This window comes from Paraflavitalea devenefica, assembly GCF_011759375.1.
GTDB classification, from domain to species: Bacteria; Bacteroidota; Bacteroidia; order Chitinophagales; family Chitinophagaceae; genus Paraflavitalea; species Paraflavitalea devenefica.
Window position 1 is genome coordinate 1 of record NZ_JAARML010000007.1, and the last position, 230,686, is coordinate 230,686.

Annotated in this window: 156 protein-coding genes, 1 pseudogene and 1 riboswitch (1 of these 158 cut by a window edge); of the genes and pseudogenes, 74 read left to right on the plus strand and 83 right to left on the minus strand. The window is 47.8% G+C overall.

Annotation, left to right across the window (positions count from 1 at the left end; genetic code table 11):
- On the plus strand, positions 1-729 hold a 729-nt coding region (istB, locus tag HB364_RS29035; protein WP_167291948.1), incomplete at its 5' end, for an IS21-like element helper ATPase IstB.
- Between the two features lie 495 nt (positions 730-1,224).
- Here istB and HB364_RS29040 read toward each other — a convergent pair.
- From HB364_RS29040 to HB364_RS29060, 5 genes are all read right to left on the minus strand, one after another.
- Positions 1,225-2,310 carry a ligand-binding sensor domain-containing protein gene (locus HB364_RS29040; protein WP_167291949.1) on the minus strand — a complete coding sequence of 362 codons (1,086 nt, stop codon included), beginning with the start codon at positions 2,308-2,310 and terminating at the stop codon, positions 1,225-1,227.
- 84 nt (positions 2,311-2,394) lie between these two features.
- Positions 2,395-3,477, minus strand: coding sequence for a ligand-binding sensor domain-containing protein (locus tag HB364_RS29045; protein ID WP_167291950.1), 1,083 nt, complete (start codon positions 3,475-3,477; stop codon positions 2,395-2,397).
- Positions 3,478-3,480: 3 nt separating this feature from the next.
- Entirely contained in the window at positions 3,481-3,798 is a 318-nt protein-coding gene (locus tag HB364_RS29050) for a YceI family protein (RefSeq protein WP_208420133.1), read from the minus strand.
- Complete coding sequence (locus tag HB364_RS29055; RefSeq protein ID WP_167291952.1) at positions 3,737-4,657, minus strand: ligand-binding sensor domain-containing protein; 921 nt, start codon at positions 4,655-4,657, stop codon at positions 3,737-3,739. Before HB364_RS29055 ends, HB364_RS29050 begins: the two co-directional genes overlap by 62 nt.
- A gap of 16 nt (positions 4,658-4,673) precedes the next feature.
- On the minus strand, positions 4,674-6,434 hold the full coding sequence (locus HB364_RS29060; RefSeq protein ID WP_167291953.1) for a serine hydrolase domain-containing protein: 1,761 nt from the start codon (positions 6,432-6,434) through the stop codon (positions 4,674-4,676).
- A gap of 138 nt (positions 6,435-6,572) precedes the next feature.
- On the opposite strand from HB364_RS29060, the gene HB364_RS29065 reads away from it, so the two are divergent.
- Positions 6,573-7,469 (plus strand): winged helix-turn-helix domain-containing protein, encoded by an 897-nt coding sequence (locus HB364_RS29065; protein WP_167291954.1) that lies wholly within the window; start codon positions 6,573-6,575, stop codon positions 7,467-7,469.
- 30 nt (positions 7,470-7,499) lie between these two features.
- Here HB364_RS29065 and HB364_RS29070 read toward each other — a convergent pair whose 3' ends face one another.
- From HB364_RS29070 to HB364_RS29080, 3 genes are read right to left on the minus strand one after another with little or no spacing between them, the layout of a single operon-like run.
- Positions 7,500-8,180, minus strand: coding sequence for a ClpP family protease (locus tag HB364_RS29070; RefSeq protein ID WP_167291955.1), 681 nt, complete (start codon positions 8,178-8,180; stop codon positions 7,500-7,502).
- A gap of 1 nt (position 8,181) precedes the next feature.
- The gene (locus tag HB364_RS29075) at positions 8,182-8,439 is read right to left on the minus strand and encodes a hypothetical protein (protein ID WP_167291956.1); all 258 of its coding nucleotides are present in this window, start codon (positions 8,437-8,439) and stop codon (positions 8,182-8,184) included.
- Positions 8,429-8,929 (minus strand): RNA polymerase sigma factor, encoded by a 501-nt coding sequence (locus HB364_RS29080; protein ID WP_167291957.1) that lies wholly within the window; start codon positions 8,927-8,929, stop codon positions 8,429-8,431. Before HB364_RS29080 ends, HB364_RS29075 begins: the two co-directional genes overlap by 11 nt.
- Positions 8,930-9,178: 249 nt before the next feature.
- Here HB364_RS29080 and HB364_RS29085 point away from each other — a divergent pair, with 249 nt between their 5' ends.
- The 3 genes from HB364_RS29085 to HB364_RS29095 all read left to right on the plus strand — a co-directional run bounded on the left by HB364_RS29085 (position 9,179) and on the right by HB364_RS29095 (position 11,935).
- Complete coding sequence (locus tag HB364_RS29085; RefSeq protein ID WP_167291958.1) at positions 9,179-9,859, plus strand: YceI family protein; 681 nt, start codon at positions 9,179-9,181, stop codon at positions 9,857-9,859.
- Between the two features lie 322 nt (positions 9,860-10,181).
- A complete protein-coding gene (locus HB364_RS29090; RefSeq protein ID WP_167291959.1) occupies positions 10,182-10,634 on the plus strand; it encodes a hypothetical protein in 453 nt (150 codons plus the stop codon).
- 326 nt (positions 10,635-10,960) lie between these two features.
- On the plus strand, positions 10,961-11,935 hold the full coding sequence (locus HB364_RS29095) for a serine hydrolase domain-containing protein (protein ID WP_167291960.1): 975 nt from the start codon (positions 10,961-10,963) through the stop codon (positions 11,933-11,935).
- A gap of 67 nt (positions 11,936-12,002) precedes the next feature.
- Here the strand turns inward: HB364_RS29095 and HB364_RS29100 are convergent, their stop codons facing one another.
- Together HB364_RS29100 and HB364_RS29105 are read right to left on the minus strand one after the other, a co-directional pair.
- Positions 12,003-13,943 (minus strand): sigma 54-interacting response regulator, encoded by a 1,941-nt coding sequence (locus HB364_RS29100; protein ID WP_167291961.1) that lies wholly within the window; start codon positions 13,941-13,943, stop codon positions 12,003-12,005.
- Between the two features lie 14 nt (positions 13,944-13,957).
- Complete coding sequence (locus HB364_RS29105) at positions 13,958-16,153, minus strand: sensor histidine kinase (RefSeq protein ID WP_246228654.1); 2,196 nt, start codon at positions 16,151-16,153, stop codon at positions 13,958-13,960.
- Between the two features lie 195 nt (positions 16,154-16,348).
- Between HB364_RS29105 and HB364_RS29110 the strand changes: the two genes are divergently transcribed.
- Positions 16,349-17,314 (plus strand): alpha/beta fold hydrolase, encoded by a 966-nt coding sequence (locus HB364_RS29110; RefSeq protein ID WP_167291963.1) that lies wholly within the window; start codon positions 16,349-16,351, stop codon positions 17,312-17,314.
- A gap of 250 nt (positions 17,315-17,564) precedes the next feature.
- Positions 17,565-18,701 (plus strand): annotated as a pseudogene (locus HB364_RS29115) (alginate export family protein); the annotation flags it as partial.
- Positions 18,702-18,821: 120 nt separating this feature from the next.
- Here HB364_RS29115 and HB364_RS29120 read toward each other — a convergent pair.
- The gene (locus tag HB364_RS29120; RefSeq protein WP_167291964.1) at positions 18,822-19,595 is read right to left on the minus strand and encodes a response regulator transcription factor; all 774 of its coding nucleotides are present in this window, start codon (positions 19,593-19,595) and stop codon (positions 18,822-18,824) included.
- Between the two features lie 6 nt (positions 19,596-19,601).
- Positions 19,602-22,787 carry a ligand-binding sensor domain-containing protein gene (locus tag HB364_RS29125; protein WP_167291965.1) on the minus strand — a complete coding sequence of 1,062 codons (3,186 nt, stop codon included), beginning with the start codon at positions 22,785-22,787 and terminating at the stop codon, positions 19,602-19,604.
- 245 nt (positions 22,788-23,032) lie between these two features.
- Between HB364_RS29125 and HB364_RS29130 the strand changes: the two genes are divergently transcribed.
- From HB364_RS29130 to HB364_RS29145, 4 genes are all read left to right on the plus strand, one after another.
- On the plus strand, positions 23,033-24,604 hold the full coding sequence (locus HB364_RS29130; protein ID WP_167291966.1) for a family 43 glycosylhydrolase: 1,572 nt from the start codon (positions 23,033-23,035) through the stop codon (positions 24,602-24,604).
- 60 nt (positions 24,605-24,664) lie between these two features.
- Complete coding sequence (locus HB364_RS29135) at positions 24,665-25,774, plus strand: glycoside hydrolase family 88/105 protein (RefSeq protein WP_167291967.1); 1,110 nt, start codon at positions 24,665-24,667, stop codon at positions 25,772-25,774.
- A gap of 144 nt (positions 25,775-25,918) precedes the next feature.
- Positions 25,919-27,025, plus strand: coding sequence for a glycoside hydrolase 5 family protein (locus HB364_RS29140; protein ID WP_208420134.1), 1,107 nt, complete (start codon positions 25,919-25,921; stop codon positions 27,023-27,025).
- Between the two features lie 104 nt (positions 27,026-27,129).
- Positions 27,130-27,408 carry a hypothetical protein gene (locus tag HB364_RS29145; protein WP_167291968.1) on the plus strand — a complete coding sequence of 93 codons (279 nt, stop codon included), beginning with the start codon at positions 27,130-27,132 and terminating at the stop codon, positions 27,406-27,408.
- Here the strand turns inward: HB364_RS29145 and HB364_RS29150 are convergent.
- Complete coding sequence (locus HB364_RS29150; protein WP_208420135.1) at positions 27,405-31,022, minus strand: ABC transporter permease/M1 family aminopeptidase; 3,618 nt, start codon at positions 31,020-31,022, stop codon at positions 27,405-27,407. The two genes, HB364_RS29145 and HB364_RS29150, sit on opposite strands and share 4 nt — an antisense overlap.
- A gap of 31 nt (positions 31,023-31,053) precedes the next feature.
- Positions 31,054-31,944: an ABC transporter ATP-binding protein gene (locus tag HB364_RS29155; protein WP_167291969.1), complete on the minus strand. Its 891-nt coding sequence runs from the start codon at positions 31,942-31,944 to the stop codon at positions 31,054-31,056.
- Positions 31,945-32,171: 227 nt separating this feature from the next.
- Between HB364_RS29155 and HB364_RS29160 the strand changes: the two genes are divergently transcribed.
- Both HB364_RS29160 and HB364_RS29165 read left to right on the plus strand, forming a co-directional pair.
- Entirely contained in the window at positions 32,172-32,933 is a 762-nt protein-coding gene (locus HB364_RS29160; protein WP_167291970.1) for a sensor histidine kinase, read from the plus strand.
- Positions 32,930-33,628: a LytR/AlgR family response regulator transcription factor gene (locus HB364_RS29165; protein ID WP_167291971.1), complete on the plus strand. Its 699-nt coding sequence runs from the start codon at positions 32,930-32,932 to the stop codon at positions 33,626-33,628. The genes HB364_RS29160 and HB364_RS29165 overlap by 4 nt, the downstream gene beginning before the upstream one ends.
- Before the next feature lie 126 nt (positions 33,629-33,754).
- Here HB364_RS29165 and HB364_RS29170 read toward each other — a convergent pair whose 3' ends face one another.
- Both HB364_RS29170 and HB364_RS29175 read right to left on the minus strand, forming a co-directional pair.
- Positions 33,755-34,063 (minus strand): hypothetical protein, encoded by a 309-nt coding sequence (locus HB364_RS29170; RefSeq protein ID WP_167291972.1) that lies wholly within the window; start codon positions 34,061-34,063, stop codon positions 33,755-33,757.
- A gap of 49 nt (positions 34,064-34,112) precedes the next feature.
- The gene (locus tag HB364_RS29175) at positions 34,113-36,635 is read right to left on the minus strand and encodes an MBL fold metallo-hydrolase (protein WP_167291973.1); all 2,523 of its coding nucleotides are present in this window, start codon (positions 36,633-36,635) and stop codon (positions 34,113-34,115) included.
- A gap of 281 nt (positions 36,636-36,916) precedes the next feature.
- On the opposite strand from HB364_RS29175, the gene HB364_RS29180 reads away from it, so the two are divergent.
- Together HB364_RS29180 and HB364_RS29185 are read left to right on the plus strand one after the other, a co-directional pair.
- Positions 36,917-37,318, plus strand: a complete 402-nt coding sequence (locus HB364_RS29180; protein WP_167291974.1) for a VOC family protein — start codon at positions 36,917-36,919, stop codon at positions 37,316-37,318.
- 253 nt (positions 37,319-37,571) lie between these two features.
- Positions 37,572-40,037 (plus strand): ABC transporter permease, encoded by a 2,466-nt coding sequence (locus HB364_RS29185; protein ID WP_167291975.1) that lies wholly within the window; start codon positions 37,572-37,574, stop codon positions 40,035-40,037.
- Between the two features lie 41 nt (positions 40,038-40,078).
- Here the strand turns inward: HB364_RS29185 and HB364_RS29190 are convergent, their stop codons facing one another.
- The 3 genes from HB364_RS29190 to HB364_RS29200 form a co-directional block, all read right to left on the minus strand.
- Positions 40,079-40,636 (minus strand): dihydrofolate reductase family protein, encoded by a 558-nt coding sequence (locus HB364_RS29190; RefSeq protein WP_167291976.1) that lies wholly within the window; start codon positions 40,634-40,636, stop codon positions 40,079-40,081.
- 489 nt (positions 40,637-41,125) lie between these two features.
- Complete coding sequence (locus HB364_RS29195; RefSeq protein WP_167291977.1) at positions 41,126-41,581, minus strand: hypothetical protein; 456 nt, start codon at positions 41,579-41,581, stop codon at positions 41,126-41,128.
- Between the two features lie 185 nt (positions 41,582-41,766).
- Positions 41,767-43,215 carry a serine hydrolase domain-containing protein gene (locus HB364_RS29200; protein WP_167291978.1) on the minus strand — a complete coding sequence of 483 codons (1,449 nt, stop codon included), beginning with the start codon at positions 43,213-43,215 and terminating at the stop codon, positions 41,767-41,769.
- A 101-nt stretch (positions 43,216-43,316) separates the two neighbouring features.
- Between HB364_RS29200 and HB364_RS33445 the strand changes: the two genes are divergently transcribed.
- Complete coding sequence (locus HB364_RS33445; RefSeq protein WP_262889849.1) at positions 43,317-43,451, plus strand: hypothetical protein; 135 nt, start codon at positions 43,317-43,319, stop codon at positions 43,449-43,451.
- Here HB364_RS33445 and HB364_RS29205 read toward each other — a convergent pair.
- From HB364_RS29205 to HB364_RS29215, 3 genes are all read right to left on the minus strand, one after another.
- Entirely contained in the window at positions 43,448-44,590 is a 1,143-nt protein-coding gene (locus HB364_RS29205; protein WP_167291979.1) for a chromate transporter, read from the minus strand. The two genes, HB364_RS33445 and HB364_RS29205, sit on opposite strands and share 4 nt — an antisense overlap.
- Before the next feature lie 21 nt (positions 44,591-44,611).
- Positions 44,612-45,076 carry a hypothetical protein gene (locus tag HB364_RS29210; protein ID WP_208420136.1) on the minus strand — a complete coding sequence of 155 codons (465 nt, stop codon included), beginning with the start codon at positions 45,074-45,076 and terminating at the stop codon, positions 44,612-44,614.
- Positions 45,077-45,258: 182 nt separating this feature from the next.
- Entirely contained in the window at positions 45,259-46,098 is an 840-nt protein-coding gene (locus HB364_RS29215) for a chromate resistance protein ChrB domain-containing protein (RefSeq protein WP_167291980.1), read from the minus strand.
- Between the two features lie 358 nt (positions 46,099-46,456).
- Between HB364_RS29215 and HB364_RS29220 the strand changes: the two genes are divergently transcribed.
- A complete protein-coding gene (locus tag HB364_RS29220; RefSeq protein ID WP_167291981.1) occupies positions 46,457-47,578 on the plus strand; it encodes an SMI1/KNR4 family protein in 1,122 nt (373 codons plus the stop codon).
- A gap of 130 nt (positions 47,579-47,708) precedes the next feature.
- On the opposite strand, the gene HB364_RS29225 is transcribed toward HB364_RS29220, so the two are convergent.
- Positions 47,709-48,368, minus strand: coding sequence for an NADPH-dependent F420 reductase (locus HB364_RS29225; protein WP_167291982.1), 660 nt, complete (start codon positions 48,366-48,368; stop codon positions 47,709-47,711).
- A gap of 112 nt (positions 48,369-48,480) precedes the next feature.
- A complete protein-coding gene (locus HB364_RS29230; protein WP_167291983.1) occupies positions 48,481-49,086 on the minus strand; it encodes a Crp/Fnr family transcriptional regulator in 606 nt (201 codons plus the stop codon).
- A gap of 174 nt (positions 49,087-49,260) precedes the next feature.
- On the opposite strand from HB364_RS29230, the gene HB364_RS29235 reads away from it, so the two are divergent.
- From HB364_RS29235 to HB364_RS29285, 11 genes are all read left to right on the plus strand, one after another.
- Positions 49,261-49,707 (plus strand): MarR family winged helix-turn-helix transcriptional regulator, encoded by a 447-nt coding sequence (locus tag HB364_RS29235; protein WP_167291984.1) that lies wholly within the window; start codon positions 49,261-49,263, stop codon positions 49,705-49,707.
- A 136-nt stretch (positions 49,708-49,843) separates the two neighbouring features.
- Positions 49,844-50,767, plus strand: a complete 924-nt coding sequence (locus HB364_RS29240) for a DUF6268 family outer membrane beta-barrel protein (RefSeq protein WP_167291985.1) — start codon at positions 49,844-49,846, stop codon at positions 50,765-50,767.
- Positions 50,768-51,174: 407 nt separating this feature from the next.
- Positions 51,175-52,251, plus strand: a complete 1,077-nt coding sequence (locus HB364_RS29245) for an HNH endonuclease (RefSeq protein ID WP_167291986.1) — start codon at positions 51,175-51,177, stop codon at positions 52,249-52,251.
- Positions 52,252-52,259: 8 nt separating this feature from the next.
- Positions 52,260-53,093 carry a hypothetical protein gene (locus HB364_RS29250; RefSeq protein WP_167291987.1) on the plus strand — a complete coding sequence of 278 codons (834 nt, stop codon included), beginning with the start codon at positions 52,260-52,262 and terminating at the stop codon, positions 53,091-53,093.
- Positions 53,053-60,984 (plus strand): hypothetical protein, encoded by a 7,932-nt coding sequence (locus tag HB364_RS29255; protein ID WP_167291988.1) that lies wholly within the window; start codon positions 53,053-53,055, stop codon positions 60,982-60,984. Before HB364_RS29250 ends, HB364_RS29255 begins: the two co-directional genes overlap by 41 nt.
- Positions 60,985-60,996: 12 nt before the next feature.
- Positions 60,997-61,875 carry a hypothetical protein gene (locus HB364_RS29260; RefSeq protein ID WP_208420137.1) on the plus strand — a complete coding sequence of 293 codons (879 nt, stop codon included), beginning with the start codon at positions 60,997-60,999 and terminating at the stop codon, positions 61,873-61,875.
- Positions 61,876-61,903: 28 nt separating this feature from the next.
- Positions 61,904-63,106, plus strand: coding sequence for an ADP-ribosyltransferase family protein (locus HB364_RS29265; protein ID WP_167291989.1), 1,203 nt, complete (start codon positions 61,904-61,906; stop codon positions 63,104-63,106).
- Positions 63,107-63,117: 11 nt separating this feature from the next.
- Positions 63,118-63,507 carry a DUF6508 domain-containing protein gene (locus HB364_RS29270; RefSeq protein ID WP_167291990.1) on the plus strand — a complete coding sequence of 130 codons (390 nt, stop codon included), beginning with the start codon at positions 63,118-63,120 and terminating at the stop codon, positions 63,505-63,507.
- 27 nt (positions 63,508-63,534) lie between these two features.
- Positions 63,535-64,962, plus strand: coding sequence for a metallophosphoesterase (locus HB364_RS29275; protein WP_167291991.1), 1,428 nt, complete (start codon positions 63,535-63,537; stop codon positions 64,960-64,962).
- 395 nt (positions 64,963-65,357) lie between these two features.
- A complete protein-coding gene (locus HB364_RS29280) occupies positions 65,358-66,563 on the plus strand; it encodes an ADP-ribosyltransferase family protein (protein ID WP_167291992.1) in 1,206 nt (401 codons plus the stop codon).
- A gap of 11 nt (positions 66,564-66,574) precedes the next feature.
- Positions 66,575-66,964, plus strand: coding sequence for a DUF6508 domain-containing protein (locus HB364_RS29285; protein ID WP_167291993.1), 390 nt, complete (start codon positions 66,575-66,577; stop codon positions 66,962-66,964).
- Between the two features lie 96 nt (positions 66,965-67,060).
- Here HB364_RS29285 and HB364_RS29290 read toward each other — a convergent pair whose 3' ends face one another.
- Both HB364_RS29290 and HB364_RS29295 read right to left on the minus strand, forming a co-directional pair.
- Positions 67,061-69,595 carry a M14 family zinc carboxypeptidase gene (locus HB364_RS29290; protein WP_167291994.1) on the minus strand — a complete coding sequence of 845 codons (2,535 nt, stop codon included), beginning with the start codon at positions 69,593-69,595 and terminating at the stop codon, positions 67,061-67,063.
- Positions 69,596-69,748: 153 nt separating this feature from the next.
- On the minus strand, positions 69,749-70,159 hold the full coding sequence (locus HB364_RS29295; protein WP_262889851.1) for a YceI family protein: 411 nt from the start codon (positions 70,157-70,159) through the stop codon (positions 69,749-69,751).
- Positions 70,160-70,329: 170 nt separating this feature from the next.
- Here HB364_RS29295 and HB364_RS29300 point away from each other — a divergent pair, with 170 nt between their 5' ends.
- Positions 70,330-71,241: a winged helix-turn-helix domain-containing protein gene (locus HB364_RS29300; protein WP_167291996.1), complete on the plus strand. Its 912-nt coding sequence runs from the start codon at positions 70,330-70,332 to the stop codon at positions 71,239-71,241.
- A gap of 81 nt (positions 71,242-71,322) precedes the next feature.
- Here the strand turns inward: HB364_RS29300 and HB364_RS29305 are convergent, their stop codons facing one another.
- On the minus strand, positions 71,323-72,018 hold the full coding sequence (locus tag HB364_RS29305) for a GNAT family N-acetyltransferase (protein ID WP_167291997.1): 696 nt from the start codon (positions 72,016-72,018) through the stop codon (positions 71,323-71,325).
- 537 nt (positions 72,019-72,555) lie between these two features.
- Complete coding sequence (locus HB364_RS29310; RefSeq protein ID WP_167291998.1) at positions 72,556-73,242, minus strand: RNA polymerase sigma-70 factor; 687 nt, start codon at positions 73,240-73,242, stop codon at positions 72,556-72,558.
- Positions 73,243-73,830: 588 nt separating this feature from the next.
- Here HB364_RS29310 and HB364_RS29315 point away from each other — a divergent pair.
- Positions 73,831-74,637, plus strand: a complete 807-nt coding sequence (locus tag HB364_RS29315; RefSeq protein WP_167291999.1) for a phosphatase PAP2 family protein — start codon at positions 73,831-73,833, stop codon at positions 74,635-74,637.
- 44 nt (positions 74,638-74,681) lie between these two features.
- Here HB364_RS29315 and metE read toward each other — a convergent pair whose 3' ends face one another.
- From metE to cmoA, 4 genes are all read right to left on the minus strand, one after another.
- Entirely contained in the window at positions 74,682-76,994 is a 2,313-nt protein-coding gene (metE, locus tag HB364_RS29320; RefSeq protein WP_167292000.1) for a 5-methyltetrahydropteroyltriglutamate--homocysteine S-methyltransferase, read from the minus strand.
- Between the two features lie 138 nt (positions 76,995-77,132).
- Positions 77,133-77,301, minus strand: a riboswitch (cobalamin riboswitch).
- A gap of 34 nt (positions 77,302-77,335) precedes the next feature.
- The gene (gene purU / locus HB364_RS29325) at positions 77,336-78,163 is read right to left on the minus strand and encodes a formyltetrahydrofolate deformylase (protein WP_167292001.1); all 828 of its coding nucleotides are present in this window, start codon (positions 78,161-78,163) and stop codon (positions 77,336-77,338) included.
- Positions 78,163-78,885 (minus strand): methyltransferase family protein, encoded by a 723-nt coding sequence (locus tag HB364_RS29330; RefSeq protein WP_167292002.1) that lies wholly within the window; start codon positions 78,883-78,885, stop codon positions 78,163-78,165. The genes purU and HB364_RS29330 overlap by 1 nt, the downstream gene beginning before the upstream one ends.
- Positions 78,886-79,629 carry a carboxy-S-adenosyl-L-methionine synthase CmoA gene (gene cmoA, locus HB364_RS29335; protein WP_208420139.1) on the minus strand — a complete coding sequence of 248 codons (744 nt, stop codon included), beginning with the start codon at positions 79,627-79,629 and terminating at the stop codon, positions 78,886-78,888.
- Positions 79,630-79,953: 324 nt separating this feature from the next.
- Here cmoA and HB364_RS29340 point away from each other — a divergent pair, with 324 nt between their 5' ends.
- Positions 79,954-80,880 (plus strand): hypothetical protein, encoded by a 927-nt coding sequence (locus HB364_RS29340; protein WP_167292003.1) that lies wholly within the window; start codon positions 79,954-79,956, stop codon positions 80,878-80,880.
- Here HB364_RS29340 and HB364_RS29345 read toward each other — a convergent pair.
- The 7 genes from HB364_RS29345 to HB364_RS29375 all read right to left on the minus strand — a co-directional run bounded on the left by HB364_RS29345 (position 80,877) and on the right by HB364_RS29375 (position 93,961).
- Positions 80,877-83,993, minus strand: a complete 3,117-nt coding sequence (locus tag HB364_RS29345; RefSeq protein ID WP_167292004.1) for a T9SS-dependent choice-of-anchor J family protein — start codon at positions 83,991-83,993, stop codon at positions 80,877-80,879. The genes HB364_RS29340 and HB364_RS29345 overlap by 4 nt on opposite strands.
- Before the next feature lie 88 nt (positions 83,994-84,081).
- Entirely contained in the window at positions 84,082-85,242 is a 1,161-nt protein-coding gene (locus HB364_RS29350; protein ID WP_167292200.1) for a THUMP domain-containing class I SAM-dependent RNA methyltransferase, read from the minus strand.
- A 139-nt stretch (positions 85,243-85,381) separates the two neighbouring features.
- Positions 85,382-86,059 carry a hypothetical protein gene (locus HB364_RS29355; protein ID WP_167292005.1) on the minus strand — a complete coding sequence of 226 codons (678 nt, stop codon included), beginning with the start codon at positions 86,057-86,059 and terminating at the stop codon, positions 85,382-85,384.
- 86 nt (positions 86,060-86,145) lie between these two features.
- The gene (locus HB364_RS29360) at positions 86,146-86,781 is read right to left on the minus strand and encodes a Crp/Fnr family transcriptional regulator (RefSeq protein ID WP_208420140.1); all 636 of its coding nucleotides are present in this window, start codon (positions 86,779-86,781) and stop codon (positions 86,146-86,148) included.
- A gap of 4 nt (positions 86,782-86,785) precedes the next feature.
- Complete coding sequence (locus tag HB364_RS29365; RefSeq protein ID WP_167292006.1) at positions 86,786-89,629, minus strand: glycoside hydrolase family 95 protein; 2,844 nt, start codon at positions 89,627-89,629, stop codon at positions 86,786-86,788.
- Positions 89,630-89,706: 77 nt separating this feature from the next.
- Positions 89,707-92,451, minus strand: coding sequence for a family 78 glycoside hydrolase catalytic domain (locus tag HB364_RS29370; RefSeq protein ID WP_167292007.1), 2,745 nt, complete (start codon positions 92,449-92,451; stop codon positions 89,707-89,709).
- A 124-nt stretch (positions 92,452-92,575) separates the two neighbouring features.
- A complete protein-coding gene (locus HB364_RS29375) occupies positions 92,576-93,961 on the minus strand; it encodes an alpha/beta hydrolase family protein (protein ID WP_167292008.1) in 1,386 nt (461 codons plus the stop codon).
- 210 nt (positions 93,962-94,171) lie between these two features.
- On the opposite strand from HB364_RS29375, the gene HB364_RS29380 reads away from it, so the two are divergent.
- Together HB364_RS29380 and HB364_RS29385 are read left to right on the plus strand one after the other, a co-directional pair.
- Complete coding sequence (locus HB364_RS29380; protein ID WP_167292009.1) at positions 94,172-94,693, plus strand: DUF1440 domain-containing protein; 522 nt, start codon at positions 94,172-94,174, stop codon at positions 94,691-94,693.
- Between the two features lie 129 nt (positions 94,694-94,822).
- Positions 94,823-95,152 carry an ArsR/SmtB family transcription factor gene (locus HB364_RS29385; protein ID WP_167292010.1) on the plus strand — a complete coding sequence of 110 codons (330 nt, stop codon included), beginning with the start codon at positions 94,823-94,825 and terminating at the stop codon, positions 95,150-95,152.
- Between the two features lie 3 nt (positions 95,153-95,155).
- Here the strand turns inward: HB364_RS29385 and HB364_RS29390 are convergent, their stop codons facing one another.
- Positions 95,156-96,985, minus strand: coding sequence for a peptidoglycan DD-metalloendopeptidase family protein (locus HB364_RS29390; RefSeq protein WP_167292011.1), 1,830 nt, complete (start codon positions 96,983-96,985; stop codon positions 95,156-95,158).
- Between the two features lie 329 nt (positions 96,986-97,314).
- On the opposite strand from HB364_RS29390, the gene HB364_RS29395 reads away from it, so the two are divergent.
- The 3 genes from HB364_RS29395 (at position 97,315) to HB364_RS29405 (ending at position 99,931) form a co-directional block, all read left to right on the plus strand.
- Entirely contained in the window at positions 97,315-98,310 is a 996-nt protein-coding gene (locus tag HB364_RS29395; protein ID WP_167292012.1) for a sensor histidine kinase, read from the plus strand.
- Complete coding sequence (locus tag HB364_RS29400) at positions 98,303-99,016, plus strand: LytR/AlgR family response regulator transcription factor (RefSeq protein ID WP_167292013.1); 714 nt, start codon at positions 98,303-98,305, stop codon at positions 99,014-99,016. Before HB364_RS29395 ends, HB364_RS29400 begins: the two co-directional genes overlap by 8 nt.
- 561 nt (positions 99,017-99,577) lie before the next feature.
- On the plus strand, positions 99,578-99,931 hold the full coding sequence (locus HB364_RS29405) for a helix-turn-helix domain-containing protein (RefSeq protein ID WP_167292014.1): 354 nt from the start codon (positions 99,578-99,580) through the stop codon (positions 99,929-99,931).
- Positions 99,932-100,785: 854 nt separating this feature from the next.
- Here HB364_RS29405 and HB364_RS29410 read toward each other — a convergent pair.
- On the minus strand, positions 100,786-101,433 hold the full coding sequence (locus HB364_RS29410; protein ID WP_167292015.1) for an RNA polymerase sigma factor: 648 nt from the start codon (positions 101,431-101,433) through the stop codon (positions 100,786-100,788).
- Between the two features lie 480 nt (positions 101,434-101,913).
- On the opposite strand from HB364_RS29410, the gene HB364_RS29415 reads away from it, so the two are divergent.
- Positions 101,914-102,615, plus strand: a complete 702-nt coding sequence (locus HB364_RS29415; RefSeq protein WP_167292016.1) for a DUF2461 domain-containing protein — start codon at positions 101,914-101,916, stop codon at positions 102,613-102,615.
- 64 nt (positions 102,616-102,679) lie between these two features.
- Here HB364_RS29415 and HB364_RS29420 read toward each other — a convergent pair whose 3' ends face one another.
- Both HB364_RS29420 and HB364_RS29425 read right to left on the minus strand, forming a co-directional pair.
- A complete protein-coding gene (locus tag HB364_RS29420; protein ID WP_167292017.1) occupies positions 102,680-104,014 on the minus strand; it encodes an OmpA family protein in 1,335 nt (444 codons plus the stop codon).
- A 32-nt stretch (positions 104,015-104,046) separates the two neighbouring features.
- Positions 104,047-104,895, minus strand: a complete 849-nt coding sequence (locus HB364_RS29425) for a hypothetical protein (protein WP_167292018.1) — start codon at positions 104,893-104,895, stop codon at positions 104,047-104,049.
- A gap of 352 nt (positions 104,896-105,247) precedes the next feature.
- On the opposite strand from HB364_RS29425, the gene HB364_RS29430 reads away from it, so the two are divergent.
- The 3 genes from HB364_RS29430 to HB364_RS29440 are packed head-to-tail and all read left to right on the plus strand — an operon-like array spanning position 105,248 to position 108,226.
- Positions 105,248-106,336 carry a sensor histidine kinase gene (locus tag HB364_RS29430; protein ID WP_167292019.1) on the plus strand — a complete coding sequence of 363 codons (1,089 nt, stop codon included), beginning with the start codon at positions 105,248-105,250 and terminating at the stop codon, positions 106,334-106,336.
- Positions 106,333-107,424, plus strand: coding sequence for a sensor histidine kinase (locus tag HB364_RS29435; protein ID WP_167292020.1), 1,092 nt, complete (start codon positions 106,333-106,335; stop codon positions 107,422-107,424). The genes HB364_RS29430 and HB364_RS29435 overlap by 4 nt, the downstream gene beginning before the upstream one ends.
- A 22-nt stretch (positions 107,425-107,446) precedes the next feature.
- Positions 107,447-108,226 carry a LytR/AlgR family response regulator transcription factor gene (locus tag HB364_RS29440; protein ID WP_167292021.1) on the plus strand — a complete coding sequence of 260 codons (780 nt, stop codon included), beginning with the start codon at positions 107,447-107,449 and terminating at the stop codon, positions 108,224-108,226.
- 1 nt (position 108,227) lies between these two features.
- Here the strand turns inward: HB364_RS29440 and HB364_RS29445 are convergent, their stop codons facing one another.
- Entirely contained in the window at positions 108,228-111,353 is a 3,126-nt protein-coding gene (locus HB364_RS29445; RefSeq protein WP_167292022.1) for a ligand-binding sensor domain-containing protein, read from the minus strand.
- A gap of 179 nt (positions 111,354-111,532) precedes the next feature.
- Here HB364_RS29445 and HB364_RS29450 point away from each other — a divergent pair, with 179 nt between their 5' ends.
- From HB364_RS29450 to HB364_RS29465, 4 genes are all read left to right on the plus strand, one after another.
- Positions 111,533-112,282 (plus strand): hypothetical protein, encoded by a 750-nt coding sequence (locus tag HB364_RS29450; RefSeq protein ID WP_167292023.1) that lies wholly within the window; start codon positions 111,533-111,535, stop codon positions 112,280-112,282.
- A gap of 158 nt (positions 112,283-112,440) precedes the next feature.
- Positions 112,441-113,121: a hemerythrin domain-containing protein gene (locus HB364_RS29455; protein ID WP_167292024.1), complete on the plus strand. Its 681-nt coding sequence runs from the start codon at positions 112,441-112,443 to the stop codon at positions 113,119-113,121.
- 67 nt (positions 113,122-113,188) lie between these two features.
- Complete coding sequence (locus tag HB364_RS29460) at positions 113,189-113,587, plus strand: VOC family protein (protein ID WP_167292025.1); 399 nt, start codon at positions 113,189-113,191, stop codon at positions 113,585-113,587.
- Positions 113,588-113,695: 108 nt separating this feature from the next.
- Positions 113,696-113,854 carry a hypothetical protein gene (locus HB364_RS29465; RefSeq protein ID WP_208420141.1) on the plus strand — a complete coding sequence of 53 codons (159 nt, stop codon included), beginning with the start codon at positions 113,696-113,698 and terminating at the stop codon, positions 113,852-113,854.
- Positions 113,855-113,902: 48 nt separating this feature from the next.
- Here HB364_RS29465 and HB364_RS29470 read toward each other — a convergent pair whose 3' ends face one another.
- On the minus strand, positions 113,903-114,799 hold the full coding sequence (locus HB364_RS29470) for a hypothetical protein (RefSeq protein WP_167292026.1): 897 nt from the start codon (positions 114,797-114,799) through the stop codon (positions 113,903-113,905).
- A 460-nt stretch (positions 114,800-115,259) separates the two neighbouring features.
- Between HB364_RS29470 and HB364_RS29475 the strand changes: the two genes are divergently transcribed.
- The 4 genes from HB364_RS29475 (at position 115,260) to HB364_RS29490 (ending at position 121,811) form a co-directional block, all read left to right on the plus strand.
- Complete coding sequence (locus HB364_RS29475) at positions 115,260-118,274, plus strand: BNR-repeat neuraminidase N-terminal domain-containing protein (RefSeq protein ID WP_167292027.1); 3,015 nt, start codon at positions 115,260-115,262, stop codon at positions 118,272-118,274.
- Positions 118,275-118,370: 96 nt separating this feature from the next.
- Positions 118,371-119,396 carry a low-specificity L-threonine aldolase gene (ltaE, locus tag HB364_RS29480; RefSeq protein ID WP_167292028.1) on the plus strand — a complete coding sequence of 342 codons (1,026 nt, stop codon included), beginning with the start codon at positions 118,371-118,373 and terminating at the stop codon, positions 119,394-119,396.
- Between the two features lie 297 nt (positions 119,397-119,693).
- Positions 119,694-121,346, plus strand: a complete 1,653-nt coding sequence (gene pgi / locus HB364_RS29485; protein WP_167292029.1) for a glucose-6-phosphate isomerase — start codon at positions 119,694-119,696, stop codon at positions 121,344-121,346.
- A 45-nt stretch (positions 121,347-121,391) separates the two neighbouring features.
- Positions 121,392-121,811, plus strand: a complete 420-nt coding sequence (locus HB364_RS29490; RefSeq protein WP_167292030.1) for a hypothetical protein — start codon at positions 121,392-121,394, stop codon at positions 121,809-121,811.
- Between the two features lie 101 nt (positions 121,812-121,912).
- Here HB364_RS29490 and HB364_RS29495 read toward each other — a convergent pair whose 3' ends face one another.
- The 3 genes from HB364_RS29495 to HB364_RS29505 all read right to left on the minus strand — a co-directional run bounded on the left by HB364_RS29495 (position 121,913) and on the right by HB364_RS29505 (position 125,457).
- Positions 121,913-122,350 carry a DUF3276 family protein gene (locus tag HB364_RS29495; RefSeq protein WP_208420142.1) on the minus strand — a complete coding sequence of 146 codons (438 nt, stop codon included), beginning with the start codon at positions 122,348-122,350 and terminating at the stop codon, positions 121,913-121,915.
- A 120-nt stretch (positions 122,351-122,470) separates the two neighbouring features.
- Positions 122,471-124,306 (minus strand): ABC transporter ATP-binding protein, encoded by a 1,836-nt coding sequence (locus HB364_RS29500; RefSeq protein ID WP_167292032.1) that lies wholly within the window; start codon positions 124,304-124,306, stop codon positions 122,471-122,473.
- A 146-nt stretch (positions 124,307-124,452) separates the two neighbouring features.
- Positions 124,453-125,457, minus strand: a complete 1,005-nt coding sequence (locus tag HB364_RS29505) for an MBL fold metallo-hydrolase (protein WP_167292033.1) — start codon at positions 125,455-125,457, stop codon at positions 124,453-124,455.
- 175 nt (positions 125,458-125,632) lie between these two features.
- Here HB364_RS29505 and HB364_RS29510 point away from each other — a divergent pair, with 175 nt between their 5' ends.
- From HB364_RS29510 to HB364_RS29520, 3 genes are all read left to right on the plus strand, one after another.
- Entirely contained in the window at positions 125,633-126,094 is a 462-nt protein-coding gene (locus HB364_RS29510) for a hypothetical protein (RefSeq protein WP_167292034.1), read from the plus strand.
- Between the two features lie 175 nt (positions 126,095-126,269).
- Positions 126,270-126,797, plus strand: a complete 528-nt coding sequence (locus tag HB364_RS29515) for a hypothetical protein (protein ID WP_167292035.1) — start codon at positions 126,270-126,272, stop codon at positions 126,795-126,797.
- A gap of 118 nt (positions 126,798-126,915) precedes the next feature.
- Positions 126,916-128,235, plus strand: coding sequence for a hypothetical protein (locus HB364_RS29520; protein WP_167292036.1), 1,320 nt, complete (start codon positions 126,916-126,918; stop codon positions 128,233-128,235).
- Between the two features lie 9 nt (positions 128,236-128,244).
- Here the strand turns inward: HB364_RS29520 and HB364_RS29525 are convergent, their stop codons facing one another.
- The 3 genes from HB364_RS29525 to HB364_RS29535 form a co-directional block, all read right to left on the minus strand.
- Positions 128,245-128,628 carry a response regulator gene (locus HB364_RS29525; protein ID WP_167292037.1) on the minus strand — a complete coding sequence of 128 codons (384 nt, stop codon included), beginning with the start codon at positions 128,626-128,628 and terminating at the stop codon, positions 128,245-128,247.
- 231 nt (positions 128,629-128,859) lie between these two features.
- A complete protein-coding gene (gene fdhA, locus HB364_RS29530) occupies positions 128,860-130,050 on the minus strand; it encodes a formaldehyde dehydrogenase, glutathione-independent (protein ID WP_167292038.1) in 1,191 nt (396 codons plus the stop codon).
- Positions 130,051-130,199: 149 nt separating this feature from the next.
- Positions 130,200-131,843: a serine hydrolase domain-containing protein gene (locus HB364_RS29535; RefSeq protein WP_167292039.1), complete on the minus strand. Its 1,644-nt coding sequence runs from the start codon at positions 131,841-131,843 to the stop codon at positions 130,200-130,202.
- A gap of 138 nt (positions 131,844-131,981) precedes the next feature.
- On the opposite strand from HB364_RS29535, the gene HB364_RS29540 reads away from it, so the two are divergent.
- The 6 genes from HB364_RS29540 to HB364_RS29565 are packed head-to-tail and all read left to right on the plus strand — an operon-like array spanning position 131,982 to position 140,257.
- Positions 131,982-133,835, plus strand: coding sequence for an O-antigen ligase family protein (locus HB364_RS29540; protein ID WP_167292040.1), 1,854 nt, complete (start codon positions 131,982-131,984; stop codon positions 133,833-133,835).
- An 8-nt stretch (positions 133,836-133,843) separates the two neighbouring features.
- On the plus strand, positions 133,844-135,370 hold the full coding sequence (locus HB364_RS29545) for a transglutaminase domain-containing protein (protein ID WP_167292041.1): 1,527 nt from the start codon (positions 133,844-133,846) through the stop codon (positions 135,368-135,370).
- A 16-nt stretch (positions 135,371-135,386) separates the two neighbouring features.
- Entirely contained in the window at positions 135,387-136,865 is a 1,479-nt protein-coding gene (locus HB364_RS29550; RefSeq protein WP_167292042.1) for a hypothetical protein, read from the plus strand.
- A 17-nt stretch (positions 136,866-136,882) separates the two neighbouring features.
- Positions 136,883-138,310 carry a T9SS type A sorting domain-containing protein gene (locus HB364_RS29555; RefSeq protein WP_167292043.1) on the plus strand — a complete coding sequence of 476 codons (1,428 nt, stop codon included), beginning with the start codon at positions 136,883-136,885 and terminating at the stop codon, positions 138,308-138,310.
- A 22-nt stretch (positions 138,311-138,332) separates the two neighbouring features.
- On the plus strand, positions 138,333-139,613 hold the full coding sequence (locus HB364_RS29560; protein WP_167292044.1) for a hypothetical protein: 1,281 nt from the start codon (positions 138,333-138,335) through the stop codon (positions 139,611-139,613).
- Between the two features lie 17 nt (positions 139,614-139,630).
- A complete protein-coding gene (locus tag HB364_RS29565; protein ID WP_167292045.1) occupies positions 139,631-140,257 on the plus strand; it encodes a hypothetical protein in 627 nt (208 codons plus the stop codon).
- Here HB364_RS29565 and HB364_RS29570 read toward each other — a convergent pair.
- From HB364_RS29570 to HB364_RS29645, 16 genes are all read right to left on the minus strand, one after another.
- The gene (locus HB364_RS29570) at positions 140,248-141,579 is read right to left on the minus strand and encodes a glycoside hydrolase family 16 protein (RefSeq protein WP_167292046.1); all 1,332 of its coding nucleotides are present in this window, start codon (positions 141,577-141,579) and stop codon (positions 140,248-140,250) included. The genes HB364_RS29565 and HB364_RS29570 overlap by 10 nt on opposite strands.
- A 141-nt stretch (positions 141,580-141,720) precedes the next feature.
- Positions 141,721-142,104, minus strand: a complete 384-nt coding sequence (locus HB364_RS29575; RefSeq protein ID WP_167292047.1) for a hypothetical protein — start codon at positions 142,102-142,104, stop codon at positions 141,721-141,723.
- Between the two features lie 4 nt (positions 142,105-142,108).
- Positions 142,109-143,872 (minus strand): TraB/GumN family protein, encoded by a 1,764-nt coding sequence (locus HB364_RS29580; RefSeq protein WP_167292048.1) that lies wholly within the window; start codon positions 143,870-143,872, stop codon positions 142,109-142,111.
- Entirely contained in the window at positions 143,869-145,056 is a 1,188-nt protein-coding gene (locus HB364_RS29585) for a hypothetical protein (protein WP_167292049.1), read from the minus strand. The genes HB364_RS29580 and HB364_RS29585 overlap by 4 nt, the downstream gene beginning before the upstream one ends.
- Positions 145,057-145,197: 141 nt before the next feature.
- Positions 145,198-146,394, minus strand: coding sequence for a hypothetical protein (locus HB364_RS29590; RefSeq protein WP_167292050.1), 1,197 nt, complete (start codon positions 146,392-146,394; stop codon positions 145,198-145,200).
- A gap of 16 nt (positions 146,395-146,410) precedes the next feature.
- A complete protein-coding gene (locus HB364_RS29595; RefSeq protein WP_167292051.1) occupies positions 146,411-146,791 on the minus strand; it encodes a hypothetical protein in 381 nt (126 codons plus the stop codon).
- Between the two features lie 202 nt (positions 146,792-146,993).
- Entirely contained in the window at positions 146,994-150,665 is a 3,672-nt protein-coding gene (locus tag HB364_RS29600; protein ID WP_167292052.1) for a hypothetical protein, read from the minus strand.
- A 59-nt stretch (positions 150,666-150,724) separates the two neighbouring features.
- On the minus strand, positions 150,725-151,831 hold the full coding sequence (locus HB364_RS29605) for a serine hydrolase domain-containing protein (RefSeq protein WP_167292053.1): 1,107 nt from the start codon (positions 151,829-151,831) through the stop codon (positions 150,725-150,727).
- A 109-nt stretch (positions 151,832-151,940) separates the two neighbouring features.
- Complete coding sequence (locus HB364_RS29610; RefSeq protein ID WP_167292054.1) at positions 151,941-153,473, minus strand: B12-binding domain-containing radical SAM protein; 1,533 nt, start codon at positions 153,471-153,473, stop codon at positions 151,941-151,943.
- A gap of 103 nt (positions 153,474-153,576) precedes the next feature.
- Positions 153,577-154,293: a class I SAM-dependent methyltransferase gene (locus tag HB364_RS29615; protein ID WP_246228656.1), complete on the minus strand. Its 717-nt coding sequence runs from the start codon at positions 154,291-154,293 to the stop codon at positions 153,577-153,579.
- 66 nt (positions 154,294-154,359) lie between these two features.
- Positions 154,360-154,575, minus strand: coding sequence for a hypothetical protein (locus HB364_RS29620; RefSeq protein ID WP_167292055.1), 216 nt, complete (start codon positions 154,573-154,575; stop codon positions 154,360-154,362).
- Between the two features lie 388 nt (positions 154,576-154,963).
- Entirely contained in the window at positions 154,964-155,650 is a 687-nt protein-coding gene (locus tag HB364_RS29625) for a hypothetical protein (RefSeq protein ID WP_167292056.1), read from the minus strand.
- 629 nt (positions 155,651-156,279) lie between these two features.
- Positions 156,280-157,122: an RteC domain-containing protein gene (locus tag HB364_RS29630; RefSeq protein ID WP_167292057.1), complete on the minus strand. Its 843-nt coding sequence runs from the start codon at positions 157,120-157,122 to the stop codon at positions 156,280-156,282.
- A gap of 30 nt (positions 157,123-157,152) precedes the next feature.
- Entirely contained in the window at positions 157,153-157,962 is an 810-nt protein-coding gene (locus HB364_RS29635) for an AbiJ-NTD4 domain-containing protein (RefSeq protein WP_167292058.1), read from the minus strand.
- A 454-nt stretch (positions 157,963-158,416) separates the two neighbouring features.
- A complete protein-coding gene (locus HB364_RS29640; protein WP_167292059.1) occupies positions 158,417-159,220 on the minus strand; it encodes a Fic family protein in 804 nt (267 codons plus the stop codon).
- A complete protein-coding gene (locus tag HB364_RS29645; protein ID WP_167292060.1) occupies positions 159,217-159,456 on the minus strand; it encodes a hypothetical protein in 240 nt (79 codons plus the stop codon). Before HB364_RS29645 ends, HB364_RS29640 begins: the two co-directional genes overlap by 4 nt.
- A 361-nt stretch (positions 159,457-159,817) precedes the next feature.
- Between HB364_RS29645 and HB364_RS29650 the strand changes: the two genes are divergently transcribed.
- From HB364_RS29650 to HB364_RS29660, 3 genes are all read left to right on the plus strand, one after another.
- A complete protein-coding gene (locus HB364_RS29650) occupies positions 159,818-160,594 on the plus strand; it encodes a helix-turn-helix domain-containing protein (protein WP_167292061.1) in 777 nt (258 codons plus the stop codon).
- 90 nt (positions 160,595-160,684) lie between these two features.
- Entirely contained in the window at positions 160,685-161,110 is a 426-nt protein-coding gene (locus HB364_RS29655) for a VOC family protein (protein ID WP_167292062.1), read from the plus strand.
- Positions 161,111-161,240: 130 nt separating this feature from the next.
- Positions 161,241-162,248: a ligand-binding sensor domain-containing protein gene (locus tag HB364_RS29660; protein WP_246228657.1), complete on the plus strand. Its 1,008-nt coding sequence runs from the start codon at positions 161,241-161,243 to the stop codon at positions 162,246-162,248.
- A 64-nt stretch (positions 162,249-162,312) separates the two neighbouring features.
- Here the strand turns inward: HB364_RS29660 and HB364_RS29665 are convergent, their stop codons facing one another.
- Positions 162,313-162,975 (minus strand): DinB family protein, encoded by a 663-nt coding sequence (locus HB364_RS29665; protein ID WP_167292063.1) that lies wholly within the window; start codon positions 162,973-162,975, stop codon positions 162,313-162,315.
- Positions 162,976-163,074: 99 nt separating this feature from the next.
- A complete protein-coding gene (locus HB364_RS29670; RefSeq protein ID WP_167292064.1) occupies positions 163,075-163,788 on the minus strand; it encodes a hypothetical protein in 714 nt (237 codons plus the stop codon).
- A gap of 151 nt (positions 163,789-163,939) precedes the next feature.
- On the opposite strand from HB364_RS29670, the gene HB364_RS29675 reads away from it, so the two are divergent.
- The 3 genes from HB364_RS29675 (at position 163,940) to HB364_RS29685 (ending at position 166,369) form a co-directional block, all read left to right on the plus strand.
- Positions 163,940-164,959: an SDR family NAD(P)-dependent oxidoreductase gene (locus tag HB364_RS29675; protein WP_167292065.1), complete on the plus strand. Its 1,020-nt coding sequence runs from the start codon at positions 163,940-163,942 to the stop codon at positions 164,957-164,959.
- A 66-nt stretch (positions 164,960-165,025) separates the two neighbouring features.
- Positions 165,026-165,841, plus strand: a complete 816-nt coding sequence (locus tag HB364_RS29680; protein WP_167292066.1) for an AraC family transcriptional regulator — start codon at positions 165,026-165,028, stop codon at positions 165,839-165,841.
- A gap of 96 nt (positions 165,842-165,937) precedes the next feature.
- Positions 165,938-166,369 (plus strand): hypothetical protein, encoded by a 432-nt coding sequence (locus HB364_RS29685; RefSeq protein ID WP_167292067.1) that lies wholly within the window; start codon positions 165,938-165,940, stop codon positions 166,367-166,369.
- Positions 166,370-166,420: 51 nt separating this feature from the next.
- On the opposite strand, the gene HB364_RS29690 is transcribed toward HB364_RS29685, so the two are convergent.
- A complete protein-coding gene (locus HB364_RS29690) occupies positions 166,421-170,485 on the minus strand; it encodes a hybrid sensor histidine kinase/response regulator transcription factor (RefSeq protein ID WP_167292068.1) in 4,065 nt (1,354 codons plus the stop codon).
- A 163-nt stretch (positions 170,486-170,648) separates the two neighbouring features.
- Between HB364_RS29690 and HB364_RS29695 the strand changes: the two genes are divergently transcribed.
- The 8 genes from HB364_RS29695 to HB364_RS29730 all read left to right on the plus strand — a co-directional run bounded on the left by HB364_RS29695 (position 170,649) and on the right by HB364_RS29730 (position 185,548).
- Positions 170,649-172,196 (plus strand): Fic family protein, encoded by a 1,548-nt coding sequence (locus tag HB364_RS29695; protein WP_167292069.1) that lies wholly within the window; start codon positions 170,649-170,651, stop codon positions 172,194-172,196.
- A 300-nt stretch (positions 172,197-172,496) separates the two neighbouring features.
- Positions 172,497-175,676 (plus strand): SusC/RagA family TonB-linked outer membrane protein, encoded by a 3,180-nt coding sequence (locus HB364_RS29700; RefSeq protein ID WP_167292070.1) that lies wholly within the window; start codon positions 172,497-172,499, stop codon positions 175,674-175,676.
- 30 nt (positions 175,677-175,706) lie between these two features.
- The gene (locus HB364_RS29705) at positions 175,707-177,317 is read left to right on the plus strand and encodes a RagB/SusD family nutrient uptake outer membrane protein (RefSeq protein ID WP_167292071.1); all 1,611 of its coding nucleotides are present in this window, start codon (positions 175,707-175,709) and stop codon (positions 177,315-177,317) included.
- Positions 177,318-177,337: 20 nt separating this feature from the next.
- Positions 177,338-178,288: a DUF5017 domain-containing protein gene (locus tag HB364_RS29710; RefSeq protein ID WP_167292072.1), complete on the plus strand. Its 951-nt coding sequence runs from the start codon at positions 177,338-177,340 to the stop codon at positions 178,286-178,288.
- A gap of 29 nt (positions 178,289-178,317) precedes the next feature.
- Positions 178,318-179,607: a glycoside hydrolase family 88 protein gene (locus tag HB364_RS29715; RefSeq protein WP_167292073.1), complete on the plus strand. Its 1,290-nt coding sequence runs from the start codon at positions 178,318-178,320 to the stop codon at positions 179,605-179,607.
- Entirely contained in the window at positions 179,600-180,811 is a 1,212-nt protein-coding gene (locus HB364_RS29720) for a T9SS type A sorting domain-containing protein (protein ID WP_167292074.1), read from the plus strand. Before HB364_RS29715 ends, HB364_RS29720 begins: the two co-directional genes overlap by 8 nt.
- Positions 180,812-180,853: 42 nt before the next feature.
- Entirely contained in the window at positions 180,854-183,610 is a 2,757-nt protein-coding gene (locus HB364_RS29725) for a hypothetical protein (RefSeq protein ID WP_167292075.1), read from the plus strand.
- 21 nt (positions 183,611-183,631) lie between these two features.
- Positions 183,632-185,548: a heparinase II/III domain-containing protein gene (locus HB364_RS29730; protein ID WP_167292076.1), complete on the plus strand. Its 1,917-nt coding sequence runs from the start codon at positions 183,632-183,634 to the stop codon at positions 185,546-185,548.
- On the opposite strand, the gene HB364_RS29735 is transcribed toward HB364_RS29730, so the two are convergent.
- The 3 genes from HB364_RS29735 to HB364_RS29745 all read right to left on the minus strand — a co-directional run bounded on the left by HB364_RS29735 (position 185,534) and on the right by HB364_RS29745 (position 204,907).
- On the minus strand, positions 185,534-196,753 hold the full coding sequence (locus tag HB364_RS29735; RefSeq protein WP_167292077.1) for a Tc toxin subunit A-related protein: 11,220 nt from the start codon (positions 196,751-196,753) through the stop codon (positions 185,534-185,536). The genes HB364_RS29730 and HB364_RS29735 overlap by 15 nt on opposite strands.
- A 4-nt stretch (positions 196,754-196,757) precedes the next feature.
- Positions 196,758-204,380, minus strand: coding sequence for a SpvB/TcaC N-terminal domain-containing protein (locus HB364_RS29740; protein WP_167292078.1), 7,623 nt, complete (start codon positions 204,378-204,380; stop codon positions 196,758-196,760).
- A gap of 158 nt (positions 204,381-204,538) precedes the next feature.
- Positions 204,539-204,907, minus strand: a complete 369-nt coding sequence (locus HB364_RS29745; protein WP_167292079.1) for a helix-turn-helix domain-containing protein — start codon at positions 204,905-204,907, stop codon at positions 204,539-204,541.
- A gap of 187 nt (positions 204,908-205,094) precedes the next feature.
- On the opposite strand from HB364_RS29745, the gene HB364_RS29750 reads away from it, so the two are divergent.
- A complete protein-coding gene (locus HB364_RS29750; RefSeq protein ID WP_167292080.1) occupies positions 205,095-209,252 on the plus strand; it encodes a hybrid sensor histidine kinase/response regulator transcription factor in 4,158 nt (1,385 codons plus the stop codon).
- A 127-nt stretch (positions 209,253-209,379) separates the two neighbouring features.
- Positions 209,380-210,567, plus strand: coding sequence for an endo-1,4-beta-xylanase (locus HB364_RS29755; RefSeq protein WP_167292081.1), 1,188 nt, complete (start codon positions 209,380-209,382; stop codon positions 210,565-210,567).
- A gap of 17 nt (positions 210,568-210,584) precedes the next feature.
- Here the strand turns inward: HB364_RS29755 and HB364_RS29760 are convergent, their stop codons facing one another.
- The 10 genes from HB364_RS29760 to HB364_RS29805 all read right to left on the minus strand — a co-directional run bounded on the left by HB364_RS29760 (position 210,585) and on the right by HB364_RS29805 (position 229,892).
- Positions 210,585-213,014: a glycoside hydrolase family 31 protein gene (locus HB364_RS29760; protein ID WP_167292082.1), complete on the minus strand. Its 2,430-nt coding sequence runs from the start codon at positions 213,012-213,014 to the stop codon at positions 210,585-210,587.
- Between the two features lie 159 nt (positions 213,015-213,173).
- Complete coding sequence (locus HB364_RS29765; protein ID WP_167292083.1) at positions 213,174-213,539, minus strand: hypothetical protein; 366 nt, start codon at positions 213,537-213,539, stop codon at positions 213,174-213,176.
- A gap of 37 nt (positions 213,540-213,576) precedes the next feature.
- Positions 213,577-214,488 (minus strand): hypothetical protein, encoded by a 912-nt coding sequence (locus HB364_RS29770; protein ID WP_167292084.1) that lies wholly within the window; start codon positions 214,486-214,488, stop codon positions 213,577-213,579.
- 17 nt (positions 214,489-214,505) lie between these two features.
- Positions 214,506-216,659 carry an endo-1,4-beta-xylanase gene (locus HB364_RS29775; protein ID WP_167292085.1) on the minus strand — a complete coding sequence of 718 codons (2,154 nt, stop codon included), beginning with the start codon at positions 216,657-216,659 and terminating at the stop codon, positions 214,506-214,508.
- Between the two features lie 33 nt (positions 216,660-216,692).
- Positions 216,693-217,646, minus strand: coding sequence for a DUF5627 domain-containing protein (locus HB364_RS29780; protein WP_167292086.1), 954 nt, complete (start codon positions 217,644-217,646; stop codon positions 216,693-216,695).
- 32 nt (positions 217,647-217,678) lie between these two features.
- Positions 217,679-219,448, minus strand: coding sequence for a RagB/SusD family nutrient uptake outer membrane protein (locus HB364_RS29785; protein WP_167292087.1), 1,770 nt, complete (start codon positions 219,446-219,448; stop codon positions 217,679-217,681).
- A 34-nt stretch (positions 219,449-219,482) separates the two neighbouring features.
- Entirely contained in the window at positions 219,483-222,302 is a 2,820-nt protein-coding gene (locus HB364_RS29790; RefSeq protein ID WP_167292088.1) for a SusC/RagA family TonB-linked outer membrane protein, read from the minus strand.
- 115 nt (positions 222,303-222,417) lie between these two features.
- Positions 222,418-224,298: a RagB/SusD family nutrient uptake outer membrane protein gene (locus HB364_RS29795; RefSeq protein WP_167292089.1), complete on the minus strand. Its 1,881-nt coding sequence runs from the start codon at positions 224,296-224,298 to the stop codon at positions 222,418-222,420.
- Positions 224,299-224,309: 11 nt separating this feature from the next.
- Positions 224,310-227,438, minus strand: a complete 3,129-nt coding sequence (locus HB364_RS29800) for a SusC/RagA family TonB-linked outer membrane protein (protein WP_208420143.1) — start codon at positions 227,436-227,438, stop codon at positions 224,310-224,312.
- A gap of 453 nt (positions 227,439-227,891) precedes the next feature.
- Complete coding sequence (locus tag HB364_RS29805; protein WP_167292091.1) at positions 227,892-229,892, minus strand: family 43 glycosylhydrolase; 2,001 nt, start codon at positions 229,890-229,892, stop codon at positions 227,892-227,894.
- A gap of 121 nt (positions 229,893-230,013) precedes the next feature.
- Between HB364_RS29805 and HB364_RS29810 the strand changes: the two genes are divergently transcribed.
- Positions 230,014-230,686, plus strand: partial view of an erythromycin esterase family protein gene (locus HB364_RS29810; protein ID WP_167292092.1) — the 5' portion only. Its footprint extends 470 nt past the window's final position; the window shows 673 of its 1,143 coding nt (coding positions 1-673); its start codon is at positions 230,014-230,016; its stop codon lies off the right edge, out of view.

Below are 230,686 nucleotides of genomic sequence, written 5' to 3' on the forward strand. Positions count from 1 at the left end.
CAAACACTGGAACAAATGAAACAACTCAGGTTACAGGGCATGCATCAGGCCTACCATGCTCAACTGGAACTATCCATGGATCAGCAACTGGAAAGTCACGAACTGGTAGCCTGCTTGTTACAGGCAGAAGCGCTGAACAGGGCTAATGAAAAAACAGCCTATTACCTTAAACTGGCCAAGCTACGCCTGCCCGCTACACTGGAACAGGTCGAATGTAGCGCTACGCGCAACCTGACCAAACCACAACTGGCACTGCTGGCTGAAGGGCGTTACTTGCAACAGGGAGAAAACATCCTGATCACCGGCGCTACCGGCTGCGGCAAGAGCTTCCTGGCTTGCGCCCTCGGACACCAGGCCTGCCTGCAGGGATATAAAACCGCCTATCTCAACATGAACCGGCTTATTGAGAAAGTAACGCTATCCAAACTGGATGGGTCATACATTAAAATGCTCAATCACCTGGAACGTCAAACCCTGATCATACTGGATGACTTTGGCCTGCAGCCGCTGACCCAGGAAATACGACTTACTTTATTACAATTATTGGAAGACCGCTATGGAAAGAAAAGCATTATAGTTACTTCTCAACTTCCCGTGGCCAAATGGTATGAATATATCAATGACCCAACGCTTGCGGATGCTATCATGGACAGAATGACAGCTAATGCACTGCGTATTGAGCTTAAAGGTGAATCCCTGAGAAGGAAAAAATCAAAAGCCAATCAATAACCCTTTGTATTTTTAACACGCATCAAGCTCTTTCTTTTATTGCCTACCATCAGGGGTGGGTCAACATCGAGGAATGATGGGTCAACATGCCAATAATTTACACAATTTAAGTTTAAAAATAAGGCTTAAATCTTCTTTCTCCTGGTTCGATAATTCTCTTACGTGGGGCACTGAAAACAAAAAGGCTTTAAGTCGTTGGACTTGAAGTCTTTTTCATTTCGGACTAACTTCGTCTTTTATAAACTAATATCTAAATCATTATACAGGAATAGTTTTTAGGCTCGATTCCTGACGCCGAGTATAAAAGAATGTAGTTGATGTATATTCGGTTGTTCGGTTCCATCTACCCAGGCTGAACCACAGATTATAAGCGAATGGAATGATCTGTATATATTTATCTGCCAGCATAGCAGAAAACTTTATGTGGCGGTAGTTTAGCAAGCCAGATTCCGTCCGCAGCCTTGCGGCAAACCTTTTGTGCGTTCGTACTTCTAGTTAATATTTTCTTTCAAAAGAATTGCCATTGAATCGATATACGCCACTTGGGTCTGCTCCTCCAAACCATAATTCTCCTTGTTTGCTTTTATATATAAACCAAATGTGTTTACTCTCAAGTCCATCCTCTTTAGTAAAATTTTTCACGGAATTACCATCATATCTCCATGCACCAAATTCTACAGTCCCAAACCAAATATTTCCTGAAGTATCCTCTCCAATGGAGAAAACACTCTCAAGAGAATTGCCTTTGGTGTCCTCCTTTTTCAGTTTTTGTTGCTCTGTGAAATTGATCGCTTTTTCCCCGTCATATTTCAAAACACCACTTCCATTATTACCAATCCAAAGATTTCCTTTGCTGTCTTCCATTATGCTCCGGATATGCAAAAAACCAGTTTGTTCGTTTAGCCCAAGATATTCTTTGTCTAATATTTTAAAATTGGCGCCATTGTATCCAATTACCGCGCCGTAGGTTCCAAACCAAACCGATCCATTTTTACTTTTTACAAAAGGTGTTGAAACCGGATAGGGAAATTCATTCCCTAATTTTGGTGTAACAGGAAATGTGCGATACGAAAGCTGTTGTCCGTCATATTGATACACCCCGGCATACCCTTCAAGTTTATTGTAGCCAGAAGTTTCATCGCCTTTAAACCAAAGGTCACTTTCGTTTAACTTCCATTCGTTCTTTGCGTTGTAGTTTCGTTCCCTGTATGTAGTTATTTCTTTCCCATCATAAGTACTTAACCCTCTCCCACATTCAAACCAGATTATGCCATTTTTATCTTCATAAATGCTCCTTACCTGGTTGTTACTTAATCCGTTTTCTGTTGTGAAATATTGGAACTCCCCATTATGAAGCAAACACACTCCTTCGTTGTAACTGCCAAACCAAATATTTCCCTTACTATCTTCTAAAATTGAACGAACCGCTGTTGTGTATTTCAACAATTTGCTGTCAGTTTTAGTCTGTACTATCTGATTTTCCTTATTTGATTTACTTTGATTGATGCAAGAGTTTGTTACAATAATCAAAAATGTGCAGCAAAGGATAAATGTGTTTTGTCTATCTGATTTTACTTTCATTCTGACGGTATTTTTTTATATGACGCACAGCACTTAAATATAGCCGCACTATTACCAATACGATGTTGCAGTTCGTTGCTTTTGTTAGTCCATTACAGGCTGGTGTTTATATTCCGAATAAACAACAAATGTTTTTCCATCGTAAAGGTAGAGACCTGTTTCTCTCGTGCCCACCCAAAGATTTCCAGTTTTATCTTCCAAAATTGACCAAATACTGTTATTGAGTAGTCCATCTTTTGTTGTAAAGCGAGTGAAAGATTTACCATCGTAACGGCTAAGTCCAGCACCACCAAACCAAAGGTTTCCCTTTTTGTCTTCTATAATTCGGGCAACCATATCACCGGATAAGCCATCTTTTTTTGTAAAACTTGTAAATGATTTGCCATCATACCGGTAGACCCCACCCCAATTGCTGAACCAAATATTCCCATTTTTGTCTTGCAATTGAGGCCATGCCCAATTATGACCGGTTCGAACCGAATCGAATCGAAACGTACTTAGTTCTTTTAGATTAATGTTGATTACAGATTTACCATCATAACGATACACACCCTTAACACCTCGCCCACCAAACCACATGTTACCTGCTTTATCTTCTAAAATATGTTCCACATAACGCCAGCCACCTAAAGTATCAGTAATTATAAACGGAGTAAATGATTTGCCATCGTAGATATAAACATCATCAATTGTGGCGAACCAAAGCTTTCCGCTTTTTGCTTGCATGATACTGAATACATGCTGCGTTTTTCTAAACTGGTTGGGAGGCAGTTTTTTTCGTAAAGGAATCTGGATTGTAGCAAATGTTTTACCATCATAAAGACAAAGTCCCGAATAAGTACCTATCCAGATTTTACCCTCTTTATCTTCCAGAATGGAAAAAATATTATTACTGATTAGCCCATCGGCCACTAAAAATTGGCGAAACGATTTTCCGTCATATTTATAAAGCCCATTTTCTGTGGTTCCGAACCAAAGGTTACCGGCTTTGTCCTGCAGGCCACATTGAACATTGCCATATCCCGGGTTGCCGATGGTTTTTATAAGTTTGGGATGTTCAACCTTTTCTTTTGGTGAGTCATTTTTTACTTGTCCATTGCAGGCAGTGCCAACAATTAATATTGTGAGAAAAGTAAAAGCTTGCGTTTGATAGAAATATTTTTTCATTGTTCAAATTGTCATTGATGTTTTTAGCTTTAAATCATCAAAGAACTTTCCTGATTTATAACGGACATCCCATTTTGTCCGATCAATGACCAGCTTACCACTGGCTTTGACAATTCCGTCTTTCATTTCCATTTTGACCGGAAAAGTAACGGGGTGTGTGATACCTTTAATGGTCAGGTTCCCTGTAATTTCCTTATGCTCACCATTTACTGATGCAACCCTGGTAATGGCAATTGTAGAAAAGGGAAATTTTTTAACATCAAAATAATGAGCGATATTTCTGATCCTCTTTTCTTGTAAAGTCCGTGATGGTCTTTCCATCATAACGATACACTCCGTACAAAGATCCAAACCAAATACTTCCATCGTTAGCTTCCAATATCCCACAAAGGAATTTTTCTGTTGACATTATTTCGGTTACAGCGGGGTTTTTATTGTACAAGGACTTTTGATCATAACGAGAAAGCGCCCAGGCCCCGAGCCCATTAGGATTTACTGCACCAGTAGTCCAGATGTTTCCTTTTTTATCTTCGGTTATACCCCAAACATTGTAAAAGGCTTCACCGTCTTTATTTCTGAAAACAGTAAATGTTTTTCCATCATAATAACAGGCATCGCCCCTTGTGCCAAACCAAATTTTCCCGGTTTTGTCTTCCATAATAGTATTGATATCATTATTGGAAAGTCCTTCTTTCATTGTAAAATTTCGAAAGGATTTCCCATCGTAACGGCTTACTCCACCTCCGGTTCCGAACCAAATATTACCGGCTTTATCTTCATAAATACACATAACCCGATTATTGGCAAGTCCCTCCCTGGTTGTAAAATGTTGAAAGGATTTGCCATTGTAATTATAAACTCCGGAATCAGTGGAAGCGAACCAAAGGTTTCCGCGTCGATCTTCCAGAACATCCCAGTATCTGTGCGAACCGATTTTACTTGTAACATTGGTAAAAGATTTCCCATCGTATCTAAAAACACCACCCCATGATGCAGCAAACAAAATGTTTCCGTTTCTATCTTGCTTTACATTCCGAACCATTCTGTAAGGCCCGTAGGAAGTGACTGTGTCTTTGATATTGTAATTGATATTATCTTTATGTGGTTCAGTTTGCTCTTGTCCACAGGCGGTGTTAAAAACAAGCATCAGGAACAAAGTATATATGTGTGCGTATTTCATAATTTCTTTATTGATCCTATAGTGAAAGTATCTCGCTTGCCTTTTTGATGGCTGAAGGGTCAAACCCCGCATTCCTGAAATATTCAAAATCATTTTTCAAACTTTTACTTAACTCGTTCCCAGTGTGCCCTGACTTTAAATATTGTCGATATAGCTCGATCGCTTTGGTGACATCGCCCTTAAAGAGATGCGAGTGAGCCAGGTTTTTTAACATTGACGAGTCTGAAGGTTCGCTGGCCAAACCCTTCGATAAGAAGCTAATCGCCTTGTCATAATTTTTAGTTTCCAGCAAATGACGACCGAAAGGACCCGATTGCCCGGGTCTCGGTTTCAGTGTATCTAAAGTGGTTATCTTTTGTCCAGTTGCACGCAGCCGGCCATTAATCGTATTCGAATAACCGGTTACTGTCCCGGCGTTATCGAAAGTAAAAGTCTTTGTGCCCCCTAATTCGATGTTGCGAAAATCGGTTGACGACGTAAAATACATTTTGCTGTTGATGCCATCGGTCCAGAAGTAAAGCCCGTCTTTTTCTTTTTTTATTTCTGAAAGAAATCCGTCTGTTATATATTCGCCGATGTATTTCGAGGTGAGCGTGTCGTTTACTGGCACAGTCGTTATTTGCTCAGGTTTTCTAAAACCTTCCCAGTTGTATACCAGCGCTATGCTGTTGAGTAACTCCAGTAAAACGTAACCATCTTCGGAATTCACAAACAACGCCACTCCTTTTCCATTGGTGAGTCCGCCAAGGAAATAACCCGTGAATCCCTCGTTACTCGCCGAATGAACAAAGTATTTTTCGCCATTCCTGTTTTGCAGGAAGGTTCCCATGGCAACATCATTTTTATAGGGCGTTACATGCAATTTCACCATTTCCTGGTTCAACACTTTTGATGACTTTCCCTGGTAAGCCTGCTGCATTTCAACAATGTATTTGCATATATCTGTGGGTGTGGTCCATAATCCGGCCGCTGCTTTTTCCGGATATACAAAATACTTGCCCGGGACTTCATTGCCATTGGTTTTATATCCTGTTGCCAGATTTTTCCGTTGGCTGGCTGCAGGGGGCTGATTGAAAGAACTGTTGGTCATTCCCAGTGGCCGGAGCACATGCTCATACATGTATTGCTCATACGGCTGTTTCGTAAGATCGGTAAGCATTTGTTGCGTTATAAGGGTGCCTCCCCCTGAATAGCGGGGTCCCGTACCCGGTTCTGCCAGCGATCGTACAGCTTCCGTGTTCGACGGAGCCCGGCCATCTAAAATATCGGTGACCGATGCAATTGCACTATCGCGGTGGTAACCGGGGAAACCATGAACCCCCAGTCCGGCCGTATGGCTGAGTAACTGGGCCGTGGTAATTTTCTTGCCATGGGACACGGTGTCATAAGGGAATTTCCAGTTGCCCAGGTACTGGTTGATGTCCTGGTAAAGATCCAGTTTTCCCTGCTGCGCCAGGTGTAAGATACCTACGGCGTTTAGTGACTTACTGATCGATCCGGGTTCAAACATCGTATTGGCAGTTACTTTCCTGCCTTCTTTTTTGTCGGCATAACCATACCCTTTGGCCCACACAATCTGGTAGTTGTCGATAACAGCGACACTTAATCCCGCCACGTTGTAATGCTTCATCCTTTCGGAAAGGGTAAACGGTTTACCGTCGATGACCAGGCCGCCCGATAGGTTGGTCTCCACCCGGGCGATCTGTTCGTTTACGGCTTTAGAATAATGCTGCTGTGCGGTGACGGCTGTAAGCCAATGGCACAAAAGGAGGGCCAAACTAATTTTTTTCATAGCTGACAAACCTATCCGTTATTCTGTCAGTGTAGCCTGAAAGAGTGTAAAAAAAGTTGTAAAACAATGTAAATGCTGTTTAAAATCGATTTACATTAGTGGTCCATGCTTAGCTTTATCAATATGAAGCAATATTCTTTATTCGCTGTCCTTTCAGTATCCATGATAGTATTTGTTATGGCCTTTGCAAAAAAGGAAACTGAGCAGCCTGATAAGCACCTGGAGATTGTGCTTCGTAATATCGGGCACCAGGTGTTGCTTCATTCCAAAGATTCGACGTCCCGGGTATTGCCGGTTAAAACAGTCAATGAAAAAACCTTCCGGATTTCCTTTGAGAATAGTTTTGGGTTCACCCCTGACACGTTAATGAATCTGGTACATCAGCAACTGGCAAAAACAGACAGGCTGGGAGATTATACGGTGAGTGTAAATGAGTGCTCTCAAAACCAGACCATTTTTGCTTATGAAGTAAACAGAGCCAGGGGCGATTTGAAACCCTGCCGGGGACGCAAACAGAAAACAGGTTGCTATGTAATTGAAATTTCATTCCCCGCAAAAAAATCATTTAACTACGGCTGGCTTTTGCTTGCATTTATCCCGGTAGCTTTTGCAGGGCTTTATTTCGCTCGCAGACGGAATAGAATTTCAGCACCCCAGGAACTTATAGAGGAAAAAGTTGATGAATCGCTATCAAGCAAAGTTGAACCCGTTCCGGTCATTGCTGATTGTAAAAAGTTGGGGAATTTTGTATTCTTCGAATCAAAAGGAGTTCTTAGCCTTAACGGCGAAACCATTGAGCTTTCTGTTAAAGAAGCGAAAGCACTAAGCATACTTGCGTCAAACCAGAACGAGGTAGTTGGTCGGGACCTCCTGATGAAAGAAATCTGGGAGGATGACGGCATTTTTGTGATCACCCGCAATGTGGACGTTTTGATATCCAAACTCCGGAAGAGATTAAGCGCTGATCCGTCTGTTAAGATTGCAAATGTGCATGGTAAAGGATACAAAATGATTGCGTGAGCCACGCGAAACTCTCAGCCTCCGTGGGAATCAGGGAGTAGAAGTCGCCGGGTGCTGCTTAAATCCGATACTTTCCCTGTTTTTCCCTGGCGCGTGAAAATGGATTTTCGTCTGCTGCACCTCATCAATCGCGATGAGATCATCCGTATCGCCCAGGACCTCATCAATAAAGCCAAACTGCCGGGCCTCGAGGCTATTCATGAACCTGTCCCTGCGAAAAAGCTCTTCAATCTCTTCGCGGCTGTGGCCGGAAAACTTCCCCATCAGGTGGAATATCTGGTTTTGCAACCGCTCCTGCTCCTTGTACGCGATGCGGACATCCTCTGTATATCCTTTAGCGCCCCCGCCTGTCGGATGCATATGGATGGTGGCATAGGGCAGGGCGTAGCGTTGTCCTTTCTGACCCGCCGTCAGCAGAAAAGTACTCATGCTGCCGCAGAATCCCATCGCCACCGTGGCCACCGGTGATTTCAGCTTCCGCATGGTGTCATAGATGGCAAAGCCACCATAGACAATGCCGCCCGGGCTGTTGAGGTAAAGCATGATGGGGTTGTGATTCTCGCTATCCAGGTAGAGCAGCTGCGCTACGACCAGGTTGGCGACATTCTCTTCGATGGCCGTTCCTAAATACACGATGCGCTCCTTCAGCAGCAGGCTGTAAATGTCGTAGGCGCCCCTGGTGGCGCTGTCAATGACGGTTGGGATGATCATATCAGGTAAAAATTGTGTTCAATTGATGGGCAAAACCGGCTTCCTCCATGAGTAGCCTGTAGATCGCTTCCAGCCGGAAGCGCTCCTGCCTCCGGGCATAGTGACGTATCAGTCGGTGACAGATGCGCTGAGCCTCGACCTTTTCGGCGAACGCCTCGTCCAACAGCAGTCTGGCTTCAAAGTCTTTTGCTTCGGCTTCAGGGAGCTGATGAAGCAGCCACTGGTCGATCAAACAGATCTCGTTCAGTTCACTGCGCATAAACCTTGTTTGTTTTTATTTCCTTCCGGACCTTCTCCAGGCATTTGTACTTCTGTACAGTGGCGGACCTTGTGCCATTGAAACCAAACCGGGCCGCAATGTCCTGCATAGAACAATGGTCATAATAGAAAGCCTTCAATAGCTCCAGGCATTTCTTCCCGCTTCTGACCAGAGATGCCCGGAGGCTTTGCTCTCTTTCCTCCATGCCCGCATCCTCCGGCTCCGCAGCATCGAACGCTTCAGGCAACGCCACCGTTGCCCCCCGTGCACGCAGCCAACATATCCTGGCTGTTCCCAACAGGTATGCCTTCGGCGATGAATGCAGCTGCAGCCGCCCTGCTTTTTCTTTTTCCATATAGATCAGCAGCGCGTCATGAAAGGCGTCTTTCGCTTCTTCAAGGGTCCCGCCTTTCCGCCGGATCATCCGCGCGACGTCCGGGAAACTGTCCCGGTACAGCTGTATGATCGGATCTTCCATTGGTGTGATCATTTCAAGTGCCGTTTATTAATATGTGTCTAAAAAGGTAGGAAGATCACCCCGGAGAGCAAAAAAAAGTACGATGCAAGGCAAGAAAGTCAGCAATAAGACCAAGATTCTCTTCTACACCGAACAGATTTTACATTCGTTTACAAAGTTTTTACCACGCTTTTACCACTCCTGCGGACGGACACTATAGGTTTGTATCAACAACCCGGGCTTGTTTGTTTCAGCTTTCATCATCACATAAATCAACATCTTATGCGGTCAATCTTATTGTTCGTCTGCGCCCCCTTGTGCCTTACCGGCGCCATCGCCTGCCGGGATCGTTCAGCGGCGGCTATCGCTGCCCCTACACCTGCTATTACAGAGCCGGCACCTTCCACCCCAGCGGGAAGTGTAGTGGGTTATTCCCTTGTTATACCAGAAAGTTTTGTCAATTGGAAAGGCATGCATGTCGTGGGAGGAAATGGACATCAAGGCTATATCAAACCCCGGACGGGCACCCTGGCTTTCGATGCCAACGGCACTATTGCAGGTGGCTATTTTGAACTGGATATGAATACGATTACCCTTACCGACAAGAAAGACACGAGCAGCGATAACGGAGTGGTATCGCATCTGAAAGACCCTGACTTCTTTGATGTCAAGAAGTATCCCAAGGGTACGTTTCAATTAACCAAAGCAATTAAAACCTCCGGCGATTCTTCTTATTATATTACCGGGCAACTAACCTTGCGGGCCATTACACAGGAGCTCCATTTTCCGGCCATCATTGTCAGGAATGGGGAGGATATTGTTGCCACAGCGTCGCTCACAATAGACCGTACGAAATGGGGGATCACTTACCAGTCAGGCAGTGTATTGGGACTTGTGAAAGACGAGTTGCTGGAAGACAAGGTACCGGTGTCACTGGCTTTACGATTTCACCGGCAGCAGTAGGAAGCGGGCGGGGTTGGGTTATCAGGCGGTCTGCTTTTCTACTATTTGTTATCCGGCAATTCGTTAAAGACGATCAGGTCATGCAACAATTGGTTAGATAATTTTCCTGTTCCGGGCACGACGCTTTGTAAACTATTAGTTTACAAAGCGTTCTCATTTGCTGTAATTCTACACGGCTATAGAAGAGTTACCGGCGAACTGAGCCACGACCCGATTTGGACATTCCACAGATTTTCTACAACTTTAAAGAACTTCTAACATTTAGCCATTTTATTTTCAGATTAATGAGGAGTCAATCATAGCAACAGCAAAACCATTTTTAATGAAAAGAGCTATTTTATCTTCTTTATTCGTTCTGACAGGCCTGATAACTTTTGCACAATCCAGCCCAAACCCGGTAACATGGACGTACAGCACCAAAAAATTGGGAAGTAGCTATGAGGTACATATGACTGCGAAGATCAGTGATGGCTACCGTATCTATAGCCAGAATCCGGGAGGGGGGATAACGCCAACAAAGTTTACATTTAGTAACAGCCCTTTTCTTGTCGTCGAACCTACCGTTCTTGAATTCGGAACGCCGGTCATCCTGGAGCATGGCATGTGGAAGGTCAAAACACGTGCCTTTGAGAAATCTGTTGACTTTGTAGTGAAAGTAAAATTAAAAGGTGCAACCAAAACAAACCTGTATGGTAAGGTAAATTTTGTTATCGGTAATGAAAAAACTGCTTTAACACCGTCAAAAGTTACCTTTACTGTGCCAGTGGGAAGATGAGTGAAATTTATTCAAGTTGCCCCGTTCCTTTAGTGTTCTATTCTAATCTTTGGTAAAAGATAATTATCGTTTTAAATTCAAAAGCCAGATTGCAAAACAGTCTGGCTTTTGGATCTTAATAATGCAGAACTTGCCATAATGCATAAATAATTTGTTGCCATTCGTTTACGCATGCAAAAAAGCCAATGGAAATTATTTGCCATTTGCCATATTCGGGCCATTTTTGAAAGATGAGTAAGTGTATTATTGTTCTATTCTTTCTGTCTGCGACTTATCACGTACATAGCCAATCCCTCAACGAAAAAAAAGGTAGACTGCTGGACAGCATGACGACAGCTGTTACCGGGAACAGCTATTCCGATATGCATAGTATATTGATTTCTAAAGATGGGAAATTGATCTATGAACAGTATTTCAACGGGTGGAATAAAGATTCCCTGCAAGATTCCCGCTCGGCCTTTAAATCCATTACCAGTCTGCTGGCCGGCATTGCCGTCGATCAAGGGTTTATCAAAGATGTCAACCAGAAAGTATATTCTTTCTTTCCTGAGTACAAGGACTTTTCCGGCAATAATGCCTGGAAAAAGGACATGACGATTGAACATCTTCTACGAATGGAATCCGGGTTTGACTGCGAGGAGTTTAACGACGGAAAAGACTGCGAAACCGATATGATGGCGTCAAAGGATTGGGTCAGGTTTTCCCTGGATCTTCCCATGAAGCACAAGCCGGGCACCGTTTGGGCCTACACTTCGTGTGATCCTATGATCATAAGCGGAATTATAAGCCGGGTTGCAAAAAGGTCTATAATGGACTTCGCAAAAAAGTATCTGTTCGACCCAATGGGCATCAAACATTACAGATGGACAATAGATCCCAGTGGGCACGGAATGACTGCCGGTTCGTTTTATATCCTGCCCTCTGATATGATGAAAATAGGGCAAATGATACTTCAAAAAGGGATGTGGAATGGCCACAGGATCGTATCAGCGGCCTGGCTTGAGAAATCCACCAGCACGCCCGTTCCCATCCCGGATTTCTCGTTTGTGAAGTTCAGCAGGTCTGCTGTTGCCATTCCACAGCCCACTTATTATGGCTATTATTGGTACAAAGAAGAGATCAGGACAAAGACCATCCACGAAAATGTGCTCTTTGCATCGGGAAACGGCGGCCAATACATTATGGCGATCGAGCGCCTGGGCATCGTTGTCGTTTTCACGCAAGGGAATTACAACTCCTGGAAAGCCAAAAAAGCCTTTGATCTCCTGGCAAGGTTTATTCTCCCGGCTTTTGAACAATGAATCGATTAAGGCGAATAGTAGGCACATAAGCCGACAAGACACAAGAGGCTGCCCCCATTAATGGGTTCTATTTAATGTACTCCTTCTTTATCCCGAGTTTCTTCATTTTTGACTTTAATGTGGAAGGATTAATATTCAGGATCTCAGCAGCAGCACCTGCCCCCCATATCCTTCCATGACATTTCCGCAATACGGAGAGGATATAGTCTCTTTCGTTTTCTACGATCGTTTTCAAGGCAGCGTCTTCAGCAACTGCCGTCCCTTCCATTTTTTCAACTGTTGGCAATAGTATCTCTTCAATGATCGTTCCTTTGGCAAGCAACACACTTCGTTCTATTAGATGTTCGAGTTCACGAATATTGCCCGGCCAGTTATAAGCCATCATCTTCAACAGCACCTGCTCCGATAGACCACTGATCTTTTTCCCGGCTTTATGGCTGTAGTGATTCATAAAATGATAAGCCAATGCAGGTATATCCTCCTTGCGGTCACGCAAGGCAGGCAGCGTGATCGGGAAAACATTCAGACGGTAGTACAGGTCCAGCCGGAAACGACCTTCCGCCACCTCTTTCTCCAGGTTTTTATTGGTAGCCGCAATGAAGCGTACATCCACTTTGATCGTATCTCTCCCCCCTACTCTTTCTATTTCCCGCTCCTGCAATACCCTTAATAATTTTACCTGCAATTCCATCGGCATTTCTCCAATCTCATCGAGAAAAATGGTTCCCTTGTCTGCTCTTTCAAATTTCCCAATCCTTCTTTCATGTGCGCCGGTAAAAGCTCCTTTTTCATGGCCGAATAATTCGGATTCAATCAAGGTGGCGGGCAAGGCCGCACAATTCAACTTAATAAATGGCTTTCCTTTCCGGGCCGACAGGTTATGGAGGCAATTGGCGATCTTTTCTTTACCGGTGCCGCTTTCTCCCAGGATAAGCACGGATGTATCAGAAGGAGCTGCCTGCGTGATATGGTCAAATACATGTAACAAGAGATGGCTTTTGCCAACGATCCCTTCAAACCCTTTTTGGGTATGAGTGCTTTCCGTTGTTGTAGTGGCTGCTGGCAGCGATGTAGCCTCCTCCATGATCTCACCATGTAACAAGTGCTCAATGGTTTGGATCAGGGAGAACTGGACCCTTTCGAATAACTCCACTTGCTCTGTGCTGTAGGCATCCGGCCTCCGGCTATACAAACAAAAACTGAATGATTTCCGGTCCAGGATGCTCATCGGCATTTCAAGGTTCGATCGCAACTGAAAAGTATCGGCAAACAATTGCCGGAGCGAGGGCTGCCTGCAAATATTTTTAAAAGCCTCATCGTCATAATAGACGGCCTGTTGTACTGGCGGACTGCCTCCCTGCAACGCAATAAGTTCCTCTATTGGCTTCCCGGTGATCGTGGTCAACTCCTGCGCACCAATCATTTGGTATTCATCAAACCCAATCCGTAAAAAGCACATGCCCTTGAAGTGAGGCTGTCTGAGATTATCAAACCCGGCAACGAGAAAGTCAAAAGGAATATACGACTGCAGGGCTGAAGTGACGGCCAGTAATTTCTGCGGCCAGGTTCCGGTACCACTGATGATCGTTTTCAATATTTTGCGCAACTCAATCTCCCTATAGTATTTTGCTTCCACACTATGGGCACGGCGGTACCTGGCAATCTCCAGCGTCACCAGCAGGTCTTTCTTCCGGTAAGGTTTTACAATAAAACCATAGGGATGTGTTTGCTTGGCAGCGTTCAGCACCTCTTCGTTTGAATTGGCCGACAGGTATACAAAGGGAATATTGTCGATGGCCAGCAACTTCGCGAGATCGATGCCGGTTTGTTTTCCCTTTAGAAAAATGTCCAACAGTACGAAATCCGGCCTCTTATCCTTGACCATTTCGAGTGCCTGGGGCACTGAACGCGCGATGCCGGTAACGCCATACCCTGCCTGCTCCAGCAACAGGCGCAGATCTTCCGCCTCCACAAATTGATCTTCTACTATAAGAATTTGCTCTTTCATATTCAGTTACTTTTTCACGCTTCACTAATAAAGTCAAGCCGTATTTCGGTACCGTTATCATTGTTTACCTGCAAGGTTGCATCCAGATCACCACTCAACCCCCGCATCAATTTCATACCCATGGAAGACTGGCTTGCACTATCGAATGTAGCCGGCAGGCCACCCCCATTATCTTTGATGGAAAGGGTAAAATGATCCTGGGAGCCCCTTTTCAAGGAAACATCAATTATCCCCTCCTGCCTACCCGTAAAAGCATATTTAATAGCATTGGTGACGGCTTCATTCAGAATAAGTCCAAGTGGAATGCATTGCGCTATATTCAGTTTTACCGCGTCAATGTCCAGGTTGAATCGAATGGCATTGCCCGTACGAAAGCTATCCCTCAGGCAATCTATCAACTCATGTATATAAGCAGACATATTGATGGCCGATAGATTATCCGATTGATATAGTTTCAGGTGAACCAATGACATGGCCTGGATACGCTGCTGGCTTTCTGCTACCGCTTGTATCGCTTCTTCTCCCTGCAGGTAGGCCGATTGGGTACGCAGCAAACCCATGACGATCTGAAAATTGTTTTTTACCCGGTGGTGGATCTCCCGCACCAGCCACTCCTTCTCTTCCACCAGGTGTTGCAAGGTATCATTCTTCTTTTCAATTTGTATTTGCTGAACCTGCAATTTCCGGTTGGTCCGTCGCTTTAAACGTGCATAATTCACCAACAACGCTACTATAATGATCAGCAATAGCGCCACCCCCAGGGTCCAGCGCCTCGTATTTTTCTCTTTGGTCAACTCGGTCTGCTGGATCCGCTTTTCCTTTTCCAACAGTTGAATGCTCTGTTCCTTTTTTTCTGTTTCATATTGAATGGTCAACTCCTCGATCTGCCTGCTTTTTCGTTCATTGTATATGGAATCATTGAGAAACTGGTATTGTTGCAGGTCTTTAATGGCAGCGGCATAATTGCCGAGTGCAGAGTCGGCAGAGAAAAGCATGTGATGCAATTCTCTTTGGTCTATCAAACGCGCCCCCCGATAGGCTAAAGCGGAATCCAGGTAACTATGCGCTTTGGCGAACTGCCCGCGTTGCAAATAGAACCTGCCAATATCCAGGTTGCCCACAAAAACATATTCATCACCCAGGGGAGCTTTCCGGAAGTAGGCCGCCATGGAATTGTAATATTGCTCCGCCTGGGGATACAACTTCAAGCCATCATAACAATAAGCATAGTTTTGCATGGCAATGGCCTTTTCAAACAGGGCTTGCGGTGGATTCGCCGCCACCATGCTATCCATCAAAGCCAGGGCATCCCTGCTTTGATGTAATTTTATCAATTGCCTGATCAGTAAACCAGCCGTTTTATATAAATTTAGCCGGTCTATATTTCGTGCTATCCTTATAGTGAGGGTTTTTCGATACCAATGGCAGCTTTCTGCGCAACGGCCCAGTTCATCGAGCACCAGGGCCAACTCTCCATAAAACGTATCAATATCCATGGTATCATTGTTTCGCGTTGCATTGTCAACAGATTTCGTTGCATATAAGAGTGATTTTTCGTAAGCCCCGCGGTACCTGTTGAGCTGGGAAAGCAAGAAATAGTTAAGAGATACTTTGGTACTGCCTATTTGACGACGTAAGTCAATAGCCTTCAGTAATTCCTTTTCCGCCAAATCAAATTTATTGGAAGCAAAAAGAAAATCTGCCAGGGAAGTCCTGACGGCGGCTTCTCTTTCAACATTGTGGGCCTGTGTGTATAACTTAATCGCCTTATCAAAATAAGCTTCAATTTCGATATAGTATTCAGCATTCCAGCTTATGTTCCGGGCAAGCCTCAGCCAGGTTCGCGCCTCCTTTTGTATGTCGCCTTGTGCACGATAAAAAGCAGCCACCTCAGAAAAACGCTTTACGCCGGCTGCTGTTTCCTTTTTAACAAGATGAGCATCGCCTTCTAATAACATGCTTTCAACCCAAAAACTTTTTAATTGAAGTGTATCGCTCAGCCGGATGGCATAACTGAAAATGCCAATGGCAGTATCTATCAACGAGGCTCTTGTATCGCTGAACTCCTCCTTAAGGTAAGTTTTGCCCAACGCATGCAGCAGTAAGATCCGGTTGCTATCCTGTTTACTGTGCTGTAGCCGGTGGCGCAATTCACCGGGCGACAGATCAGGCGGCAACTGTGCCATAGCTGGCACAACTACTGCCATCATAAAAAATACACATATAAGCGCTTTTAGCATCCGGAAATCCCTCTTGCCCTAAAATTATACATAATAGACCGTGAAATTTCACGGTCCCGCTAACCAAACCGCGAAATGTCACGGTGGGCTCCTTTCCCCTCATTAAACAAGCTGTTGAACTGCATTTACTTATGAAATGGGTAGGGTAATTGGTATGGATTGATCATGAAAAAATCGATATCATTACTTTGGATCGCAGGCCTTTTGCTGGCAGCCTGCAACAGTGAGCCCTCACCTGCTGTTACTACGGCAGACAGCAGCAGCAATCCTTCCACCGTCCAAGCCGCTTCTCCTCCCGCCAATTTCAAACACGCCGTTTCGAAAGTAAATGGCGTCGACATTCACTATGTGGTGGGTGGCACTGGCGAACCGCTCGTGTTATTACATGGTTTTGGACAGAACTGGTATATGTGGAACCGCCTGCTACCCGAATTCTCCAAACATTTTACCGTCATAGCACCCGATCTGCCGGGGCTGGGCGAATCGGGCAAGCCAGATAGTGGTTACGATAAGAAAACGATGGCCGCTGCTATCCATGGGCTGGTGAAGCAACTGGGATATGATCACATCAACCTGGCCGGTCACGATATTGGCCTCATGGTAGCCTATGCCTATGCTGCTCAATTCTCCGGCGAGGTAAAGAAACTCGCCCTGATGGATGCATTGTTGCCTGGTGTGGAGCCGGTTTGGAGCCAGGTGAAAGCCTCCGCCTGGTGGTTTGGGTTCTTTGGCTTTCCACCCTCCGGCGAATTGGTAGCAGGGAAAGAGCGCCTGTTTCTTACCAGTTTCTGGCCGGTAGTGGGTCACGTAAAAGATGCGTTCACACCCGAAGAGGTCAACGAATTCGTACGGGCCTACGCAGTAAAAGGCGGAACAACGGGCGCCTTTCACTGGTTCGGCGCTTTTGACCAGGACGCATTGGACAATAAAGTGTTCATGAAAAACAAGCTCAAAATGCCCTTGCTGGCGATGGGAGGCGAATACTTTGGCGCTGCCTTCCTGGTAGATCACTGCAAACTCATAGCTGAAAACGTGAAAGGCTCCAATATCAAAGGAGCCGGGCACTGGATCGTACAGGAGAACACTGCCCAGGTGCAAAAAGATCTGTTGGATTTCTTTCAGTCTAAATGAGTGCAAGGTGATCAACAAAATAGTCTTCTTACCATTGAGTCTTTTACTGTTTCATTACAGTAAGGCCCAAAGCATTCCTTCCTTCAGGCAACTTCGGTATGAGGAGGATTACTCTGTTCTGCAACAAGACAGCAGCAGGAACTGGTATGCAGCCACCAAATTCAAGGCGCTGTCAAAAAACGGCAGCACTTACCTCAGTATGGGGGGCGACATAAGATACCAGTACCTGCGGTTCACCAATGAGAACTGGGGCGAATCTCCCAAAGATAATGATGGGTTCATCCTTACCCGGTACCTGGCCCATGCGGACTTTCATGCGGGAAAGCATTTCCGGACCTTTGTACAATTGCAGAGCAGTTTTGCCAACGGAAAGCTAACGCAGCCCTCCCCTGTCGATGAAAACCAATTGGACCTGCACCAGGGGTTCGCGGATATTGCTTTCACCGGCCGCAATGCACAGGCTTTAACGGTCAGGATCGGTCGCCAGGAATTATTGTACGGCTCCCAAAGATTGGTGGCCGTTCGTGACGGACCTAATAACAGGCAATCGTTCGACGCCGCCCGGTTGTTGTATGCCCGTCGCACGTGGCATGCGGATATTTTCTATTCCCGGTTTGTTCTGTCAAAGCAGCAAATATTTGATGATGGCTTTACCAACAATACCCGGTTCTGGGGCGCTTACCTGGTCAAAAACGAGGTACCCTTGATCAACAATGCCGATATCTATTACTTCGGTCTGTTGAAAAAGAATGCAAAATTCGATGACGGCGCCGGAAAAGAGCTAAGGCACTCAGTAGGCGGAAGGATCTGGGACGCTAAAAAGTTCTGGAGATACGATATTGAAGGGCTTTATCAATTCGGCGACTTCGCCGGCAAACAAATCACCGCCTGGACTTTTTCAGTAAACACGAGCTATAAGTTTGCCAATACAATAGCCAGGCCCGAAGCAGGCATAAAAACCGAGCTGATCAGTGGTGATGCCAGGTATAACGACAACAAATTGCAAACGTTCAATCCTCTGTTCCCCAGGGGCGGTTATTTTGGACTGGTGTCAATAATAGGTCCTGCCAATTTATTCGACATTCATCCTTCCCTTACCCTGGACCTATCGCGCGGATTGTATTTCAACATGGATTATGATATCTTCTGGCGCTACAGCCGCAACGATGGAATATATGGCCCCAATGTGGCACTGATCTATTCAGGCAGGAAAAGTAGCCAAAAATCCATCGGGCGGCAGTACTCAACACACCTGGAATATATACCTAACAGGTTTCTTTATTTCCGCTGCGAATTTACCTGGTTCAAGGCAAGCGATTTTTTACAGGATGTCGGCATGGGTAAAAACATACTGTTTGCAGCCGGCACTGCTCAACTTAGGTTTTAAGCGAAAATCACTTTTAACACTTACAGTTATGTCAAACGCACAAACAGCAACGGGTATTAAAAATATAGTGATCGCACCTAAGTAAAAGCCTCGATGTAAGTCGGGGCTTTTGCATTTTGATCATTTTGTAGTCGTCTTTGGCAGGGAATTCAGGTATTCCAGCGGAGACGCATTGAAGTGTTTTTGAAAATTCCTGCTAAAAAGGCTTTGAGAACCATATCCGACCATCCTGGCGATCTCAGACAGACTAAACTCATTTTCAGCGATAAGGCAAGCGGCTTTCTTGAGTCGGGTAATATTGATCAGTTCCTTGGGTGATAAGGCGGAAAGGGATTTTATTTTTCGATACAAAGTGGGGCGGCTCATATTCATATGTTCAGCCAGCTTGTCAATGTCCATCTGACTGTCCTGGATATTTTTACGAATATAATCGTCCAGCTTCTTTAAAAAGGTTTCATCCGTTTTGGAATGAGCCATTACCCGTACATCCTCAAATGGCGAACTCGCAAAATGCGTTTTTATTTTTAAACGGTTATTAAGCAAATTGGCAATTTGTACCTGGATAAATTTTGGAGAAAAAGGTTTCCGGGTATAGGCGTCAGCACCTGCCTCCAGTCCTTCTATATGGGAACGATGGCTACTTTTTGACGTTAACAACAAGACCGGAATATGACAATATTCAACATTTGATTTGACCAGATGACACAGCTCAAAGCCGTCCATGCCAGGCATCATAACGTCTAACACGATAAGATGTATCACTTCCGTATCTAAAATTTGTAAGGCGATCTCGCCATTTTCTGCCACATGCACTTTATAAGTGTCACCCAGGACTTCTGTTAAAAATTCCAGGATTTCCAGGTTATCGTCTACAATTAAAATGCTTTCAGTCATAGCTACTTATACTTTTTTCCAATTGCTCGACAAATTAAACTCGATCTTTTGGTGAACTGGCAACGTTAATACAAAAATGATCTCATTGGTCTTGCCTGAAACCAGGGTTAAGGATCCGTTATGCAATTCTGTTAAAGACTTCGCTAAAGGCAATCCAATGCCGGTTCCCGGCTTTTCCTTATTGCGCAACCTGAAAAATGGCTCGAAGATCTTTTGATGAAACTCCGCTGGAATGCCTTTGCCATCGTTACAAAAACTGATTGTAATTTTTTCTTCGCCATCAGTCAGTGAGGCCATCCTGACGGTAGCCCTGGATGCTGCATACTTAATGGCATTGGAGATCAGGTTGCCGCATATTTTCATCAAAGCTTCCCGGTCTACAAATGCCACAATATGGATTTCGGGAAGATCTATACTTAAACTTATTCCACTCTCCTGTGCGAATTCCCTGAACGAGTCTGTTTGTTCCCTTAGTAGTTTGTTGATGTCTACATTTACAAAGTTTAATCCGAACTGTTCTATTTCAGTTTGTCTGAAATCAAGCAACTGCTCAGTAAGGTCCGCCAAACGATTGGCATTCTTTTGCACCATTAACAGGCTCTTTTTAATGTTTGGCTGGTCCTCTACCTTATTCATTAATCTTTCCACTGGTCCTACAATTAAGGTCAGGGGTGTTTGAATTTCGTGCGCAATATTGGTAAAAAAATCAATCTTAAATTGGTAGATCTCTTTCTCCTTTTCGTGTTCAAATAGTTGTAGCTTGTTCCGGTTTTTACTGTCCAGGTAACGATGGTAATACCGGATCAACAGGTACAAAATTATTCCTATAGTAAGCGTATATAATAAATAAGCAGTATTGCTCTTCCAAAAAGGGGGTAAAATTCTGATAAACAAACGCCGTTCTTTACTCGTCCAACTGCCGACGTTGCTTTCTGCACGCACTGTAAACAGATAGTTACCTGGCCCCAGGTCTGTAAACCAGGCGTTTCTGTTCGTGTTAAGATAGGTCCAATCTTTATTCACCCCGGTCATGAAATACCTATACCTGGTAACCCCGGTTGATGAATAATTCAGCGCTGCAAACTCAATGCTGAAGTTGTTTTGATCGTAGGCAAGCACAATAGTATCCGTAAATAAAACAGATTTGGTGAGGGGGCCGCCCTTGTCATCAGGCTTTATCTCTTTATTGTTTATTTGAAACCCGGTAATGTAAATGGGCGGGGAGGCATCTTGCTGGTCAAATTCGGCTGGATTAAAGGCAATCATTCCTTTGACAGAGCCGAAATACATTTTTCCATTGACGTCTTTGTAAGCCGAATTAAAATTGAATTGATCTGTTATCAACCCGTTTGGTTGTGTATAAGTTTTGCACTGTTCGGAGCGTAAGTCAAGGCAGGTCAAGCCGCTGAGCGAACTGATCCATAAGTGTTTCGAGTTGTCTTCCAGGATACAGAACACAACATTACTGGGTAAACCGTTTGCAGTCGTAAATTTTTTAATGGTTTTCCGGTCCGGGGCCAACTTTATCAAGCCACCGCCGGCAGTGGCAAACCAAATAGAGTGATAGCTGTCCTCAAAAATATTATGCACCGGAAATTCATTGATTATTTCGCTATTTAGGGTGTCTCCAAAGCGGAAATTACCCTGCCCACCGGTTTTGGGGTTATAATAAAACGCCCCTTGTGTCGTACTGCCAGTCCAGATAGTTCCTTGTTCGTCTTCGATGACGTCAAAAACATACGAATTATAGGGTATTTGATGAATACGGCTGAATGTCTTGTGTTTCCTGTCATAAATAAACAGACCCGAACCGTTGTAAGCAGTACCAACGAGTAAGGTGCTATCCTTCGTGAAATAGAAACGAAGTATAAAATCACTCACCTTGTCGTTTTTATCGCCAATGAATGGAAAGCGATCAGTCACTAATCCGGTGCGCATATCCATTATTTCCATACCATGAAAAAACGAGCCAATAAATAACTGATCGCCTAATGCGAGCAGACCGTGTATATTGGGATAGGAAATATTTCCTCTTTTCCCTGTTGCAGTATAATGGGTAAATTGTCCTGTTTTAATAGTAAACTTATTGATACCCGCATCTTCAGTACCAATCCATAAGTCACCCCTGGAGTCAGCACAAATCGTTCCTACAGCATCGCCTGAAATAGAATTGGCGCCCTGTACCGGATAATATTTTTCAAACCGGGCATTCGCTGCCGAGTAATAATTTAACCCACCAAAATAAGTGCCTGCCCACATGCCCCCCTGGTTGTCTTTACAGATGGTGTAAACAGCGTTATCTGCGATAGAATAAGGATCACCGGCCCGCTTTCGTAAATTTTGGCTTGTGTTAGTGGCCAGGTCATAAATATAGATGCCTGATTCAGTGGCTATCCAGTATTGCTGATTGCTGCCCGCAGTAATGTCACGTACATATATATCTGTATTATTAATATTGCGAAGCGGCAATGACCTGATTTCTCCTGTTTTAGCATTATAGCTTTTTAGCCCCTGCTTAAAACACCCCACCAATACTTCCTGATCATTGATAGGAACTATTTTGCTGATCGATCGCCTATTTGCCGGAACGCTCTCATCAATGATCCGGACGTTTGTGACCGAATGGGTTCGGTGCGTATAGATGCCTATAACGCCGTCATTACTTCCCACCCACAAATTCATGCTGCGGTCAAGCGCCAAACAGGATGCCCGTATCTTTAAATGTTCGACTTTTTTTTCTCCCTGGTCATATTTGTACAGTGAATGATTAGCCAGGAACCATAGATTATTATTACTATCTATCAGAAGATAGTCGATGTATGTTTGCGGAGCTATGTCAAGTGGCGTAAAAACTTCGCTATAGGGATTATACATAAAAATGCCCTTACCGGTACCAATCCATAGCATTCCTTTTTTATCCTCGGCAATAACCATGATCACATTATTGCCTATGCTGCCAAATTTGTTTTCCTGATTTTTGCAGGCTTTAAAAGTGTAACCGTCAAAACGGTTTAGTCCTCCCCGTGTTCCAATCCATACTAAACCTCTGCTATCCTGTAAAATGGATGCTACAGAATTATGCACCAGCCCATCTTCCACCTGGTAATGGGTGAAATAATATTGACCCCAACATGATAAAGTGACAAGTTGTAATAGCAGGCTTACTAAAGCGGAGTAACGGGGTAATCGCATAATCGTTAGCACCAAATATAGATAAACTGTTGGTCATAACCGCTATTGTTCAGTCTTTGAAAGGAGCGAATTTGATTGGCTGGCCCGTTTATGTTTAAAAAACAATGAATTGCAAATGGCTGATATCATGCCGATCTTAAATATGAGACGAAACAACAAAAAGTTGAACAAATTATGCGGCACCTATTCATTTATTTTGACTGCTAGCCTATCCGAAAAATTCAATCACTAACGATCACTTGCTTATGAGAAAAGAATTATTTCTTACAGCCGGTTCTGCCATTGCATTACTGGCGGCTGGCTGCCTGAAAACCCAACCGGACAGCATCACTACCGATAGCACGCCGATGCCTGACCAGGCAAAAATGGCGATGAATGCTGCGCCTCCATTGGGTACACTGGTAGATAGTGCTATCTATCGTATCCGGGGTTTATCATCATTACCCAATGGCCCGGTAGTTGAAGTCACCGGAAACTCAACGGCCGATAATGCCAAAATTCAACAATGGTCATGGTTTCCCAATAACGGGCAAAAATGGAAACTCATAAAAACCGACTCCGCTTATTATAAGCTGGTCAATGTCACCAGTAACAAATGCCTCAAATCCCCATCAGCAACTTCCGGTGATATACTGCAACAGGGAACTGACGATGACTCTGATGCGCAACGTTGGGCTATTAGTTATTCCGGCAGCAACAATATTTACGCACTGACCAACAAAGCAACAGGCATGAAAATGGTCGTCGATCCTGAAGATGGTGTACCGGGCAGGAAGATCAGGCAAAAAGATAGTGTAACAGGTACGCAGGACCTCTTTGAATTTCGCAACCTCAATTTTCAGAACCCTATAGTGAACGCCAGCCGTCCTGACCCCTACGTGGCACAAAAAGATGGGTATTATTATTTCCTGTACACAAAAGGCAATAAGATAGCCATTACGAAAACCCCATCTATGTCCTTATTGGCGGCTATGCCAGAGACTACTGTCTGGACGCCTCCTGCGAATACAGATCATTCCAAGGCTATATGGGCGCCCGAATTACATTTCCTGTCGGGCAAGTGGTATATTTATTTTGCTGCGAACGATACAAGCGCGAATGATAACCACCGGATGTTTGTGCTGGAGAATGCCAATGCTGACCCCACCACCGGCACATGGACTTTCAAAGGAAAGATATTTGATTCAACCGATCAATGGGCCATTGATGGCTCGGTGCTTACCATTGGAACAACCAATTATTTTGTATGGTCGGGCTGGGAGAATGTAGCTACCAGGTATAAGCAATACATCTACCTGGCCACCATGTCGAACCCCTGGACCATAAACGGCCCCAGGGTAAAAATATCATCGCCCACCAATAACTGGGAAAAACATGAACCTAGTTCATTGGGTGCTGGTGTTAACGAAGGCCCCATTATGCTGCAAAAAGATGCCAGCAGCCCTGTATTCATTATCTATTCGGCCAGCCGTTATACCAGTGACAATTATTGCCTGGCGCAGATACAGTTAAAAAGCGGAGGCGACCCCACCGTTGCAGCCGACTGGATCAATAAAAAGCAGGTCTTTGTCAGAAACGATGCCAACTCCGTTTATGGGCCTGGCCACAATGGCTTTTTCACCAGCAGTTATACCGACGGCAACGGCCTGTTGCGTACTGAAAATTGGTTTGTATACCATGCGCGCAGCATAGCTGCTACCACCAACGGAGCCAGGGCGCCAAGAATGCAGAAATTAACCTGGAACACAGACGGATCACCCAATTTTGGTACTGCAGCGGCCACAGGTGTAAACACTCCCATCCCGATAGGCGACTGATAGCAAGCTGCCTGACAGCAACATCATCCCAACATGTGTTATTATTTAAAAACCAGTATTATGTTTAAAAGGCTATTTTCAATTTTTCTTTTCTTTCCCTTCCATTTTCTATTTGCACAGAAAAACAACCTAACCGACTTCCCCAAAGGATCTACACCCGAAGAAGTAGGCAAACGTTTGGCATACCACTTTGTAGACAGGAAACATGCGCTTCATGCGGGGAAATGGATTGGTTATCCGGAAACATTCTACTGGAATGGAGCGCTCAGGTATGCCGCGATCACCCAGGATAAGGAGCTTCTTACACTACTGCAAAACAGGTTTGAACGGCTATGTTCAACAGAGGCAAAGCTGTTGCCCCCTAAAAATCATGTGGATTTCAATATGTTTGGAAGTTTGCCCTTAGAACTCTATCAGATAACAAAAGAGCAGCGATACCGGGATTTGGGAATACCATATGCCGACACCCAATGGATCCTTCCGGATAATCCCAGGTTAAGGGAAAAAGGATGGGCAGACAAAGGCTACACCTGGCAAACCCGTTTATGGATCGACGACATGTACATGATTACCATTGTGCAAACCCAGGCTTATAAAGTAACCGGAGACAGAAAATATATTGACAGGGCTGCCAATGAAATGGTGATGTATTTAGACAGCCTGCAGCGCCCGAATGGCCTTTTCTATCATGCACCGGATGCTCCGTTTTACTGGGGGCGTGGCAATGGATGGATGGCGGCGGGTATGGCCGAGTTATTGCGTCATTTGCCCAAAGACAATAAAGACCGTCCCCGCATCATGCAGGGCTATCAAACAATGATGAAAAGCCTGAAAGAGTTCCAGACTCCTGCAGGTATGTGGAATCAGTTAATTGACGAACCGGACTTTTGGACTGAAACTTCCGGGTCTGCCATGTTTACCTATGCCTTTATTACTGGCGTAAAACATGGATGGTTGAATAAAAAAGAATATGCCCCGGTTGCCCACAAAGCATGGATGGCTTTGGTTTCTTATATCAATGACAAGGATGATGTAAGAGAGGTTTGCATTGGAACGAATAAAAACAAGGACAAACAATATTATTATGATCGCCCGCGTCATACAGGTGATTTCCACGGACAGGCTCCTTATCTCTGGTGCGTTTCCGCTCTTTTGGAAAAAGCAGACTGAGACAAATTGACGAAAAGTTGAACAATATTTTACCGTATTTCTTCGGTTACTTTGATCGTGATAAATCCCATTCATTAACACTGCCGGATCAGGTGATTCATTTCTGCTTCCTGATCCGGCATTGGTAGCATATAATTAAGCTTTATGAAATTAAAACTATTCGCCTTGTTAGCTGGCTCAATGATGTCGGCAAGTGTGTTTGCGCAAACCCAGGTTGTTGCCCCGGAGAAAATATGGCCGGCTGCTAAAGCCAATGCCTGGTATAAACAACAGCCCTGGCTGGTGGGTGCAGATTATATCCCTGCAAGCGCCATCAACCAGTTAGAGATGTGGCAGGGTGACACTTTTGATCCTGCGGGCATAGACAAGGAGCTGGGCTGGGCCGAAGGCATTGGCATGAATACCATGCGGGTATTTTTACATAGCCTGGCTTACCAGGCCGATCCTAAGGGCTTCAAATCGCGCGTAGACCAGTTTTTAACCATCGCTGCGAAGCACCATATCAAACCGATGTTTGTTTTTTTTGATGACTGTTGGAATAAGGTGCCCAACATAGGCAAGCAGCCTGATAAAAAGTTGGGTATCCATAATTCCGGCTGGATGCAGGACCCCGGCGACCCGGCCTACAAAGAAACTTCAAACTACCCCAGGCTTGAGGTGTATGTGAAAGATATCCTGAAAACTTTTGGTCACGATAAGCGCATATTGCTGTGGGATCTGTACAACGAACCGGGCAACAGTGGTAAGCTTGCCTCCAGCCTGCCTTTGCTCGTTAAGATATTCACCTGGGCGCGTGAGGTGAATCCTGAACAGCCCATCACAGCAGGCGTCTGGAAATGGGATGAAAAAGCGAGAGAACTGAGCAAGTTTCAATTGGCTAACTCTGACGTTGTTTCTTATCATTGCTATGATGGTCCCGATCAGCATCTACGTACCATTCAGCTGCTGAAGATGTATGGCAGGCCGGTACTTTGTACTGAATATATGGCCCGGACACGCAATAGTACTTTTATCAACTCACTGGGTATCCTGAAAAAAGAGCAGGTGGCAGCCATCAACTGGGGCCTGGTAGATGGTAAAACCAATACCAAATATGCCTGGGACACTCCACTGGCCGATGGCAGCGAACCGAAAGAATGGTTTCATGAGGTTTTCAGGGCCGATGGCACACCCTACAAAAAGGAAGAAACAGATCTGATAAAGAAACTGACTGGTGAAAAATCAGTGACTGAAACGGCATCAGGTAAGTAGAAACATTTCCTGAAGGCCCCTCCTATCCGATCAGGGACATAAGGGATAATAGATACAAGCTCGTTTTAAATCTGATGCCTGAAAAAGATTATCATAACCGTTTTATGATGAATCCCAATGACAAGAATTTATGGCATAGTTGGTTACAAAAAGCAGCAACTGCTCCCGAAGCAAAAAAGCTGACAGATAGAATCGTGAAAAGGCCGCCGGTAGAATTCTACGACCTTGAAAACGATCCCTATGAATTAAACAACCTGGCAGACGATCCTTCTTATCAGCAAAAGATCAATGATTATAGGGTGAAACTGAAAGCATGGATGAAACAGCAGGGCGACACCGGGGCGGATATGGACATAAACCATCACAAAAAGGAACAACATTAATGATTATCAAACAACTTTTCATTGTCGGTCATGTTCTTATCAATGAAGAGTAAATGGGGGTCCAGTACGATCTTCGAAGGTTTTTGCGGAACAGATAGTTGCAGCGTTGCCTGTGCTGAATTGATCTTAATCTTTTTTAAGAGCACAAGATGCTCTTTCCCGTGTACATCCTTCGTAAATACGCCCAGTTCAATCCAATCATTAATGGCTGTAGCTTTTTCATTGCCCAGACTGTCCATTTGTATCTTTTTCATATCCAGCGTCGCTGTCACTGAATACTGTTTTTCAGATATCTTTTCATAGTCCGCATGGCGCAATTTGTTGTCATACAGTATAACGGAGGCAAACAAGTCCCGGATAATATATTGCATGCTGTCGGGCGTAACTTCCCTGAAGTAACCCAGCAGGTCGTTTGTAGTGGGATACCGGTCAGTATGTTTCTTTTTCAACCCGGTATAGCTATTCCAATCCCTGATAAAACGCTGTAACGCGCTGTTGACGCTATCTTCAGAGATATAGTATTGCAATGCATGCAGGTTGATCATCCCCTTTCTGTAGTGGATATATTCCTGTCCGGATCCTACTAATGAAAGTGGGGTTTCATGAGTATCGTCACCGGACCTGCTTTTTAAATACTGTCCCATATTCCATCTCAGCAATTTGTTAACCTTTTCCGCAGAGAATTCCTTTTTAAACACCATAAGGGCCGAATACTGAGCCAAGGATTCTGAGAGCATCGTTTTCCCCTGGACATTCGCCGGGTTCACCTGGTCACCCCACCATTGATGAGCCATCTCATGAGCTGCGATATAAAAAGGCATATCCATATCTGTTTCATCATCAATGTCCATGACAAACCCAACATTCTCAGCAAGTGATATGAGTCCGGGGAAAGATTGACCTCTTCCGCTATAAAGCGGCGTTTCTGCGATCCGCATCTGTTGATATTGATAGGGAGCAAAGTTCTTACTGTAGTAGTCCAGAGACTGTTTCATTCCATGCAGAATTCTATCAAGATTGAAGGTATGCCCCGGATGGTAATAGATTTCCAGATCAACCCCTTCTTTGCCCGGATGCCAGCGTTGCCTGATGACGGCATACCGGGCTGAAACGATAGCGTAGAAATTAGAGATCGGTTTGTCTGAAGCAAAATGAAAATAACGCCGGCCCTGTTTGGTCCAGGTTTCTTGTAAATTACCAGGGGCCACAACTGACTGATTAGAGTCTGTACTGACTATTATCTCAAAATTGATCTCTTCACCATCTCCGTTTGACTTACCCTCAAGCAGGGCTGCCGGATCGTTAATTGTAGCCCTTCCAGGCCGGGGTTTCAACCCAAATTCAGCACGAATAGCTGCATCCTCCAGCTCAATATCCTGGTTGTAGCCAATGGTTGGAAAATGATAATTATCGAGGAAGGTTCCGTTATATACCACAAAGGCATTGGAGCTTTCTGTAAATCCGGCGGCTTTAAAACGCTGCCTGAATTTCATGTTCAAGGAGTCTCCCGGCTGCAGTGGCTGATGTAGTTTTAAAATATAATAGCCAAAATGGTTGTACGTGCTATCCGGAATGGCTCCCCCTTCAACGGCAAGGTATTCCAGTGCTACCTCGTCATCTGGCAGCTTTTGGATATGGATCTCATGAATGGCTTTTTCTCCCGGGTTGAACAAGATGTACTGCCCTTCAACCGAATATTCTCTTTTATTGGGGTACAGATCCAGGTTCAGGTATACCGCGGCTATCCTGGGTTGAGCAAGTGAAGTGAACGGCTTTAGAACCTGCTCGTATTTAGCCCTGTACTCCTGTTGGGTGGCCCGGGATGCATACCTGTTTATGATATTGGTGTTGTAAAAGATATATCCACCTGCAACAATAAAGACGATCATCGCTGCAAGGGAGATGCGCTTTACAGGAGCCGTAAGCAGAACCCGGCTTTGGCGCCAGCGCCTCCTAAACCCGGCCTCAGTACCTCTTACAGAAAAAAGCACTGCCAGCATAAAAAGCAGTACAGAAAAGGAAATCCAATATACTTTGAACCACAGATAGGGTTTCAAAAAGTGGCCATACCCATTCATGTCGGAATAAGTGGTTAAGAAGGAGCCGCCAAAAGTAATAAGGCCGTGATCCAATCCCAGGAGCCTAAGTCCAAAAGTACTTATCGCAATAAATAGTAGTACCACCAGGTGTGCCAGGTACTTATTATTCACCAGCACCTGGGCAACAAAACAGACAATACCCAGCAAAAACAGAAAAGGGAAGACCTCAACAAAAAAGGCTGCGAAATAAATAGTTAGTTCGTAGTCATAGTAACCGTGAATTGACTGGAACAGCATACCTGTACCAATCATGGTGAAAATTAGCAGTACAAGTATAAGCATGAGTCCCAGGAACTTGCCGCCCAGATGTAGAAGGTTCGATATGGGCAGCGTGTCAACAAGCAGATTGATCCTGTTATCTCTTTCCTTCCAGACGAGTTCGCCCGAATAGAAAAGAACGATTGCCACGAAGAAGATCAACGTGAGATCAACCAATTCACCGGCAATAGTATAGGTGGCGGGCACATTGTTCACCCCATAAGGGGTACTGAGATTGAATGAATTGATGAACAAAATACCGGTTCCACAGAGTACGATAGCCCAGAAAGAAATGGCTGCAACGATCGATTTGCAACTAAACAGCGTAAGGTGGAAAAGCTGAACGATACTGGCCCGGATCCCTGTTTGTGGCAAAACCAACGGTGTGGGTTCCGGTTCTGAACTATACAAGCTTTTATTGTCCGTTTCCCCGGCTTGTTGCTGCTTTTTGGATGCTTTATCCCTCACCACCCTAAAGAGGAAGCAATGGTGTCCGATCGCAAGGGTGAGCATTCCGAGCGCTATCCAGAGCAACCGGTTGTAAAGCAGGATTCCCGTTACGGGCACCATGGCAGTATTGCGCTCATTGACGTTCCAGGATGAAGTGGCTATGCTTACTGTTTGAAAGGTGAAAGGTTCGAGAAGACCTGTCAGGAACGGATCTTCAGCGCCTTTTGCCAGATTGATGGCCAATAGATAAACCACCAGGAAGAAAAATCCCTGAATGTATACGATGAGTAATTTCCGGCTTAATGCCCCGGTAACAAAAAAGAGAGATCCACCAAAGAACAAAGTGGGGACTACCAGAAAAAGGAACGGCTGAAGGTAATGCCAACCATCAAATGGTATCAATTTATCCGGGTCATGCCAGGGCATCCCATCACCCACCATCATCCCCAATGGAATAGCGGTGAAAATGAAAACCAGGATCACAAAAGATCCCAGAAACCTGCCAAGTAGATAGTCGCTTTTCTTAATAGGATTGACGAATAGTAAAGATTCCATCCGGTGATCAAAATCCCTCAGCACAGCCACTCCCATGATCATAGAGGGTATCATCAGGAGCAGAGCAGCGCTAATCCCCATCGTTCTCGCAATGATTATTGGAGCATTTCTTTTGAGGGGGCCAAGTTGACCACCTTCAAAAATGAAGTCCACCGCGACGATGGAAAACAGGAACACAATGATAAAATAGAGCCAGGTATTATACTGCCGGATACGGTAATGGATCTCAAACCTGAATATTTCAAACAGCATGAAGAAGGATGTTTAGGGATTAGGATCAGTATTATTGTTGAACACGTGTAGATTGACCGAAGATCTGAGAGAAGTACACATCACTCAGATCGGCTTCAACCGGCTTAAATCCGTCGCCCGGATCATCCTCACTGAATAGGTGAATGACGGTGTTGCCCTGGAAAAGCCGTTCTGCAATGATCGCATACCTCTCTTTGTACGTTCCGAGCTGACTTTTTTGAATAACCTTGCTAAATACTTTCCCTTTAATATCCTCAATGGCCTGTAATGGATTTCCCGTTAAAAGAACTTTACCATGGCTGATAATGGCCATATTGGTACAGAGTTCCTTCACGTCTTCCACAATGTGTGTGGAAAGGATCACAATGGTTGCCGCACTTAGTTCATTGAGCAAATGATGGAATCGATTTCTTTCCGCGGGGTCAAGTCCTGCTGTTGGTTCATCAACGATGAGTAATTGGGGATTGGAGAGCAAAGCCTGCGCAATACCAAAGCGTTGTTTCATGCCACCTGAGTAGCTACCCAGGTTCTTCTTTCTTTTCTCATAAAGGTTTGTTTTATGAAGCAGCGCTTTAACTACTTCCGTTCGCTCTTTTTTATGGGTGATTCCCTTAAGCACCGCCAGGTGGTTCAATAGTACTTCGGCAGATACCCTGGGGTATACGCCAAACTCCTGCGGCAGATATCCCAGTTTTCTTCTTACCTGCTGTTTGTTCCTGAGAACGTCTGTTTCTCCCAACAGGATCGTGCCCTTGTCCGGTTCCTGCAGCGTGGCTATGGTGCGCATAAGGGTGGATTTACCGGCGCCATTGGGTCCTAAAAGCCCAAACATCCCTGCCGGGATAGTTAACGAAACATTGTTGAGTGCCTGAACGCCGTTTCCGTACGTTTTTGATAGTCCCGATATGGTTAGTGTATCCATTTCCGCCATTGTTGATTTATTTCAAACCTAAGGCCCGGTAAGAGGTTATCCAAATGAGTGTGTTCAAACAACCAATGAAACTGGTATACAACATTTGAATGGGGTCAAAGTAATTCCATCACTACCTGGCGGCTGTTCGACATCACTCAAAGGATGTTCACCACACTTATCGGTTCCAACTGCGGTTGTTTACTACATTTATTGGCTCCAACTGCCTATTTTTGGATATGCTATCGTTTCTAAAAAAGTATAGTCTGCCAGCCATAGCCTTCTTTTATTTCGCGTTATTGGTGATGGCTGCCCTAATGGAGGAGTATGAACTGTACTTCACAATTGCAGCATTGTTCTTTACTGTGTTTATATTTATTCCCTGGTTAATATGGCAGGCTATTTTAGTGGTGAGATTGCGGCATGAGCGGAAAAAAACCGAGTTGCTGCACCTGAAGAGCCAGGTAAATCCGCACTTCTTTTTTAACACACTGAACAATCTGTATGGTCTGATCAAAACGGATCCCAAAAAGGCGGGAGAACTTGTGCTTAAGCTCTCAGACATGATGCGTTACAGCATTTACGAAGCGCAAAATGAGGGCGTAACGCTTGAAAAAGAAGTTGAATACCTCAATAACTATATTGAGTTGCACAAAATGCGCTATCACAAAAAAATAGCTATCAACTTCCAGGTGGATATACAGGAAGGTTATAGGGTTATGCCCCTGCTGTTTATAATATTATTAGAGAATGCTTTTAAGCATGGGGTGGAAAACCTCCGTGAGAAGGCTTTTGTTCACCTGGTACTTACCACCGCGGATAATGAAATCCATTTTGAAATAAAGAATAATTTTGATAATTCGGTGACGCCTGAAGGGCCTGGCATTGGCTTAAACAACCTGAAACGGAGGTTGGCGTTAGCTTACGAAAACAACTATCAGTTGAAGCTGGCTCAACATAATGATGAATACCTGGCAGAACTAAGGCTGAAAAATTTATGATCAAGTATCTGATAATAGATGATGAACACATCGCCCATGACATCATCAAGGGTTACTGCGATATGCTGCCCAATTTGGTATTGCAGAAGAATTGCTATGATGCCATTGAGGCGTTGGAATACCTGCATGAACGTACAGTAGATCTTATCTTCCTGGACCTCAAAATGCCAAAGCTTAAAGGTTTTGACTTTCTTAAAACCTTGCCCTCTCCACCCAGCGTGATTGTTACCACGGCATACCAGGAGTTTGCACTGGAAGGGTACGAACTCAATGTTGTAGACTATTTGCTGAAGCCATTCAGCTTTGAGCGCTTTGTGAAAGCAGTAAATAAGGCAATGGGCGCTTCGGCGCCATCCAGGGCCCCTAAAAACGTTCAGGCAGGCAATCAATCTGCTACCATTTTCCTTCGATCGGAGAATAAATATATACAGGTGCGTATTGCTGATATTCTTTTTCTGGAAGCTGCCGGCAACTTTGTGAAAGTGATTACCCGGGAAGAGTCCATCCTGGTAAGAGATACGTTCGCGGTCCTTTTAAACGCCTTGCCCCCTGAGGACTTTTTGCAGGTACATAGATCATTTGCCATAGCTCCCAAACACATCAAGAGTATTGAAGGCAATCAAATATCGATCGGAGATCATAGCGTACCTATCGGCAAAATGTATAAGACGTATATAAATGGCTTGTTGGGTTAAACTATCTGCCAGGGAGATGTTCTGTCCAGCTCCATAACAACAAAACCCGCCGAAGCAGGTTTGTTAAAATGTTTGATTTTTATACGCACTTCCCGGTTTACGGAATGGCTTAAAACAATGTTAAGATTACCCTTGCATGGCGACTTCATCCCCATTTTCGTCCAGGAACTTTAGTTTATTGTCTGCTCCGTTATCCATATTTTCCTGATTGTCTTCACCTTGTAAGGTCCACGTACCACTTTTATATTTTTTAATACCACTATTGTCCTGATACTCATTGACTTCTTCACTATACTTATGATTGTAACCGGTAATTTTCAGGGTAGACTTGATGCCAGCGCTATCGGTATCAGCCTTTTTGGTTGCACCTGACCCTTCAACACCAGCATTCTTGCCCAGTGTAGCGCTTTGCTTTTTCAATTTTTTCAGGTCCATAATCAGTGATTTGATATTGAAATTACGCCTTTTTTTTGATTTAGACAAGTTACCAGCCCAGCCCCAGGCAAGTGAATTGGTGCATACTTTTAAATTCTACGGCAGTGGTTAACGCCGAATCTTCAAGGCCGTGGGGTATATTGACTGAGTATATCTTTTTGGCCAGAAATAACGCTTCGGCGGGCGAAGTTCCTTTTTTTAGTTCCGTCCAGAATGCATCATGCATGGGCTTACCAAAGAAATTGTCTCGTGCCTTGGCTGGTGAATAATGCGCCCCGGTGCATCCAATGAAAGCATTGGCGCCTGCGTGGAGGTAGGCCATGACAATGGAATCTTTATGTGTTCTGCTCCGAACTGGTATATTGGGGTCGTAGTACTGGGCAATAGGCCTGACGATCAGCCCGCCCCAGCAACATCCGGAAAAAACGACCGTACCATTGCATGACTTAGGCACGTTGTTCAATTCGAAGGCGTCAAGGTATCTGCCACGTTGATTACGTTCTCCGGTGAAGCGGGTGGCATCCATCTCAGAGCCATGCAGCATGAAATAAACAGCGCCTTTGGCAAGCACCTCTTCATTGCCCTGCGATTCGAACAATTCTGAAGCTTCCAGTTTACTGGTCAGTGTGTAAGGTATCTTTTCGAAGATATCCACTGCGAAGGGCCGGCGGAAATTATGTATACCAAACCGGGCTGAGGTAGAAAATGAGGCTGCAGAGAGCGCCGACAAGAGGGTGTCTATATTATTGCCATCCGGTATGCGGCTCACGGGATATTCAGGAAGGAAATCGCCCTCCGTATCTCCATAGATATCATCGCTCCAAATGATGAAATTATCCGGGTCATCACGTTGTCGTTTTTCAAAGATCTCCTTGCGTACTGCATTGCGTATATTTTCGTTTAGGAGATTGAATTGCAACGAGGGCAATACATCGTAACCACCTACCAGAACAATACCTTTGGTATCTGATCGTATCTGTTTGTGAACGGCTTCTGCCGTATCAACACAATTGCCTTCGAAGGGCACATCATATAATCTGGCGCCTGGCATTTTATTGATAAGATCGATTACCTGCTTTACGCCTGCTTCCTTAAATTTCTGTGTCATCAAAGCCAGGTTGGCAACAAATAATAATCCCTGAAAGCGGCCGCCGGGCTGTTTCACGTCGCGGGAAACCTCCTCACTCAGCCGTCCATTGTTTTTTTTTTCGGTATCGATGGTAAAAGTTACCGGTCCGGCGCCGATTGCAAAGGAGGCAGTCACCGTAATACGGTTACTTTGGGTGGTTAGCTGGGCACTGACCAGGCTGGATTGTTTCGGTGGAGTATCTGCAGGTATTACCGTTCCGGCAGTAGCTGCTGCAACGGCACTACTTACAGCAGGGGCCGCTTCATCTGTTTTTACGGGATTGGGATTGGGTGTAAAGATGTCTGTTTTCTTTTTTTCTACTTCCATTACCACTTTCCCTGCTCCATTTTTGGCAATGGTAATGATACCGTTCCTGTCTGTTCTGGCAAACTCAAATCGTTCCTTACGTTCTTCCAGGAATTTCAACACCGTTTTTTCAGGATGCTTATCATCCTTTTTGCCACCCGAATGCGCAATGAGGGTAGTGCCTTCCTTAAGCCAATAGTCGAAAATGGTTTCGTTGAGCCCATTATTAGAAGTATGGTGAGCGGTTTTGATAAAGTCATAAGGTCCTGCCTTGTTGACGACGTCGAGCAAAAGTGACATTTCTTCTTCCAATCCTTCCACCTCTGGTTCTGCAAATTGCATGTCGCCAGCCAACAGTGCGGAAAAACCAGGCTCTGACACTTTGATAACAATACTCTGATCGTTGATGGCGCCTTTGTTTTTCTTGGCATCCAGTAGCAGGATATTATCCAGCACAGGTTGTGAAAATATGCGACGGTACAGGTCCACCTCTGTCTGGATAGCATCCGTTTCCGGTATCTGCTCGATAAACTTTTTTGTTTCGCGTACCGTTTTCTGCAGAGAAGTTTGTGTTATTTTTAGTTGGTTATGGGTAGGCCCAAGAATTTTGAGACCAAAGGACTTAAACTCTTTTTCAAGCGCGGTATAGCTATCCTTGCCAGTGCCCTGGTAAAGCTTAACGGGCACCCTTGCCTTTTTGAGATCCTTGATCATCCTATCGTAACGCACAGGCAATAGTTCGGCATCGAACAGAAACTGCTCCAATTCAGCATCATCGAGTTCCAACCGATCTTCTTCAAACAAGGCATCGATAAAGGGTTCTACTTCTTCTGCATCAAGCTCACCATTTTGACTCCAGCGATATTTGGGATCTGCAAGCAGCGCCTTTTTGATGATAATATCGCCATTGCCTACCAAGTTATGCAAACAACCGATATGATCGTCGTGACAATGGGTTACTATGAGTAGGTCGAACTCGTATGGACCATCTTTTTCAAATATCTTTCGCAACTGGCGAAGGATTGAATTGTAATCGCCCTGGTGTCCCCCATCGATCAGAATCGATTTGGCACCTTGTGTAATGACAAGGCAATCTCCGTACATGACGGATCCCATATCCAGCAAATATATCTTCATCGGAAAATAGTTTAGATTAACCAACGGGTATTATAATACGACATTACTATTAAGTGCAGGTAAAAAAATAGGTGTTTTTCACGTATTTGGAGACTTCCATATAGAGCCTCCCGGGCCTTGGTACCAGGCCGATTATGCAGTTGGTTCAATTTTATTTAAGTAAAGCACGTGATCCAAGGTCAAACAACCGGTCCTTTTTTACGCAGGTATTGATTCTTCAGGAAAATTGTCACGCGTAAGCAGGTGATTGATTTTGTATTTTTATCGAAAAATGAACTACTATGAATTTGGAATTCCCTGGTGCGGTGCCTGAGATACCGGTAAGCGATCTGAAGAAGGCTATTGCCTATTACGAAAGCAATCTTGGCTTCAGCATAGACTGGGGCCGTGAAGGTGGCAATATTGCGGGAATCTCAAAAGGACACTGTAGAATGTTTCTCACTGACGCCGCCTTTCGGGCGCATTACCGCAATGCCAGTCCGGTATTGGTGTGGCTCAATCTCGACAGCAAGGAACAGGTCAACGAACTGTTCGAACTTTGGAGTGCCAGTCAGGCGAAGATTGTTTCACCGCCGGCGTCAAAGCCATGGGGATTGCATGAGTTCACAGTCGCGGACCTTGACGGCAACCTGTTCCGGGTCTTTTATGATTTTTCCACTACCGAACGCGAAAGGGATGCTTAACCAGTGGCGGGAGTACTGTAAGAATATCGTAGATTCTTCTGTCACTGCTTCAGGTAACGAAACGCAACGCATCCTGATTTAAACATTCTTGACTCAACAGCGGCGAGCCTTGTCACCAATTCGGGCACCCCTTGTATCGTAACCGAACAGCGAAGAGCACATAGGTAGGTCATAAAAAATTGTTTATCAAGTAAATATTAATTCGGCATTCCATTTGAACATCTACCTGCGCGTTTTCCCAAAATGACTTCTTATGCTTAAAAACTATTGGATCGTGGCCTGGCGTAGTCTCGTCCGCAATAAAGTTTATAGCCTCGTCAACGTGCTGGGCTTAGCGTTGGGTATTTGTGCCTGTTTGGTCATTTACCTGATCACCCGGTACGAATTCAGTTTTGATACCTTTCATCCGGACCGTGACCGCATCTTTTGTGTGGACGTCACGATGCATGGTCATCATATGAATAGCGTACCTGGTCCTTTGCCGGCCACCATGCGCCGGGAAATGAACGGCTTTCAGACCCTGGCGGCCTTTCAGACCTATCCCGCCAGTGTGACGATACCAGGTGGCCAGCATGGAAAATCTCAGCGCTTCGACGACGACGGCAGCCTCGCTATCGCGGAGCCACAATACTTCGACATTTTCCCCTACCGGTGGTTAAGCGGAAATGCCAGGACCGCTCTGACTATGCCCAACTCGGTGGTGCTTACCGCGGAAAAGGCCAGAAAATACTTTGGCGATCTCGACCCGGACAGGATCATCGGCCAAACCATCTATTACCAGGATTCGCTGATAGTCACTGTAACAGGGGTGGTCGCCGATTGGACAGGCAACAGCGATCTTAATTATAGCCAATGGATCTCTTATACTACCATCCCTGTTAGTTTTCTTCAGCATGAGATAAAGCTGGACGCCTGGAACGAATTTAATCGTTCCAGCCAGGTCATGATCAAACTGGCAAAGGATGTCAAGCCTTCACAGATCGATGCACAATTTATCGCTTTTGAGAAACGGCACTACTATTCGAAACTGGCATTCGCCGCCCGTTTGAAACCGCTGTCGGGCATCCATTTTCACCGGGAATATGGCGGTGAAGGCAGAAAAGCCAGCCTGCCGGTCCTGTACACGCTCATGGCCGTGGCAGGGTTTATCCTCATTCTTGCCATTGTCAACTTTGTCAATTTGTCCACCGCACAATCCATGCAAAGAGCGAGAGAGATCGGCGTCCGAAAGGTGCTGGGCGGCAACAGGTCGGGCATCGCCATGCAATTTTTTACCGAAACCCTGGTGTTGACAGTAGCTGCAGTGGGTCTTGCGGTACTGATGGTAAGACCGGTGTTCAACGTGTTCGCCGATCTGATCCCAACCGGAGTTCATTTCCGGGTGGATGGTGCTACACTTTTATTTTTGTTGCTGGTCATTGCAGCAACCACCCTCCTGGCAGGGTTTTATCCTGCGAAGGTGCTGGGGAACTATGAACCCATGGTGACCCTGAAAGGGATCACTGCGGTGCCAGGCGGCGGAAAAGGGGTGCTGCGCAGAGGACTTATCGTGTTCCAATTTACCATATCGCTGTTGTTTATCATAGCGTCTGTCGTCATTGGTTCGCAGTTGCGGTACGCGCTGCACACGGACCTGGGTTTCAAGACGGATGCGATCCTCACGATCAGCCCTCCGCGTGACAACAGACTGGGTAAGACAGTTTTCGCGTCGGATAGGGTCCGGCAACGAGCTGTCGTAGAGACGGGTACGACAGCGGTACTGGCGGATAAGATCCGGCAACTGGCTGGCGTAGAGCAGGTCATCAGAGAGTGGAAGCCGCCGATGGACAAGAAGGGTATTAATTTCGGCGGCGGCGGGCTGAAAAACAGCGATGAGAAGCGGATTGAGGTATCCCTTCATTTCGGCAACTCAGCGTACGTCCCATTTTATGGGATGAAGCTGGTGGCGGGACGAAATCTGCTCCCAGGCGACAGTAGCAGGGAACTGCTGATTAGTGAGACTTGTGCTCGTGCAATGGGTTTTTCCGATGTGAGCAAGGCCATTGGCCGGGAGGTGGCCGTCGGCCCTTTCGATGCCTATCCCGTAGCCGGCGTGGTGGCCGATTTTTATGAGAGCCCTTTTCGTCGGGCGACCTTGCCGATTATCATCCGACACGATCCCGCGATGGAGACCTCCATTGCGGTCAGGATCGCCGCAAAGGGCATGACCGCCGGCGAGTTGAAGACCCTCATCGGCCATATGGAGGCGGACTGGAAGACCGTCTTCCCCGGGAAGCCGTTTAGCTATACTTTCCTGGACGAGAGCATCGCCAATATGTATGCGGACGATCTCCGGACCGAGCGGTTGACCAATGTGGCGATGGGGATCACCGTTTTCATCTCTTGTTTAGGCCTGCTCGGTCTGGCCATTTTTTCTACGGAAAGAAGGACCAGGGAGATAGGCATCCGAAAGGTATTAGGGGCCACTGTGTCGGGTATTATGGTCATGCTTTGTAAGGAGATCGTCCTGCTGATCGTCCTCGCCCTGTTGATCGCCACACCGCTGGCCTGGTACTTCATGCATGAATGGCTGCAAGGCTTTGCCTACCGGACGCCGCTTAGCGGCTGGATGTTTGTTGCAGCAGGAGCGGCGGCCATTGGAATAGCGCTGCTTACCGTGGGTTTTCAGGCGATGAGGGCGGCAATGGCTAATCCGGTCAAATCATTACGTACCGAATGACCTTAATAGAAGCCCCGGAAGTATTCTTCCGGGGCTTTCAGTTATTGTTTCACATAATGAAGCGCAACGCATCCCGATTTAAAGACCTTTGACTCAACAAGTCTTACCGGCAAACTCTCCTGGAAGCTAATACCTTCTGACACCCGTCTTCCCTCTCCTGCAACTACTGGATGAACAACAATATGGTATTCATCAACCAGGCCAAGCTCTATTAGTTGTGCGGGAAGGGCTACGCCACCGGTTAAAATATTTTTGCCTTGTTCCTGTTTCAGTTTAAGTATTTCGTCTTGAAGGTTCGAACGAACAATTCTCGTATTCTTTTCTTCAGCGCTGTCTAATGATTGTGAGAAAACAATTTTGTTGATGGAGTCGAATGCTTGCGCAAAATCGTTCATTGCTGTTGTCTGTCCGGAATGGTTCTTTGCCACATCGGGCCAAAAAGGAACCATCAGTTGATAGGTTATACGTCCATAGACGAGCAGGTCAACATCCCGCATGAGCTGTGTAAAATATTCATGTAATTCTTCTCCGCCTGTTCCCTTGGTGTGGTCACAGCAACCATCTATGGTAACGTTGATAGCGTAGATTACATTTCTCATTTGATTGCTTTTAATGTTGATTTCCCTCAAATTAGTAATTTTTTCAAGGGAAATAGGTAGCCAGCGGCCAGCGCTATCCTAAATCCCTGGTAACCATATATTAGTCCCTCAGTAAGGGAAAGGATAATCCAGAGATAATCCACATATATCCCAGAGATAATCCAGAGATAAACCACTTCTTATAGATCTGGATTATCTCCGGAATATTTGAATAATAATTGTTTAATATATTTAAAATATATCATAACTTAGGTAGAGCTTAGTACGGGTGTACTAAGGGCTTAACCTTCCTGTAACCACAAACTTTACTGCTATGGCAAAAATGCATGGTAACCCTGGTGATGGCCTGCGGGGTTCACTCGGGGGACTCTCATATTACAAAATGCGGGGAGTAGAAATGGCATCATGGAAGCAGCCGATTATGTGCGGCAAGCACCGTATGTGGGCAGTGCCAAGATCCTGGCTGTAGGGTGAGTGTTGCCGGAATAATTATTGGTTGTTATTTCTTAACACAGGGGCATTAGCCGGAGCATAAAAGGGTGGATAACCATTGTAGATCCTTCTGCCTACGCCAATGCTGCCGGAAATGGAGAATGTCCTTTCATTGTTGACATACATCAAACCCATTTGTGCAGCCGACCAGGCGCCAAAGTTGTTGGCGTTCATTAAACCATAATTCTTGTCAACCCCCGGTTGATAAAATGTATTGCTGTAAGGAAAAAAAGAAGGCGTCACAGAAACGCCCGCGAAGGCGTATACATTATTGGTCAATTGCCTGTTAACTTGTAACCCTACCGGTGCCGATAAAAAGGTACCACTCTTTCCATTAAAACCAACAAAACCAGCGGAAAGGCCAACATATTTAGTGATAAACCATTTCTTTTTAAGAAGATTGGTGTCGGCCACCTGGTTAAAATGTCTGAAGGCAGGTAGTGTACCATTCATAGATCCAAAAGTTAAAGGCGACTGCGCCTTTACAGTTACAGCGGATAACAAAATCGCAGCAAAAAGGATTGTCCGTATCATCTCCCTAAAGATAAGCTTCCTTTATAGAATTCGGTAAATCCGCCAACTCTATCCTGTCAATTAACAATCGGTTAGCTAATTTTCCTGTTCCGCCCTTTAAGCCATCAGTTCATCAAAATCTTAATCTTCTCAAGCTGGTCGATGGCATTTTTATTGCCTGGTTCCAGCTTGAGTACCCTTTCATAATACTCCATCGCCGGTTTATATTGGCCATCTGCCAGTAAAGCTTCTGCATAACTATCCAGTGTATTGGCTGATTCAGGAAACTCCTGCACTGCAAGCTTAAGAACCATTAAAGATTCTTTTACTCGTCTTTTTGTTAGCAAATCATAACCAAAATTATTAAGATGGGTATTAGCCTTTGAAACGTCATAGTTCATATCCAGTTTAATCGCCTGGTACCTGGCAGTCATTGCCTCCACTCCTTTTTGCAAATAAGTTTCGGTCAACGCTACGGCAACCGGTGTCTTGGGAGTTTCAGGGGAAATCCCCATCATAATCGAATAAATCCCTAAACTGATATTATCAAGACTCACTCTCCTTACGGCTGCTGTATTATCCAGGAGAATAACAACAATGCTGTCTTCCACAAACCGGATCATGAAAGAAGCAAACCCATTAATACCGCCCGGATGCCCAATCACTGTTTTGCCATCTTTTGTCTTAGTTACGTAAAGGCCCAAAGCGTAATTACCCAGTCCTGGAGTGAAATATATCTTTTTGTTTACTTCGTTCAATAACAAAGCCCCTTCCAGGGCCTTTTGCCAGCGCATAAGGTCACCGGCTGTAGAATACATCGCTCCGGCAGCATAAGTACTGGATGCCATATTGATCGGAGTCGCATTTTCATATCCATAAAAGCCATACTCATATCCTTTGGCCCTTTTGGGTAACAGGGATGCAATACTGTCCATGCCGGTATGCTTCATGCCTACTTTATCCAGTATCATTTCCTGTAAAGCCTGTGCATAGGTCTTACCGGAGATCGCCTCTACAATGAGACCCAGCAAATAATAGTCGGTATTGCAATACTTAAACTTTGTTCCCGGTTTGAATTCCAGATCGAGCTGGCAATACTTTTCTGCAAAAGCTCTTGGATCGAGGTTGGAAAAAGCAAGTGTATAGCGAAAGTCCGGCCGCTCAGTATAATTCTTTAATCCCGAAGTATGCATCAGCAAATGCCTGATGGTGATACTATCGCCGGTCTCCTTCCGGTACCAGGGCAGATAAGTAGTGACCGTACTGTCCAGGTGAAGTTTTCCCTGCTGCTTTAATTGCATGATGAGCATGGCAGTGAACTGTTTGGTAATAGAACCGATCCTGAACTTAGTGTCCTTATCATTGGGTAAACTCCATTCAAAATCAGCATAGCCATAACTTTTGGAAAACACCGGTTTGCCTTTTTGCACCACCAGTACATTACCATTAAACTGCTTAATCGCCCCATACGACCTTAGCAGGGCATCTACTTTTTGGATCTTCTCTTTTGAAAGCTGGGCTGAACCCGTAAAATAAAATACAGATAAGAATAAAAATACAACACCTTGTTTCATGCCCAATAGGATGTCAATAGTAATACCAATTTACAATTGGCATGAAATACAACAAATTATACAATCAACGCACAACATAATTGTACGTTTTTGGTACAATAATGTCTGGTTTAATGCAGTTTGCAGGCATCATATCTTTCATTCCAGGGCTCATGACCTGGATCATTTTATTGAAAGGGTGGATAACCATTGTGGATGCTTCTGCCTACGCCAATGCTACCGATAACGAAAGCTAAGATTTAAAAAGTAACAACCCGGCCAGGGCGGCAGCCAAAATGATCACCGGCTCAGGCAATTTTTTAACCCGGATAAGCAAAAATGCCACCACGAGGGCTATTACCACCGGTACAACGCCCGTAAATTGTCGCTTTGCCAATACACAAACCGCTCCTGCTATTGCCCCCACGGCTGCTGCTGTTACACCATCAATAAAAGCCTTGATGCCTGGATGTTTACCATACTTTTTAAAATAAGGAGCAGGGAGGATCGTAAATAAGTAGCAGGGCAGGAAGGTCGCCAATGCGGCAATACAGGCGCCTGGAAAGCCAGCTACAAGATACCCAATGAATCCTACGGTAATGACCACAGGACCTGGTGTTATCATAGCTACCGCTACTGCATCCAAAAATTGTTGTTCATTCAACCATTGGTATTCTTTCACTACACCACCATACAAAAATGGTACAATGGCCAATCCGCTGCCAAATACAAAGGCTCCTGCCTTAAAGAAAAACCACGCGATTTTCACCGCTTTCTCATCCAGCCAGGCGGATTGCGTTGCCTGTAACAATACCGGGAAAAGAAAAAAGCTATTGAGCTTTGCGCTCTTGTTTAAGGCCCGCCTTTGCAACCAGACTATAACACCGGCCCCCAATATCAGCCATATATTTTCCTGTTCCAGCATAAAGGTAGTAATGGCCAGCACAGAAAAAATGACCCATAATAGCCAATCCTTACCCAGGCTTTTGCGCGTAAGTTTATAACTGCTCACCGCAATAATGCCGATCACCGCTGCGCCAATTCCGTAAAACACGGCCTGCATCCAGGGAAGGCCGCCGGCCTTTACATAAGCATAGCTAATACCCAACACCATGATAAAGGATGGCACTACAAAGCCTATTCCTGCCAGCGTAGCCCCTAAGACCCTGTAATGTACATATCCCAGGTAAATGGATAGCTGCGCTGCCAGCGGGCCAGGTGCCAGTTGGGCCAATGCAAGCCCCTCGCGATAATCTTCCTCCTTGATCCATTGCCTTTTTTCTACCAGGTCGCGGTGCATGTAGCCCACCAGGGCAACAGGACCACCGAAGCCTATTGTACCCAGTTTTAAAAAGTACAACACCAGTTGGCGTAATGTGTATGGAGGATTGTTCATCTTGTATGTAGTTGGCTGGAATTAAAAGATAATTCCAAACTGAAATCCTATAGTAACAGAAGCAGGTACATCATTGCCAAAACGAGCCGGAACCGGAATGGCTATAAAATAACTGCTGTTGGTATTCTTTTTTACGATCTTATTCAACACTGGTGTAAATCCATACCTTCCTGAAGTCTCAAAAGCGGCACGGGTTGCCAGTGTAAAGCCTTTTCCCAATCCAAAAAGCGCGCCCGGGTGAAATAAAAAGTTATTCATCTTGCTGGTGCCATTGCCTGCGCGGATCAATGGTACAAACTCCATAGAGAAACCAATCTTTGGGCTTTTCCAGATATTGATGCCGGTAGGCATCCCGACGGTATACACTCCATCAAAATTGTAATGTGGCTTATCGCCATTAGTAAAGGTTACCAGCGGATGTAAAATGCCCACATAACCCGTGATCCTGGGATAGGTTGTTGGTGATTGTTGAGCAAGCCCTTTCACACAAAAGCCTATTAACAAAAGCACCCCAAAAAACTGCTGTCTAATAAAAAAATGCCTGCCTGCTGCCAAACGGTGTCGGTTCATTGTTCAATGGATTGGTATAACCAGATGGTGATTAAACCGCAATTGTAGGAAACCGGCATTTATGGAAATAGAACAGGAGTTACGTTTTAGAACAGAACTTACTTTTTCCTTAATTCTTTTCGGTATTCGGATGGACTTTGGCCGACATGATTCTTAAAGATCCGGGTAAAATGGCTTTGATCTGAAAACCCTGTCAGGTAAGCAATATCCGTGAGCGAGTGCGATGGAGTGGTCATAAGTTCCTTGGCTTTCTCAATACGTTGTTTGCGTATATACTCACCAAAGGAAAGGTTATCGAAATGCTTGGAAAACTCCCGTGACAGGTAAGACGGATTTATGGCCAGGTCTTTGGAGAGTTCTTTCAGGGTAAGGCTGGTATCTATATGGTCTTGTATCAGTTCTTTCAGTTCTTTGGCCCAGGCGGGTATACGCTTTCCGGTACCCGCTTTGCTTTTTAGAAACTTGTGTAGCACGCCGAGCAGCAGGTTTTCAAACGGTTGCTGTGTATGTTTCTCTTTTTGCAGGTGTTTGGCCCAACTGTATAATGCATCGTATATAAGCATCCCTTTTTCCAGCAGTTCATAGTCATCCTTGTGATTATAGGCAAGACCTGCAGAGATTGCCCATAACCCGGATGCCTGTGTTGCTATCTCGTGCCGGTCGGTGTCAGCTCCGCGTACGATGGGAGCCATAGCCAGAATGGCCTCGTCGGTTATGTGGTGCTTCTTTATCAGGTAATCAAATGTGCAGTGATCGCCATAATGTGTATATTCTACATCCGGCACATCGAAAGGAATGGCCTTCAGTGCCTTCGCCTTACTGATTACCTGGTCAAAGGGAACGTATATGATCTGCGCCTTTTTATCAATGAAGCGCCTGATAAGCCAGGGGCAGGCTATGCGGTCAATTTTGGGATGTTCTCGTGTTATCCACTTCATAGTTTATGTGGTAAATGCCAGATGTTGGTTACAAATCTAACCGAATTCTTCAATGCTTGATTATTATTATGAACGTATGGTTAAAATTAATTGAGCTTCACTGATCAAGGGTTTGTTGGTACGGGTCGTTTGGTGCAGGCCGGCTAATACCTGCTGATTGAAGCAGAAGTTAGGACTGGATAAGGACGAGGACCTGGAGGCTTTTGTGAGAGGGCTGGTTTGATCCCGGCTTGCACATACTGGCACATAGAGTATTCATGTTACCTGCATCGCATAATAAACAAGCATGATTTGTTAGCTATCAAATTTGTAGTATGTTTAACCGTTAGTTTCTATCCACTTATCAAAAATGAAAAACATGCAAGAGCTGATCAAGCTGCATAAAAAAGAATTCGGAGGCCTGGATCATTTTATTGAATTGGAAGCCCCCAGGGAGAAACTGCCCTATGGAGTGGCTGTTATGGACCCGGAAGAAGATGATGACCCATCAACCATCACTTCTCTGGGATTGTCGCACATTTCTCAAGAAGAGGGATCTGACATTGAACTGACCATGTATGTACAAGGTAAACTATCCCAGGAAGCTATGCGGGAAACAGGCCTTCTTTTTTACACCTTACATGGCCAGATAAGTGCGGATAAAGGATTTGTGGAGGGTGCTATTTACAAAAACCTTTCTATTCCGCTCTTTGGAGGCATGCAGGCAGTTATGGTCCGTAACAGGTTTTACCAGCAGGCTTCCTGGCTGGACGAAAACAAGCAAAAAACAAAATTAGTGCTGGTGATACCTCTTTATACAGCAGAAGCGGAGGAACTGGAAGAGATACCTGCAGCAGACAGGGCTTATTTTGCACATAATTCGCGCCTATCAATATCAGACCTGCTAAGAAAACAGGATTCCATGGTGGGGCGCGCCGTACGCAATACCTGGGCAAACATTGCCACCTGGCATAAAGACAATAAATCCAATAGTGCCACCTACTTAGCCGATGCCCTCAAGGCAACTCCCAACAGCCATGCCGGTGAGGAACTGGAAAAGAAACTCGGGTTCAAATTGCCCGTGGATTTCAAGCACTCTTTCAACCTGATCCATGAAAGGGTCTTTATAGGCGATTTTGATCTCCTTCCGGAAGCCGATATACTCGAGAAAATGAAGTCGCTGACCGACATGAATGCTGCAGGCACCTTTGAAGATGCCTTATACAAGATTGATGAAGATGCACGGATGAAGCGGGTATGGTGGCACGAAAAATGGGTTCCTATCGGATTCAACAGCGGCGGAGATCACCTCATTCTCGACATGTCGCCTGGTCCTGAAGGCATTCCGGGACAGATCCTTATTCACTACAATGACCAGGGCCCCTGGGTGAAAGGGTATCATAACTTTTTAGAATGGCTCAGTGATTATAATGTTGATCTGAACCGGAAAGAATATGGTGTTTCAGAATATGGACATGTGTTGCCTGTAGATCAGCTATAGTTTTGCCTTCCATCTCCTGGTTCGGTAATAGTCCATTCAGGAGACAACATACAACACATAAAACAAAAACAGGAGACTTTTGACAGTCCCCTGTTTTTGTTTTGCAGGAACAACTGGATTTGAACTGTCCTTACACCTTCTCCTTCGCTTCAACTGCAGTAACCACCTTACCAAGCGCCCCAAACTCATGCAGGTCGCCAAACACTTCAATGCGAATAGACTGATCAATACCGCCCACGCGTACAGGCTCAAATCCGCTGTCATGTATCAATTGCTCTATGGCGCCATTGATGCCGGTGTCATCTGTTGCATAGAACAGAACGGCAGGTACAGGCTTTTTATAAGCGGCATTGGCTAAGGAGGCAACGCCCAATGTACCCAACGCCTTGGCCAGCTTTGCTCCCTTAGGAAGGAGCGCGGAAAGGACCTGACCGGCAGACTCCTTCTCCCCTATTATCTTAACAAAGCCGCCTTTATCATCCGGCGCAATGGGATTGGAAGGGTCAACGATGATCTTTCCCTGCAGTTCGGTAGCGTATTTGCCAAGCAATTCTTTGATAACATTGAACCAGACAGCAAAAACAATGATATCCGCTTCTTTAATGGCAGCCTGTACTTCCATCGGCTGCACCAGGTTGCCCAGTTTTTGTGCAAGTACTTTTGCCTGCTCCGGTTGATGGCCGGCAATAATAACAGGACGATTACCTTTTACCAGGTTGGTAACAACAGCGGTACCAATATTACCCAATCCGATAACAGCTACTTTTGCTTTGTTTGTTGCGTTTGACATACTATTTCTTTTTAATGATGATCAATTGGTGAATACAAAGATCACACAACACCAGGGGCGCCCCCAATGATGTGGTTTAAGAAATAGTCTTGATCTGGTTTAAGCGTTTGGCTTAGACACCCTTGCTGCGTTTATTGCGCAGGCGGCTTAAAAACTCCGGCGTAATGCCTAAAAAGGAAGCGATCTGTACCTGGGAAAGACGGTTCACCAAATGCGGATAAACGTCAATAAATGACTGATACCGCTCTTCGGCAGTAGAGCTGATGGTTTGCAGCAGGCGGTCCTGCAGGCGGACAAAGCTATTCTCCATAAGCACCCTGAAAATGCGGTCAAACTTCGGCGCCTGTGTATACAGTGAAATAAGGTCGTCCCGGCTGATCTGCAACACCACGGTATCCTCCAGCGCATCAATATTCAAAGCGGAAGGACGTACACCATGAAAGCTGCCCAGGTCATTCACCCACCAGTTTTCGGTGGCAAACTGAAGGATGTGCAAGCCGCCCTGTTCATCTATCTTATACATACGCAGGCAGCCTCTTATCACAAAATAAATATGCGTACACACATTTCCTTCCTGTAATACATATTGCTTTTTGCGGTAGAGGCGGTGATGAAATTTGGCTGTAACCAGTTCTTTCTCTTCCTTGCTGAGCGGAATGAGGCGATCGAAATAATGGAGCAATGGTTCAATCGAAGTTGTAGGATCGGCCACTTTCATTTTATTATACTTAAAGGAAGTTGTAAGTATCCAAAATTATCTCTTTTTACATTGGTATACAATAAATAATCTGCCTGCTCCACTGCCCTGCCACCCAATAACACTCTTTCATAGGGTAACTTTACTTTAACAAAGTAAAGTTGATATATCAACCATTATCCTTATCTTTGTGCCATGAGCAACAATCGTGAGCGTCCTGCTCCACCCTTGATGATTTCACTGGTCGGCAGCCTCTACGGCAAAATGCGTAGGGAATGCGACAACATCTTCCGGGAAAAGGAATTCCCCCTGGAGATGGACCAGATTCCGGTCCTTATGTTACTATATTATCAGGAAGGAGCCTCTCAGCAGGAGATCAGCCAAAAACTGCAACGAGACAAAGCATCGGTAAACAGGACCGTTTCCTTTTTACTCAAAAAAGATATCGTAACGGTCATCCAGGACACCGCCGATAAGCGTAAAACCCGGGTTGAATTGACCGCCACCGGAAAAAAACTCGCCAGGCAGGCCAACACCGCTCTTGAAAAATTTGATACCGCCTTTTCTTCGGCGTTAACGGAAGAAGAAAGAAAACATTTTCAGGACATAATGCTCAAGCTTATCGGAAAACCTGCTACCTAATACATTCTTCCCATATAGTATACTACTGACTATGCCCGGAGCATGCCCGGCATAGCGCCCATTGAACCAGGCAACAGGTTCAGCGGTTGGACCTGCTATGTGATTTTCTCTAATTGTCTAAAACAAATGAACGGAAATGAAAAGAAGCATATTTCTGACGGGCATGCTATTGCCCCTATTAAGCTATTCGCAAAGCGCCGATAGCATTACACGCTCCAGGTTACTCACCGCAGCGCCACGGTTGGGCGGCGTTACCATCACCAACCAGGTCGCCCCTATCAATGCCAACGGGAATACATTTACGATGCAGCTACCCGTGGCAGACATCGGGATACCGCTCTACAAAAACTTCACCTCCAAACATCCTGTTTTAATAAAAACAGGCCTGCGTTACCAGGGACTCCTGCTTTCCAATGAAAAAAACATAGGCAGTACCAACTTCCACTCCATTACCGTTCCCCTGCTGTTCAGTTATTCCTTCTCACGCGCCACCAGCATTACACTGCTGGGCTCGGTGTCTGTGGGCTCCGATTTCAAGCGTTCCATCGAAAGCGAAGACATGCAGTACATGGCTGGTGTACGAATAGGTTTTCGCCAAAACAAATCATTCAAATATGGGGTTACCTTCGCCTACATCAACAGCTATTCCGGAGAATACCTCCTTCCCCTGCCCGACTTCGACTGGACCATCAACAAAAAACTCAGCTTTACTGGTATCTTACCTGCCAGGGCTTCTTTAAAGTACAAACTTTCGGCAGCACAATCCCTGGGTCTTACAGCCAGTATCGGTGGCAGCATGTACCGTCTGCATGAAGGTGAGCAGGCTCAATACCTGCATCTACGGCAAAACAGCGGCGGGCTTCTTTATGATCTTTCACTGGGCAAGAGATGGAAATTCAGCCTCATAGCCGGTCATACCTTTATGCAAAAGCTGGAAACATTCAATATGGATCAAAAGATCCCGTTCAATAAATTCAATGAACTTGATGACCGGAAACCCAACGTATCTTATAGCCAGAATTCTTTTATCTTCCAGGGAGGGATCAGTTACCAGTTCTGATGAGAATGGTAACAGGTAAGCGCAGATCAACGATGCGATAAGTAACCGGCACACAGGCCGGTTACTATGTTTATAGTATACCTCCGTTCTTTCCCAGCATATCTTCAACAAAAAAGTATTTATACTTTTTCAAATCCGTCCAAAAAAAGGTGTTTGTACCCGTTTATTCAATCTGCTTGTTCCATAACTTCGATAAGCTTTTTTGATACTACTACTCCGCCGATCTCAATCCAGACCTTATCAGTAAATAACGGGCTGCCTACTCTCTTGTAGCTGAAGTTATTTATTGACACCTTTTTGAAAACATAGCGCATGGCAACCATGCCATGTATTTGAGTCAGCTATACCATATGGTAAAGCTGAAATATAACTCTATTGTTCTATCATCACTATTTTAACCTTACAATATGAGGCCAGTTAATAAAGGTACCGCCGGCACCAACGGATACACGTACAACATCAATTCGCCCATTATATTTGGCAAAGCGCCCTATAGTAAATTAGCCAGAGAACTACTCGGTAATGATGACACAGACGTAAATGAGTGTACCGTTTTTTTATTAGACCTTGTGAAAAGCCCCAATCAACCAACAGCCAAAGAAGCGAAATTAAAAGTTGGCATTGAGGGAAGATTGGAAACCATGTATAAAACGGCAGCACTGCTGCTGCTTAATCGCCTGGGCAGTTGCTGCTCTTACTGCGAGAATATTATTACCACCTACCTCGAAGTAGAACATACAGTACCCAAAGCCATCTATCCCACCTTCACCGTCATCTGGAATAATTTCCTGGTGGGTTGCGGCCCCTGTAATCAATACAAGGGCGATGACCCGGACAGGGCCACGGTAAGGGGATGGCTCGGCAATAACAACCCAACAGAACAAGAGTACTACAACGAAATACGTACCAGCAGCTATGTATGGCCCGACCTCGACGCTTCTTCCTACAATGACCTGCCTGCCGAACTTTGGTATTTCAGCAACAGCAGCAATGCATGGCAGCAGGTCCCCGCACCCGGCAACACCAATCTAAATAACGCCATTGTATCCACCGACCTTGGCAATAGGGTGATCAATGCCAGCATCAACCTGCCTGTCGGCATGAGAACACGGAGCGTACAGGTCAGGATTGGAGACAATACGGCTCATCACAACGGCAATGACATGATCGGTTTATGCCGGCTGAACGATCTTGGCAACCTGAACAACACCAATGACCGCCGCCTCTTTGCCCGTACCGAAGCTTATTTCAATGCCCTATTGATGTTAAACACCATTTTAAACGGACAGGTAAACCAACAAGTTTTTGATCTGCTCTGGCCCAATTACCTCATGCTCGCAAAGACAAAAGGATTCTATTCCGTATTCCTGCGGTTGCTGACTGGCAGAACAGATCCTTCCAACACAGCGCTTCCGCACAAATTTGTAACAGACACCAATACCGCCATGTATTTCCCCAACACCAATACCGCTCAACTTCCCTAATCTTTTATATGAGACCACTGCTTAAAACAGTTCCGCAAGCTTTATTCGCTACCCGGCCGGTACATCTCCTGCTGATGGAAACTACCGGTGAATATTGCCACTTGTGTGAAAGCCGCCTGCCCGATCAGGCAAGGGCCTTGAATAAACGTACAGGCACTGACCTCGAAGGCATCATTGCTCCGGAAGTATGGCCACAGGTATTATTAACCTGTGAGGTTTGTTTTAAGGCACAACAACTGGCAGCATTGCTGCAAAGCCCACCTGCCAGTCTATTATATCCCGACGAGCAACTTACTTTTTCTGTCAATAAGGAAACATCCCCCTTTGTATATGAAAAGAAACCGGTGACGCGCTACCTGCTGGATGAAGACAACAATGCCATCGGCAGCCCGGAAACAGTAGAACTGGTGATTGTACGGGGCACTACAGAAAGCGCCCGGGCTACCATCAATCATTTCGACCTGAATTCAGCCTGGTACGCGGAAGCAGACAATACCCTACGCATCCCGTTGCAGGAACATTTATCTGCAGCCGACCTGCGCGTGCATCAGCGTACGGAGATATGGGGCCTGGTAGATGATTATGTGAAACGGTACCGGCAATTGCTGGAATTAAACAGGGATATGGCTGGTATCATGCTGGAACACGGAAGACTATTAGCCGCCGCCAGCGGCTTCTGGTCAGTATGGGCCACCCTGTTATGGGAGGGAACAAATGACCGGGCCGCACTGTCGGCCGTATTATTGCCCAGGCAGGCCAACTTAGCCGCCGCAGCGCGCGCGGAAGGCCAGGCAACCCCGCATGACGTATTTCCAGGTACGCATCCGGATGTATTTCGCTAACGCAACGTCCATTAACCGCAATAACCTTACTATGGATCTGTCTATGCAGCAAACGATTGAACCAGTGGTCCTGGATCCTGTACTGACCGCTTTGCAGCAAAGCCTGCAACAGGCCTGGGATACCAATCCCGATCACTACCTGCCGGTAAACGCGCAAACCATCGGCACCGGTGGCGCCGCCATCATCACGCTTTTCCAAAGCAACCTGAACATTACCGGCTATACGCTTACCGGCAATATCAGCATCACGCCCGATACCAATGACAATACCCTTACCGTGGCCGGTGATAGCGCCGATACCATCATCGCCATCGGCGGCCCCACCCTTACTGCGGTATTTAGCGTGGTAAATCAACAACTGGAAATTGAACTGACCCTCGCAGCACAAGATCCCTGGACCTTTGCCGATACCTTTCCAGCTTTTGCCAATACCTGGTTTGCTCAATTAAACTTTGTAGATACAGACACCATCTTCCCTGTATTCATCCTGTCCGGCATCCAACACACGGTACCAAACGGAACCATACAGGCAGGGCTTAATTTCAGTGCACAGTTAAACCTGCAGCCGCCCTGGAATATCCTGCTCAGCCTCGTGACCAATGCGCCCAATCCGCTGCCGCTGTTGGGCAAAGTGGTCGTCAACGATCCGGTCACTACATCTACCAACCTGCTGGCTGCCCTACCCTCTTTTTCCTTTAACGTGCCAGGGATCAAAACACTTGCTTTCAACAATCCCGGCTTTGGGGTTAACGGGCTGGCTACCGTTTATGACAGTGTCAACTACCTGCAGTTGGATTGCTTCGTTATGGCCGACATTACCCTCGATGGCTACACACTGCCGCTGGCAGCAAGATTGCCCATCGGCGGCTCCCAGCCATTGCTTATGCTGCAGCCCGGCAAACAAGTTGCGCTGGCTGAGATTGCCGGCTTTTTCACCGCCCTGTTCACCGGTTCGGCGCCCGGCGTGCTAAGCGCTGCACTGCCAACCTTCCTTGATACGCTGCTTAACAAATTCTCCCTGACCGGCTTTGTTGTCACGCTGAAAGGAGACTGGAGTGGATTTGATGGCATCACCTTGTCCATTGCTTCTACCAATGCACCAGACACCGTATTGTGGCCCCTCCTGCCAGGCGTTTTCGAATTGAAGGAAGCAGGTATCGCCATTCAGTTACAGCCTGCAGCGGGCAATACTTACGCCACCAGTGGCAGCATCTGGGGCAGCGTGGCAGTAGGTCAGAGCCTCCTTATAGGCACTGTCATTCCCCTTCCTGTCGGCTCCGGCGAATGGATATTTTCCGCCAGCGCCGCCAATGCTATTCCAAACCTGGGGCAATTTGCTCAATTCCTCGGAGGAGATAAACTGGGCGGGTTACTGCCGGCCCATCTTGCTGATGTCGGAGGATTTTCGTTGACCAACCTGACCATCAAATACAACCCGGCCACCCAAACACTTACCAGCCTTTCAATAGCACTGATCACGGATAATACCTGGACCATCATTGAGAACTGGTTCCTCGTAAAGCAGCTTTCCCTGCAAATGCAGGTAAATACGCCCCTGACCAGCCCGCAGCTTATTGGCAACTTCACCGGCACCCTCATCATAGGCAGCATAGGTGTTACAGTATCTATACAGCGGGCTGTACCTACGGCCGACTGGATGCTGCAAGTGCAAACCACATCTATTGTATTGCCTTCGCTGGGAGATATGACACAACTACTGGGCGGTACTCAACTGGTAAATGTATTGCCCAACTCCATCGTGCAAAATCATTTTAACCTCGATGACCTTACCATCAGCATCAACATCTCGCAACAAAAACTCAACATACTTTCCTTCCTGCTCGATTCGCCCGATCAATGGGACATCATCACCGGACTATTGGCTATTAACAAGCCAGGCGTGTACCTCAATTTCGACTGGACCAATCCGCCAGGCGTTGCCATCACAGGCCGGATATATGGTGATCTTATTTTTGCCGGGGCCGACTTCTATGTAGAGGCTGTTAAAAATACAGATAGCTGGGACCTCTCCGCCTCGCTGCAGGAAAATACGCCGCTCACCCTTTTCAATGCAGCAGATGCTATCATTCCCAACAGTTCGCAACAACTGGCCACATTGGGGGCGCCCAACATTGTACTCAGCGTAGCCAATATAACCTATCATACCAAAGACAAAAGCTATGAGCTGGAAGGCGTGGTCAACATCAACGACCCGGTGAAAAACCAGCCCTGGTCATTCAATGTGGGGCAAACGGGCATTGCCATCAAAGACATTGGTATAAAAGTAACGTCAAAGCAAGGCGACAATAAAGAACCACAAGGCACCAAGGTATTCCTTAAAGGCACCTTGCAGATTGGCGCCAATATTACCTTCAACATCACGTATGAGGTAGGCGGCGACCTCGTTATCAAAGGAACACTGGTGGAGGCAGGACAATATGTAAGTTTGAAAGACCTCGTAAGCGGCCTCTGCAATCCGGATGCCAGCCACGTTTCCTGGACCAGTGCCTTTGAATCATTGGACCAGGTACGGTTTACCAATGTACAGCTCAGCTTTACCATTGGCACCAATCCTTCTTTCCAGGTATATGGGACCATGCTGATAGCCGGTGTGCAGGTAGACGCCGTGTTTGTACTCACCAGGCAAACCACCTGGAACTTTGTGGTGGGCGTGAAAGTATCCATGAGCCCGAACTGGAGCATTCCGGGTTTCACCAATACCCTCTCTACCTTTAATCTGCAGCAGGCCACCTTCGCACTGGTCATATCATCCTTCGACAATCCATATACCTTGCCGCCTGCCATAGGCATTACCGAAGTGACTTCAGTGGCCAAAGGATTGAATTTTTATGCGGCATTCCAGATCAGTGAAACAGATAACCGTTTCCAGGCGGCCAAAGCCGTACTACCCACCGGCGTATTGCCTGTGCAAACCAGCCTCGTGATCCAGGGATTGATCACCGATCCGCTGGACAAGTCCTATGTGGAAGTGGTGCTCAACAGTGTGGCAGGCGGCCTGCCCCTCATGGGATGGGAAGCCGTACGGCTAAAGAAATTTTCACTCCGGTTATATGCAGAACCTGCTATTGCCTTGCACGGGGAATTCATCATGACCATGATCACCGATGCGCAAAACAATTACCTGATACTCGCCATTGATCTGAAAGCCTCTGTTTCAGAGATCGCGATCGTATTCATTCCCAGCATGCCTTTTAAAGACAGGCCGGTCATCATTGCCTGGGTCAATGCACTCGGCATCACAGGGCTTACCTTTTACCTTACCGACCTGGAGCTGGGTATTAAACCTTTTGCCGGCCCTGCGCTTACCGGCACCGTAGGCGGCGGCATTGATTTCACTTCATCACAACACCCGGGCGTGGTACACGCCGCCGCAGCCATTGTGCAACCCAATACCGTCATGGCAGGCAGGCTGCCGGATCCCGTCATTGTGCAGGAACTGCACCGGAAGTCGGCATTACAACTAATGAGCGCCAATGGTACCACCACCTTTTGCGACATGAACGCTCCCATTAACCTCAGCCAGCCGATAGATACCAATATCCGGGTGGAAGGAAAGATCGGGTTCCTGATCGTGCCGGAATCACCGGAACCCGTTATCCCCAATAAAGTGGGACTACGGATGGTCAACTTTACCTTGCCCTATATGCTGCGGCGCTTTGCCAACATCACATTACCGGAAGTATTATTCCCCGTACTCTTTCCGGATATTTGCTTCTACGTTAGCTTTGATCCTACCAAACCCTCCAAAACACTCGAATTCGAATTCAACGGGCAGATCGTTGTCTTTGGGTTTCACGGACATATTGCCGCGCAATGCAACCAGAACAGGATCTACCTCAATGCCGGCATGGACCCCGTGGCATTTGCTGTCAATGGCTCCAACCTGCTCGTTATTCAGCGTTCCGCAACAGATGCTGCCAACGGGCCCTTTGTCATCATTGACAGCGCCCCGGTAAAACCGGAAGACCCCAATCTTTCTGCCGCGCTCTATTGCAACTTCTTTGACTTCATCCTATTCCAGGGTACCGCACTGGTGAAGGTAGACCAGCACAATATTGCCGACTCTTATTTCTATTTCGACATGGCAGGCTCCGCCGGGAGCCTGGCCAATATGCAGCTCCACCTGGAATACCAGAAAGCCAAATACCTGAACATTACCGGTAGCTTTGCACTGTTCCTGGATACAGCGCATATCCCGGGATTTGACATTACCAACAACAACAATAACCAAACGGTACGCGCGGCCGATCAGATTGACCTGAGTAAAATGCCCGGGCAGGGGGTAGACCTCGCAGCTACCTTTACCATGATCCTCGACAACCGTGGCATTACCCCCAACTTTACCCTCAATGGCTCCGGCGGTTTCCGCGTTCACGTAGGTCCCTGTGATATTCCGTTGACCTTACAATTCAATGTAGGCAGCGTCAACGCCAATACCATCAGCCAGTTGCCGGCAACCATTGCCTCGCAAATGATGGCCAATGCAGCCAGCATCTTTACTGCCATGTACCGCACCGCAGAATGTTTTGCAGAACTGGTGAAGCTGGGTGTCATCATCTTCAATGACGCCGTGGAAGCAGCCAAAGTACTGGCGAAGTTCTTTGTAACCGGCATTGACCTCGCCTCCAAACTGTTGGATGAGTTGGGCAATGATGTGGAGAAGGTAGCCGACTGGTTATGGAATATATTCGACAGCAAAGATTCAGAGAAGAATACCAAAGCGCTTAAAGACAATACCAACTATAGTGATGATGACATTGCACGTGCCGTAAAAGATACGGCCGGCCCAACCTATACAGCCGAAATGCTCATCCGCGACCAGGCTTATGCAGGATATAATGCCACACAGGCAGCCGGCGCATTGGTGAAAAACTTCAGCCAATACAACAATGACCCGGTCAATACCGGCAAACTACTCAAAGCAAAATACAGTTACCTGCAGATAGCACCAGCCCTGCACACCCAATTCCCTTCCTACACCTCAAAAGCAGAAGACATGTACACGGTTTTACAACAGGTATTTACTTCCACGCTTACCGCACAGCAAATGGCCAACGCGCTGGCATTAATATACCCGGCAAAGGATGTGGCAAGAGCACTGAGAACACATTATCCTCCCGATACAGATACCGCCCCCAAAATGGCCACCCTGCTCCTGACCGCTTACCAGCAGGCAGGACATCCCCTCCTGGTAAACGATCTCGCAGGAGCGCTGGCCCCACTTTATTCCGCCGCAGCCGTAGCCAAAGTGCTGAAGGATAACTTCCCCGATCAAACCGGTACACCCGGCGCCATGGCCGGCATCCTGCAAACAGCCTATACAGCCGCCGGCATAACACTACAGGCAGCCGACATGACCGGGGCGTTGGCCAATGCACCATACGAAGCAAAACTAGTGGCACCGGTTATTCATACCAGGTACCCCAACGATACACAAACCGCCCTGCAGATGGCGCAACTACTATATGCCGCCTACCCCGCTATACAAAGCAACCCGGGAGATATGGCAGTAGCGCTGGCTGCAGTACCTTATCCGGCCGCAGGCATTGCGACCGCCTTACAAACCTTGTATCAGCAACAGGTGCAGCATGCCGCACAAATGGCAGCATTGCTGGCGCAGGCACAGGTACTGCCCAAAGACGCCGCACCGGTATTAAAGCAACTGTACCCCACTGAAACCGCCACGCCGCAACAGATGATTTCGATCCTGTTGACTGCCTACCAGGCCACGCCCATAACATTTACCAATATGGCCGCAGCACTCGCGGCAGCCCCCTATGATGCAGCAGACACTGCTCCGGCATTGCATACCCAATACCCGCTGCAAACACAAACGGCAGCCGACATGCTCACCGGCCTGCAGCAGGCATACACCAATCCTGCTATCACTGTTGCAGTGATGATGAAAGCGCTGAAGGCTTGTACCTATCCCATCAGCGACATTGCTGCTACCATCAAACAGCACTATGCAACCGACGTACCACATGCCTTGCAAATGGCGCAGTTGCTGGCGCAGGCCCCGCCGGTTACCGCAGCAGACGCAGCGCCCGTTTTACAAACATTATATCCGGCCGATACCAACACGGCGCCACTCCTGGCAGCCGTACTGGCGCAGGCCCCGTACCTACCACACGATGTAGCGCCTGTTATCAAACACCTGTTCCCGCTGGCAGTACAAAAAGCTACCGACATGTATTCCCTGCTGGTAACAGCCTACCACCCTACTGTTATAACAGCACCGCAAATGGCGGCGGCACTGGCCAATGCGCCGTACGATGCGGTGGAAGTATCACCGGTGCTCAAAACCAACTATCCTGCTGATACCGGCACACCCGCTTTAATGGCGGCCCTGCTCAATACGGCTTATACCACGCCGCTCACAACAGCACAAATGACCGCTGCACTGGCCAAAGCGCCGTATATAGTAAAAGACGTAGCAACCTTCCTCGTGTCACAAACCACGTATGCCCCCGATGTAAACACGGCCACCAAACTGGCAAACGTACTGTACAACGCTTACCAGCCTGGCATCCAGGTAGCGGATATGCTGGGCGCACTGGCGGCCGTTCATTACAATGCGTACGAAAGCGCAGCGCCGGTAAAATCATTGTTTACAGCAGCTACGCCTGCTGAACTGGCCGTAGCCCTCGTAGCTACCTGGCAACCCATCGCCCCGCTCGGTTCATTAACGCTGGGACTGGCGCTGCAATCTGCCTCAGTAGCACAGAACGACCTCGTGGTAGCAGTACATACCGCACTACCCGCTGTCACCGCCGGCGAAATGGCAGCACTGTTGGTCATTGCTTATTCCACCAACATCACAGCCGCATTGAGTGCAGCAGACTCCAATAAAGTATCGGGCAAGAACATCATTGCCACCGGGCCTATCATTACCCAAAACATTCCTGCCATCACACCGCCCGAACTGGCAGGCGCGCTCGTCAGCGTATTCACGCCACCGAATACAGTAACAGATGATCTTAGCAAGGCACTTTGCAAGAGCTATACTACTCCGTCCGCTACCGGTATAGCCAGCGGTATCATGGCAGCTTTCCCGGCTACAGATGCCAACGGCCTGGCTGCCACACTCACAACAGGATACAGCTTTATCGGGCAAACATTGTCGACAGATGCGATGGCCGCAGCCATCGTAGCCGGGTTCACCTTTATAGGAAAGGACATTACAGAAACGCAGTTGGCACAATTACTGGTGGCAAAGTATCCTGGCCTCACACCATTGGCAGCAGCAAAAGCAATAGTAGGCGCTTATGGCGCCGCCAATACAACAGTCGCCAAAGTACTGGACGGACTATTTGCCGGTTTCCCCACCCTTACGCCCTTACAATCGGCGGTAGCCTTGCAACAATCCTTTTCCCTGCCGCAGGATCAGGCGAAGGCCATCGCGCAACCGCTGGTGCCCAAATTCAGCCTCACCCAACTGCCCAATCACGTAGGCTGCATCTCATTGGCCATGAAAGCAGCCGGTTTCCCGCTGACTGCAGTAAGCGGTGCATTTGGCATCATCTACAGTCCCGACTGGAACGCGGCCGATTACACTATCCTGTCCAATGTATACACCGGACAAACCTGGGCAAGCCTGCTGCCATTGGTCAATGCAGGCAAAACAGCCGTGGAAGCCGCACAGAGCCTGAAAACGACCTATCCTTCTTTACTGCCGGGCGACATGTGTCCGCTGCTGGCCGCAGGCTTCTACCTCGTGCATGTAAATACAGCAGTAAGGCCAATGGCCATTGCCATGAAAGCAGCCGGGTACACATTGGTACAAACAGCCGGGGCCATGGGCATACAGTACACACCCGGATGGACAGCGGCAGATTATGCTATTGTAGTGGACGTTTATAAATCATAAAAATATAAAAACATGGAAAACACAACAGCCACCTATTCAACCAGTGAAGCCATACATGCATTTGTTGCACAACTGGGTACGGAAACAATATTGGATACAGCCATCGGATGCCGGGTGAGCGGTATACTGCCTGTACCATGCGCGCCTATCTTATTAGCTACTTTCCCCGGAACAACCGTTACCGTGATGGCCAATACGGTCACCACTGCCTGGGCCGGCATGATAGATGTACCTACGCTTACACAGGCACTGACAGACTGTAACTATCTATCAACCGACATCACCACAGCAGTACAACAGGCCATCAGTCTTACGTATTTACAGAATGCGCTGTACAACGACAGCCAATCTGTCAACAAAGCAATAGCCTTATACCAGGGCGACCTCACCAAAATGAAAACGGCTGAAACAGTAGATTACCTTGTCATCTCTGCCCTCCCCAATGATTATACGCCTACGCCTGGTTCCATGATCGCTGCACTCAACAGCATTGGTGTATCAGTAGCAACACTGGCACAAAACAAAGCGGCCGACTACAGGCCTACCAGCTATTGCTGGGTATCGCAACCTATCTCTAACCAGGCTTTTAAAAGGATCATTTGTTTTGAAGCTACCCAGCAAGGCAATGGCGCAGCTTCCCAGGTGCCGGGTATTTTTACATCCCTGCAACAGTTTGCCGGCACTGCTGCACAAAACATCGTGGTAGCCACTTCTATGGTCTGCACCGGCTCCGCCGGCGCCACACCGGCCAATATACTCACGGCATTATTCAATGGCTGCAAGGCCACCATCACCACCACCTTTTCCCTGATGTGTTTTAAGATCGTGAACTTCAACGCCAGTTGGACCGCTTCATTGAACCAGTTGTTTACCCAGTTAAAACAAGGATAAATCATTCTTTAATCATTATACTTTAACTATGGCATTGCAATTAATTGATTCCTTCACCATTGATAACGCAACCAGCGCACCCGTACTGCAATTGTGTATGGGCGATCTTACCAATATGGCGCCGACCGATGCAGTCACCTTCCTTGTCGTGTCTGCGCTGCCCGGCGATTATTCCCCCACGCAAGGTTCCCTCATCGGCGCACTCAGCCAGGCAGGCGTTTCAGTACAGCAGCTATCACAAAACAAAGCAGCCAACTATGAACCCAAAACGCCTTGCTGGATATCCAACACTGTTGGTACTCCCAGTCCCGGCATTCAATTTTCCCGGATACTGTTGTTTGAACCGGCCAATCCATCCCAAACAGCCACAGGCCTGGTATGGAGCATCTTCCAGGCATTGAACTGTTTCCAGGGCAATACCAGCACCTCCGTCGCATTACCCATGATATGCACCGGCAGCGGCGGCGCTTCCTACCAGGCCATCATGCAGGCATTATTTTATGCAGCTACCTATGCCGGATCACTGACGGCTTATCCCATGCCCACCATTAAACTGGTAGCCTACAACAGCAGTCAGTTAGCGCTTGTACAACCTACTTTCACCGCCCTGAAAGGTACCTACCAGAACCTGGTCAATCTTAACCTGCCGGGCGGTTACCAGAGTTACGCCCCTTCGGCCTGGAATGCGGTACAGGGCATAAGCCTTCCTGCCGGACTTACCAAACGCCAGGCCTTTGCCGTAAGGATGTATACTACCAATTACTATTCCACGATCAACAGCGTCCTGCGCAATCCCACCGATCCCAGCTATGCTACCATGATGCCTTTGTTCAGCGCCATTGATTCGGGATTGTTTAACATTGCCGCTTCACCGGGCATGACCTACCGGAGTGAGAGCAACATGTCGCCGCAAAGGATCGCACAATATGCGCCCGGGGCCTCCATCCTGCACCTCGCTTATACCAGCACGGCCAGACCGGCAGGAGGATGGTACAACGGGCCTTATAAATTTGACATCAATGGTATTACCTGCCGGGGCGTAAACTTTGTCTCCCAGTATCCTTCAGAAAATGAATACCTCTATCCCCGGAACATGATCGCCGTAGTGAACAACAGAAGTTGTAATGGCAATAACAGCCAGTGTACCTTTACCATGACAGAAACACCGGTCAACTATTGTTCGGCCACGGTGGAAGAATTTATAGCCCGTACAAAAGCTGAAATCTTTTAAACACTCCTATCATGACTATAAACGAATTTCCCAAAGAACATCTCGAAACGATCCTGTCTCAAGCTCACCGGATCACAAACATGACACCGAAAGAAGCCCTCTTTACTACCTCCGAGAATATACCCTCCCACCTGCAGTTGATCACCATAATGGATGTCACGGGCTTCGTGGAACCATTTGATCATACTGCCTGGAGCGAAGCACTGGGATGGGATAAGGTAATGTCGCCGGAGACGCTGGCAACAGCCGATTTTGAAACCTTGCGTAAACTCATCACCACCCATGTTCGCACCGACAGGTTCGTACACGGGCATTGGGACAGCCTGCTTGCCAGCGGGTATATCGCAAAATTCCTGGCCCGTTTGCAGGCTTTATACAACAGCGCCTATCCACAATCATAGAACAGTAACAGTAAAAGCATAGTCATTATGAAAGCTTATGTCAGGCAGTCTCTTTACCGCTTTGTGATCTTATTACTCTTGCTGGCAGTCGGCCGGTCCTCAGGGCTCAAAGCCCAGGGACCACCGGCTCCGGGTACCTTCCTCAGTGCATCCGACTTTCATTTCAATCCTTTTTTTGACCCCTCCCTCGTTGATACGCTGGTGCGTACGGATTATACGGGCTGGGCAGGCATCTTTGAATCATCCGCTATCACTACGCCCAACAGCTACGGCAGTGATCCGAACTACCCTTTGGTCAAGTCCGCCCTCACGGCCATGCAGCAGCAAAATCCGCAACCGGCATTCATCATCATCTCAGGCGACTTTTTATGCCATGATTTCCAAAGCAACTTTGGCTATTATGCCCGCAAGTATCCCGATTCGCTCCAGTCATTCATTACAAAGACCATCAATTTCATGGCCTGGATGCTGGACCAATACTTCCCACAAACGATCGTGTTGCCGGTATTGGGTAACAATGATTCTTATTGTGGTGATTATGAAGTGCAGCCCAACAGTCCCTTCCTCGCCATGTTTGCCCGGGCCTGGGTGCCTTTGCAGCGCAATAACGACGCAGTGGCCGACAGTAACTTTGTACAACAGTTTTCCATAGGCGGTTACTATACCTATCCTTTTAACCTGGGCATACCTGCCCAACTGGTTTTATTAAACACCGTTTTCTTTTCGGCCAAATACCGTAATAGTTGTGGCAATGCAACAGACAATCCTGCTGCTGATGAGATGAACTGGATAGATTCACTGTTGCAACAAAGTAATATAGATCGGAGAGCAGCCTGGATGGTATACCATATTGCGCCCAGTATTGATGTATATGCCACGCTCAGGGGACACGGCAGTTGTTCTTCCAACATTACGCTCATGTGGGACCAGGGATACAACAGTCAATTCCTCAGCATGGTCACTAAGTATCCTTCTGTGGTCAGGGCGGCGTTCGCAGGGCATACACATATGGACGACTTTAAGGTCATCTACAACAAAGCCATACCGGTATCTTTCATTCACCTCACGCCTGCTGTCAGCCCCTTGTTTGCCAACAATCCCGGCTTCCAGCAGCTCACCTATGATACCAGCACTTTACGCCTGTTGAATGCAGAAACCTTTTACCTGGGCCTGAACAAGGACACACTGGCATGGACACCGGAATACAACTTCCAGAAAACCTATGGTGTAAGAGGCATCAATGCAGCTTCGTTAAGTACGGTGAGAAGAGCCATAAAGGCGGATACCGCCGTCCGCAACAAATACATCAGGCTGTACAACGTGAGCAACCCCTCAGGGAATGGGGTCAATCAAACCAACTGGAAAGCTTATTGGTGCGGCACCGGCGCATTGACAAAGCAGGACTTCTCTAAATGTTATTGTACGGTGGCACCAACGAAGCCGCTACAGAAATAACAGCACAATACAGAGGCATAGAAAAAGACTGCTGAAACTGTCCGCTCATGCAGTCTTTTTCTGCCACTTGTTATTATTGTTTAAGAAAAAAAGTATTTATACTTTTAAAAGCCTGCCAAAGATCAGGTGTTTATACCCGGCTATTGAATTCATTTGTTCCATAACTTCGATACATAAGCGTTTAAAGTACTACTACTTCGCCGATCTGAGCTACCGGCAAATCCTGAAAGCTACCTACCCTTCCTTACTGCCGGGCAATATGGGTTCCCCGCAGGCTTCTACCTCGTGCATATAAAATCCGCAAGATCAAATGGCCGTTTTCCATGAAAGCGGCCGGGCAGTCGTTTATATAAAAAAACAAGGATAAATCATTCATTCATCATTATACTTTACCTATGGCATTGCAATTAATTGATTCGTTTACGATCGATAATGCGTCCGGCACCCCTACCCTGCAATTGTGTATGGGAGACATCACCAACATGTCGTCCGCCGATGCAGTCAACTTCCTTGTGGTATCTGCCTTACCCGGCGATTATACCCCTACGCCCGGTTCGCTCATCGGCGCCCTAAGCCAGGCCGGCGTTTCAGTACAGCAGTTATCGCAGAACAAAGCGGCTACCTATGAACCCAAAATGCCATGTTGGATATCCGGCCCCGTTCCTACCAATCCAAGCATCCAGTTTTCCCGGATATTGTTATTTGAACCGGCCAGTCCCGCACAATCAGCCACGGGCCTGGTATGGACTATTTTCCAGGCATTGAATTGTTTCCAGGGCAATAATGTCAATACCACCGTCGCGTTGCCCATGGTATGCACCGGCAGTGGCGGCACCTCCTTCCAGGCCATCATGCAGGCATTATTTTATGCAGCTACCTATGCGGGTTCGCTGGCAGCTTATCCCATGCCGGTTATCAAACTGGTGGTTTACAATAGCAGCCAGCTCAGCCTGGTACAACCTGTTTTTTCCGCACTTAAGGGCACCTACCAGGGTCTCGTCGGCCTTAATTTGGAAAACAACTACCAGCTCTATGCCTCTCAGGCATGGACCGACGTACAAGGAATGAATCTTCCTGCCGGGCTTTCCAAACGCCAGGCGTTTGCCCTGCGGGTATATACCACCAATTATTATAAGACCATTAACGAGGTCCTGCGCCGTCCTACCGACCCCAACTATGCCCCTATGATGCCTTTGTTCAGCGCCATTGATTCGGGATTGTCCAACCTTCCGGCAGCTCCCGAAGGACCAACCTGGCGGGGCGAGGACAATATGACGCGGGAAAGAATTGATCAATATTCAGAGGGCGCCTATATCAAATTACTCGCCTATACCAGTTCGCAAAGGCCGCCAGGCTCATGGTACAACGGGAAAAACTATCAATTTACTATTATTGGGCTTACCCTCCGGAACGTAATTTTTGTTTCGGAATCCCCCTCGGAAAATGAATACCTCTTTCCCCGGAATATAATTATAGCTGTAAACAACAAGTACTGTCCTGACAGCACTGCGTGCACCTTTGCGATAACAGAAACGTATGTTAATAATTGTTCGGCCACGATAGAAGACGCTGTACCTGCTGCAACAACAGAAATCTTTTAAATGCTCCTATTATGACTATCAACGAATTTCCCAAAGAACACCTGGAGACCATCCTGTCGCAATATTACCGGATCGCGAATATGAAGCCGGAAGAGGCGGTCTTTGTTTCATCCGACAATATCCCTTCCCATCTGCAATTGATCACTATTTTTGATATCACCGGCTTCTTCGAAGCATTTGATTACATTGCCTGGACCGAAACGCAGGGATGGGATAAAGTAATATCGCCAGACACGCTGGCAACAGCCGATTTTGACACCTTGCGCAAACTGATCAGCACGCATATACGCACCGACAGGTTCGTGGGCGGGCATTGGGACAAGCTGCTGACCAGCGGGTACATTGCAAAGTTTCTCGGGCGTTTGCAGGATCTGTACAACGAGGCATATCCACAGTCATAAAATATTTACAGCAAAAACACCGTGGTATGAAAGACCGTTTCAGGCAGCTCCATGGTAAGGTTGATTGCGTAGATTAAACTTCTCATTTGAATACTTTTACTGCTTAATGATCTTTTGAGTGGCTACGGTTTGGTAACGGGTATTTACTAAATGAACAAAATACATTCCGGGATTTAAATATTGTGTATTGATCTTAATTTGCCCGGAACTTGTCTTGCTGACGGGTATATTTTGCACAGCAAGAACACGTCCCTGCAAATCAGTAAGCTGCACGAAAGCTACCTCGCTTAAACCAGTGCTCATTTGGACGATCAATTCTTTGCTTACCGGGTTGGGATAGAATGTGGCCTGCCGGTTTCCTGCCACTATTTCAGCACCTGAACCAAGTGATGTAAAGGCAGGTGGTGTAGTGGTTGATTTAATTATTTTCAGGTTGTCGATATAAAACCCATCGTCTACCTCAAAGGCAAAACCCGACCCGCTGGCATTTGACGAAAACACCAGCCTGAATCGCAAAGAAGCCTGGCCATTATAAGCGCTTAGGTCAAAAAACTCCCTGGTCCAATCCTGTTGTATACCGGTAAATGATGGCTGCCCGTTAATCGTGCTTCCATCTAAAGTGCCTGCCTCCTGTACAGTTGTTTTACCACATACCGCAACCCAGGTACTACCATTGGTAGAAACCTGGAGCTGTAGTTTATCCCGGAAGTTTTCGGCCCTGTGGCGGATCCACAGGGAGAGGTAGGCAGCTGTTGCATCAGACAGATTCAACAGGATTTTGCTGGTAGCAGTCCTGGTAGAGCTGGAAGAATAGTTCCCGCCGGGCGATTCTGCGAGCGATTTAGATCCCTGGAATGCTGAAGCCGTAGTATAGTTCCAGCCTCCTGACACTGTCCAGTTAGTGGTAACGGAGGCCCCTTCCATGTTATCAAAAAACAATTGAACCGGGTTATAGATCTTTGTCACGGTGTCATAATAAGTTTGACCGCCTGTTTCTATTTTCCAGGCAAACTTTACAACTTTCCCATTTGCCAAAGCGGGTGGCAATGTATAACTAACGCTGCCATTAAACACATCATTATAATTCACAAGGCTGGTGGTAACCGGCGAGCCGGCACTTAGCAAATTCTGTATAGGAATTAAAGTAATGGTTACCGAATCGTTTTGCAAACCTACTCTACGCAAAGAGAAATCCATTGTGCCGCTAAGGGAAGTGACGGCAATATCAGTTACATCCTGGAGGTCAATGTATGAACCGGCAACAAAGGCTAATTGAAGGTTTTGATACGTCATGCCTTTACAGAGATTTACAATTTGACCTGCAGGAGCCCAAAAACTACCAAAACTGCCTCCTGTTCCTCCGCCGGCCCCTCCTTCACCTGTAAGACCGTATGCTTTTACCTTGCTGCCTGTGCCTATATCTCCCAGCAGCATCCAATCTTTAAATCCACCGGCAACTTCATACCCCACTGATTGAAAACTATTACCTGCTCTCATACCATTGTATTTACCCATCAGCGCTGAAGTCTTATTATAAAAAATGGAATCCAGCGTATTCGTCCCTAATGTACTGGAAAAATTATGCAAACTGGAACGGCCAAAAGGTAAAGAATAGTAAGGTCCAAAGCAATGTTGATCAATGGCAGCTATGAATTGATGGGATGTGACAAAGGTCCTCAACGCCTGGGTTTCGGGCTCCGAAAAAGCGTTGCTTCCGTAATAAGTGTCGGAAGAAGGGGTACCAGAACCACAGGAGGAAGGGGAACCCTGTATGGGCGCGCTGCAATTGCCCCAGTCTACACCCCAGTTCCTGTTTAAATCAACGCCAAAGGTTGATCCCGTAATCAGTCGCCTGTTTTTCCTCCATCCGCCACCACCATTTGGATTAGTGCTGCGGTTATATTCCCATCCGTCGGGGTTTGAACAGGGAATAATAAAGAACTCCCTGTTATTTACCAGGTCTGTTATTCTTTGATCAGTGCTATAATTTTCACAGAGATATTGCATTAAGAATATCATGCTGCTTCCTCCGATAGCTTCTCTTGCATGTTGCAGGCCTAAATATAAAAGCTCCGGCTCGTTGGTTTCATCCGTAGTAACATTGTCTGATATTTTCACGGCCCAGATCGTTCGGCTTTCAGCGGTAATTCCCACAGATACTTTTTGCGCAAGGGCAGGATAAGCAGCTACAAGACTATCTATTGCAGTGACCATTTCGGCATAGCTATAATAGCCGCCAAAAGTAGGTTTCACCTCGAATGCAGCGGGAGCAGCAATAAAGGATGTAAGTGTTTTACAGCCTTGCTCAAGGGCTACCCGGCCGGAAGATGGATCAGTCCTTCCTGAATAATAGGCGGCATTTAACGAATCCAATTCCCTTCCAACGTTTTCGGTTAGCACCTGGTATTTTAAGCCAGATGCCTTTAGCTGACGCACGGCCTGTTCGGTGATCTCTGAAATAAGATAGCCATCATCAATAACATAGTGATCGATCTCAAGTTTTGAAACAATATCACTGGCGCCGGCCCTGGAAGAAGATAAAGCTATTTTAACCCTTTGAAGCGAGTTTTGAGCAATCGCAACAGTAACGCCATAGATAAATAGCGCAATCAGAAGAATTGATTTTTTCATAGCAGTGTTAGCTGGCTTATAAGGTTCAACAGTAACGAATCATCGATACAAAATACGTACTTTTAAACCAATAAACGCTACTTGAATAGGCACAACACAGAGCAGCTCCAAAATGCAGGCAAACCGGCTGCGCTTTGGAGCTGCTCAGCATTGTTAACATTTCGGCATCTTCTTAAACGCCAGGCTCAGCGTAATGGGTAAGTCATCGGAGATGATACCGTCTTTCAGGTCGGAGAAAACACTGCCCGAATGGTAATTGACGCCCCATTTCACCCGGTTGATCTTGAGAGAAGCACGGGCCCAGAACTGATCGCCGATCTTTTCCAGTACGGCCGGGAAACTAATTTCGTGGCTGATCCCCTTTACCTCCAGCTTACCGGTTATCGTAAACTCATTCACGCCGACACCGGGCACGGACGACGTAAGGGTAAAATAGGCTTTGGGATACTTCTTTACCGAAAAGAAATCATCGTCCTTTAAATGATTATCCAGCATGCTCTTCTCATCCTTAGCAGTTATGTCGGTACTGCTGATGCGGTTAATGTTACTTTCCTTTACCTGCAGTTCATAACCGGTGGCAACCGATGCCGCCGGTGCATTGTGTTTGAGTTAGGATACAAACCTACTATGCCCCCTGCCCGGCACTGGTAAACCGGTAGTAAATTCTATGTAAACGACTGTAAAATCTGTGCAAATACGCTCCCTGCCCACAGGAATAAGCTATTTTTACATATATGACCTTCAAGTCCCTCCTCGCTATTGCAGTAGCCCTTGTGCTCATCGTTTCCTGGACCGTTATACGGGACAAGGAAGCCCTCCCGGCTTTTGACAAGGCAGAAGAAATGATCATGATGCGGGATATAGGGCATAAGGTACTCTTACATGCCGGCGATTCCTCCTCCCGGGTGCTGCCCGTACAGGAAATAGCCGGCCATGAATACATCCTGCAATTCCAAAGCCGGTTCACCTTCATCCCCGACTCCCTGGTGCGGGTCGTAGACCGGGCCATAAGAGCACACCACCTGCCGCTCAGCTACATGGTGCAGGTAATAGCCTGCAACAGTGACCAGGTTATCTTTGGTTATTCCATGCACCAGGACAGCACCAACAACATTGTTCCCTGTATTGGCCGGGAACAGGAGAAAGCCTGCTATAAGATCAGGTTACTATTCCCCGCAACCAATACCGCCAACACCAGCTACCTGCTGCCTGCCAGCCTGCTGGCCATTGGCTTGTCCCTGCTGGCAAGATTCCTGTACAACAAGCGCCGCAAAACAGCAAGGGCCGCAGCAGCCACCCCTAACGAACCCGTTCCCGCTACAGACATCGAGCCATCACCTGCTACTCAGGCGGTCAACATTGGCCGCTACCTGTTTTACAGGGATAAACAACTATTGCAACTGGATGAACAAACAATAGCGCTCACCGCCAAGGAAGCCAAATTATTACAGGTATTCGCAGCCGCGCCCAATGAAGTTATTGACCGCAACAGGTTGCTGAAAGAAGTATGGGAAGATGAAGGCGTTATTGTAGGACGCAGCCTCGACATGTTTGTTTCCAAACTAAGAAAAAAACTCCAACAGGATCCCGGCATCAGCATCATCAATGTACACGGTAAGGGATATAAGCTGGCCATCAATGCCTGAAAGCACAATGCCCTCCCTGTATTTGATCACAGGAAGGGCAATTGCAGGATAGAATAAGGCTAAGGCTAATGGACAAAAAACTTACGTCACGGTGGGCACATGATCATGCCGGTAAATATTGATCGTACCAGGATAATCCTTCACCGTTTTATTCAATCTAAACCCTGCTTCATGCAGGAGGTTATTCGATCGCTTGTCATATACTGATGCTTTACAGAATATCCGCCATACATCCGGGAAGGAGAAAAAGCTGTGCAGGCAACTATTCAGGGCCCCGGCCAGGAAACCAATGGGTTCATCAAAATGGGGCGATACCAGGAAATGTATGCAGTAATCCCCTTTCTGTATATCCTCCTTCAGGCTGATCTCATCCTGGTCGGCACGTATAATATCAATTTGCAGGATCGCTTTACCACCTACTTCAGCAATTAAGCTCTGGCTGTAATCCCCGGTCAGCAGGTCATGATATGCTTCCAGCAGTTGCTGTACCGGCGTAAAAGGATTACTGCCCGGAACGCTGCAATACTCTCCAATCCAGTCATAAATAACCGGCAGGTCCTGGGGTATACAAAAGGGGCGTAAGGAAAATACACGGTTATCGCCCGGCAATAATCCGTAAAGAAAGGGCGTGTACCGGACAGACGGATCCAGTGGGCTACACAATTGTTTCTCGGTAAAAGGGCGCATAGCGATAAGGTTCACTTCACGGTATAAGTATTGCTCAACAAGCCGGCGCAGGCCGTCATGTGTAAGCATCAGGTATCGGGCATTGTTCATGATAACAACATTGAACTGTACACTAAACAGTTTACAAATACCATTACCAGGCATTAACCGGAGGTGCTATCAAAAGGGACGGTCTGTTGGTTGTAGAAGTGTTGCTTTGCTTCGTCTAAGGACCATTACCGTTATTAAAGGAGAGTTTCCAAATCTAACTTTATATGCGTACTTATAAAAAAGTATTCCTACGGTATTTTATTGTTTTTTACCGGTTTAATCACAAATGTTTAACAGCATCTAAAGGGAAACCCTTACATGCGGGCACACATTACCCAGGCTCATATATGCCTTCCTTTATATCCATAACCAACAAACGGGAATAAAAAAACCCGGCCTAAACGGGGAAGGCCGGGACATACAAAAAAATAAGCGCAAAGTCACCCTGCCGGTAAACTGCATTTTACACAGGCGGAGGGTGTCGTATATAATAACGAACAGGGTAAACCAATATACCGTCGGGGTGCTAAAAATCATACAGGAAATGATACGTACCAGGTACACAACAGTAGCTTGCAAAATGGCTGACCATAGTAGTTAAGCAACCTGCCCGCCGCTTTCTTCCGTAAGGACTCCTGCTGATCGTCTTCTTCTCTCCACAGGAATGCCATGAGCCAACGGAGTTCTGCGCACCACCGGAAGCCCCTGGGACCGGCAAAAGATCATACGCAGGAACTTAAGCGCAATTGTCTTCTGGTTTTGCACCGTCTGTACACTGATATCTAAATGAGCAGCAATCTCTCCATTCTTCATGCCTTCGAGAAAGGACATCTTAAAAATGGCTTTACGCTGTGGGGGCAACTTTTCTATGACAGCGTATATGCGGCTCAGTAACTCCCCTTCTGCCAGTCCATGTACAAACCGGGTAGCAGCAGCCATGGGCGAGTTATTGCGGGCGATCATCGCTTCATCCTCCATCAGTAACTGTATCAACTGCTGGTGCTTACCTGCTTTCCATTTCTTATGGCGCAATACATCTATACAGGCATTGCGGGTTGTAATATGCAGGAAGGTGCTGATCTTATGAATATTGTCGAAGTTGGCCCGTAACTTCCAGAGTTTCACAAATGTTTCGGTGGTAATATCCCGGGCATCCTGGGCGTCCGGCACAAAATGCCTGGCATAATAATAAATAACAGGGTATTGCAAGTGGTAGATCGTAGCAAAGGCATTTTCATCGCCTTGCTGGAACAGGTATATCATTGCATCCTCGGCTGATTTCATGAAACAGGTGATTACAGTTACCGGTAAAAAAGAGTTGACAGCGCTTTCAGGCGATGCTACCAACCAGCCATAACCAGCATTATGATCGTTCAAAAGAACGGGTAGTGCAGGTTTGGAGCGTTGTCACAACAAAAGCCTTGCTTCCAACTCATTTCGTCGCTGACCGAACCAGTAAAAAACCCGTTTATTTTTACTCTTCAACCTTAACGAAAGAGGTATCGCGATAAAAGTAATAAAAAAATGCGGAACAGTAAGGGTAACTGGTCCCCGTTAACTACCGGACGTGCATAAGTGGAGGCGCCGCCGGGTACCGGCCGGATAGCTCCCGGACAACATTAAGATTTTTTTAACTGGGTACCATCCGGATGCCATCTACACACCTGGAAGGGCTTCGTCTCCACTCAACAACAGGCTGAGCATCATAGCGCTACACGACAAATTGCCCCAACAACACCTTGATTTATTGCCCCTCATACATAACGAATTAATACCATTTTCAGCGTCCGAACTGCCTCCGGCGGTTACCGGGACTCAATTTTTCTTTAGATTTTACGTTTAGTTTGCAATAAAAGCCCCCTGTTTACATTCATGCATTACCGGTTAAAAATCATGGTGGTGGTCATTATAACAATTTCCGCCATCAATCCAGCTACTGCACAATACACGGACACTTCGGGCCGTGTCATCCCGGCTACAGATACCATACCCAGGGAAGTAAACTGGAGTATACCTGTGCCACAACGGGCATTTCCCCTTAGGTCACTCATTATCCCTGCCGCCATGATCTCATACGGCGTTACATCGCTGGCCAGTCATGGTTTAAAGGACGTTAACCGCAGCATTAAAGAAGAGCTGGCGATTGAACACCCGCATAACAAGGTTTCTATAGACAACTACCTGCAATATGCACCGGCACTGGCCGTATATGGTTTGAATGCCGCGGGTATTAAAGGCAAACATAACTTTAAGGACCGTACCATCCTGTATGGTATGTCCATGCTCATTTCCAACAGCGCCGTATTCTCCATTAAAAAATTCAGTGGCGAGAAGCGCCCCGATGGTTCAGATTACTACTCTTTTCCTTCCGGTCATACTGCCAATGCTTTTGTAGCGGCAGAATTTATGCGGCAGGAATACAAGGATGTGAGTCCCTGGTATGGCGTGGCAGGTTATGCCATGGCCGCCACTACAGGTTACCTGCGCATGTACAACAACAAGCACTGGTTCAGCGATGTGGTGGCCGGCGCTGGTGTGGGTATAGCCTCCACCAAACTGGCTTACTGGCTATACCCCATGCTCCAACGCGGTTTATCCAAAAACAAGAAGCTCAATACCGTCATTATGCCTACTTACCAGGATGGCGCAGTAGGTGTAGGACTGGTACATAAATTCTAAGGTGAGGGTCAGTGGTGAGCACTACTGACCACTCACAAACTTCATCAGGCAACAATCTTTTTCTCAACTTCCGCCCTCGCTATAGCGGCGGCCTTCACCATATTTTCCAGCGCTGTTTTTGTTTCCGGCCACTTGCGGGTCTTCAGCCCGCAATCGGGATTCACCCATACATTGCGCGCCGGCAATAACGTGGCCGCTTTCTCCAGGAGTGATACCATCTCTGCTACCGATGGCACGCGGGGCGAATGAATATCATACACCCCCGGCCCTATCTCATTGGGATACTTAAAATGTGCAAACGCTTCCAGCAGCTCCATTTGCGAACGCGAAGTTTCTATCGTGATCACGTCGGCATCCATCGCAGCAATATGCTCTATAATATCATTAAACTCACTGTAGCACATATGCGTATGGATCTGCGTTTCATCTTTTACACCGCTGACTGATATACGGAATGCCCGTACCGCCCATTGCAGGTAGGCTCCCCAGTCCTTTTTCCGCAGGGGCAATCCTTCCCGGATGGCAGGCTCATCTACCTGTATAATACTAATACCTGCTTTTTCCAGCGCCACCACTTCATCCCGGATAGCCAGGGCAATCTGGTTGGTGGTCACAGAACGCGGCTGGTCATTTCTTACAAACGACCATTGCAGGATCGTTACCGGCCCGGTGAGCATGCCTTTCATAAAGCGGGTCGTTTGCGCTTGTGCAAAACTGCTCCAGCGCACCGTCATATCCGCAGGCCTGCTTACATCGCCCACAATGATAGGCGGCTTCACGCAGCGGCTGCCATAGCTTTGTACCCATCCGTTTTTCGTAAACACAAATCCGTCAAGCTGTTCCCCAAAATATTCTACCATATCATTGCGCTCAAACTCGCCATGCACCAATACGTCCAGCCCCGTCTCTTCCTGCCAGCGGATGGCTTCCAGGGTAGCCTGCTCAATAGCGGTATCATATTCAGCCTGGGTAAGCTCCCCCTTTTTTAAGCGGGCGCGCAATTGCCGGATATCATCCGTTTGCGGAAATGATCCGATCGTAGTAGTAGGAAACAAAGGAAGCTGGAACAGTTGGCGCTGTACCTGTTGGCGTATAGCAAAAGGGCTATTGCGTTCACCGTCTTTGGCTGTAATGGTTGCTACCCGTTCTTTTACTGCCGGCTTATGGATAAGCGCTGAGGTGCTGCGGCTTTCCTGCGCCTGCTGGTTGGCGACCAGCAAAGAAGTATTGCCATTTACAATAGCGGCCAGTTCTCTTACCTCCTGCAGCTTCTGTTTGGCGAAAGCCATCCAGTTCCTGATCACAGGATTAAGACCAGTTTCCAGGTCAAGGTCAAAAGGCGTATGCAGTAAGGAGCAGGAAGGTGCGATCATCACGCGCTCCGCCCCCAGCCTGTCAATCGCTTTCCGGATCAGGGACAGCGATTGGCTGTAATCATTCTTCCAGATATTCCTGCCATCAACAACACCCAGTGAAAGCGACAGTTTGGGCGGTATGCTGCTTAAAATGTCATCCAGTTGCCGCGGCGCCCGCACCAGGTCTACATGCAAAGCGCAAACCGGCAGGCTAACGGCCAGTTCAGTATTTTCCTGCAGGCCTTCAAAATAAGTGGTAAGCAGGGTCTTCACATGCGGGCAATGCTTCTTAATCTCTGCATAGGCATACTTATAGGCCTGCTGTTGCTTTTCCGTGAGGTCCATGGCCAGGAAAGGTTCATCCAGTTGTATCCAGTCGGCCCGGTAATCATCTTTCAGCTTATTCAGTATCTCAACATACACCGGCACCAGCTTTTTGATCAGGTCTATCCTGTCAAAAGGCACGCTTCCTTTTTCTTTGCCCAACAGCAAATAGGAAACAGGACCTATCAAAACAGGCTTGGGCGTTTTGCCGGTCACATACTTTGCCCCGCTGAACTCACTGAAGAGCCGGTTGGAGAACAGCTTAAACGACTGGTCATGTGTAAACTCAGGTACGATATAATGGTAATTCGTATCAAACCATTTTGTCATCTCCATGGCCGTAATATCAAGGCCATGACGCTGGTAGCCCCTGGCCATGGCAAAATAGAGATCAATCTCTGTGTTGTCCTTCACATCGGTTACCACCGGTGCATAACGGGTGGGGATAACGCCCAGGAGCAATGACATGTCCAGCACCTGGTCATAAAAACTAAAATCATTACAGGGAATCAGATCAATGCCGGCTGCGGCCTGCAGCGTCCAGTTATCTTCCTGGATCCTTTTGGCGGCCAGGAATAGCTCCTGCCGGGAGATGGCGCCTGTCCAGTACTGTTCACAGGCCTTTTTGAGTTGGCGGTGGCTGCCCATACGCGGGTAGCCCAGGTTGTTTGTCAGCATACGCAAAAACTTTTAGGTTAAACATTAAGTGAATAATGCCTTTACGTTTAAGAGTATGCTTCCGGAATTTAAGAATAAGAGAGGTACAGCCTTATGAGGCATGGGGCTGCTCCTGACTTCTGCTTTAAACTGCGAAAGCATTCGTCCGGTTTCCTGGCAAGTATCTGGCTTGGGAGTGATGGCGAACGTGAAACGTGCGACCTTCAACCCTTACAGTTGCGCAACAGCCCATGATTTACACATGGTTCCTTTTTAATAATACCGCCGATAACGATAGGCGACATTAACCTGGAAACGACCATTAAAGTAAAGAACGATGGCGCGAAGGTATATCTTTTCTATTACTCGAAGACAACTGTTTTATTATTATACACAAACACCCGGTCATCAAATACAAGCCGTAGCGCTTTGGCCAGTACAGCAGTTTCTATTTCTTTACCGGCCCGCATCATATCAGAGGCTGTGAGGGAGTGGGTCACCGGTATAATCTGCTGGGCAATAATGGGGCCTTCATCAAGGTCATTCGTTACAAAATGGGCAGTAGCGCCAATCAGCTTCACGCCGCGCTCAAATGCCTGCCGGTAAGGATTGGCGCCGGCAAAGGCAGGCAGAAATGAATGATGGATATTGATGATGCGGCCGGGGAAGGCCGCTACAAAAGCAGGCGATAAAATGCGCATGAACTTGGCCAGCACAATATAATCCGGCGCGTACTGTGCTATGCAGTCCTTTATCTGTTCTTCAAATACGGCTTTGAGAGCCTCATGATGCGGTACATGGTGAAAGGGTACATCAAAGCGGCCGCAGATATCCTGCAGGGTATCATAATTACCGATAACAGCCTGTATATGGGCGCCCAGCGTTTTAAAATAATGACGGATCAGCATATCCCCCAGGCAATGATACTCTTTGGTCACCATCACCACGATCTTCTTTTGCGGCAATGGGTCTACTACGATGGCTGCATCAGGCGGCAAAACCGCCTGCAGGGATTTTGCGATCCCTGCAGCATCAGCTTCCTGCTCTACCTGCACCCGCAGGAAAAAGCGGTTCTCTGTCTTGTCCACATGCTCCCGCAAAGAAACAATATTAAGCTGCTGCTGCGCCAGCACACCGGAGATGGCAGCCACCAGCCCTACCCTGTCTATGCACTGTATGACGATAATCATTATTCTTTCAGTTTGCCCGATTTCTTCAAATATCGGACAAAAAGATACCATACCAGCAGGAGTGGCAACAAAACGGCCCCTAAAATATTCCTGAAGTGGCTATCATAACCGGTTAACTGCGGATACCTGAACAGTAAGATCAGTACGATACCGGAAAGCCAGATATATTGGGTATTATACTCTTTAAGCAGCCAGCGCTTCCAGTTAAATTGCATCGAGCTAAAAGTTGTACCCAGTCTCTTGAGCATAGGCAGCCACCGGTTTACCCGGCTGCAATAACTTACGAAGGCCTGCCCGAATTTCCCGCGCAGGAAGTTTTCTTCCGCCAGTACAATAGACTGGTAAATGAGTATGAACAGCGGCATAACCACCACCACATACAGGAGTGAATTAGAGAGAATACCTACACCCAGCAGCATCAGCATATTGCCCACATACAAGGGATTACGGCAATGATGAAAAATACCAGTCGTAACAAGGTCTTCTGCATACACCTTACCATCCTTACCGCCCCGGATAATATAAGCCAATCCGATCGTGGCGCCGCGTATAACCTGCCCCATCACAGTAACCAACAGTCCGGTGATGAGCGGCCAGTAATAATAACCGGCCCCGAAATATTGCTCACTGAATAAAGGGGCAGAAGGAACGAACAATAGCAGGTAGAGTACTATAAACAATCCATTCCTGTGCTTAAAAAAGAAATTACCGATCCTGACCATTTAGTATTTTTTTGCAATGATCCCTGAAAAATTATACCATTTAAAGAATACCTCACAATGATCAAATCCAGTCTTTTGCAGCAGGGTGATATTCTCACTCAGCTTATATGGGATCAATACATTTTCAAGTGCCTCCCGCTTTTGGGCAATCTCCATCTCACTGTACAGGTGCCTGCGTTTCATGTCATAATAATACTTGATAAAGTCCCGGTTGAAGGCGCTGTTTTCGGCCAGTATCTTTTCTACAATAATCACCACGCCCCCGGGCACCAGTCCCTCACAGATCTCCCTCAGCAGGCGTTCACGGTTAATAGGACGCACGAATTGCAGGGTAAGGCAGAGCACTACCACAGAAGCATCCTGGATAATAACAGCCCGGTTAAGGTCTTCTTCCTGCAAAGCATAGGGATGTGAGCAGGGAAGCGCTTCCAGTTTTTGCCGGCATTTGCTGAGCATATCTGCAGAATCATCTATGCCAATAAAGCTGATATCGTCCGGGACCGCCTGGTCCATATATATAAGAGTAGTTCCTGTGGAGCAGCCCAGGTCATATACCTTTGTATGCGGTATACAATGGTCGGCAGCCAGTTCGGCCACCATGCGCTGCATCTCTTCATAAAAAGGGACGGACCTGTTGACCATGTCGTCAAAGACACCCGCTACTTTGCTGCTGAACGTAAAATCAGCAGGCTTTGAATACACTTCTTTAAATACTTCGTCTTTATGCATAGAGGGTCGGTTCATGATGAAATCAATGATTGCAATTTATTTACCCGCGCGCGCAGGGCACAGTCAGCCCGTGTTTTGGAAAACTGAATGATTAAATGTAGATGTTTGCCTTAACCTCTTACTTTTTAGTGAATAAGCTGATGGGATCTAAGACGATGAAATTAAAGGATGCCAGGCGGGGAGAAGTCTTAAAATATATTAATCCGGCCGGGAAATCGACATGCGGGCTATTTGTGCAGACGAGAGGGATTCAGACAGCAATAAAAATATGCCATCCTTGCCGACTATAAACGAACATTTTCGTATATTAGCTTCTTACCGTAATCAACACCTTTCACTATGCGAACGCTATTTTTTACATTAACCTGTATGTTACTCACTGTTATTTGCCCGGCACAACAATATGATACTGTTCTTTACAGAACCAACGGAAGGGTTGACGGCTATCACCTGGCCCTGCTTCCGGCCGGTGGCGTGTCGAAAGGCCTGCTTGTTTTTATTCCGGGCGCTTCTACCGAAGCGGATGATATGATGAAGGAGACCGACCTGCCGGTGAAAGCCCAGGCAGCAGGCTATACAGTAGTTATCACGTATTTATCAAACAGGGTTTTCTTTGATTCGGCCAATGTACTGCAAACAAGGTTGGAACAATTGGTTAAAGATGCTTCGGCAAAGTATAAGACACCGGCCGGTAAATTTATTATCGGGGGACATTCCATCGGCGGGCACCAGGCGATGATCTATACGGAAAAAGCCATGATGCCCGGCTCAAAAGCCATTAAGCCGGCGGCCGTGTTTGGTGTGGACCCGCCGTTGGATATGAAACGGCTTTATAACGGTTACCAGCGTGTGTTGGCAGCAGGAGCCGGTGGCGAAGCCTTGTATGTGACCACTAGATTCAATTCGATCTATGGCGGTCCGCCCGAACAATTTCCTGCCGCCTATGAAGCAGCATCCTCTTTTTACCGAGATGCAGCCAATGGTGGCAATGCACGCTTCCTGAAAGACATTCCCGTTCACCTGTACTGCGACCCGGATGTAATCTGGTTTGTAAATGAACGGAATATAGGCGTGGAATGGACCAACCTGGCCGACACATCAGCCTGCATAGCCACCCTGCGTAAGCTGGGTAACGGGAAAGCAGAACTGGTTACCAACCTCGGTAAAGGCTATCTGCCGGATGGCAAACGCCATCCCCATGCCTTTTCACAGGTACAGGCACCGGAATTCCTGGGTTGGGTAGCGGAAGTATTGAAAGGTATCTAACGAACCTTTAACAGTCGCTCCGTGATCGTCTTATCCGTATACTTCATTCGCACAAAGTAAACACCACTGCCGCCACCGATAACTACAGGTATCTGGGCCGGGGCATTGCCATTAAAGGTACGCTTATACACCACTTTACCAAGCATATCAGTAACCTGTACACTTTGCAGCTTTACCGGTAATTCCAGGTGCCGGATACTAAACCCTTCTTCGAACGGGTTAGGCCCTACCATATAGCCTTTCTTCTTGAGCAAGGCAGGCAACGTCACCGTGGCAATGTCAACTTTATCAAGCCATATATTATTGCCGTTCTTACCAATACTCCTGAATACTACCTGGAACCGGCCACGAACAGGGACCAGCTTGCTGATATCAACATACTCTGTTCTCCATTGCGCCGGCATAGTGGGTACATGCCCCAGGGTGTCCCCTGCCGGGTAAGTGATTGGCTGACCGGGAGCGCCAGTGGTTTGCAGTGCAGCCCCCCATTTCTTATAGACAGACTGGAAAGTTTTTCCACAATCCATCGTGAGCAATACTTCAAGGGTATCTATCGGAGTTACCGTACTGCCGGCCGGGCGTGATAAGGCGTGCGACAGATCAAAGCGGATAACCAGGGAGTCGAATTCTCCCACCTGTAGCGGGGGCATATACAGATCATCAGCCTTTCCATTAGCGCTAAAGCGATAATTCCTGATCCAGGCAGCGCCTGTTTGTTCACTGGCGCCACGATTGGTTGGTTCCCAGGTATAGGCCTTGCCGGAACTATTCACGGCCCAGTTAGCCGGCGGGAAGGTGGCCAACTCAAAACCTTCTTTGAGCGGCGCAGTCTGCAGATCGGTTACTGTAAACTGAACCCGGCTGGTGTCATTGCTAACCACATGATCGTCCTGTCCATTAGGCTGCCTCGTATACACTGTAAGCAGGTGACTGCCCGATGTGGTGAGCGATACAAGCTTTAAGGGTACCGCTGCCTCCTGGGTTTTGCCCAGTGCGCCTGTCCACATAACAGAATCCAACGGTCCGTTGTCTACCCGGAACAGTACTTTCACATTACGCAGGGTATCCTTGCCCTGTGAAGCTATTTTCACAACAGGTGTAAAGTCGCGTAAGCACATGACCCTGGAAGGCTCTGTAATGCTGCTGACTGTTGCATCCCGTGTAATAGCATATACATTCAGTTGTACATCATCTATATAAAGGTTATTTCCGTACCTGTTAACTGTTTTGAACCCAACGATCACACTGGTGGCATTGCCAACAAATGGTTTCAGGTTAACCCGGGTGTTTATCCAGTCGGCAGCGGCTGGTGCATAAGCGGAACTGAGCGTTCCGGGTACAGTAGCAAGATTAACACCGCCACGTTTCCACACCTCTGAAAAAGTGACGCCACAATCGAAGGAAATAACAACAGCCAGTGTATCGGCTTCAGCAGCGCTGGTGCTGTACGCTCTATAGGCGCGTTCAAAAGACAGGATAATGGAATCCGCCTCCTGGATATTGATGGAGGGAGACAGCAGAAAATCCTGGTGCAGCGTGCTGCCGTCATAATCATAGAACCGCATGCGGGCCGATGCAACACCGGATTTAGCAACTCCTGTAACTCTTTCCCAGGTGATGCTGCCGGTATTTGGATTGACAAGACGCCATCCTGCCGGCGGGAAAGTGGCCAATTCAAAGCCTTGCTCAACAGGCCCGGCTAAAGGGGTCTGTATCGTATAAGTAGTAGTTAAAGTATCATTACCATTTCTGCCATCAGTAGCTCCATTGGGTGTTGCCACATATACCTTCAGGCTATGGCTGCCCATGGCCGATGTAAGCGTTGTAATATCAAACGTAGCAGTGCCCAGCGACGCCAGGTTGCCAGTCCAGTTATAAGTGACTGCAGCACCATTATCAATCTGTGCTTTGATAGCAAGACTGGTAAGGTTGGCAGTTCCATAATTTTTGATCGTGACCTTAGGAGTAAATACCGGTGAGCAAAAACTATTCGTAGCAGTATTGCCGCAGGTACCGGCTGCAGGCGATGCAATAGCCTGCAAAGCGGCGTCATTCAACACCGCAGCCGGAGGTGTGCACGCATTGGAGGTCATCAGGCTGGACCTGAATAAGGTGAGCGCTGCTTCCATCCTGGCCACCTGGTTGAGGGTGAACATGCAATAGCAGGCATCATCCGTATAGTCCATATAATTCTGGTACATTTTGCCGGGTGGCATATTCGAACCCGCACAATTCGCCGCTACAACACCGGAAGGACATCCCGAAGTTGGACCACTTTGTGCAGGGGTATCATCTGCAAACGAAGGCAATCCCGCTACAGCAGGGAAATCGGACTGACAGCCTGCACCATCACCCCAGATGTGGCGGGCATAAAAGAAGTGGCCCGCTTCATGGACCGCCGTACGCCCTTTATTAAAAGAAGGGCTCACATAAGCAGGATTGTTGCCGAACCCGGCCAGCGTAAGACAGATACCCTGATTCTCAAGCAGGTCGGTATTGGGAAAAGTAGCGATGCCAAGTGTGCCATCGGTTGACGTCGCCACCCAGATATTAAAATAACGGCCCGGGTCCCAGGAACTGGCGCCGCAGGTAGCGGGATTTTTGAGGGTATTAGAGGTATTCCTGTTCCAGGTAATACCGGAAACAACACGATCAATGCCGTTGGAAGGATTACCGGCAGGGTCCTGTTGCGCCAGGCAGAAACGTATTTGTGATTGTCCGAACGAGGCGGCAAAAACGCCTGCATTCATCTTATCGGCATTGGTGCCGCCAAAATCTTCATTGAGCTTATTGATCTGCCAGATCACATCTGCATCTGTTACTACACCGGGATTGGGCAGCAGGATATGAACCACCACCGGTATCGTAACAATGGCATTAAGTCGGGTGCCTGGATTGTTGGTACGTTCCTGTATCTTTTGGAGGGTTTGCTGGTGCAGCCGTTCTTCGTCGGCCTGCATCCTTGCCTTGAGGGAAGGGTCCTGTTTCAGGAGCGCTTCCAGGTGTTCTGTGGCGCCACAGCGAACAGGTGGTGGCGTTAGTTGGGCAGATACTGAAAGATTAATACATAGCAATAAAATAATAACGAGGGGCCGGGAGATAAATTTTCGCACAGCAATAAGTTTAGGAGGCGGGAAGGTACTAATAAGCGTGCTGCGGGACAAAAAAGATGTATGAATGAAATGTAAAAAAACACATGGTTCAGGAACGTTTCCCGCTGTACAGCTCATATTCCAGCAGGCGGCAATCAATAATGCTCGTATAAAACTCTATCCGCCGTGTTGCTTTGAGGCCAATCTTTTTCGCCAGTTCAAGATTACCGGTAAATACATAGCCAAAATAACCTCCGCATTTTTGTTTCATAAAATCACCTATGCGGCTGTATGTCTTTTCAAGTTCGGCTACTTCTCCCAATCGTTCGCCATATTCGGGGTTAACATAAAAAATACCAGGTACGTTGGGCGGTATTTCCGTAGCTGCAAAATCACAAACAGTAAACTCGATCAGGCCGGCCACGCCGGCGGCAACGGCATTTTTGCGGGCATTCTCAATGGCCCGGGCACTATAATCTGTGGCGATAATACGAAGACCGGGCACTTCCACTATTTGCTGCTCCAGCAATGCATCCTCCTGCAGGTATACCTGTTCATCGTAACCCTGCAGGTGCATAAAAGCATAATTGGTCCTGAACAGGCCGGGCCTTCGGTTGGTGGCGATCATGGCTGCTTCAATAGCTACTGTGCCGGAACCACACATCGGGTTCACAAACGGGCTTACCCTGTCCCAGCGGGTGGCATAAATAGTAGCTGCGGCCAGTGATTCCAGCATGGGCGCCTGGCCAGGTATCTTGCGGTATCCGTGGCGGGCCAGCGAATCACCTGAAGTATCAACGAACACTTCAGCATCTTCATTTTTCCAGAACAAATGGATCACAGCACCTGTTAAGGCCGAACCGGTAGAAGGACGTGTGCCTCTCTTATCCCTTACCCTGTCGATAATGGCATCTTTTACCCGCAGGTTTGCATACATATTATTATTGATGCTCTCATTATTCACATTGCTGGTAATGGAAAAATAACCGGGCTCAGGCAATATATCTTCCCAGGGATAAGTGATCAGGTTATTATATACATCATCGGCATTCACCGCCTTGAAAGACCTGAGGCTGTAGAGCACCTGGCTGGCGCAACGCAGGTTGAGGTTTAACCTGATACACTCATTAACGGTAGCTTTTAATCGCACCCCCGTTACAAAAGTTTCATCTATAGCATAACCAAGTTCTTTTACTTCCTGCTCCAGGTAAGGCATCGTGCGTTTATGGCAGGTAATAATAACGGTCCCTGTAGTGGTATATATGTTCATCAAGTGCGAAAGTAACAAAACCAAGGGAAGTCATATAAAATCAATCTGGACTTCCGGGACAACCGGCTTGCTGTAAACCGTAAGTGGTGCCACCGCTGCACTTTCAGCAGGCAACCTTTAGCTGTTTATAGAAAGTATTTTACTGCCAGCTTGCCAACAATTGCCGGATGGCTACAAGATGGGCCAGCAATACCGCCGGTACTATAAAGGCAGGCAGCCATACGTAAGGGAAATACAGGACGGCTACATTGGGCTGGTCGAAGGCCAGTTGCTGAAAAGGCAAGGGCGCAGAGAGTATAGCATGAATGACGATGTTCAACAACAACCCAAGACAGATGATGTTCCAGATCAGCAACAGTATTTTTCTTAACTTCTGTGCATGAAAGCAAAGCAATACGATTACGGGAGCAGTGATACCGGAAAGAATATCATAGTTGATTCCTTCAAAAGTCATTAGCCGTGGGACCTGTTTATACACAAACAACCAATACAACACTAATTCCACCGGGATGCGCACCACATGCAACCACGTGAGCCATTTCAAATTCCAGTTATCCAGGAATGTCCTGCCCCGGCGGGCAATGAATAACAGGATAATAATGAGCAACGGAGGCCCAAGCGCCAGTATAAAACGCGGAGGCATAGTGTTGGTATCCGTATAAAAACCAGACATTCCGGTAAACGCCTGTAATATCAGCCACAATAAAGCAACAACAATAGTGATGCGCGACCGGCCGGTGCTTTTGTACAGTAAGTATAAAGCGAGTATAGTAGTGGCAATGAATACCACTGGTATGTAAAGAGGTAACTTTTCCATGACTTGCTGATTGCTTGTTGACAACACAAAGGAAAAACAGAAAGCGCTATTATATCTTGCCAAATGGCAAGAAAGAGAAGGTGGGCTTATTTTTTAGCATATTCCTTCCTGATGCGGCTCAGTGAAGTATCCGTGATACCCAGAAAGGAAGCGATATGCTTTAATGGCACGTTTTGAAAGATATCAGGATTACCCTTCAATAAATGTTCATACCGTTGCTCGGCTGTTTCAGTGATCATGGAGAGCGCCCTGTTTTTGAGGTCTGTCAATATCTTCACCAGTATGGACCTTCCAAACTCACGAAATTCAGAATAGGCATGAAACAAATGATTCAACTGTTCATAGGTAATATACCACCCCTTGCAGGGAGCCAGGGCCTGGATGTTCTCTTTCGAGGGAATGCGGTTAAAGAAAGACGACACTTCAAATACCACCTGTCCGGCAGAAGAGAAAGCAGTGGTTACATCTTTACCATCTACATCATACACAAATGCCCGCATAAAACCTTCTTCAAGGAAGAAATACTCGTTGGATACCTGTCCTTCTTTTAACAACAGATGGCCTTTGGCAATCTCCTTTTCAGCAAATAGCAGTACAATCTCCCTGACCTGGTCGACAGAGAAGTAATGGGAACTTTGAAAGAAATGGGAGAGTTTGTTGTGGGGAATATCCATGCTTCCGAAGATAGGTAGTTTCGTCAATTCCCCGGCAACAGCCAGCATGATTTTATATTCCAAACTGGCCGCCAGCTACTATATACCGCTTCCGTTGCTGTGTATTCAACTTAATGGTTTTCCCCTTGTATTTCAATACACAAACACCACCTGCTTTGGATAAAATACTGGCCTGCTGCAAAGCGCCGGCCTTCCATTGCATGTTGATCTCAAACCCGCCCCTGGCACACAGGCCTTTTACTGTACCATCGGGCAATGCAGATGGCAATGCCGGCAACAACTCAATATAACCCGCATGACTTTGCACCAGCATCTCAGCCATGCCTGATGCGCCTCCAAAATTACCATCTATCTGGAAAGGAGGATGCGCATCAAACAGGTTGCGGTATACGCCACCACCCTCTCCTACACTGTTATCAGCAGGAGCCAACAGGCGCTCTGCCATCCGCAAAGTATGATCGCCATCTTTGAAACGCGCCCAGAGATTTACTTTCCAGGCAAGGCTCCACCCCGTACCTCCATCACCCCGGTACAATAACGACTGACGGGCAGCCTTCATCATACCGGCTGTACTGTCCCAGGTAATATCCGTACCCGGGTACACGCCCCACAGGTGTGATACGTGACGGTGTTTATTGGCGGTATCATCTTTATCTGTGAGCCATTCCTGCAACTGACCGTGCTTACCCACCTGGTTAGGCGCTAGCTGCCGGTATTTTTCATTCCATACAGATTGTAAGTGGGCATCAGTCTGTAAGAGCTGTGCTGCTTTGCCGGTAATCTTAAACAACTCCCGGATGATCTGGTGGTCCATTGTAGGGCCGGCAACCAATCCGCCCTGCTCCGGTGAGTTGGACGGCGTGCTGATGAGCCAGCCTGTCCTGGGATCTTTCACCAGGAACTGTACAAAGAAATCAGCCGCCGATCTCATAATAGGGTAAGCCTGCCGCAGGAATGCTTTATCCTGTGTAAACAGGTAATGCTCCCACAGGTGCAGGCATAACCAGGCGCCGCCGGTAACCCAGATACCATGATTCGAAGCATTGATAGGCGCCGTACCCCGCCACAGATCGGTATTGTGGTGCAATACCCAGCCGGGGGCGCCATAATGTTCTTTGGCTGTAAGCTCCCCTGCTGCAGCAGTTTCTTTGATGAGCTGGAATAATGGATCGGCACAGACACTCAGGTTCAATAGTTCTGCCGGCCAGTAATTCATTTGGATGTTGATATTGCTGGTGTATTTACTGCCCCAGGGAGGCGTAAGCAGGTTGTTCCAGATGCCCTGCAGGTTGGCAGGTTGTGCACCCGGACGGGAAGACGAGATCAGCAGGTAACGGCCATACTGCATATAAAGCGTCAGCAATCCCGGATCTTTTACCGCACTGAACTGATCTATGCGCTTGTCAGTAGGCAAGGCAGCATTGGCCGTGGAGCCAAAGTTGACCGAGAAAGTGTTGAAATACCTTTTATAATCATTGATATGTGCAGCCTTAATAGCGGCATACGTTTTACCCTTTATTTGTTGCAATGCCTGTTGGCAAACCGCTTCCGGATTACCGCCGGCATCGTTATAACTTGTAAAGCTGGTGCCAGCCACCAGGTAAAAAGTAGCTTCATCAGCACCTTTCAATACAATGGAACTATCGGTTACCAGTACGCTTCCTTTAACGGAAGCAACATGCAGGTAACTGACGCCTTTTAATACCCCATTCTTTACCTGCAGGGAAATAGCCAGCGTACGATCATCTACCTTCCTGGTAGATGACAGCTTATGTGGTGTGTTCAGCAACGCTTCCAGGTCAATACTGCCCGGTTTGCTGGCAGTGAGGTGTATCACCATCGCCTGTTGTGGGGCACTTGAAAAATACTCGTGGGTGAAACGAATGCCCCGCTGTTGATAGGATACAGTAGAAATGGCATTGGCAATGTCCAGCTCACGGCGGTAATCAGTGACTATAGCACCAGCCCAACCGCTCTTGTACAACCACAGATCCCCAAAGGGCTGGTAATCGGCCTGGTAACGGGGAAAGGAGGGTGGGTTATCATCCTGTACCCGATACTTCCAGGTAGTGGGAATAGGCTGACCGTTTTCGGGAGTACCGCCTTCGGGATACATCACCAGGGCTTTTTGTCCGCCCCGGGCGCCGGCAAAGCCCCCCTTATCAAAAAAGTTCAGCGCCTGCACAGCCATTACATTCCTTCCTTTCTTTAGTACAGCCGCAGGAACCAGGTAATGCCTGTTTTCATTGAGACCATCAGTAGTACCAATAAGCTGACCATTAACATAAGTAACATCCATATCCCGCACACGACCAAGGTCAATATAGATGTTCTTACCAACCCATGCTTCCGGTACTTCAAAAGATGTTCGCAGCCATACAGCGCCATCCAATCCATCAAGATCCGATCCCAGGCTTTCCCATCCGTTGTTGTTGGGCACCCGCATTTCCCGCCAGTTGCCATCGTTATAATCAGTGGCCGCATAGCGTGCATCCGCCTTTACCTTGCTGAGCCAGCCTGCTTTCTGCTGATCATAGTCTGCCTGCTCCGGGTATTTCACGCCCATGAATTCCTTTTCGGCCAGCGCTTCCGCTTCGGCCTGTTTACCTTCCTGCAACAGTTGACGGATGGGTTGCAGGTATTTCACAGCGCCATTGCGCTGGTAATCGTGCGGTCCGCCCGTCCATAAAGTAGCTTCATTAAACTGTATGTGTTCAATCAATGGGTGGCCATAGATCATACCGCCAAGGCGTCCATTGCCAATAGGCAGCGCTTCTGTCCATTTTGTAGCGGGTTGTTTATACCAGAGCTTGAGTGGAGGCTCCTGTGCATGGGCAGACAGGGTACAGCAAACAATCATTACTGGTAAGCTCAGAATAGGCAAGTACTTCTTCATCTATCAGGTCTTATTGTTCGTAATATAGACCATATAGCATAAAGCAAAGCAAGTTGAGAAACAATATTAATAATAATCTATTTCACCACAAATTCATACTTCCCCGCTCCCACACCTACGAGGGCGTAGTCATCTTTGTACGCTATTATTTGCACAGCTTCGCCACCCTCTGTAACCTGCCTGCCTTTTGCACCAGGGATATGCACAGTAGCCCGGGTATTGGCGGGAATGGTCACATTCAGTGTAAAAACATTACCCTCTTTTTTCCATTCACTGACGATAGTGCCGTACAACGACTCATAACTACCCTTTACATAACTGATATCACCTACCACCTCTGGTTGTATCACAATATTGCTCCAGGCTACCGATCTGTCCGATTGCCGGATGCCTGCCAGCCCGCCATAAAACCATTCCATAATATGGCCCAGCATGAGGTGGTTATTGGATACCACTTCCAATGCCTGCCAGGATTCTGTCAAGGCCGTAGCGCCTTTCTTGAGCTGGTAGCCATAACCCGGCACATCGTCCCGGAAATTCATATCATACAACAAGGGTGAAGCGCCGCCTTCCTGCAATGCCTGCACCAGGAAATGAAAGCCCACATCACCAGCCGTTAACTTTTTGCCGGTAGTCGTAATAGAGTCCACCAGGTTTTTAAACACCGCTTCCCGATGTTTGTCTTCCACCAGCCCTACCACCAATGGCATAGCCATGGAGGTTTGGCTACCGGTAGCATATACTTTTGTGGAGACATTGAAGAAGGTATCATTAAACACCTGCCTGATTTCCTTGGCCTGTGCCGCATAAGCAGTAGCGGCCTGCGACTTGCCAAGCAAGGAAGACATCTTGCTCAACAGCTTTACATCATAATAATAAATAGCAGTAGCGGTGAGTCCCATCGGGGTAAGTTGGGCAAATCCCGGACGGTTGGGCCCCAGATCGTACCAGTCGCCCAGGCCGTGTGACAGAATATGATGCTGAGATTTACTTTTCAGGTAAGACACATACTTTTCCATCATGGGATAGGCCTTGCGAATAATGGCCGTATCGCCATACCATTTGTATTGCAGCCAGGGCAGTATCACGGCCGCACTTCCCCACTCCGGCGAATCGCGGAAGCCGCCGTCAAACAATACAAACTCCGGTGCGATATCCGGCACCATACCATCGGGCAACTGTGCATCCATCATATCATGGATGAGCTTATTGTACAGGTTATACGTTTCAAAATTGTATTTCACAGAAGCGCCCATCAGGTAATCCTGTTCCAGCCAGCTCAGCTTCTCCCGGTGCGGGCAATCGGTGATCACGCTTTGTAAATTCCCCTTAATGCCCCATTGTATCAATGTGTCAATACGGTTGAACAAACTATTGGAACAGACAAAAGAACCATTGGTGGGCGTCGAATTACGCGTATGCAACGATGTAAGTCTTGTTATCTTTGGAAGATCCGCGCCGCCTGTAGCAGTATCGGGCACAGCACCCTCCACCTGCACATAACGGAAACCATAATAAGAGAATACAGGACGCCAGGTTTCCTCACCATCCCCTTTCAGGGTATAACTAAAGTAATATGGGCTGCCTGTTGCCTTCTGGTTAGCCAATTGCTGGTCATTGATCAGCTCAGCCGGTATCAGCTTCACCGTTTGCCCTTTCTTACCACGCACTTTCAATACTACAATGCCGGAGATATTCTGGCCGAAATCATACACATAACTGCCCGCTACCAGTTGTGTTACCTTTTTAGCCGTGAAAGACTGCATCACTTTCACCGGGTAATCCAATTCAGCCATCAGCTTTCCTTTGGGTACCGTTACCGGCAATGCATTCTTCCAGGAGGCATCCTGAAAGCCAGACTTGTTCCATCCTGCCTGTTCCAGTTGCGCATCATAATCCTCCCCGCCGAAAATGCTGTTAAATGTAATAGCCGAAGGCGCCGTTTTCCAGCTTTGATCAGATACAATGGTTTGTACCGCGCCATCCGTATACGTGATCTTCAGCAGGCAGATCATTTTGGGCATACCAAAAATTGTGACCAGCTTACGGTATCGCTCGCGGTTAATATGGTGGAACCCATTGCCTACTACCACGCCAACCACATTACGCCCGGGCTGCAACTGGTCCGTCACATCATACGCATTGTACAAACAGGTTTTGTCATAAAACGTCCAGCCCGGCGCCAGGAAACTTTCACCGGTCTTTCTTCCATTCAGGCTCATCTCATATTGTCCCAGTCCGCTCACAAAAGCCACAGCACTGCGTACTTTTTTGGCAATAGTAAATTCCTTACGGAATAAGGGCGTTACCGGGCGCTGCTTTGCTTTCTCGCCCAGCTTGCCGCCGCTGCCATGCACGCCCGGCACGATCCGCATCGTATCATGTATATCTTCATAACCGATCCATTGCGCCTTCTTCCAGTCCGCCTGCGCAAACAAACCTGTCGTAAACTGGCTGGTGACGCTCCAGGCCATTGCTTTATTTTCCTGGTCCCATACCCGTACCTTCCAATAATAGGTGGTGGCTGGCTTTAAAGCCTTGCCTTTATACACCACCTGAATGGAATTACCGGAAACTTGTTTGCCACTGTTCCATATACCGGCCCTATCATTTTCCAACTCATTGGCCTGTTCGGCTACTACTACCTGGTAAGCCGATTGCAGGAACCCACGCTGGTCGCTCTTTATTTTCCAGCTCAGGATAGGCGATGCTTTATCAACACCCACAGGGGTAATGCGGTGTTCACAACGGAGGTCATAAAGCTGGGCGACGGCTGTGATTGAACTAAGGAAGAATATTGTAATAATAATGATCCGGAACATAAAGAACATTTCATGAATTGGCTAGTGGTAAATGGCTAGTGACTAGTAGAGAGCGTCGGACTGGTTAAATAGTCGCAGCTATAGCCCACTTGCCACTAGCTACTTACCACTTGCTCTTTGATTACTATTTTTTGTTTTCGAATATTTTCCTCAACTCGTCAAAACTCTTAATCGCATTCGCCGGCAGGTTTTCACCCTTCGGGCCAAATACATACAAAGCAGGCTCCTCTTCGATGGTTACTTTACTTTCATCTACCTTACCGGCAGCATCCTGCAGGGGCTTTATATCCAGCTTAAAATGTTTGGCGATGAACAGGTATAAGGGCTGACGCTTGTTCACCCCAAAATCATGGCCTTCTTCCGGCAGGTGTACATTCTCTACCAGGTCTGCCTTTCCATAATAACCATACATCTTTTGCAGGTAGGGAAACTCTGTTTGCGGCACATGATCTGTCCAATCCTTTCCATCAGAGATCACCAGTTGCGGGCGCGGCGCTGCCATGGCGGCAATTTCCGGATTGGCCGTACCACCGCCACATAAATGCACAGGCATACCGCTTTCGCAGGGGCAGCCGCCACTATGGTAAGAGGATAACATCACAACCGGTATACTTAACTTAATACGATTATCCAATGCAGTGATAAGCATCGTATGACTGCCGCCACCTGAGCCGCCCGAAATAGCAACCCGGCTGCTGTCGGCTTCTTTTAACGTGAGCAGGTAGTCCAGTAGGCGGATCGTTCCCAATGCCTGCACCGTCATAGCCAATGCACGGCGATGGTCTTCTGTTTTAAACTGTAACAAGGATTCGCCCCAGGCAAAGAGATCATAGCTGATGGCCATGCAGCCCATACGCGCCAGGGTGGCGCAGCGATACTGGCAATCGGCCCGGTAACGGTGTTTGGCCCAATGCCCGTCCGGGCAAAGCACCACCGGTATCTTACCTTTTGCTTTCAACGGGCGGTACAGAGAACCGGCAATGTATAGTCCGGGTAATATTTCAAAAGCAATATTCTCAATGCTGTACCCATTCATCGTTCTTTTATTCACAATAATGGGCTTGCTGCCGGGTGCGGGCGGCAAAGGAGATAACTGCAACGCCTCCCATAGGCACTTTTTTAAGGAGTCTCTCCGCAGCTCCCACTGCTGTGCATTACTATACAGGGAAGCGAGGTGGTCCAGACGGGCCTTGCCTTCTTCCGGCGTGAGGCGGTGATATTCAAAATACTTAAGCTTATAGCGTTTGTCGCCGGTCTTGTTCACCGCCATATCCAGCGGCGCTAATACATTGGCCAGGGTTGCTTCTGCATCGGGCCGGTAACGCCATTTGGCATAAGTAACCCATTTATCTTTCACCATGTCCTCGCCATACTGCATCTTAATGCCATACTGTTGCTCAATATCTGTGAGCACTTCTTTCAGCGGCATCCTGAATTGTTCATCGGATGTCTGGGCTTTTGACAAACAAACATAGAGCACACACACAGTGAAGAACAATGTCTTTTTCATGCAAACAATCATCAGGAAATTATTAATTATTAATTATTACGTTGCTCCTGCAGCAACTGGCGTTTTTCTCCCGACTCCCGCTCATGCCTGATCATCAGACGATATCCTCCGTCAGGAGGTTGCTGGCTGTCGTACATACATCTCCCCATCAGCCTGCTGCAAATAGCGGTAAATTTATTGTAACAGTCAACTTAACTGTCCTATACCATCATGGCCATCTCCAATAAAGCAACCTTTAGCGTGTCTGCATCTGGCATACAGCCCCGCAAACAACCTTTATCGGCTATCATTAAAGCCGGATTAATAGCCGGCACGCTGGATATCCTTGCCGCCTTTGTAAGTTATATGATCAAGACGGGGAAAAACCCGCTGCCTATACTCAATTTTATTGCCAGTGGTGTAGTAGGTAAAGAGGAAGCCTATGCCGGCAGCAATAGGGTGCCGATGCAGGTATTGGGCCTGCTATTGCATTTCCTGATCGCCACCATCTTTGCTGCTATCTTTTACTATGCCTGGCCGGTCATCAGGCTGGTGAGTAAGAACTGGATCGTTACCGGGCTTTTATATGGCATACTGGTATGGCTGGCCATGAACCTCGTAGTAGTGCCGCTGAGCAGCACTCCTGTCATGAAACATACCACTTCCGGCATTATAACCGGGATGCTGATCCTGATGGTATTTGTGGGATTGCCCATTGCCTGGGTTATTTCCAGGTACCGGGCCACTGCCTGAGCAGCTCCGCTTTAAAACCCTGTCTGCAAATCGCCTTTCACTCAATGTCTTAGCTGTGCTATAAGACCTTATTGGATGCTGCATTATTTCCGTACTTTTGTAACCAAACGGCTACTACAATATTTACCTATGAGACGTGATGTTTTCCAGGCTATCGCCGACCCCACCCGCCGCCAGATCATTGGGTTACTTTCCCAGCAAACTTTAACCCTGAACAGTGTGGCAGCCAATTTTGAGGTGAGCAGGCCCGCTATTTCCAAGCATATTAAAATACTTACAGAGTGCGGATTGATCACCATACGCCAGCAGGGACGCGAGCGCTTTTGCGAAGCCAACTTCGGCAAGCTGAAAGAAGTGAGTGACTGGGCCGAACAATACCGCATCTTCTGGGCCAATAAGCTGGATGCCCTGGAAAACTTCCTGGCCAAGGAACAACAGGCAAAGAAGAAGATCAATTAGTACTTAGTCTTTCACAAAAGAAAACACTTGCTTCCTGCTGTTGCCGGCAACATCGGTTATGGTTACTTTCAACAGGTGCTTACCAGGTTTACAGTCTGCCGGAACAGGAACCGTAAAATCATCGCCCTTACTATCATACAGCATCCATTCACCATCCAACTCAGCGCGGAAGCCGGCAATACCGGCTGCTTCGTCTTTGCACAACAGTTGCAAGAGAATATTATTTGCAGCAAATGATTGACCACTCTCCCATCCCACCGGCTGCACAGCAGGCGGTATCGTATCTATCAGCAATTGTACCGTACCCAGCATATCGAAAGAAGCAGTAAGCCAGTTATCTTTCCAGGTCCCTTTGGCCACATACTTTCTTTTACCGTTGTTCAGTTGCATCACTACCCGCTGTTGTAAACGGCCGGTAACAAAGGGCAGGGCCTTGAGCGAAACCGTGTAATGATCATGCACCGGAACAGCCCCATGATGCAGGCTCACCAATGCCGAAGCTTTATTCATACCACTATTGGTTTGCTCCTTCAATACAAACGCTACTGTATCATAAAAGGCATCCTTACTAAACACCACCTTACATTGATCGCCTTTCACTGCACTTTCCCTGCCGGGGACTAAAGTATGTGCGCCGGGAGGTACCCTGCTCAGCGCTTCCTGCGCGCCACTGTATTGCACCAGGCTTTCGAAGGTGGTTGTATTATGGCGAACATCACGGAGATGGATGCTGATCTTGTGCACCTGTCCATCCGAGAGGTCCAATACGCCGGCGCCTTTTACCGCCGGCAGGTGGTTGCCCGGTAGTACCGACAAATGTTGTATATAGATGCCCGACCGCACCCACTTGCCATAATCCACGCAGGCATTGATATAGCGGCTGTCGGTATAAGAGAAACTGTCCAGCCCAGCCTGGTAAACAGGCCTGTCATCCAGCCTGAGTTCGGTCTGGTAAATGCCAAACAGGAAACGGTTGTCATTGCTTTTGTCTTCTGCCCGGATGCCCAGGCTGATGAACGGAGACCTTACTTTGATCACTTTCCGGGCGGCATGGTATTCACCATCCTCCCCTTCAATAGTAATACTGTTGGCAGCAGCACGGTAAGTACTGTACTGCCTGTTGTACCAATACAAGCCTTTTAATACGGGCGGCTTATCATCGGCCATGTCAAAACCATACAACAGCGGGTTGAGGTTATTGCCCGTTTTGGTATCCCTTACCTCAAAATGCAGGTGCGGCGCTTCTGAAGCGCCTGTATTGCCGCTGCGGGCTATCAATTGCCCCCGCCGTACCGGGAAGCGCGCAGGGTCAAAACGCATATCCTGCTCTCTTTTTTGTATAGCCAGTTGCTGTGCTTCTACCGTTGCTTCCAGGTCATCATAAAACCGGTTCAGGTGTGCATATACCGTAGTATAACCAGTAGGATGGGTAACAAACACGGCCTTACCCAGTCCGTATTGCTCAATAACAATACGGCTTACATAACCATCCGCCACCGCATATACCGGCAGGTTCTCCTGTCCGTTCGTACGCACATCCAGTCCCATGTGAAAATGATTGCTGCGCAGCTCACCAAAATTGCCCGATAACCGGAAGGGCAAACCCAGCGGATCACGGAAAGGGCGAAGGGGATAAACATAATACAGGTACCCCGCCACGCCGGTCAACAGCAGTAATAACAGGAATAACCATTTTATCCAGGAATGGAATGATCTTCCTCTGTGTTTGGCTTTTTCCTGCTGCGGAGGCAGCGTCAATGGCTCCTGCCGGGTAGCAGGCAGGCCAATAGAAGTATGCACGGGCCATGGGCCCCTGGTTACAGGATTGCTCATAAAAATGTGTTGGAAGATAACCGGGCGGCCGGGCTGGTTCCACTTCATTGCTATGTATTGTCCAAAACCCGCCTTACAGGTCAGCGACGTTCAACCTGTAAAGCTCCCTTGGGGCGCAGAAGAAACCATGCCCGCCGGTAGGCCCGGCAGCCGGCTATCGTGTGAATAGTGAATGTCAACAGTCAATGAGAATGCTCAGCGACTTTGATAATGGAAAATTACCGCCCCGGGAGGCGGTATGCAATCCAAATCGACCAACAAGGGCTGCATCTCTGCAAACAGGGAGCAGCCGGTATACCGTGTTTGGCAATAAATAATACCTTTGACCAATGCGAAAAAGGCTGTTCCTGTTCCTGGTATTTTATGTGGCTTTATATATCCTGCTGCACTTAGCTTATGACCTGCCCGACCTCGTAAACGGCCGTTCAAAATTTACCATACTGCCCAACCTGCCGGTGATCGTGATAGACATTGCGTTGTACTTCCTCTTTGCCCTGGCGCCCTACCTCCTGCTCCATCGCTTTTATCCCCAACGTGTGGCTATAGCCATAGTATTGATCGTCCTTAGCCTGCCGGTCATCTTTTATGGCTGTTACGTGATGGAGGAAATAAAAATGGGAAGAGACCTGCGGCTAAAGACCTATTTTCTCAAGAATATATTTTATGCCTTCCTGTATACCGTATACGGCATTGTCTTTTATTTCATCCGCTATGCGCAGTACAAGGAACTGGAACAAAAAGACATGGTGATCCAGAACCGGCAATCCGAGCTGTCGTTCCTGCGCTCACAGGTCAACCCGCATTTCCTGTTCAACAGCCTGCACAATATCTATTCCCTGATGTACCAGAATTCGGCAGGCGCGCAGGAAGCCATTCTTGGCTTATCGGACCTTTTACGGTATATGCTCTATGATGCCAGTGAAAAAGTACCCCTGCAAAAAGAGATAGACTACATCAGCCGGTACATTGCTTTACAGAAATTACGGTTTGACCACCCTATCCATACCCCCCTGCATATTACCGGCGACACAGCCGCCTTACAATTGCCTCCCCTGCTGTTGATACCTTTTGTGGAGAATGCCTTTAAGCATGGCGATTTTTCCGGCTCTTCAGAAGGCGTGAACATCACCATACATGCCGGCCCGCGGAACATTTACTTCCACTGTATTAACAAAAAAGGACATGGACTGAAAGATGCTGTTGGCGGTATTGGCCTGCAAAATGTACAGCGCAGGCTACACCTCCTGTACCCGGGCAGGCATTCCCTGAAAATTGAGGATACGAACAATCACTTCACCATTAACCTGGAATTAATCAATGAGTAATACCCAGCCGCCCATACGTTGCGTCATTGTAGATGATGAGCCACTGGCCGTTACCCTGCTGGTGCAATACGTGGAGAAAGTGCCCGGGCTCACAGTCGTGTTCAGTACCACCCATGTACTGGAAGCCCTGCAGGTAATAGAACAGGGCAATGCCGATCTCCTTTTCCTCGATATACACATGCCGGAACTGAGCGGTATGCAGTTTATGAAACTCATTGGCAATCGCTGTAAGGTCATCCTCACCACGGCCTACAGCGAGTATGCCCTGGAAGGTTATGAGCATGATGTGGTGGACTACCTGCTGAAACCGTTTTCATTCGACCGTTTTATGATGGCCGTCATAAAAGCCAAAGAGCGGCTGGAGCAGAAGCAGGCCACCACTGCAAAGGAAGCGCCTGACCATATCTTTATCAGGGCCGAATACCGTATACAGAAAATAGACCTGGATTCGATCTTTTATATAGAAGCATTACGGGATTACATAGCCTTCCATACTCCTTCGGGCAAGGTCCTCTCCCTGGAAAGCATGAAAAAAATGGAGACCGTCCTGCCCGCAGGCATATTTATCCGCATTCATAAGTCTTACATTATCAACCGCAATAAAATTGAGTTTTTAGACCGTGGAAAGGTGGTCATTAATGGGCAATACCTGCCTGTGGGCGAAACCTACCGGGAGAAGTTCATGTCTCAAATCGGGATAATATAGTGTACGTTAATCAAAGCTAATCATTGCATAATACGCAGATTCTCTTACGGCTCCCTGTAAGGGAACTGGCATTTGACATCCCTCCAATACCACAGGTAAACCTGTAGCATAACCGTAAGGGTTTACCATTAATTCACCATAAAAATCGGGCCCCTGCAGCATAACTGCAGCGACACCTTTTATCTTTTCATCAAAGCGGCTATATTTGCGTTACCCCAAACAGTTACAACGAGTATTCAATATCGTTAAGTGTAACCGCTTTGTAGGTTGGCGTACCGCTCCTATAAAGACATCCTTTCTGCAGCCACCCCATTTTCGTGGACAGGCTGCGGACAGGGCAATACTATTGCTTTGGCTTTGATTCCTCAGCAAATTGGACTTAACCGTTATTGAGTCTGTATTCTACAGCAAAATGAGTACCTGCGCATATTTCACATCTATTGCGCGAGGGTGCAGTATTTACATGCCTTAAAGGAGTATTCTGTCCTGTGAAACGCATCGTAACAACGGATCCCCCGGCGATACGCTATGGATAGTTTTTGCCTAAAATTAAACCGGACAATGAGCGCAAAAAAAATAAAGCTGAAGCACCTGGACATCCAACGCATTAAAGCGGTAAAGGATATCCTTAGCCATAAGCAATTGCCACATACCACGATTCAGCACTTAGCCTATGAAGCAGGGATGAACCGCACCAAGCTGCAGTACGGTTTTAAAAAACTGTTCGGTGTAAGCATCTATACCTACCAGGTACAAATGCGTATGGAAAAAGCAAAAAAGCTATTGGAAGATACTGATAAACCCATTAAACAAATTGCTGCCCTGGCAGGCTACAATACGATCAGCAGCTTCAGCGCTGCTTTCAAAAAAGCCTTCGATGTAACGCCTTCACAATGGAGAAATGAGAACCAATAAGGGAGTAGTAATCCTATTCAATTATGCAAGGTTTCCGATGGTAGTTTTCCCGCGATCTTATAACTTATTTTACCTATACAATTATTCATAACCCGTATAGTTATATGAAAATAAGGGAATTATAACAGTAAGGCTCGCTTGCAGATGTGCTTAAAATTTGTGCAGATAGGAAAACAATTTGTGCAGATATGACAAATTACGGGAAGTAACTTGCACACAGGTTTGAATGTAAACTGTAGTTTATGGCTGTTATTGATTCTTGCCCCTTTTAATAGGTCCTGGTCACTAACACCGTTGTAACAACCTGGAACCGGTTTGGGGGATTTCAATAACCGGTTTCTTTTTCCCTATGCCTCCCGGCACAGGTGTCCATATTGAAGGTACGGTCACTGAACAGGTTTCCGGACGCCTGTATCCCTATGAATACCATCATTAGCTATCGGCCCGGCAATAATGTTTTATTGGTAACGTATTCCTGTTTTAACAAAAACCGGTTAAGTATGCTACCTGAATGCTTATACCCGGGATATGCTACGGAACAAAGCATTATAGAACCGGTAACCTGCTTGAATGGCCGTTACCTCCCAGCCAGCCTGTTAACCCTGACCCATGAGGCAGGAATGTAGCGGCTTCTACAGGTTCAAAACAGTCTTTTTTACAGGTAAAAGAATAGGATCTCTGGTTAAGCCTGATTGGTTTGTATTCCAAACAATCAATGATTCCATCAGCTACCGCGCGCCGGCTCCGTAATTTAACTACTCACTGGAATGCCTTACCAGGCGGGGCCGGCAGTAGCGATGGACTTCTCCCGCCTATGCAGGTGGTCACCTGCTCCGGCCATTACTATTGCCGGTTTAATTCACTTCATTTGCGTAAATCGTAGTCACCACTTTCCTGATGGGTGTTTCGGGACCACTTTTAACCATACTGAGGCAGATAAGGGCAGCTTCGGGAAGACGTTTCTGAAAGAGCGCCATCCGCAGCATTTTTATGGAACGGCGCCTGTGGCTGCGCACTGCCTGTTCGGAAATGGAAAGCGCCCGGGCTATATCAACACTTTTCAGTCCCTGCGCATGGGTCATTTTAAATACCCTGCCGCATTCTTCCGGCAATCCTTCAATAGCTTCAAAAACAGCTTTTAATACTGTCGCCGTTTCTACTCCCTCACTGCCGGGATAATTTTCACGTTCAGTGCTGACGGGATGTTCCCGCTCATCCGCCGGTTTACGGTGCGTATAAGAAAGATAATCATAACAGGCATTGCGGGCAGTAACATAGAGGAAAGCGCGGATATTGGCTACATTCTCAAAATTGCCGCACAGGCGGTACAATTTTACAAAAGTTTCAACGGCAATGTCCTCGGCCTGCTGCTTCTGGCAGGTTAGCCGTTTGGAGAAATCACGCAGGGAAAAATAATAGCGGTTGTAGATGGTGTTAAAAGCTGCCGCATCTCCCTGCTGGAAACGATGCATCAGTTCCTTTTCCGTAGATGGTTTGCTCATGTGCAATAGTAATTTTGGTCACAGTCGATCTTTGATCAACTGATCATCATGAAAAAACAGGAAAAATAAGGACACACTGGTAATGTAACTGGTTGCTCTTCGTTTAGCTTAGCAGGTTCAGCATAGCAGTAAACCTATCATAGAATGAGGCTGGGTAGTTGCAGGAACATACCCCCGGACAACCTGGAAGGGTACAGACCTGACTTTCATGGAGTGGAATCAAAAACAGCGATCGGTTTACACCGGTAGAATCAATGATAATAGTAAAATAGGTATTTTTTCCCACACGACATACAGGTTGATACAATTACGGGTCAATATTTTTCCAGACAATACACACATTAAAAAAAATTCGGGCATACCTGGACCTTCCTGAGCCCGGCCATCATTATGCATCCGGGTGCAAAAACCGGCCGCACCGGGATCAGCCGGCAAACAACCCTATATTTGCCGGCTAATATGCTTTTAAAGCATTACCGTATGGCCAAACAATATAAGCACCCATCACAAATACATAAATCGGGCTTTGACTTTTTAACCGCTTTAAAGAAGAACAATAACCGGGAGTGGTTCAATGCCCATAAAGACGTCTTCCTGCAGGAGCAGGCGCTGGTAGAGGTCTTTGCAGAAGCATTATTGCAGGAGCTCAGCAGCCATGATGAAATAAAAACCCCCTCGGGGAAGAAAAGCCTGCACCGCATTTATAGGGACACCCGCTTCTCTGCTGATAAAACACCTTACAAAACCAACTGGAGCGGCAATTTCAAACGGGCTACCAAATACCGCCGGGGTGGCTATTACTTTCATATAGAACCAGGCAACAGCTTTATTGCAGGCGGCTTCTGGGGACCTAACCCGCAAGACCTGAAACGGGTCAGGGAGGACATTGCCTTTGATGCTACTCCCCTGCGGAAAATAATAAACAGTAAATCATTCAAGGCCACCTTTGGAACCTTAAAAGGAGAGCAGGTAAAAACGGCGCCCAAAGGTTTTGAGATAGACCACGAAGCCATTGACCTGTTGCGTTACAAACAATTCCTGCTGATCAGGAAGTTTGCCGACAAAGAAGTATTGAATGCAGATTTTCTGAAAGCCGCCAACCAGACCTTTAAAGCCATGCGCCCCTTTTTCGATTACATGAGTGAGGTGCTGACAACCAGCCCTAATGGGGAGGGGATGTGAGAATCATTTACGGCCAAAGTAAAAAAGGTCGCTGAACAATCAGCGACCCAATAATCAATAATTACTACAACTTAATAAACTCCACCCTCCTATTCAGGGCTTTACCCTCTTTCGTTTTATTATCACCTACGGGTGCGCTCTCGCCTTTTCCTGCTGATTGCAGGCGTGCTCCATCAATACCAAACTCATCCTGCAAGGCCTTCACTACGGCAGCCGCCCTCTTCTGCGACAGTTGCAGGTTCTTCTGGTCATCGCCATCACTGTCTGTATGTCCCACGATCTTTACCTTGATGCCTGCATGCTCCTTCAATACGCCGGCAATATCTTTCAATACACCATACGACTCTTCCCGGATCACATCCGAGTTGACATCAAACAGGATACCCGTAGTTGAGAACTTACCTTCCTCCACCAGTTTGTGACGGGCATCGGGAATTCCTTTGGCCACTTTCAGGTTGGATAAGTACATGGCATATTGATCTTCCTTATAACTGGAAGTATGTACCTCGAAGATCAGTTGATTCATCTGCACGCCCGGCGCCAACGCTTTGGGCGCATCAAATATCTTATTTTGTCCTACCCAGATACGCATGCGTTCCTTCTGCACCTGGATGGCAATATGCGCCGGCTTACCCCAATAATCACTGAGCGTATTCACCACCTGGTTATCGCCATTGTAATACTCCCGGCCATCTTTGAAGCTGCGGATATCAATGGTAGACCTGCCTGCATCAGCAGGATAAATAATGGCTTCTCCACTGGCATACTTACGATAGTTACGCAGGAAATCATTGCCCGCAGCAGGCTCACCATTGGTGCCAATAAACCCAAAGGAAAAATACGGATAGAAATGACCATTGTACTTCAACTGCATGATCACATCAAACTCCACTGTATAATTCTCCCCAAATTCCTTTTGGTTACTGGTGAGGTAAAAGCTGCGCTGGTGCAATTGCAGCCATTTGCCCGGATAATTATTCAGGGTAACCACTTCACCGGTGCCGGTAGTATTCCAGCCGGTGGGCAGCTCCCCAATAACGTCCTGCTCAAAACTTTCGGTATAAACGATCTGCTCCCCGGGAATAAAATCAAAGCGGGAATTGCTTTTCAGGACTACAGGGGCAGCCGCAGCTTCCGTAGGCGGGGCCGGGACTGGTGTTGCTGCAACTGGCGCTTTAGATGTAGCAGCACTATCTGGCGATTTAGCGCCCGTTGATTTAGCACCGGGCTTTGCAGCCTGCTCAGCTTTATCAACGCCTTTATCAATAGCTTTTTCAACTTTCTGTTCTGCTTTTTGTTCAGCTTTATTTTGTGCTTTTTTCTTTAAGCGGTCCAGGAAGCCCTGGCAAAATACCGTGGCCGGGACCAGTAACAGGGTCAATACAAAGATCTTTTTCATTTACAGCGTATTTGTTTTGTTAAGCGTAGGTACTATTGAACTTCTTTCAACCACTCCGTGGCAAAAGCGCGTACGGCGTTGGTCACCTCCTTACCGGCACGGAAAGCCATTTTCCATTCGGACGGCTTGCCTTCATACTCCCTGTTCACAAAAACCTTCTTGCCATATCGTTCAGTCAACTGGGCATTGAAATCAACATCGTTGGTTACTTTCAGCAATTGCTGCAACCTTACTTTGATCAGCGCTTTTACACCGGCAGGCGTATGCTCTTCCCAGGATTTCAGTTTATCCTCATAGTCTTTCAACCGCCAGTTATATTGATTCTGCTCGCCCTGTACAGCCAATTTGATCATCTGACTGTTGGGGTCTTCATAATCCTTCAGGGATTGCTTCGTTTGTTCCAGGGCATTCTGTACCGACTTTTTCATAGATGCATCAGTGGTTGTTTTGAGCAACTGTTCCAGGTTCCCGATGCCCTTTTTTGCATCATCAATAAACTTCTGGCGGATCACGGCTTCTGTTTTGGCAGCTTCCGGTGGTACGGGTTTGCTCCATTGACGGGAGGTTTCATAATCTTTGGCAAAGGCTTCGGTGTTCACATATTCTTTGGTATAGGCCAGCAGGTCTTTGGCTACGGCCGTGCGGTCGCCTGCGAGAATGTTTTTCACATTACGGCCGCTATAATAAAAATACCCACCTAAAAAACTTTCTTTGATGCTGGCGGTGCCACGTTCTTTGCTGACGCCAAGCTGGCCCCAGAAATCGGCATAACGGTTCATCGCTTTAAAAGACAATAAGCCAAAAATGGCAAAGCCTGCAATACAGGTCAGTACAAGGGCCTGCAAGGCTATCCACATCTTGTTGGTTCGTTGTTGTTTCATGACTAAATGGCTAAATAGTTAAAGAGATTTAATTGCTTCGCAAAGATGGGTGGCAACAACTTGCCGGAGAAGTGAGGGATGTATGATCTGATATAATTCCTGTTTCAAGTGCAGGATTTGGCTACAGAAGGCGAAGTCAAGTGGTAAATGGTCCGAAGGACTCCTATCGAGCGAGTAGCGAGTGGGGCTTATTAGTGAACTAGCCGCCGCTAAGGTCTACTAGCCACTAGCCATTTACCCCTCGCCACCCCACCAATTCACGCAAAAGAATCCTCAATTCATACCCATTATTCCCCATTCTATAGAAACCCCTTAACTTGCTCTTTCCAAAAGATGGTAATTTGTTATAATAATGACAGTAGACGCCCACACCCCCCTCAAAAGGTTTAAGCTGCCACAATATACCCGTAAGGACCTATGGATCTTTGCGGCTGTTGTGCCTGTTATTGTACTGGTATACAACAGTTTATTATTCGGCGGCCGCTTTTTTACAGAAAGAAGGGTATTCCTGTGGGGCAGCCTTGCCACCTTCCTCATCCTCGGTAGTTTCTGGTTCGTTTTCACCGCCATCGCCGTCACCCTGCGCAACCGGTTCCCCAAAGACAGTGACCTGGTCAAACGGATGTTCATCTCTATCTTCCTGTTCATCCTCATCAATGCCCTTATTGTCACTATCCTGTTCTGGGGGTACGACTACTTCCACTTCCTGAATTATGAGCTGAACCAGATACGCTACCAGTGGACCCTCCTGTCTGCCGCCATTTTCAATGTGTTTGTAACCATCCTGCATGAGGGGGTGGACAGCTTTGAGAAGTGGAAAAAGACGATGACAGAAACCCAGCAGTTGAAGAAAGTGTACATGCAAAGCCGGTTACTGGGCCTCAAAAGCCAGATGAACCCGCATTTCCTGTTCAACAGCCTCAACTCCCTGTCGAGCCTGATCAGTGAGAATACCACGGAGGCAGAGAAATTCCTGGATGAAATGAGCAAGGTATACCGCTACCTGCTGCGCAGCGATGACAGGCTGGTGACCCTGGGCACTGAAGTACAATTCCTGCATAGCTATTATTACCTGCTGAAAGTACGTTATGGCGATGGCATTAACCTGACCCTGCAGATAAAAGAAGAGCAACTGTCCCTGTTGATGCCGCCACTCACCCTGCAACTGCTGGTGGAAAATACCTTTACCGCCAATACCATGAGCAAAGACAGTCCCCTGAACATTACCATCAGTTCCCTCGGAGAGCAATGGCTGCAAATACAACACAATGTGCAACCCAAGATCAGGATCGGCATACAGGAGTCGGAACCCGTGGGGCTCGACAATATTATTAATAAGTACCGGCTGCTTTGCCGTCAGACAGTGGCCATACGGCAAACAGAGAAACAACGCATCATTCATATTCCATTGATTGACCAGGAAGAAACAAGTGTCACATGATTAAAACATGGATGAAACCCTCGCGGGTAGAATGGATCACCTTTTTCACGCTCATGCCTGTGCTGACGGCGCTGCTGAACCATTTGCTGTTTGGCGACCGTATCTGGCATGACCGGGAAATATGGCTGTATTCATTTACCCTGGTGTATGTGCAGGGTTTTGTTTCCTGGTACCTGCATATTGTGAGCATGCACTGGCTGCGCATCAGACTGCCCGACCTGCAACAGACCCTCCCGCGACTGATCCTCCTGGCCATTACCCATGTATTCCTTACCAGCCTTACCTTTGCCTGCCTGTTCGCGGGATATGACTATTTCCATTTCCTGGGATATGTGCTGGATGTTCACCAGTTTAAAACATCTATCCTGCTGGCTGTAGCCCTTACGCTCATTGCCACTACTTCCTGGGAAGCAGAATATGTGATCATTAAATGGAAAGCCAGCCTGGCAGAAAAAGAAGAGATCCAGCAGATGGCTATTCAATACGAATTTGAGACGCTGAAAAGCCAGGTAAATCCGCATTTCCTGTTCAACTGTTTCAATACCCTTTCCTCCCTCATTTCAGAAGATCCCAAACAGGCAGAAGGCTTCCTGGATGAGTTGAGCAAGGTATATCGCTACCTGCTGCGCAATAACGAAGATGGGCTTTCCACCCTGCAAAACGAGTTGCGGTTCATCCAGTCGTACTACCGGCTGCTGAAAACGAGGCATGGAGATGCGATCCAGATACAACTGGAAGTAGACAAGCGGTATGACAGTTACCTGCTGCCTTCCCTCAGCCTGCAATTGCTGGTGGAAAATGCCGTGAAGCATAATATCGTATCCAGGCAACAGCCGCTGGTGATTGATATTTTCACCATGGCCGGCAATCAACTGGCTGTGAATAATAACTTACAGAGCAAAACGATCAAGGACCCTTCCAATAAAATTGGGCTGGCCAATATCCGCCTGAAATATGAGCTGCTGGAGCAACCCGGTTTCCAGGTATTGTCCGATACCCGGAACTTTACCGTCATATTGCCCCTGATATGGGACAGTGGCTATGAAAAGAAAATAAGCGCCGTTCAAAAACAGATACACCCTCAATAAATCAACATAAAAAATTTTCTATATGAAAATTCTAATCGTAGAAGACGAAGAGCTGGCAGTGAAGAAACTGCAGAAAACACTGGCCGGCGTTGATGCCCAGGCCCAGGTGGTAGGCGTAACCGACAGCATTAAAAGCACGGTAGACTGGCTGCAGGACAACCCCTCGCCCGACCTGATCCTGATGGATATTGAATTAAGCGACGGGCAGAGCTTTGAGATCTTCAGCCGCACCACCGTTAAAAGCGCCGTGGTATTCACCACCTCGTATGATGAGTATGCGCTGAAAGCATTCAAGGTGAACAGTATTGATTATTTGCTGAAGCCTATCCAGAAAGAAGACCTGGAAACAGCACTCAATAAATACAGGCAGATGAAAGACCTCTATGCAGCCGACAACAGCCATACCGACCTGAATGTGGAGAGCCTGGTAAAAGAGCTGCGCCAAAAGCTGCAACCGAAAGAATACCGCAAACGATTCCTGGTGAAACATGCACAGAAGCTGGTTTCCATTGAGGTGGAAGAGATCGCTTATTTCTTTAGTGACGGGCGCCTGAACTTCTTCAAGACGTATGATAACCGCAAGTTTGTAGTAGACTATACCATGGATGAGCTGGAAGATATGCTGGACCCCGACCGCTATTTCCGCATCAGCCGTGCTTTCTACATTGCGGTAGACAGTGTAGACCAGATCCATGATTATTTTGGCAACCGCCTGCTGTTGCATTTAAAACCGGCTGTAGACAAGGAAGCCATCGTAAGCCGTGAAAAAGTAAGCGACTTCAAGAAGTGGATGGGTAAGTAATTTATCCTATCGGCACCAGCAATATTACCGAGGCGCCATTCCTGTCGGCCTGGATATCCAGTTCGGCGCGGATGGCGCTCGTTCGTTTGCCTATTACCTGCAGGGCCTGTGCAGAAAACAGGTCGCCCTCATTGGCATAGCTGCCATCATCCTGTATTTTCAGTGACAGTTTTGACTTGATCAGGTCTATATTGATGAGGATGTGGTTGCCCTTGGATTCCTGTACCATGTTGCGCAGTACTTCCTTAAAAATGAGCAGCATTTCATGGCGCGCTTTCATGTCCAGTTGTAAAGAGCGTACATGCTCGTCTACCAGGATATCTATATTGGCGCCATGACGGTTGATCAGCGCATCCACAAACTCCAGCATCCGCAATAAGGTTTTCTCCATGCTGTCGTTCTGCGGGTCTATGCTCCACAGCATGTCATCCATGGCAATGATCATATTGTGGCTTTTCTCGCTGATCTGCTCAATATATTCCTTGGAGCGGGTAAGGTCTTTATCGGCCTTGATCTTGGCCATCTCACTCAACATGTTGATATTGTTCAGCGTGGTATTGATATCGCTATGCAGGTTGATGGCGATCTGCGTGCGCATGGCCTGCAGTTCCCGGATGCGCCGCATACGCTCCCTGTCTATCCAGTACAAAATGCCGATGGCCAGCAGTGCCAGCGAACCATAGAACCACCCGGTGCGCCAGAAAGGGGGTTCTACCCGTATGCGCAGGGAAGTAATATCTGTACTGGCTACACCGTCGGCATTAATGCTTTTGACCTTGAATACATAATTACCCGGGCTGAGGTGATTATAAATGGCCTGGCGCCGGTCGTCAGCATGTATCCAGTCCTTATCCACGCCTGCCAACTGGTAATAATAATCCATTTTCTCATGGCGTAAGAAATTAAAACTGCCGAACTCAATACTGATGGAACTTTTATCGTGCTGCAGATGGATGGCGAACAGCCTGCTTACCGAATCCGCCGGCAATGACCGGTTGGCAATCCTGATATCGGTGATTACGGCATCAGGCGGTGGCTGATGCCTGACCATTTTCTCCGGATCAATGACCACAAAATTGTGCGCGCTGGTAAACACCAGGCGGCCATCGCTGAGGTGATGCGCATCGTCTATGTCAAAATAATCAGCCGGCATGCCATCCCTGCGGTCATAGTAGGTAAACACCAGCTTTTCCAGGTTCATACGGCATATACCGCTATTCATGCCCAGCCAGATAATGCCATGCTTATCCCTGGCCACACACATCGCATTATTAGATGGCAATCCTTCGTCGGTACTGATGAAGCGCACATGGCCTGTTCTTACGTTCAGCAGGGAAATGCCATAGCCCACTATCAGCAGGGTGCTGTCATTGACCTGCACCATGTCGGCAGGGCTGTCATTCCACAGTCTCTTGCCTTTAGGCCCCCTGGCCCCATAATGCTCAAGGGTTTTATGAGTAACCGGATCTATTTTAAGCAATCCATGTCCTGAGGTACCCACCCAGACATAACCGTCCCTGTCTACAAACATTTTGTGCACCAGGCCGGTACGGACTACCTCAGTAAACCCTTCTTCGATCTTTCTGCCTGGCTGATAGGTCCATTTAATGACCAATCCGCCCTGGGTGCCAAACCACAGATTCCCCTGCTTATCCTGCGCTACCTGCCTGATGGTGCGCCGCTGAAAGATGTCAAAAAAATAAAGCTGTTCTTTACCCTGCACCGGGTCATATACCGACATGGCGCCATCCTGCATGCCCATCCATATCAACCCGGAAGTACGGTGACGTACCAGGCACCAAATAGCAGCAACCTGTTCGTAGCGCCTCATAGCGGGAGGCAACGTTGAAGGTTTGAAGTTTTTATCGTAAGCATAGAGCCCCACTCCCCAGGTACCCACCCATAGCTGGTTGCTGTCTGCCTCCAGTACACATTTTGTGGGTCCGTCCATAACCCCCGTGCCATCGGGACGCAACAGCCGGTAAGCATTGAATTGCTGGGCATCAGGATTGAACAGGTAAACGCCATTGGTGGTACACACCCACAGGTTGCCCGAACGGTCCTCGTACATGTAGTAGGCATGGTCGAATTTCAGGCTCTGCTCATCCTTGTATTCATTCTGCAGTCCCTGCAGGGGCCGTTCACCGCCTGTATATTCCGCAATGAAGGGCATGCCATAGATCCATAAGCGGCCGTTACGCTGCAACTGTATGCCATTGATCTCATGATAACCGCCGCCAAACAGTTCGCCTGACACATTATGCGTTTTCCGTTCACCGGTCTTCGCATTGTAATAATGCAGGCGGGGACCACCATCTTCAAGGCGCCAGGTCGTCGTAAAGAAACGACCATAACGATCGGCATAAGTCCAAAGCACCGTTTTCGCATCCCTGAATGCTTCTATTGTTTTGTCCTTATCGGGATTATGTCCCCGGTAGTTGAGATGCCGGGTGGCCGGATCATACATGGCTACCCCCGAATCGCATCCCATCCAGGTACGCCCGGTCAGCGTGTCATAAAATACGCTATACCGCGTCCAGTTGGGCACTACAGGAAAGAGATCATTATTCAACACAATCTTATTGGAGTCTGGAAGGTATTCATACCCATTATTCCCTGAAAAAAACCTCAGCTTTCCATCCCGGGTCTCCATTATATTGGCGCCATAATATATCGTAGGGCGTTCCCCTACCCATTGCATAGGCACTTCCCGGTAAATAAAATTATCCGTATCAAAAATGCCTATTCTGTTATCGGCTGTTGACACCCAAAGCCTGTTGCGCTTGTCTATATACACCTTACCCACATTGTCGTCGGGCAGGGTATTCGGATTGCTGTGCTGGTGTTTAAAGGTGACGAACTTATTGCCATCATAGCGCTGCAGGCCATTGGGTGTAGCCAGCCAGATATACCCCTTATGATCCTGCACCAGGTTATTGATGAGGTTGGCCGAAAGGCCGTTGAATGTGCTGAAACGGGTAAAAATATATTGCCGTGCATCGGGTTTCACAGCAGAAGGAGCAACCAGGAATAAAGGGGTTTTCCCCTGTTTGGCAATTGTTTGACGGGCAGGGGACATCTGGCTCCACAATAGAAGTACAGGAAGAAAGTAAACGTATTTAGACAACGATTAAGGGTTAAAAACTTGTCAAATATAGCCATGATTCGCCATACGAGTGACATTGACGCGCAAATTTAATGACAACTCATACAGCGGTCTTTACATTTCATGCATGCCGGTATTTTCCTGCCCGGCATTCTGCAGCAGTTTTGTGAAAATATTTCAATCGCATTAAATAATTATCAATGAAAAAAGTGTTTTTGAGCTGCCTGGCAGTGGCAGCATTGGCGACCGCCTGCAAAAAAGACAAAGAGGACGACGGTATTTTAAGAGGAGCAGTAGTACAGCTTCACGACGGCAAGGCTTTTACCTGGACAAAGGTAAATACAGATGGTACCCCAAAACAACTGGCCATCACGGTCACGGATGCAGCCCTGAAGAGCGTGCCCATTGATTCCGATCATGGTAATCATCAAAATCACCTGGTACTGTCCCTGCATCCTAAACATAATACCCCCTTCAACCATGTGCTGCTCGACTGGAATCCCAGCGGTCATGAAGGCCCTATGTATATGTTGCCGCACTTCGATTTCCATTATTACTTTACGTCACCTGCAGAAGTGGACGCTATTGTAGAGGGACCTGCCATGAACAACCATCCGGATCCCGCTTATCTTCCTGCCGGTCATATAGCGCCTGCACCAGGCGTTCCGAAAATGGGCAAGCACTGGCTCGATCCCACTTCCGGGGAATTGAGCGGCGGACAGATCTTTACACAAACATTTATTTATGGCAGCTATGATGGCAAGGTAATTTTTATGGAACCCATGATCACCAAAGCATTTATTGATACCACCAAAAACTTCAGCCGCCCTATACCACAACCGGCGAAGTTCCGTGAAACAGGTTATTATCCTACCAAAATGAGCATTAAGCGTCATGACGGGGTAACTGATATTATCCTGGAAGATTTTGTCAGGCGTCAGGCTTCCTAAAGGAAGTATTTTTTACAGCGTACAACGGGGCCTTTTCCAGGGTCCCGTTTTTTTATTCCGACATATCAGGCCCCTATTGTCGCAATTCATACCAATACCCATTTAAATAATTGTTACAACACCGGATATTTGGACCAATAGAAATATTCGTATATACTATGGAACGCTACAATATTTTCAATCAGGTGCACAAGGGGTTAAGGGCTTTTTTATACGATACAGCGATGCAGGTACAGCAAACTGATTTTGCACCGGCGGCCGAAGCCATACAAACACTGGAAAGAATTGATAAGGCTTTGTATTATTTCAGCCGGCATGCACAATACGTAGAACGTTTTTTATTCCCTTTTATTAAAGAGTATAATGCTGCTTTAACAAGCATTTTTAAACAGCAGTACCAGTCTCATGCCGTACAGATACAACAGTTGCAGGGATTGATGCAGGTTTATTACCGGGCTTCCGGCAGGGAAGAAAAAACAGCGGCAGGCAAACTCATCCAGCAGGCATTTACCGCCTTCGTGATCACTCATCTTGACCATATGATGCGGGAAGACAAGCTGATCAATGATATCCTGTGGCGTCACTACAGCGATACCGCATTACTGGGGTTGGAGAAAGAGATTGTGGCCCAGTTGCCATCTAAAGACCTGGCAGCCCTCAGCAAATGGATCATACGCGGCATGAATAATACGGAGATCATTGAATGGTTACGGGCCATTGAAAAAACAACCATTACCCCTATTTTCCGTGCCTTTTTTGCCAGCGCTGAAAAGGAACTGCCGGATAACCGCTGGCAGAAGATACAGGAAGCGCTGGTGGAAGGAACGCTGGTAAGGTAGTTACTGGCTCTTCCTGCATTCGCTTCTGGATACTGGATTCTGAATACTGGCATCGTATCTTCGCGCCATGTTAGCCTTACAACAAGTACACCACATTGCGATTATCTGTTCGGATTATGAACGGTCCAAAAAGTTTTATACAGCCATATTGGGCTTTACGGTACAGCAGGAAGTATACCGGGCAGCCCGGCAATCGTATAAGCTGGACCTGAACCTGAACGGCCATTACCTGATAGAATTGTTCTCCTTCCCCGATCCCCCACCCCGTCCCAGCCGTCCTGAATCATGCGGATTACGGCACCTTGCCTTTGCGGTGAAAGACCTGGATGCTTCAGTAGCCTGGCTTACTGCAAAAGAAGTAACTGTTGAACCCATCCGGACGGATGAGCATACCGGCAGACGTTATACTTTTTTTGCCGATCCCGACGGATTACCACTGGAATTGTACGAGGAGCCTGCATTGTGAAGGCGCTGACTTTTCTTTTACAGCACACAATAATTTAAATACGGTAGTATCGCTTGCAAAAGCGCAGGGGGGCCACTATATTGTCTTCAACTAAATCCGTACCCTATTATGTTACTTACTTTAACCCTCCAGGTATTTGTTATTGTATTCGTTATTGCTTTATTGTGGCATATTTTTGAAAAGGCAGGCCAGCCCGGCTGGGCCTCCATTGTGCCCGGTTACAATATCTATATCTTACTCAAGATCACCGGTGTGATCAAAAAATAAGCCCGCCCTGTTTACCAGGCGGGCTCTTCGTTTTCCAGACCACTATACTTATGGAAGGGTGATTTCAATGGTTTTATTCAGTTGTACATTGGTAAGGAGTGCTTTATTATCGCAGTCTCCGGCACCAAAATCAATATAGAAAGCCGCATTATTGATCTTTATCTTCAGTACCCCCTGTACGATCCAATGGCAGGCCACTGGTTTCACAAGTGGCGTTTCTGTATTCTTCACCACGGTGATGCCATTGGCATAGGTTGTTTCAGACCTTCCTTCAATGGTATACACATCATCCCTTACGGTTCTTGTATCCATGCCCTGCACCTGGGTAACTGTTTTGATACCGGCATAGGTGAATCCCCTGCCATTGGGCCAGGATATTTTGCCATTCTGCACCTGTACTGAATATTTAACAGCACCGTCTGCGCTCAGGTTGGTAATGGTCTTAACACCTTCAATGTGTTTCCTGTTTACAAAATAATCCCGGAAGGTAATGGTAAGTACAGCGCCGGGGCGACGTAAAGGCGCTGTATAATGAAGTATGATAGCGCCCTTCCTTAATTTTCCGTCACGGCATATACAGCCGCTGCCGTAATCAATGGTAATTGTTTTAGGAAATGTGGTGTCGTTGGGGCTTACTGTAATCGTAACGCAAGGTCCTATCTTGAAATACAGATCGGCAAATAATTCAAGCCGTGCGCCGAGGTTCACACTACCTGTATTATTAGCAGATTGCAGCGCTACTTCCAGGTCGGCGCCCGCAGCCATGCCTATTTCAGCGGCATCATCATATTCCGCTTCTGCTTCTGCATTTTCCTGGCTGATGACAGCCGCTTCTTCTTCATTGACGGCAGCAGCCTGTTCACTATTATCCTTTTTACAGGAGGTGATGGAGAAAAGGGCAATACAAAGCCCTGCACCGATCAGTGCCTTGAATAATGATTTCATGAGGAAACTTTTATGAGTTAATTAATTGTGCTGATGTAGTGATTAGAAGGTGATCAGGTACATAGGTTTAACGGAACGTTAAAAAAAACCGGGATGCAACCAGCACCCTGCTAAAAGCGATACAAAGGAAATAGAACCCCAGGGTCATCGCACAATATATATACAGGCACGTTTATAACGGGAATTAACACATCGTAGAATTGCGGTGCACCCGTTACAGCATCTACGCGTTTTGATGAATATCAAACTATAAAACACATGCATGATGTTACAACGTTGATGAATAACTACTATAGTAATCTATATAAAAGACTCAACTGCTTGGTATAACACATAGGTCAAACCGGTATAATCATTTTTTAATATGCGGAAGACAATCTGTAAGGTGCTAAAACGTTTTATATATAAGTAATGTGACCTGACCCCCACATTACAGGAAACCCCCTAAATACCCAATCCCATGGAAAGACCTCTACATCAGTGGAGACTAACTGTATTGCTTTTATCCTTGTTTTGCTGTTTATACAGCTTTAAAGTAAGTGGCCAATTAAGCTACACTTTCTCCACCCACAGCGGTACGTTTACCGCTCTTACCAATCCAACAACCATCCTTAGCGGATCATCAGATGACGGCGTAACGAATGTTGCCGACATTGGTTTTTCGTTCTCGTATGGTTGCAATACCTACACACAATTCAAAGCAAGCACCAATGGATGGTTAAGCTTAGGCGACAACAGCATAACCGCTCTTCCCACCAATGCAATGAACACTACCGGCAGCGGGCCGGTCATTGCACCCCTGTGGGATGACTTGCGGACAGCCTCCAACGGCATTACTTATTCTGTGACGGGAACAGCACCCAACCGGGTGCTCACTGTTGAATGGATCTCCATGCGCTGGGACTATCAGGCATCGGGCTGGGTAATATCATTCCAGGCAAAACTGTATGAGACCACCAATGTAATTGAGTTTCATTATACACAAAATGGCACTGCCGTAAACAATGGATCAGCCTCTATTGGTATCAGCGGCGGCTCTTCCGCCACCGACTTCTATTCTGTGAGCGGTTACAGCGCCAGCGCCACCGCAGCTTACGGCACAGCCAACAACAACCTGAATCAAAAGCCTGCCAATGGCACCATTTACCGGTGGACACCCAATGGCATGACTTACACTTCATCTACCACCACCCAGGCTGCCACGGATCCCATATCGAAATGCAATAACCTGCAACAACCCATTATCGGTATACAGATAGTAACCAGTTCATGTTCCCCCCCTTTGAATGTGACATCTTTCAACATCAGGATGAATGGCACCACTACCAACGGTAATGTTTACAACATCCGCATTTATTACACCGGTAATGCTTCGGTTTTTGCACCAATCAATGAGTTTGCCTTCGCCACACCGGCTTCCGGCACCATTACTGTTTCCGGTTCACAGGCGCTGGTTACCGGCACCAATTATTTTTGGGTAGCTTATGATATTAACCCCGGCACACCTACAGGCAATGATTTTGATGCCCAATGTACGCAGATAACGGTGGGAGGCGTTGCCCGGACACCCACCACCACGTCTCCATCGGGTTTACGCGAGATGGCCGATTGCTCCATTGCCCCCGGCGGCATTACCAATGCCAGCTTTTGGGTAAAAGCCAATGCCGGCACTTCCACTACAACCAATAATAACACGTTGAGCACCTGGTCCGATCAGTCAGGCAATGGCCGTGATGCCGCCAATGGCGATAATGACAACCGTCCCAGGTATTACGACAACAGCACCAATAACCTCAACTTTAATCCCGTGGTCGATTTTGATGAAGCCGGTCAGGAGGATGATGATGCGGATTTTATGGACATTGATGACAACGGCGTCCTCTCTGCCGGCAACAATCCCTACGAGGCATATGCGGTGATCGTACCAGGCGTCAATAACCTCACCACGCCCGGGAAATTCCTGTTTGCAGGAGAGGCCGGCACCAATAATTTTAATGCCTTTGACGTAAGGAGCAACTATTCTGTTAATGACAGTTGGGGTATCAATGATCTGGTTGTTCAAAATATATGGGCCGTTGATAGGCCCTGCATGCTAACGTTTGATTATAATTATAACAGACGTGAAACTTTCCGGTCCGGAGGTTCCATTGGTACACGTACAAGTGTGGTACGCACTTCGTCCAACGCCAACAACGCGTTGGGATACCAGCGAACCGCCGACCGGGAGTACTATGATGGAAGCATTGCCGAGATCATTACCTATGCCAATACTTCCCATGGCACTACTACCCGCGAGAAAGTAGAATCTTACCTGGGTATTAAGTATGGCGTTACCCTCGAACACAACTACCTTGCCTCCAATGGCGTCACTGTATGGAACCGGTCGACCAATGCCGCTTATAATCACAATATCATCGGCATTGCCCGGGATGATATCAGCGCTTTATCGCAAAAGCAGTCCAAGAGTACTTCTACTTCCCAGGACATCCTCACCATTTATATTGGCAGCAGTAAGCAAACCAATCAGCAAGCCAACAATGGTACTTTCACCGCCGGCGACCGCTCCTTCTTTATGGTAGGCAGCAATAATGGTTCGCCGCTGGACAGTTATCCCGTATCCACTGCAGAAAAGCCGGCCGGTATTTGCTGCCGCATCCTGCGGGAATGGCTGGTGCAAAAGACCAATTTTACCAATACCAGTGTGAAGCTGGAATTTAATTTCAATTCGATCACCACCGGGTACCTTCCCCTGAATGCAGGCGACCTGCGGCTGCTGGTAGATGCAGATGGCGATTTCAGCAATGCAACGATACTTAATACACCTACTATCACCATTAATGCCGGGTCGGGCATTGCCACCATTACTGTATCTGCTGCCCAGTTCACCAGCAGGCCTTATTTTACATTGGCCTCTGTATCCACGAATACTGCTTTACCCCTGCAACTGAAAGCATTTTCCGGATTGTGCCGGGACCAGTCGGTACAATTGAAATGGACTACTGCCACGCCCAGCCAACCCGATTTTGTGGTAGAGCGGAGCCATGACAGGATGAATTTTTCACCGGCAGGTACGGTTAAAAGCAACGCATCCGGCAACTATACCTGGGTTGACCAGTCACCTTTGCCTGGCACTATGTATTACCGGTTAAAGACCACTAATGAGAACGGTACACCTGTTTATTCTACCATCATCACCGTGAACAGTTGTACCATTTCCGCCATCCGGTTATCCACCGATCCTTTTACCAATGAATCCACGCTGATGCTGCAATTACCCAGGAACAGTATGGCAGAATTCAGCCTGCTTGATCTGCAGGGACGGCGTTTGGAAGCGCCCGGGTTCACCGGCAGGCGCAACCTGGAAAAAGGCGTTCACTATTTACAGGTGCATATTCCTGCTGCTGCAACAGGCCTGTATGTACTGTATGTGACGGTTAATGACGAGCGGCATGTATACCGGATATTAAAGAAATAGTTTTTAAACTTCTTCAATTAATAACCGTCCGGGAAAACCCGGGCGGTTATTTTTTATGCAATGTGCAGTACATTCGCAACTAACTTTGAATGATCTATGATAGTTGACCTTCGCTCTGATACTGTAACCCGTCCTACGCCCGCTATGCTGGAGGCCATGATGAGCGCCCCCGTAGGCGATGATGTTTTTGGAGAAGATCCTACTGTTAATAAGCTGGAAGCGATGGCAGCCAGCCTGTTTGGCATGGAAGCCGCGCTGTATTGTCCTACCGGCACGATGTCGAACCAGGTAGCCATTAAAGTACATACACAACCCGGCGATGAAGTGATCTGTGATCAAACAGCCCATGTGTACCAATATGAAGGTGGCGGCATTGCCTTCAATGCAGGCGCCCAGGTAAGGTTGCTGGACGGCGCATACGGCAGGATCACGGCCGAACAGGTATTGCAGGCCATCAATCCCGATGACGTGCACAAGGCCCGCACTTCCCTGGTATGCCTGGAGAATACCGCCAACCGCGGTGGCGGCAGTTGCTACGACCTGACGGCTGTTGAAGCCATCAGGCAGGTATGTGATGAGCATGGCTTGCAACTGCACCTTGATGGCGCCCGTTTATTCAATGCCCTGGTAGCACGCGGGGAATCGCCCCGGCAGCATGGCGCTTTATTCCATAGCATTTCGGTTTGCCTCAATAAAGGATTGGGCTGCCCGGCAGGCAGTATCCTTATCAGCAGAGCCGCTTTTATTAAGAAAGCCAGGCGCATCCGTAAGGTATTTGGCGGTGGCATGCGGCAGGCAGGTTACCTGGCTGCCGCCGGCATTTATGCGCTGGAAAACCAGGTAGACCGGCTGGCAACTGATCACCAGCATGCCCGCCTCCTGGCAGCCGCACTGGCCAAAGCGCCTTTTACAGCCCGCATCTTACCGGTGGAAACGAATATTGTGATCTTCGAGATCAAAGAAGGCTGGCAGGCCGCACAACTGGCGGCGCGGTTGAAGGAAAATAATATCCTGGCGATTGCTATTTCACCAACCCAGTTACGCATGGTATTGCACCTGGATGTTACTGCAGCGATGGTGGAGTATACAGTGGAGGTGATTGAGAAGATTGCCGGTTCGTGAGGACACGAACCAGGGCATAAAAAAGGGCGGTCCGGAGACCACCCAATGCTACTAAACATAATGAGCTTATTATAACAATTACACCTGTAAAAAACTAGAATAAGAGCACTCGGTTGAGGGCCAGGCGAGCCTTACAACAGTCGAAAAGAATAAGGCGCACTATGAAGGAAGTACTATTTTTTCTTCTAAACAACAGCCGGACCGGGTATTTTAGCATTCTACAGGTTAGCACTTATCCGCTTATAAAGGGGAATATTCAAAACGCTTTGTTTATTTTTGAAATCAATCTAATGTGATATGTTACCAACCATCAAACCACATCGTACCAAGGCCTGGCGCAAGTTAGAAGATCATTATAAGAAAATAAGCCGTACCCATCTGCGGGAATTATTCGCGGAAGATCCTGAGCGTTTCCGGAAGTTCTCCCTGCAGGTAGAGGATATTTTGTTTGACTACTCCAAGAACAGGATCACCGAAAAAACGATACAGTTGTTGCTGGACCTGGCCGAAGAATGTGAACTGGACAAAGCGATTGCCGCCATGTTCTCCGGCGATACCATCAATGCTACAGAAGGACGGGCAGTATTACATACCGCACTGCGTAACTTCTCCGGTCAGCCGGTATATACAGAAGGCAAGGATGTAATGCCCGATGTGCAACGCGTATGGCAACAAATGCGGGGATTCTGCAACCGTGTACACAGCGGCGAGTGGACCGGCTATACAGGTAAGCGGATCCGTTATATTGTGAATATCGGTATCGGCGGCAGCGACCTGGGACCCTATATGGTAACAGAAGCACTGAAACCCTACTGGCTGGAAGGCATGCAGGTATATTTTGTATCCAATGTGGATGCCACCCATATTGCAGAAACCCTGAAGAAGGTAAATGCAGAAGAAACGATTTTCCTCATCGCCTCCAAAACGTTTACCACCCAGGAAACGATGACGAATGCCCATACGGCCCGTCAGTGGTTCCTGCAGGCAGCCGGTGATGAGGCCCATATCGCCAAACATTTTGCGGCCCTTTCCACCAATGAGAAAGAGGTGATCAAATTTGGCATTGACAAAGCCAATATGTTTGGTTTCTGGGATTGGGTGGGCGGCCGTTATTCTTTGTGGAGCTCCATCGGCCTGTCTATCGCCCTTACCATCGGCTATGATAATTTTGAACAGTTGCTGAAAGGCGGCCATTCCATAGACAACCATCTCCGGTCTGTCCCTTTTAATAAAAACATTCCGGTGATCATGGCCCTGGTGGGCTTATGGTACACTGATTTTTATGGATCACAAACAGAAGCCATCCTCCCCTACGATCAGTACCTGCACCGCTTTGCCGCTTATTTCCAGCAAGGCAATATGGAAAGCAATGGTAAGAGCGTAGACCGCAAAGGGAAGCCGGTGGATTATGCTACCGGTCCCGTAATCTGGGGCGAGCCCGGCACCAACGGGCAGCATGCCTTTTACCAGTTGATCCACCAGGGTACTGTCCTGATCCCCTGCGACTTTATTGCACCGGCCATCAGCCATAATCCTATCGGGGATCACCATGCCAAGCTGCTGTCTAATTTCTTTGCCCAGACAGAGGCCCTGATGAATGGAAAAAGCCGTAAGGAAGTGGAACTGGAGCTGGAAAAAGCCGGCAAGAGCGAAAAGGAAATAGACGCGCTGACGCCTTTCAAAATATTCACCGGCAACCGCCCCACCAATTCCATACTGGTGAAGAAGATCACCCCTTATACACTGGGTCAGTTGATTGCTTTGTATGAGCATAAGATCTTTGTGCAGGGCGTCATCTGGAATATCTTCAGCTTTGACCAGTGGGGTGTGGAACTGGGTAAACAACTGGCTAATAATATCCTGCCGGAACTGGAACACGATAAGCTCGTAAAGGGGCATGACGCTTCTACCAACGGCCTTATTAATGCCTGGAAAAAAATGCGGCAATAGTTGTGTAAACCCGGCATTTTGTGCATCCAGCCTAAAAGCCTTTGTATGAAACATGGTATCCTTTTAGTCCTGCTGCTGCCGCTGGCAGCCCTCGCGGTGGCCCAACAGCCTCTTTCATCTGATCTACAGAAAAAGTGGAAGAACCCGCGGTGGTTGTATGTATCACCGTCCGTTAAAGGCCTTGTGCTGCCTTCGCAGGACACCAGTAAGGTGGAACAGTACCGGAAATTACTGGAAGCACAAAGGTTGCACAGCGGCGGACTGGTGACCGCTACGTATTCACACAATACCTCCAGGGGGAAAGTGTATACCCTTACACCGGATAATATGCCCTGCCTGGCGCCTGATAAAAAGGCCGTGGCCGCCATGCCCAATGCCAGCAGGCTGTTTGTCCCGGACAACCGGCAGCAAGCACAGCCAAGGCAACCGATCATCCCTCAGGGAGAAGAAAAGGATAAAAAGTAATTTGCTGTGCCGCAGAGTCCCCTTCGGGAGACGCTGCGGGAAATAAAGGAAATAAAAAAAGCTCCCGGGAGGGAGCTTTTACTATTGTAGGTTGTACATGTTTACCATTTGTCTACTTCATCACCGGCGTCGGCTACTGTTCCGTTGGTGGAAGGAGTAACTGTTGTGGCTACAACGGCGATCACTTCTTCTACCCCCTCTACGCTCTCCGTGTCTACAGCAACATCTTCACCTTCAGCCACCTGGTCGTGGTTATAGGCGTCGAAATCGAAGTTGGGCATCAGGTCAGTTTTCACATAATCCACCGCTTCAGTCAATGCTTTCAGGAACTTGTTGAAGTCTTCCTTGTACAGGAAGATCTTGTGCCTGTCATAACCATTCTCATTGAATTTCTTACGACTCTCTGTAATGGTGATGTAGTAATCGTTACCGCGGGTAGCTCTCACATCGAAGAAGTAAGTTCTTCTTTTCCCGGCCCTGATGCGTTTGCTGTAAACGCTTTCCATTCGTTTGTCATTGTTTTCGTACGCCACAGTCATTTAAATTTTGCAGTTTAATAATTGGCAATTCTACAAAAAAGCAGGCACAAATATAATATTGTTTTGGAACCGACAAAATTTCCGGGCACTTAATTAGTGAATGATTCAAAATAAATTGCGTTAGCCATTTTCGTCAGTCTGCCCTTCCCGCTCCTGTTGTTGTTGCTCATACAAATAAGTGTAATAACCGTTACGTGACAGTAATTCATTATGTGTACCCATCTCCCTGATGGTACCCTCTTCCAATACCACGATCATATCGAAGTCAAATAGAGTAAAAATACGATGCGTAATGATGATAGCGGTCTTATCCTTAAGATACAGGCTGAGGTTACCGAGTATTTCTTTTTCGGTTTTGGCGTCCACGGCGCTGAGGCAATCATCAAACACGACGATCTGCGGATCTTTGATCAGCGCGCGGGCTATAGAGATCCGTTGCTTCTGTCCGCCGCTGAGGGTAACACCCCGCTCCCCGATCATCGTGGTATACCCGCCGTGAAAGCCCTGTATCTCTTTCTCCACGCTGGCATAACGGGCAGCCTGCTGTATCCTTGCCTCCGGCGTTTCTCCCAGCCCGAAACTAATATTGTGGGCAATCGTATCGCTGAAGAGAAATACGTCCTGCGGTACATAGCTGATCTGCTTACGGAGGTGTTGCAGGTCCATCTCACCTACTGGTACGCCATCAATGGTGATGGAGCCGCGGGTAGGATCATACATGCGCAGTAACAGTTGGGCGATGGTGGTCTTGCCCGATCCTGTATGCCCGATGATCGCTACCTTTTGTCCCTTACCGATAGAGAGGTGGAAATGCTTCAGGGCCTGTATTCCCGTATTGGGATACACGAAATCCACCTGGTCAAATACAATATGCCCTTCCATGGGAGGCATCACCGGTTGGGGAGGATTGTTGATCACAGGCTGCGTATCCAGGAACTCATTGAGCCTTTTCTGGGAAGCGGCTGCCCGCTGGATCATGCTGGCCGTCCAGCCAATAGCGCTTACCGGGAAGGTGAGCATGTTGATATACATTACAAATTCAGCGATCGTGCTGATGGTTACATCATGGCTGCCATAGACAGCATAAATGCCGCCGATCATGATGGTGAACAGGGTACTGAGGCCGATAATGAGCGTCATGGACGGAAAGTAGATCGCCTCCATTTTGGCCAGCCCGATGGCATTGCGTTTATAATCTTCGCTGTTCTTATTAAAGAAACCAAACATAGCATCTTCCTGCACGAAGGACTTGATGACGCGGATGCCGGAATAGGATTGCTGTGCATTGGTGGTGAGATCGGACAGCAGTGATTGTATGTGCTCACTACGCTTATGAATAACATTATTGACCGCGTAGATGGTAATGGCCAGTATAGGCAGCGGCGCCAGCACATACAAGGTTAGGAGCTCATCTTTTTTGACCATGTAGTACAGCGCCAGCCCGATGAGGGTAACCAGGTTGATCAGGTACATAATGGCCGGCCCGGTGAACATACGCACCCTGCTCACATCTTCGGATATGCGGCTCATGAGGTCGCCGGTATTGTGCGTTTTATAAAAGTTGATATCCAGCTTCAGGTAATGCTGGAACACTTCATTCTTCTGATCGAATTCTATGTGGCGGCTCATCACGATGATGGTTTGCCGCATGAGGAACATGAAGATCCCGCGGATGAGGGCCAGCACCAGGATGGTAATACCGCACAGCGCTACGACGGAGATGCCTTTGTATTGTTCGGCAAAACGAATGAACCAGTTGACGAGCCAGTCATACTCCGGGTGGAATTTTTCTTTCGCAGCTATGCCGAATGAACGTTGCACTACTTCAAACACATAGCCGGTAACCTGGGGTGCGAGAATAGCAAAGTAGTTAGACACCACAATGAAGAGGATACCCAATACCAGTCTCCAGCGATACTTCCAGAAATATTTGTTAATAGCCTTTAGATGCTTCAAGATTCATGATTTACTACTGTAGAAACTTACGTCCCTAATAGGGAGGATTGCAAAGATAGGGAGATAGCGGCGAGTGGTAATTGGCGAGTGGCAAGTGGTCAGCGCTCAATGGCAAGCGGCGGGTTGTATTCCCCACTAGCCACTTGCTACTTACCACTGGCTTGCTCCCACCAGTGATTTACATACTCCTCCCCTGTTACGGTGATGGGTTCGCCGGGTTGGGGCGCCAACAACCGGATATGTTTTTCCGCGGCTGTTTTGAGCAGCGTTTGAATGGGTTCTTTCCAGGCATGAAGGGCCAGGTTAAACGTACCCCAATGAATGGGCATGAGCAGCTTTCCCCCTAATGCGAGGTGTGCTTCCGCAGCATGAACAGGCCCCATGTGGATATCGGGCCAATAGGAATTGGAAGCCCCTATTTCCAGCATGGTCAGATCGAAGGGTCCGTAAGCCTGCCCGATATCGGCAAAGCCGCTGTACCAGCCCGAATCGGCGCCATAATAGATGTTGTGGCGGCTGCTCCGGATAGCGAAGGAAGACCAGAGGGTGCGGAACCTGTTGTGCAGTCCCCTGCCCGAGAAATGACGGGCAGGCAGCGCAGTAAGGGTACAATCACGCCCGATGGTAACCTGCCCGGTCCAGTCCATTTCCGTGATGCGCTTCCTGTCTATTCCATATTGCTCCAGGTAGCGTCCCACCTTTAAGGAACAGTAAAAAGGTACTTTACCGCTTGCCAGCCAACGGATGGTGGCCGCATCCAGGTGGTCATAGTGATCGTGGGAAACAATGATGGCATCCAGTGGCGGCAGGTCTTTTAAGGCAATGGGAGGCGCAAAGAAGCGCCTGGGCCCCAGGAAAGCCGCAAAGGAAGCGCGGGAACTCCATACAGGATCGGTGAGAATGCGCAGGCCGTCTGTTTCTATGAGCAGCGAGGAATGACCGATCCAGGTAATCCGTAAACCAGTGGCCGGTGGTGTGTCGTAGATACGGAGATCCGTGGTAAAGGGTCCCGGCAGGTGTTTGGGAAACGATTCATTTTTATTGAACAGGTAGGCCATCAGCACTTTGGCCATGCTGCCCGACATCACGCCGGTAGGTACAGGGTTCAGGAATTTGTCCCCCTGTTTACGGGCTGGTTGTAATAGACTCATGTTACAAAGAAATGCTTTTTGGAAAACTTCTCCGGAAATGGGAAAGGTTTTTGGGCGGCCTATCTCCTAATTTATTCATTTACAACTGCCTGCATTTTGGTACGGCCCTTGTTTTACCTGGCATGTTCACGAGAGCAATTAAAACATAAACCTGGACAGTTTAAAGACGGACATTATGATCACTAAGTTTTTCACACAACCGGACACATTGGAATCAACCAGCGAATTCAAACAACAGATCCTGGCATTGGGCTCGGCCTTGTTCTTTACGGAAAATGAATCATTGCTGAAATTACCTGTACACGTTATTAATAATGTGCAGATGGATGATGACAACCAGATCTGGTTCATCATTCAGCGGCCTACCCAGGCCCTCACCGAGTTTGATGCGACCTTACCCGCCAAGTTGGAGTTCTTTAAGAAAGGGATGCCTTATCATATCAAGGTAACTGGCACCGCCTTTATCGTTGATAGTACCACCAAAGTAGAAGCATTGGCTGGTAGCAATAGCAAGGAATTGGTAGCCATATGCGTTAAGATCCGTACGATCGACTATTTTGAAACAGTTACCAAACCAGCACAGAACCGGAACTGGTTACAGCAAAGCAAGCAACAACTGAGCAGTTTGTTTTCATAATTAATAAGGTTTGCAATGTAAGTTTATCGCCGGCCCTCGTGCCGGCGATTTTTATTGTATAGCAGGCATGTGCGGGTTGAAAAGCGCCACCGGGTAACCCTTTTGAGGTATTGGCGGGAGCCTGATCGCCGGGTAGTTTTGGGGTTTCTCTACCACCACTAAAACATACCATTTTATGAAGCAAACAGGCTCCCTGCTAACCGTTTTGTGCATCATCGCGATGACAATGACCCATTGTAAAAAGGGCGATACCGGCCCGGCAGGCCCTCCGGGCACCGCCAATGTTACTTATTCCGAGTGGTTTACACCCAATCCCTATATCAAGGATACCGTATTTGGGGTATGGGGATTCAAGTACAATAAGAGCGCCCCGGCCATTACACAGCAGGTACTTGACAGCGGCACGGTGCTTACGTTTGGTAAACTGCTGGGCTATTCCATTTCTATCTGGCCTGCGAATGTGGTGCAACAGTTGCCCATCCAGCTCACGTATAATGTAGGCAACGTGACTACTGATACCTGGAGCGCCAGGCTTACACCCGGCAACCTGCAGATCCGTTTTGTGAATGACAGGAATACTTACACATCCATTGCCACCCTACACCAGTTCCGGTATATCATTATTCCGGGTGGAACGAAGGGTGCACGGGTAGCGCAGCGTACTTATGAGGAGATCTGCCGGGAATATCATATACCGGAGTAACATTTCAACGATTGTTACAATCATTCAGCCCTGCTACTTCATCATTTCGGCAGGCATACAGGCGTTGGCGATAAAATCATCCCCAACTTTAGGCCTTAAAAGCCTAAAAGAACAAGCCATGAAAATGAGCACCTGCTTCATCAGAACAATGACCGTACTATTTCTTGTCCTTGCTTTTTGTCTTCATTTTACCGCTTGCAAAAAGGGGACAGGACAGGAGACCAGCCAGCCAACTGAACCTATTACCACTGAAAAGGGAGTGACTACTGGCGCCCCCGCTACCCAAATGATCGGCGCAGCGGGCGGAGTACTTTCCAGCCCTGATGGCAAGGTGAAGATGACGATTCCCCCCGGCGCTGTGACCGTAAATACAGCGTTCAGCATACAACCCATTACCAATACCTTGTATGAGGACGATGCTTCACGCGTAGCCTGGCGTTTGCTGCCCGAAGGAACGGTATTCGCTAAACCCATCGAAGTAGTATTCAAATACGATGATGCAGATCTGGCAACAACAGTGGAGGATTTTATGACCGTATCCTGGCAGGATGCCAACGGTCATTGGAAAGTGGAGCCTGCCTGGTTAAACAAGCAGGCAAAAACACTCACGATAGAAACTACGCATTTCAGCGACTGGACAGTAACAGGAGGGTTTGAATTGAAGATGGAGAAGGAGATACTGAAGCCAACCGAAAAATCAAAGATGTGGGTAGTGAGTGTTGATGAGGACGACCTGTTAGCTCCTTTAAGCATTACCGCCGAAATGGATGGCAGCCTTACAGCCCTGGGCAACTGGAAAATTATCCAGGGTCAGGGTTCACTCGACGCTATTAAAGGCGGCCGGAAGGGCTTTGCCTATTCTGCCCTTTATACAGCCCCTGCTGCGGTAAACGGCCGTATGACCGTAGTAGTTACCATGGAGGTGGAAGGATTTAATAAGATTAAAGATCCTTCTGCACCCGGGGGCGTAAGACAAACCGGCAAAATGATCCTGTTTGGACGACTAATAGTAAGCGAGAATTTTATGACCGGCACCCTGGGAGGCATCCCTTTTGGTTTTTTCGGTGACGAGGTTATTGCCACCGGGCTTAGCAACGCCATGCTGATCAGGGGAAATGACGGCAGTGGCGAAGTAGCTATTACCGTTAGTGCCAGTGGTGCAGGCAACTATCCCTGCGGACAGATCATCCTGCCCGGAAAGGCCGGGATCAATATCGGGGATGCCGGCGGAGCATGGCTGGGTTATGCACACAGTTATTTTGCATGTGGAACAGGAGATCTAAAATACTCCCCTGCTTCTGTACAGATCATCAAATGGCCGGCAGTTGGCCAGTCGGCCGAAGGACGTTTTTCAGGCCCCGTGTATACCACCGATGGCACCTGTAGTCCCCAGCCAAAAGAGCTGGAAGTACAGTTCAATGTTGTAAGAAGCAGCTAAATACGCCTGTCAGGCAACCGGTTGATGCCCTGCGATGCTTAATAAGGCCTTGCGAAAGTCTAAGGCAGAAGCGTCCTTCGCAACAAACCCATCTGCTCCAAAACAGGCATAAGCGCCCTCACCGATCCGCTCCATGGAATGGAAAAGGATCCTGATAGCCGGCCAGTTCTTCTTCAGGTTCCTGGCGGTTTCGAAACCGTCCATAACCGGCATGTTGAGATCGAGCAGGCATATATCGGGGATATCGCTCTGGGCCAGTTTGTCGAGGAATTCCTGGCCGTTCTCTGCTTCCATGACCACTTTATAACCAAGGATGGACAGGCGCAGGCGGGCGCTTTCACGCATGAAAGTGCTGTCATCTACAATTGCAACCGTTAAAAGGGGGTTCTCCATGTAATTAGCTGATATTAGGTTTTTAAATCAGTACCGGGGCACGCCTTAAGAAAACAAGCTAATAGAATGCCTGACAAAAGAGATTCCCGGAAGATTGTGGGTATTAATGGAATTCAGCTAATGACTGGTAAGGCTTTTTACTTAGTCTTCGCCATAACAGGTGCTCCAACAATAAAAAAAGGCTGCCTCCATTAGTATTGAGGCAGCCTCCTTATCTCATGCTGGTGCATTTTAGTTCATGATCATACCATGTGGGTCAATGACGAATTTTTTGGCGGCGCCCTTATCAAAGTCCCGGTACCCGCGTGGAGCGTCTTTCAGCGAGATGACTTCTACATTTACCGCTTTGGCGATCTGCACTTTATCAAAAAGGATGGCGTTCATCAAGGGGCGGTGGTATTTCATGACGGGGCACTGGCCGGTATAAAAAGCATGTGATTTGGCCCAACCCAACCCGATCCGGATGCGCAGGCTTCCTTCTTTGGCTGCTTCTTCTTTAGCGCCGGGGTCGCCGGTTACATACAGACCGGGAATGCCAATAGCGCCCCCCGCACGGGTTATGGCCATAGCGGTATTGAGTACAATAGCCGGCTGTTCGGTACCGGTTTCCGTACCATGACCGCGGGCCTCGAAACCTACACAATCTACAAAGCTATCCACCTCCGGCGAACCAGTGATGGCGGCAATGGCATCCGGCAACGGCGTTTTACTGCGCAGGTCAATCGTTTCACAGCCAAAGCTTTTAGCCTGTTCCAGGCGTTCTGTGATCATATCGCCTACTATCACCACCGCAGCCCCCAGGAGATGACAGGACGCAGCACAGGCCAGTCCTACAGGGCCTGCCCCGGCAACATACACGATGGCCCCGGGAGCAACCCCTGCAGTTACCGCACCATGAAAACCGGTAGGAAAGATATCGGACAAGAGCGTGAGGTCTTTTATTTTATGCATGGCCTGGTCCTTATCCGGGAATTTGAGCAAATTAAAATCAGCATAAGGCACCATCACATATTCGGCCTGGCCGCCTACCCATCCGCCCATGTCCACATAACCGTATGCGGCGCCGGGACGGGACGGATTTACATTAAGGCATATACCCGTTTGCCCTGCCTTACAATTGCGGCAACGGCCACAGGCAATATTAAAGGGAACCGAAACCAGGTCGCCCACTTTAATAAACTCCACATCGCGGCCCACTTCCAGCACCTGGCCTGTGATCTCATGCCCTAATATCAATCCTGCAGGAGCCGTGGTGCGCCCCCGCACCATATGCTGATCGCTACCGCAAATATTGGTGGAAACAATTTTAAGAATTACACCGTGTTCACATTTCCTGGACCCCAACTCAAGTTTGGGATATTCGATTTCCTGTACAGCTACTTCGCCGGGTTTAAGGTAGGCGACACCGTGATTCTGGCACATGGTTTAATTATTTTCAGTGATGGCAAGTTGTTCAAGCACTCACTAAAATTAAAATGACCCTATGCCGGGGCAGTCTACTTTATTATTAAAAAAGTAAACAATTTTTCACCGGGTAGTGTATTCACCCTTTTTTATAAGAAAGTATCCTATTAAATCCTGTCATACCGCAGGTGTAATACCCTGCCGGAATTGATCTCAAATGCAATGATCTTTTTTTGGGGATCGCGGATAAAGCGAATATGGTTCATCCACCAGTGCGGGCTGGTAAACTGGTCGGGCGCTATGTATTTTAACGGTACACTGGCATATTTGCGGTGTTCCAGTGTTAACTGGCCGTCTTTGTAAGTGATGTGATAAAAGCCTTCTGTTTCGGCGCCATAGTATTTGCCGGCAAACTCCCCCGTAACCTGCTGTGCCGTTTTGGGTTGTCTTTTGTAAAAATACAAGGTAGTCGGCAGCTCTACTTTCAGCTCCATGATGGAATCGCGCCTGGTATTTTTTTCATCCAGCACCCACACCCCTTCCGATGTTTTATACCTGTTGTTCCCTTCTGCTACGATGGTGATTCCGGGGGATATTATACCTATTGTGTTCCGCCTGCATAATTTACCGTTTTGCCAGATTATTTCAACGAGGTCACCACGTTCAGTATAATATTTCCCCGGCAATTTCTTCAGGAGTACACTATCGGTGAATCCCGTCTCTGCCGGTTTGGGTTCTTCTTTGTTGGCCTCTGTTATAAATATATCGGCTACACGGTTGGAAAGCCCTTGTGCATTCGCCGCCCCGAAGTTGCTAAAAACAACGATCCCTAATTGTTTTTCCGGAAAACGGCAGGCATAGGTACGGAAGCCTGCATCCCCTCCTCCATGGCCGATCTGTTGCCAACCCTTGTTTTTGCCGATGCCTATCCCAAAAGCATAGGCCAGTTTTCTGCCATCATTCAACACGCCCACCTGGTACATTTTTTCTACCAGGTCTTTACCTCCTACTGTACCGGTTTCATAATTGTTCAGCCACTTTACTTCATCCAGCACGGTCGTAAACAAGCTGGTGGCCCCTACTGTTGAATAACTCAGTACAGCATGCTGTAACTTTCCGTCTGGCCGGGGACCATATGAATAGGCACGGCCGGGAACGATCTCCGTGTAGTTGTCGTGAAAATGCGTATCGTTCATGCCCAATGGCTCAAAGATATGTTTGGCGGCATATTCCCGCAATGTGAGGCCGCTTACTTTGCGTACAATTTCTGCCATGAGCGTATAACCCGTATTACAATACATCCACTCGTCGCCCGGATTAAAGTTCAATGCTTTTTGTTTTGATACCAATTTAATGACATGTTCCTGTGTGATGACATCATCCAGTTGCCAGCCGGCAGCGGCCAGTAATTGCCATTGATCGCGCAAGCCGCTGGTATGGTAAATAAGATGACGGATGGTGATCTTTTGTCCGAAGTCGGGAACATAATCAAGGTGTTTCCGGATGTCATCGTCGAGGGAAAGCTTGCCTTCCTTTTCCAGCAACAACATGCAAAAAGCCACATATTGCTTCGATTCGGAGGCTATATGGAATATGGTGTTGGGCGTAATGGGGACCGCATATTCCAGGTTAGCCTGGCCATATCCCTTCTGAAAAACCACTGCACCGTTTTTTACTACCGCTACCGCACAGCCCGGCGTAACAGCCGTATAGACTTTAAAAACGCTGTCTATTTTCCGGGTTATAGAATCGGACAAGGGCTGCGCCGCCACACAGGCTGGCAACAGCAGGCAAAAAAGGATGTTTTTCATGAGCAGAAGGTAGCGATTTTTCTCTAATAACACGATTGAACCGGCGGCAGGGAACACTCCACTTCAGGACAGTGCAGGATGGTATATGACAGGTTTTCAATAAATTACAATAGCCTAAACTAACGCTGAACCTGTCATATGAAAAAGAGTATGTCGTACAAGTCTTACTTGTTTGCACTCATTACTGCTATTGTACCTGCTCTTGCCTTAATTACTATCCCTTTATATGGTCCTGCTTCGCTCTCCGCTTATTTTTTCCTGCAAATAGCCATTGCCCTGTTACTGTTAGGATGGGGCCTGCTGGCCTTACCAAACAATATAACTCCGGCAGTGAACCGCCTTCCACTCCCGGTGTTGTTTTTCGCTGGCTGGTTGTTAGTGCTGCTGTTGCAGGGATTACTGACCAGGCAGGCAGTTCCCCTGCGCGTGGAGTTGTGCGTGGGCCTGGGCCTGTTTTTATTGGTTACCTGGCTGCTTGTTGAAAACAAGGGCCTGGCTGTACGGCCATTGATTGTATTCATAGCGGCCACAGCCGGCCTGCAATCACTGACCTGCCTGCTGCAAGGCGCCCGTGTTCTCCCCTCCTTACATCCTTTTTTCCCGGTAACCGGTACCTGGGTAAATCCGAATGTTACCGCTATGTACCTGGCGATATGTGTACCCCTGTTATTGTATATGATATGGACTATGCCGGGAAAAGGATACAAACTATTCGGATGGGCCACTTTATTGTGTATAACCGCAGCGCTTATACTGCTGCAATGCCGTACCGCCTTTATTGGCGCCGTCCTTGCTGCCGGTTATTTTTTCTGGCACCGCAAGCCGGCAGCACGTTATGCCTATATACCAGTGCTTAAAAAATTGCCCAGGTGGAGCCTGGCAGTAGTCATCATCTTACTATGCGGCGGGCTACTGGCAGCACTGGTAGCTACTAAGTCGAGGTCGTCTTACAGCAGGCTGCTGATCTGGAAACTATCGGGTTCGATGGTAGCCGAAAGACCGTTTGCCGGTTATGGCACCGGGCTGTTTGAAAAAGAATATAATTCCCGGCAGGCAGCCTATTTTTCCCGTAACCAGGGTACAGCCATTGAAAAGGAGGTGGCCGGCTTTGTGAACATGCCTTATAATGAATACCTGGAACAGCTTATAGAAGGCGGCCTGCCGAAGTTACTGTTATGGATAGCCTTCCTGGTATCGCTGTTTCTTATTAACAAATCAGGTGTTCCGGAAGCACCGCGCGGTGATGCCTCCCGGGCCAGGCCGCCCGATAATGAATTGCTGCTGCCGGCAAAGGCAGGCGTCCTTTGTTTTGCCGTGATGGGCCTGTTCAATTTTACCCTGATGGCGTTGCCTGCCGCCTGTATGCTTATGATTTATGCCGGCATTATAGCGGCACAGCCCACTACCCTTTCGGTACCGCTGCGCGGCATCGCCAAACTGCACCGGTACCGGCCAGCGGCCTTATTGATAGGGATAGCCGGCGGCTGTATGCTGTATTATACCCGTGCTGAAATGACCGACTATAGCGCTAACCGGAAAGCCACCAGCCTTATCAAAAAGAAGCAATACGCCCAGGCCCTTTCGCTGCTGCAGGCGAAACAGGTGGAATTACCTCAGTCGGCCGCTTATGCCCTGAATAAGGCTACTGCCTGGCAGGCACTGGGCCATACAGATAGTGCGATCGGGGTGCTGCAAAACGCCCTTCACTATTCATCCGATCCGGCTTTACTGACCCAATTGGGACGGGCCTATAAAGACAGGCAGCGATTTACAGAAGCAGAAGCCGTATTTAAGCAATTGCATTATATGGAACCTGCCCGGCTGACGCCTTTGTATGAGCTGATGCTTTTGTACCAGTTGTGCGGCCGCCCGAAAGAGAGCGCCGCAACAGCGGCTATTATCCTGCAACAGCCGGCAAGGATAGAGAACAGCAGCAGCAAGGCCATTAAAAAAGAGGCAGCGTTATTGTTAACCCATCTAAACCATCCCTAAAGCGCATCATGTTGAAAAGATTGTGTTATTACCTGATCCTGTTGTTCCCCGTGGCTTCCCTGTGCCAGCAACGCTATCCCGACAGCGTAGAAGCCGTATTGCGGCAATCGAACGGGCACAGGGCCGAACTGGAAAAGGCGATTGATCATTTCAAACGTTCAGGCGATTCCCTGCAATTGAAAGCTATTTATTTCCTGGTGAGCAATATGGATGCCCATTATTCGGCCAGTTACTATTGGGTAGACAGCCTGGGCCGTAAGGTGGCCTACAATGAGCTGGACTACCCGGATTTTGCGGCTTCCATACAGGCATTCGAAGCGCTTAAGCGGCAACATAAAAAGTTATCTCCCCGGCCTGTGGTATACCGGGATATTGATACGATACAAGCTGCTTTTTTAATTGACAATGTGGAGCGGGCTTTTGCAAGCTGGCGCGCCAACAGCATAGGCCATATTTCCTTCACCGATTTCTGCGAGTATGTATTACCCTACCGCATGAGCTTTGAACCCCTGCAAAACTGGCGCGGTCTTTATAGCAGCCGGTTCAAAAACCTGTACCCTGCGCAGCCCAACGGCATTACCGACACACTTTGCCTGGATATTGGTAACGATATTAAAAAATGGTTCACGAATGTATATGGCATTGAACAAAAGAAAGAGCCTTTGCCAAGATTAGGGGCCATGCAGTTACTGCACCGGAAGAAAGGAGCCTGCGAAGATATTGCAGACCTGACAGGCCTGATATTAAGGGCCAATGGTTATGCGGCCAGCATAGATTATATACCGGCCTGGTCAACCGCCAGCGGGTTGCATTTTCTGAATTATACGTATCCTACGATTGCTGTAAAGAACCATTTTGATGCTGCCGAAGCAAGTTTTGTAGACACCTTAAGCAGGGAGCCCGCCAAGGTGATCCGCACCACTTATTCCCGCCAAAAAAATGTGGCCGCCAGCTTTGCCGATACTTCCCAGATACCGGAAGGTTTTATGCGGCTAAAGAATTATAAGGACGTAACACCCGAATACTGGGTTACGCAGGATATAGCCGCCAGGCTGTTTGCCCTGAAGGGTATGCGGACATCACTGGCCTTTGCAGCGGTATGGAATTATTTCCAATGGCGGCCGGTATGGTGGGGCCGGATCAATAATAACAGTACGGTATTCAGCAATATGTCGCGCGGGGCCATTTACCTGCCGATGTATTATGTGAAAGGTCAACTGGTGCCGGCCGGCTGGCCTATTGCTGCCGGTTATGATAATACCCTGGTGCTGCAGCCCGACACCCTGCATACCCGTACCATCCGTATTAAGGAGCAAAACCCCTATTTGTTGTTCCGTACCGGTAAAAAGTATACGCTGTACTGGTGGGGAGGCAAATGGAGAAAGGCAGGCACGCGGGTAGCCAGCGCCGATACAAAGGAGTTTGAGTTTCCGGCTATCCCCATGAATGCACTGTTGTTGCTGGTACCGGAGTATTCACAAAAGAAAGAACGTCCGTTCATTGTTACTGCCACCGGCGAAAGACGATGGTTTTAATTAAAATAACTATAACATGAAAGCCTTATTCCGAACTGTATTAATCGTATGCACCCTGCCTGCCACTGTAGCGCATGCCCAGTCTATTGCACCTGAACTCATCAGTGGTTATAATCCATCTATCGTAAGCAAGGTATATGAGATCAATAAACAAACACCTTTAAGCAACCAGCAACAGGCAGCGCTGGCGAGGTTGTTACAGGAAAGGGACAGCACCGTTACTCAAATGATACTCCAGCAGCAACCAGATTCGGTCATACTCGCCCGCAAAAACGGGTTTGAGCAAAAGATCTACGCGCTGGCCGAAGTAAAACAATACAATGATACGCTTATTGCCCGAAAGGCCCGGGCACTGGCATCAGCAGATCTGGCCTCTCTTTCCCAATACCACCGGACCGGCCCTTTAACGGCCACCGGGCTGGGCGATCTTCTTTTTGCCAGGTACCAGCTTATTATTGCCGATATGATACAGCGGCCCATAACTGCGCAAGCTACCCTGCAAGCCGTTAGCCAGCTCAATGCGGTGATCCACAACAAAACAGACAGTGTTATTAGCGCCGCCTATGCGTACAATTACCTGCGGCAACTGGATGCTATTAAGAAGTTGCCGGATACGGTAAAAGGAAAGATCGCTGAACGCTTTGCCAGGCTGGGCCGGGGAAGAGAACTGACAAGGGCGGAACGCATGGAGGCCGCTTTGCGCAGTTTTGTAGCCGACACAGCTATCTATGCACGGCTGTATAAAAATGAGATACAAAGACAGGCCCGCCTGCTGACACAGGCTGAAGTAAGGCAGTATGCAAAGTACAAACCATCCAAAGAATGCCACGATGAACTGATCAGGTTAGCCGATCAGAAGAATTATGAACTGGCGCTGACCAGCGAAACGTATAGCCAGTGGCCCGCTAAAAGAGATAGTATTTTTTACCAGACCTGCCACTTGTATGATTCCCTGATTGAACGTTCGTTGTATAAAGACGGGGCCCTGATCAATGCCAGCTATTTCTCTGCGGCAGTCAGGATGCGCAAGCTGTTGAAGCTGACGAATACACAGGTAGACAGCCTGCTGGATAAAGGGCTCACTTTAAACCGGCTGCGGGATTCAGTATGGCGCATCAGCCCGCTGGCGCCTTTTGACAGCAAGGATTACGAGAACCAGCATATCAGCCGCATCCTGACAGAAGACCAACTTGCCCTGTTGCTCACCTTCAAATACCAGCATGATGCGGAGACCAATGCACTTAATGACTGGAAGGACCTTGAAAAGAGAGGGCTTACCAGGGATATGAACAAGGAGGTAGTGGTGCGGCAGCTTACCAGTTATTATATCCAATTGAAATCAACTTCCAGTATGTATGCGTACGACCTGGAAAAGCAGACTGCCTATTCAAGGAATATCCGCGATAATATGCCCAAAGCACTTAAAATTTTACAATATGCCAGAAAGAATAATGTGACCAGCGCATCTGCTCAAAATTTAAAAATTGAATGGTAATCCTTAAAACTTATCACATGAAAGTACTTTACCTGCTCAGCGCATTGCTGTCCCTGGGATGGATAGCCACTGCACAAACATCTAAGTCTTCCTTTCAAAAAGATTCCCTGTTCGTATTAGGATCCAGGTACCTCCGTGGAAATTTTGTAGCCCCTGATGAACAAAAATCGAAGGCTTATTTACTGGCGTCTGCCAAAACCGGTAATTATTTTGCCATGAACCTGCTGGGGGACCTGTACGCCATGAAAAAAGATCCGAAACAGGTACAGGCAGACAGTGCCATTTATTGGTATACGCAGGCTGCCGGGCTTGGATCGGGCATTGCCTTCCACAAGCTGGGACGCATTTACCATGAAGGACTGTATGGCACTGCACAGGATTTTGGGATAGCCGCCCGTTATTTTGCGGCCGGCATGAAGCTGGGTGATGCCAACAGTAAGAATATGGTGGCCTATTACCACTATAAGGGCCTTCACCAGCAACAGGACTATACTACCGCCTTTAGTTTGTACAGGGAGCTTTCGATACAGGAAAGGCATAAAAACGCCATGTACTTCCTGGGTATCCTGTACCGCAATGGCTATGGCACTCCACGCAATGCCGACAGCGCCCGGTATTGGTTACAACAGGCGGCGGGTAAACATTACCTGCCTGCTGTGAATGAATTAAAGGCCAAAACACCGGAAAACCCGGAAACAGCGATTATACTACCAGTAAAAGCACAGCCTATAGCCGGTAATACGCTGTACAGGCGTATCAGGCATAACGTACAGGAAGCATCGCTGCCCGGTACTTACACCGGCTTTGCTGCCCGTTATGACTGGAGCGGTCAATATATTGTTAGTGTGTTTCCTTTACAGGTAAGCATTAAGCGGGAAGGCAAAAAGGTGACCGGCGCCTGGATTGAAGGCACAGATACAGCCTTGTTACAGGCAGCACTTACAGACAGCAACCTCGTATTCAGTAAAACGGAGTATAGCAAGCTTGAGCATTATACACCGAGAGGGCCCGAGGCCTGGCAATTTAACAATGCCCGCTTAAACCTGTTGCTTCAACCCGACAGCCTGTATATAGCCGGTAATTTGCAATTGTATAGCCTGGCCAGGAAAGAGCCCGGCCATCCAATGTATGTATACCTGTCGCGGGCTGCTACTGCTGATGAAAAAGCGATCACCCATGCCAGCAGTATCCTTGATGTGCGTGCGGCGCCCAACCCTACTACCGGGTTACTGAAGGTAAACTTTACGATCACCCGCACCCAAAAGGTGAGCATTACGGTGCTGGACCTGCAAGGCAGGCCCATCCTGAAAGAAGAAGCAGGTTTCCTGGCTGCCGGCACTTACCAGCGCGACCTGATGATCTCTTCCAAAGTAGCGCAGGGCGCGTATGCACTGGTGGTGCAGGCCGGCCATGCTACCAAACAACTGATGATTGTAAAACAATAGATCACCCTACAACCGCATTTATATGATCAAAAGATTATTACTACTGGCCTTATTGATCAATCTTGTTCCCCTGGTATATGATAATCAGGGACTATTTGTTCAGGCCGCCCATGCCCAGTTTGGGGAAGAAGATGATATTTATGATTTCCTGGACGACTGGTTTGATGATGATGATTTTGAAGACGATGTTGTTGACGATTGCATGAATGGATCGAGCGTGGTGATCATCAATAACACTTCCTCCACCTACACGGTAGGCAATGCTATTTACCAGGAGAATTGTACACAACGCATCTATGCCTGTGAGATGCAAAGCGATCCCCCGGATTGTTCTACCACCCTTATTGGCTATGTGCCGGACCCGACGGATTGCGCAGGCGTTCCCAATGGCAGCGCTTATTGGGCCGACTGCGGCTGTATAGGAGGCAGCACGGGGATATATGAATGTCCTGATGATGAGGTGGATTGTGCGGGTGTTACGAATGGCAGCGCCTATTGGGCTTCCTGTGGTTGTATAGGGGGCACCACAGGTATCAGTGAATGCCCGCCGCCGGTGGACTGTGCGGGTGTTACCAATGGCAGTGCTTATTGGGCGCCCTGCGGCTGTATAGGCGGTACCACGGGTATTACAGAATGTGCATGCCCCAATACGCCTTTCCCTGCCGCTAATGCAACGGTAGCATCTGGCGCTCCTCCTACCGAGGCTCTTGGACCGGACGACTGGGGTTTGACCTATCCGGAAAATGTAGAGGTTGATATTTCTGCCTGTCTGGAAGGCGGTTCCTGGAAGGCGATTGTAACAACTATGCATGGAAAATACTCACTCCAAGCCAGGTTGCTTCCCGGCTTTACTCAGGTTACCGGTATCGGAGGAAATACAACCGATGCCAATTTTTGTACTCAGGTGGAAGATTTAAAAGGACAAGCGTATAATGCAGGCGCAACCTGGTTCATCATTGAGGCTGTAGTAGCCCATGAAAATGTGCATGCCACCCGTTTTGAACCCGGTCTGGAAGCAGTAACCACTACGATTGAAACAGATATAGAAGCATTATCAGTACCCAATACCGGTCAAACGGAGGCTGACGCTATTTCCGCCATTAAGGCTTTACCAGGTTGGTCTACAGCACTGACAAATGCACAAGGAACCTGGCTGGCGCAAATTCTTACCTTAGTAGCAGGAGACCATGCACCCGGTGGGCCAACAGATGTAGCAGAATTTGCGATCATTAATCCGTTGGTAGCAACTATTTGTTCCCATGCAACCACCAATTCCTGGCCGGTATGCGTACATTGTCCTTAAATAAAAATGCCACACCCATGACCAATAAGTTAGCCGTCTTTATCACCGTACCCCTCCTGTTGTATAGCCTGCTGTGTTGCAGGGCGGGTAAACCTATAGCCACCCCCTTCAACCGCATTTCCACTACAACAGGTGACAACAGGGCGGGTAACAGCTTACAGGTATTACTAAAAGCAGATACTGTACAAAAAAGATCGGAGAAAGGGTTGCAGTTCTCCTTAAGGCTGCAAAACGATTCCGCGAGCAGTGTCACTATTAAAAACCCAATGGATCTTTTCAGTCCTTCCCTGCTTAACGAAGCAGGGAAGGATATTCTTTATCCTTATATCTCAAGGCTACTTATCCATTCTAGAGGACCCAATACTAATAAATCGTTCGTAGTGAATCGCCTGAAGATTAATGACAGAACGGGCGATGAAAAGCTTTTACAACAGCCGCAGGTAACCATTCCAGGCAACGGGAGTATCGAAATTTTTATCAGCATTACCCATGTATTGAAGCCTGATGCTGTAAAGCCGTATACCGCGGAACAAACCATGCCTATACCCAGTGGCCGGTATCAATTACTGTCAACACTGGCCATGATGGAAGGAGAAAAAAGCAGTTTGCTTAGAATCCCTTCTGTGTATATCCGTTACCAGTAAAAGAACGTAGATACCGTACCGATGGCAGTGGTTTCATGGATGGCATTCCTGGCGCCGCCCAATCCCTGGGGAACAAAATTGGTATCTGTAGTCAGCAGCAGCTTGTCGCAACGGGCATAGTATTGTGAATGGTCAAAGAGCTGTATCTTATTCGGACCAGCGGGCAAGTAAAACCGGCCACCGTTTTCCCATGCATATCCGTTCACACCATGATCGCCAAACACCTGGGTGGCTTCCACGCCGTTGACAAGCACTTTGAATTTCCGGCTGCCCTGTCCTGTAGTGTAGTCCCGCGATCTGACCCACAAAGTATAGGTGGCAGCAGCGTCAACCACAATCCCGGTAGAAGCCGTGAGCTCCAGGCTATCACGCCCTGCCACGTACGATGTAAATCCTTTGATCACTTTAACGTTGCTTTCACGCTCAAGTACCCAGTTATTGCGTTGTTTGAAGTCTTCCGCTTCTATCCACAGATCACGGCCTGTCGATTGGGTGGTTCCCCGGAGCGAATCCAGGTAATTGATGAAGGGTGTTTTGCGAACGGCATAGTTCTCTGCAGAAATTTCATAACACCGCAGGTAATCGAAGAATACGACCCCGGAATCAGTAGCATCTGTTTTGGTAGCGATGGCAGTAAGCCATAGGTAAAGATCATGCGCCGGCAGGTCGCGTGTATCTATTGTTTTTAACAGGTTGCCGTTGAAGAAATAGTTCAGGTAATCGGGCGTGTATTCAAAGCCGAAGGTATTATAAGAAGTGCTGAGGTTGGGAACCACAGTCTGGTAATCCCTGTTGGCGTTGCCGTGTATGGGCGCCCATTCGATGGTGCCATAAGTAAAGTAGTTGGCGGCATACTCTGCATAATGTTCAAAGCAGTCAATTTCAATGCGACCGGGCAGGAAATGCCAGGCTGGGTTGGGATCGTCAAAACCACTCAGGTAAGAGGTCCAGAAAGCTTCGTGCCATCCGTAGCCTCCGTCTATTTTTACACGCACTTCATAGTAGCCATAGCGCCGGGGAGTTTTGGTGATGATGCCACCACCGGTATAGGTTTTGTTTTGGTAAGTTTCTTTCTTCAGGTTGATCCGCACTTTTCCACTGTCCAGCACAACGTTTGCTGCCCGCTGATAGCTGGCGCCACTGGCATCCACCCTGTACTTCCAGTTAACCGTATCGAGTGTGGCGGCATTAAACTCATCTGCCCATACCAGGGAGTAATTGGCAGGCGCCTGCGGGTATCCTTTCAGGCAGATGAATATCAGCGCACACAGGCCAGCAAATTTTGATGTACAGGCAGGAGCAAATGGCAAGCCTTTTTTCATAACGTTAGATTGTTGGGTGGTTAAATCTAACTATTCCAACAACTGCTTGCATAAGAACCGGCGCGTCTGCTTATTTGGGAATGTTCCCATTGGCGGGAATGTTCCCAAATTGTTCTTTAGCTATGCGCCAGGCTGTTTTATTTAAGATTTGATGAGCTTTTTCTTTTGCTCTTCTAATTGATATTCCAGTTTCTGAATATCTTTTAGTGTCATGTTTTCCAGGTCAAGGTTCTGTATATATTTATCTTCATTCACTCTTACCTGCACGGTGCCTTTACGCCGGTTATTAAGCAGCCATTTTAATAAATTGAAAAATTCAGTGAGTGAAAAACTGATAGCCTTTGTAATGAACAGGTGCACAATCAGGTCATAGATATCCTGCCCCTGGTCAGTTTTTTCCAATCTGCTCATTTCCTTTTGATCAACTTTTTGCAGGGAAGAAGCGGGAGCAGAACCGGGGAAAGTCTCCAGGATTTGCCTTGCTAATTCCTCATTTTTTTGGTTTGCATATTTTATTGTAACCATATGTTTAGTTTTTACAGTATGTATTAATTAATGAGCGAATAGTGTTTTGGGATCGTGGTTCGCTATTGGGACTGGACCTGAATAACTTCAATCTTACGGGCATTTCTCCAAGATCGTACAGGTACCAACATTCTCCCAGGACATCAAACGAGGCCAGGAAAGAATGGCCACTTTCCGGATCAATGTATTTGACCACATTTTCTGTATATGGATGTTCCGCAAGTTGGATTTCCTTTAAAAAATTCATCCTTGCCGTATTACCTGAATAATTATGATCATGATAGAAAATTATTCGGTCTCCTTCTGTTTTGGCAAATGCGCCCGGATGCTTTTCCTGCAATGCATTGAACCCGTTCGGATCAAAATCGGGCTTGTATTGATTAAAGGAAGGATTATGTTTTACTGATGAAATCAATTCAGTGGCAACAGATTCGCCTAAATACTGCCTGAATTTGTCGACTATTCTGTTAAAAGACCGGTTAATTGTTGCTAACCCTTTTCTAATCCATTTCCACTCATGGGCAAACGGGCTTACGGGAAGCTTCATTCTCAGCAGCGTATCCGACGCAAATTTTCGCAATGCCGCCTCCCTGCTATTGATAAAACGTAAACTATCAAAAGCGAAATCCGGATTCTCAAGCCCAGAATGCTTCGATGAAATAAGTAAGTAACCTACGCTATCCGGCAGCAAGCGTACAATGCCTTCCAGGTGAGCAGCACCAATAAATACAAAGGGTATCTGGTTTTGAAACCGGGACAGATAATTACTGATCTTTTCAGCCATCATTGTATCCCTCTTCAAATAACTCCTTATAATTCTTATTTCATTAGCAGCAAATTGAGCCAACGTCCTTTCACGCTTTCGAACAAGCCAGTTTCTGAACCCTTCCCAGTATTGCACTTCAGAAAGCCATTCAGAGCCAATATCATCCCCCGGATAGGTATACAAGGGTGAGTTCTCGTATTCTTCTTGCAGGGAGTATATCCTCTCTTTCTGATTATAAGTAAGGTTGCTCGCCGTTCTTTCGTACCGGAGGGTTCTCTGAATGGTTGCACTATCATCTATTGCATACTGCTTTATGTCTTTTTCCCTAAGCACAACCTGGCACTCCATAGCCAGGTCTATTATAAAATTTTTGGTCAATTGGCTCACCTGATATGCTGCCGGAACTGTGGCAGACAGCACGCTATACAGACTATCCAAAGAAACCTCCACTGAATTATTGCCATAGAATCCTTCGTTAAGGAAGTAAAAAGCAATGGAAGGATTTTTTAATACAACACTGGTGATGGCATTTCTGAGATAAGGGATCTCTCCTGAAAAGTTATGGGGATCTTCTACAAAAAGAAGTAGTTGTTTGGTAGTGGGCCTAATTTTATTCTTCTTAATTACAGCATTTTCAAAAAAATACTCATCAAACCTAATGCCCCCCCTTTGATACGCTATTTCTTTCCCGCGTGAAAATTCGATCCAGGAAACACTATCGCTGTGATAAGTAATCTTTTTAAACCCGTTGTTATGGAGGATCTCGTAAAACCGGTTAGTATCTGCAAAAGCCCAACGGACAACAAATGGACCATAAGCTTCACTGACTTCAAAGGAATCAGCGCCAACCTTTTGTTTTAACCTTAATTGGGGCATGCTGTAATCGTCTGCCCTGAGTGTGGCAATTTTCACTGGCAAGGTTTGCGCAAAACCACTGCTCATTAGGACAAGGGCCTGCAATAACAGGCCCACCCATACCTGAATACGTAATAAATATTTCATATCTGGACTATTTTTTGAAATCGATTATACATATCCTCCAGTTCCTGCTGCAACGATGCTTCGGCATCAAGGAGGCTTTTAAATACAGGTTGATTAAAAAAAGCAAGCAAATACTCCAGGTAATCCGCCATAGATTGCTTTCTGATGCTGCCCTCTACTCTTTTTACGCCTTTTTGCAGAAATCGCCCACCAATGCTCTTTCCATCAGACGCATTTTTGAAAGAATAGCAGTGATAGACCCTCATCAGGAGAATATGAGAAAGATCCAGGCCCATCACCTCCTGGTAAAAGTCCTCCGTCCTTGAAGGCAGGGTCCATTTGAGGTCTTCAGTATGGAAGTTTGCAAAAACAAACCAGGTATTTCTACTTTCCAATGCATCCAAAACCTGTTCTTTAGTAGGGTTAATAAGCAACTTTAAAGGGAAATAAGTCTTACCGATCTGTATTTTAGCGAATGAAGCCCTAACCTTTTCCAAGAGACAGAAACAAGCTTTGTAATCAGCAGATTCACTGCTTTCCAATTCAAGGTGTTCATAGGCATTGACTATGATTACCGCATGCAGTATAAAAGAGGCAATATTCTTTCCTTTTCCTTCTATGTAAAGCCAATCCTTGAGGTGAGTGAGGTAATCTTTATGCGTCGAAATAAACTCCATCCAGGTATAGCGATTAAAGAAACCAAGATCAAACCTGCCATAATAACTAAAAGGCAGTTGAGCTATATAAGCATCAGCACTTCCATGCTTAATGACGAGTTTATTTTTCTCCAATCCAAGAGGTTGCTTTTTGAACATCGGGAAATCAGGAGGCAGGTCCAGACCATCCTCCTGTGTAAGCCACCGGAAATTATTAACTATATGCTCTTCGTGAAGCGAAAAGTTTGCAGGTTTTATTTCCAGATAAGTGGTATCCAATGCAATTTCAAGGTCAACTATACGGGTTTTAGCAAGTGCTCCGATGGTCTCTTCTTCCTGTGTACTGTTTGCCAAACAAAATAAATAATAATACCCGTCCGGATGCTTAACAATCCACAGGTAATCTTCTTCCTTCCCCTTTAACATATATCTTTCCAACAACGCTTCCACCTCTCCATTGATGAGACTTTCGAAGGTTGTCCAGTCCGATTCCTGATCAGTATACAGCACAGGTTTTATATCACACTTCATTAAAAGCTCCTGGATCATACTTCAAATTTATCGGGGTATTAAAGGCTGGTCAAGCGTGTTTTCACGGATGTATGTTATGTTGTATTCACCCACAACACTGGAATTGTAATAATAAAGGCCATCCGCCATGCCGGCAGATGGCCTTTATTAATTGGCTGTTCAGGACTTTTTGTTTCCTGCCAGGTCCCGGATGGCTTTGAAGTTGGCACGTACATTGAGAAAGCCAAACAGGTTACCTCCTTTCGGATCGTATTTGATCTCCAACGGTATCCAGATATCATTGAACACACGTATACGCAGGGTACCGTTGAAAGTAAGACTGTCTTTCTTTTCTCCGGCATACAGGCGGTTCAGATGAACGTAGGAACCTGACAGCTTAAATTCAGCCCATGGGTATTGCGTTCGTTTTGTTTTAAGGGTAAGGTTGAGGCCAGGCTCAAATATAAATGCTTGTCTTTTCAGGTCTCTCCCTGCCAGCAGGGTATCATTGAGAAATTGGTAAGCAGCTTTGATGTTCAATTCCAGGCCACAAACCCTTTTGGGATTAGTGATCCCTTTTACGAGGTTGGAAGACAGCACCACGTTGGAGAACATAAAATCGTCCTTGTAGGTCGTGTCGCTTATTCCTACAGTCACCAACAGCCGGTTTTGGAAGTCGGTTTTCACACTGTCGAAATTGGCCTTGATCAGTTTACCAAAATGCACCTTCTTATTATTGTCAATCAGCTTTATGATGGTTTTAGCGCCTATAGAATCTGCGATCTTCCTGATAGACCCCTGCAAGACAGGATCAAGCTTGCTGAATTGGTTGAAGGAGGTAGAGTCTGCGCTGAAAAAAGATTCGATTTGACGGTTAAGTTCATTTTTTCGTTGCAGATCAGGAATTCTTCCCAGCGATAAATTTAACAAGGTAAGTAATTGATTGTATTCATCATTGGCTTTAACCGCATCGTTGATGAAATGCTCAGACACGGTCACATCACGCCTGTTTATGATCGCATAAGTGATACCAGACGAAAAGCCATTGAATTTATAGGCCGAATCGAGTTTGGCCGAAAAGGAAAAGTTAAGATTCCGCAATGCTTTATACCGGACGTAACTGGTATCAACCAATAGCTCGGGGTTGGCCCTGGCCATGATGGCAAAGGGATTGGACGTGAACTGCACCTCCTTGTTTTTGCTGGTAAAGCGGTCAAAGGCCAGTTGGAAAAAGCTTTTGAATACATCTTTATAGTTACCGGTTGCGAGGGAATCGGCTGTTATAGCGTAAGACTTTGTACTGTCCTGCGCCTGCATAAATGTTGCTGCCAGCATACACCATACAGTCAATATTATTATGCACCATTTATTCTTCATGGGTGTAAATTATTGGTTACTGAATGATGTAACTTTTATGAATAGGACCAGAGACCGTTTGCGGCGTATTGGGCGAGGTAGGTACGGTAATGACAATATTGGCAGAACCGGCGCTGGCTCCCACAAGCGCCAGTCCATCCCCGCTTTTTACATCTGAGAAGAAGATATCAGCGCTACGGGTAATGCTTTGCATATTGATAAGCGTGCCATTCCTGGACAAGAAGGCCGTTAGCTTTCCCACGCCTGAAGAAAAGGTAATTTTTACTGTAGCAGCTACTGTATTGGGTTGTAAGGCCACCAGGGCCATCCCTTGGGGAGGAGTAAAGTTGACGGCATTTCCAGGAGCTGCTTTTTTTGCGGCTTTTTTCTTAGCAGGTGTGTTTTTCTTTGTTGGCATGATAATGATTTTTTATGCCTCGAAAATACACGTCAGCCCAACTCTTCGCTACCCGCTAAAACACCCTTTTCCTTTGCTCCTTTAATACGTAATATGGGTTAAAACACCTGACTATTTTTTCGACGTAGACATCGTTTACCACTTTAAATGCATAAGGCGCATTATGGTCTTCCAGCTTTTGCCGATTTCGCATAGCTTTAAATTAATCACTACCAGACAGCATCAACCCTACTTTCTCCCAAAAATTTGCTGTCATCTTCAGCTTACCCTGGTTCTTCAGCAGCATGATCACCGGTGCAATCCTCCTGGCATATATCTCTTTACTAAAATCTATCAGATCGATTACAAATTCTTCATATTGCAGCATCGTGATCTCGTTCTTTAGCACGCTGTCTACTTTGATCTCGTGCCATATTTCAATACAATCGGCCCAATATAAGCGGCCCAGGCCTGGCCTGATCTCTTTGTGCCATTCTTCCAGCTTTTTGCTATCCTGGCGATTAATATAGCAAGCGGCAAAGTAACGGTGAAATCTTTCATGACGGAAGCGGCAGACCGTTTTGTCCTTTGTGAGCACGCCGGCATCGAGCGCCTGCTCACAAAAACGTTCGGAGATATTTTCATCTGCTTTAATTTCCTGGGTATTGGTTTTAAATAACTCCCAGGCTTTTTCTTCGAGATTAAGTACATAGGTATCCTCGTCGAGGCTATGCCTTACTTCGCGGTAGATGTCGAGTCTGAAGGCGGGTACGGTATTATGGGCGGCAATATAGCCAGCGATAAGGCCCGCCGTATGGGGTAGCGCAGCCATGTCTTTGAGTAAAGGCGTGTTGACGACTTCTTCTACCCATTTTTCCTCAATCCCGTATTTAGTGATAAACATAAATTGCAACTGTTGCTTTCCAAAAGGATCGAGGCGGATGTACTCTTCCTTTACCAGTTTTTCGAGCCCGGGCGGATATTGACTGGAGAGAATGACGTGGTTCCTTTTTACAGCCGTTAACAGGAAACTGCGCACCTCTTCCTGACGGGCGCTTTCATTAAAGCCATCGAGCAACAGCACAAAACCACCATCGCCGATAAGGGTTGTGACCTGCTGCGGCTCGAAGAAAAGGTCGCCATAGTTATTGGCCTGGAAAGCCAGCATCTCGTCAATGGAATTGGGCTCGCCGAGGCGCAACAGGAAAGGAGTGAGCCCTTTTTCGAGCGCAAGGAGCGCCCATTTTTCGAGCAAGGCCGTTTTGCCCAGGCCTGATTTGCCAAGCACTACGTACAGTTTATTACGGCTGGTTATGGTATTGTTGAAGACATTCATCCACTCTTCTTCGGCATAATGACCATTGATGGCTGGCGGAATATAGGAATCCTGTTGGCCGGCCCAACCATCGAGACCGGGCGCTTTGTGGTAATTACTGCGGTAAGCCTTAAAGAGGGCCATGCGTACCGGGCGGCTGTTGTGGATGAGAAAGGCCGTGAAAATATATTTGGCCGGGATGATGGGTAAGGCTGCCAGGCCATTGCGGGAGAGCATTACCTTTCGCCACCAGCCGTTGAAAACGGCGAGTAGCACCAGCAGTATGTTGAGAGCAATATAACCCAGGACCCAGTACAGGTAGGACAGCCAGGCCGGTGGCCCGCCCATGGTTACAGAAGCAGAAAAGCGGTGTGCAAAGTGAGGCAAGGGTGAATCGTAATGAGCAACTACCTGGAGCGTATATTTCTTACCGGCAGATGAGCGTTCAAAATCAGCCGCTTTTTCATTAAAGATGAATTTCACTTGCTGCTTTGTACTATCGGTAAAGATTGAACGGTAATAACTGCTATCCAATACATCTTTACCATTATCAGTAAGGTGGATGGTGGGCAGCGCTATGAGAGAGTCACCAAATGTAACGAAGCAGGAATCGAGCAGGCTGGTTTTCCCAAGCTGCAGTTTAATATCGCGAACCGACTTAATGACTTTTACCTGTGTGATATTTCCATCACGCCCTACGATCCAGCCTTCCCTGCCAGTAGGATCGAATGCGACGTCACTGTACGCTGCTAATATTTCATCAACGTCATTGACCATTGCCCAAGTACGGCCTTCATATTTGGCTATGTCGCCACTGGAGCCTACAGCCCATCCTTTGGAACCATCCTGATTGAGCCATAAAGAATTGAAATAACCAGGCATTGGTGAACCCATTACTGAATCTCCACGTTGTTCCTTGGAATTAAATTGCCCGATCCAGTCGTCGCCTGCCACCCATCCTTCAGTGCCCTGCTTATTTGTCCAAATCGCACGTAGATTGAACATTGATGAGGACCATTTTGTCCATTCTTTTCCTTCATACCTGAACAGGCCGTCGATGCCAACCGCCCATCCCTGTGTACCGGACGGATTGAACGACAAATCACAAATGACATCGTACTTTCTATTATCCGGTGACTGTGTGGTTGTCCAGGCATTTGCTTTGTATTGCATGATCCAGCCATCGCTGCCAGCCGCCCAGCCCACCTTTCCATTGTCATCGAACCATAAAGCATTCAATGCTTCCTCCCCTGTGCCTTCTTTTTGAAACAAATCCCAGTTCTTTCCGTCAAATTGCAAGATCACCCCGCTATCCCCCACTGCCCAACCTGTGGTAACTTCGTCATTCATCCATACGGCATAAAGATCTTTCGTTGTGAGCTTGCCCGGCTCCACTATTGTCTGCCAGTTCATGCCCTCAAATCTTAAAATAATCCCATCTTCCCCCACCGCCCAGGCCTCACTGGTTTTGGCCGAGCGCCACAAGGCATTCAGGTCCTGGTTGATCTCCCGTGGATTGCTATAAAGTTTCCAGCCGGTACTGTCGTACTGTAATATTTCTTTATAGCCGATTGCAAAACCCTGTGATCCTGCTGAATCGAAGAGCAATCTATATAACCCTTTTTTTACCGGAATTTTCTCTGCCTGATGTGCTACGCGCCAGGCTTCCTGCTCATAACGCAATATTGTTCCATTATAGCCTGCAGCCCACCCTTGTTTGCCTTCGGGATCCAGCCACAAGGAAAACAAAGGAGCACTTGTTATTTCACCCGGACGATGCGCCATTGTCCATTTATTTGCCTCGAATTTCAGTATCAACCCTCGATATCCAACCGCCCATCCCCGGGTCCCTTCTGCATTGAGCCAAAGGCTAAATAAAGAACCTTTCGGTACTGCTGTATCCTGGGTGTATTTTTTCCAGGTTCTGCCATCGTATCTGAACAGGCCATCATCATTACTTATTGCCCAGCCATCCGTGCCTTGTGCATTTAGCTTCATGGAGAGTACTCTTCCTCTAATCTCCAGCCTCCCCCAGCTTTTCCATTGACCATCCTTATAATGCAATACTATTCCCTGATCGCCCATTGCCCATCCCTCAGTGCATTGTGCATTCACCCAAAGCGTTTCCAGACTAAATTCGGTTATTTCACCAGCCCTATTCCACTCCTTCCAGCTACCTTTCTGATACTTAAATATAATACCATTAGTGCCTACGGCCCAGCCTGCGGTATCCTGTTCGTTTACCCAAATGGCGCGGAGAGACGCCTGCGTAAGCTGTCCCGGATGTATTACCGTGTTCCAGTGTTTTCCATCAAAGTGGACAATGGAGCCACCGTCGCCCACCATCCAACCGCTGGTACCCTGTCTATTCATCCAGGCCGCCTCATGGTCAACCACAGCATTTACAACATTCAACTTATAATATTCTTCCGGGTTGCCCGCTTCGGCCTTAGCCTTGACGGTGGTATAGTTGTCGTTGGTACAGGCGGCCGGAAGAACCGCGAGCATCACGAAGAACCAGCGGGCCAGCCGTTTTTTATAATTATAGGTTGTTAAACAGCAAGGAGAGAGCATTTTCATACCACGGAAAATAGGCATTGCCAGACAGTAAAAACAGGGTGAAAACACTGGAGATCTCCCTACCTGGTGGTAATGGACGCCAACTCCTTTTCCAATTGATACTGATTAGCGATACTATTGGTTAAAAGAACGAAGCCAGCCTGTTGATCAGGAAAACACTGAAAGGAACTTCTGCTACCGCCGGTACTGCCTCTATGATTCAGTACTCTATATCCTTCCGGGGTAGTAAGAATAAACCAGTTTAAGCCCAGTCCATCTTTGTCAGTACCGAATGTGAGCTTATGGGATAACGCTATGCCTTTAGTGGCATCTTCATTGTTCGCATAGATGTATTTTATCATATCAGCCGTATTGGAACGGAGCGCACCACAGGCAGGCATGCTTGGCATATCCCAAAAGGGCACAACTTCTTTCTGTGCATTGTGTGCTTTTGCAAGATCCCGTACATGAGAAATATCAATTTTCGTATCGTTCATCTTTATGGGTCGTAATATAAATGTAGAGATGAGGGTAAAATAATCTTGCGTATAAACATCTTCCAGGATATATCCGAGCAGTCCGACTCCCATATTTGAATAGCTATGTTTCTTACCGGGCAGCGTATCCATTTTCATAGCATGAAATCCCTGGTAAAGCATTTCCTTTGAATAGTGCAAGTAGGGATTGGTTGAATCATACCCCGCCTGCATAAAGAAGTTGAGAAAGATCCTGGTGACCCTTGCCGTATGATTTGACAGGTCCACCACCCTTATGGGCGTACCATTGTACTCCAGGTTGGGATAGGGTTCTTTGAGGTACTTACGGATGTCATCGTCCAGCTTTATTTTCTTATCCAACACAGCCTGTGCCAGCAGGATACCGGTAAAGGTTTTGGTGAGGGAGCCTATTTCATAGATGGTTTTATTGGTAGGCAGCACTCCGTTTCCATTCGCAGTTTCGCCATAGTTATAGAAGTAGGTTTTACCATTTTTCACCATTCCGATGGAAAGTCCAACTCCACTGGTATTGCTAAAATAGGTCCTGACACTTTTATCGACCAATGAGTCCAGTTTACTTTTTAAAGGGTTGTCAGTAGCAACCTTCCGCCCAGCGGTTTGGTTTAGCTGGGAGTAACTAACGGTTGCCCATAAAATAAAGAGGCTGGTAAAGGCAATTTTAAGGGGCATCTGGCGCTGATTTGTAAACAATATACATCCTCTGCACCGCTTTTGTCAGGATGTAAGTGGTTTTTATTTTCCGCTAACTTCATTTTCAAGATTCTGTACCGTAATTTTATTATTGCCGGGTCTCCTTTTGCAGATACGCATACGCGTCATGCGATAAAGCGCCCTGGGGAAGCCAGCTCCACCAGACCCCAAGATCTCTTTCGATGATATCCTTGTAGAATAAAGGCAACTGAGCTGATTCGCCTTCAAAATACTGACGAAAGGCGTGGTCTTGTACAAGGTTTTGCCGCACCTTGCGATAAAATCGCAAACGGCCATATCCTTCTGAAGAAACAGCCCGCATAAGGTTCATCCACCGGGAAGTAAGATCAGTGGCGCCTTTAAAACGGCGGTAAAGCGCCTTTAAAGAAAAAGAATAAGCGGTAAGGTCAATCACCCTGTCATAAAATTCAACCCAATCATAATTTTTGGGTTTAATATTCATGGCCAGGTGATTATTCAGAAAGTGGAAGGGAAAAGGGAGCACACGGCCTTCCCGTTGGTATTCCAGGTTAAGCGGGGCAGCTTCACCAAAGGCGGTTAACAGTGAATAACCCGGAAAAGCGCCCGGCGTACGGTCAATGAAACGCTTGGTAAGTTCAAAAGGTTCTGCTCCCGCATCGCTGTCCAGCCCAAGCACAAAATTCGTTTGAATGTAGGGGATATAGTGAATGATATTATTAACATGCGCAGATACCTGGCTTACCTTTTCTTCGCCGGTAATATGCGCTGTTCGCGACTTATTGCCCAGGTCGTACCATGATTCTATACCAGGCAGCAGGGCAGTAAAACCGTTCTCTGCTAATACTTTCAGGCGCTTCTCCGTAATAACAGACAAACTGCTTTCTGCAATAAAGCGAAAGCTTTTAAGGGGGGCTGCTGAAGCTATGGCATCCATATTTTCTTCAAAGCGTATCCCAAAATTGGGATCGTGCCAGGCTACCCAGGGTTTTTTAAACCTGGTGAGCAGAAACTGCAGGTCTTCCCGGATGGTTTGAAAATTCAATGGCTGGTAGGGCACCGTTGAATCAATGCAAAAAGGACAGGTATACGGGCAGCCCACACTTCCCAGCATCGGTACTATCTGCAGGACCGGCGCTTTCTTCAGGGTAGGCTCTATGAATTTCCAGCGTTCCCGGACACCGCACAAGTCAGCCGGCTGCTTGCCGGCCGATAAAAAGGTGCCCAGGGGGCGCTGCGGGGTGCAATTATTCAATACTTCCATAATGGTCGACCGGTTGGTAAATCCCAGTACATAGTCAAAGTATTGAATAGCATCATCCGGATAACACCGGGCATGCGGCCCGCCCAGCACTGTTACTGTCCCTCTCTGCCGGAGGTAATTACTTACCGAATAGGCAAGCAGGGCGGCTTGTGTAAAGGAGCTAATAAATACAAGATCAATTTTTTCCGGGATTTCCTTACGCAGGTCTTCCCTGCCTGTAAAACAGATCATGGTTACTTCATGACCTTCCTGTTCGCACCAGGTAGCCACTACCTGTGGCATAATACTGGCCAGGTTGGCATGCATTATTTTGGCCCATAAAGTATTGGAAGGGCCTTTACACACCAGGTCAATTAAGCAGATCCTGAGCCTTTGCATAAACAAAGCGTGCGTGAGCAATAATCACCACAAACGATATGCCCTGCACTGAAAGGCGACTCCAAACAGTCTGAGGAACAAGTTCCACATTAGCCTTTTTTACTCATCCCGCTACCGCTTTCCTGCATTTAATTAAAAAGAAAGGATAATTTTCAATAATTGCTGTGATCTCAAATAATCCAGCTTTGTCAAACTCTGCATGGATTGATTCGATATCATAAAAAAACATGTTAACACCCCCAAACATTTCATAACGGTCCTTGCTAACAAATTTGCCTTGCCCGTAGGTAGGAGCGTCTTTCGAAATGACTGTAAAAACCATGTAGCCATTTTCAGCAAGTTGATGATAGCAGTCACGGATTAGTTTCACCCTTTCGCTACTGTCCAACAAATGAATCAAAGCATAGCAAAATATACCATCATATTTGTTGTCATCAAAAGGCATATCAGTCACAGAACCATGGTGTATGATCATATCTGTGCCGTAATGCTTTCCGGCCATTTCAATAGCTGTTTTTGATATCTCGATCCCTGTTACAGTTATTCCGTTGTCTATGAAGATCTGCGCATTCCGTCCATAACCAATACCAGGGATCAGGATATTTTTTACTGATTGTTGGACAAAAAGATCCTTCGTCAGTACGGCAGACTTTGATGGCTCAAAGCCCCACATCTCCTGTTTCTCCCTGAAGGCTGACTCCCAAAACGCTGGTTGACCGGCTTTATTTACCATGATCCCACTTAGCTTTTGCAACAAAGTTACATAATCTAAAATTGTCCATAACGGTGAAGCATTTGTCCCTGCCTGTTTTCCTGGCAATGCCCCCAATTTGTACATAAAAGAGGCTGCCGGATGGCAGCCTCTCTCCTAAACAATACCGCTCCCCTACTCTTTTTCCTGCAGTACGGCCGACTGGCTCACGGCGCCCATGACACTACCGGCCACCGCGACATAACCGGCTATGTCATTGATGATCTTTGGCAGTTCCACAGGAGCTGCAAAGACAGCGGCACTCACTGCTAACAGTGTAACACCGATGTTGCGGAGCAGCTTAAAGAACTTCGGCGTTTTGTCCTGCATACGGTTGATGATATTGCTCATACCCTAAAATTGACTGGTTAAGTAATAAAGACCACTGCTACTGTTCAGTAGCCTCAACCGCCTGGCTGTTGCGAACCTGCCGGCGCCCCTGCGCACAGGGCGCTGACAGGTAAGGTTTGCTTTAGTGCAGACATGGAAGCTTCTGTATATGCATGTCTGCATGGGCCAACAAACAGCCAGACAAAGGATAAGGATCCCGGGCATCAGCTACCGGTCCGAAGGACTCTCCAAAGGAGTCCTCCGGACCTTCGGAGTGACGGATGATTGCAGGCTTCGTTAATATGGCTGCTGTAACAACAGGCAGCCTGTTCCTGACAAGGAGGTAAGCCGTTCATGATCACTCCGAAGGCAAGCGCCTAGGGAGATCTTCAAAGCTGGTACGGTTTGCTTATGCGGCCACATCTACCGCCACGATGCTGGTAGCATTGTGTTCACCGGTTTTAAGCGCGTAGCTCCGGGAATTAACCCGCTGGTAATACTCAATGCCCAGCGCCACCACGATCGTGTCCTGGCTGTTGGCAGGCAACGCCATGGTAAGGAGAGTGGGCGCTATGGGATCGTAGTTCCAGGACAACTCGGGCGTGCTTTGCATAGCAAACTCATAGGCTTCCGTGTCGAAGTTGATGGTAGCTGCTGCCGCCACGATCCTGAAATGCGTAATGCCGCTTACCTGCTGCACCATGTTGCGGGGTATGAAAGCAGGGATGCTCACGGCTGCCTGCCCCGCCGCGCGGTTGACACTGACAGGACAGCGTACAAAAAAGGAATCCCTGACACCTGCCCGCTCATTGAAGTTAAACCCCTGCAATTGCAGCAGGTCGCCCTGATTGGCGGTGCGCTCGCCCCGCCCGTTCACCGGGTCGGTAGCAATGATGCGGGAGAAGACCTGCACCAGGCGCGCCTGGGTGATCCTGTCTTTCGCAATGATGGTTACCTCCCGGAAAATAGTACGCATTAGTTTGGCCGCTTTACCAGCACGGGCAAACTCCGCGGCATTCTCGCGGGTGCGTTCAAAGGCCGGATCATTCTTGACCCTGTCAGCCGTTATCCCATTGGATGATGCTGTTGTTGCCATTTTTTTAGATTTTAGTGATTGAATAATTGGATGACCGGTCCAACCAAAAGCGTTTTTATGAATGAAGGGAACTCCATAGCATAAGTTTTCAGGCATGGAGTTACCTGCAGTAGTGTTAAAATGCAGGGAAAAGCACTGCGATAGCTCTGAGATAGTACTGGGATAGTACTTGCAGGGGTAGTATTCCTGTAGCACTCCTGCAGGATTCGGATAGAGCATGTAGGCCATCAGGCTACCAGTTTCAGACAATACGGGTAACATTACGCTACCATCAGTCCCGGCTACATTTGCTGTGTTGATCATAATCGTTCGTTTTATGAACACAAAGCTGGTGTGTTTGCACGAGCCGTTTTGCCAAGTTGTAGCCAATTGGCAGAGAATTATTTTTGCAACCGATCAACAGAAAAAGTAAGGAAACAAACGTCTTTGAAGTAGTGTATGACCGCAATGCGTACCTGCTTATACAAAAATTTCCGTACACATTTTGCCAATTGGCAAATAAAACTTTTCGGGAAAATTCCCTGAAAACAAGAATGCCAGCGTTTATTTCCGTGAAGCGGAGCAAACCCCGCAGGCGGAATAAACGCTGGCATCAATCCTTCAACAAGCCAACCAGACAATGGTGGGCATTATTCTTCCAGTTTATTTATATACTGGTGCAAGCAAGCTTTTAACTCATCAAAATATTTTAGGGGATCGGCCTTGCGTCCCCTTACCCTAAGAAAGGTGTGGGAGTATTTTTGGAGATCTACTTTCAATACAACCGACAAATAATTCATTACCTCTTTAAGGGCCGCCTTTCCATGATTAAAAAATCCCGTCAGGTACAGGGCATATCCCAATACTACAATATTGGCAATAGACTCCGTGCAATGCAGCCCGGAAGCTGTGACCGGCAAGGATGTATTGTTATCCGTGCTACAGGATGGATTCAGTTGCCGGTTTATATACACCAACAATAGTTCATGGGCCATCAGCTCGGCCATTTTTATATCGCCGCTGGTAGCGAATACCGGATCAAAATAGTTGACGTCGGGACAAAACTTCCAGTCGTACATGCTCCGTACAAAATACAATGCATCGTAGTGCGTGTCCTTCTTGCGGTAGTATTCGTAGAATACTTTGTTATCAGCAAAAAAGCGATCGACCTCCTGCAGCGCTCCCAACAGTCGCTCTTTTTCCAATACAGCGATCCCGTTAAAGTAGCCGATGTGCAGGCGGTATAATCTGTGGTAATACATATACCGCGACATGATCAGGGGCTTTACGTGTTTAAAAAAATGAATTTCTGTGGCCTGGTCAGGGAAGGAATTGTCAACAACCCATTGCCTGAGCTGTTGCAGGCCTTCTTCACAGATCCTGATGCAGGTTTCGAGGCGTGCGAATAAGTCGGTTTCCTTGTATTCCGTCTCTTGCAGGCGGTCGAGCAGAGAACTGATCAGTTTCTCAAAGGCAGATTGGAGACTCAACATAGTCTTGTGGTTTTAGTTGGAAAAGATTTGTTAACTGGCTATTGTTTTGAGGTAATTCAACAGCGTGGCGCAGGTCAGTAACCAGTATTTGGCCTCTTCAAATGTGAGCGTAGGACCTGATCCTGACAATACCTGCTTAACATTGATCATGACATTACCATAGACAGCGACGGGTGATAACATGTCCTGGATGATCTTATCAGGATATTGTCGTAAGGTCTCTTCCACGGCCATAATGGCTTCCAGGACCGCCTGGTTGTAGTCGGGATCATTTCTATTCGCCATCAGTTCCATCGCTCTCGAAAAGTGCGACCCGATCTGGTCTTCCGCTTCTGTGGCGGCCGCCTGTGCAATTTCTTTCAGCTCTGTATCATTCGTTACCCTGATCACTATTCGATTTACAACCCGGTATACGGAACCTTCTTTTTCCAACGCCTGGTTGCATGCGTTGATGAAGGGATCCACTGCTTTTGCATCTGCCTGATCCAACAGGAAGATCGTAAACTCAATGAAGTCAAATACCCTGTTATAGTCAGCCTTATAAAACCGTTCTTTCATACACTCCTCAAAGGAATCTGGATCAATCCCATTATACTTCCAGACAAGTTTATCAACTGTCTGCATAAAAAAGTCACCCCATATTGAAGTGATCAACAGGATACGCTTTTTATCGCTCCATCCGCTTAGATGATGAAGCCTGACCAAAAAATTTCCATACAAGGCATTCCACAACCGGGTCCGGAGGGTTTCGCTCATAGTATCAACCTGGAATGGGTGTTTTACTTCAGCCAATCCTATCCGTTGGGAGAAGTTCATAGCAATCGTTGAATTGTTGTTCATACGTTATTGATTTAAATATTAAATACAATAGAAGCCATGCCCGGATCCGGTCAATGATCCGGAATGGGTGATCATGCCAGATGCAGGGGCATGAGAATGCTATTAACCAGTGATGGAAATGACAGGCCCTGTGGACCTCTTCGGTCCTGGACTACCTTGGAAAGACTTAACCTGTGTGTTTAAAAAAAGGACAAGGCCTGGATAAGGGGTGAATGGAATCCCCGCAGCCGTTGTGTTTTGAGTGGAAGGTTGGGCCTATATTAAGTGGGACGGATGAGGTATTTCAAATGTTACTAAAGTCAAAAAAAAATTTGGAGGCTGGGGGGAAAGAGAAAGACCATCAAAGGAAAGTAGCATCTATCTTATTCATAATCAATACACTACTGACGCAGGCACAAATAGCAATGCCCGAAAAATATTTTTTCGGGCGATCGGCATTAGTTTTGACAGACTATTAGTTGTTGACCCGCTGTGCTTCTATAAACTCAAGTTTTGACTGAAGACTTTCAATTAACCTGTCTGCCATAAAATCAAGCATAGCAGTAGGCTCGTGATCGGTGAGTTCAAATCGTTTTAAATACTCGTTCTTATTCACTTCTCTAATAAAAAGTGGCGGATATCCCTTCCTCAACAGGATCAGGTTAGTAAAAATCCGCCCAATACGACCATTACCGTCACTAAAAGGGTGAATTTCGTTTAAGAACCGCTGGTGAAACCTGGTGGCGATAGAAAGCGGATGTTTGTCTGCATCATTTATATCCGCTTTTTCAAGTAGTTGATTAATTTCTTTAATAAGCTGTTCCATCGCTTTCTCCACTTCAGCCGGCTGAAGATAAGTATGGATCTTTCCGGTTGACCTTACTGTCATATTCTCAAACACCTTGTATTTACCCGGACTGTAAAGGCCATTATCTCCCCACTGACCAATGTTCTTCATCAACTCCTTGTGTAGTTCTTTGATATTCTCTTCGGAAATATATTGTAAGTGGTAGTCGTTGAAGACAATATCCAAAACTGCTTTATGATTAACTATATCCAGCACTTCTCCCGTTGTGGCATTTTTGGGTGTAGCAAAATCCCGCAGCAGCTTGACGGTTTGTCCATAGGTAATGGTATTACCCTCTATCTTATTTGAATTGTAAGTAAACTCTACCTTTACTTTCTCTAGAAAAGCCTCATCCCAATCTTTTTGAGGCATCAGTTTATCGACCTGGCCTTTCAGTGTATTTATGAGCTTTAGTTTCTCAGCAATATTCATTGTTTGAAATCTATTTCATAGTCAAATCCTTTGGTATTGAGCTTTTCCAGCCATCTCTTATACAGGTTATTACCAATCACTAATTTTCCTTCCCGCATGGTGAGCGTTTCCCCGACAATAAAGTCTTGCAAATCCTGTCTGAATTCTTTTCGGAGATCGTCCAGGAAAATAGTGTCCTTGTTGGCCAGGGTCCACAAGGCATCTATTCTTTCGGATATAACAGCAAGATTGTTCATGGTATGCATTTATGGCCAGTAACAGGAAGCATCAAAGGTAATGAATTTACTGCTTATAGCGCCTGGGAACCAGCCAGCTATTCCAAAGCAACTATTTGAAAGCCAAAATACTATCATAATTTTATGAAAAAGCAAAGGCCTTATTAAAAAGATCGGCCCAACCGTTAAAACAGTCTTTACAGAGTCCTATCGCGCCCACAAATCTTTAAGCATTATTATATTTAAATTTATAGAAAAAGAAGCGGAGCATAATTATGACCGGACCGGTAGAAGGTCCATTAATCTGCTGATCTGTGGTGAATTAACTTAAATTTGTACCAGGCGAAAATGCAGTAGCATCACCTATACAATCAACCTGGCCATGAGAACCATAAGTCCGAAGCTGGCGGAGAAAGTCGCCGAATATGTTCAACGGATACTCGTTATTGAAAACGTTGCAGTAACAGAACCTTTTGTGTTGCCTTTATATGCCAATGGCACGCCCACGCTGCTGTTCCAAACTGCCGCAGGCACCGTGAGAGGGAACGCCAACCACCTCACCCTTTTTGGCCAGACAGTACTGCCCGACACCCTCACGCTTACAGAAAATTTTACACTGATCGCCTATTTCTTCCATCCTTTTGCCCTGCATACCCTCTTTGGCGTATCACCTACCGACCTTACGGACAATCCTATTAACCTTAACCTGCTGTCGTCCAAAAAAGCCGGTGAGCTGCAGGAACAACTGTTGAATGCCGGCACAGTGGAGAAAATGATCGGCCTGATCAACGAATATATCTATAGCCTTTCGGTAAGGAACAAAACCGATGCAGCACTCATCAGGTTCGCGACCAGGGTCATCTCCGGCAATCCAACCCGCCGGGTGGAGGAAATGGTGGAAAAAGAACTGCACCTCACCAAACGCACCTTCCTGCGATTATTTGAAAGGCAGGTAGGCATTCTGCCCAATCAATACAGGCGCATTGTACAGTTTAACGCCGCCTTCCAGCAAATGCAAAACAGGCAGTTCAGCAAGTTATCGGATATTGCTTTTGAGCAAGGTTTTTCAGACCAAAGCCACTTTATCCGCGCATTCAAAGAGTTTACCGGCATCACACCCAAGGATTACGAAAAACTGCTCGGCCGCTCTGAAGCCTGAACTGACCCGGCCACCATTTTGTCACTTCTGTTCTATTTTACCCCTGTGCGCAATGGTAGTTTTACATCATAATCATAAAAACAAAAAATGATGAAAAAACCGATCTATCCCTGCCTGTGGTTTGATGGACAGGCCCAGGAAGCAGCAAAATTCTATTGCTCGATCTTTAAGAACGGCCATATCACTGCCGATAATAATATGGTAGTGACTTTTGAGCTGAACGGTACAAAGTTCATGGGATTGAATGCCGGTCCCCAATTCAAATTCAACGAGGCCGTATCCTTTGTGATCGACTGCGATACGCAGGAGGAGATCGATCATTATTGGAACAGGTTGACGGCAGATGGCGGCGAGGAAGGAAAATGTGGATGGCTGAAGGACAAGTTTGGGATTTCCTGGCAGGTAGTGCCTGCTATATTGCCGGAATTGCTGAGCAATCCCGCCAAAGCCCAGAACGTGATGAAAGCGTATATGAAAATGAACAAATTTGACATTGACGCCCTGGTAAATGCCTGAGTGCAGCATACCGGAAGGCAGTACCGGTACCACACCAATCATCCACCATTACCAATAGCTGGTTTTGATTTGTACCTTGTGGTACCGGTTATTTTGCTTTATAAAGGGTTCCTGGTAATAAAAAAGAAAAATGATGAAATACATAGGGATATATACTTTGTTCTTTATGTTCATTTTTTGCACTTTTTGTAAAGGACAAACCAAAACTGAACTACCAAAAGATGATATCAAATCCGAAACCAAAGACGTAATCACTTCCCACGGACCTAACAGCATCACTCGTACTATCATGCAAGATAGAAAGGGCAACATTTGGATGGCTGCATTTGATGGTGTTTTTCGATACGATGGAAAGACTTTTGCCAATATCACAAGTAAAGTGAGTGCGGCCCGCTTTTTTTCTGTTTTAGAAGATAGAAAAGGAAATCTTTGGTTCTCTTCTATCGGTTCAGGTGTTTATTATTATGATGGAAAATCCTTTCTAAATTTTACAACCAGGGAGGGGCTTGCCAATAATGAGGTTACTTGTATTTATGAAGATAAAACCGGTAATATTTGGTTCGGAACTGAAGGCGGAGCAAGCTGCTACGATGGTAAATCCTTTCGAAATTTATCGATGTATAATGATGTTAATTCTATTATTGAAGATAAAACAGGGAGAATCTGGTTTGGCACAAGGGGCAATGCCTGCTTTTATGATGGAAAAACATTTACCGATTTAACCCATAACGGCAAACCTTTCACGAATGTTTGGTCTATAATCGAAGATAAAAAAGGCAATATTTGGCTCGGTGGCACTGATGGCCTTTGGCGCTATGACGGCAGTACATTTACCAATTTCACGCAGAAGTTTGTTAACTGTATTATCGAAGATAAAAAAGGCAATATTTGGACTAGTTCAGAAAGTGATAATGGTGAAGGTTGGGCGCTTTCGTGTTATGATGAAAAGTCATTGTTCAATAAAAAAACCACGGTAACCGAAACAAATTTATCATCAAAAACGATTTTTACGGTTTTTGAAGATGATGATGGAAATATTTGGTTTGGCTCTAGTGGCGTGTATCGTTATGATGGATTTACCTTTGACGACTTTAAAGGTAACGCTGAATATCCCTTACATTTTTTTACACGCCCTTAACCAAAGCCCAGCACAAAAATTCCAATCAACGAGAAAGTATACACCAGTAGCTGGCCCCGGCCAATCACTCCCCTCCCTTGCCGCCCGGCAGCCGCCCTTTGATCCATTTGATCTGGCCATTGTGGTTAGACTCATGCTCCACTACATGGAACCATTTGCAGTAGTTATTGGTAGGTTGGCCGCCGAAGAATTTGGGGTCAACGGTCATTAGCCATTTGTCATCGCGCTTGCGTAGTTCGGCCAGTGTTTTTTCGCGGGTTTTGGTGAGGATATTTACGTAATAATCCAGGTCGTGCCCCTTGATCACTTTACGCCCTTCATCGCCCAGTTCCATGGCCGGGTTCCAGGTAGCCCGCTCCGTTTCTTTGAAATCATTCAATCCCTCAAAGGTATTGCCCTGGTAAAACACTTCGGTGGCGGCCAGGTGCAGTAACATAGCCCCAATGGTATTGCTCTTGGGATCATGCAGGTAATCGAGCTCCTCCTGCTTCATGCCCTTTACCGAACGTAATACCGTATCGCGCATCCAATTCATCATGGATACCAGGGTCCCTACTTGTGGCGAAAAGCCTTCTTTAGGCCCGATGATGTGCAAGCCATCTCCCACATACCGGTCGCCAGCCAGCGCCATGGCAGGAAAAGCGGTCATACCGGTTACGCCGGTCGTTATAGCAGCAGTAGTTTTGATAAAACTCCTCCGGCTGGTCACTGTAGAAGCCTGTTTCATAACATTCATTTTTTGATACCCATAAAGTTACCCTTATTTTTCTTCATCCCTCCTACCGCAAAATGGGGATGCCCTCCTGAAGAGATTATTTTCCGACTCTTAATGTCCATCGACTAGTCCCGCAACCCTGGCCCGATAATCTTGTGTATAGATACCGAACCAGGATACCAATTGCCCGACCCAGGCTGCATAGGGCTTATAGATAAATCCATGGCTCAAGCCTGTTTCGAGTTTAAACTCACGAAGGTCTAGTTCCTCCCTGCTGCGGTTCTCAAAAATTTTGACGCAGGTACCGTGAGGGTCTGAGGATTCAATAACAGATAGGAAGCGCCCCACGATGTTGAGGTTCAAATAATCCTTGTAGGTTTCCGGCCAACAGCCGCCCATGATCACATATTTCATTTCCCAGTTTCTTAACCTGCCCGCTACGTGCAACACAATATTTGATCCTGCTGATGCACCTACCAGTACAATATTCGGGAGGGGCACTTTTGCTTTCAACAGCGTGTCTACCTGTTTCACTATTTTACGTACATAGATAGAATCATCAATCCCCGGCAACCTTCTTTCGCTGATCACATAAAAGCCATGGGCACGCAGGGTATCCAGTATACGTGAATATTGATACGGTCCCCATTCCGGTACGGCATCAGTGATCGCATTGTCGCCTTTAACGGTGACTACGCCACCGTGCAGGTAGAACATATAATACCTGGCCGGGTCGATCCTTTTTGGAAGATCATATTGGATGTATTGAGCTGTAACACTTGTATACAACAGGGAAAGCAGTATGGGAAGGATAAGTTGTTTCATACTGATCATATTAAGGGCTTTGTACAAAGATAACCGTAATGGACATAGATGACGTGCTGAAATGACATTTTGAACAAAGCAAGAATGACGTTTTAAACAAAGTGCCCCGGTCATAGACGTCTTAGTTTTGTTGTAACAAATAAAAATTACAATGCAACAAAACAATTATCAGGGCGCACTACAGCAGCCATTGGGTTCAGGATTTACTGCAAGATCTACAGCCAGTGACGTTATCAAAGGGATAGACCTTTCCGGGAAAACAATCATCATTACGGGCGGCTATGCCGGCATAGGCCTGGAAACTACCCGGGTGTTTGCTGCGGCCGGCGCCACCGTTATTGTGCCTGCCAGGGATGTGGCAAAAGCCGCTAAGAACGTAACAGGCATCACCCCTGTCGAACTGGAACAAATGGATTTAATGGACCCGGCTTCCATTGACGCTTTTGCAGCAAAGTTCCTGGCATCGGGCAGGCCCCTTCATTTACTGATCAACAATGCCGGCATTATGTGGGTGCCATTGCGCAGGGACAGCCGCGGATACGAATCGCAACTATCCACCAATCACCTGGGGCATTTCCAGCTTACTGCCAGGTTATGGCCGGCGCTTAAAAAAGCCCAGGGCGCCAGGGTGGTGAATGTGTCTTCTTTTGGGCACCAAATGGCCCCCTTTCACTTTGATGATCCCAATTTTGAACACCGGGAATACGAGACTCTCCAGGGTTATGGTCAATCGAAGACAGCCAATAATTTATTTACTGTTGAAATGGACAACCGCGGCAAAGCTCACCATGTACGGTCTTACTCCGTGCATCCCGGTTCCGTGAATGGAACCGACCTGGGGCGGGAAGCTCCGATTGAATTATTCAAGCAGATGGGCACATTTGATGCCAATGGCAATATACTGCCTGAAGTAGCCAATCAATTAAAAACGATTCCCCAGGGAGCAGCTACCACCGTTTGGTGTGCCACCAGTACGCAACTTACCGGTATAGGAGGCGTATATTGTGAAGATGCAGAGGTGGCAGCATTGGACACGGGAGGTATTGAGCACCGCTATGATGATCCTTCCACCTTGCGGGGTGTGCTTCCCTATTCATTAGACAAGATAAATGCTAAGCGTTTATGGGAGCTCAGCGAACAAATGACAGGCATTGTTTTCAACGTCAACTGAAGCCCGCATTAATGATTATTTTTGCAGCGTAAAAACATTGCTGCAGGTTGATAATAGGTTAGCAATATGGATTTCCAGATAAAATATATTACGCCGGATATAAAGCTTTCCAGCTACGAGGATAAGTTGTTTAAGACAGAAGTGGTGTTTGATCACCACATGCTGGTATGGTTTATATCGGGCGAAACAAAGATCATCCAGGCAGAAGCCACGTATGTATTCCGGGCAGGTGATATTTTTCTGATCCCGAGAAATCAGTTGGCTACGATCATTAATTATCCCAAAGACGGGCTTCCCCATAAGGCGGTGGCGATGCATCTTTCCACCAGCCGGTTAAGGGAGTTTTATTTCGGTCTCGATGTAAAGCCCAAAGCATTGGCATCACCTAAGATCCGCTGCTTTAATGATCATCCGCTGCTTAAAAGTTGCCTGGCTTCGCTGATACCCTATTTTGAATTGCAGGGACCTTTTCCTGAAAATATTGCAGCGCTAAAAATAAATGAAGCCATCAGTATACTTCGGGTGATTGATCCGGCCATTGACAATATCCTGGCCAATTTTGAAGAACCCGGCAAGATTGATCTGGCCGGGTTTATGGAAAGGAATTTTATGTTCAATATGCCTATGGCGAAGTTCGGCTACCTCACCGGGCGCAGCCTGTCGACTTTCAACAGGGATTTTAAGAAGCATTTTAATAGTACACCACAAAGATGGCTGACACAAAAAAGACTTGAACTAGCCCATTACCAGATCAGTGAAAAAAAGCAAAAGCCCGTTGACGTATACCTGGAGGTGGGGTTTGAAGATATCTCTCATTTCTCTTACGCTTTTAAAAAGCATTTTGGCTATTCACCAACGGAGCTGAATAACAACTCAGCATAGGAACCAAACAATTTTAACCAACTGCTCCTTTGATGACGTTTGATTTTCCAGTAGCTTTAGTAGGTAATCATTTTTCCTTATCTAAAAAAAGTAACGATGAAAAAGATCTTATTCTTCGTGCTACTGGCTGCCCTTGCAACCGGTACCATCCACTATGTACAGGCACAAATTACTTCTATGCAACAGCCTGCTGCCCACACGACTGAAAAGGCAACATCTTCCAACTTCTTTGTCAATGCCAGCGTAACACTGGTGAATAATGCCGGCGCCCAGGGTTACAGGGCCATATTTATCCGGAACTTTAATGAAACACCCTATCTTTTTCCTTCATCCGGGAGCATTACCCACAGCTCTGTTTTGCCGGAGGGCGTTTACACGGTGGCCGTAGCGCCTATTGGCGGCTCTTCTACCGTCAGGAACTTTTCCTGGAGCCTCGGTCCTGACTATGGAAGCCAAACGGGCACCTCTGCCACTTTTAATAATGTGAATATCACTTCAGGAGGTACTATAACGGTTAGTATTAATTAAACAGTCAAGCCCGTTCCTGGTTCGTGGGGACACGAACCAGGGCGGGCGTTTTTAAGACCCTGCAAACTTACTGGGAGATTGCCCGAATTGCTTTTTGAATTCGCGGCTGAAGTATTTGCTGTTTTCATAGCCCACCATATACGCTATTTCATACACGGTGTACCTGTTTTCCTGCAACAGCGCAATGGCTTTTTTCAGCCGGAATGATTTTACAAAGTCATTGGTGCTCATGCCCGTGATGGCTTTTATTTTTTTGAAGAGCACCGGCTGGCTCATGGCCGCTTTTTTAGCCAACACCGCAATGGTAAACTCGGGGTTCTCAATGTTATCTTCTACAATTTGGGTAATGTTTTGTAAGAATGCTTCATCAAGGGGATGAAGCGCTGCCGGCAATGCAGTGCTATTGTCCGGGGCGGCAGCCGGACTGTTTTCTGTTGCAGCACTAACAGGAGCTGCCTGCAATTGCTGCTGAAACTGTTTCCACAACCGCTCACGCGATGCCAGCAGGTTACGGATCTGCAGTTCCAGTACCTGGATGCTGAATGGCTTGGTGAGGTACACCTCTGCCCCGGTTTGCAACCCGCTTACCTGGTGACTTACTTCCGTTTTAGCGGTGAGTAGTATCACCGGTATATGACTGGTACGGATATCGTTTTTGATCTTGTCGCAAAAAGCCAATCCATCCATTTCCGGCATCATTACATCACTGATGATCAGATCGGGCATGGCTTCTGTTGCCAGGCCGACCCCTTCGAGGCCATTGGCGCTTTCCAGTATATGGTATTGCTGCTGCAGCGCGTTTTTGATGAAGGTCCGGATGCCTGCATTGTCTTCTACCAGCAGGATGGTGTTCCTGGCTTCCTCATCCGTGCTTTTTAGGGATGCAGGTGCAGGTTGCCCGGCTTGCGCCATCGCTGTTTCCTGTACGGTAAGCGGCGGTGAGAGATGGGCCATCTGGGCTTCCGGGAAATGGGCTTTTCCTTTGAGCAATGATATAGTGAAGCAGGTGGTATACTGGCCATCGGCTGCTTCTTCGCTGGTCACCCCCAACGTACCTTTATGGATCTCCACAATGCTTTTTGACAAGGCCAGGCCAATGCCATAACCCGTGTTCTGCTTGCTGAAATGATCTCCCTGGAAGTAGTTATCAAACAAGCGCGCTATGTTCTCTTTGGCAATACCCGGACCATTGTCGGTTACCCTGATGATTACAGTGGTATCTTTTTCTTCAATGCCCATGCTGATGTAACCGCCGGCCGGCGTGAATTTAAACGCATTGGACAACAGGTTGAAAAGCACTTTCGCCAATTGTTCTTTATCAAACCATAGCTCGATATCCGGCGAAGAACTGATGAAACCGGCCCGTATATTCCTGGAAACGGATTGATCATGAAAAGCATCGAATATAGATGCTGCAAAAGGAACGATGTTCCAATGATGTACCTGCAGCGGCAGGTGGCCTGTTTCCGCTTTCCTGAAATCCATCAGTTCACTCACCAGTTGCAGCAGGCTTTCTGAATTGGTTTTGATGGTGCGCAGCAACTGCCGCTCATAGGGGTCATTGCTGCCGGTGTTGATGAGTTTTTCCGCAGGTCCGGTTATCAAAGAAAGGTGCGTACGTATTTCATGCGAGATGTTGGTAAAGAAATCAAGCTTTAACCGGGTGAGCTCCTGGTTGCGGCGGAGCAGGGCCCGCAGGAAGAAAAACCGTACAATGAAAAATGCCAGTGTGATAAAGAGCAGTCCGTAAATACTGTACGCCCACCATGTTTTCCAGAAAGGTGGCAACACGGTTATTTTTAAGGTGGCCGGAGCGCTCCATACGCCGTCGTTATTGGCGCCCTTTACGGCAAAGGTATAAGCACCGGGGGGCAGGTTGGCGTAAGCAGCAGTAGCGAGGGGGGTATAGTTCCAGTCTTTGTCAAAGCTTTCCAGTTTATACGCGTAGCTGTTCTTTTCCGGCTTGATGTAATTGAGGATCGCAAAGTCGAGCGTCAGTACATTTTGGTGATGACTAAGCTGAATGTCCTGCGTAAAGCTGATGTCTTTTGTTAAGATATGATCGGGACCATTGATGGTTACAGGCCGGCCAAAGAGTTTGAGGTCGGTAATGAACACCCGCGGTACTACGGTATTTTCTGTTATTTTATCCGGGTAAAAAGCGGAGACGCCTTTGTATCCGCCCAGGAAAAGCTCGCCGCTGTTGCTTTTGTAGCAGGCATTGTTGTTGAACACATTTCCAGCCAACCCGTCGGCTTCAGTGTAGGTATTGATCCTGCCATCGCCCGGCCTCAACCTGGCCAGGCCATTGGCGGTACCTGCCCAGATGTCTTTCGGGTTATCATCCTGCAAGAGGCCCAGTACATTGTTGTCGGGCAATCCCTCTTGCTGCGTATAGGCGGCTATTTTATTACCTGCCCGGTTGTATACGATAAGACCGCTGTAATAAGTGCCGGCCCATATATTGCCCTGTGCATCTTCCAGCAGGCTGTTTACATAACAAGGATAGCTGCCTGCTTTTTCCTGTACCAGCTTTACCTGGTTGCCTGTTATGGCATACAGCCCGGTGGTGGTGCCCACCCAAACGGTATGGTTGTTGGTTTCCAGCAAAGCAAGGATGGCTTTATTGCCAATCGCTGTCCTGATTGCTTCGCCTTCCGGATAAGGACTGAGGAGAGTGCCCTGTTTTCTGAACAGCTTCAGGCCTGCTGTTTCCGTGCCTATCCAGAAGATGCCCTGGCTGTCTTCCAGCAGGCAAGGTATTTCAGCGCCCAGGCTTACCGGGTCATTCTCTTTGTACAAATACCGTTTGAAGCGACGGGTGGAAGGATCAAACAGGTTCAGTCCGCCACCATGTGTGCCTACCCATATATTTCCGGGCCGGTCCTTATACACGGTTTTTACGAGATTGGAACCAATACTGCCGGCATCATTTGCTTTATGTTGATAATATTCCACCTCGCCGGTTGACCTGTTCATATAGTTCAGTCCGCCCCCTTCTGTGCCGATCCAAAGGTTATTTTTATCATCCTCCACGATGGCGCTAACCACATTGTTGCTCAACCGGGATTGCCGGGAGCTGTTGTTGTACACCGTAACACCGGCGCCAAAAGCAGCATAGCAATTAACGCCGCCAAAGAAAGTGCCTACCCAGATATTGCCGATGTTGTCTTTGTACAGGCTGTGCACTGAGTTCTGGCTTAAACTGTTTTTATTCCATGGATCATTTACAAAAGAAGTAAAGCTGCCCGTGCAGGGGTCCAGGATAGACAGTCCCTCCTGGGTCCCTATCCAGATACGCTCCTGCGCATCGGAGAGTAGTTTCCTTACATGGTTGTTGACGAGCCCGCCGGATGCCTGTGTGTAATGAACAAAGCTGTTCTGCCGGGCATCATACCTGTTCAATCCACCATTGAGGGTAGCCATCCATAAGTAGCCCTGCTTATCTTCAATGATGCTGGTGACCTGGTTATCGCTGATGCTGGCGCTATTGGCAGGATCATGTCGCAGCGCGGTGGCTTCAAAACCACCGGGCGTGGTGGTGATCTTCACCAGGCCATCATAAGTACCGGCCCAGATGATACCGCTGCGGTCTTCATAAACACAAAGCACGCCCCTTGACGGGAAGTTTTTACGGCCGGCAAAAGAATGGAAAGCAGGCTTCTCCCCGCCGGTAAGCAGGAACAAGTTTTTCGGAGTACCTACCCACAAACGTTTTTGGGAATCTTCATAAATGCAGGTAATGGCGCTATGTTCGGCACCGGGCACCGTGACCCGCTCAAACCTGTCTGCTGTTGCCTGGTACCTGTGCAGGCCATCCCGGGTACCTACCCAGAGGGTTTGCCGGCTATCGCAGAAGAGGGACAGGATATAATTATTGTTCAGGCTGGTGGAATCGCCGGGCCTGTTTTTGTATACCGTTATTTTCCGGGAGTCGTATTTGTTCAATCCATTCCTGGTGCCCAACCACATAAATCCCCGGCTGTCCTGCGCCACGCATAAAACGGAGTTTTGCGACAAGCCTTTTTCCACATCGAGGCGATCGAACCAGAGCGGTTGCGTCCAACCCATGACCCGGGCAGCAAAAAGCAATACTAAAAGCAGGAACCATTTCATAGAGTGAACAAAACGCTTGTGGGTGATAAAACTAACTTTTTCTTTTTATAAACGGTTAAGAAGGCAATTAGGCATCCTGCTTTTATACACAATTTACTAATCTTAATACAACATAATTTACTAATTTGCATGCAACACGATTTACTAATTTCAGCATTATACAATGGCAACACCTGCAGAAAAATTAGCAACTTCCTTAGACGCCCTCAAACAACTCCAGGAAAAAGGGATAGTAGCTATTAAAACTGATGCCTTATCCAGGATAAACAGGGAACGGCTCCTGGATAACGGATTTATAAGAGAAGTCTACAAAGGATGGTACATGGTCACCCCTCCCACAGAAGCGAAGGGAGACAGCACTTCATGGTACAGCTCTTATTGGAGTTTTTGCGCTCAACTGCTGGCAAATATGTACGGTCAAAACTGGTGCATATCGGCAGAACAATCATTGTCGCTTCATGCCGGCAACTGGACTGTACCACAGCAACTGATTATAAAATCGCCTCAGGCAAGTAATAATAAAATCGATCTACCTTTTGGCACTTCCTTGTTCCATATAAAATCACAGCTTCCGGCAAAAACTGAGATCATAGACAAAGAAGGGATCCGCATGCTTTCATTAACAGCAGCTCTAGTGCAGGTTTCGCCTAACACTTATACTCAAAATCCCACTGATGCACGAACTGCCCTTACCATGACAAAAGATGCATCACCCATTTTGGCTTTATTATTAGAAGGCGGTCAAAGTGTCGTTGCAGGCCGCCTCGCAGGTGCGTTTCGTAACGTTAATCAGGATATTATTGCCGATACAATTGTAAAAACAATGGAAAAAGCAGGATATAATGTGAGGGAATCAGACCCGTTTGAAAACAGGATAATTGTTCCACTGTCTAACCGTGCGTCATCTCCTTACGGAAACCGCATCAGGTTAATATGGCACCATATGCGGGATATAATTATTACACATTTTCCTAAAGAGCCAGGTATTCCGAAAGACAAGAAGAAGTACATGAAGATGGTTGAAAAGATATATGTGACAGATGCTTACCACTCATTATCTATTGAAAAATATAAAGTAACCCCTGAATTAATAGAGCGGGTACGCAAGGGCATATGGAATCTGCAGGGTAATGAAGAAGACCGAAAACAGCGGGACGCTATGGCTGCAAAAGGGTATTGGGAAGCGTTCCAGGCAGTAGAACGAAGCATTACCCGTGTGCTTGCAGGAGAAAATCCGGGTGAAGTGGTGGATATCGATCATGCAGAATGGTATCGTGAATTATTTGCTCCGAGCGTAAGTGCTGGCTTACTTAAACCAGCAGATCTGGCCGGGTATAGAAATCACCAGGTTTATATCAGTCAATCCAAACATGTCCCATTAAACAAAGAAGCAGTCCGGGATGCTATGCCCGTTTTTTTTAAATTACTTCAGCAAGAGCAGGAGGCATCTGTGAGGGCAGTATTAGGGCATTTTATTTTTGTTTTTATACATCCGTATATGGATGGCAATGGAAGAATGGGACGGTTTTTAATGAATGTAATGCTTGCATCGGGGGGCTATCCCTGGACGGTTATCCCGGTACAGGAAAGAACAACTTATATGCAGGCTCTTGAAAAAGCAAGCGTGGACCAGGATATTGAACCATTTGCAAAATTCCTGGGTAATCTGGTACAAAAATCCCTGAAAGGGACGCCCGTTGCAAAAGTATAGTATGTGAAGAGTACTACCGTTTTGTGCTTTGTATAGTTTTTTCAGTACAAAACAGGCTCCGGCAAATCTGGCCTATTCACAGGCTTCAATGATCTTAGCAATTCCCCCTGGCAACAATTTATATGTCTTGCGAAAGGGCCGGACTGAAAGTTTAAAAGCCGTAGGAAAAGCTCCCTCAGCGGGATTCATAGGGTACTTTTTAAAAAAGTGCCCTATTTTTTCGATTTATTCACCCTTGGGCTACGGAAAAATCCCTGAATTTCATCGCTGCTATTTTATATATACTTAATCTGACTATTTATGCGATTGCCTGTTTGCCATTGGCTTTACTGCCGTGCCTTACTAAAGGTTTCCTACCCCCTGTTATTGGTCTCCCTGTTTTTTGTTCCCTGTATAGTATTTGCCCAAAGCCCGGTCAGCGGCCTCGTAAAGGATACCGCGGGGAAGGCGCTGTCCGGCATTTCCGTAACTATTAAAGGAAAGAAGGTGGCCACCCAAACCGATTCGGCCGGTCATTTTAAACTGGCCGCCGTTACCGGCGACCTGCTGGTTTTTTCTGCTGCCAATTTTGAAGAAGCGGAGATAAAAGTAGGCGACCAGTCCGAATACCGGGTTACGCTCCGGTTAAAGGTAAAAGACCTGGACGATGTGATCGTGATCGGTTACGGTACTACTACTAAAGGAGATGTGACGGGCTCGGTGTCGAAGGCGCCAACGGCCAGTATGCAAAAAGCGCCGGTCCGCTCTTTTGATGAAGCCCTGGCGGGCCGGGTGGCCGGTGTGTCGGTCGCTTCTGTTGACGGGCAGCCCGGTTCTGCCGTGAATATTGTGATCAGGGGGAATAATTCCATTACACAGGACAACTCGCCCCTGTACGTGGTAGACGGATTTCCCATTGAATCGCCCAATAACAATGTGATCAATCCCCAGGATATTGAATCGATGGATGTACTGAAGGACGCTTCGGCCACGGCTATTTATGGCGCCCGGGGCGCCAACGGCGTTATTATTATTACCACCAAGAAGGGAAAAACAGGTCCGCCTGCTGTTGCTTTCAATGCTTCGTACGGTATCCAGAAAACGATTAACACGATGGACGTGATGAGTCCTTACGAGTTTGTCAAATACCAGTTGGAAAAAGATTATGGGGAAGCTGCCAAGACTTACCTCACCGACGGAAAAACATTGGAATCGTACCGGGATGTACCCGAAATAGACTGGCAATCCAGGATGTTCAGGACCGCTCCCATGAAGAATTATGGCTTATCGATAACCGGCGGGAATAACTATACCAAATATTACCTGTCGGGAAATATATTCGACCAGGAGGGTGTTATCATCAATTCCGGGTATAAGCGTTACCAGGGTACTATATCCCTCGACCAGGTATTGAGCCCTAAAGTGAAAGCAGGCGTGTATGTTAACTACAGTTACCTGGATCAGTCGGGCCTCCAACCCTCCGGTGTTTCCAACCAGAATTCCACCACAGGCACCCTCTTCAGCGTATGGGGTTACCGGAACTTTGCGATCAGCGGGGTGCCCAACCTGGAAGACATCTTATTCGATCCCGGCGTTGACCCCGCTGTCGATGCACGGATCAACCCCGTGCTGAACCAGGAGCATGCTTTGCGGGAAAACCTTTCGACCAATACGATCGTTAACGGTTATACAGAGTTTACCCTCCTGCCCGATCTGAAGTTGAAAGTAACAGCCGGCATTACGAATAACCTTACACAAATGAACCAGTTCAATGACACGTTCACGGTGTATGGTAATAAAAATTCACGACTGGGTGCTACCAAAGGCATCAATGGCTCGGTGATCTTTTGGAAGAATACGACCTGGATGAATGAGAATACGCTGAGCTATTATAAGAAGATCGGCAGCAACCACAACCTCACCTTCGTGGCAGGCTATTCCCAAACCGGCAACAAGACTTCCCGGTATGGCGCCAGCGCCACCAACCTGCCCAATGCAGACCTGGGCCTTAGCGGACTGAACGAAGGCACGCCGGAAACCGTTACCGCCATTACTTCTTCCTGGGGACTGGTTTCTTTTTTGGGCAGGGTGGATTATAAGTATAAGTCTACTTACCTGCTGACCCTTTCTTACCGGGCGGATGGTTCCTCCAAGTTTACGCCCAACAACCGCTGGGGTTATTTCCCTTCCGGGGCACTGGCCTGGCGGTTTAAGCAGGAAAAGTTCATGCAACGGTACCGCTTTTTGTCGGATGGGAAGCTGCGGGTTAGTTATGGTGTGACCGGCAATAACCGGATCGGGGATTTTGCCTACCTGTCGTCTATTGCTGTCGCTACTAATTCGCAGGGATATACTTTTGGCAATGTTACCTCGCCCGGCGCTTTTGCTTCCAATTTCGGCAACGGGGGATTGAAGTGGGAAACCACATCACAACTGAACCTGGGTACCGACCTGAGTTTTCTGAACAACCGCATTAACCTGACAGCCGAGGTATACCGCAAAAAAACTACCGACCTGCTGCTGTATGCCAACCTGCCGCTTTCACTGGGCTATGCAGCAGCCCTTCGCAATATCGGCAGTGTAGAGAACAAAGGACTGGAACTTTCATTGAATACGGTAAATGTGACCAGTAAAGACTTCACCTGGAAAAGCAACTTCAATATTTCCTTTAACAAAAGCAAAATACTGGCGCTTACCGAAAACCAATCGTCCGTTACTTCCACGGCTCCCTTCGATTTTTACTTCTCTACTATACCTTCCTATATTTCTAAAGTGGGCAATCAACTGGGTATGATGTATGGATATATCTGGGAGGGTGTATACCAATACAGTGATTTTGACAAATCAACGACCGGCAATTATGTATTGAAAGACAATGTGCCTTCCAACGGTAATTTAAGAAGTGCCATACAACCGGGCGATATTAAGTTCCGGGATATTAACGGCGATCTTACTATTGACGCCAGCGATTATACGGTCATCGGCCGGGGATTGCCTGTTCACACCGGTGGTTTCAATAATGATTTCACCTATAAGTCTTTTGACCTGAATGTATTTTTTCAATGGTCTTATGGCAATGATATTATCAATGCCAACCGCTATATATTGGAAGGCAATCTTTTCGGCCGCACCAACCTCAACCAGTTTGCCAGTTATACCAACCGGTGGTCGCCGGAGAATACCAGTTCCACCCTGTACCGCACAGGCGGCGGCGGCCCTACTACGCCTACCGGCGCCAATTCGAGGGTGATAGAAGATGGCTCCTACCTACGGCTTAAAACGGTATCCCTTGGTTATAGCCTGCCACAAAGGCTGCTGAACAGGGCAAAGGTGAAGTCATGCCGCTTGTATGTTTCGGCGCAGAACCTGCTCACCTGGACAAGTTATTCCGGCATGGATCCCGAGGTGAGCGTATTCAATTCTGTGCTGACACCCGGCTTCGATTATTCTGCTTATCCGCGTCCCCGCGTGGTGACTTTCGGGGTGAATGTGAATTTATAAACTTACTCAACTACGATTAAATAGATTGATATGAAACGGTTCCTGCTGATGCCATTGTTTGTCCTCTTTGCTTTATCCTGCAATAAAGTATTGGATAAAAAGCCAACCGATTTTGTAGAGCCAGGCAATTACTATAACAGTGAAAACGACCTGAACCTCGCACTTACCGCTGTATACGACCTGCTGGGCAATGAATACCTGTACACCAGTTCACTCTGGTTCCAGTTGGGTATTTGCACCGATGAGGCCTTCTATGCTTACAGTTCCAATTCCTATTCGGCCCCTATGTTTTACCAGTATGATTACACCAATGTATACATAACGGGCTTGTGGCAGCAATGCTATATAGGCATTGAAAGGGCCAACCTGCTCATAGCGAACATCAACAGGCCTGCGATGGATGAAACCAGGCGGCAGGTAATGCTTGGGCAGGCCCTCTTCCTCAGGGCTTTTTATCATTTCCTGCTGGTGAGCAATTACGGCGATGTGCCTTTGAAGTTAACGCCCAGTACCGATGTGAATTCCGTACGGGTGCCCCGCACACCGGCTAAGGAAGTGTATGAAAGGATCATTGCCGACATGAAAGAAGCGGAGGCGAAAGTAAATACAGCCAGTGTTATTGGCAATTCCAGCCGTATTTCAAAAACTACCATCCAGGGAATACTGGCCCGGGTATGCCTGTACATGGCGGGTTATCCGCTGCAGGACCAATCAAAATATGCAGACGCATTGTATTGGGCCAAACAGGTAACGGCCAGTAATGAACACGCCTTGCGCACCACGTACAACGCAGCCATTACCAATTCGGCTTACAGCCAGATCTTCATCAATCAATCACAGGATATTTATGACGTGAAGGAATGTATGTGGGAAGCGGATTTTAACACCAATAACAATAATACCGCTTATTGGGAAATGGGCAAGCTGGGCACGATGAACCTGGGATGCAATAACCTGGATACGGGTTTTGCCGGCTCCAATATCAAGACCTCCATTAAACTTTATAACCTGTATGGCAGTGGTGATTACCGCCGTGATTGGGTGATAGCGCCTTTCTATTTTGTAAGCACCACTACTACCGCTTCGAGGACCTATTACACAGCCAGCAATATCATTGGCCGTGATGCCGGCAAATGGAGAAGGTATTATGAACCACTTTCACCTGCCAAACAGCAATATGTGAACGGCACCAACTTTCCGATACTCCGTTATGCCGATGTGCTGCTGATGCTGGCAGAAGCAGAAAATGAGGTCAATGGCCCAACAGATATTGCCTATGACGCCATTAACCAGGTGAGAAGAAGGGCTTATGGATTACCGCTGGATGCCCCCAGCCTGGTGGCCGACCTGCCTGCAGGTTTCGCGAAAGAGCAATTGAAGCAGGCCATTATGGATGAGCGTGCAAGAGAACTGTGCTTTGAAGGTTTACGCAAGGCAGACCTGATCAGGTGGGGCGTTTTCACATCAGTTATGAATGCAATGACAACAGAGATCAATGCTTCCAATGCCAGTACTACCAATAAATCGCGGTGGACGCTCGGGTATACCACAGCCGCGTCTTCTCCGAGGTACCTGCTGCTGCCGATCCCTTCACTGGAAATCAATATTAATAAAGCCATGACCCAAAACCCCGGTTGGTAAGACCCCAAAAAAATAATCGTATGATCAAGTATATTCTTTCTTTTATCGGGGCAGGCATCCTGTTGACCGCCTGCCAAAAAACACTGAGCACGGGCGATGCCGGCTTTGATGTGACGGTTAACACCACCACCCTGCCCGTTGGCGATACGCTCCGGTTTGCCTTTACCGGCAGTCCCGATGTGATCAGTTTTTATTCAGGCGAACCGGGAAAGCGGTATGAGTACAGGAACAGGACTTCTGCTGAAGGCGCCCCCACCCTGCGGTTCAGAACAACCAGGGCCAATGGTTCACAGGCCAATTCGCTGGCCTTGCTGGTATCCAACGATTTTGCCGGTGTATTGGTGAAAGACACCGCCGCTACGATCAGCCAGATCAACAGCGCTACCTGGACAGACATCAGCTCCAGGGCTTCTTTTTCTTCCGGTACGGTAACACCTTCCGGCACTATTGATCTTTCCGACTTCAGCGCGCAAAACAAACCGGTGTTTATTGCCTTTAAGTATGCCGGCTTTACAGGAACAGCGCAGAATAAATGGACAATAGATTCTTTTGCGGTGACGAATACACTGGCAGACGGAACAAAGTATGTGATTGCCAATATGAATGCTTACAACAGCGCTTATACCAATTACGGCGTAACAACTTACAGTCCGGGTTTCTTTGCGTGCAAGGTGAGCAATAATTACAACTGGTCTATCGGCTCTACGTCGCTGGTGATTACCGGCGCTACTTCTGCCGGGGCAGCCACCTCCCCTGCCGAGGCATGGGTAATTACAGGGCCTATTGACCTGAAGAAGGTAACACCTGATGCCGGTGTGTCCATCAAAACTGTTTCGCAAACAGCGGGCGACCTGCAGTATACGTATAAATATGCTGCGCCCGGTACTTACCAGGTTGTTTTCAGCGGCGGAAAGACAAGTGCCGGCGAGCGCCATTATACAACGAAATCTTTTTCCATTACTGTTCAATAGAACAGGCATTCAGCTATAAAATTTATTTCATGAAACAACTAAGGACCTTTATCCTGGTAACAGGCAGCGTATGCGCAGCAGCGTTCATACCTGTTAAGAATCAATCCGGATTTATTGAAGACAATTTTTCCTTTGCCGGCAGCCAACTGAAAAAGATGGTGACTGTCGCCAATCAGTATGACACCTTGTTTCCCCGCTCTATTGATAAGGAAGGCCGGTTGAAAGGGACGAATAAGTATGAATGGACTTCCGGTTTTTTCCCCGGCGCTTTGTGGTATGCCTATGAAGGTACCGGCGACCCTACGCTGAAAAGTAGCGCCATTGTCTGGACGGAGAAGCTGGAGTCGTTACAGGATTTCACCCAACACCACGACCTGGGTTTTATGCTGTATTGCAGTTATGGCAATGCTTACCGGCTCACCGGGAACGAAGCCTACAAGCAGGTGCTGGTGCGGGCGGCCAAATCGCTCAGTACACGATTCAATTCTGTCACCGGCAGCATTAAATCGTGGAATGGGTTCGGTTCCTGGGATGGCAAAGGGAAGTATTATTACCCGGTGATCATTGACAATATGATGAACCTGGAGCTGTTGTTCTTTGCGTCGAGGGTTACCGGCGATCCGTATTACAAAAATATCGCCATAACGCATGCGGAGAATGTATTGAAGAACCAGATCCGGCCGGATTTCAGTTGTTACCATGTGGTGTGCTATGATTCGCTCACCGGCAGGGTGCTTACAAGGGAAACAGCCCAGGGCTATGCGAATAATTCCACCTGGGCGCGCGGACAATCCTGGGGCATTTATGGGTTTACGATGACGTACCGGGAAACAAAAGACAAACGGTACCTGCGTGCAGCCCGGAAGATGGCCGACTTTTATCTTGACCATAAAAGCCTGCCTGCAGATAAGGTAGCTTATTGGGATTTTAATGCCAATGACCCGGGCTATTATCCCTCGGTAAAATCACATGTGAAAGAAACACCTGTCAAATACCGCGATGCATCTGCCGCCGCGATTACCGCCTCTGCCCTGTTTGAACTAAGTGCCTCGCTGGGAGCAGCAGGAGAAAAGTATAAAGCGGCTGCTATTGAGATCCTCCAGGCATTAAGCAGCCCCGCTTACAGAGCGCCCGCCGGAGAGAACGGCGATTTCCTGTTAAAGCATTGTGTGGGCAGCATTGCCCACGGTACAGAGATAGATGTACCGCTGATCTATGCTGATTATTATTTCCTGGAAGCCCTGAACCGGTACAGACTATTGCTTGAACACAGGAATGTAATTGCAGGAGCCACCAACAATCCCCAATTATATGAGTAGACTTATTTGCCTGCAGGCTATCGGTATGATAGCCGCCTGTAGCTTTATGCCGCAGGAGACAGCCGCGCAACAGTTGACTGTTTATGGGAAGTTTGATTTTGGCACCTACAAGGTGCAGGGTTTTACCGGTGCTGTCGCCACCTTTAATGGTAATGCCACCCTTGCTACTGCCCACGCCGGTGGCCTGGGAGGCAGCCTGCCTGGCTTTGCCACCTGCACCCTCGACAGCGGCATTCATTATGTGGTGAACGGTGCTACCACAACGCCTTTCCCCGCCCAGGCCAATGCTGGCGCCACGGCTATTTATGCCGGTAAGGTAACCATCAATGCCAGCACCAGTATTAATAAGTCAGTGTATGTGGCAGATACCTTAATGCTCAACACCGGTTATTTAACGATTCCTCCCGGCGACAGCCTGGTGATTACTTCGGGCCTGCCCATTGCAGGTGGCCCTTTCAGCAATGCAAAACATATTATTACTGCAGCCAATGTGAACACTAACAGCCAGGGATGGATGGCAGTACGTACTATCAGCGCCCCTTACCTGTTCCCGGTAGGAACAGGCGCCTATTATTTACCGGCCACACTGTCGCCTGTATCCAATTCGGGATTCGTGGCAGGCGTGTTTGAAGGTATTACTAACAACGCCCAACCGGGCGGTACGGCTTTCACGGCGCAGCAACTGGCAACAGAGGTAAATGCCGTATGGAGGATACAGCGTACCAGCGGCAATAATAGTTGCCAGTTGACCCTGGGCTGGCCGCAGGACCTGGAAGGCAGTGATTTCAGCCAGGCCGCTCATATAGGCATAGCTGCTTATGACAGCCTTTGGCAGGATGCTGCCGGGCAGGGCGATAATGCTGCCAACAGCGCGTATAAAAACTTTACGCAGTTCTACGCCTTTACGGTTGCCCAAAAAGAATGTTCACAGGAACAACAACAAAACGGGAAGATGACTTTATTACCGGCGGCCATCAATAAGATATGGCCCAATCCGGTTGTTGACCAATTGACGATCACCCATTCCCTGACTGGCTCTAAGGTATCTATCACACTGTATGACCTGTCGGGCCGGATGCTTCACCAGGAATACGCCTATAGCCGGCAGGTATCGCTGAAAGTACCTGCGCTCCGGCCAGGCATGTATATGCTGTCCATTTCCAATGGCGCTACAACGGTAACACAGCCGTTCCTGAAACAATGATAGCCGGAATTTCTTTTACGATCACTTGCCAAACTATGAACGATGAAAACGATACTGCTTGTTATAGTAACTTCTTTCGCAGCGCTATGCCTGCCTGCACAAACTACTTATTACTGGGTGGGCGGCACTACCGCCAATGCCGATTTTAACCAGGCCAGTAACTGGAACACCGTATTAGGCGGCGGCGGCAGCGCCCGCACTTCACCGGCCACCAATGATATACTGGTATTTGACGGCTCCAATTACGGAGCGCCTGCCGCCAAATCGGCCACTGTATATAATCTCCCTGCACAAACACTCGGCGGCCTGGTACTTCAGCACAATGCTACCGTCACTTTTGCCAGCGCCATCAGTACGGCCGCTACCGCTTTGAGTGGACTGATCTCCAAGTCTGGAAATACAATCACGGGCAATGCCTCCACCAATTTCAGTAATGATTTCAAGGTGGGTGATTTTGTGACCACTTCCCAGTTTGGCGCCACGATGTCGCTCATTACTACTGTTAACGCCAGCACACTTATCACTGCGGAGGCGAACAATTATGGCAATACCGCTTATTACAGGGGCGCCACGTTGCGCATCACCGCATCTCCGGGACTGGTAATTGAGCGCGGATCAACACTGACGGTAACATTCAACAATGCTCCTTTTGCCATTACTATTTTGCCCGGCGCTTCAGGACTTGTACAGGGCAATCTCTCTTTTATGCCCAGCGGAACGCAGGCCCACCGGCTCGTTTCTTTTACCGCAGGCGGTGTGCTGGTGGATTCTGCCGGCGTGATCACGAGCGGCCCTAATGTGCGCGGCAATGTTTTCAGCACCAATGCAGTGGCTACCAATAACAATATCATTTTCGCCAAAGGCAGCCGCTATGTCCATAATCCCCGGAATGCCAACCCTGCCGAAAATCAAATACCTTTTGGCAGTACGGTAACAGGCCCGCAGTCGGTTATTGACCTTCAGCCGGGCAGCACCCTTGTGTACAGCACCAACAACGGCGCCTCCTTTGCAGGGTTCAAGTATGGCGATGTGGTGATCAATGGCAATATTACGGCCACCACTTCCCCTTCCTACCTGGAGAATTTTACGGTGAACAGCAACGCTGTTTTTTTGAACAATAGCCTCACGGCTTTTCCCATCTCCGGCAGTATTGACAATAACGGCATCATCAGCACTACGGCCGCTTCCACTATTCTGTTATGCGGCCAACAACTTCAACGGATAAAAGGCAATGGCGCTTATTATTTGAACAACGTTACTACTGTTGCCGGATCGGATGTGAAGCTGGAGCGGGACCTGCAACTATCTTCTACTGCTACTTTTTCCAGCACTGCTGTAGTGGTGAATGGCGCGCAGGTATTGGCGGATAGCCGGGCAACGAATATTGGTGTTACGGTAAATAATTACCTGGAAGGGCCTGGCACAGTGAGGACCACCCCGTTTGCCACCGCCATCAGTAAGATGAAAATGAAAACACTCCGGTTTGGTGAAGGAGAGATAGGCGACTGGTACCTGTGGTCCAAACCGCCTTATACAGCGCCCAACCCGCATGCTGCGATGTGGGGAAGCAGCCAGTGGCCTTTTACGGATGCCGGTATGTTTAACCTGGCAGATACGACCGGTAAGCTGGTCACGAATCAAATGAATATAGACCATTTCCTGACACTTTGCAAGGACAGCGCTATCACACCGTATTTTATTGTACCGATAGATGCCATTATGCAACCCAATGCCGTTGCCCATTATGTAACCAAACAGGAGATATTGAACAGCACGGTAGCCCTGGTGAATTATGTAAAACAAAAAGGACTGTCGTCTGCCCATTATGAGATCGGCAATGAATGTTATTATCCTATTTCGGGCACCAGCACCGGGCAAACCTGGAGCGCCACCGCCTATGCCAACCTGGTGGCAGAGTTATCGGACCTGATGAAAGCCGCAGACAGCACGATCAAGATAGGCATGAACGGCCATAATTATCCCAACACCAAATGGTATGATACGCTTTTCCTGGTAGCGGCCCCCAAAGCAGATTTTATTGTGGCGCACAATTACCTGCCCAATCCTTCCACGGTAAGCACGGCCGCCAATTCCTGGTACAACAGCTACCTGACGATGGCGGCCAATAATACAGACCTGATAAGCGCCGTGAATAATGCCACAGCGGCCATCAATACTTTTGGTGATGCGGCGGCTAAGAGCCGCCTGAAGATCGCTGTTACAGAAGCCAGCTCCTATGCTCCGGGGTCAGCAGATTCCATCTATCCTAAAACCAATACCATGGGGAAAGCCATCATTGCAGCCGATATGTTTGCCGCCATGCTTTCCAATCCCCGGGTGTCGCATGTGCATTTCTGGACCAGTCACTGGTTCCTCAGTTATGCGCAAACGTATAACCAGCCTTACAACCTGCGGTGCCTGCTGGGCGGCAATAATGAAATCACCCCGGTAGGTTATTCGCTTCAGTTGCTGAACGAGTGTATAACAGGCAATAAGGTATCGGTCACTGATCTTAATACGGCCAATACGAAGTATAAGGTGCACGCATTCTTTGATACGGCCACGGGAAAAACAAACCTGCTGGTGATCAACCGGGACAGTGTTTCCAAAACAATCCCCCTGCTGCTGGCCAATATGAATATGGCCAATAAAACGAGCCAGGCGGTAATGCAGTTGAAAGGGAATAATCCGAATGATTACGCACCGGTGTTCAGCAGCATCAGTAACGTGAGCACGGATGCGGCAGGGCGGGTGGATATAACCGTACCGGCGTATTCGATTACCCGATTTAGTTTTTAATTTTAGTACGATATTTATTGTATGCATTTGACTACTTACAGTACCCGACATCGCTTACCAGGCAGGATTGCCCTGCTAAGCGCGCTACTTTGTATATGCCTTGCGCAGTTTACGCCCTGCCATGCCGGGGTGATTGATACTTCCCGGATCATGGGGCATCCCCGGTTGCTGTTGCTGAAAGGACAGGAAGAGTTAATTAAAAATAATATCAAGGCCCATCCGCTCTGGGAGAAGGTGCATACCGACCTGCTGAATGAATGCGATATCATCCTTGGCCTGCCACCAGTGGAGCGGGTATTGATCGGCAGGCGGCTGTTGGGCAAGTCGCGGGAAAGCCTCCGGCGTATTTTCTTCCTGTCATATGCCTGGCGGATGACGCACAAGAAGAAGTATTTCAATAAATGCGAAGAGGAACTGCTGGCCGTGTGCAAATTCAGCAACTGGAACCCCGATCATTTCCTGGATGTGGCGGAGATGACGATGGCCGTAGCCATCGGTTATGACTGGCTGTATGATGAACTGTCTGCCGCTTCCCGCCAACTGATCAGCCAGGCCATCATCAGCAAAGGACTAACGCCTTCCCTCGATGACAAGTACAATGGATGGCTGCGGGGCAATAACAACTGGAACCAGGTATGCAACACGGGCATTACTTATGGGGCGCTGGCAGTGTATGAAGATCAGCGGGCACTGTCTGTACAACTGGTAGAGCGCGCTTTAAAAAGCATACAGATCCCTATGAAGACGTATGCCCCTGACGGCAATTATACGGAGGGGTATAGTTACTGGGCCTATGGCACCAGCTATAATGTGTTTTTGATCAGCGCCCTTGAGCAAATCTTTGGAACTGACTATCAACTTTCGCAAGCGCCCGGTTTTTTGCGTACCCCTTCTTTTTATGAACACCTGGTAGGCCCTTCGGGCCTACCCTTTAACTATTCCGATTGCGCCAGCGCAGCCGATGGACTGCAACCTGCGATGTTATGGTTTGCTTCCAAACTGCACGATCCTTCCCTGCTGTGGCAGGAGCAGGCGAATATGCAAAAAGGAAAGATCCTGGCCAAATGGAACCGCTTTTTACCGGCCGCCCTGGTATGGGGCAAGGACCTGGATATGCATACCCTGCAGCCGCCGGCATCGCCCGTGTGGGTAGGCGATGGAGAGAACCCGGTAGCGATGATGCGCAGCTCCTGGACCGATCCCAACGCAATTTATATAGGATTTAAAGGAGGCACTCCTTCAGCAGGACATGCCCATATGGATGCAGGCTCTTTTGTGATGGACGCCGAAGGCGTAAGATGGAGTGCCGACCTGGGGATGCAGGAGTATGAATCGATGGAGTCAAAAGGGTTGAAGATATGGGATATGAGCCAGGGGTCGGATAGATGGAAGGTATTCCGGTATTCCAATTTCTCGCACAGCACACTCACGGTTAATCATGCTTTGCAGGCCGTGAAGGGAAGGGCCGTGATCACGAAACATTCGGATGACTCCCTGTTTACCCATGCCGTGATGGACATGAGCACGCTGTATGCCGGCTCACTGGCAAAGGCGGCCCGGGGCATTGCCCTGGTGAACAAGCAATATGTAACAGTGCGGGATGAAATAGAGACCGGCGATACCACCTGCACCATCCGCTGGGCCATGCTTACGCCGGCTAAGGTAGCATCCGTCAACAATAACCGCGCACAACTGACGCATAAAGACGGCAAGAAGCTCACCCTCTATGTTGACGGACTGCCACAACAGGCAACCCTGCAAACATGGCCTACCGACCCGCCGAATAGTTATGACGCCCTGAACCTGGGCACTGTGCTGATCGGGTTTGAAATTGTAGTACCCGCCCATACCAAGGTGGCGTTTAACGTATTCCTGGTACCGGGCGAACAAACCATTACGATCAAAAAATCTTTACTCAGGCCATTACAGCAATGGTAAAGGGGTCTTTTTTATTTCCGGCAAGTTGCTTACCTGTTGTGCAAATTCCACTCCCCCATCCTGTGCAGTATAATTGATGTATAGGATCACATCGGAGATGGTACTCAGGTCAAAAGCATTGGTGGCCTGCGGAATGCTTAACTCCCAGTCAGACACAGCCCCTGTTCCTTCAAATGGCAGGTATCGTTCGTCATTAAAATTAAGTTCAAATAGACCACTGTCGCCACTTGCTTTGGAAATAGCTATTTGCTGATTCGGCCGCCAGTTGATCCGTAATGAATTGTTGCCCGGCGCCTGCCCCTTTTCATTGCTGACCAGATATTTTACGGTATTCAGGTTGGGCTGTGTGACCACTTTGTTGGACTGCTGCCGGAGCGTAGCTTTTATAGATTGATAAGGACCCACAATAGCAGGAATGGTAATGGACACCGTTTTTATTTTCCGGTTGTAATGACCGGGAAAATCCCTGTCATACAATTGTTCCATTAAACTGATCCTGCAGGTTCCTGTTTTTACCAGCTTCTCGAGTTCCGTTACAGACAGCATCTTTAAGGATACGATCTTTTGTATTTCGAGGTATCGCTGGTTATTGTCAATATAAGCTTTTTCCAACCTGCCCAGGTCGGCCATCAGTTTTTCGCCTGCCAGTAACCCCCGGTGGGTATTGCTCCAATAACCATAGCTGATGATGTTTTCATTCCTGTTCAGTTCGAACTGGTAGGCTACCTGTGCTTTTTGGGCCAGGTCCTGCGCCATCTGGAATGCCTGGTAATAGACGGAACTGATCTGGTCGATCATCCATTGGTACATTTCCCGGTTGGTGAATTTATTGGCATAGAATTGCTGCAGGTCCTGGTTGTTGGCGATATTTTGATTTTGTACTGCCAGGTCTGTAGTAGCATTCTGCACATGGATGTCGTTGATGGCTTTTTGTATTTTTATGGAAGTGACTTCATACTGCGCCAGTTTTAATTGCAATCCCCAGTCTTCAGTCCTGCGGGTATAAGACGCAGAAACGGCGGTCATATTGGCCTGGTTATTGGCGATATTGCTGCCCGAACTTAAGGCAGCGGCGGCAGATTCTATGGAGCCACCGGGACTGAAATCCCCATCGGCAAATCCAAAAACAGTGGGTATCAGATGACCCACTACTGCTGCCACATGCAAGGCGGTGGCAGGTATCTCCACCTCTATGGCTATTTGGTTTAATGAAAGGGCTTTTGCTTCCAGCACAGAAACTGGTTTTGTCAGCATTTGGGTATAGTAAGCCACCCTTTCATTAGCGCTAGCCAGGCTTTGGTCCAGGACCAGGCCCTGGTTCATGGCCTCTTCTATTTCCTTTTCTTTGATGGAGGTAGTAAGGTCAAGGATGGTCTTTTCCTGCACCGTACGCAGCATGGCCAGTTGCTCTTCATCATTCCTTTCCAGTGCACCCAGGATCTGGCGGCCAAAATCAATCACCCTTTCCGTCACTGCTTTGGCATACTCTATCATTTTAGCGAACCTGAAATACGGGATCGTTGTTGCATAGCTGATCGGAACGTCGGCCAGGTTGACGCCCGCGGCGCCTGCCGCCACCAGCATCATCGGATTGATGGGTGGTTCAAACAATGCCAGTGATTGTTGCTGGCCCAGGATGTTGAGGCAATTCCTGATCTCAAAGAGCCTGGTCTCCACGAGGTCCTGGCAGACAGCCAGTTCATCGTTTTCCGGGATACCAAAGTAGAAGTTGGACAGGGAAGCAGAAAGCCGGGGCGTATATTGCATCCGGGGATGTACCGGGGGCTGCATATCTTCTATATCGATCACAAACTGGGGAATGTGATTTTGATATTCGTTTTCAATCTCCGCTATGGTGATGGGCACTCTTTTCTTAAAGCTCCCTGAGATATCGGGTCTTTTCCCCAGTAGTTCTTTTGCCAGCACATATAACATTTCCGCCTGCGTGATGGTTTCCCAGGTATACTGGCTAAACAGGTTATCGCCCCAGTTCAGCAAATTCGTGATATAGTTGACCACGGTCTTCTTCTCAAATGCCCCGGGACGCAGGTAAGCTATTGCTTCAGGATCGAAGGGGTCCAGGTCGTATAGCAAGACCTGGTCTGTATCTTTTTGCGCGTTGCCGGTAAGGATCTTTACAATGTCTTCCGGTTTACCCAGGCTTCTGAAATAGCCCAACTGCCAAAAACGGTCATTGCTTTGATCGGCCGCCGTTGGTTTAAACAGGTACTCATACCAGCGTTTGGCATCTTCAAAATGCTGGTTACTGCTCAACAATTGAGCAATCAGCATGGGAATGTGGTAAAACAGCTCCCAGGTGTATTTCCCATAGGGCGCCCCTGCTGACAGATCAGACGCGGTAATGTTACCGGAGTTCTTTGCATATAAATAATCAGCGCCGCCCATGAACAAATCTTCATTAAGCCGTTGTATCCTTCTGCCGTTTACGTTTTGAATGACATTAAGCGCCATGGTGTTGTCAGCAGGCGCAGGAAGATTGCGGGGCTTGTCAATGCCTGTATAAATGGCCCAGATCTGCGAAGCAGACAATGCTTTGTTGACCAACAGTAAATCAGCCATCAGGCAAGTCGTATAAGCATTGTTGTATAAGCCCAGGTTGAGCGGCGAACTGCCGGTATAAGGCAGGTGCCCTGCAGAAGCATTATCCGGCAATCCATTCACAAATATGCTTTGTGTTTGTGATGCTTCATCATAGGTAAATACCAGGAAATACCATTTGTTGGCTGCCAGTTGTACCTTGCCCTGCGTACTGCTATTGTAAAAATCCATAAACGCTGTATCATCCCTGATCAGCAAACAGAAAGATTCGCCGGGTGTTGCTGCGGAGGAAGCCAAAATGGGATAGTCGCCAGTGCTCACAAAGTTGCCCAATACCCAGATACCTATGGTGAAGCTATGATTGAAAAAAGTATTGAAATGGGCCGGCAGTGTGGCATATTGATGGTAGCTGCCGCCAAGATTCAAATCCAGCACATTCCTGGCATTGAGTGGCGGAATATCCAGGTTGACGAAATGAGCAGGGAGTGAGGACGGCAATAGTGCATAGTCTGGATCATGCTGCACTTCCTCCAGGTTGGTGTTCAATTCCCATTCATAACTTTCAACATCATCCGACACCTCAAAGCCGATGTATTGTGTATAGATAGTTAACACCTCCGGATCAGGCAAAGTGGCATGGACCATAAACATATCCGCCATGTTCCCGTAAGCAAAGTTGGCGCCGTCAGATCCCAATAACAGGGGTACATTTCCCTGCAGGCCATCCGTCATGATCGCCCGGTTATCCAGCGCCCCATTAATAAAAATGGATAGCTCCCGTGTTTGGGCATTGTAACGGACAACTATAAAGTACCAGGCCTTGTTCCAGAGTTGCGTATTGCTTGTTATTACCTGGGGACCAACACCAACAACCACATTCCCGTTTATTAATTGTATAGAAAGCGGATAGGGCGCTGCGGCAGCAGGGTATAGAATGGGCCTGGTACCTGCCGTAACCAGTGGACTGATCCAGCACCCCAGTGTAAAACTGTCGTTGAACCAGGTATTGAAATAAGATGGCAAGAGGAGACCTCCCTGATAGGACATGCTTAAATCGAGCACGCCTCTATTGACAAACACGCCTTTGCCGGGAACAAATGACACGCCCTTCCCCGTTCCCAATGGATAATTCCCGCGCAGGTCTGCATTGGTCTTATCAAAGGTCCACATGTATCGCTCGTACAGGTTTAAAACAGCATCAACAGGCAGGCTTAATTCGGAGGAAGGTTTGATACCGCCATTCTGAGCGCCAATGCTGATCAGGAGATCAGCAATATCCAGGTAATCATTAAAAACATTGATATCCGGTTTGGGTGGCAGTATTACTTGCGCCGGATCAACACCGGAGGGTATGAAGGTAAAATCAAGCGCATTGTCCGGATCGGGTACTTCATGGGGGTTTGCCCATTGCCCGTTGGAGTTTTGGAATGAATAATACACTTTTGTGTCATAATGAAAAGTCTTATCCGAAGAATAGGTATTGCTGTTGCCGGATACCTGCTGCCGGGTAAATTCAAGCCAGAAAAGATATAACCTGCCGCCGGCATAGATACAGGCTGCACTATCGCCCCTGATGCTGATGTTTATTTTCTCCCAGTTGGTCCAGTTGACCCAGGTATCAGGCGTATCCGCAGGAAGGATGGCGTCGGCCATCCTGTAATAATACCCTTCATTCCTGTTCTTTGTTTTGGCAATGACGAACCAGGTATTTTTTATGATGATCCTGCCATTGACAAAACTGGCGATGCGCCCCATACAACTTGATACAACGGTAAGACCGGTAAGCGCTTCAAGATCATGAAAATAAGATTGAAAGGCCGCTGTAGCGCTGTCGTTAGTCAGATTGGACTGGCTCAGTTTATTTTGCAGATCGGCATACACGCTTGTTTTGTCTTTACGAAGGGTAGGATCAATATATTTTTCCGGGAACAGGAACACCTCCCGGTTGGCTTCCCATATCCTGTAGTGCGACATCCAGCTCCACTCCACTTCTGCAGCATTCCCTTCCTCTTCATTTCCTCTTATGGAAGTATAGGGTTCCAATTGCATCCTGCAACGCTCTATATATAGTTGCAGGCTGTTCAGGGCAGCCTTGATTGTTGAAATGCTGCGGCAACCGCCAGACCCGACATCAATCAGCAATAGCTCATACAGGTCATTAATACCTGTTATATCTGTAAAGCGGTTGCGCAGGGAAAAGATCATGTACCCCGCAAGGGCATCCCGTTCGCGCTCCAGGAATTTATTCCGCAAAGGATTGTAAACGGTATCCCATTCATCCGGAGAACGCCCTATGGCAAGGGCGCTGGCCAATTTAGCGGCATAATCCTCATAGGACGCATAGATGGCATTATTATGATCAGGGTCAGGGTCAGGATTGTCTGTTGTACTCCTTACTTTTAGTTGAAGTTTGGAGAGGCCGATAAATCCCAGTAAAGATCCGATACTTACGCCCAGTTTATTGGCCAGCTTAAAACAATCATCCGCAAAACCGAACCAATGTATATCATGCTTTGTGCCATAAAAAAGCAGGATGGGTTTGTTCCCATCGGCCGCTCCGATGATTAAGTTACCCTCACTGAGCGCTATGGGCCAGGGCTGAAGGGATATGAGCGGGCAGGCAGGCAGTTGAAAAGCATTGCGGAAGGAGAGGATATTATCCTGGATGTAATAAATAAAGCAGGTATTGGTGGCATCATTCACCACCAACGCATCATCCTCTATGGCAATGGTGCAAATGCCCGAAAATGCCGCGTTGGTCAATGCTTTTATTGTTGACGGCTTGTCAGTATTGACATCTGTGATGTAACTGATGACCGGATGGACGCCCGACATAGCAGACATCACTACAATATTTCCGTTGGTGACCACTTTTGCCGTACTGCAGGGAACGGCCGGCACCACCGGAACAACAGCAGCATTGTTGATCCTGAAAATATAGGCATAGCTGACCGACCCGATGGTGATGATATCGTCGTATAAGCTGATGGAGCTTCCTACTGATTTATCGCCAGACTGAACAGGGAAGTCTGCTTTTTGATACGTCCACTGGCCGGATCCGTATTGAAACAGGTACACATTACCGGATTGGTTAGCGCCGGCATTTGGCGCTCCTATGGCAAGCCTATTCCCGTAAACAGCGATTGTATTGCCGAAGGCTGCTCCTGCAGCAGCATCGGGCGCTGTTAAGGAGATTGGCTGGCTCCACATTTTGGTGTCCCTGTTGTATTCATAGATATATACCACCCCTGCACCATTGTTTACGGCTGTATCGGTTATGAAGGCCCGCAGTTTTATTGTATCCACATCAGCATAGCTTTGTATCATTACTGCGGCGCCAAAAGAACCGGCATGTTGCGGGGCAGGGATAGCCGGCAACGCTTCCCATTTCTCCCCTTCCAGTTGATACACCAACACGCTGTTTAACGATGGATAACCAGCGATGGCATAACTGCCGCCTGCCCCGATGGCTGTGGCCGAAGGATTCAGGTTGCCCGGGATATTGATGGTGGCAAATAACTCATAAGGGCAATTCCACTGCGACAATTGTTGTAAGCCCTGTGCATCCCACTGCGTAAGTTGAGCGATATAATTTACCAGTGAACCCATGTCATCGGGCCTGTAGAAGTAATTGGCAAAAGACATGTCTTCTTCCTGGTACGTGCTGTTGAGTTTTTTAAACAGTAAGACGGCTTTGATCTGATCAAGACTGAATACGCCGCGGGTTGTTTCCCTGGCAGATGTAAAGAACCGGTCGCTGTTATCAACAAGGCACTTAAATTCTTCATCAGACAATTGCAGGGTTTTCACTGTAAACAACAATTGTCCCAGATCAGTTATGAAATCATTTATCTGTGCAACAATGTCCTTTTCAGTACCGGGCAACTCATAGATAACAACACGCACATAATCCCCCTCTTTGAGCAGTGCGGCCAACTGCCCGTCGGAACTACTGAAATACAAGGCTGGTCTATCCTGGTTAAATGATCCGTCAATATGGTATTTGCTGTATTTGTCATCAGTTGGAAAAGAACCATCGGCCGCGAAGACGAGCGGCCTTTCAGCCGGCAACAGCTTATAGATATCCAGGGCGCCATCCCTTTTATCTAAAAAGTACAGGTCATCGGCCGATTCAGTGATCAGCCACTTATTGGCAGGATTGCCATCAGCATCCGGGAGCCTGGTAATGGTTGCCTTCTCCCTGATATTGATCTTATTGGCATTGAACTGGTCTACCAGGTAATTGCTGATAAAAGGAGCAGTACGGTCAAGGTCCAGGGAGAATTCAAGCCAGTTCAGGCTGAACCTGTATGCCAACAGGGTTTGTACATAGTGCGGGAATTCATCCTTTGCAGCCATATAATCAGCATACACCGCCAGGTTTTTATTTACCTGGAAGTAATCTGCCAGTTTCTGTAAGGCGCCCTGCTTTTGCGTGCTGATCTTTTTATTGAGGATGTTCCGCAGGTTGACAATTGTTTTCCAAAGGTCAATGAAAGGTTGACTGCCCGGGTCGTTGGTTACCGGGTCAAATGCAGGGATAAGGCATCCATTGGTATCGAGGTAGTTAAATCCATCGGGAATGACGGTGTTGAAAATAATGTTCCAGGCAGGCTGACCGGCATAGGCGCCGTTGATATCCCCTGCTATATCTTTGGCCGTTGCAGATCCCTGGCCTTCATTCAGCGGCCAATAGTTGGTGTTGCCTTTGACGGGACCGGATGGATTATCCGCTGAAGGATATAATTCCTGCACGATGGCTGCGGCTGTAACACTGGCATCAAACACTCTTAATTCGGCCATACCTGTTTCAAAACTGTCCCCACTTTCGCCCAGGGCAAGCGTACCTGTAATACCGGCCGGGATCTGTAACCCTGACAGATTCGTAAACGGGGGCAGGTTATCCAGTGATATCAATTGCTCCTTGTAGGAAAGGACCAGGAAATGCCACTGGTCACCATCCGGTATTTTGCCAATTACCTGTGGGTTATTGTTTTGAGTGGTAAGTACCAGACTGCCACCTATGAGCTGCACTTTGGTAATATTGGGTGTTTGGCCGGTAGTATACAAAGAATACAGGGTACAGGTACCCGTTTGTTTCCCATCATACTTAAACCAACAGCACACAGCGCCCGCCCCGGCCGTTTGCACCGGGAAGCTGCTATTGGGGTTGGATGGTATGATGATCTGTGATGCTGTTCCCTTTACTACATTGCCCACCTTGCCTATTGGTGTAAGCTGATGCTGAACGGCAAAAGAGAGTTCTTCGCAAACAAAACAACCGGATATTTCGGGAAAGCTGAAGTCATTCTCCAAAACAATACCCCTGTCATCTATTGCTCCTTTGTAAGCAAGCGTATTGTAAAAAACGCGGCTGATGGGTTCGGTCATCAGGTTTTGAAACTGCAATTCTCCCGCATTTAAGTACCATTGGATGGCTGCTGCTGAAAGGGATTTCAGCAGGTCCGGCACCTTCAGCAGATCGAAGCCCGTATCAATCCACTTACTGCTGATGGTGTTGCTGATATAGTTTAGCTGATAAACAGTCAGTTTGTTCTCCACCATCCACTGGTTGCAGGTAACTATGCTAACAATGTCACTGCTGCTAAAGAAGAAAAGGTTTTTAAGGTCCAGGAACTCCAGTAAAATGACCAGCTCCGGTATGGATAGTTGAAGTGAGTTGGCCAATAAGGCATACCTGTACAAAACAGACAGGTTTTCCACGCCTAGTTGAATTTCATTGGAGTTGGTATATAAGGCTGATCCGTTAAAGTAATCTATCAATGCTTTTAAGTTCCTGGCATCGAGGTTTAACGCTGCCATTAAACGGAATATGATGGCATGACTGCCTGCCGACTTTCCATCTGTTTGCCAAACCACGGGCTCGTCCTGGTAGTTGGGGTTGGGCTGGTAAAGCGGATGGTATAACCTGGGCGATGGATCATTGATCGTGGCCAGGTTGCTCTTCACAAAGGGCATGGGTTGGTTGAAGACGAGATCGAAGGGGGCCTGGGAAACCGGTCCGTTGCCTTCGCCATAGGTTTTGATATCGTGCCAGAAAGCAGTTGCCTGCCATGCCGTAAGGTTTAATGCATCCATTATCCATTGCAGGTCTTTAAGGGCCGTAAGGGAGCCCATCGTTATATCGTCCGCACCGGTAGCAATGAATGCCCAATCAAGGTCTTCATATGGCCATCCTGTAATGCCGGCCAACCTGATAAAACGGTTCAACCGGTCGAGCACGGCCATATCCAAACGGGCATACTGTAATTGATCTTCCAGCTCAATCACTGCCTTTATCAATTCCTGTTTCACCCATGTTTGCTTCAACACGTTGAATCGCCATGTATCAATAGCCGTTTTGGTACAACCGGTTAAAAGAACCGAATGATTGATAGTTACAGGGTGTATGGTAGTATAATAGGATGGATCATTCCAACCGGCAGCATCTGACCATGCCGGTGAACCCGCTTCTAATTGAGACCATTGTAAATTAGCCAGATCCAGTTCCCAGGTTTGGATGCCTGAAGCGCTTCGTCCTACCAAACCGATGTTCTTTCCTGTAGCGAATGCCCGGATAGTTGCATAGTTGGAAGGATCCTGCCAATCAGCGACCGTCCAGTTGGGCATAGTGCCGGCAGGAACATATACCCATTGAAATAAAACATGCTCAATCAGTTCAAGCCAGTATAGTTCTATCCCATCGGGGCCCGAGCCAAGCAGGAAAAGATGATCATCTGCCTTAAAGGTCTGGATCGTGAGATAAGAAGCCGGCAGCCACCATGGCGTGTAATCTTCCCATTGCGGAAAAGGAAACGGAGCATAAAACCATTCCGCCACCTGTTCTTCTATAAAATAAAGCGAATAGGTTTCAATGCCAAATTCTGAGCGCCCGGTTAAAAAAAGCTGATCCTTGTAAGCAATTACCTGAATAGTTAGATAGTAGGCTGGGTTCGTCCAGCCTTTCGCATCCGTAAAATCAGGTATCACGGAATCAAGCGGGGGAATGACCGGCGTCCATACATTCAGTGTTGTATCAAGGTACCAGGTAAGGACCCCACCGGGTTGCCGGCCCAGTAAAAATATTCTATGTCCTAATGCCACCGTTTTGATGGTGCGATAGTACTCAGGTTTGTTCCAGCCATTGGCATCAGACCAGTCGGGCCATTCCAGTACATTGACAACTTCGGCCCATGTATGCGTAGTTGTATCAAACACCCAGGCATGCATCCCATCTGCATAGCGGCCAAACAGGTACAGCTTTTTATGGGCAAGCGGGTTATCGTTTTCAGCAGCCACCGCCTGAATGGTGGAATAATATTCCTCCTGGTCCCAGCCGGCCTCATCCGACCAGGCAGGTGTGGCAGCAGTCAACTGCACCCAGTTTCTATGAGCGCTGTTGAATTGCCAGGTATCCATACCATTTTGGGTGCGCACCAACAGGTACAACTCATCCCCTGCCACCACCCGTTGCAGGGTGGAATAATACGAAGCGTCGGTCCATACCCCTTCATCTGCCCAGCCGGGCCCGGTGGTTTCAGCCGGGCTATAGACAAGGTGGTGTTGGTTGGAGCGCTTATTAATAAACAGGTTATTCAGCAGTTGATTGGCGCCCGGCAGGCCCCTGTTGATGTTCTGATAGAACAATGCTTCCAACTGGCTGGTTTGCGTAAACGCCACCTGGTTCATAAATACCTCGGCATTGGTCAATGATCCAAGGTTGGCATTGCTTTCAATGCCGGTGAAATGCGGCTTAGGGTTATCGGTCTTAATGTATCCATACGCCAGGTTTAAGCTGTCTTTATTTACCAACGGCGTGGTGAGGTAGGCGGTTTGCTCCGGCGTTAGCTTCAGGTACTCCCTGGTTTGCGCTTCGGGATCTATGTTAAAAGTGGTATAGATATCGTACAGGGTGGTTTGAAGGGCTTCGAGGTATTTCCTGGTCTTTTCTAACGGCGTATTAAAAGGGAGGTTAAACGGGAAGATGGTTTCGGCCATATATTGCAGCGCATTTCCGATCTTATCCTGCTCATTGACGCTGCCGTCTGCTTCTATCCTACCTTCCTTATCCAGTTTGGTTTGCAGTATTCCGTTCACCAGTTCCAGGTAAGGAATTTCTTTCACGGTATGCTCCTGGTCGAGGGGGATATTCCATATATCGGGACGTCTTGATTGCAGCAGCAGTGCTTTGTCTTCTTCATTGGGCGGTTGTATAATGTACTCGTTGATGTAGCGCATGAGGTCAACGAGGTAGGCCGCCGGACTGATCATGGAATCAAATTCGGCATCGGCAGCATAATCCGGGCTGCCAAACATTTCCGGATAGCTTTCCATGCCCTCATGAAAATTGATGATGTTGTTGTTGGGATTGGTGGAAGCAAGCGCCTTGTAAGCCGGCGACACCTGTCCGCGAACGGTGACCAGGTGGTTATCAATAAGCGCTTTCATCACCCTTGCCCTTTTCCTGATATTGTATACGGTATCCTTGCCCAGGCTGGCATCACCGAGCAATTCCTGCAATTGGTCAATAGATATATTGGCCAGTTGAATAGCCGACCGGATACCTTTACCGGCCAACTGCCTGGCCAGGTTTCCGGCAAGTCCGGTTTTCATTAAGCGAGCGGTGGATTTATCTGTATGTGTCATTGGTTTATTTTTTAAGCAGTACATCATAATGCGCATCCAACAGTTCATCAATTCCTATAATAGCTTCTACATGGTCGGGGTCCCACATCTTTTCGGTATTTATTTTAATAGGATGCCGTGGACTTGATTTCTTCTTATCTAACTTTGGTAAGGTTTGTATAATTGACCTGGAACCATCTCCCCGGCGAACGCCTATTCCCCAATGCTCCCAGGTATGAAAGGCGCCTTTCACGGTTTGCATGTGTAAGGTGAATGTTGATTTCTCCCCCTCGTTATTGGGATTGAGTTTAGCCGCCAGGGCTGCTATTTTCATGGAACCTTTCATAAACTGGATCTGCAGCTCGGCTTCCTCTTTAGATAATTTTTCTTTGGGTGCTCCTTCCAATAATGGCTTAAAGGCTTTCTGTTTAGTCAATTCCCTCAACTCACCCATTATTGAGTCAGCCTTTTCGCTTTGGGGGAATTCGCTTGGGATCCTGCCCAAACCTCCATAAAGCGTCTCATCTTTCTTTGAATGATTCCTGTATTTAAAAATGGCGCTCCTGCCCTTACTAAACAGTTGGGTTACGCTCAAATCATTATTCGGCGATGCTTTCCCGGCGTTCAACGCCCAATTCCAACAGGCAGTTTCTCTCATCTCCTCGGTATCACCCTGGGGCGCCGGGTCACCGTCTTCCTTTAAGTTTTCTATGCCTAAACTTTGAATCAATTGATCCTTCTTGGATATTTCTTTTTCTTCTTCCTCTTTAGATTTTTTTACCGCCTCCCCCTTGCCATCATCCTCCTTCTTCCTTTTTTTCCTAGTTCCATTTATATCATGCCAGGCGATAACCCTGCCACCTACAAAGGCATATAGGTTCAGGCCATCTACCGTACCGGCCGGGTCGGGATTTAACCATCTTCCCTGCCACGGCACATAATAGCGCAGCCCGTAGTAGTATAATCCGGTACTGTCGTCGCGCTCTTTGCCGCTGTAACGGTATTCCTTCGCTTTCACTTCTGCCTGGCTAATACCGGTAATGATGGAAGTGCCTCCGTACGGAAAATATTCTTCATAACTGATGAGCTGGGCATTGGTATCCATTTCCAAACAAACCGAACCGATATTGTTGTCCATTTGAAACCGGCATTGCCTTAACCCTTCCCTATCGGGATGGGCCGTATCCGTAAGGGTATAATATATGATGGCCACGCAGCCCTGGTCATCCATCACCCTGATGGTTTGCCTTTCGGATGTTACAAGCGTTGCACCACTAGCGACATTGATATTTCTTTTTATCTCATAATTGCCCAGGTAGATCTTATCTTCCACCAACGTAAGCGCACCGCCCTGGGCCATTTTTTCTGACACTTTCCGGGTGCGCCCGCCACTGCTGCCGTACAGATAATAATCGCAGTCGTCCGGTTCGTTCACACGTTTGATGATACCGGCTTTCACGAGGTGTTCACAACAATTGTAAGAAAGCTCCACCTCATTGGCAATATCCAGCTTCCGCAGGTTACCGGCCGCATCATAATCACTGTTTGTAAGTCTGTTGGAATAATCTTCCACCGCCAGGTCCCTTGACCACGAAGTGGTAACAGAAGCCGTGTGCTTTATATACACCAGGTTGCCGGAATCATCATAGGTATACCGCTCCGTATAGTTTTCAAGCTTGTTAGCGTCGGCCATATAAGGAGGCGGACCAAAAAAACATTGCTTAAAACTGTCCGGTGAATTATCCTGGTAGGTATTGGTGGTGATACCCGTATGCTGACGGCCGGTGGCGATGACAAGCTGGTAGAGGGCATTGTACGTATAATCGGCCAGCGGGTTGATCCGTTGGTTGTTGCAGAAAACAATGTTGGCCGTATTATCAAGCGTCCTGGTAATATTGCCCACAGGATCGTAATAATAGATTATGTCCTGCACCATCGTGGTGATATTCCCGTTGGCTGGCCTGGTACTTTTTATGGCCATAAGGCGTAAGGTGGTTTCTTCGTACGTATACCGGGTAACAATCCCATTCCCGTTTTTCAATAAGGTCCTTTGCCCGTTGGCATCGTACTCAATGTTTTCGATAATGGACTGAACAGCTTCGTTACCGGGAAACTTAACAGATACGGTTATAAGCCGGCCCGCCTGGTTATAAGTATTGGTGGTTACGGAATCATCGGGTGTTGTTTGCGTCAGCATCTGCTGTATGGCATTGTAGGTAAATGCAGTGCGGTAAACCCTGTCTTCCAAAAGCAACAGTTCGTCTCTCCAGTCGGCCGGCGTTTTATAGTCCTTCAGCAGTTGGCGGGTCGTTTCCAAGGGCAATCCGGTCATGGTATAGGAAGGGTTCACTACGATACCGGAAAGGTCTTTGGTCTGGTACAGTTGTCCGCGCAGGTTATACCCGGCCGCACCGGTACAGCTTTCTCCATAAGTGAATACTTCCACGAGGTTAAAATTATCATAGTTCGTAACAGGCCCCGGTTCCGTGATCTTTTTAATGGTCAGGGCTGTCTTCCGTTGCAATCTGTCGTACAGGATAAACTGGCAATAGCTGCGCGGGCTCCAGGTCCATAGTTGCGCGTTAAAGATATTCGACAGGTGTTTTTCGGCAGATAAACCCAGGAGTGGATTCTCTACGCCTGCATCCGCACTATCTATGAATACAGGATCCTTATCCGTCATGGAATACCTGTACCTGAAGTTGTAATGGCTGGTATTGTTGATGATGTTCCCGTAATAGATCCTTGGGTCAACAGCCATCAGTACCCTGCCTGAAATATCGCTGATATAATAAGTAGTAAGACAGTTCTCTTTAAGTATATCAATAATTGGCTGCAGTATATCATTATACCTTGCATTGAGGTGCAAGACAAACCCTTTTGCATAGGGCTGGAATTTGGGGGTGAGAAAATGCAGCTCCAGCTCCGGAAAATCCGGGTACGGCGCCAGGTAGCCATTTAAGATAAGATCGTTCCAGATGGCTGCTGAAGAAATGACGGGCGTTTGAAGCGAGGCAAAAGCATTTTTGGGTACATTGCCCAGGTTGTTTCTAACGTCCAGGAATGGATGGCCGCTGTTATCAAAGATGGTCCCGGAAGGAGTGTTGTAAAATGCCACGGCTTTTTTAATGGCATCCACTTCGTTGGGCGTCAGGTTGCCGGGATACTCATGCTGGTAGAACCAGGAGTCCAATATAGTATCATCTTCATCATACTGTAGTTGCTCCCAGGGAGTAAATGCTACCCTAGAGAAAAACCTTTTGGGTGTGTCTATCCGGATGACCCTCAATAAAGGATCGTAGTGTGTTACAGTAGGTGGTGGCCCCGGAATGCTTTCCTGGTCCTCATAGTCAGGGGAAGCCGTAAAATAAGGCAGGTATTGTTCGCAGGGTTTTCCTTTGTTGTTGTACACCGTTCTACCGGTTACCTGCCATTCTTCGCCTGGAATATTATTAGCTTCATTACCATTTACTGTGCATTTTAATTTCGCTTCAATACTCCTGCCCAACCCATCTGTATAACTGATCATTACCTGGCAATAAGGGCTGCTATTCCCATCCGGCGCCTGCCAGTAATGGTTCCTGACGAGCTGGATAGCAGCAACGGGCTGCTGCGCATCCACCCAGGCATTCAGGTTATAAAAGTAATAGGTGCTGGCCCCCTGCAAAAATTTTCCGGGGTTATTGATCACTGCTGTAAAAGAGCCTTTACCGGGGTCCTGGTACTCCGCTTGTTTTCCCCCGTCGGGATACAAGGTCATGCCGCCTGCTGTTGTGTCATTCTCTGTTCCAAAAAGAGAAGACACGATCACCTGGCCCAGCGGATCGAACAATACCTGACCTGTATTACCATTGATGTCCACTAACTGGCGTGGCTGACCTGTTATGTAATCCATCTGCGCATACTGCGTATTAACAGTATTACTGTCAATTTCTTCTGTGAGCTGTACAGGGAACAGGTAATAGTGATCATAAAAGATGGAGGTGCACACATGGAGGGAAGGGTCCTGGGTGAGCAGCGCCCGGGACGTTCCTGCTGCGCCCGAAAGGGGTTGAAGGGCAAAACTATTTTCGCTTTTAAAGGGTAAATAAAAAGTTTGGGGAGCATCCAGGTCCATGGAAGGCGCCAGATAATATTGCACAAGTCCTTTGTTCCACCAGTACCCGTTATCAGGGCCGGGCGTATAAAAGTATCCGCCATGCGTGCAGATCACATTGGAGAGATAGCCGTCATGGGTATAGCCGGCTTCGTCAATCAGCCTGCCGTCATACGTATCAATGGTAAACTGTTTGGGAAAAACGGCTTCTTCTGTATGGTGCAATAAGGCCGGCGAACAGATAAAACCGAGCACAGGGTTTTGGTGAAGGTTTGCCCAGTTCCAGAAGTATTGCCGGCTCCAGGTAATTTGCCTGACCTGTACGCCCCCCGTGAAGACGCCTCCATAAGGAATAATGACCGACCGGTTGGGCAGTCCAATGGTATCCACCTGCTTTTTTATGCCGTCAAAAGAGAAGTATTCATTGATGTCCGGCAGGATACCGGCCAGTTCAAGATTTTGTTCTTCACAGGGCACCTGACAAAAAAGGAAATCATCTATTACGTCTACATACCGTTGCAGCGCCAGTGTGCCCCGCACGGTATATTGTTCGGGATATTTTACAAAATCAACCGAATTGTTGGGGCGTCTTGACAGGTAGAGGATGCAGGATTGAAGTGTATTGCCAAAAGCATCTGTTGCCAGCGTAAAGGTTTGCTGCACGCGCGGGTCCAGGGGATTGCGCTCATAGTTGTAAGCAATACTTTCCCTGGGCACTACTAAAAAAACAGCATACGGCTGGCTTCCTTTTTCCTGGTATAAAAAAACTTTTTCGTTTGCTTCCGTTACGGTGTAGGGATTTTGGTATAGCAAAGGATTGATGTCTTTATCGGCTGCATATACTTCCGTACGTATAACCTGCCCTTTAAGCGCCAGCCAGGCCTGGCGCAATGTATCGGGATCCTGACGGTATATTAATTCATCAAAAACGGTGTCGGGAAAATCGTACGCTTTGGTATCCCCCTTAAAGAAATGCGCTTTATAGTTGGTCATGACCGCGGGATCGTCAAAACCGGCACCGGTATGATACCAGGTCCTGCTATACACCGGGGGTACATAGTTTTCTTCTTTCGTAGTGAGATAGGGTGACTGGCTGTGGCTGTTTTCATAAGTTTCCGTATCCCATGTTTCCACATAGCCAAAACCTATGAACTCCCTTTCAACAGGATCATAATGTCCGTCATGAAATGTAAAACTGCTGGTATAGCAAGCCCCGTTGATCTTATCAATCACACTTATTTTTTCCGTCACCTGCACCGGGAATGGCAGCCTGGTAACCCAGGGATCGCCTGCTCTTTTATCTTCAAGGTAGAATTTGGTGGAGCTGCAATATTGGATCCGGTTGGCCATGCCCAGGTTGTTATCAATTTCAATGAGCAGGTAAGGCTTCATGCTCTTTTGCGGCCGGCCATCTATGATCATTTCTCCTGTAAAATCGTAGTAATAATGCCGCATCACCGGCCCGGCCTTGGTATATACCAGGCAATTGGTGCCATTCCCGTTTATATCGGCAAAGCTTACCTGGTCAATGGCGCTATAGGGTTCAGGCAGATCAATGGTAATGGGAGCTGAAAAGTAATTGCCGCTATGATTGATGTAAAGGGTTATGGTATTCTGCTGCACATACAGGATATCTGTTGTGCCGGAGCCGTCAATATCGGCCAGCGATAACCTTGCTATATCGAAGTCATCGCCAAACGAGGGAGCATTGCCCATGGTGATCTTTTCACCAAAAACACCATAGCCCCTATCGGGCCAGCACTCCACGCTTCCATTGGCTATTTTCACCCGGTGCGAAAGCCCGTCGCCCATCATATCGGTAAAACCAACGTACTGCTGTAAATACCCCTCTTTAACAGATGGAAAGCCTGTTGGCTTTTTTACGTTGACTGCCGGTCCATATCCATCGGTACCGAGTGAAGGATATACGGTCAGGTAAGCACGGTCAACAATCAGTGCATCGGTTTTTCCATTATTGCTTAACCCGGCCATTTCTATGGCAGGACTGTCTATATTGGTGGGCACCGACTTAAAAGGTGTATACCGTTGCCAGTCGCCATCACCCTTTTTAAGGTAGTATCCGTTCCTTTGCCGATCGCTGACTACCAGGTCAAGTACACCATCACCATTCAGATCGGTTAACGACAGTCCTGTATTGGCAAAATCACGGTCAGACGGAAACCGGAAAGGAAATTCCGGCTGATCATATTGTCCTTCGCCTTCCGGTGCACAATAATAAAGGGTAGCTCCCTCCTGGTACAGCAATCCGGCAATGCCTTCTCCGTTCAGGTCAACCGGTTGAAACCCGGTATTGTTTAAATACCCCGGCACATGGCGATCATTGACCGTTATATTTTTAAATGGGGGATTCAGGGGAGGATCAAAGGCTGAGAAACTAAACAATGTTGGAGGGGTTTGCTGTATGTCATACTCATCCGTGGCCTTCTTCCCCAGCCTTCTGTACCCAACCATGGTAGCCTGGCTGAGTAAAGAAAGCCCCGGGTTATTGTTATCATTATAATTACAGGACTGTTTATAATCAATATGTACACTTTTAACCAGGCAGGGATCGCCCAATTCGTCTTCAAAAAGATGAAAGAGCATGATGTTGTAGCACAGCCGGCAGGTGCGGATCTCAAAACCACTGTCATAGGACGAGAACGCATCGGGCCTGTATTTCCAGTTGTTGACCGGGCGATAGGGATCGGTTATTGGTTGCTTACCGGCATTGAGTGAAGGCAGCTCATATTCTCCATAGTCAAAGATCAATTCATAAGCAAATTGTGCCGTGCCCTGCGGACCGGTATAATTGCCGTATTGTATTTTTTGCAGGTATTTATTGTTGTAGGAGCGGTTCTGCTCCCAGGGCTTGTCGGGCACATTGTCTTTATTCTCGGCCTTATAGGTATAAACGATCCTGTTCCCTTTGGCATCTGTTGACTGTTCCATTAACCATTCCACTATTTGCGCCGGGTTGTCAGGATTAAAGATCCTTGAATGCTCCGACCCGCCAAAAACCGATACCGTATTTTCAGTGGTGGTTATTTTCCAGTAAGATTCCGACTGATCCGCTTTAACAAAATGCTGTATTAAAGAAAATGCCCCTTGTACTCTTGGCAGGTATTCAAATACTTCCCACTCATTACCGGTTTTGTGAGGGCTTTGCTTTTTAAGGACCAGTTCGCTTCCCTCCAACATAAAGATATCATGGCCATCGTACCGGGGAATTCCCTTTCCCGTTCTTATGGAAATGCTGGAGACAGGCAATGAAAAGCCCATGCCGAATACGCCATTTCCATTGCCTGAGCTATAATCAATGGATAACTGTGGTTCGAATCCCCTGGCGGCCGTACCAGGAATGGCGATAGAATAGTTTGCTGCCCCTGTAAATACATCGGCCTTAAATGTTTCTCCCATTCCTTTGATGGCGCCCCCGCCTTTGGGCAACGCCATGGAAGGCATTTGTATTACACCAGGTTTTGAACCTGCTTCTTTTGGAGGAGTATTAATAAATGATGAATCCCCCTTTTTATTATTGGACGTAGTATTCATATACAGGATATGTTAATGGCTTTCAGGATTCAGCCAGTCCAATAAAAAAAGAGAAACAGTGTGGTGCACACAATTTAAACATATTTTCGAATTGAAAAATGCGCGCGTCTGTTATTTTTCTGTGCCCCAGGATTCTTCATCCATTGAAATAAGGGTTATCATCTACAGCGCTGGTAAGTGGCAGGCGTTACTTTGAATTGTTTGAGGAAAGATTTGCCAAAGCTGCTTTGAGAGGTATAGCCTACCATCCGGGCTACTTCAAAAACGCGGTATTCCCCGGTCGCCAGCAGTTCCGCCGCTTTTTTCAACCGGGCTTCCTGGATCAGTTCGTTCGGCGTCTGGCCGGTGAGGCTTTTCATTTTCCGGTACAGGGTCGGACGGCTCATATACATCAGTTTCGCCAACCGGTCAATATTCAGGTCTTTATCGTGGACATGACCGGACAGGCATTCATACAGTTTCTTCAGGGCCTGCTCTTTTTCCCGGTCAGCCCCCGGCCGGGCAACTTTTACAACATTACTGCACATGGCAAATCGTTTTACGGGGAACGCTTACTTTTGGAACGGAAAGTGAAAAATAAACGTCAATTTCACACCGAAACAAAAGTAAAAAGCAGGGGATCCGGGACATGCCTCATTTGTTGAAATTGGTGGCACAAATGTCCTGTCAGCGCCAGTAGCCTCCTGCTTCGCCCTTAACGATAGCCACGCATATATGTTTAATTATAAATATACGCTCCTCTCCTTTTTCTTACTGCTTGTTCATACCGGATGGGCGCAACCAAAACATATTAATTTCACCACCATCTCCTCCAAAGATGGTCTTTTGTCCAACTCGGTTAATGCCATCATTAAAGACCATTATGGACTCATGTGGTTCGCCACCGACGACGGACTGAATAAGTTCGACGGCACCAATTTTATCCAATACCGCCACCTGCCCGGCGACTCCACCAGTCTGCGGGCAAACGAAGTGTTGTCACTGCACGAAGACCCGGCCGGTAATTTATGGATCGGCACCAGCGGCGGCGGACTAAGCCGGTACGACCGGAAAAAAGATATCTTCATCCACTATCCCATCAATGCCCGAACCCCCGAACTGCCCTCCAACGCAGTGATCAGGGGCGTCCGCAGCGACCGGGCCGGCAAGGTGTGGATCGCGCAATACGAGAACCTGTTCATGCTGGACCCCGCCACCAGCCATATCACCCGGATTGATCTGACGGTGGCCGACAGCGGCCGGCATATCCCTAAGATCCTGACCTGTGTATTGGTAGATAGCAAGCAACGTGTATGGGTGGGCACTGCCAATGGCCTCTACCTATACGAAAGCGCGGTTAACAAGGTCCGGCGGTTTCAATACAACCCATCACACGCGGCAGGACCGATCAGCAACGACATCAGGGCCATTGCCGAAGATAAGGACGGCCGTATCTGGATCGGCACTTCCGCCGGCCTGTGCAGCTACCCGCCCGATGGCACGGGGTTCACTGCTTATGATTACCTCAGCGGCCCTGCTTCCGTCTTAAACAGCAATGAGATCATCTGCATCGCGCCCGATGAAGCAGGCGACCTGTGGATCGGTACGCCCGAAGGCCTGCATATTGTAAATACCCGTACACACGAGGTAGCCGCCTATGTTCCCCGGGAAGGCAATATCCATAGCCTCACCAGCAAGTCGATCAGGTGTGCCTATGTTGATAACCAGGGCATTTATTGGCTGGGCACTTTTCGTGGAGGCATCAATAAATACGACAGGAACCTCAACCTCTTTGATCTCAAGCTGAGCAGAACCTTTTTTAAGCAAATCCGGGCCACTTCCATCATCAGCTCTTTTGCAGAGAGCCGGGATGGCCAGGTATTCATCGGTTCCGACGGAGGAGGATTGTTCCGGTTCAACCGGAAGACAGAACAGGTGAGCCCGGTTGATCTTGGCTTACCGGTACACGACCAGCATCCCCTCTCCGTGCTGGCCCTGCACCTAACCCGCCACAACAAGCTCTATGCCGGCGTCTATGCCTGGGGGCTCGTCATCCTCGACCTTACCACAGGCGCCCGTCAATATATTCAGCAAGGACCCGGGACTGCCGACCTCAACTCCAACTATATCTTTTGCATCAGGGAAGACAGCAAAGGCCAGATCTGGGTGGGCACGAATGGTGAGGGGATCAACCTGCTGAAAGAGGGGAAGGTCATTACAAAGTTTACCACTCACCCCCGGCCGGATGCCGGCAATGAAGTGCTGCTGCCCATGAATGGATACATCCGGGCCATCGAAGAGGATACGGCCGGCAATATCTGGATCGGGTCGCATGGCGGCGGCGTGAATGTATACAACCCGCACAATGGACAATGGACTACCTACACACAAAGCAACAGCCGGTTGCCCAGCGATAAGGTGCAGGCCATATTGCGCGACAGCCGGGACAATATATGGGTAGGGACCTTTGGAGAAGGCCTGAGCCTGTATGACGAAAAGAAACAGACATTTATCAACTTCTCCGAAAAAGACGGGTTACAAAATGGCACCATCTATCAGCTCATAGAAGACAAGAACGGCCTTCTATGGCTCAGCACCAACACCGGCATCAGCAGTTTCGACCTGGCAAAAAAAACCTTTCGTAACTACACCCACTACAACGGCGTGCAGAACAATAATTTTGTGCGCGGGTCGGGCATCCGGCTATCGGGCGGTGAATTGCTGTTCGGCGGCATTGAAGGGTTCAATTATTTCGACCCGGCCAAGCTGACCATTAACCGTAATGTACCACAGGTATTGTTCACCGATCTGAAGATCTCCAACAAGTCGGTAGTTCCCGGCGAAGAGACGCCCATCAAAGAACATATTTCCATAGCCAGTCAGATCCACCTTGCGTACAAGCAGAATTTTGCCCTCAGTTTTGTTGCGCTGAATTATACCCTCCCCAAACAAAACCATTACGCTTACAAGCTGGAAGGGTTTGATAAAGACTGGAATTATACCGGCACCATCAACACCGCCTCCTATACCAACCTCGATCCGGGCGAATACACTTTTCATGTAAAGGCCAGTAATAACGACGGTGTATGGAGCACCACCGATACTGTCATCAAAATATATGTGCTTCCCCCCTTCTGGCGCACTACGTGGGCCTATATCTTTTATGCGGCAGCCATCGGAGGCTTGTTGCTCTATAGCCGGCACAGAGGCATCACCAGGATCCGGAAAAAATTCCTGCTCGAACAGGAACGGCAGGAAGCCAAACGCGTACAGGAACTCGATCGTTTGAAGATCAAGTTCCTCACCAACCTGAGCCATGATTTCAGAACACCGATCTCCCTCATCATGGGGCCGGTAGACCAACTGATCACCGGCGAAAAGACGGAGAACAGGCTCGACAAACTGAACATGATCAAACGCAACGCCAGGAGACTGTTGAACCTGGTGAACCAACTGCTCGACTTCAGGAAGATGGAAGAACATGAACTTCAATTACAGTTATCAGAAGGCGAACTGATATCGTTTGTGAAAGAGGTAACGGATTCCTTTATGGACTTTGCGGAAAGAAAACATATCCACTTTGATTTCAGCAGCGACCTGCCCCTGCTCAACGTTTACTTCGACCAGGGTAAGATGGAACGCGTTCTCTTCAACCTCTTGTCGAATGCTTTTAAGTTCACCCTCGAAGGAGGCCAGGTAAGCGTTGCCTTGCAGGCATTGGACAGCCCGGCCGGTACCAGTCAGCAGTGGGTAAGCATCCAGGTAAAAGATACCGGCATCGGCATTCCCAAAGACAAACAGGCGCAGATATTCGAACGCTTTTTCCAAACCAGCACCACTGCGGCCATCCTGAACCAGGGCACCGGCATCGGCCTGTCTATCACCAAAGAATTCATTAAAATGCATGGCGGCACCATTGGGGTGGAAAGCGAGCCGGGACAAGGCGCCACGTTCACGATAGAACTGCCCCTGAGAACAGCTCCCCCGCAACCGCAGGAAGAACCCACCGGCCACCTCACCGCATTATCACCCATGCCCGAAGAAGCGATTGAAGTAACCGGGGCGCCTGAAACAGGTGAAGTATCCGCCACCCTTACATCACCTGGCAGCACCATCGACCATCCTCTCGTATTACTGGTAGAAGACAATGAAGATTTCCGGTTCTACCTCAAAGACAATCTCCGGAGCAGCTACAAGATACTGGAAGCGGTGAACGGAAAAGAGGGATGGCAAAAAGCACTGGCCCATCACCCCCAGCTAATCGTGAGCGATATTACCATGCCCGAAATGGATGGCATCGGCCTGGTGCAAAAACTGAAAGCCGACAAACGTACCAGCCATATCCCTGTTATCCTGCTCACAGCCCTCACAGCAGAAGAACAACAGATTACCGGACTGGAAACCGGGGCCAATGATTATATCACCAAACCCTTCAACTTTGAGGTGCTGAATGCCAAGATCAAAAACCTGCTGCAACTGAACAATACCCTGAAAACAACTTACACCAAACAGATCAAGGTGCTTGCGCCGGAAGTAGCCATAGAATCGACCGATGAAAAATTATTGAATAAGATTGTCAGCTACCTGGAAGAGAACCTCACCAATTCACAGTTATCTGTTGAAAGCCTGAGCAAGGAAGTAGGCATGAGCCGGAGTTCCCTCTATAACAAATTGCTGGAGCTGACCGGGCAAACACCGGTGGAATATATCCGCTCTTACCGGCTCGACAAAGCAGCGGTCCTCCTGGAAAAAAGCGATATGACCATTGCAGAGATCGCTTACCAGGTCGGCTTCTCCACGCCCAACTATTTTGCCAAATCCTTCAAAAGTAAATTCAATATGCTGCCTTCGGAGTTTATTGCCAGGGCCCGGAAAGGAACGGACAATAGTTAAGTTGTCACCCGTCTTTTGGTCCTATCGTCTCAATTATGGGAGAGATAATTGCTGCCCGCAGGCTATTGCCCATTTTTGTCGTTTATTAGACATGCCATTGCATTTCATACTTCCAAACGTAATGACCATGAACAGCAAATTACCATTGGCCCCCGCCGGCCTGCTCCTGGCGCTATTGATTGCCGGTTGCACACCCCGGCGCGCCGCTACCTCCGCAACGACACGCTCAGCGTCTTCCGCAGCTTCTCCTGTAGCCACCAACGCAGCGCCTTCGCTGAAGGCCACCTTTAAAAATGATTTCCTCATCGGCACGGCACTGAACCTGGAACAGGTATACGAAAGAGAACCGGTTACAGCCAGACTGATACCCGAACAATTCAATGCCATCACACCCGAAAACATGATGAAGGCAACACATATCCATCCCGAATGGAACAGGTACAACTTTGCCCCAGCCGACAAACTGGTGGATTATGGTCAAAAATACCAACTCAAAATAAACGGCCACGCACTCGTCTGGCATAGCCAGATGCCGGCCTTTGCCAGGCGGATAAAGGATGCCGATTCCCTGCGGCAATTCTTTACGGAGCATATTAATACCGTGGCAGGCCGTTACCGCGGTAAAGTGTTTTCCTGGGATGTGGTGAATGAGGCGTTGGAAGAAGACGGTAGTCTTCGCCAATCAATCTTTCTGCGACAACTGGGAGAAGACTATATTATAGAAGCATTCAGGCTGGCACAAAAAGCAGATCCCGATGCAGAACTTTATTATAACGATTACAATATTGAGCAACCCAGAAAAAGGGCCGGCACCATTGCCCTCATCAAAAAAATACAGGCAGCGGGTGTTCGTATAGACGGCGTCGGTATCCAGGGTCATTGGCCGGCCAGCAAGCTACCGCTGAAAGCCATTGAAGAAAGCATCCTGGCTTTTTCTGCACTGGGGATAAAGGTCATGTTCACCGAACTGGACCTCACCGTACTGCCCAATCCCTGGGATCACAATACGGCCGACATCAGTCGCACGGCCGATGGCAACAGGCCGGGTATGAACCCCTACCCCAACGGATTGCCCGATTCGGTACAGGCAAAGCTTACCCAGGCTTATGAAGATCTCTTCCGTCTATTTCTCAAACATCCCTCTGCAATAAGCCGCATCACTTTTTGGGGCGTGAATGATGCACAATCCTGGCTCAACAATTTCCCCATCAGGGGCAGAACGAATTACCCCCTGCTCTTCGACCGGCAGAACAATCCCAAACCAGCTTTCTACGCCATTATCGGCGCGCGGGAAAACAACAGGAACGAAAACTGACAAGCTATAATACCACACTACAACTTCACAATCATCTTTTTGCCTGCGTAAGTAATGCGCTTATCAGGTGCGTTGGTTAATTGCTCTCCTGCACCTTTCCCGGCATTGACCATTACAATATTGAATGTTCTTTCTGCCGGCATAGTGGAGAAGGCACCTTGTCTATCCTGTATAGTCAGTTCCCTTTTTTTATCATTCCAGTGAAAAGTGATCGTTGAATAAACGCCTTTTTCATAATTGTAGTTATCGTTCTCATCTTCATACAATACAAACTTTCCATCGGCGCCGGGATATATACGTAGCTCAAGATTATCCCATTTCTTTTCTTCCGCATACTGCACGTCCGGACCAATGGGCAATATAGAACCCCCTTTTACAAATAAGGGAATAATATCCAATGGCGTTTCTTTCGTTACTTTTTGGCCGCCGGCAAAGGGCGCGCCGGTCCAGAAATCGTACCAGTTGGTTCCTCCCGGTAAATACACATCCTTGCTTTTGATAGCACTGAAATCTTCGGTTAGAGACGTATCTCTACCGTTTATCACTGGCTTTACATACATCGGCCGGGTAACAGGAGCAACCAGCAACGATTTACCCAACAGGTACTCATCGTTGATATCCCAGGCATTTTTATCATGGGCAAAATCCATCATCAGGGCACGCATCATGCTCGATTGGTTGGCCGTCACCTCCCAGGAGGTAGCATAGATATAGGGCAACAACCGGTAGCGTAGGCGGATGAATTTCTCTATGGCATCATAAGCCTTGTCGCCTTTTTTGCCAAACTGGTAAATTTCACGGGGAGCGCCTTCTCCGTGTGAACGCATCATGGGACAGAAAGCGCCGAATTCAAGCCATCTTACATAGAGCTCCCTGTATTCAGGATCATTTAGCTTTTTAGGGAACTGCCACAGGAAAAAGCCGCCAATATCACTGTTCCAATATGGAATGCCGCTGAGGGAAAAGTTCAATCCTGCAGCAATCTGGTTGTGCAGCGCCTTCCAGGAAGCTACCACATCGCCCGACCAGGTATTAGCACCATACCGCTGCTGACCGGCAAAGGCAGAACGGGTAAGAATAAAAGCACGCTTGGCGGAAGTTTGCGCTCGTTGATGTTGATATACCCCGCCTACCGTCATTAAAGGGAAGGCGTTGCGCACTTTCCGGAATGAACCCAGAAAGGTTTTACTGTCAAAATCACCCGGTTTGGCCTGCAGGTGGTCGGGCTCTGAAGAATCCATCCACCAGCCATCTATGCCCAATAAGAAAAGACCTGCCTGCAGGTATTTCCAATAAATATCCCGTGCAGCCGGGTTGTAGGCATCGTACACTTTTACGCCCGAAGGATAATCAAGCTGCGGTGGCCATTTCTCCACACCCGACTCAGGCCAGGTGGTAAAAGGAAGCAGCGCCCCGGCTTTGTCCAACTCCTGGTAAGGTTTTGTTTGCGGACCGAAATTGCTCCAGATGGAAATGATGAGGTGTGCATTCAAACCATGCACATCATCCACCATCTTCTGCGGATTATAAAATTCAGGATTGAGGAACTCCATTGCATTCCACAGGTAGTTGTTGCCCCAATACTGCCAGTCCTGGATAATGCCGTCCAACGGAATGCCCAGTTCACGGTATTTTTTGACAACCGCCACCAGCTCATCCTGGCTTTTGTACCGCTCCTTGCTTTGCCAGTAACCATAGGTCCACAGCGGGAACATCGGCGCTTGCCCCGTAAGGTTGCGCATGCAGGCAATGACGCCATCTGCGTTGCCGCCAACCATAAAGTAATAATCGATGCCATCACCCACTTCCGATTTGAACGAAGTGCTTGCTGCATTATCCGTAAAGTTGGTAGGAGAATAATTGTCCCAGAATACCCCATAGCCTTTCACCGACTGGAAAAAAGGAATATAATCATCCGTATTCCCCTGCATCATGCGCAGCGACAAGTTTCGTTGCACCATCTTACCCGCCTGTTGCTGCCCCAGGCCATAAATCGCTTCTTCTTTATCCAACACGAACGACTGCTGCACGGTGAACGTATTGACGCCCGCGTCATTGAACGGAGTAAATAAAGCTCCTTTCCCCTGCTCACGCAGCAACACGCGGGCGCCCGGATCTGAAAAACTGATCTGCCCATTTTGCAGGTCCAGGTGCACCAATACTTTTTCACTTTTGAGGGCCAGCTTGTTTGCCTGCTGTTTGACACTGAATATTGTTGTTTGCGGCTCGCTGATCACCGACAGGCTTTCCTTTGTAAAGGTTTTTCCGGCAGGCCATTTCATGATGCGTACCGTGGAGGGGCTATAAAACCGGATATCTATTTCAACAGCGTCAATAACTGTTTTTACTCCGTGACTGGTTTTCTGCCAGGTTTGTGACTGGCCTGTACTATACAGGGCAACTACCAGGAATACGAGGAAGGAACTGTGCTTAAAAATTGATGTCATCACTTACTGTAGTTTTGGGGGCCACAAATCTAATTCTTTCATGATATGTTATAAAATATATCCCCGGCCTGAGTAGCCGGGGACGCTTGCTAACTGTGAGGATATGGATAATATGTCGGTTCAGGACATTATCAGTACTCTATGTTGTTATAATACCCGCTACGGCATCCAGGTAAGTTTGAGCGTTCCGGTACAATTAAAAGCAGAGATGAACATAAAAACAGAACCCCAATACCGGTAAGTGAACACACCTGAGCTCAGCCAATGGTCAGTGGAGCCCTCTAAATAATTATGCTCCCCGAGTACAGTGTTATCATCAGCATAAACTGAAACACTGCCGCTGCCGGGCCCGCCAACGGAAGTGGACCAATAAGCATCCACGTGTACATAACTGCAATTCATATTAATGTTTACGGTTGCCTGGTTATACCCTGTAGGTGGACCGGCATAGATAGCTGTTTGATAAGCAAAACTGCTGATCACTGAGACGAGCAATAAAGCCAATGCTAAAAAGAACTTTTTCATAATTGTAGGTTTTTGAATGAAACAGGATGAATAACAGTTATTGAATGTCATTAAAACGATTGATCTCAACGGGATAAGCACTATCGAGTTCACTAAGCAGCGCTTTTTCCTGCCGGGAAAACAACGACTGCCTGATATTGGCCGCTGCATATTTATCAATAGCTATCCGGGGATAAATATGCTGCTGCTTAAAGTGCTGGATGAATATACCGTATTGATACCGCTGGCGCACCTGCAGGTAAGCGGGATCCTTTTCCATACCCAGTTGTTGCCCTTCGGCATATAAACAGATTCCGATGAGCCAGGAATGCAGCATCTTCTTTATATCCTCCGGATTAGCAAGCGATCCGATAAATACAGGCTGGCATTGGACAAACTCCATGAAATCAGCCGCGGTATAACGCCTATGGGCGCCATCGAATTGATACTCCATCAACAACAGGTCCGGATCTATACCCGGCCATTTTCTTTCCCGCTCCACTACCACGGCAGCCATGCGGGCAATAGCGGCCTCGTGCAAAAGGGGTTTTGTTGCCTGCAACACCCGCTGTTGACCTTCGCGGATGTATTTTTCCGGGGCCAGCGCTTTGCTCCGCTCGTCGCTGATCGCCTGCAGCAAAGGTTTTACCTTTTTATCCCAGACGTATCCATCTACCGACGATGCATAATAGCGCATGGCATACAGGAGCTGTTTCTTCAGCAGGTCAATGGTATCAAAGCGATGTTCCAGCGCATAGGCCAGTATACGCCCTTCTTCCACCAATCTATCCTGCAGTTGCTCATCATCCAGGTTTTTATACTGAACGCCGTTTCTGGCAAGTGTATAATCAGCCACACTCAGCCTATAGGCCCCGATCTTCAGCAGCGTATCCTCCTTGTCAACCGGGTTGTTACAACCACAAACGATCACTGCCAGGAATACCAGCGTCTTAACAAGTTGGATGGGCACAAGCGATGATTTAGTCACTATTTTGTATTCGCCTTCAATGATTCGGCCACCGCTGCATAGGCCAGCTTGCGCACATATGCCTCTGTCCATAAACCTATTGGCTCGCCGGCTCTCCAGTAGGAATTGGCCGGACTGTCGAGCGGGGCCCAGATCGTAATGCCATAGCGCTGTGGAGCAGGAATCAATTCAAAATATTTATCGATCACATATTTGTACATATCCGCCTGCGCTTTGTAATGTTCTGCAGTCGCCGCCGGGGTTTTTACGCCCACGCCAATGTCCATCTCCGATACTTTGATCAGTTTACCTGTAGCAGCCAGTAACTTGAACATTTCGGCTATCTTGTCTTTACTGGTAGTGGTGCTGATGTGCATTTGGGTACCGATGCCATCCACCTTGGCACCCTTGCTTTCAATATATTTTACATACTCGATGATCCCGCGGCATTTATCGAGATTGTATTCGAGGTTATAGTCGTTGATAAAATGAATATCAGTGGCATTACCGTATTGCCGGGCCAGCTTAAAGGCCATGACGCCATAATCCTTACCGAGGTAATCCTGCCAGAAAAACTCATCGGCCGCCAACGTCCTGCCGATGCCAGTCTTCAACTCATAAGGATTGCCATCGTCCATGGGCTCATTCAACACATCCCAGGCTTTTACATTCGTTTTGCAGACAGTCAGCATGCCCTTCATCCATTTATCAAGCGTTCCTGATATGATCGTTGTTTTTTCTACAGGCGTCTTTTCTACCACGGTGGTAGTACCCCCGACCGCTTTGTTGCTTTTCAGCACTACATCGTCTATATATACCGTGCCGGCAAACTCACCGTAGCTATAGATCAACCTGATCCTGTCGGCAGCCGTGGCGGTGGTGGCGATCGTGACCAATTTCCAATCAGTCGTCACAGCCACCTGGCCAAAACCGTTGGAGGAATAGTTGGCGCTTTGCAACTCGGGGCGGATGGTGCCCGCAGCCGTACCCTTTACCCAAAAGCTCAGCTCGTATGTTTCCCCATTGGTCAGGGGTGCTGCAAAGGAATAGCTGGTTTGCACATCCCAGAAATTAGTGGTCTTGCTCGGGTTGGTCACATAAAAGGCCTTGCCTGTGTTCCCCACGCCCATACCACTGGCAGTTATTCCCCTGGTAGAGTTGTTGCCCCAGCCTCCCCAGCCACTGCCCGACTCAAAATCGCCATTCGCAACAAGGTTAGTAATGAGCGGAGGTCCCTGCGTATCGTATACATACAGGTTATTCACATCAATAGAATACGTTACCCCCGGTTTGTAGCCCAGGTCAAAATGCAGCTTGATATTGTCGCCGGCAAAATCAGTGATGGTGAACCGGATCTCCTTCCAGGATATACCGGTCGTGAACGTTTCGGTAGCCGTGCCGGATTTCGTCCAGTCTATCTTCGGCGTGTTATTGTTCAACCCTTCAAAGGCTATACGGCCTTCACCGGGAATATCCGATTTGATATACACCACCACTTCATACTTATGCGTCTTGTTCACCGCAATGGTGGGGGTGATCAATTGCAGATCGGTAGCTGCAGACGAACCACCAGCCGACACCAGCTTCACGGCCTTGTTGCCGGTACCCATTCCCACGGCATCTTCTACTGTAATACCAGCGCCGGGGTTGGTCAGGTTCCAGCCGGTAAAACTCTTATCCTTTAAGCCCGCCAGGTTCAGGTCATTGGCATAAGCAGGGGAAGTCACCACCATCGGGGCAAGCAATCCTTTCAGGTAAGCCGCATTCTGATTGGCATGCCACAACAGCGTATGGCCGTAAACAGACATGCCTGCCTTATTGGCTGTTTCCAGGAAGGTCTTTACTTTGTCTAAAGCTAAACTCCCATCTGCCTGTACCACCGCGCCATGTTTCATATCATACCCCACTACCAATTCATCGAAGTTCGTATTGGCCAACCTGTATTTTACCCCTTTATCCAGGTATTCCTGTAGATTAAGCGCAACCCCCCATTTAAAATTGGGATGCGCCCCGCGGTTGATATAGCTCTTCAAAGCCGGGTAGGCATCGAGGTCTTCCTGCACCGCCACTTCGTCCGGCTTGTCTACATCGAATCCCGGCGCTTTATATTTGTTGCAGGCAACCATCATGACCAGGACCATGACACCCGCTGTAATTGTATGTAGTTTGTTCATAACAATGATGAAGATTAAATATGGCAGAATTGATTACTTGGCTACCGGAATATAAGTTTCCATGGTTACCGCACGGTCCCGCATCACGAGGGTATCTGTAGCCGCCACCTGCATATCGGGCAGGGTAACATTATAGCTCAGGTACAGTGCATCACGGTCTTTGCCGCCCCAACTGTTCTTCTCCCCACGCTTGACAAACTGGCCGCTGCCGGTAGCCGTAAAACTGGCATTGGCAGCTGTGACCGTACATTTCCCGGCATTGTCGAATTGCAGCAGTAGCGGACAATTTACGTTCGCCCCATTCTTGTCCTTGAACACGACAGGAAATTCGATCTCCTTCATCGCGCGCGTGTACAATTTGTTTACCTCATCATCTTCCACATATTGTTTATGCCGTACAAGGGTTTGGTTCACGCTGCCCGTGATCACATCCTTGCCCCGGCGCAGGTAATTGCCATGCCAGGGATTTACATATTTGATGGCATAGAGAATAAAATCCTTACCCACCAGGATGGAGTCAGCACCCGACTTATCTATGATCCGCAAAGGGATCACATAGGTATTTTTGATTGCTTTGGGATCATTGAAGAAAGCATCTGTCAATTGCACTTCCACACCGCCGGTGAGGCCGCCTTCCGGGATAACGATGCTGTTGGCCGCCAGTGAATAATAGTTATTGGGCATGGGCAATATTTCATCCTTACCCGCGCCAAATAAAAGACCATTGCCCAACAAAGCATTGTCTACAGCAATCCCGATATGCAGGTTCTTCTTGCTGTAATAAACGCCGCCGGTGGTGGCCATGATCTTGCATTTACCCTGGTTATCGAGCTCGGTATTGAACACATCTTCACCGAACGTAATGGTACGTACCGGATACTGGTAAGCGAAATAAACCGTCTGGTATTCATAATCCGGGAACTCCGCCTTTTTGTTGCAGGCTGCCAGCACAAAGAGCCCTATGATTGGTAACAGAAACTTTTTCATTATTCGTATTTTCAATAGTCAATAGAAATCTTTTATCGCCATCCCTGGTTTTGCTCCAAAGAGCCAAACTTCAGGATCTCGCCATAAGGAATGGGGCCATAGATCATAAAAGGCTGAAATTGCCTGTTCTCCACATTAATGATCGAGGGAACGCTGGTCACGATGCTCACCCCTTTCGCCGTTTCCGTAAGGTTCTCTTTCCACCGGCGAAGGTCCCAGAAGCGGAAACCCTCAAAGCACAGCTCCAGCCTCCGCTCATTCCTGATCAGGGTCCTCATTTGCTCTTTATCAGCTTTGACAGCTTCCAGGTAAGGATCGTTATTGGTGGTGCCTACACCAGCCCTGATACGAATGGCTTTAATGACATCGTAGGCAGAAAAAGCGTTACTGCCCGTACCCATCGGTCCCCAGGCTTCATTAGCGGCCTCTGCATAGTTAAGGAACAGCTCTGTATACCTGATGTGCGGTTTATAATGCCGTTGGTTATTGGCCGAATTGGGATTGAGGTTCACATCCTGGCGCAGTAACTTACGCAGGTAGTAACCGGTACGGGTAGATGTTTCTACTTTGTTCAACGCATCATTCGTGGTACCGTCGGCCGCTGTATTGATCACTGTATTATTCGGTCCCGCGGTACCACCATTCACCAGGATAAACTGGCGCAAACGGGGGTCGCGGTTGGCATAAGGATCCGCTGCATTATAACCACTGGCTCCATCTGAAATAGGATAGCCATTGGCCATCGGGAAAGCATCCACCAGGTTTTGGGTGGGATTGATACGGCCATTGCCAAACAGGCTGGGCGGATAATTGGCCTGCTCCAGGTCGCGGTTATCACCATAATTGTTCCGCCATAATACCTCGGGCGGATTGGCGCCATTCGCCAGTCCCGCTATCTCTGAAGCATTCGAATACCAGGTGAGCCCGGTGGCGGCCAGTGCACTGACCCCTCCCTTGAGCGTTAGTACTTCACCGGCATAGTTGGCAGCATCGGCCCAGGTAGTGGAATTACCAGAACTGAAGGCCGGACTTGCGGCCAGCAAGGCAGCTTTAGAGCGGATGGCCTTCGCGATACGACCGCTCAATAAACCACGGAAGGTAACTCCCAAAGCACGGTCGTATTGTTCCTTGGTCATGGTCCCAAACTTGGCCGGGATCTCTGCGGCACTGGGTATGTTCTCAAAATCCAGCGGCAGCAGGGCTTCCGCCTGGTCCAGGTCGCTATAGAGCTGCTTCATGCATGCTTCGAAAGGAGCACGAGGTTTATTGAAATCACTATTGGCGCCCTGTACTTCCAGGATAAGGGGTACTCCCAGCAGGGACCCACCTTCACCCATACCTCCATGCACTTGTAACAGGTGATAATAGAACAACGCCCGCAGGCCATAAGCTTCGCCTTTCACCCGCATGCCAAAGAGCCTGCTCACGGTTTTGTCGGCAGCCCATTGCACCGTATCCGCATCACGCAGCACGATATTGATATACTGGATGGCAGCATAAGCATTGGTCCATTGGTTCACCGGGTTATTGTTGGCCGTCCATTGACCATTGGCCATCTTCAGGAAACCGCTCGCCTGGTCATTGGTCACCGCATCGTCGGTGGCCACATCGTTGAACGACCAGCCATTGGTGGGTATGCGATTGTAACCGTTGAGCAAAATGCCAAACGGGAAACGGGCATCATTCGGTACATATTCGTCCGGGTTCAGGTTCCGGTTATTTTCAATGGCCGGCTCCAGCAGGTCTTTGCAACTGCTCAGTAAAACCACCGAAGCCAACAGGATCATGATATTTTTTTTCATATGCGTTTGCTTGATTAGGCATAGCAGCCTTTGATTAGAACAAAGCTTTCACTCCGAGGTTATAAAAGCGGGTTTGCGGCTCGCTGCCGATATTCATTTCCATGAGCTCCCGCTCGGCAGACAGCGTGAGCAGGTTAAAACCACTCACATACACGCCCAATTCTTTCACGAGCTTCTTTGCTCCGAGCAGACCCGTCATATCATAGGAAACCTGCACCTTGGCCAGGTCGAAACGATTGGCCTTGTACAGCCAGAAATCGGAGGAGCGGAAATTGTTATCGCTGTTGAAAGTGGTGAGCCTGGGGTACTTCGCCGTTGCCTGTGTTTCGGGGGTCCAGCGGTCACGCACCACGATGGAATATTTATCCTCCCCATCTATCCAGAAATAAGAACTGTTTTTCATACCATAGGCGCCGAAACGGCCGGTACCCAGCGCGAAGAAGGAGAAGTTCTTCCATTGGGCGCTCAGGTTTACGCCCAATGTGAAGGGTGCGCCAAACCAGCCGCCCTTGCCAAGGAACACTTCATCGCGGGTGTTAATGACACCATCACCATTCTGGTCTTTGTACTTGATATCGCCGGGTTTTACCTGGCCGAAGGTTTGCGAAGGTGAATTGGTGATATCGCTGGCATCCTTGAAGAATCCAAGGCTCTGCAGCCCCCAGATCCCATCGATGGATTTGCCCTGGCGGTATTGGTACTTGTCTTCATACACTTCTGCCCGTTTGGAGGCCGTGGTCCTGTAATAAGTGCCCACCACACCGAGGGTCCAGTCTACTTCACCCAGCTTTTTATGCAGACCGACGTTGAAGTCGAAACCGATCCGTTTATCATCGTTATAGTTTACAAAAGGAATAAAAGAAGAAACAGGAAATCCGGTGGTGAAATAAGAAGGGAACAGCGCAGCCGCCTGGATGATATTGCCGGTGATCTTGTTCACAAAGAAATTACCGTCCACTTTCACCAACCCTTTGAAGAAGGAGCCTTCCAGCCCTACGCTGATCTCCTCCCGTTTGGGAAACTTCATAGCAGGGTTATCCCCTCTTCTCGATTCGGTAGCCTGAATGCCGCTGCCGTCTTTCCAGCCATACCAACTGCCCAGCACGGTATAAACACCCTGGTACAAATAATAATTGGTGATATCGAGATCAGTATGCAGGATACCTGCCGAAGCCGTCAGGCGCAGGTCATCTACCACGGCATTGCCGCGCAGGAACGCTTCATTGCTCAGGCGCCAGCCCAAAGACACCGTGGGAGAAAAAGCCTGCCGGTTGCCTTCAGGCAATTTGGCGCTGTGCACCAGGGCGCCACTGAAATCGGCATAGTAAGTATGCTTAAAGTTATAGCCCAACTGCAAACCAAGGTTGGCATTGCTGGTGGCATGGTATACGGCCGACTCCTTTTGCTGCCAGCCATTCATCAGCAACACCGCAGAAAGATGGTGTTTATCCCGGATGGAGTTTACATAGTTGAATTGAGTCGTGGCCGAAATGGTTTGGCTGTACCAGCTATTGCTCACATTCTGCACGCCCGGGGTGGCGTCCTGTCCGTACCGGGTAAGACTGCTGATGAGGTCCTTACCGGCGTAATTATTCCATACCGGCGCATACACGGCGTAGGTATTGTTGAAAGCGAGGTTATAGGAAGCATTGTAATCGACGGCAAAAGTGCCACGGAAGGTCAACCCCTTCAACAGGTTGCGGAGGTCCGCCTGTATCCCCGTGTTGAACTGGAATTGCCGGCTGGTATACTTGTTATTCCCGCCTGCATAGATCGCGGCAAAGGGATTGGTTTGGTCCAGTTGCGTACCACCCAGCAAATACTTGCCATCAATGATATGGTCGCTGTTCTTGATAAACACCTGCGAGGCTTCGTCATCCGGCTCGACCATATCGATCGGGATGAGCGGGGCAAAGCGGTGCGGGCGCAAAGTAGCTGCACTGCCCCAGTAATTGGTGTTCACGCCCTTGCCTGTATAAAAAATAGCGGTCGCATCCACGTTACAGGAAATATAGTCGCTGAGGGTGATGTCCACATTCCCCCGCAGGTTCAGCCGGTCGATCCGGTCATTCTTGATCGCTTCCCCGAATTTGAGCAGTGAGCCGGCTGTCTGGTAACCGATATTCGTATAATACCGCGCTTTATCACCACCACCTGAGATCTCCGCCGTGACATCATAGCGGCCCAAAGCCTTCTTCAGGTATTGATCGGAGTAATAGTCTACACTGGGATAACGGTAAGGATTTTTGCCCGACGCATAGTTAAAGATCGTCGCATCGCTGTACAGGTCTGTCAGCCCGTCATTACGACGCGCCTCATTGTACAGCGTCATATATTCGGCCGAACCGAGGTATTTGGGATAAACCTTGGGTACATGCATGCCGGCATTCACCCGTACGTCAATGCGCTGCGCTCCTTCCTGGCCGCGTTTGGTGGTAATATACACCACCCCTTTGCCGGCCCGGCTACCGAAGAGCGCCACTGCATTGACGCCCTTCAGGAAAGAGATCTGAGCGATCTCTGTCGGCAACACATTACCGGCATCGCGGGGCACCCCGTCAATGACCAGCAGGTAACTGCCCATGCCCCACATACTATTGCCATTAAAGCCATTGGCCCAGGCATCCATATTGGCAAGGCTATAGGTCATATAATTTTGCTTCATTTGCGCCGGTACATCAACGACCGACACACCGCCCAACAGGTCTTTTTGGTCCACCTTGCGGAAAGCCACCTGCACGGCCTGGCGCTCCGGGGCCTTAGGGGTAACAGTAATGATGGTATCCTGTGCGCGGACAGCCAGCTCACTCGCCACCAGCCCACAGGTTACCATTAATATCTTTATATGCTTCATGAATTTCTATGTTAAGTTTTGCTAAGAAAACGCTTGTCAGAGTTTATCCCGCTCTGCGGGGCTGAGCTTGTCGAAGCCGCTTGTCAGACCTCAGACCTCGGACTTCGGTCTTTCCTCACCAACCCGGGTTCTGCGGAAACTCCAGGTACATGCTTGCGTCTGAATTCTTTAACGGGAACCAATAGTGTTTTTCGGTAAACCGGCGCTCCAGGATCGTTACTTCCCGCAGGTTGAGCACCCGGTTATTCTTCGGATCAGCGGAGTTGAAACCGGGCGCCCGGTCAAACTCTACAGACTTCTTCAACGTATAGGGCGCCTGTATGAGCTGCATCCAGCGGCGCAGGTCATTGAAACGATGTCCCTCAAAAGAGAGCTCCACTGCCCGTTCACGCCGCATCTCAGGCATAAAGGCCTCCAGCGAACCGGTGAATTGAGCGGCCACATGTCCCACGCCCGCCCGGTCGCGGAGCACGTTGATGGCTTCCGTGGCAGTCCTGCCGTAATTGTCCGACTTACCGGCAGCAGAGCCATACCCTTGCGCAGCCGCCTCGGCATACATCAGGTACACATCGGCCAGGCGCATATAGGGCAGGTGAATATTGAGGCCTTTATCATAGGAATAGCCATTGTCAAACTTGTTCGAAGTAATGGGAATGAACTTGTACAACAGGTAACCTGTACGGCTACCTGTACTTACATCCCGGTAACTACCGCCCGTAAACAGGTTGGCATACCGGTTAGCTTCGATAGGCGCCGCGCCCTGGATACATTTCACACCGTCGTACACAAAATCGTTGTAAAACCGCGGGTCCCTGCCTCTCCAGGGATAGTTGGGGTCATAACCCGACTCTGCATCCGGCTGGGTAATATCCTTGATGGGCAACCCATTCGCCATGCCATAATAATCTACATAATTGGCAGTAGGGGCAAAAGTGATCGCTTCATCTACCAGGACGGAATTAGGTCCATATTGCTTGGCCGTTCCATAAGTCGATCCGTGCGCGAAATAATAAGGACCGCGGAAAATAGCTTCTGTGCTACCCGGCATTTGGAAGTTCTGACCGGAAGAATAGAAATTGGTATAATATTTCGAAAACTCCACCAGCTTATAAGGCGCTTCACCCACCTCGCACAACTGCAGCGCTTCGCCCAACGCCACCGCTGCCTTCTTGCAGTATTCAGCATGATAGGTTTTGTTGCCGGTAGAAACATAGTTCATCAGCGGACTGCCCGCCCACAGATAGTTCTTACCCAGGTAAGACAGCGCCATGATCTTGTTGATGCGCAATTGGTTTTTACCCAGCGTTCTTTTACCCGCTGTGGTATTGTCCCAGTTGATGGGCAGCAGGTTCGCCGCTTCCTGGAAATCGGCAGCCGCCTTATCGGCGCACTCACTGTATTTCAGCCGGGGCAACGTCAGCTTCTGGTCGCCAGGCAACACTTTGTCAATATAAGGCAACCCACCAAAATACTGGATGAACATGAAATGGAACCAGCCACGGAAGAACAACAGTTGCCCCTTGATCAGGTTCTTCTCTTCCTGTGTGGCATCCGTCAGCTTGTCCATATTCTCCAGGCCCATATTACATTTGCGGATGCCGTACCAACCCAGCTTCCAGAGCGACTTGGTAAAACGGTCATCATTCGTGTTCGTATTGTTACGGTCCATCCAGCCGGCCTGCCAGCCATCGTACTGTGCCTGCCAGCCCCAGAAATCACCGTTATCGATCTTCACCACAAAGTGGAAATCACGCGCAGTGCTCTGGATCTCGTCCTCGCCCCAGTTCCAGCTATTGGTCCAGTAGGCATTCGAGAAATCCGGGATACAATGATAGAGCTCTTCTGTATAACCCTGGAAATTGGTAAAGTCTTTAAAAGCATTTTCTGCTGATACGATGGATTGTGGTTCCCGGTCCAGGAACTTCTTGCAGGAGGTCAGTCCCCACAAGACAGCCACCACGCACACCACCGGCAAAGTCTTACTATATTTATTCATAACGGTCCTGTTTAGAAAGTAATATTAGCACCTAGGTTGTAACGCTTTACAGTAGGGTAAGCACCTTGCGAGGCCCAGCCTGTGCCGGCGAAATTCGCTTCGCGGTCATCCGGCATCTTGCTCCAGGACACCAGGTTGTTACCGTTGAGGTAGATCCGGAGCGATGCCAGCCCTACCCGCTTCACCAGGCCACTGCTGAACGTATAAGCGATCTCGGCGTTCTTCAGCCGCAGGTAGGAACCATCGTACATATATTGCGTACCCCGGTAATAACCGGCCGGGGTGGAGAGCCATCGGGGCATCGGTACATCCGCATTGAAATTGTCTTTCGACCAGTAAGTGCCCTCGTCATATACGATATGGTTCTGGCTGCCCAGGCTGTTGAACACCACCTGGCGGGTTACATTGTTCACCCCGTAGAACTGCACAAAAAAGGAGAGTGCCTTCCAGTCAACACCAAAAGTGGCATTGTAGGTGTTTTGCGGCCAACTGCTATGACCATAAGGAATATTGTCGCGCGTATCGATTATCCCATCGCCGTTATAATCCACGATGTGATAATTGCCAGGCAGCTTTTGGTTGTCGTTGGTATTGTGGATAGTGCTGCCGTACAGCTCATCCCAGGTATTGTAATAACCCTGGCTCACATACGAATAGGTTTGACCGATCTGCATATTATCCGATTTCTGGTAGTCCGGTAGCAACGCAGGATTATCACCGTCAACGACCCTGTTCTTGGTATGCGTCAAATTCAGGTCTGCCCACAGCCGCAGGTCGCGCGACGTCATATAATTAAAATGCAGCTCCAGTTCATACCCCTGTGAGTTTACCTTGCCCAGGTTGGCCACCGGCGGGGTGGTTCCGAAATAAGAAGGAACAGAAGTGCGGGTGCCCATCAGGATCTTGGTGCGCTTATCCTGGAAGAAATCGACCTTACCTTTAATGAATCCTTTGAGCAATTCAAAATCGACGCCCACATTGTACTTCTCCGCCTGCTCCCATTGCACATTCGGATTGCCCACAGTGGCTTCCCGGTACCAGTTGAACGGACTTTGCTCGGCTCCTTCACCGCTCATCCCCAACCGTGCGCGACCGCCATAGGCCCACTCCGTCAGGTACAGGAAGCGCGAGCCCACGTTATCAAACCCCGTCTGGCCATAAGAAGCACGCAACTTCAGCAGGTCCAGGAATCCTATGCTTCGCATAAATTTCTCGTTCGAAACGATCCAGTTCAAGCCACCCGAAGAGAAGAAAGCAAAACGGTATTCGGGGGCAAACTTCTCAGAACCATTATAAGCACCGTTGTATTCGATCGTGTATTTATTGTCGTAAGTGTATGTAGTACGGAATACCCAATCTTCCCGGTAAGAGGGGATCTCGCTGCCATTGGCCGTGATATTGCGGTTCAGCAATCCCATGGCAGTGACCGCATGCCGCTTTGCAAAGGTCCTGGCATAGTTCAATTGCAACTGGTAGAACAGCCTGCGTTGATTGCCCGTTACGGCGCCCGCGGCCGGCGACCACTTGGCGCCCTCCTGGAAATCGAAAGAAGTGGGTGGATCAAAAGTCTCCTTATAACTCACGATACCGGTTTCTGGATCGACCCATTTACGCTGCACGCCATTGTACAGGTCGTTCACACCCCGGTCGCTTTCAATGAAAGTATTGTCCATCGATACCGTACCGTTGAAGCGCAGCCCCTTCACCAACCTGTCCAGGTTCTGCTCCAGCGAAAAGTCGGTGGTGATGCGGGTGGTGGTCTGGTATTGAATACCCCCTGTAGCCAGGCTCCGTGCAGAGTTCTCCGCTCTTCCTTCATTGGGTGCATAATAACCCCAGGAACCGTCGGCATACTTTGGCAGGAACACGTCCGGCGCTGTCGTATACGCATCGATCCAGGGACCGTATTGATTACCCGTAAAGCCCCAGGGACTTTTCCGCACCCCATACGAGCCGGAAAGGTTCACCTTGAAAAGCGTAGAAGACGTCAGTTGAAAATCGAGGTTGGTGCGAACATTCAGCCGTGTAAAGCCGAAGCCGGGTTTATAACCCCGGTTATTATCAAGCACCCTGAACAGGTCGCCCTCATGCAGGAAGTCGGCACTGGTGAAATACTTCACGAAGCGGGTGCCGCCGCTAACATTCAGGTTCGCGTTGTGCGACATCGCATACTCTTTGAAAAGCGCCTTTGCCCAGTCCACATTCGGATACCGTTCCGCCTCTTCGAGGTTGGCAGGGTAACGGTATTTATTGATGATGTCCATCGGCGTATAATTGTTCCAGCTCTCCGGTTTCAGCGCCAGCTCGTATTCGATCGCGTCATTCATCGTACGGAAGGTTTCATACGAATCCGCTTTCCCCGGCAATTTGGAGGGCACTTTCATAATGGTGTTCACCGTACCACGGATAGAGGCCTTGCCGGTCTTACCGCGCTTGGTGGTAATGAGGATAACACCATTGGCGCCGCGCGATCCGAATACTGCCGTAGCGGAAGCATCTTTCAATACCGCCACGGTCTCCACGGAACCGATGTCTACACTCGTCATCGGACGCTCTACCCCATCCACCAATATCAGCGGACTGCTATTGTTCCAGGTGCTGCGGCCACGGATGATGATCTGCGGGTCTTCTTCACCGGGCAGGCCCGTACTTTGCGCAGTAATAAGTCCCGGCACATTACCGGTCAGCGCCGCGCCGATATTCGACACACCGCCGGCCCTTTCCAGCGTCTTGCCCGTGGTTTGGGAAACAGCCGCTACCACACTTTCTTTTTTCTGCCGGCCATAACCTACCACTACCACATCTTCCAGGCCGATCACACTGTCTTTTAAATGGACGATTGCGTTATTGATGCTGCGGACATTCACTTCCTGCATCACCTTGCCCACAGAAGTGAACACCAGGATATACCTGTCGGAAGGGACACGCAGGGCAAACTTCCCATCAGCGGTGGTACTCGTACTGATGGTGGTCTGTTTTACAAAGACAGTCACGCCCGGCACCGGTACATTCCTTTCATCCAGCACCACGCCCTGCACCACGCGGGCATCCTGCGCCTGCAACGGCGAACGGGCAAGCGTCATCGTCAGCGTTACCGCTGTTACAACAAGCCATTTCCACGACTTTTGTGTAATGATCATTTTAAGCATTGGGTTTGTAAATATTTTAATATGAGGGGCAATAAGCGGTCCCGGTCCATAAGGACTCCTTCGGAGCAACCCGTAACAGGTTGTCATATCCAAAGCAAAGGCATTGCCGACTGCCGATTGCCGGATTACAGGGTTTTACTGGCTGTTATGTACGTGATGATGATAGGGAAAACGGTCGGAACGGAGCTTGCCGACCTGGGAGGTGTTCGAATTTCATAAGCAATCATTTTAGCGTTTAATAAGCAATTTTTTCAGTCACATGGCACAGAACACAGATAACAATACACGAATCTACAATTGTCATACTGACACGAATGGCACGAATCGCCAAAAGGAGGGTAATAATGTTTTAACCAGCTACCTCCATGCGATCCAGGCTTACAATAACATACTGATTTTCACTGCATACATTACTCATATAGCAAATTTTAATGGTGACGTTTCTTATTTACCCGCTCTCAGCAAACGGATACTGTTGATGACTATATCCTGCGGTGTACCTGCAGGAAACCTGACAAACAGATCATGCTGACCGGATATCTTTCCTCCGCCAGCGCGCAGCAGCGCCACGTGCCCTGCCCTTTTACCGGACTTAATAGGAACCGCAGCGATCTTCTCCCCTTCCTGCAAGTCATCCAGCACCACCTCTAGTACCCCGCCTTTGGCCGCACCGGCCATCACCTCAATCGCTTTGGCTTCGCCGGCAATGCCAAAATCCACACCGGCAATCATCAGCCAGCCGCCATAATTGGAATGATTGGTAACTGCCCACTCGCCCCCCTGCTGTATTTTTTGAATGCCAAAGTGATTATTGTTGCCAACAACAGGCAGTGAAGAGAACCCGTCTTTGCAAATGAACAGATCGAAATCAACCGCCCCGCCTTCGGCAAACAACCCCATACTGGTACCGACCCAGCTATTGAAATTGGGCTGCACTTTATCGAGCGGTACAGCGTTGATGGTGCCAACGGGCAGCCAGCGCCTGCCATCAACACTGTAATAGCCGGTCAATCGGTGTTCATACCGCTCTAATTTCAGCCACACGCCTTTTCCTTTATTATTATAAGGCACCTTCCGCATGGCTGTATCCAGTTGCAATACGATGTGCTGTTCCTTTTCCGATGCGTAGAATAACCGAACAAACACACGTTGATCGCCATTCGTGAGGTAAATACCGCCCTTCGATGCAGCACTACCCTGCCCTATATCCAGCCGCGTGAGGGCCGAATAGAAATGGTCTGTTTCCTTTTGCACCAGGTGCGTGCGGCTGCTGTCCGGCGTGAGGCGTACCCATCCTTTTCGTGACGACAGTGAATAACTGGCAGCAGAACCTTTGTTCAGGAAATGCCACCAGGCGCCCAGCTTGTCTGCCCCAAAATCATCAGAGTGCACGCTGCGCCAGGGCGTCCTGTTGTTCTTCAAAGCAGGCTTCAACACCGGCGTGCTTACCGGAGGCAAACCCCAGGGCCTGTCGTTTTCCCATATCACCTGGTACAGCGATGTTTGACGGCCCATACCGCTCCAATCATCAGCGCCATGCTTTTGATAACTCTGGCCAATCGTCCACCAGGTGCCATCAGCGAGTTGAATGGGGGCTGAAATATGATTGGGCCGGGGAAAAGTATTATTGGGATCAGGGCTTGGCTTGAAGAAATCACCCAGCCGCTCCCATTTGGTGGAATCGGCTGTTAACTCCCTTGCCCGCAGTACATATTGGCCTCCGGACACATCACCGGCGGGGAAATAATAATAGTATCCATTGCGCTTGCACATCACCGGACCTTCCGCCCAGCTATACTGCAAATGGGCATTGATCCAGTCGAGGTTGATCACCGAATCGGTGAGCTGGCCATCACGGCCCAGGGCCTGCAGGCGGTTCACCTTCTGGCCGTTCTTGATCACCATATACGGCTTGCCATCGTCATCTATAAAAATGGAATTATCATAACCCAGGTTGCCTGTTTTTGGATTGGTCTCCACCTTCACCGGGGCCGACCACGGCCCTGCCGGCGAAGCCGCTTTTGAAAACCACTGGCCATTCGAGGAAAAATAGATCCAGTATGAACCGTAGAAATAAGTGATGGCGCCCTGCCACACGCCTTTTGAGGGACCATCGCTCACCATATTGGCCTGCGCAGGTGGCAGCACCCGGCCGATCACCTTCCAGTGTACCAGGTCTTTGGAATGATAGATCGGTAAATAAGGATTGAAGTGGAACGAGGAACCACAATGGTAAAAATCATCTCCCACCTTCAGCAGCGTAGGATCAGGATGATCGCCCGGCAGTACCGGGTTCACATACGTATTGACTGTATTATAGAAACGCGCTGAATCGGCATCCGCTATCCCGGAAGCATTTGATCCGGGGCCACTGGGTTGTGCATATAAACATGGAGTGGTAAGCAACAAACTAAAAAAAGCAACTGCAACCGTTCTGGTAATCATCTGGCAAGACTTTATTTATTATAGCAGCAAGATATTACCACACACCCGCTACCGGGTAGCACAAATGTTTAAATGAAGGGCAAAAATGTTTAGATTGAGCCCTTATTAAGCAACCACATCCATGCGCACCTATTTTCTCCTGCCATTTATATTGATATGCCTGGTTGCCCCTGCACAGGATAAAGCATTGCAGGAATACCTTAACCTGTATGCCAAAGAGATCAATCCGGCTATAGCCGGTTTCCAAGGCTTTTCTTTCCTGGATTCGTTATTAAAAGGTAAAAGGATTGTGGCGCTGGGAGAAAGCAGCCACGGTACGGAAGAATACAGTGCAACAAAATTCCAGCTCATTCAATACATGCATGAAAAACTGGGCTATAATGTGCTCCTGTTCGAAAGCCCGATGGCCAACTGCAGTTACGTAAACCTTTCCCCGGATACGGCCACGCGGCAGTTGGTGCGCAACAGCATTCAAGCTGTTTGGCACACAGAAACGGTTCGCCGGTTATTTGCTTACGTAAAAGAAAGGCATATCCGGTTTGGTGGATTCGATCCGCAGTTTATGTACTCCCCTTATCCCGAAGCGGTTTTGACTGATGCGTTTGAAACTTATCCCCCTATAAAAAATACCTTATTACAACTGGAACACAGGATTGCAGCCACCATTACAACACCGCGGCAATATCTTTCCTTAAAAGACAGCTTTTCAGCCGCCTATGACCAGTTGGCCGTACAATTGTCGGCACTGCCGCTTTCGCCGTTACAGCAATGGATGAAACAGATGATCACTACCA

What these genes read in the sequence shown, in the direction of transcription:
- HB364_RS29040 (WP_167291949.1), bottom strand. Translation starts at nt 2,310, where the DNA reads ATGAAAGTAAAATCAGATAGACAAAACACATTTATCCTTTGCTGCACA.
- HB364_RS29045 (WP_167291950.1), bottom strand. Translation starts at nt 3,477, where the DNA reads ATGAAAAAATATTTCTATCAAACGCAAGCTTTTACTTTTCTCACAATA.
- HB364_RS29050 (WP_208420133.1), bottom strand. Translation starts at nt 3,798, where the DNA reads ATGGAAAGACCATCACGGACTTTACAAGAAAAGAGGATCAGAAATATC.
- HB364_RS29055 (WP_167291952.1), bottom strand. Translation starts at nt 4,657, where the DNA reads ATGAAATACGCACACATATATACTTTGTTCCTGATGCTTGTTTTTAAC.
- HB364_RS29065 (WP_167291954.1), top strand. Translation starts at nt 6,573, where the DNA reads ATGAAGCAATATTCTTTATTCGCTGTCCTTTCAGTATCCATGATAGTA.
- HB364_RS29070 (WP_167291955.1), bottom strand. Translation starts at nt 8,180, where the DNA reads ATGATCATCCCAACCGTCATTGACAGCGCCACCAGGGGCGCCTACGAC.
- HB364_RS29075 (WP_167291956.1), bottom strand. Translation starts at nt 8,439, where the DNA reads ATGCGCAGTGAACTGAACGAGATCTGTTTGATCGACCAGTGGCTGCTT.
- HB364_RS29080 (WP_167291957.1), bottom strand. Translation starts at nt 8,929, where the DNA reads ATGATCACACCAATGGAAGATCCGATCATACAGCTGTACCGGGACAGT.
- HB364_RS29085 (WP_167291958.1), top strand. Translation starts at nt 9,179, where the DNA reads ATGCGGTCAATCTTATTGTTCGTCTGCGCCCCCTTGTGCCTTACCGGC.
- HB364_RS29090 (WP_167291959.1), top strand. Translation starts at nt 10,182, where the DNA reads ATGAAAAGAGCTATTTTATCTTCTTTATTCGTTCTGACAGGCCTGATA.
- HB364_RS29095 (WP_167291960.1), top strand. Translation starts at nt 10,961, where the DNA reads ATGACGACAGCTGTTACCGGGAACAGCTATTCCGATATGCATAGTATA.
- HB364_RS29100 (WP_167291961.1), bottom strand. Translation starts at nt 13,943, where the DNA reads ATGAAAGAGCAAATTCTTATAGTAGAAGATCAATTTGTGGAGGCGGAA.
- HB364_RS29105 (WP_246228654.1), bottom strand. Translation starts at nt 16,153, where the DNA reads ATGATGGCAGTAGTTGTGCCAGCTATGGCACAGTTGCCGCCTGATCTG.
- HB364_RS29110 (WP_167291963.1), top strand. Translation starts at nt 16,349, where the DNA reads ATGAAAAAATCGATATCATTACTTTGGATCGCAGGCCTTTTGCTGGCA.
- HB364_RS29120 (WP_167291964.1), bottom strand. Translation starts at nt 19,595, where the DNA reads ATGACTGAAAGCATTTTAATTGTAGACGATAACCTGGAAATCCTGGAA.
- HB364_RS29125 (WP_167291965.1), bottom strand. Translation starts at nt 22,787, where the DNA reads ATGCGATTACCCCGTTACTCCGCTTTAGTAAGCCTGCTATTACAACTT.
- HB364_RS29130 (WP_167291966.1), top strand. Translation starts at nt 23,033, where the DNA reads ATGAGAAAAGAATTATTTCTTACAGCCGGTTCTGCCATTGCATTACTG.
- HB364_RS29135 (WP_167291967.1), top strand. Translation starts at nt 24,665, where the DNA reads ATGTTTAAAAGGCTATTTTCAATTTTTCTTTTCTTTCCCTTCCATTTT.
- HB364_RS29140 (WP_208420134.1), top strand. Translation starts at nt 25,919, where the DNA reads ATGAAATTAAAACTATTCGCCTTGTTAGCTGGCTCAATGATGTCGGCA.
- HB364_RS29145 (WP_167291968.1), top strand. Translation starts at nt 27,130, where the DNA reads ATGATGAATCCCAATGACAAGAATTTATGGCATAGTTGGTTACAAAAA.
- HB364_RS29150 (WP_208420135.1), bottom strand. Translation starts at nt 31,022, where the DNA reads ATGCTGTTTGAAATATTCAGGTTTGAGATCCATTACCGTATCCGGCAG.
- HB364_RS29155 (WP_167291969.1), bottom strand. Translation starts at nt 31,944, where the DNA reads ATGGATACACTAACCATATCGGGACTATCAAAAACGTACGGAAACGGC.
- HB364_RS29160 (WP_167291970.1), top strand. Translation starts at nt 32,172, where the DNA reads ATGCTATCGTTTCTAAAAAAGTATAGTCTGCCAGCCATAGCCTTCTTT.
- HB364_RS29165 (WP_167291971.1), top strand. Translation starts at nt 32,930, where the DNA reads ATGATCAAGTATCTGATAATAGATGATGAACACATCGCCCATGACATC.
- HB364_RS29170 (WP_167291972.1), bottom strand. Translation starts at nt 34,063, where the DNA reads ATGGACCTGAAAAAATTGAAAAAGCAAAGCGCTACACTGGGCAAGAAT.
- HB364_RS29175 (WP_167291973.1), bottom strand. Translation starts at nt 36,635, where the DNA reads ATGAAGATATATTTGCTGGATATGGGATCCGTCATGTACGGAGATTGC.
- HB364_RS29180 (WP_167291974.1), top strand. Translation starts at nt 36,917, where the DNA reads ATGAATTTGGAATTCCCTGGTGCGGTGCCTGAGATACCGGTAAGCGAT.
- HB364_RS29185 (WP_167291975.1), top strand. Translation starts at nt 37,572, where the DNA reads ATGCTTAAAAACTATTGGATCGTGGCCTGGCGTAGTCTCGTCCGCAAT.
- HB364_RS29190 (WP_167291976.1), bottom strand. Translation starts at nt 40,636, where the DNA reads ATGAGAAATGTAATCTACGCTATCAACGTTACCATAGATGGTTGCTGT.
- HB364_RS29195 (WP_167291977.1), bottom strand. Translation starts at nt 41,581, where the DNA reads ATGAATGGTACACTACCTGCCTTCAGACATTTTAACCAGGTGGCCGAC.
- HB364_RS29200 (WP_167291978.1), bottom strand. Translation starts at nt 43,215, where the DNA reads ATGAAACAAGGTGTTGTATTTTTATTCTTATCTGTATTTTATTTTACG.
- HB364_RS33445 (WP_262889849.1), top strand. Translation starts at nt 43,317, where the DNA reads ATGTCTGGTTTAATGCAGTTTGCAGGCATCATATCTTTCATTCCAGGG.
- HB364_RS29205 (WP_167291979.1), bottom strand. Translation starts at nt 44,590, where the DNA reads ATGAACAATCCTCCATACACATTACGCCAACTGGTGTTGTACTTTTTA.
- HB364_RS29215 (WP_167291980.1), bottom strand. Translation starts at nt 46,098, where the DNA reads ATGAAGTGGATAACACGAGAACATCCCAAAATTGACCGCATAGCCTGC.
- HB364_RS29220 (WP_167291981.1), top strand. Translation starts at nt 46,457, where the DNA reads ATGCAAGAGCTGATCAAGCTGCATAAAAAAGAATTCGGAGGCCTGGAT.
- HB364_RS29225 (WP_167291982.1), bottom strand. Translation starts at nt 48,368, where the DNA reads ATGTCAAACGCAACAAACAAAGCAAAAGTAGCTGTTATCGGATTGGGT.
- HB364_RS29230 (WP_167291983.1), bottom strand. Translation starts at nt 49,086, where the DNA reads ATGAAAGTGGCCGATCCTACAACTTCGATTGAACCATTGCTCCATTAT.
- HB364_RS29235 (WP_167291984.1), top strand. Translation starts at nt 49,261, where the DNA reads ATGAGCAACAATCGTGAGCGTCCTGCTCCACCCTTGATGATTTCACTG.
- HB364_RS29240 (WP_167291985.1), top strand. Translation starts at nt 49,844, where the DNA reads ATGAAAAGAAGCATATTTCTGACGGGCATGCTATTGCCCCTATTAAGC.
- HB364_RS29245 (WP_167291986.1), top strand. Translation starts at nt 51,175, where the DNA reads ATGAGGCCAGTTAATAAAGGTACCGCCGGCACCAACGGATACACGTAC.
- HB364_RS29250 (WP_167291987.1), top strand. Translation starts at nt 52,260, where the DNA reads ATGAGACCACTGCTTAAAACAGTTCCGCAAGCTTTATTCGCTACCCGG.
- HB364_RS29255 (WP_167291988.1), top strand. Translation starts at nt 53,053, where the DNA reads ATGACGTATTTCCAGGTACGCATCCGGATGTATTTCGCTAACGCAACG.
- HB364_RS29260 (WP_208420137.1), top strand. Translation starts at nt 60,997, where the DNA reads ATGGAAAACACAACAGCCACCTATTCAACCAGTGAAGCCATACATGCA.
- HB364_RS29265 (WP_167291989.1), top strand. Translation starts at nt 61,904, where the DNA reads ATGGCATTGCAATTAATTGATTCCTTCACCATTGATAACGCAACCAGC.
- HB364_RS29270 (WP_167291990.1), top strand. Translation starts at nt 63,118, where the DNA reads ATGACTATAAACGAATTTCCCAAAGAACATCTCGAAACGATCCTGTCT.
- HB364_RS29275 (WP_167291991.1), top strand. Translation starts at nt 63,535, where the DNA reads ATGAAAGCTTATGTCAGGCAGTCTCTTTACCGCTTTGTGATCTTATTA.
- HB364_RS29280 (WP_167291992.1), top strand. Translation starts at nt 65,358, where the DNA reads ATGGCATTGCAATTAATTGATTCGTTTACGATCGATAATGCGTCCGGC.
- HB364_RS29285 (WP_167291993.1), top strand. Translation starts at nt 66,575, where the DNA reads ATGACTATCAACGAATTTCCCAAAGAACACCTGGAGACCATCCTGTCG.
- HB364_RS29290 (WP_167291994.1), bottom strand. Translation starts at nt 69,595, where the DNA reads ATGAAAAAATCAATTCTTCTGATTGCGCTATTTATCTATGGCGTTACT.
- HB364_RS29300 (WP_167291996.1), top strand. Translation starts at nt 70,330, where the DNA reads ATGACCTTCAAGTCCCTCCTCGCTATTGCAGTAGCCCTTGTGCTCATC.
- HB364_RS29305 (WP_167291997.1), bottom strand. Translation starts at nt 72,018, where the DNA reads ATGAACAATGCCCGATACCTGATGCTTACACATGACGGCCTGCGCCGG.
- HB364_RS29310 (WP_167291998.1), bottom strand. Translation starts at nt 73,242, where the DNA reads ATGAAATCAGCCGAGGATGCAATGATATACCTGTTCCAGCAAGGCGAT.
- HB364_RS29315 (WP_167291999.1), top strand. Translation starts at nt 73,831, where the DNA reads ATGCATTACCGGTTAAAAATCATGGTGGTGGTCATTATAACAATTTCC.
- metE (WP_167292000.1), bottom strand. Translation starts at nt 76,994, where the DNA reads ATGCTGACAAACAACCTGGGCTACCCGCGTATGGGCAGCCACCGCCAA.
- purU (WP_167292001.1), bottom strand. Translation starts at nt 78,163, where the DNA reads ATGATTATCGTCATACAGTGCATAGACAGGGTAGGGCTGGTGGCTGCC.
- HB364_RS29330 (WP_167292002.1), bottom strand. Translation starts at nt 78,885, where the DNA reads ATGGTCAGGATCGGTAATTTCTTTTTTAAGCACAGGAATGGATTGTTT.
- cmoA (WP_208420139.1), bottom strand. Translation starts at nt 79,629, where the DNA reads ATGAACCGACCCTCTATGCATAAAGACGAAGTATTTAAAGAAGTGTAT.
- HB364_RS29340 (WP_167292003.1), top strand. Translation starts at nt 79,954, where the DNA reads ATGCGAACGCTATTTTTTACATTAACCTGTATGTTACTCACTGTTATT.
- HB364_RS29350 (WP_167292200.1), bottom strand. Translation starts at nt 85,242, where the DNA reads ATGAACATATATACCACTACAGGGACCGTTATTATTACCTGCCATAAA.
- HB364_RS29355 (WP_167292005.1), bottom strand. Translation starts at nt 86,059, where the DNA reads ATGGAAAAGTTACCTCTTTACATACCAGTGGTATTCATTGCCACTACT.
- HB364_RS29360 (WP_208420140.1), bottom strand. Translation starts at nt 86,781, where the DNA reads ATGCTGGCTGTTGCCGGGGAATTGACGAAACTACCTATCTTCGGAAGC.
- HB364_RS29365 (WP_167292006.1), bottom strand. Translation starts at nt 89,629, where the DNA reads ATGAAGAAGTACTTGCCTATTCTGAGCTTACCAGTAATGATTGTTTGC.
- HB364_RS29370 (WP_167292007.1), bottom strand. Translation starts at nt 92,451, where the DNA reads ATGTTCCGGATCATTATTATTACAATATTCTTCCTTAGTTCAATCACA.
- HB364_RS29375 (WP_167292008.1), bottom strand. Translation starts at nt 93,961, where the DNA reads ATGAAAAAGACATTGTTCTTCACTGTGTGTGTGCTCTATGTTTGTTTG.
- HB364_RS29380 (WP_167292009.1), top strand. Translation starts at nt 94,172, where the DNA reads ATGGCCATCTCCAATAAAGCAACCTTTAGCGTGTCTGCATCTGGCATA.
- HB364_RS29385 (WP_167292010.1), top strand. Translation starts at nt 94,823, where the DNA reads ATGAGACGTGATGTTTTCCAGGCTATCGCCGACCCCACCCGCCGCCAG.
- HB364_RS29390 (WP_167292011.1), bottom strand. Translation starts at nt 96,985, where the DNA reads ATGAGCAATCCTGTAACCAGGGGCCCATGGCCCGTGCATACTTCTATT.
- HB364_RS29395 (WP_167292012.1), top strand. Translation starts at nt 97,315, where the DNA reads ATGCGAAAAAGGCTGTTCCTGTTCCTGGTATTTTATGTGGCTTTATAT.
- HB364_RS29400 (WP_167292013.1), top strand. Translation starts at nt 98,303, where the DNA reads ATGAGTAATACCCAGCCGCCCATACGTTGCGTCATTGTAGATGATGAG.
- HB364_RS29405 (WP_167292014.1), top strand. Translation starts at nt 99,578, where the DNA reads ATGAGCGCAAAAAAAATAAAGCTGAAGCACCTGGACATCCAACGCATT.
- HB364_RS29410 (WP_167292015.1), bottom strand. Translation starts at nt 101,433, where the DNA reads ATGAGCAAACCATCTACGGAAAAGGAACTGATGCATCGTTTCCAGCAG.
- HB364_RS29415 (WP_167292016.1), top strand. Translation starts at nt 101,914, where the DNA reads ATGGCCAAACAATATAAGCACCCATCACAAATACATAAATCGGGCTTT.
- HB364_RS29420 (WP_167292017.1), bottom strand. Translation starts at nt 104,014, where the DNA reads ATGAAAAAGATCTTTGTATTGACCCTGTTACTGGTCCCGGCCACGGTA.
- HB364_RS29425 (WP_167292018.1), bottom strand. Translation starts at nt 104,895, where the DNA reads ATGAAACAACAACGAACCAACAAGATGTGGATAGCCTTGCAGGCCCTT.
- HB364_RS29430 (WP_167292019.1), top strand. Translation starts at nt 105,248, where the DNA reads ATGACAGTAGACGCCCACACCCCCCTCAAAAGGTTTAAGCTGCCACAA.
- HB364_RS29435 (WP_167292020.1), top strand. Translation starts at nt 106,333, where the DNA reads ATGATTAAAACATGGATGAAACCCTCGCGGGTAGAATGGATCACCTTT.
- HB364_RS29440 (WP_167292021.1), top strand. Translation starts at nt 107,447, where the DNA reads ATGAAAATTCTAATCGTAGAAGACGAAGAGCTGGCAGTGAAGAAACTG.
- HB364_RS29450 (WP_167292023.1), top strand. Translation starts at nt 111,533, where the DNA reads ATGAAAAAAGTGTTTTTGAGCTGCCTGGCAGTGGCAGCATTGGCGACC.
- HB364_RS29455 (WP_167292024.1), top strand. Translation starts at nt 112,441, where the DNA reads ATGGAACGCTACAATATTTTCAATCAGGTGCACAAGGGGTTAAGGGCT.
- HB364_RS29460 (WP_167292025.1), top strand. Translation starts at nt 113,189, where the DNA reads ATGTTAGCCTTACAACAAGTACACCACATTGCGATTATCTGTTCGGAT.
- HB364_RS29465 (WP_208420141.1), top strand. Translation starts at nt 113,696, where the DNA reads ATGTTACTTACTTTAACCCTCCAGGTATTTGTTATTGTATTCGTTATT.
- HB364_RS29470 (WP_167292026.1), bottom strand. Translation starts at nt 114,799, where the DNA reads ATGAAATCATTATTCAAGGCACTGATCGGTGCAGGGCTTTGTATTGCC.
- HB364_RS29475 (WP_167292027.1), top strand. Translation starts at nt 115,260, where the DNA reads ATGGAAAGACCTCTACATCAGTGGAGACTAACTGTATTGCTTTTATCC.
- ltaE (WP_167292028.1), top strand. Translation starts at nt 118,371, where the DNA reads ATGATAGTTGACCTTCGCTCTGATACTGTAACCCGTCCTACGCCCGCT.
- pgi (WP_167292029.1), top strand. Translation starts at nt 119,694, where the DNA reads ATGTTACCAACCATCAAACCACATCGTACCAAGGCCTGGCGCAAGTTA.
- HB364_RS29490 (WP_167292030.1), top strand. Translation starts at nt 121,392, where the DNA reads ATGAAACATGGTATCCTTTTAGTCCTGCTGCTGCCGCTGGCAGCCCTC.
- HB364_RS29495 (WP_208420142.1), bottom strand. Translation starts at nt 122,350, where the DNA reads ATGACTGTGGCGTACGAAAACAATGACAAACGAATGGAAAGCGTTTAC.
- HB364_RS29505 (WP_167292033.1), bottom strand. Translation starts at nt 125,457, where the DNA reads ATGAGTCTATTACAACCAGCCCGTAAACAGGGGGACAAATTCCTGAAC.
- HB364_RS29510 (WP_167292034.1), top strand. Translation starts at nt 125,633, where the DNA reads ATGATCACTAAGTTTTTCACACAACCGGACACATTGGAATCAACCAGC.
- HB364_RS29515 (WP_167292035.1), top strand. Translation starts at nt 126,270, where the DNA reads ATGAAGCAAACAGGCTCCCTGCTAACCGTTTTGTGCATCATCGCGATG.
- HB364_RS29520 (WP_167292036.1), top strand. Translation starts at nt 126,916, where the DNA reads ATGAAAATGAGCACCTGCTTCATCAGAACAATGACCGTACTATTTCTT.
- HB364_RS29525 (WP_167292037.1), bottom strand. Translation starts at nt 128,628, where the DNA reads ATGGAGAACCCCCTTTTAACGGTTGCAATTGTAGATGACAGCACTTTC.
- fdhA (WP_167292038.1), bottom strand. Translation starts at nt 130,050, where the DNA reads ATGTGCCAGAATCACGGTGTCGCCTACCTTAAACCCGGCGAAGTAGCT.
- HB364_RS29535 (WP_167292039.1), bottom strand. Translation starts at nt 131,843, where the DNA reads ATGAAAAACATCCTTTTTTGCCTGCTGTTGCCAGCCTGTGTGGCGGCG.
- HB364_RS29540 (WP_167292040.1), top strand. Translation starts at nt 131,982, where the DNA reads ATGAAAAAGAGTATGTCGTACAAGTCTTACTTGTTTGCACTCATTACT.
- HB364_RS29545 (WP_167292041.1), top strand. Translation starts at nt 133,844, where the DNA reads ATGTTGAAAAGATTGTGTTATTACCTGATCCTGTTGTTCCCCGTGGCT.
- HB364_RS29550 (WP_167292042.1), top strand. Translation starts at nt 135,387, where the DNA reads ATGAAAGCCTTATTCCGAACTGTATTAATCGTATGCACCCTGCCTGCC.
- HB364_RS29555 (WP_167292043.1), top strand. Translation starts at nt 136,883, where the DNA reads ATGAAAGTACTTTACCTGCTCAGCGCATTGCTGTCCCTGGGATGGATA.
- HB364_RS29560 (WP_167292044.1), top strand. Translation starts at nt 138,333, where the DNA reads ATGATCAAAAGATTATTACTACTGGCCTTATTGATCAATCTTGTTCCC.
- HB364_RS29565 (WP_167292045.1), top strand. Translation starts at nt 139,631, where the DNA reads ATGACCAATAAGTTAGCCGTCTTTATCACCGTACCCCTCCTGTTGTAT.
- HB364_RS29570 (WP_167292046.1), bottom strand. Translation starts at nt 141,579, where the DNA reads ATGAAAAAAGGCTTGCCATTTGCTCCTGCCTGTACATCAAAATTTGCT.
- HB364_RS29575 (WP_167292047.1), bottom strand. Translation starts at nt 142,104, where the DNA reads ATGGTTACAATAAAATATGCAAACCAAAAAAATGAGGAATTAGCAAGG.
- HB364_RS29580 (WP_167292048.1), bottom strand. Translation starts at nt 143,872, where the DNA reads ATGAAATATTTATTACGTATTCAGGTATGGGTGGGCCTGTTATTGCAG.
- HB364_RS29585 (WP_167292049.1), bottom strand. Translation starts at nt 145,056, where the DNA reads ATGATCCAGGAGCTTTTAATGAAGTGTGATATAAAACCTGTGCTGTAT.
- HB364_RS29590 (WP_167292050.1), bottom strand. Translation starts at nt 146,394, where the DNA reads ATGAAGAATAAATGGTGCATAATAATATTGACTGTATGGTGTATGCTG.
- HB364_RS29595 (WP_167292051.1), bottom strand. Translation starts at nt 146,791, where the DNA reads ATGCCAACAAAGAAAAACACACCTGCTAAGAAAAAAGCCGCAAAAAAA.
- HB364_RS29600 (WP_167292052.1), bottom strand. Translation starts at nt 150,665, where the DNA reads ATGAAAATGCTCTCTCCTTGCTGTTTAACAACCTATAATTATAAAAAA.
- HB364_RS29605 (WP_167292053.1), bottom strand. Translation starts at nt 151,831, where the DNA reads ATGCCCCTTAAAATTGCCTTTACCAGCCTCTTTATTTTATGGGCAACC.
- HB364_RS29610 (WP_167292054.1), bottom strand. Translation starts at nt 153,473, where the DNA reads ATGCAAAGGCTCAGGATCTGCTTAATTGACCTGGTGTGTAAAGGCCCT.
- HB364_RS29620 (WP_167292055.1), bottom strand. Translation starts at nt 154,575, where the DNA reads ATGAGCAATATCATCAACCGTATGCAGGACAAAACGCCGAAGTTCTTT.
- HB364_RS29625 (WP_167292056.1), bottom strand. Translation starts at nt 155,650, where the DNA reads ATGGCAACAACAGCATCATCCAATGGGATAACGGCTGACAGGGTCAAG.
- HB364_RS29630 (WP_167292057.1), bottom strand. Translation starts at nt 157,122, where the DNA reads ATGTTGAGTCTCCAATCTGCCTTTGAGAAACTGATCAGTTCTCTGCTC.
- HB364_RS29635 (WP_167292058.1), bottom strand. Translation starts at nt 157,962, where the DNA reads ATGAACAACAATTCAACGATTGCTATGAACTTCTCCCAACGGATAGGA.
- HB364_RS29640 (WP_167292059.1), bottom strand. Translation starts at nt 159,220, where the DNA reads ATGAATATTGCTGAGAAACTAAAGCTCATAAATACACTGAAAGGCCAG.
- HB364_RS29645 (WP_167292060.1), bottom strand. Translation starts at nt 159,456, where the DNA reads ATGAACAATCTTGCTGTTATATCCGAAAGAATAGATGCCTTGTGGACC.
- HB364_RS29650 (WP_167292061.1), top strand. Translation starts at nt 159,818, where the DNA reads ATGAGAACCATAAGTCCGAAGCTGGCGGAGAAAGTCGCCGAATATGTT.
- HB364_RS29655 (WP_167292062.1), top strand. Translation starts at nt 160,685, where the DNA reads ATGAAAAAACCGATCTATCCCTGCCTGTGGTTTGATGGACAGGCCCAG.
- HB364_RS29660 (WP_246228657.1), top strand. Translation starts at nt 161,241, where the DNA reads ATGATGAAATACATAGGGATATATACTTTGTTCTTTATGTTCATTTTT.
- HB364_RS29665 (WP_167292063.1), bottom strand. Translation starts at nt 162,975, where the DNA reads ATGAAACAGGCTTCTACAGTGACCAGCCGGAGGAGTTTTATCAAAACT.
- HB364_RS29670 (WP_167292064.1), bottom strand. Translation starts at nt 163,788, where the DNA reads ATGAAACAACTTATCCTTCCCATACTGCTTTCCCTGTTGTATACAAGT.
- HB364_RS29675 (WP_167292065.1), top strand. Translation starts at nt 163,940, where the DNA reads ATGCAACAAAACAATTATCAGGGCGCACTACAGCAGCCATTGGGTTCA.
- HB364_RS29680 (WP_167292066.1), top strand. Translation starts at nt 165,026, where the DNA reads ATGGATTTCCAGATAAAATATATTACGCCGGATATAAAGCTTTCCAGC.
- HB364_RS29685 (WP_167292067.1), top strand. Translation starts at nt 165,938, where the DNA reads ATGAAAAAGATCTTATTCTTCGTGCTACTGGCTGCCCTTGCAACCGGT.
- HB364_RS29690 (WP_167292068.1), bottom strand. Translation starts at nt 170,485, where the DNA reads ATGAAATGGTTCCTGCTTTTAGTATTGCTTTTTGCTGCCCGGGTCATG.
- HB364_RS29695 (WP_167292069.1), top strand. Translation starts at nt 170,649, where the DNA reads ATGGCAACACCTGCAGAAAAATTAGCAACTTCCTTAGACGCCCTCAAA.
- HB364_RS29700 (WP_167292070.1), top strand. Translation starts at nt 172,497, where the DNA reads ATGCGATTGCCTGTTTGCCATTGGCTTTACTGCCGTGCCTTACTAAAG.
- HB364_RS29705 (WP_167292071.1), top strand. Translation starts at nt 175,707, where the DNA reads ATGAAACGGTTCCTGCTGATGCCATTGTTTGTCCTCTTTGCTTTATCC.
- HB364_RS29710 (WP_167292072.1), top strand. Translation starts at nt 177,338, where the DNA reads ATGATCAAGTATATTCTTTCTTTTATCGGGGCAGGCATCCTGTTGACC.
- HB364_RS29715 (WP_167292073.1), top strand. Translation starts at nt 178,318, where the DNA reads ATGAAACAACTAAGGACCTTTATCCTGGTAACAGGCAGCGTATGCGCA.
- HB364_RS29720 (WP_167292074.1), top strand. Translation starts at nt 179,600, where the DNA reads ATGAGTAGACTTATTTGCCTGCAGGCTATCGGTATGATAGCCGCCTGT.
- HB364_RS29725 (WP_167292075.1), top strand. Translation starts at nt 180,854, where the DNA reads ATGAAAACGATACTGCTTGTTATAGTAACTTCTTTCGCAGCGCTATGC.
- HB364_RS29730 (WP_167292076.1), top strand. Translation starts at nt 183,632, where the DNA reads ATGCATTTGACTACTTACAGTACCCGACATCGCTTACCAGGCAGGATT.
- HB364_RS29735 (WP_167292077.1), bottom strand. Translation starts at nt 196,753, where the DNA reads ATGACACATACAGATAAATCCACCGCTCGCTTAATGAAAACCGGACTT.
- HB364_RS29740 (WP_167292078.1), bottom strand. Translation starts at nt 204,380, where the DNA reads ATGAATACTACGTCCAATAATAAAAAGGGGGATTCATCATTTATTAAT.
- HB364_RS29745 (WP_167292079.1), bottom strand. Translation starts at nt 204,907, where the DNA reads ATGTGCAGTAATGTTGTAAAAGTTGCCCGGCCGGGGGCTGACCGGGAA.
- HB364_RS29750 (WP_167292080.1), top strand. Translation starts at nt 205,095, where the DNA reads ATGTTTAATTATAAATATACGCTCCTCTCCTTTTTCTTACTGCTTGTT.
- HB364_RS29755 (WP_167292081.1), top strand. Translation starts at nt 209,380, where the DNA reads ATGAACAGCAAATTACCATTGGCCCCCGCCGGCCTGCTCCTGGCGCTA.
- HB364_RS29760 (WP_167292082.1), bottom strand. Translation starts at nt 213,014, where the DNA reads ATGACATCAATTTTTAAGCACAGTTCCTTCCTCGTATTCCTGGTAGTT.
- HB364_RS29765 (WP_167292083.1), bottom strand. Translation starts at nt 213,539, where the DNA reads ATGAAAAAGTTCTTTTTAGCATTGGCTTTATTGCTCGTCTCAGTGATC.
- HB364_RS29775 (WP_167292085.1), bottom strand. Translation starts at nt 216,659, where the DNA reads ATGAACAAACTACATACAATTACAGCGGGTGTCATGGTCCTGGTCATG.
- HB364_RS29780 (WP_167292086.1), bottom strand. Translation starts at nt 217,646, where the DNA reads ATGAAAAAGTTTCTGTTACCAATCATAGGGCTCTTTGTGCTGGCAGCC.
- HB364_RS29785 (WP_167292087.1), bottom strand. Translation starts at nt 219,448, where the DNA reads ATGAAAAAAAATATCATGATCCTGTTGGCTTCGGTGGTTTTACTGAGC.
- HB364_RS29790 (WP_167292088.1), bottom strand. Translation starts at nt 222,302, where the DNA reads ATGAAGCATATAAAGATATTAATGGTAACCTGTGGGCTGGTGGCGAGT.
- HB364_RS29795 (WP_167292089.1), bottom strand. Translation starts at nt 224,298, where the DNA reads ATGAATAAATATAGTAAGACTTTGCCGGTGGTGTGCGTGGTGGCTGTC.
- HB364_RS29800 (WP_208420143.1), bottom strand. Translation starts at nt 227,438, where the DNA reads ATGATCATTACACAAAAGTCGTGGAAATGGCTTGTTGTAACAGCGGTA.
- HB364_RS29805 (WP_167292091.1), bottom strand. Translation starts at nt 229,892, where the DNA reads ATGATTACCAGAACGGTTGCAGTTGCTTTTTTTAGTTTGTTGCTTACC.